Below are 230686 nucleotides of genomic sequence, written 5' to 3'. Positions count from 1 at the left end.
CGAGAGCCACCAGCGCGACCTGTTCCAGAGCATCGAGCGTGGCGACTTCCCGCGCTGGACGCTGTTCATCCAGGTGATGACGGATGCACAGGCCAAGGCATTCCCGTTCAATCCGTTCGATCTGACCAAGGTGTGGCCCAAGGCGGATTATCCGCTGATCGAGGTCGGGCATTTCGAGCTCAACCGCAATCCGGAGAACTTCTTCGCCGAGGTCGAGCAGGCGGCGTTCACGCCGGCGAATGTCGTGCCAGGCATCGGCTATTCGCCGGACAAGATGCTGCAGGCCCGCCTGTTCTCCTATGGCGACGCGCAGCGCTACCGGCTCGGCGTCAACCACCACCAGATCCCGGTCAACGCGCCGAAATGCCCGTTCCACAGCTATCATCGCGATGGCGCGACGCGCACCGACGGCAATCTGGGCGCCACGCTGACCTACTGGCCGAACAGCCATGGTGAGTGGACCGACCAGCCGCAGCTGAACGAGCCGCCATTCGAATTGTCAGGCGCGGCTGCGCATTGGGATCATCGCGTGGATGACGACCACTGGCAGCAGCCGGGCGACCTGTTCCGCAAGATGAATGCCGCGCAAAAGCAGGCCCTGTTCGACAACACCGCCCGTCAGGTCGGCAATGCATCGAAGCACATCCAGGAACGGCACGTCGCGAATTGCAGCAAGGCCGACCCGGCCTACGGCAAGGGCGTCGCGGATGCGCTGGCGAGGTTTGCTGCCGGAGAGCTGTAGCCGGGATGGCCTTCCGCCCCGTCATCCCCGCGCAATGGCGTAGCCATTGTCGCTGGAGGTGCGAGCTCTTGCGAGCCTCGAAGGATGTACGGCCCCAGTATGGCCGATTCATCCTTCGAGGCTCGCTCCGCTCGCACCTCAGGATGACGGGGACAGCTTAGACAAGTCGGCCAGACGTGTCATGCAGTCGATTGAAAACAGGGCGGCGAACTCGGCTCGCCGCCCTCCTCCGCGGCTCAGGTCGGCTTGCCGCGTCCGTTCTTCTCGGCCGCGCGGCGCAGTGCGTCGGCGAGCGCGCCGCCGCCGGACTGCTCCTGCGGCCGGCGCGGAGCCGACGACGTCATCTTGCCGGAGCCGCGGGAGAAATCGCGCGACGGCGCCGCATTGTCCTTCTTCGGCCCGATCTCGTCGTCAAGCCGCAGCGTCAGCGCGATGCGCTTGCGCGCGACCTCGACGTCCAGCACCTTGACCTTGACGATGTCGCCGGGCTTCACGACCTCGCGCGGGTCCTTGATGAAATTCCGTGACATCGCCGAGATGTGCACCAGCCCATCCTGGTGCACGCCGATATCGACGAACGCGCCGAACGCGGCGACGTTGGTCACGGTGCCCTCGAGGATCATGCCCTTCTTTAGGTCCTTGACCTCCTCGACGCCTTCCTTGAACACCGCCGCCTTGAACGCCGGACGCGGATCGCGGCCGGGCTTTTCCAGTTCGCGCAGAATGTCGGTGACGGTCGGCAATCCGAACGTATCGTCGACGAAGGATTGCGGCTTGAGACCCCGCACCACGTCGGCATTGCCGATCAGCGCCTTGATGTCACTCTTGGTCGCCTCGAGGATGCGGCGCACTACCGGATAGGCTTCCGGATGCACGCCGGATGAATCGAGCGGATCCTCGCCATTGCTGATACGCAGGAAGCCGGCGCACTGCTCGAACGCCTTCGGGCCGAGCCGCGGCACCTCCTTCAGCGCCTTGCGCGACTTGAACGGGCCGTTGGCATCGCGGTGCTGCACGATACTTTGCGCCAGTCCCTGGCCGATGCCCGACACCCGCGCGAGCAGCGGCACCGAGGCGGTATTGGCATCGACGCCGACCGCGTTCACGCAGTCTTCCACCACGGCATCGAGCGAGCGGGCGAGCTTGGCCTCGCCGAGGTCGTGCTGGTACTGGCCGACGCCGATCGCCTTCGGATCGATCTTGACCAGCTCGGCCAAGGGATCCTGCAGGCGCCGCGCGATCGAGACCGCGCCGCGAATGGTGACGTCGAGGTCGGGCAATTCGTTCGAGGCGAAGGCCGAGGCCGAGTAGACCGACGCGCCGGCTTCGGAGACCACGATCTTGGTCATCTTGCGCTCGGGCAGCCGCTTCACGAGCTCGGCGGCGAGCTTGTCGGTCTCGCGCGAGGCGGTGCCGTTGCCGATCGCAATCAGCTCGACGCCATGCTCGATCGCGAGCTTGCCGAGAATGGCGAGCGCCTCATCCCAGCGCCGCTGCGGCTCGTGCGGGAAGATCGCCGTATGCGCCACCACCTTGCCGGTCGCATCGATCACCGCGACCTTGACGCCGGTGCGATAGCCGGGATCGAGCCCCATGGTGGCGCGCGCGCCGGCCGGCGCCGCGAGCAAGAGGTCGCGCAGATTCGAGGCGAACACGCGCACCGCCTCGGTCTCGGCCGCGGTCCACAGCCGCAGCCGCAAATCGATGTTGAGGTGGATCTGGATTTTGGTGCGCCAGGCCCAGCGCACCGTCTCGGTCAGCCATTTGTCGCCCTTGCGGCCCTGGTTCGAGATCGCAAAGCGGTTCATGATCTTGAGCTCGTAGAGGCCGGGCTGGCCTACGACCGGCTCCTGCGCCTCCGGCTTGATGGCGAGGTCGAGGATCTCTTCCTTCTCGCCGCGGAACAGTGCCAGGATGCGGTGCGACGGCAGCTTCGGCAGCGGCTCGGAGAAATCGAAATAGTCCTTGAACTTCTCGCCTTCGGTCTTCTTGCCGGTGCGGACGGTCGAGGCCATGATGCCGTTCGACCACATCTCCTCGCGCAGCGCGCCGATCAGGTCGGCATCCTCGGCGAAGCGCTCGACCAGGATCGCGCGCGCGCCGTCGAGCGCCGCGGCGACGTCGGCCACCTGCTTCTCGGCATTGACGAAGGGCGTCGCGGCCTCGTTCGGATCGCTCTCGGGCTGCGTCAGAAGCTGATCGGCGAGCGGCTCGAGGCCGGCCTCCTTGGCGATCTCGGCCTTGGTGCGACGCTTCGGCTTGTAGGGCAGATAGATGTCCTCGAGCCGGCCCTTGCTATCGGCGGCCATGATCTGGGCCTCGAGCGCGGCGTCGAGCTTGCCCTGCTCGCGGATCGAATTGAGCACCGCGGTGCGGCGCTCCTCGAGCTCGCGCAAATACGTCAGCCGTTCTTCCAGCGTGCGCAGCTGGGCGTCATCAAGCGCGCCGGTGAGCTCCTTGCGGTATCGCGCGATGAACGGCACCGTGGCGCCGCCGTCGAGCAGCGTCACCGCCGCCTCGACCTGTTCGTCGCGAACCCCCAGCTCCTGCGCAATCTGATGATGAATCTTTGCCACGCCCGTCTCTCTGAAATTCCGTTGCGCCGCCGGATCACCGATGGCGCGGAGGCCGCTTATGAACCATCCCGGATTGATTCATCAAGGCGCGCTGTGGATCAAATTGGGCGCGGGCCGCAATCTATTTCCGGGATGTTGGCCGTCCGCGGCTTGACAAATAGATGCGCGCCGCATTGCCGCCGAAAATCGCGGCCCTCGCGTCACTTGACAAATCAGCCAGCAAGGTCTCCGCCGCCGCGAACCAGTGCGCATAGCCGCCGGCGAGATTGACGACGGGCCAGTCGCTGCCCCACAGCATCCGCTGCTGCCCGAAACATGCCAGTGCATGATCCACGGCCTCGCTGAGGTCGGCAACCTGCCAGTTCGGTGCCGCCTCGGTCGCAAGGCCCGAGAGTTTGCAGACGACGTTGGATCGTGTGGCGAGGCTTGCGATGTCGTCCTTCCAGGCTGCGATGTCGCCGGTCGCAAGGTGCGGCTTGCCGAAATGGTCGAGCACGAATTGCAGGTCCGGATGGCGATCGACCACCTGAATGAGCCGCGGCAAATGGCGCGGCAGCACCAGCGCGTCGAAGACGAGGTCATGCCGCGCCATGGCCTCGAGCGGCGCCGCCAGTTCGGGGCGCAGCAGCCAGTCGTCATCGGCGATGTCCTGCACCATCGGCCGCAGACCGACCAGGAGCTCGCGCCCGGCAAACGCGTCGATCCGCGCCGCGGCGTCGGCGGCGTCGAAGTCGATCCAGCCGACCACGCCGCGCACCTGCTCGGCGCCTTTTGCGATATCAAGCAAAAATGCGGTCTCCGCTTCAGTCGGCGCGGCCTGCACCAGGATGGTGCCTTCGATCCCGGCCGCGGCGAGATGCGGCGCGAGATCGGCCAGGCCGAAGTCGCGGTAGATCGGCCCGCGCTCGGGCGTCAGCCAGCCGTAATCCGCGCGCGCCAGGGTCCAGACATGGTGATGGGCGTCGATCCGCATCATGCCGGCACCGGCGCATGCTGGTCGAGCAGCCCCTCATTCTTCAGGTCGCGCCACAGCGCGGCAGGCGCGGGCGACGACAACGCGGCGACGTTGCGCTCGACCTCCTGCGGCTTCTGCGCGCCGAGCACGAGGCTTGCCACCGCCGGATGGCCGAGCGCGAAATGCAGCGCCGCGGTCGGCAGCGCCACGTTGTGGGCGCGGCAGACCCGATCGATCGCCGCCACCTTCTGCATCACGTCCGGCGGCGCGTCCTTGTAATTGTACTTGGCGCCGGCAACCGCGCCGGTAGCCAGGATGCCGGAGTTGAAGACGCCACCGAGCATCATGCCGATGTCCTTTGCTTGCGCCAGCGGCAGGAATTCGGCGAGTGCGGGTTGCTCGAGCAGCGAGTAGCGGCCGGCAAGCAGCATGGTGTCGAACGTTCCGGCCTTGGCGAAGCGCACGCACATCTCGGCCTCGTTGACGCCGATCCCGATGCCCTTGACCACGCGCTCGGAACGCAACTTGTCGAGCGCGACATAGGCGCCCTCCATCGCCTCGCGAAACCGCGCCTCGATCGCGTCAGCTCCGTGGGTCCAGACGTCGACGTCGTGGATCAGCAGCAGGTCGATGCGATCGGTGCCGAGCCGCAGCAGCGACTGCTCCACCGAGCGCATGGTGCCGTCATAGGAATAGTCGAACACCGCGCGATGCGGCGCGCCGCCGGCGAAATTGGAGCCGTCGCCGCGGCCGTGGAACGGGTCCATCCAGCGCCCGACCTTGGTGCAGACGACGACGTCGTCGCGCGCCACGCGGCGCAGCGCGGTGCCGCTGCGGTGTTCGGCGAGGCCATGGCCGTAGAGCGGCGAGGAATCCAGCAGGTTGACGCCCAGCGCAAACGCCCGCTCCGCTGCTGCGATCGCAGCAGTGTCGTCGAGCCGTGCGAACAGGTCGCCGAGCGGTGCTGTGCCGAAGCCGAGAATGGAGACATCGAGCCCGGTGCGGCCGAGCCTGCGGCGTGGCAGTGCCGGGGAGCCTGGATCGGAGGATTGTTGTTGGGTCATTATGGCCTCCCGCCTGCGTTTCTTGTTAGCCCCTCATCAGACTAGCGTCGTTGACCGAGATCGTGAAGAGACCTTGGCGGCCGACGCCGCGGTGTGGTCTCTCATCGCGCACGCACCACATCGCTAAAATGCAATGCACAGCTTCACGTTGCCTATCGGCGGGAAATAGGCTATGGGAGCGCTCCGCAACTTCAACGCAGGAGGCGACGATGTTCAGGTCTGTGCGCTTCCCGGGTTCGCCGCGCGATATTTGACGCGCGTCCCGGGATCGGATCCCGGGTAAAATCGCAACACCCACACGCAATCGAATCTGCCGCGGGCCTTGGGCTCCGCGCTTGCGGAACTTTTGTCATGACCTCGATGCTTCAGGTGACCTCTCGTCGCGAGGCCACACGCTCCGTGCTGCTCGAACATCAGCTGCGGAGGTATCATCCACACGTTCAGGGAAAGGTCCGCGCGCTGGCCATGCGGCACACGCGTCTTGCGGACCTTGCCGCGAGCTTTCCTGCGCTGCTGTTCGCGCTGGCGGTCCCGCGAGCCGGGATCGCTTCGGCGCGCGCACGCGCATGCGTCATCGACGGCCGCTCGCTCGCGGACGCCGCGGCCGCGGCGGGCATTCCGCTGTGGCTGCGCAGATTGCCGCCGGAAGCATTCACCGCTCCGATCACGGGACTGCCCGATGACGAGCTGTTTCGCCGGCAGATCGCGAACCACCTGCCGCCGTCACCGAAGCTCGCGCCGATCTGGCTGAAATCCGTCGCGGCGGTTGCCGAGCTCGCACATGGGCCGGCGGCGGTCTGGATCGCGCGCGAGCTGGTCCGGGCGCCGCCACGCACCGATCCTGCGCGATTGCCGCTCGTCGGCCTGTGGGCTTGGTTCTCCACGCAGCCGGCGACGCTGGGACATACACTGATCGACCGGAGGTGGACGCCGAGCATGCAGATCGGCTCGGCGCTCGCGGCCGCCGATGCGTGGCGCACGATGATCGCGCTGCATGTCAGCCTCGGCTCGGAGAAGATCGCGGATATGTGGCTGCGGCCGGGCCGCGTTGACGGTTACGACTTCATCCCGCTGAACTCGACCACGGATATTTCGGAGGAGGCGGAAGCGATGCAGAATTGCCTGCGCACCTACGGTCCCAACCTCGCCCACAATCGCTCGCGGCTGTGGAGCGTCAGGCGGAGCGGGCAACGTGTCGCCACCCTGAGAGTTGCGGCGCGTTTTGAGGGTCCGTTGCCAGGTATCGCCGAGCTCACCGGTATCCGGAACGCCGAGATGCCGCGCGAGGTCTGGTGGGCAGCGCGCCAATGGCTGCATAGCCACGGCCTGTTGCGGATGGAGGTCGAGCAACGCAGATGGGGCACCGCGCCTCTCGACCGCCCGACCTGGCGCGCGATCTGGCGTCCGTACTGGCTCGCCAGGCGGCAGATTCCGGAATGGCTGCCGCTCGCTCCGTCGCGCAAGGCGCTCAATGCGCTGTGATGCGCATCCGCCACCGCCGCTTCGTTGCTAATCGTCGGCAACAATCTGCTGGGCAAGGTTGTCGACCACCACAGGACTCTCGAAATAGGTGACGATCGGATCGGCGCCATATTTCTCCCGTGCGCGGGCGCGCCACGCATCGGTGTACAGCGCTTCCGCCTCCACTCTCGAGTTCCAGAAATAGATACCGCCGGCCGTCATCCCGTCCGCGGACAGCAAATAGGTCTTTCGGAACAGCCCCTGAATGCCGCGATAGATCGGCGCGGTACTCAGGAAGATGCTGCGGGCTTCCTCGCGCGTGATCGGCTTCGGCAGCTTGAACGTCGTGATTGCGGTAATCATCCGGATCTCCTCGGCTTCATTCTTGACATCATTGTCAATATTGACGATTGTGTCAAGAATGACCCGATGGAGTGGATCGAATGGTGGGCGTGCGTCAGTTCGACGAGGACGAGATGATCGCAACCGCGCTCGATGTGTTCTGGCGCAAGGGCCTGCACGATGCGACCATGCAGGACCTCGCGGCCGCGACCGGCGTCCAGCGCGGCAGCCTCTACAACGCCTATGGCGACAAGGAAGCGATCTTCCTGCGCGCCTTCGACCAGTATGCCGCGCAATTCCTGGACGCGGCCGGCGGCGCGCTGGCGCAGGGCGATACCGCAGCGAGACTGAGGGACTTCTTTGACATGATCATCGTCAACATGACCGACGGCACGCCGCAGCGGGGCTGCCTGACGACGCGCACCGCGCTGGACGCGTCCGTTTCGAGCGCGGATGTGCGTCAGCGCGTGCAGGACGTGCTCACCCGGCTCGAGCAGCTGGTCGGCAAGGCCATCAGCGCGGCGCCGAACAGGCGCAGCACGGCCGACGCGAACCGGCTGGCGCGCGTCATCGTGACGTTCACGCGCGGGCTCGCCGTGATGGAGCGCGCCGGATACAGCCGCAAGCAGTTGAGGGAATCCGCCACCACATTCATCGATGCCGTGATTGGCGACGCCTGAGGCGGCGTCCCTGTCCCGGCGACGGCGTCATCGTAACGGAGAAACCAGCATGCAGGAACGAAACGGCGGCTGCCTGTGCGGCGCGGTGCGTTACACGCTCAAGAGCGAACCGCGGAGCATCGCGATATGTCATTGCACACATTGCCAGCGGCAAAGCGGCAGCCTGTTCTCGTTCAACCTCGTGATCCGCGAAGCCGACTACCAGCAGTCGGGCGAGACGGTGGTGTTCGTCGATAAGGGCGACAGCGGCCATCCGGTCCATCGTCATTTCTGCGGGCGCTGCGGGTCCCCTCTGCTGGCGAAGACCGCTTTGATGCCCGGCAAGGTCGTGGTGAAAGCCGGCACGCTCGACAGCATGGAGGGATTGCAGCCGCAAGCCGAGATCTATACCGATCGCGCCGTCGAATGGCTCACGCCGATCCCCGGCGCTGCGCGCTTTGCCCGGAACGTGTGACCGGATGCGCCGGTCACGGCCGCGGCGGGAAACGATTCAGCCTGGCCAGGGTTGCCTCCGTTCCGATTGCATCGGAACGGAGGCTCTCGATTTTGCTTTGACGCGTTTTCTTCACGCGAACCGGTACCCGGTTCGCGCTAAAACGCTCTGGTGATCATTGACCGACCGGCAGTTCGGCGTAGTTGCCGTCCTTGTCGCGGCGGTACACGACGTAGTCGATCAGGGTGATGTCACCCTTCGGCGTGTAGCTGATCGTGCCGAGCACGGTATCCCAGCTTCCGGCCTTGATGGCCGCCGCGACCTTCTTGGCGTCCGTGGTCTGGGCACGGGCCGCGGCCTGGCTCCAGATTTGGAACGCGGCATAGCTGTAGAGCGTGTAGCCGTCGGGATCGACGCCCTTGTCCTTGAACTTCTTCAAGGTCGCGGCCGCGGTCACCTTCTTGCGCGGGTCGGGCGAGAAGGTGAACAGCGAGCCTTCGGCAAGCGGACCTGCGATCGCGGCGAACTGCTTGTCGACCAGGGCGTCGCCGCCCATCAGCACCGCATTGACGCCCTGCTCGCGCATCTGGCGCAGGATCAACGCAGCCTCGGCATAATAGCCACCGACATAGACGAAATCGATCGACTCCTTCTTGAAGCGAGACACCAGGGCGGCAAAATCCTTGTCGCCCTTGGTATAGGCCTCATAAAGCTTTTCCTTCACGCCCGCGGCGTTGATGGCGTTCTTCGTTTCGTCGGCAAGGCCTTTGCCGTAGGTCGTCTTGTCGTGGATGATCGCGACGTTCTTGGTCTTGTAGTTCTTGATAATATAGGCGGCCGCAACCGTGCCCTGCTGGTCATCCCTGCCGCAGACACGGAACGTGTTCCACAACCCGCGCTCGGTGAATTGCGGATTGGTCGAGCCCGGCGTGATCTGCAGCACATTGCCCTCTGCATAGGCGTCCGACGCAGGGATCGAGGTCGATGAGCAGAAATGCCCAACGACGAACGGAATCCTCGCGCCTGCCATCTTCTCGGCAACCGACACCGCCTGCTTCGGATCGCAGGCATCGTCGCCGACCTCCAGCTTCAGCTTCTTGCCAAGCACGCCACCCGCCGCATTGATGTCGGCAATCGCGAGATCAGCACCGTTCTTGAACTGCTGGCCAAAGCTCGCCTCGGAGCCGGTCATCGGCCCGACCACGGCAACACTGATATCCTGTGCCATGGCGGCGCCGGACAAGGCCAGGCTCGCGCCGAGCGCAAGAAAATATCCTCGAAGTGCAAACTTCATCACATTCTCCTCGATGGTCTCAAGCCGCCTCAATGCATCGCAGTCGACGAATCCGCCGATTGCAACGATCACCGGGGGGCTGCCTTTTAAGCGCGAGACGATTGGCAGGCTCGGACTGAGGCGACAGGGGATTGGACATATGCGACATCGGGCAACAATGTGAAACACGTTGTCGTGCATTGACGTCTGAAATCGCCCGCAGCGGACGTGATTGGGCGGCGATGTTGTGTGCGCGACAGCACACAGGCCGGCGGAGAGCGCTGTTTGCGACGTCGCCCGAGATCGACCAGATGCCGGACGACGGCGCCGCGCAGCTCGGGCGTCGCGAGCTGGTAGCTGTCGTCAAGCTCCCTGATGTAGAGCGCCGGCAGACGCATCGCCTCGGTGTTCGCGGGCAACGGCCGGTTCAGCATGTCCTCGGGATCGCGGACCAGCAGTGCCAGCGCCTTGCGCGGCAGCCTGAGACCGACGAAACGGCTCGGCGAGACCGGGACCACTATGTTGCCGACCTCCGCGCTCGACTCCAGCACGGCCTGCCCCGGGCCCAGCTCGATGTCGCGGCCGCGCTGCGACGCGCGGGCGTTGCCGCTCGTGATGATCGTCAGCACAAGGTCGTCATTGCCGTCGAGCAGCTCGCGCGACCGTGCGATCTTGAGGTTGCTGCACGCCCAGGATCCGATCCCGAGCCCAGGCAGCTCGCGCACATTGGCTTCGGCATGGAACGCGCCGACGCTCAGTGGCTCCGGATCGAGCTTCACGATCATCCGCCCGATCTGCTCGCGAAAGATCGGCAAGCGGTCGCGCTCGCCGAAATCCGCGGTCGAGAACCGAAACCCGGCGATATCCGGCGACTGCATCGTCATCGGCCAATCCTCATGGCGGCGGGAGGTCGCCGGTGATATGGGGCCGATTTGTGGCAGCATGACACCGCTCGAGTGCACGGGACCGTGCTTACGCGTCGGCACTTTTGCTGCAGACAGACGATGCTCGCCGGATCATCCTGACGCTATTGCCGGATCTGAAATCGCAACCGAGACCGAAATCGTGCTCGCTCGATATTGCCCGGTGTCGTCATCCCAAGCCGTTACGCGGATTATAATTGACTGACCGGACGGTCAATAGTAATCCAAGCGCACGTCACGCAACCTTCGGCCACCAGAAGCCGCAACGGGAGGTCATCATGGTCAGCGATTTGGTGTTGACCGATATCCGCGCCGAATATCGCGTCGTGACGCTCAACGCCTTTCTCGAAAAGCGCGCGACGCGCTTTGTCGGACGAGCCAAAGCTTGAACGTTCGGATTGAACATTCCGCCGTCAAGGCGAGACGCATCATTGATCACAAGTCAGAAGGTCCAATTGCGATGACACAGCCTCAATCCAGTGGTGCACGGACGGCGGGCAACGTCATGAAGCTCGACAGCTTCGTGCGCGGAAAATGGTCCGGCCCGGGCGAACCGGCAGCCGAGATTCACAGTGCCGTCACCGGCGATGTGGTGGCGGTCACCACCAGGAGCGATCTCGACATGCGCGAGATCCTCGCCTATGGCCGCGCGATCGGCGGCAAACATCTCAGAAAGCTGACGTTCCATCAGCGCGCGGGCCTACTGAAGGCGCTGGCCGACTATCTGACCCAGCACAAGGACCGGCTCTACAAACTATCGTTCCATGCGGGCGCAACCCGCACCGACGCTGTCATCGACGTCGACGGCGGCATCGGCACGTTGTTCGCCTATGCCGGCAAGGGACGCCGCGAACTTCCGAACAGCAAAGTCCTGCTCGACGGCAATGTCGAAGGGCTCTCCAAGGGTGGCGCATTCGCCGGTCAGCATATCGTGACGCCGCTGCACGGCGTCGCCGTGCACATCAACGCATTCAACTTTCCGTGCTGGGGCATGCTGGAGAAGCTGGCGCCCGCGCTGCTGGCCGGCGTGCCCGTCGTGACCAAGCCCGCGACGGTCACCTCCTATGTCGCCCACGAACTGGTCCGGATCATCACCGAATCCGGCGTGCTGCCCGAAGGCGTGCTGCAATTCATCGTCGGATCGACCGGCGACTTGTTCGACCATCTGACCTGCCAGGACGTGGTGTCCTTCACAGGCTCGGCCGACACGTCGCAAAAACTGCAGCGACATCCGGTCATCGCGCGCGAAGCGGTCAGGTTCATCGCCGAACGGGATTCGCTGAACGCCGCAATCCTCGCTCCGGACGCAGTGCCGGGAAGTCCGGAGTTCGACCTCTTCGTCAAGGAAGTGGCGAAGGAGATGACGGTCAAGGCCGGCCAGAAATGCACCGCGATCCGTCGCGCGCTGGTGCCGTCGGCGCAGCTCGATGCCGTGATCACGGCGCTGCGCGACCGTCTGGCCAAGGTCACGATCGGCAATCCCGAAAACGACAAGGTCAGGATGGGGCCGCTGGTCGGGCTCGGCCAGCGCAGCGATGTGCTTGCCCATGTCGCGAAGCTTCGCGCCGAAGCCGAACTGGTGGCCGGCGATCCCGGCAACTTCGGGCTGCTCGATGCCGACGCGAAGCGCGGCGCCTTCGTTCCGCCGCTGCTGCTGCATTGCGCCAAGCCGCTCGCCGCATCCGCAGTCCACGAGATCGAGGCGTTCGGGCCTGTCAGCACCGTGATGGGTTACGACGATCTGGAGCAGGCGATCGCGCTGACCAATCGCGGCGGCGGCAGCCTCGTCGCATCCATCTACACGCACGACATCCCGGCTGCGACCGAACTGGCATTTGGCATCGGCAGTTTTCACGGCCGCGTCGCGATCATCGACCGCGACTGCGCGAGCGAGCACACCGGACACGGTTCGCCGATGCCGCAGATGGTTCACGGCGGCCCCGGCCGGGCCGGCGGCGGCGAGGAACTGGGCGGCGTCCGCAGCCTCCAGCACTACATGCAGCGCACCGCATTGCAGGGATCGCCGGCGATGCTGAGCGGCGTCACCGGCCGCTGGTTCAAGGGCAGCCCGATGCTCGAAGGCGACCTGCATCCGTTCCGCTATCACTATGAGGATCTCGAGATCGGCCGCACGCTGGTCTCGAAGTCGCGGCAGGTCACGCTCGACGACATCGAGCACTTCGCGCATTTCACGGGCGACACCTTCTACGCCCATATGGACGAGGAAGCGACCAAGGGGCATCCTTTCTTCCCGGGCCGCGTCGCGCATGGCTATCTGCTGCTGTCGTTTGCGGCCGGCCTGTTCGTCGATCCCGACTACGGGCCGGTGCTGGCGAATTACGGCCTCGACTCGCTGCGCTTCGTCAAACCCGTCCAGCCCGGCGAACAGATCCAGGTGCGGCTGACGGCGAAGGAGAGGATGCCGCGCAACAAGCAATATGGCGAGGTACGCTGGGACGTCGAGATCACGACCGGCACCGGCGAAACCGCGGCGACCTACGAGCTGCTGACCATGAACGCGATGCGGGGTTAAGAGGCGCGTCAGAGCAACTCGGCCTGTCGGCCGCGGCCGGCCGATTTCGCCCTGCCGCGCGGCCGGATGGCGCCGGCCGCGGCATCGTCGGCGCCGGCCAGCACGAGCTGCGCGACGAAACCGGCATATTCGGCGCGGGTCATCGGCCCGCCCTCGCGAAACCACATGTAATGCCAGTTCAGCATGCCGAAGACGCTCATCGTCAGCGGCTTGAGCAGGCGCTTGTGCTTCGCCGCCGGCACGGCGGCGGCGAGTGCGTCCGACATGATCCCGACCAGGATCCGCTCGCTTGCGAGCAGCGGCTGCTGCTTGTCCTTCGGCAACAGCTTGAGACTTGAGATCTGGACCTGATGTTCGGCGTCGGCATGCCGGTAGAGCTCGAGCAGGGTCGCAACGATCGTCCTGAAGCGTGCGACTGGATCGCCGGCCTGTGCGCTCGCCTTGCGGACCGCCGCCACCAGCTTCGCGAGGTGCGACGACAGGATATCGAACAGGATCGCTTCCTTGTCGGGATAATAGTGATAGAGCAGAGCCTTCGAAACACCGCAGGCATCGGCGATGGTGTTCATCGACGTGCCGACATATCCCGATGCGGCAAACAGCTCGGCCGAACGATGCAGCATCGAGAGGCGCTTGTCGTCATAGTCCTTGGCGCGCGATCGGGCCATGTCTTGTCCGTTTCACCAGGCGGCCGTTCGGCCATCGTCCAAAGATGTTAGTCAATAGTCGCAAGGTTCCGGGACCACAGCCCCGCCTCCGAACCGCTATTTATTGACCATCCGGTCGGACAATTCCATAAGCCCGGCGATCGGGCAACATTGCCCGGAATGAATTTTCCTGGCGCCGCATCGCGAGAGCATCTCTCTGCTGCAAAACGCCTCGCCATGCGCGTCTGATTGCAAAGTTCGCGGCGCCGCCGAGTTTCGCGCGCGTCCCGAACAGGGGCGTGTTATCGTTCATCGAACGGCTCGGAATGCGAAGGAGGCTCTGGGTGCGGACATCCTCTTGGCTCCACGTCCTTCATCGCGCGGCACGCCGCTGAAGAGATGGCAGCGGCGGCTGGCGCGTGCCGCCAACCCCGACGGCAAGGACATGCACGAACTCTTTCTGTTTGGTCCTCACGGCTGACCGCTCGTTGCCGCGACGCATGCCCAATCGAGACCGCGGCAGATGTGATCCATCGCCTCGCTGACGTCAGTCTGCCCACGCCGCACATGTCGTGCGACAGGATCACGCACAGAGTGATAGCATGACAGCGCCCGCTCTGCCGGTGCGCGCCGACGAGGAACGGCGGCTCGCATCCTTCGCGCGCGTCTAGAGCCCCGTTCCGATGGAATCGGAACGGGGCTCTAGATTCTAGTTTTTGACGCGCTTTCCCGCCGCGAACCGGCGTCCACTTCGCTCGAGAAAGCTCTAGCTGCCGAAGCCGGCCGGAATGAACGCCGGCAGCTTCTCCTCGATGAAGTGCTTGACCTCGGGTGAATTGAAGACCTGGATGAAGGCCTTCAGGCGCGGATCGTCCTTCTTGTCCGACCGCGCGGTAAAGCGCAGCACGAGACCGTCATCGACCGTGCGGTCGATCACCAGCGCCGATTTTGGATCACCGCCGGCCGGTATCAGATAGGTGATGTTGACGAGCGCAAGCGTGACGTCATCGAGCGACCGGTAGGTCTGCACCGGATCGAGCTCGACGATCTTCAGGTTCTTGGGATTTTCGATGATATCAAACCGATTGACCGAAAAACCCTTGCCCGGCGCCAGCTTGATCAGTCCGGCGCGTTCGAGCAGGATCAAGCCACGCGCGCCGTTGAGCGGCTCGTTCGGGATCGCAACGCTGTCGCCGGACTTGATCTCCTCGAGCGACTTGATCTTCTTCGAGAACAGCCCGACGGGCGCGATCACGCCGACCTTGTCGACCTGGACCAGGTCGAAGCCGCGCTGCTTGTTCTGGATCGCGAGATAGGTGGCGTGCTGGAACAGGTTGGCGTCGACGTCGCCGCTGTTCACCACCTCGTTCAACGCGACCCAGTCCGACAGCTCGACGATCTTGACGTCCTGCCCCTTGTCCTTGGCGAGCTTGGCGGCAAAGCCAGCCAGCTGACCGACCGGGCCGGCGCTGGTCGCGATCTTGAGAGGTTCGTCCGCAACGGCGGCAACAGTCATGGCAAGCAGCACGCCAGCCGCCTGCGCCAGGCGCAACAATGTCTTCATGGTCTCGGTTTCGACTCCGTCTTCAGGGATCGATCAGGCCGCCTTGCGGCCGCTGCTTCCCGCCTCAGCATCAGTCAATGCCTGGGTGAGGTCGGCGAGGATGTCGTCGGGATGCTCGATGCCGACCGAAAGCCTGATGTAGCCGGGCGTCACGCCTGCCGCGAGCTGCTCTGCGCCGCTCAGTTGCTGATGGGTGGTCGATGCCGGATGGATCGCCAGCGAGCGCGCATCGCCGATATTGGCGACGTGATAGAACAGTTTCAGCGCATCGATGAAACGACGGCCGGTCTCGACGCCCCCCTTCAGCTCGAAGCCGACCAGCCCGCCATAGCCGCCCTTCAGATAGAGATCGGCGCGGCGCCGGTCCTCCCCGCTCTGCAGTCCGGGGAAGATCACGTGCGAAACGGCGGGATGTCGTGCCAGGAAATTCGCGACCTTGATCGCGTTCTCGTTGTGCTGACGCAGCCGCAGGGGCAAGGTCTCGAGTCCCTGGATGAACTGAAATGCGTTCTGGGGAGCGACCGCGGCACCGAGATCGCGCAGCAGCTTCACGCGTGCGCGCAGGATGTAGGCGATCGGACCGAGCGGCTTGGCTGCCTCGGTCCAGATCGCGCCGTGATAGGCATCGTCCGGCTGCGTCAGCAGCGGGAAGCGCTCGGCGTGCGCCGCCCAGTCGAAATTGCCGCCATCGATGATCGCTCCGCCAATCGACGTGCCGTGGCCGCCGATATACTTTGTCGCGGAATAGACGACGATCGCTGCGCCGTGCTCGAACGGGCGCGCAATGAGCGGGACGGCGGTGTTGTCGAGAATCAGCGGCACGCCGAGCAAACGGCCGATATCCGCGACTTCCCTGATCGGGAAGACCTTGAGCTTGGGGTTCGGCAGCGTCTCGGCGAAATAGGCCCGGGTCTTCGCATCGGTCGCCCGGCGGAAGTTTTCCGGATCGGCCGGATCGACGAAGCGAACCTCGATGCCGAACTGCTTCAGCGTCTGCGACAGCAGCGTCCAGGTGCCGCCGTACAGATCGGTCGATGAGACGATATTGTCGCCGGCTTGCGCGATGTTGAAGATCGCGTAAGCCGTCGCCGACTGGCCCGACGCCACGGCCAGCGCGCCAACGCCGCCTTCCAGCGCGGCTAGGCGCTCCTCGAACGCGTCAGCCGTCGGATTCTTGATCCTGGTGTAGATCTGTCCGATCGCCTCCAGGGCGAACAGCTGCGATGCGTGATCGGTATTCTCGAATTGAAAGGACGTCGTTTGGTAGATCGGAACGGCGACGGCGCCGGTCGCCGGGTCGGACCGGTACGATCCGCCATGCAAGGCGAGCGTCTCGACATTCTTGGTTTCGATCGGCATCTCGAAATTCTCCTGAAATCCGTGGACCCAGCATCAAAAGGCAAAGAATGATGCGCAGCAGCGTCCGCGACTGTCGAGACATCGGAGAAAATAGCGATGAGCGTGCTGGCCGCGCGTCTGATGGCGTCGCTAATTTTTCAGCCGCGGCGCCTGTCGCGTAACATTTGTTTCACTGCTCCGCCGGTTTGAACGGCTCAGTGGAGCTGATGAGTCATCTGCCGATCGCGCCTGCAAATCAGTACGCAATGTCGTGCATACCGTCATTTCGAACAGCACGACGACGTCGAACAAACGAATCTCTGCTGCGCCGGATCGAAGACAAAGCACGATTTTGATCCTGTCTTTCCATATAGAAAATAAAGCCGCGCAGCTGACGTGATAAATCACCTCTCAGTCCTCAATTAGCGGAATTGCGCAATGACCAGACCAAAGGAACTTCGCTTCAACGCGTTCAACATGATGGCGCCGAGCCACAACTAGGCCGGTCTCTGGTCGCATCCGCGCGACACTTCACTTAACTACAACTCGCTCGACTATTGGGTCGACTACGCCAGAACCGCCGAACGCGGCCTGCTCGACGGCATCTTCCTCGCCGACGTCTTTGGTATCTATGACGTCTACGGCAGCAGTCCTGACACTGCGCTGCGTCACGCCGTTCAATTGCCGAACGCCGAGCCGACCCTGCTCGTCTCCGCCATGGCTTACGCAACGAAGCATCTCGGCTTCGGCATCACATCCAACCTCACCTACGAGCATCCCTACCAGTTCGCCCGCCGCTTCTCGACGCTCGATCATCTCACTCGCGGGCGGATCGGCTGGAACACCGTCACCGGCTATCTCGACAGCGGCGCCCGCGGAATGGGCCTTGAGGCCAACCGCGCGCATGATGAACGCTACGAAGCGGCCGAGGAGTTTCTCATTGCGAGCTATAAGCTATGGGAAGGCAGCTGGGAGGACGGCGCGGTTCGCCGTGACCGGACAGCGCGCGTGTTCACGGATCCGGCAAGGATCCACAATGTGCGGCACCAGGGACTTCATTACCAGGTCGAAGGCATCCACCTCGCCGAACCCTCGCCACAACGCACACCGTTGCTGTATCAGGCGGGAACCTCGAAGCGCGGCCGCGCCTTCGCGGCGAGGCACGCGGAGGCGATCTTCCTCAACGGCCAGACCAGGCCCATTCTGGCCCGTGCCGTACGCGAGATCAGGGAAGCGGCCAAGGCGTTCGGACGAGATCTCTATGATATCCGCCTGTTCGCCGGCGCGACCGTGATCGTTGCCCCGACGCGCGCGGAGGCCAACGATCTGCTCGAGGAGTACGCAGGGTATGTCGATCAAGCCGGCCAGCTGGCTCTGCTCTCGGGCTGGACCGGCATCGACTTCTCGAACTATCGTCCCGATCAGGCGGTACAATATGTCGAGAGCAACGCGATCCAGTCGATGGTCGAGAATTTCACGTTGCGGAGCGAGCGGCCGGTCAAGGTCGGTGATCTCGCGACGCTGAGCCGGATCGGCGCACGCTCGCCATTCGTGGTCGGCTCACCCCAGGACGTGGCCGATGAGCTGATCGCCTGGGCCGACGAAACCGACGTCGACGGCTTCAACCTGTTCCGCCTCGTCGCGCCGGAATCACTGACGTCATTCGTCGACCTCGTCGTGCCGGAATTGCAGTCACGCGGAGTCTACAAGACAGCCTATCGCGAAGGCACGCTCCGCGAGAAGCTGTTCCCCGGACGCGGACCCTATCTTGACGCCACGCATCCCGGCGCCGGCTTCCGCCGCGCCTCGACGGCAGCGCGCACCGAAGCCGTCGAATAGATCGGCCTGGAAACCTCCTGGCGATGGGCGGTCAACGCCCGTCACCAGGTTGCGATGTAGGTGCCCTTGAAGCGTTTCTCGAGGAATGCCTTGACCTCCTCGGAATGGTAGGCATCGATCAGCTGCTTGACCCAGGGCTTGTCCTTGTCCGCCTCGCGCACGGCAACGATGTTGACCCACGGGCCATCGGCCGCCTCGCGGGCAATTGCATCGGTGGCGGGATTGAGCCCGGCCTGAACCGCATAATTGTTGTTGATCGAGACCAGATCGACATCTTGCAGGGAACGCGGCAACTGCGCGGCATCAAGCTCGACGAAGCGCAGATGCCTCGGATTGTCAGTGATGTCGGCAATGGTCGACGCGACGTTGTTGGGGTCCTTGAGCTTGATCACGCCGTGCAGCGCAAGGATCATCAGGCCGCGCGCGCCATTGGAAGGATCGTTGGCGATCGCCACCCGCCCGCCATCCGGAAGATCGGCCAGCTTCTTGTATTTCAACGAGTAGACACCCTGCGGCGACGCAATCGTGTTGGCGACCTTGACGATCTTCCAGCCGGTCTTCGATATCTGGTTCTTCAAATAAGGTTCGTGCTGGAACGAATTGGCCTCGAGATCCCCAAGCGCGAGCGCCTGGTTCGGGATCACATAGTCGGTGAATTCGACCACCTTGATATCGATCCCGCGGCCGGCCGCCACCTTCTTGACGACTTCAAGGATCTCCGCGTGGGGTCCGGCGGTGACGCCGACCCGGATGGTCCCGGCCCTGGCGGTGCCGATCAAAAATGCTACGGCGGCAACCGCCGTCATCAAGATGCGCATGGCTCTTCCTCAACAGTCAGGTCGGCGACTACCAGCTCGGCAACACCGCGCCCTTGAACTTGGTGAGCACAAATTCCTTGATCTCAGACGTGTGGTAACTATCGACCAGGATCTTGACCCACGGCTTGTCCTTGTCGGCGGAGCGAACCACAATCAGATTGACGTATGGCCCTTTCGGATCCTCGCGCAGGATCGGATCCTTGACCGGATCGAGACCGGCCTGTGTCGCATAGTTGGTGTTGATGACCGCCGCATCGACATCGTCGAGCGCCCGGGGCGCCTGGGCTGCGTCGACCTCGACGAATTTCAGGTTTTTGGGATTGTCGGCGATGTCGATAACGGTCGGCTTGAAACCGACGTCGCTCTTCAGCTTGATTGCGCCCTTGTCGCGCAGCAGAAGCAGCGCCCGGCCGCCATTGGTCGGATCATTGGGAATTGAGACCTTGGCTCCGTCAGGAACGTCGGCCCAGTTCTTGTGCTTGCGCGAATAGACGCCGATCGGAAAATTGACCGTCAGTCCCACCTGCTCGATCTTGTAGCCGCGATCGGCTTTCTGGTTGTCCAGATAAGGCTGGTTCTGAAACGAGTTGGCCTGGATGTCGCCGGCGTCGAGCGCCGCGTTCGGAACGACATAGTCGGAGAACTCGATAAGCTGAAGCTCGAGCCCGCTCTTCGCCGCGATCGGTTTCACGGCCTCGAGGATTTGCGCATGCGGCCCGGGCGTCACGCCGATCTTGATCGTTTCTGCCGCGGCGGCGGTCGACCAGATCGCAACAGCGCCTGCAAGAGCGAAAATGGATCGAAGCAACATCTTTGTCTCCATGGAACTGAACTCGCTATCAAGTTCATCGCTCGCGCCGGGGACGAAATCAATGAAATGAGAATCCAAATTTTTCCCGATGACGAGTCGCCGCTGCTGTGGCCGCGATGAAAAGAGAATGGAGCCGGCCGGGCATCTTGGCGCAGCGAGCGACTTATCTGCTGATGCCAGCTGCAACGCGCAGAAAAAAATGCTTTTCTCGCGGACTTCGCTTGCAGAGAAAATTGCACTCGTTCGGACGACTTCTCCGCGATTGCCTCCGGCGCACCGATTGCACACAAATGGCAACAGATCGAACCGGCTAAGGACGACGTGCCATGCCCATCTTTGCCCGCCTCATCCCGCAAGCGCAGGCCGCATCATCGGCGACTGCGATGTCGCGCCGTCTTGCTGTCGCCGCCATCGGGCTGCTTGCGATGACCTCGCTGGTTCGGCCTGCGGCCGCCGAGGAAATCCGGATCGGCTACCAGAAATCGTCGACGCTGACCGCTATCCTGAAGACCAACGGCGCGCTGGAGAAGGCGTTGGCGCCGCTCGGCATCACCGTGTCGTGGCACGAGTTCACAAGCGGCCTGCCGCTGCTCGAGGCCATCAATGTCGGCAGCATCGATTTCGGAGCCGACGTCGCCGACACCGTGCCGATCTTCGCCCAGGCCGCCGGCGCCAAGCTCGCTTACGTCGCCGAGGAAGCCGCTTCTCCATCGGCGCAGGCGATTCTGGTGCCGAAGGATTCCGCGATCAAAGCGCCGGCCGATCTCAAGGGCAAGAAGGTCGCGGTCACCAAGGGCGCGGGCAGCCACTTCCTGCTGCTGGCGGTACTTGCCAAGGCCGGACTGTGCTTCAAGGACATCACGCCGGCCTATCTGACGCCGGCCGATGGCCGCGCGGCATTCGTCAGCGGCAATGTCGATGCCTGGGTCGCCTGGGATCCGTTCCTCAGCAGCGCGCAACGCCAGTCCGGCGCGCGCATCCTGACCGACGGCATCGGCGGGCTCGCCAACTACAAGCGTTACTATCTTGCCTCGGCCGCATTCGCCGAAAAGCGGGCCGATGCACTGAATGTCATCTTTGCCAGGCTGGTCGAAACCGGCACCTGGGTCAAAGCCAATCCGAACGACGCCGCGGCGCTGCTCGCCGGCCTGTGGGGCATCGACGCCGCCACGGTGGAGGAGGCCAACAGCCACCGCTCCTACAAGGTCGGCGTAGTCACCGCGGCCGGCCTTTCCGAGCAGCAGCGGATCGCCGATACCTTCACGGCCGAAGGTCTGCTGCCACGCAAGGTCGATACCGGCGACGTCAGGATCTGGGCGCCGAAGGGATCGTGACGGCGCTGCCTAGCGATGGCGCAGGCGGCGGTTGACGCGGCGCGCCAGGTAGTCGCCGGCGGTCTGCACGGTCTGAACCAGCGCGATCAAAACGACGACGACCGCCAGCATCATTTCGGGCATGAAGCGCTGATAGCCATAGCGAATGCCGAGGTCGCCGAGGCCGCCGCCTCCGACGGCCCCGACCATTGCAGAGTAGCCGAGCAGGCTGACCACCGCGAGCGTCAGGGCCAGCACCAGGCCCGGCAAAGCCTCCGGGATCAGGACCTTGAACACGATCTGCAGCGGGCTTGCACCGAACGAGGACGCCGTCTCGATCAGACCGGCATCGACCTCGCGGATCGCCGCCTCGACCAGACGGGCGATGAACGGCGCTGCTGCGATGGTGAGAGGCACAATCGCCGCGCCCGATCCGATCGAGGTGCCGGCAATCAGCCGCGTGAACGGAATGATCGCAACCACCAGGATGATGAACGGCGTCGAGCGGGCGGCATTGACGATGACGCCGAGCACGCCATTGGCTGACGGCGCGGCGAACAGCTCCCCTTTCCGGCTGGTCGCCAGGAAGACGCCAAGCGGAAGGCCCAGCGCGGTCGCAACCAGCGCGGCCACCGAGACCATGAAAAGGCTCTCGCCCGTGGCCTGAACGATCAAGTTGATGAGTTCACGCGACATAGCCGAGACGCTCCACCAGAATGTCATGCTGAGAAAGATAGGCCAGGGCCTGCCTGGCCGCGGCTTCACCGCCGGGAATGCCAAGGATTAGCGAACCCACGTGCTGGCCGCCGATCTCATCGATGCGGGCCGATAGCAGCGCCACGTCATGGGACAGTTCGCGCGAAAGCCGCGCCACCACGGTGTCGCCGGCTTCAGTACCGCGCACCTGCACGCGAAGGACCGTCTGCCCGCCGGCAACCGGCTGTGGCGAAAGGCGGCTCGCCAGCGAGACCGGAACACAGTCCCCGATCACCTCGGAAAGGAACGCCTGCGTGACCGGATGGCGGGGATGCGTGAAGATCTCCGCGACATGACCTCGCTCGACGACCTGGCCGCCGTCGATCACCGCAACCTCCTTGGCGAGCTGGCGGACAACCGACATCTCGTGGGTGATTAGCACGATCGTGACCCCGAGCTCGCGATTGATGTTGGCCAGCAGGTCCAGAATCGCACGCGTGGTCTGCGGATCGAGCGCCGACGTCGCCTCGTCGGACAGCAGCACATTCGGCCGAGTCGCCAGCGCGCGGGCGATGCCGATGCGCTGCTTCTGGCCGCCGGACAATTCCGAGGGATAACGATCGTACTTGTCGGCAATGCCGACGAGCTCGAGCAGCTCGGCCACACGGACGGCGATGTCGGCCGTGGACCAGCCGGCGATCTCGAGCGGCAAGGCGATATTGTCCGCCGCCGTCCGCGACGACAGCAGGTTGAAGTGCTGGAAGATCATGCCGATCGAGCGCTGCGCCAGGCGCAGCTCGCGACCGGCAAGCGCCGAGATCTCGCTGTTATCGACGACGACGCGGCCGCTCGACGGCTTCTCAAGCCCGTTGATGAGGCGGACGAGGCTCGATTTGCCGGCGCCGGAGCGGCCGATCACGCCGGTGATCGAGCCGCGCGGGATCGCGAAGTCGATCGCCTGCAAGGCATGCACGCTCGGCTTGCCGCGATAGGCCGGATAGACCTTCGAGACGGCCTCGAAGCGGATCATGGCTTCGCTCGCGTTGGAAGCGAGCGGAATCGACGGCAGCGGCGCAACATGCTGCGCCGTCGTCAGGGATTGATGTACATTCATTCAGTCGGTCCAATTGGGAAATGGCTTCGGTCGCCGGGCACAGCCCGGGCTCAATGACCAAAGAGCAGATAGCTGCGGTCGATGCCGCGGAGATCGCGCGTCTCGTCGGTCCAGCCGACCGCGCGGCGGTAGCTGCCCAACGCGGCAGTCTGCCGCAACGCGACCACGTCGGTCGGGCGAGGCTCCTCCGCATAAGGCGACACGTAAAGCGCGTCCTCGGGACAATACAGTTCGCAGAGGAAACAGGTCTGGCAATCGCCCTGACGGGCGATCACCGGAATCCCCTCCGTCTTGTCGAAGACATTGGTGGGGCAGACATTCACGCAGATGTCGCAGGACGTGCAGCGCTCGGCGTCGATCACCTCGATCATTCCGCGGCCTCTGCGTAGCTGGCATCGGCATGCGGCCGCACCGTGGTCCAGACCTCGTCCAAACCGCCGCTCGTCACGTAATGGCGTTGGCGGTCGTCTTGATCGGGATAGTCGTCGCGGCGATGCATGCCGCGGCTTTCGTTCCGCGCCAGCGCGCTGCGGTACATCCAGCGCGACGTCGCCAGCATGGCCGCGCTCTCGCGGGCGCGCAGCAGATCGTCCTTGCTCGCCGCATCGGCCGATGATGCATTGACCCACGCCGCATCCAGCCGCTCGAGGGCGCCTTCGAGACGCGAGGCATGCCGGAAGTAGTTCAGCTCAAACGGATAGACCTCGTCCTGGACCGCCTTTGTCAGCGTGGCGGGCTCAAACGCGCGACCCGCCTTGCTTCGGAACGCGACGGTACCGGCGGACGCCAGTCGTCGTTGACGTGCCGGGCCCAGCTGCCTTGCATAGCCGGCAGCGCCCCATCCGGCCCAGGTCCCCGATGACATCGCCCAGGCGGCATTGTGGCTGCCGCCGCCGGTGAAGCCGCCGCAGATCAATTCGCGCGTCGCTGCATCACCGGCGGCATAGAGTCCCGGCACGCTGGTGGCGCAGCTATCGTCGACAATGCGAAGGCCGCCGGTGCCGCGCACGGTGGCTTCGAGCCGCAAGGTGACGGGGAAACGCTCCCTGAAGGGATCGATGCCGGTGCGATCGAACGGCAGGAAGAAATTCGGCTGCGATGCGCGCATGTGACGCTGCACGTCGTCGTCGGCCTTGTCGAGGCGGGCATAGACCGGTCCCTGAAGCAGCGCGCGCGCAATCGCCGATCGCCCGCCCTTGGATGCAGCACCGGGAACGACGCTGCCGTCCTCGTAGCTGAAGGTCGCCCAGCCATAAAACAGCGTCTTGGTCACGGAGCCGAACGCCGGCGAGATCGCATAGGGATTCGAGAATTCCATGCTGCTGAATTCGGCCCCGACCTCCGCGGCCATCAGATAACCGTCTCCGGTCAGCACATTCGATCCCAGCGTCTTGCTCAGGAACGCGCAGCCCCCGGTCGCGATGACGACGGCCTTGGCGCGCACGATCCAGCGATCGTGCTTCTGGCGGCGCACCCCGCTGGCTCCCGCAACCGAGCCGTCGTCATCCACCAGCAGTTCGAGCGCCGGACTGTGATCGAGAATGGTGACGCCGGCCTGCTTGGTGCGCTTGCGCATCAGGCGCATGTATTCCGGCCCCTGCAGCGAGTTGCGCTGCGACGTGCCGCTGTCGTCGACCGGGTAAGGGTAACCCCAGGCGGCCAGACGATTGCTGTCCTCGTAGGTCTGGTCGAGCACGCGCGCCATCCAGCGGCGATCCTGTAGATGCCCGCCCATCTTTTCGCGATTGGCCATCGCGGCCTCGCGCAGCCCCGGCTTGGGATCAACATGCCAAACGCCGGTGCCGGCAGCCGCGGTGGCACCCGACGTGCCGCAAAATCCCTTGTCGGCGAGCACGATGCGTGCGCCGCACTCGGCTGCGCTCACCGCAGCCCACGTGCCTGCCGGTCCGCCGCCGATCACCAGCACGTCGGCGTCGAATTCGACCGAACCGCCTGGCGCGGTTCGCTGTTCGGCGCGTCGCTCGTGGACTGTCATCGTTCAGTTCTCCGGGCGGCACCGATTGCTTGCAACGCGCCGCAACAGCATCGTTACGCGCGCAGGCTGCCCTGGCAATTTCAGATATTTGCGCAGACTTGGACGAAGCTTCCCCTGCCGCGGCACGTGGCAGAATATTCATGCGGCGGCGGAGAGGACGTTCCGTTCATCGCAGAAGATCGACACCGGATTTGTTCGCAGATCGCGCAGCGGAGACGGATATTTCTTTTTGCATGCACGCGCCGGCCGTTCGTTTTCATGTGGCCTGACAGGCGATACTTCGTGAGTCGTCTCACCTCAATGCGGGGCAGCCATGTCCGATCGTCAGCTTCATCTCAATGTCAATCCGCTGCACTCCGGCGTCTATGCGTCGGCGTGGCGGCTGCCCGAAAGCGATCCTCGCGCCTGCTTCGACGTCGGCCATTATGTGCGCGTGGCTGAGATCGCCGAGCGCGGCAAGCTCGATGCGATCTTCCTTGCCGACACACCGGCGATCACCGACCGCATCGACTACCGCTCCTTCATGTCGATGGAACCGACGATCGTGCTGGCATCGGTGGCCGCGGCGACCAGCCATATCGGGCTGATCGCGACCGCCTCGACCACCTACAACGAGCCGTACAACATCGCGCGCCGCTTCGCGACCCTGGATCTCGCGAGCGGCGGCCGCGCCGGCTGGAATGCGGTAACCACTGCCGACGCGTCGGCCAGCCGCAATTTCGGCCTCAGCAACGTGCTGGAGCACAAGGCCCGCTACGAGCGCGCCAAGGAGTTCGCCGAGGTCGTCCATGCGCTGTGGGACAGTTGGGAGGACGACGCCTTTGTCGGCGACAAGTCCTCGGCGCGATTTGTCGATACGTCGAAGGTTCATCCGATCGCGCATCGCGGCGCCCATTACGCCGTGGCCGGTCCGCTTAACGTGCCGCGTTCGCCGCAAGGCCGCCCGGTGACCGTGCAGGCCGGTGGCTCGCACGACGGACGTGATCTCGCTGCCGCGCAGGCCGAAGCTGTGTTCACGCTGGCGCAGACGATCGAGGAAGGCGTCGCCTATGCGCGCGATCTGCGCGCCCGCGCCGCGACCTACGGCCGCGCCGGCGACTCCATCGTCATCCTGCCGGGCCTTGCCACAGTGATCGGCAGCACCGAAGCCGAGGCGAGACGGTGGCAGGATGAGCTGTGGGAGCTGGTTCCGATCGAGTACAGCCTGGCGCGTCTCGCGGGCACATTGCAGGTCGATCCTGCGATCCTTGAGCTCGACAAGCCGCTACCCGATCCGCTGCCGCTGCTGGCCAACGCCAACCACACCATGTTCCAGGGCACGGTGAACCTTGCGCGCCGCGGTAACCTCACCGTCCGGCAGTTGTTGCGCGCGCTCGGCGGCGGGGTCGGACACCGCATCATCGTCGGCACGCCCGAGCAGATCGCCAACGACATCGAGGCCTGGTTCAAGGCCGGCGCGGCCGACGGATTCAATCTGATGCCGGACGTGCTGCCGACCGGGCTCGAGGTCTTCGTCGACAACGTGGTGCCGATCCTGCAGCGCCGCGGTCTGTTCCGAACCGATTACGCCGGCACCACCTTGCGTGAGCATTTTGGCCTGCCTCGGCCGATCAGCCGCTTTGCGCGTCAGACGGAAGCCGCCGCAACCGCGTGACGCAGTTACCGCGAGCTCGCCAGCAGTGGTGGGGTGTCACTCGCAGCAGATGACGCTGCGCGGACGCGCGGGATGATCTCCTTCGCAAAGCGCTCCATCTCGGCCTCGAAAGGCTGGAACTGCAGCATGAACAACTCGATGCCTGCGGCATGGAACGCCCCGATTCGGGCGGCCACGTCATCATAGCTGCCGACCAGCCCGGCAGCGGTGCCGCCGTTGCTGCCGATCCGCTCCGACTTCTGCATGGTCTGCATCATCACGACCTTCGGGTCGGTGTTCTGTCGCTGGATCACCTTCATCGAGGCGTCCTTCCGCGACAGCTCAAGCAGCCGCTCATAGGCGGCCTGGGCCTCGGCCTGCGTCTGGCGCGCGATGACGAAGGCGGACAGCCCGAAGCGAAGCGGCGCCGACGTCCGCGGCCGCGCCGCCACGTCGGCAATGAGGCCCGCGACATCCTCGAGCGGCTGACCATTGATGAACCAGACGTCGCCGTGGTCGGCGACCAAAGCGCGCGCCGGCTCGGATTCGCCGCCGACATAGATCAATGGTCGCGGTCGGTAGAGGCTCGTCGGCCGCAACAGATAATCGCGGACGTCGAAATGCTCGCCCTTGTAGGTCAACCGCTCGCCCTGCATCAGGCGCGAGACAATCGTGATCCACTCGCGGCCATAGGCGTAACGGGCATCGTGCTCGGCAAAGCCGATGCCGGCCTTGTCGAGTTCGGGCCGGTTCCAGGCATTGACCAGGTTGATCGCGAAGCGTCCGCGGCTGATGTTCTCGATCCCGAGCGCGAGCTTGGCGAGAACCACCGGATGATAGAGATAGGGCTTGATGGCCGCGATGATCTCGATCCGGCTGGTCAATGCCGCAACGGCCGCCGCCGCGCTCCAGGCCTCGAGCTGATCGAAATCCTCCCGATGCGGATTGATGGTGTGCTGCGCGATCAGCGTGGAATCGTAGCCCAGTGCCTCGGCGGCAAGCACGAGGTCGCGATTGCGCTCCCACGATGCGTCATACGGCTCCTCCGGATCCTGATAGGCCGCGCGCGAACCATGGACCAGCGCCCAGATGCCAAAGCGAAGCGGTCGTGTCGACATGCCGTCTCTCCGATTTCCCTGACGTTACGTCGGCGTGTTTTCAAAGAAGCACGGCGACAGATCAAGCAGCGGCGCATCAAAAGATTTTCCTTGCCGCGCCGCGCGCGCCGATAAACCAGAAAACTCCGGACGCAGCGACAATTGGAATACGGCTCTATTTCTGTTCGAGAAAATTCGTGGGACAGTTTGCGCGACCTAAACAACGCCTTCTTTCGTGCGGCGACGCGCCGTTCATCGAGAGAACGGCGAACCATGCCGCGCGCGATCAATGATGCTCGCGCGCAATGTTAGACGAGGACAGAACAGACTTGAGCAACCTCGAACAGGCTGCGTCATCGATCGCGTTTGATTCAACGCCGCGCAGCGTTCAAACGGCATCGCCGTCCCGGAAGCCACGAGTAGAGATCGGCCGGCGCGGCATGCTGCTGCTGTCGTGGCTCGCCCCGGTCGTGCTTCTGATCGTCTGGGAATTGCTGGCGCAGGCCGGCTGGCTCTCGCCGCAGGTGCTGCCGGCACCGAGCAAGGTCGTCCGCACGGCATTCAAGCTGGCGACGTCCGGAAGCCTGCTGAACGATCTCGGCGTCAGCCTGCTGCGCGCAACGGCCGGTTTTGCGATCGGCGGCAGCGTCGGATTCGCGCTCGGTATCCTCGTGGGCTTCTCGCGGATCGCGGAGGCCGCGATCGACCGCAGCATCCAGATGATCCGCGCGATCCCGTTTCTCGCCGCGCTGCCGCTGGTGATCGTCTGGCTCGGCGTCGGCGAAGCCCAGAAGGTCTTCCTGGTCGCGCTCGGCGTCGCCTTCCCGATCTACATCAACACCACGCTGGGTATCCGGCAGGTCGACCCGAAGCTGCTCGAGCTCGGCCGCGTCCAGGGCCTCGGGACACTCGAGCTGATCCGGCGCGTCATCCTGCCCGGCGCCCTGCCCTCGATCCTGACCGGTGTGCGCTATGCGCTGGCGACCGCGTGGCTGGCACTGGTGGTCGCGGAGACCATCGGCGCCCAGTCCGGCATCGGCTTTCTCGCCATGGATGCGCGCGAGTTCCTGCGCACCGACGTGATCGTGCTGACGATCGTGATCTATGCGCTGATCGGCGTCGCCGCCGACGGCATCGCGCGCGCCCTGGAGCGACGGCTATTAGCCTGGCATCCGAACTATGGGGGCGCGCGATGACGCTGCACGCCGTGCCCTCACCGGCCGCGATTGCGCCGGCCGTCGTGGTGACGGGACTGCATCGCGCCTATGGCAGCCGCGTGGTGATCGAGAACCTCAACCTGCGCATCGAGCGCGGCGAGTTCGTCGTCCTGCTCGGCGAAAGCGGCTGCGGCAAGACCACGCTGCTGCGGGCGCTGGCCGGCCTCGATGCGATCGACGGCGGGCGCATCACGGCACCACGGCGGCCGGCCGTCGTTTTCCAGGAGCACCGGCTGCTGCCGTGGGACAGTCTGTGGCGCAACGTCTCGCTCGGCCTCAATGCGAGCGACGCCCGTCAGCGCGCCGCCACCGCGCTCACCGAGGTCGGACTCGGCGGCCGTCTCGATGACTGGCCGCGCAACCTCTCGGGCGGACAGGCGCAGCGCGTGGCGCTGGCGCGCGCGCTGGTGCAGGAACCCGAGTTGCTCTTGCTCGACGAGCCGTTCGCAGCGCTCGATGCGCTGACTCGCATTCGCATGCACGATCTGGTGCGCGAGCTGGTCGCCGTCCATCGACCCGGCGTGCTCCTGGTCACCCACGACGTCGACGAGGCGATCGCGCTCGCCGACCGCATCCTGGTGATGCGCGAGGGCCGGATCGCGTTCGAGCATCGCATGAAACGTAACGGCGCAGCGCCGATCGCCCGCACCGACCTGCTGGCGGAGCTCGGCGTCGACACCTCTCACCCCATTCCTGCCTGAGGACCACTCAATGTCTATCCCCCGGTTCACCAACCCCACCCGTCGCAGCTTCCTTGGCGGCGCCGCCTTCGGCATCGGCGCGCTTGCCGGCTTTGACCTGTCCGAGCCGGCGCATGCGGCGACCGGCCGCGTCACCGACACGGTGCGTCTGACCTGGGGTTTGAGCGGCCTCAATCTGATCGCCAAGGAGCGCGGCGAGTTCGAGAAGCTGCTGGCCAGGGACGGCATCAAGGTCGAGTGGCTCGGGCCGTTCCCCAATCATGTGCCGACGCTGCAGGCTGTGACCGGCGGTAGCGCCGATTTCAGCTTCGGCGGCAGCACGACGCCGGCACTCGCCGCGATCATCGCCGGCTCGCCGCTGGTGTTCACCCAATTCGTGGTCTACGAGCCGCGCACCACGGCGATCATCGCGCGGGATGACTCTGGCATAAACAAGGTCGAGGATCTCGTCGGCAAGTCGGTGGCGGTGAACCGTTCGGGTCTCGGCGAATTCCTGCTGGTTGCCGCGCTCGAGAAGCACAAGGTCGACCGCTCCAAGGTGACGTTCGTCTATCTCAACCCGCCGGACGCAGCGCCGGCGCTGGCCTCCGGGAAGGTCGACGCCTGGTCGATGTGGAGCCCGGGCGTCGATATCGCGCGGCTCGAATACAAGGCGCACGACATCTTCCTGGAAGGTCGCGATCTCGAGTTCCAGATCGACTACACGTCCTACCTGACCACCCGAAAATTTGCGACCGACAATCCTGCGCTGGTCCGGGCCGTCAACGATGCCTTCCGCGCCGAAGGCAAGTGGATCTCCGCGAACAGCAAGGATGCCGAATACATCGCGCAGAAGGCCGGCAAGTACAGCGACCAGGTCCGCGACCAGTTCATCGCGCTGAACCGGCAGTATCGCTACTTCGCCGCCAACGACGAAAACTTCCTCGCCGAGCTGCAAAGGGCCGCCGACTGGCTGGTCGCGCGCAAGGTGCTCCCGGAGCCGATCAAAGTCACCGACCACCTGGCCCAGCTCTGATCAGTAGCCGTCATATCAATCAACGCCATTTGGGTGATACCAATGAACAAGCCTCTGTCCGCCACCTCGCTGGAGCCTTCCGACCGCCTTCACAGCCGCGCACCCGATATCGACGCGCTGCTCGGCCGCATCGCGGAAGGCGCCGCCGACCGCGAACGCGAGCGCGTCCTGCCGTTCGCGCAAGTCGATCTCATTCGCAAGGCCCGCCTCGGCGCGTTGCGGCTTCCGATCGAAGCCGGCGGTGCCGGCCTGTCGATTCGCGCATTGTTCGAGATCGTCATCGGTCTCGGCGAGGCCGACGCCAATGTCGCGCATATCCTGCGCAACCATTTCAGCGTCGTCGAACGCCTGGTGCGCCGGCCGAAGGACGATCAGCACAGGCAGTGGCAGAAGACAGTTGCCGACGGCGCGATCATCGGGCTCGCGGCGACCGAGCTCGACACGCCGAAGGTCGGCAATGTCACGCCGAACACGACACTCACTGCCGACGGCGACGACTACCTGCTCAACGGCACGAAATACTATAGCACCGGCACACTGTATTCGGACTACGTCCTCGTTCGCACCGCCGACACATCCGCCACCAATGCTGCCGTGCTGATTCCGGTGAACCGCGAGGGCATTGAGCTGATCGACGACTGGGACGGTCTCGGGCAGCGGCTGACGGCGACCGGCACCACCCACTTCCGCAACGTGCGCGTCAAGCGCCAGGAGGTCGTGTTCGATGCACCGGATACCGGCTACGGCATTCCCTACTCCAACACATTTGCCCAGCTGTTCCTGACCGCGATCAATGCCGGCATCGCGCGCGCCGTGCTGCGCGACGCCAGCGCCCTGGTGCGGACCCGCAAGCGGACGTTCTATTACGCGCCGAGTGAGGTCCCGGCGGACGACCCGCTGCTGCAACAGACCATCGGTCAGATCGCCAGCAGCGCATTCGCCGCCGAGACCGTGGTGCTTGCGGCCGGGGAGGCGCTCGATGCCGCCACCGACGCCTTCGATGCAGGTGACGAAAGCGCCGTCGATGCCGCGCACAAGGCCGCGCTGCTGTCGGCCAAGGCCAAGATCGTTGCGGACGAATTCGCGATCCGGAGCGGCAGCCTGCTGTTCGATGTCGGCGGCGCATCGGCCACCAAGAAGGCGACCAATTTCGACCGCCACTGGCGCAACGCGCGCACCTTGGCGTCGCACAATCCAAACACCTTCAAGGCGCGCTCGATCGGACAATACGAGATCAGCGGCACGCCGCTACCCGCCAAGGGCTTCTTCTAGAGCCCCACTCCGATCGAATCGGAACGGAGCTCTGGATTGTTGTTTTGATGCGTTTTCTTCACGCGAACCGGTATCCACTTCGCTCGAAAACGCTCTGGCGAGGTCCAATCCGGCGAGGCAATGCAAGGGAGAATCCCGATGAGCAAGCCGGATATTCATCTTGTGGATGCCGACCACGAGATCGAGCGTCAATTTCGCCTTGTCATGCGCCGCCTCCCGGGCGGCGTTTGCATCATCACCGCAGGACAGGGTGAGGACATCACCGGCATGACGGTGACCTCGCTGACGTCGCTCAGCGCCAGCCCACCCCGGCTGCTGGTCAGCATCAACCGGCAGGCATCGTCCTTCGCACCGATCGCCCGCCATCGGCTGTTCGGCGTCAACATCCTCGGCTCCGACCAGCAGGCCCTGGCCGAGCGCTTCAGCAATGGCCGGCTGAAAGGCAGGGAACGCTTCGAGGGCACCGATTGGACCCATGGAGCCTCGGGCGTGCCGTTGCTGCAGCGGTCGCTCGCGATGATCGAATGCCAGGTCGAGGAGATCATCGAGCGGAATTCCCATGGCATCATCGTGGGCCGCCTCGCCAGCATGGAATTGTCGCATCGGCTGTCCGGCCTCACCTACTGGAATGGACAGTATGTCCAGATCGATCACGCCGATCTCGACCTATTGGCCGAAGTCAGCATTCCTCTGGCGCATGTCCGTTAGGACAGAGAAAGGGTGCAGCATGAAACGCGAATTGCCGCCAGCATCGCCTCCGTCAACGGCCGGCGCGGTCAGCAGACCACCAGGCCGCTGGCAGCTCGACCGGATCGTGGCCGAGTTGCGCACGTCGCGGGAGGAGACCCACAGCATCCGGCAAGACGGCGAGGCTCGCCGTGCCCCCTCGCGCGACGCGCTGGAGGCGATCCTGGATGGCCTCACCGAGGCGCTGTTTCCGCGCCACTACGGCCAATCGGACCTCGACGGCGAGAACATCGACTATTTCGTCGGCAATACGCTGAGCACAGCATTGGATTCGCTCAGCGCGCAGATCCATCGCGGCGCGCTGTTCGTTGGCGACGAGCTGGAGCCGGGCTTTGGGCACGAAGAGGCGATCGAGCTGACACGCGCATTCGCGACCCAACTGCCGTCGGTCCGCGGACTTCTGATCAACGATCTGCGGGCGGCATTCGTTGGAGACCCGGCGGCGCGGAATTTTCCCGAGATCCTGATCGGCTATCCGGGGATGACCGCCATCATCCACCATCGCCTTGCGCATCTGCTCTACCAGATCGGCGCGCGGCTGGTGGCTCGCCTGATGTCGGAGATCGCCCACACAAGGACCGGCATCGATATCCATCCCGGCGCCCGGATCGGCTCCGGATTCTTCATCGATCACGGAACCGGCGTCGTGATCGGCGAAACCGCCATCATCGGCAACAACGTCCGGATCTATCAGGCGGTCACGCTCGGCGCGCGGCATTTCCCGACCGACGACGAGGGCCATGTGATCAAGGGCGACGCCCGCCATCCGATCGTCGAGGATGACGTCGTGATCTACGCCGGCGCAACCATACTCGGCCAGATCACGATCGGCCGCGGGTCGACCATCGGCGGCAACGTCTGGCTGACCAAGGACGTGCCGCCGAACAGGATTGTGACGCAGGCCACCGCACGAAACAGTCCGAGCGGCGCCTGAACCACGATCTCACGCCGAGATCTGTGCCTTCCATAGCATCAAGCGCCGTTCCAACGCCTCCAGGACGGCATTGAATGCCAACCCAATCACGGTGATCCCGATTATGCCGAAATACATCTGCGGGATCAGGAAGCTGTACTGGCTGTTGATGATGAGATAGCCGAGACCGGCCTTGGCGCCGACCATCTCGGATGCGACCAGCACCAGCATGGCTGACGCACTGGCGAGGCGAATGCCGACAAAGATCGTCGGAAGCGCCGCCGGAAGGATCACCTTGCGGAACAGCTGCTGCGGGGTCGCGCCCATGGTCCGCGCCGACTTGATCAAGAGCGGATCGACCTGCTTCACCGCGGCGATGGTGTTGAGCAGGAGCGGCCATGCGCAGCTATAGACCACCATCGTGACCTTCGAGAGCTCGCCGATGCCAAGCAGCAGGATGAACGCCGGCAACAGCGCGAGCGGCGCGGTATTGCGGCAAATCTCGATGAACTGGTTCAGCAGATCGCCGAGCCTTGTGTACCAGCCGACGGCCAGCCCGAGCGGGACGAACAACACGACCGACACCAGAAACCCGCTCAGGGCGCGGAGCAGGCTCGCGGAGGCGTCGTCATAGAGCTCGCCGGTTTGCGCGAGCTGCCAGCCTGCGGCGATGACATCAGAGAATGGCGGCAGAAACACCGCGTCGATCAAGCCGAGCCTCGGCGCGGCCTCCCAGATCGCCAGAAGGGCGATCAGCAGCAGGGAGCGGCGCCCGAAAGCTGCCAGACCGCGGGCCGCGGCGCGGGCCGCGCTCACCAGCGGTGACCGCGCGGCCGCCGGGTGCTCGTCTCGCCGCCCATGCGCGAGCTCCAGCAATGTCAGCATCTCTAGGCTAGACATGAGCGACTCCCTTTACTTCACGGTCGGCACGGCCTGCGCTGACCCTGCCCGCCGATTGCCCCTGCTGCGCCTTCTGCACCTCCTCGCGGAGCAGGCTCCAGATCTCATGGCGCACGCGGCCGAATTCCGGCAGCGAGCGCACGTCCTCGGCTTCGCTGCGCAAGGCCGCGGGGATATCGACAATCTCTTTGATCCGCCCCGGACGCGACGTCATGACCGCCACGCGCTGGCCGAGCACGATCGCCTCGTCGATGCCATGGGTAATGAAGATGATGGTCTTGCCAGTGGCACGCCAGATCCGCAGCAGCTCGCCCTGCAGCGTTTCGCGCGTCTGGGCATCGAGCGCGGCGAACGGCTCGTCCATCAGCAGCACTTCCGGATCGTAGGCCAGGCTCCGCGCAATCGCGACACGCTGCTTCATGCCGCCGGAAAGCTCGTGCGGGTAACGGTCGGCAAAGCCGGACAGCCCGACCAAGTCGAGGAAGTGCCGCGCGATCTCTCCGCGCTGCTTCGGCTTGAGGCCGGCAATGTCGAGCCCGAACTCGACGTTCTGCACGGCGGTGCGCCATGGAAACAGCGCATATTGCTGGAACACGACACCGCGGTCGCGTCCGGGACCGATGATCGGCCGGCCATCGAGCAGGATGCGGCCGCTGGTCGGCGTTGCGAGCCCGCCGAGCAGATCGAGCAATGTCGACTTGCCGCAACCGCTTGGACCGACCAGGGCAAGGAATTCGCCGGCGCGGACGTCGAACGTGATGTCCTCGAGCGCGGTGAAATGGCCCGCCGGCCGGCCTCCCTCGCCTCGGGTGACGAACTCCTTGCGGACCTTGTCAAAGCTGATCTTGACCGACGTCATCGCGCCTCCGCCGTCTTTCCGGGACGGAAATAGTTGAACTCGTTGGTGTAGGTGTCCGAGGCCTTGATCTGGCCCGGCTTGAGCAGGCCATCCTTGACCAGCCAGTCGACCCAGACCTGCAGCTCAGCATCCGAGATCACGCCGCCCTTGGACGCGACGCCGGTGGTCTTCCAGTACTTGATCGAGGAGGCGTCCTCGTTGCGCTTGCGCTCCGCGATGATCCGGTTGAAGCGAGCCCGCACTTCATCGGGCGGCGCCGTCTGCGCCCACTGGATCGCGCGCGAGATCCCCTCAACCAGCTTGCGGGCGGTGTTCGGATTGTCCTTGATGAACTTCTCCCGCAGCACATAGGCACCGCCGGTGAACTGTCCGAACAGATCGGTATCGTTGAAGAGCGAACAGATCCCGCCACGCTCCAGCGCCTTGTCGCGCAACACGCCGCTGAGCGCGCTCACCTCGACCTGCCCTTGCCGCAGCGCCTGCTCGCCGGTAACGGGTGGGACCGCCACCAATGTCACCTGCTTGGCCTCGCCGGCGCTAAGACCGTTCCGCGCCAGATACTCACGCAGCACGAACTCCAGATGGGCGCCAAGCGTATTGACCGCGACCTTCTTGCCGATCAGGTCGCGGGCCGTCTTGATCGGACTGTCATCCTTCACATAGTAGCCGTAATAGGTGTTCGCGTCGGAGCCGTAGTAGCCGACCACCGCCTTGATCGGTGCCTTGGCCGCGATCAGCTTGATAATCGCGCCATAGAAAGCGCCGCCGACGTCGATGTCGCCGGTGACGACGGTCTGGATGTCCTGCGGTCCGCTGATGGTGTTGCCGACCCATTTGAGCTTGAGCGGCGCGAGGTAGCCGAGGTCCTCGGCGAGCTCGGTGAACGTCACCTGCCCGGCCCAGCCTTGATAACGGATCTCGGTCTTCTCGAGCGGTGGCTCGGCGAAGGCCGAAGCGATCAGGCCCAACGCAAAGACGCCGGCCAGCAGCAATCGCGCCGCCCGGCGCGCAGCGGCTCGCCGCGCGCGCAGAATTCGAATGATGGCATTCATTGTGTTGCTCCAATAGGCGACATGCTCAGGCTGCCTTCGCCGCTTGCGGCTTCGGCGATTTGATCCGCGTCACGCTGTGGCGGCCGTCGACGCTGACCGGAACCTCGCCGTCGATGGTGGCGCGGCGCACCACACGATGCTGATCGCCGTAGTCATTGACGGCGTAGTGCTGGGTCGCGCGATTGTCCCAGATCGCGACGTCTCCGGCCCGCCAGCTCCAGCGCACGGTATTCTCCGGAGCCGTGATGTGGGACTGGAACAGATCGAACAGCTTCTGGCCGTCATATTTCGGCAGGCCGACAAAGCGCTGGACGAAATTGCCGAGCACCAGCGTGTGCTCGCCCGTTTCGGGATGGACGCGCACGACCGGATGCTCGGTCTCATAGATCGTCCCGGTGAATACCTCGTCGAAATGCTTTCTGTCGGCGTCGGTGGCGCGAGACTTCACCGCGTAGTCATAGGCATTGCTGTGAACCGCCCAGAGCTCGTCGGCGAGCTTGCGCAACGGCGGAGGCAGATCGAGATAGGCGGCCGCCGTGTTGGACCAGACGGTGTCACCGCCATAGGGCGGGATCACCACACCGCGCAGCACCGAGATCTTCGGATAGGCATCGACGAACGTGACGTCGGTATGCCATTGGTCCGCGCGGCCGCCACCACGCCCCGAGTCCAGCTCGAGGATCGACGACGTACCCTTGCTCGGGCCGACGGTCGGATGCGGCACCAGTTTGCCGAGCCTAACCGCGAAGCGCTCCTGCTCGGCGTCGTCGAGGTGCTCCTGGTCGCGGAAGAAGATCACCTTGTGCTCGAGCAGCACCTGGTTGACAGCACGGATGACCGCGTCGGGAAGGTCACCCGACAGCTTCACATTCTTGATCTCGGCACCAAGCCGGGCGGCACGCTTGACGATGTCGGCGCGCGGAATGACGTTGTCGATGGTGGTCGTCTTGCTCATGATGTTGGTCTCGTCGCCGCGATCCCCTGGACAAGGCTCCGCCATGCGCCGGTCGCGGAAACGACGGCGGAGATCAATGATGTGGTCGTGATCCTCGCTATTCCGCCGCGACGGGCTGCGGCGGTCGCCAGACAGCCGGTGCATAGAGCTCGGCGGTGAAATCCTCCGCGATCTCTCCGTTGATGCGCGCCTCGTGAGATGCAAGGTCGGCCAGGAACAGATCGCGGCTGACCCTGGCCGTGATCCCCGGAATGTCGCGCTTGAAGCTTGGAACGTCGCCGATCGGCAGGCCGAAGCTGACAAATGCTGCCGGGTTGAAGACGTGAATGTCCTTCAGATACGGCGCGCGGCCCGGAACTTTCTCCAGATACTCGTGCCCGGACCCGAGATAAGGATAGGCCGCCAGGCGATCGTCCTTTTCGTCGTCAGGCGGCACGAAGCGATCTCGCCACAGCAGGATTTCGTCGGCGAAATCGCCGAGCTCTGACTGCGCGCCCAGATCGACGGAATAGCCAGTTCCCGCAATCGCGAAATCGAACGCGAACTCGCCCTGCGGAGTGATGGCGACCGGCCGCACCCCCTTCAATTGCGCCGAGGTCCAGGGTGCGCCCAGGTGCAGATGAAAATTGGGGAAGGCTACCGCGCGCGAGATCGCATCCGGCGGCGGGGTCGACCCAGCCTGCCTGAACCGAATCGCTTGATGCCAGCGCACCGCGTCGGGCAAGCTGCCATAGTTGTCATAGGCTCCCGGGTAGCCGCGGATCCGAATGACCGGCAACGCGGCCAAGGTTTCCCGGCGCGCAAACAGATGAACATCGCGCGCTCCGGCCTCAAGGGCTGCAGCCGCCGCATCGAAGGCCGACGCAGCACTCCCGACCACCGCAACGGAGAGACCACGCAGCATCCTGAAATCGATCTTCTCCGATGTATGCGCACGGAATCGTTTCGGCAGGACCCGCAGCGCATCAGGGACATAAGCGCCCCCGCCACCCGCAAAGCCGGTTGCGAGCACCAGCTTGCGCGTGGTCTCGATGGTCGTGACCCCGCTCCGCTCCAGATGTAACCGCAAATGATCGGCTGCGGGCTCGATGCGGAGCAGCCGGGTGCCGTAACGAATGCCGGCGCCGGTCACGCGGCGATACCAGTCGAGATAGGCCGCCCAGTCGAGCCGCGGAATCCGATCGAGCGCGTCGAAGGCCGCCGCGCCATGGCGCGTTTCATACCATGCTTGGAAACCGAGACCGGGCAGACCGAGCTCCGGACCTGGAAGCGTCTTCGGAGTGCGAAGCTTGTGCATTCGCGCGCTCGTCAGCCACACGCCGGCCTTGCTGGCGTCGGCGGCGGCGTCGATCACCGAGACCTTGCCGATCCCGGCGCGCCGAAACGCAAACGCGAAGGCCGCGCCGGACTGGCCACCGCCGACCACGACGACGTTGTGATCGATTCCGTCGCGATCAGGCACCCAGTTCTGTGGGTCGGCCCCGATCAGCCGGAGGGCCTCGCGGGCGACGCTGTCGGGATCGGATTGCGGCATGAATGACCACCTCGCTTTGACGTTACAAATCGTAAAAGCGATCGACATTCAGTCAATGAAACGAAACCAGCTTTGTTTTTGATAGCAGGCAATGTTCGCGTCGTGGACAACGCGGGCATTGAAATATTTGCGATGATCGCCGCCTGACCGATCATCTCATGTGCATTGCGACGTGCGGGATCGGCGCGATCGATCGGGAGAACTTCCCAAATCATACGTCGCCGGGATCGGCGCGATCGCAGTCATCTCCGGTGAACGACGAACTCGTCACGTTCATGCTCGCTTGCCGTGCAACAACGCAAATTCATTTCACCGCCGCCGACATAGAGTCTGACGCAGCGCACGCGCCTGACGTTGACGCGCGGCGAGCAACGATGGATCTCTCGAAATGCCGCGAACTGCCGGCAACATCAGCCTTGAACACGATACCCCGGAGCTCGCCCGCTCCTATGATGAAGCGGGACTCGTTCAATTTCGCCACGGCAAGTTCCTGATCGGGCCGCTCGCCATCAAGACCGGCGAGCACGTGCTCGACATCGGGACGGGAACCGGCCGGCTTGCGGAATTCGTCGCCGGACTGGTCGGTCCGGACGGCCGCGTGATCGGTATCGATCCACTTGCCGGCCGCATCGAAATTGCGCGCCTTCGGCAGGGGGATAACCTCCAGTTCGCCACCGGGCGCGCCGAAGAACTGTCGCGCTTCGACGACGCGCAGTTCGACGCGGTCTATCTCAATAGCGTCTTCCATTGGATCTCCGACAAGGATCGCGCGCTGCGGGAGGTCCGGCGCGTGCTCAAGCCCGGCGGCCGCCTCGGATTGAATGTGCAGGATCCGTCCAGGCCGCACCAGTCGCGCCTGCTGCTTCGTCGCGCCATCATCGAGGCGGGTCTTGCCGGCGATCGCCAGGACTCGAACCCGGTGCTCGGATCGACCGACGAGGAGCTCAAATCGCTGTTCGCGGCACACGGCTTCGCCGGCTACCGCAGCGAGCTGCGCGCGCTGATCGATATCCACGACGATGCGGCATCGCTGCTGCAGTGGTCGGAAGCGAGCGCATTCGGAAATTTCCTCGAAGCATTCACCCCTCACGAGCGCGAACTGGTGCGCCGCACCTTCGCGCGCCTTGTCGAAGAACAGCGCACGCACGAAGGTTTGAAGCTGGAGCGCTACCTGCGCTTCGCGTTTGCGCACAAGGCGCCGTCCCACCAATAATAATCAGCAAAACTCACGAGATCCGAGATGAGCAAACGACAGCTTTCCCTTAACCTCTTTATTTATCCCGGCGGCCATCACGAGGCGGCGTGGCGCTACAAGGGGTCTGCGGCGGATCGCATCCTTGACGTCAGCTATTACCAGGAGCTGGCGCAGCGTGCCGAGGCGCAGAAATTCGACGCGATCTTCTTCGCCGACGGCCCCGCGCTCGCCGACAATGTTCGCTACGCACAACGCTTCCGGTTCGAGCCGATCACCTGGCTGGCCGCGATCGCCGTCGCCACGAAACGGATCGGCCTGATCGCGACCGCGTCGACGACCTATACCGAGCCCTACAATCTGGCGCGCCTGTTCGCCTCACTCGATCACCTCAGCGGCGGCCGGGCCGGCTGGAACATCGTCACGACCAGCACGGCACAGGCGGCGCAGAACTTTGGCTTGCCCGAGCATCCACCTCACCACGAGCGCTACGAGCGGGCGCGGGAATATATCGATGTCATCACGCGGCTGTGGGACAGCTGGGAAGACGACGCCGTGGTGAACGACCCCGCATCCGGCATTTTCGCCGATACGGGAAAGATCCATCCGATCGATCACGTCGGAAAGCACTTCCGGGTGCGCGGTCCGCTCAACATCTCGCGGACACCGCAGGGACGGCCGGTCTATGTCCAGGCGGGTTCGTCTGATGACGGACGCGCCTTTGCCGCGCGCTATGCCGAAGCGATCTTCACCGCGCATCAGACGCTGGCGAGCGCCCAGGAGTTTTATGCGGACATCAAGCGGCAGGCACGCGCGTTCGACCGCAGCCCCGATCAGGTCAGGATCCTGCCGGGCATCAGTCCGTTCATCGCCAGCACGCAGGCCGAAGCCGACCTGTTGCAGGACGAGTTCAACGAGCTGATCCAGCCGGAATACTCGTTGACCCAACTTCGCCAGATGATCGGGCTCGACCTCTCCGGCTTCGACTTCGACGGTCCCTTTCCGCGCCACCTGATCGACACCGGCAGCGCCCGCGGGGTCGCCAGCCGTTTCAAGCTCGTGGTCGACATCGTCGATCGCGAGCAGCCGACCATCCGCCAGCTCGTGCAGCGTCTCGCCGGGGCGCGCGGCCACTGGGTGATCGCGGGCCCGCCGGAGAAGATCGCCGACAACATCCAGACTTGGTTCGAGAATAGCGCGGCCGACGGCTTCAACGTGATGCCGCCCTGGCTACCCGGCGGGTTCGATATCTTCGCCGAGCAGGTCGTGCCGATCCTGCGCAAGCGCGGCCTGTTCCGCGGCGAGTACAGCGGCACGACGCTGCGCGACCATTTCGGACTGAGCCGGCCGCAAAGCGTGTTTTCCGGATCGATCAAGGCGATCGCCTGACGTGATCGAAACCGCCGACCCCGCGTCGGCCGGATCGCTATTTGCCCACAGCCTGAGGATTTGAGAATTCAATGACCACTGCGCGCGTCCTGTTCCTTTCGACCCTGCTCATTCTCGGTGCTCTGACCGGCGCCGCCCTGCACGCGGAGACATCAGCCAAATCCGATCTGAAAGTCGGCTTCGTGCCGGGCCCCTACATCGACGAATTCAAGGTTGGCGTCGCGCCGGAACTCGAGAAGAAGGGCTACCGTGTCCGCTATGTCGAGTTTTCGACCGGGCTGGAAGCCAATAATGCAGTGTTCAAAGGCGAGATCGACGCCAACGTCATGCAACACACGATCTTCCTGAACTCGTACAACGAGCGGCAGCAAACCGACCTCGTCGGCATCGTCCACGTCCCGACACCCCCGATGGGGCTTTACTCGAAGAAGCACCCGGTCGGCTCCCCGATCAAGCCCGGCTCGACCGTGGCCGTGCCCAACGATCCCGTCAATCTGCAGCGTGCGCTCTGGATCCTGCGCGATCTCGGCCTCGTCGAGATTCGCGACTCCAAGCCGGTCGATGTCAGCGAACTCGACGTGATCAAGAACCCCGGCGGCATCAAGATCGTGCCGCTGGAAGCGGCACAGGCGCCGCGCGCGCTCGACGACGTTGATTTCGCCGCCATCCAGGGCAACTTCGCGATCTACAGCGGCTTGAAGCTGACCAATGCATTCGCCCTGGAGAAGATGACGACGCCCTATATCAATGTGGTCGCGGTGAAGCAGGCCAATGCGAGCTCGCCGTGGGCGCAGGACATCGTCGCCGGCTACAAATCACAGACGTTCAAGACCGCGATCCTGTCCGACCGTTTCTATGACGGGTTTACCTTGCCGGATTACCTGAAGCGCTAGACCCAGCCACCATCCACGATATGGCTCTGGTTGGTGCAGGCACCGCTGTCATCGGCGGCAAAGAACAGCACGACGCGGGCGATATCATCAGGCACGAGTTTGCGCTTGAGGCATTGGCGCTGCATCAGCTCGGCCACGCCTTCAGACGTCAACCACAGATCCTGCTGCCGCCGGGTCATGATCCATCCGGGCAGGATGGAATTGACCCGTATGTTGTGCGGCCCGAGATCGCGGGCCAGCGCCCGGGTGAGGCCCTGAACGGCTGATTTGGCCGTTGTGTAGCAGGGCATGTTGCCCTGGCCGATCACCCAGCTCACCGAGCCGATGTTGACGATCGAACCGCCCCCTGCCTGCTTCATGTCCGGCGCGACCGCCTGAGCGCTGAAGAACTGGTGCTTCAGGTTGACGGCGATCCGCTCGTCCCAGAATTCCGGTGTGACGTCCTCGATCGCGTGACGATCATCGCGGGCCGCATTGTTGACCAGGATGGTGACCGGCCCGAGCGCCTCGCGGATGCCGGCGACCGCGCGCCGCAGCGCGCCGATGTCGCGCAGATCGGCATGTTCGAAGTGCACGCGGGCTTGTGCCCCGAGATCGGACAGCAGCTGCTCCGACGACGTCAGATCGATATCGATGAATCCGACCCGCGCGCCCTGGCCGATGAACCGGCGGACGATCGCCTCGCCGATGCCGGAACCGCCGCCGGTGACCAGTACGGTCCGGTCCTTGAGACTTGGATAGATGGCGCCCTGCATTGGCATCCTCTCGATATTGGCGCCTGAAGGGCGTCGGTTGCGTTGCTGCGGCTCAGGCAAAAGGGCCACAGATTCCGAGGTTCACTCGGTTGTCTCCATGAGGCTGCGGTCCACGACCCGCAGCGTCCGCCGCACCATGCCGTCGACGATGGTCGCCGACTCGCTTGGACGCACATATATTGCCGTGGACTTGAGCAGCCACGGCAGCACCGCCTGGTCGAGCCTCTCCTCATAGGCACTGCGCATCATGTCGAATGCCTGCAGGCCGGGACCTGCGAGGATGACATGATGCGGGCGCAGCACCGATATCGTCGTGGCGACCGCTTCGGCAAGCGCGTGACCCGCCTGCTGGAACAAGTGCTCGAGACGGGAATCGCCGCTCCGCGCCCGATCGCGCAACAGAGCCATCTGCGCCTCGGACGGTTGCTGCGACGCCGCCGGCGGCAGGTCGAGAAAGGTGCGGGCATCGCGGTAAAGCGCATAGTCGGCAAGATGGGCCTCGATGCAGCCGCGCTGACCGCAGCGGCATTGCGGGCCGTTCAGCGCCAATTTGACATGACCGATCTCACTGCCCGCGCCGGCACCCCAGCGCGCTTCACCGTCGACAATGATGCCCATGCCGACGCCGTGGCCCACCATGATCGTGGCCGTGAGGCCCTGCGCCAGTACCGGTTCGGCGGCAGCGAGGGACAGCGCGACCGCGACCGCGTCGTTCGCCATCACGACTTCGACAGCGAACGCCTGGTGGATCGGCTTGGCAAGATCGACGTCGGTGATCGACAGCGCCGGGCTCCACAGATGCCGGCCGGTATCGCCGTCGACGATGCCCTGTAGCGCTATTCCGATTCCGAGCAAGCGATGTCGCGGCGTGGCGGTCGCCTCAAGCATGGCGTCGATCTGTGCGATCACGACCTCGCATAGTGCGCTTGCATCGAGCGCGCGCGTCGCGAGTTCAAGTCGCGATTGCGCCAGGGCGGAGCCGCTGAAATCGGCGATCAGTGTCTCGACCAGATTCATGCGCAGCGAGACCGCGATGATGCGGCCAAATTCGGGATTCAGGGTCAGCAGGACTGCCGGCCGGCCGCGGCGACGGCCACCATCCGCGTCCTCTTCGTCGGCGTCGTCGGGCCACAGCGTCGCCGCATCTGTCTCGGCTTCGCACAGCAGGTCCTCCGCCATCAGCTTCGACGTGATGGCCGAAATGGCGGGGAAGCTCAGGCCCGTGCTGCGTGCGAGCTCGACCCGCGGCAACGGCCCCTGGCGTCGCAGTACCTCGACGAGACGGCCGGGGTTCGATCCGCGGGCCAGGCTCGAAGCACGTCTCAACGGCTCGGGCTGTTCGTTCATATTGCGCTTTTTAATTCGCTTTATGAAATTATTCAACGCAGGCTACTCGTTTGTGGGTCAAAAAGCGCGGATAGCGACTGAAAAATATCACTCCCATACTACTATCGGCCGAAGGCGTGATCATGAACATCCTTGACTGGACATTTTGTCGCGCTAATTTATTCGTTACGTGAATAAAATAAGGCGTGAAAAGCGCCGGGCGTGAAATCCCCTCACCGGGGGTGTCGACAGGGAGGTGCATATGAATGTCTCAACCAGAAAATTGATCGTGCCGCTCATGGCGGGCGCTGCCGCGCTCGCCATGGCGACGGGGGTAGCACAGGCACAGCAGAAAAAGACCATCGCGCTGGTGACCAATGTCGCGGCCGACTTCTGGACCATCGCGGGCCGTGGGCTTGAGAAGGCGCAGAAGGAGCACCCGGACTACAATATCGAATTGATCGTCACCAATGAAGGGACGGCGGCCGGCCAGCGGCGCGAACTGGACGATCTGCTGGTGCGCGGCGTCGCCGGTATCTCGATCTCGGTCGACGATGCACCGCATGCAACCGAAGAACTCAACAAGGTTGCCGCCAAGACCGTGCTGCTCACCACGGACAGCGACGCGCCGCAGAGCAATCGCCTCGCCTATATCGGCACCGACAACGTCGCGGCGGGGCGACAGGCCGGCGAGGAGATCAAGAAGGCGCTGCCGAACGGCGGCAAGATCGCACTATTCGTCGGAACGATGGACGCCGACAACGCCCGCGAGCGGGTGCAGGGCATCAAGGAAGCGATCGCCGGCACCAAGGTCGAACTGGTCGACGTGTTCACCGACCAGGTGGACTTCGCCAAGGCCAAGGCGAACATGGAGAACGTGCTCGTCAAATATCCCGACATCGCGCTGCTGTCCGGCCTATGGAGCTACGAGACGCCGCTGATCTATGACGCGGTGAAGGCCGCGGGCAAGGCCGGCAAGGTGAAGATCGTCGGCTTCGACGAGGATCAGCGGACGCTGCGCGGCATTTCCGACGGCACGATCGAATCCACGGTCGTCCAGCAGCCCTACGAGTTCGGCTATCTCTCCGCCACCAACATCATCAAGACGCTGAACGGCGACAAGTCCTGGATTCCGAAGGACAGCAAGCTGATCGTGCCGACCAAGGTGATCAGCAAGACCAACGTCGCGGAGTTCGCCGCACATCTGAAGGAACTGCTCAAGAAGTAACTTCAGTCGGCTTCAACGCCCGGCCGCCACAGGCCGCCGGGCGTTGTGCAGGAGGACATGCCGAATGGCGGAAACGCTGCTGGAACTCAGCGGAATCAGCAAGACCTATCCCGGCGTCAGGGCGCTCGACGACGTCAATTTGCGCGTCAATCGCGGCGAGGTGCTGGGCCTGATCGGCGAGAACGGCGCCGGCAAATCGACGCTGATGCGCGTGCTCGCCGGCGTGATCGCGCCGAGCGCCGGCGCGATCCGCATCGGCGGCACCGGGCACGCCCGGATGACGGTGACCGAGGCGACGCGATCTGGCATCGCCTTCGTGCACCAGGAACTGAACCTGTTCGAGAATCTCGACGTCGCGGCCAATGTCTTCATCGGACGCGAGAAGCTGGCCGGCGGCCCGCTGAAGCTGGTGGACAATGCGCAGATGCACGCCCGCGTGATGCCCCTGCTGGAACGGCTGGGCGCCGATTTCACGCCGGGCACGCTGGTCGAGAATTTGTCGATCGCGGAGCGCCAGATGGTGGAGATAGCCAAGGCGCTCTCGATCGACGCCCGCGTCATCATTATGGACGAACCGACCTCCAGCCTGACGATTTCGGAGACGGAACGGCTGCTTGAGGTGATTGCCGACCTGAAGACGCACGGCATCTCGGTGATCTACATTTCTCACCGGCTCGGCGAGATCATGAGCTGCGCCGATCGCGTCGTGGTGCTGCGCGACGGGCGCACGGTGGGGGAGTTGGCGCGCGACGAGCTCAGCCACGCCGCCATGATCCGGCTGATGATCGGCCGCGACCTGAAGGCGCTATATACACCGCCGTCCTGCACGCCGCAGCCCGGCGGCTGCGATATCGCCGGCGTCGTGACCACTGCCTTTCCTGACCGGCAGATCAATCTGTCCGTGCGGCGCGGCGAGATCCTCGGCCTCGCCGGGCTCGTCGGCGCCGGCCGCACCTCGCTTGCCCGCGCGGTGTTCGGCGTTGACCCGCTGCTGGGCGGCGAGATCCGGATCGACAACGCCCCGGTCGGCGTCGCCTCGCCGCGTGACGCGATCAGGCAAGGGATCTACCTGGTGCCGGAGGATCGCAAGAAATCCGGGCTGGTGCTGGAGCTGCCGATCCGGGAGAACGTGACACTCGCGAGCCTGCTGGATCATGCGCGGATGTGGCTGGTCAACGGCGCGGCCGAGCGCAGAATCGCCAAAGACCAGGCCAGGCGGCTGTCCATCAAGGCGCCGAGCATCGACATCGAAGCCGTGACGCTCTCCGGCGGCAACCAGCAGAAAGTAGTGCTGGGCAAGTGGCTCTCCATGCAGCCGCGCGTGATGTTCTTCGACGAGCCGACCCGCGGCATCGACGTCGGCGCCAAGAGCGAGATCTACGCGCTGATGCGCAGCCTCGCCGACCAGGGCGTCGCGATCGTGATGATCTCCTCGGACATGGAGGAAGTCATCGGCGTCTCCGACCGGGTGGCGGTGATGCATGAAGGCAGTGTCAGCGGCGTGATCGAGCGCGACCAGTTCAGCGAGTACAACGTGTTGAGGCTGGCGGTCGGCCAAGCACTCGAAACCATGGAGGCCGCTGCGCCATGATGAAGAAGGAACTCGGCCTGTTCTTGCTGCTGGCGGTGATCTCCGCCATCACCGGCGCGATCAATCCGGCCTTCCTGTCGGTCGTGAATCTGCTGAACATGGCCAATCTGATCGGCCTGTTCGGCGTGTTCGCGCTCGGTGAAGGCCTCGTCATCATCACCGGAGGAATCGATCTTTCGCTCGGCTCGATGTTCGCGCTACTCGGCGTCATCTTCATCGACCTGCTGACGACCTATCAGGTGCCCTGGCCGTTCGCGCTGCTGCTGGTCCTGATGGGCGGGCTTGCGCTGGGCGGCATCCAGGGCTTCCTGATCACGCGGCTGAAAATGCAGCCCTTCATCGTAACGCTGTGCGGCCTGCTGATCTATCGCGGCGCCGCGCGCTATTACACCAGCGATTCGACACGCGGCTTCGGCTACGGTGACGAGGCGAGCACGCTGAGCAACATCGCCTCCGGTAATATTGCGGGCATCCCGAACACCTTCATCTTCCTGATCATCCTTGCGCTGATCCTCGGCGTGCTGCTGCACCGCTCGGTCTACGGGCGCTGGCTTTATGCCGTGGGCAAGAACGAGGAAGCGGCGCGCTTCTCCGGCATCAACACCAATCTCGTGATTGCGACCGCCTATGTCATCAGCGGCGGGCTCGCCGGCGTCTCGACCGTGATGTTCGTGTTCTACACCAACTCGGTTTCTCCGAGTTCCTTCGGCAACTTCTACGAACTCTATGCGATCGCGGCGGCCGTCCTCGGCGGCTGTAGCCTGCGCGGCGGCGAGGGCTCCATTCTGGGCATCGTGCTCGGGACGGCGTTGCTGCAGGTGCTGCAGAACCTCGTGAACATCCTCGGCATTCCCAATTCGCTGAACTTCGCGGTGATGGGGACCGTGATCCTGATCGGTGTGCTGGCGGATCAGCAATTGCAGGCCCGTCGACGGCGCAAGGCCGCGCTGGCAGGCCTCGCCCGCACTGCGCCAAGATCGAAGGAAAGCACAATTCTGCAGGGCGCAGCTCCGCATAGCGCGGCTGCGTTGCCGACGACGACGGGCGATCAGGCATGACAACTCGAAAAGGAAGAACCCGGACCGGGAATATGGTCGCGGCGGCTTGAGTAGAGGAACGAGCGGAAGGAGTTCGAGGCGCAAGATCGATCAAGCTCGCGGCGCTCGTATCCAATTTGGCGCAGCAAGCCTGGCCCAGTGAGCCGCAGGCAGACCCTCGCGACCGTCTCGGAGGGCTTTGCGTGCGCGCATTCTATCTCTGATTGATAGAGCGATGAATTGAAACTATCGCGTTCCCCGCTGAAGGGCTTTGGGCGGGAACGTGGCACAAAAATAGACAAAGCCGGGGACGCTGGGAGTGCAGAAAATGTCACTTAGGTCTGTAAACACCGCGCGGGCGTGCGGCGTGGGGATGGCGTTGGCGTTGTTATCTCTGCTCAGCGGCGGCGGCGCGCATGCGGCCGATCTCATGACGAAGGCTCCGCCGGTGCCTTACACCGAGACCGATGACTTCTGGACAAGACCATATCTGTTCGGCGATCTCGGCAGGACGCAACTAAAGGAGCGAGGGATCTCGCTGGCCCTGACGCTGGGCGACGAAGCCGTCGGCAATTTGTCGGGCGGCAACAGGAACACCGCGACCCAAGCCGGACAGCTTTTCTTTCAGGCCAAGTTCGACATGGCAAAACTTGCCGGCATCCAGGGCGGCACGGTTGGCCTCACGCTGGTCGACCGCTTCGGCCGCAACCTGAATGACGAGGCGGGAATTCCGGCGCTGCAGCTGACCAACGAAGTGTTCGGCCGCGGCAGCATTCTTCGCCTGACCGAACTCTACTACTCGCAGAAGCTGTTCGATGATCGCCTTGAGCTCAAGGGCGGCCGTCTTCCGGTCGGCTCCGACTTCTTCTTTGGTCTCTGCGAGTTCATCAACCTGACCTTCTGCGGCGGCCAGCCCGGCAACATCCAGGGTGGCTACATCTACAACTGGCCGGTGAGCCAATGGGCCGGTGTGGTGCACTACAACTTCGCCAAGGAATGGCAGCTCTCGGTCGGCGTCTACGACGCCAACCCGAACTACCTGACGACGTCGGACTCCGCGACTTACTTCCTGCCGGGTGTCCCCGGCTCTAGCCCCGCCTCGGGCGTTCTGGTGCCGGTCGAGGTGGTCTGGGCGCCGAGCGGTCCGTTGAACGGGACCTGGAGATTTGGCGGCTGGTATGACAGCGCATCGACAATTGATGGCGGCCTGCCGGGGATCATTGCGATCTCTCCGGGCACCGGCGGCGTCTCGGACCAGAATCTCGGAGATTCGCGCGGTCGTTATGGCGTCTATGAATCGATCCTGCAGCGGCTGACGGTTGAAGGTCCCAAGGCACAGGGCTGGTACACCTTCCTCAATACGACCGTCGCCGACCACCGCACGTCGTACCAGGATTACCAGATTGCATTCGGCTTCAGGCACACCGGAACGTTCGCCTCGCGCCCGGAGGACGAAGTCGGCTTTGCGGTCGGTACGACCCATGTGAATACCGCTGCGCTCACGCCCAACGCCGGAGGAAACGAAGTTCCGATCGAAGCCTGGTACGGGTGGCAGGCGACGGGCTGGATGAACCTGAAGTTCGACGCCCAGTATGTGATGCATCCTGGCGGGCGCGGGTACAATGCCGCCGGCGTGAAGACCGACAACGCCTGGATTCTCGGTCTGCGCACGCTGGTGCACTTCTGAGCGGAGGTGGCCAGCATGCTTGAGCAAAGCCAGCCATGGTAACCCCTCACGACGCCGGGCTAGCGGTCCTGGAGTTGAAGGGCATCGGCAAGGAGTTCGGCGCCATTCGCGCGTTGCATGGCGTCGACCTCCGCGTGTCGCCCGGCGAGGTGGTCGGCCTGATGGGCGACAACGGCGCCGGCAAGTCGACGCTCGTCAAGATCATTGCCGGCAACTTTCCGCCAAGTCACGGCGAGATCCGCTTCGACGGCAAGGCGGTTCATTTCGCCCGTCCGATCGATGCCCGTGCGGTCGGCATAGAAGTGGTCTACCAGGACCTCGCACTCGCCGACAATCTCACGGCGGCGGCCAATGTCTTCCTCGGCCGCGAGCTCAAGCGCAAGCTTGGTCCATTCGCCTTGCTCGACCACAAGGCGATGGCAGCGCGCGCGCTGGAGCTGTTCGGCGAGCTGCGCTCGGAGACCCGCCCGCACGATCTCGTCAAGCAGATGTCGGGCGGCCAGCGCCAGGCGGTCGCGATCGCGCGGACGCGGCTCTCCAACGCCAGGCTGGTGATGATGGACGAGCCGACCGCCGCGATCTCGGTTCGCCAAGTCGAGCAGGTCCTCGGCCTGATCCATCGCCTGAAGGAACAGGGCGTTGCGGTCATGCTGATCTCGCACCGCATGCCCGACGTGTTCGCTGTCTGCGACCGCGTCGTCGTCATGCGGCGCGGCGAGAAGCGCGCCGACAAGGCGATCGGCGACACCAGCCCCGAGGAAGTCACCTCCCTCATCACGGGAGCGAAGGAGGCTGCGTGATGGCCACGCCCCTGGAATCTCCCCTCACCTTCACCAATGTCGGCAAGGCCAGATGGTGGCGCAGCGGCCTGTTCGCCTCGCAGACCGGCTACGTCCTGCTGGCGCTGGCGGCGCTGTTCGTGCTGATGAACTTCGCCAGCCAATATTTCCTGACCGCAGGCAACATACAGAATGTGGCGAAGAACTTTTCCTTCATCGCCATCGCCACGCTCGGCATGACCTTCGTCATCATCACGGGCGGCATCGATCTCTCGGTCGGCTCCGTGATGTGCTTTTCAGCGATGACCACCTCAATGGTGATGACGCACGTCTCGACACCGGGCATGCCCGGCGCGGAGTGGTTCGTGCATTTAGCCCCTGACGGCAAGACCGTGATTGCCAATATGCCCGGCTTGATTCTGCTCGTCTCGGTTCTGGCGGGGCTCGGCGTCGCGCTGATTGTCGGCCTCGTCAATGGCTTCTGCATCGCGGTGCTTGGACTGTCGCCGTTCGTCACAACGCTCGGCATGCTCTCGATCGTGCGCGGCCTCGGCTACGTCGTCTCCAACGGCCGCGGCAGTTTTCCCGGCGGCCCCGACGCCGAATATTTCTACACGCTGACATCCGGCGTTGTGTTCGGCATGCCGGCGCCGTTCATCTATCTTGTGGTTCTCGCGCTGGCGATGGCGGTCGTGCTGCATCACACTGGTTTCGGCCGCCACGTCTTTGCCGTCGGCGGCAACGAGAAGGCGGCCGCGCTGACCGGCATCTCGGTCGTCCGGGTGAAGATCGAGATCTACGTGATCTGTGCGCTCGCGGCGGGTCTGCAGGGCATCATCGTCTCGGGCTGGCTGGGATCGGCGCCGGCGAACATGGCCACATCCTATGAGCTCAACGTGATTGCGGCCGCTGTCATCGGTGGCGCCAATCTCGCGGGCGGCGCCGGCGGCCCGCTCGGGGCCATTGTCGGCTGCGTGCTGCTCGAGGTGATCCGCAACGGCCTCGTGCTCGCGCAGGTCAACTCGTACTGGCAGCAGACCCTGGTGGGCGTGATCATCATCGCCGCGGTGCTGGTCGATCGTCTCCGCTCGCGCATGGCCTGAAGAGTTCGTCCTGGAGGATCGTGGATGTTCGCCTATCCGCCTCCCGCAGCCGTAGATATGAACGGATAGGCACGATAAGAAATGTGGAGGGAAACAATGAGAAAGGCACTTCTTGCCGCTGCGGTCCTCGCCATGATGGCAACGCCCGGCCTGGCCCAGAGCTACAGATTCGTGATCGTGCCCAAGGCCATGAACAACCCGTTCTTCGATTTCGCGCGCGACGGCTGCCAGAAACGCGCCAAGGAGCTCGGCAACATCGAATGCATCTACAAGGGTCCTGTCGAGCACGAGCCGGCGACGCAAGCGCAGATCATCCAGGATTTCGTCACCCAGAAGGTGGACGGCCTCGCCATCTCGGTTGCCGACGTTGCCGCGATGACCAAGTCGATCGAGGCGGCAAGTGCAGCCGGCATTCCCGTCATCACCTTCGACTCGGACGCGCCGGGCTCGAAGCGGATTGCCTATATCGGCACCGACAACAAGGAGTTCGGCCTCGCGCTCGGCAAGCAATTGCTGAAGCTGCGGCCTGATGGCGGCAGATACGCGATGATCTCTGGCGGGCCGGGTGCGGAGAACCTGGCCGAGCGGGTCGACGGCGTGCGTGAGGCACTCAAGGGCTCGAAGTGGACCGAGGTCGGGGGCTCGCCGACCTTCTGCAACGACGATCCCGCGCTCGGCGTTCAGCAGATGACCGATCTGCGCACCGCTGCTCCCGACCTTGCAGCCATCATCCCGGTCGGTGGCTGGCCGATGTTCGCGCCCGAAGGCTTCAAGGCGTTCGCCAGCAAGAGCAAGAAGGACATGGACGCCGGCAAGTTCACGCTCGTCGTGGCCGACACCCTCAAGATGCAGCTTGAGCTTTTGAATGAGGGTTACGCCAATGCGCTGATCGGCCAGCGCCCGTTCGAAATGGGCGAGAAAGCGATGGACACGCTGCTTGCCATCAAGAAAGGCCAGAAGGCGCCGCCGATCATCCACACCGGTCTCGACGTTGTGACAAGGGACAACGCCGCGGCGATGCTGAAATAGGCGCGCAGGCAGCCCGAGCGGAACGGCATGGATCCGGACCTGTGCTCGCGGCCGACCGACATCGGTATCCCGCCGGGCAGATCCCGGCGGCCATCATCAATGGCGCCGCCATCGCATCTGACGAGCGCTAGGGAACAATGTGGGTCCCGGTCTCGCCGGTCAGCGCGCCCATTGCGCAATTGAGATGGCTGATGATCGCGCGCTTGCCACCACCTTCGAGAAAGCGGATGGCGGCATCGACCTTGGGTCCCATACTTCCCGGCGGAAAATGGCCCTCGCGATGATAGGCCTTGATCTGCGCCAGGCTGACCTGATCCAGCTCCCTCTTGTTGGGCTTGCCGAAATTGATCGCGACGCGGGGCACCGCGGTCAGGATCAGCAGTTCCTCGATGCCAAGCACGTTGGCGATATGGGCCGAGGTCAGGTCCTTGTCGATCACTGCCGGCACGCCGGTGCGCACGCCCCGTTCGTCGCGGATCACGGGCATACCGCCGCCGCCGCCTGCGATGACGATGGTGCCGCGCTTGACCAGCGCGTCGACCAGCGAAATGTCGCAGACATGTTTGGGTTTCGGAGACGGCACGACATGGCGCCAGCCACGCCCGGAGTCCTCGCGCATTTTCCAGTTCAACTCGGCGCTGATGCGCTGGGCTTCCTGCTCGGTGAAAAACGGTCCGACGAACTTGGTCGGATTGGCGAAGGCGGGATCGTTGGCGTCGACCTCGACCTGGGTCAGCAGGCTGGCGACGTGCCGGCCGTTGCCATGCGCGCGCAAGACGTTCTCGATCGCCTGCATCAGAAGATAGCCGATGCCACCCTGGCTGTGCGCGACGCAGATGTCCATCGACATCGGCGGGATCCGGCTCATCGTCAGCATCTGGCGCATCATGATCTTGCCCACCACAGGTCCGTTGCCGTGGGTGATCACCAGCTCGTTGTCGAGTTCGGCGAGCGGCAGCAGCGCCTCGGCCGTGTGCTGGGCGACGGCCTTCTGCTCGTCCGAGGTGCCGCTGATGTCTTCAGGGTGGACGGCATTACCGCCGATCGCGATCACGAGACGGCGCGGGACCTCATTGAGTGTTCGCATAGCGCGACATCCTGACGTCGTTGACGGAAAGAGCGAGAGCGAGGTCGCAGGCCTGGGCATTTGACGGCGCCACCACGATGCCGGCGTCCTCGAGCAGCCTGCTCTGCGCCGAACGCACCTGGCGATCGAGCTCGGTCCCTGTCACCGACGCAACCAGGACCGGCGCGTCATCCGCGCGGCCCGCCACGACGGCCGCCAGATGCGCTGCCGGATTGTCATGTGCGCCGTATCCGATCACGAGATCGAGCAGGATGACGGCGACCGCGGGATCGGCCAGCGCCGCCCGCAACGCATCGTCGCGCACCGAGGGATCGATCATCGGATGCGGCCGGCCCTGGGTATATTCGTCGGCCCCGAGGTCGACGATGCGGTCCCTCCCCTGCGCCTCCGGCTCACCGAAATGCGGGACGCCGGGAATAGCGGCGTTGGATGCCACCTTGCGGCCGCCCGCGGCAAGGATCACCTGCGCCTCTGCACAGAGCGTGCCGCCGGCGAACAGCCCTTCGATGCGCTGCGCCGCCTTGCTTCGCTGCGGCAAACGCGCAGCCACGGCGGCAGCGTCGAACCTGCTGCCGACACTCCGGCCGTTGCCGAGGGCTTTTTCGGCCGCTTCCCTCAACGTACCGGCCAAGCGTGCATTTGGCGGCAGGTCCGCCGAGGCGGCGCCGATGAAGCACACCGTGTAGGGCTTCGAGCTCCGGCCGATCCGGCCAAGCACGGCCCTGGCGACGTCCGGATGCGGCGGCTTGGAGATGAGCACGACGCGATCGGTCTCGGGATCGGCATCAAGGGCGTCGATCGCCATCAATGTCGTGATGCCGCCAATCTCCTTCTTCAAATCCCGTCCGCCGACGCCGATGGCGTGGGAAATTCCTTCGCCCGCCTCGGACAGCAGGCACGACACCTCCTGCGTACCGGTCCCCGATGCGCCGATGATCCCGATCCTCCCGCGCTTCAGCCGGTTGGCGAAGGCGAGCGGCGCGCCGCCGATGACCGCCGTGCCGCAGTCCGGTCCCATCATCAAGAGGCCCGCTTCGCGCGCCTGCTGCTTCAGCGACAATTCATCCGCAATCGAGACATTGTCGCTGAACATCAGGACATGAAGTCCGCGGTTCAGCGCCTTGCGCGCTTCCGCCGCGGCGAACTCGCCGGGAACGGAGATCAGGGCGAGGTTGGCGGCGGGTGCGGCCTTGACGGCCGCGGCAATGCTGCGCGGCCGCCACGCTGCTTCGCCGGTGCTGCTCCTCTTGGGGCGATCGAGCGCCTTTTGCGCTTCGGCAAGCGCGGCGCTCGCCGCCGCTTCGCTCTCGGCCTTGATCGCGAGAATCAGATCATTGCCCTGGGCGATCACCGCGCCGTCGAGCAATCCGGCGTTGCGCAGGATCGCCTGGTTGGACGGCGTGCCCATCATCAGCGCGGCTTCGACGACGCCCGCCGCCGACGCGATCTCGCGCGACAACCGCATCAACGCGACCGAGTCGAGATAGAATCCCTTGCGAATTTCGTTCAGGACAAACGCGCTCATGACACCCCCAGATCTTCCGCAATGGCAAGGACGGCCTGCCGGAAGCAGGCCATCGGCGCCCGCACCACGCCGGCGCCGACCTGGCCGATGCCGGGCTCGCGATGCGCGATGCCGGTGTTGATGACCGGTGCGAGGCCGGTCTCCACCACCAGGCGAACGTCGATGCCGGTCGGCACGCCGGCAAAGTCGAGCGCGGGGATCGTCCATTCCGGATTCTGCCCGACGGTGATTTCACTCATTGCCCGCGTGAAATTGCCCGCCGACGACGGCGCCCCGGCGCCGATGAATCCGGCAACTGCCGGAGCTGCTGCCATCGCGAAGCCACCAAGCCCGACCGTCTCGACGATCGCGGAGTCGCCCATGTCGGGATTGGCATCCTTGCGCGAATAGCCCGGGAAATAGAGCCCTTCCGGCATTTCCACCGGCGCCGTGAACCAGCGATCGCCCAATCCGCTGACACGGACCCCGAAGTCGGTTCCGTTGCGGCACATCGCGGTCACCACCGTCGAACCGCGAATCCCGCTGGCGGGATCGGTCAGCGCTTTGCCCATCGCCATCGCGATGTTGAGAAAGAACTGATCGTTCTGCGCGATGAAGCCAATGCAGCTTGCGAGAACCTCGTTGTCCGTCGAGGTGCGCGCCAGCGCCGACCCGATCTCGCGCAGGAACACGCTGGAGCAGGCCAGGTTGCGCTGATGCATTTCATCGCCCATCGAGAGTCCGCGCGCGATGATCGCCTTCAGGTCGATCCCGCCATGCGCGCGGATCGCCCTGGCCAGCACCGGCCCGAATACATCACGCAGCCAGCCGAGGCGGGCCAGCACGCTATCGTCATTGCCGCCGAAGCGCATAACCTTGCCAAGGCCCTCGTTGATGGCGCAGTAGGCGCGGTTGCCATATTTGACGTTCTCGACGACGAACACCGGCATGGAGACCGTGGTCATGCCGGTCATCGGACCGACCGCGCCGAAATGATGGTTGGGGTGGAAGGCGACGCCGCCGCCGGCCGCGAGTTCGAAGGCGGCTTCAAGATCCGGAGCCCAGCCTTCGAACACGATGGCGCCTGCCACCGCGCCACGCATCGGACCGCACATTCGGTCCCAGGTGATCGGCGGCCCGGCATGAAGGATCATGCGTTCCTTCAACCCTTCCAGCACGTCGCGTGCCGGAACGATATCGATCAGCCTGGGCTCACCCTCGAGGATGCGGGCCAGCGCCTGCTTGTTGGCGTCTTCGATCAACTTCATGGCCGCGCTCTCACGTACCGAGCTTGGCGAGCAGTGCCGCCATTTTGGGATCGCCGTCGGCGGGCGGCGTCCAGTCGACCTGCACGACCTCGATATCGCAGTCCCGCAAGTCCTTCACAAAGCCTGCCAGCCCGACGTTCACCACGCTCGGCTTGCTCATCAACAAACGCCCGCTCGGCGTCCCTTCCTGCTTGGTCACCACTTGCGGCCTCCCGAGATCCGATGCATCGATCTTAGTAAGAAAGTTTTTACTTTGTCAAACACGCAACCTGTCGTCCGAATTCCCGTTGTGTCGCATGATCGTTTAGGCCCCTGCGATTGATCGCGTCGGCGGGCCGTTGCCGGTGAGGCCGGCATGATGCAGCGCGCTGTCGTTGAGCAGCCGGCACTCGATCGCGCGCAACACCATCAGCGCACCTGCAAACGCATCCAGTCCAGAGCTTTGCCCGATCCGCGACAGCGCCGCGACCGCGGACTTGATACGATCGACCCGTCCGCCAATCGTCGCGTCGATGGCTTCATGGAGCGCCGCCGCCGCGAAGCCGAGCACGGCACTGTGCAGGTGGGCGGCACTGATCTGATTGGTCCGGCCGAGATGCGCGCGACAGGTCTTCCACAGCGCGTCGCGCGTCGCGAGACGGCCGAGGCTGGCGAGCGCGACCAGCGCGCCGCCGATCAAGTCGTCGCCGGATGGCGTGAGCCCGGGACCAAGTCCGATCAATTCGACGATCTCCGGGTAGTCACGCGGTACGCATCGCTCTCCGCGAAGCCCGGCCTCGATCAATTGCTTGAGCGCGGCGAGCGCCGGCGCCGCGGCAGCGAGCACCCGCGACGGCCTTGTGGGCGGCTCCGCGCCACCCGAGGCGGCCAGCCCCTGCTCGACCGGCAAGCGACGCCAGACCTGATCGACCATCGCAAGCCCTACCCGCAAACTGTCGAGCGTCCATTCCGGCGATGGCGGCGGCGCCCATACGGAGGCCGTCTCGAAACCGGCAAACCGCATACCGTCGACGAGCAGCATCGTGTCGACGATCGCAACCTCTTGTCCGGGAACGAGCAGCCGCGGCTCGATCCCGGTGCACCGAAGATGCAGCGGGCCGGAGCCGAGGTCTTTGACACCGATGCAGATCCAGCAATCGTCGAGCACCGCATAAAGGCTGCGCTCGAACACCGCCGCAATACGGCCGCGCCGTCCGCTGCGCAGCGCGCGGCGCGCAAGCACGCCGACCTCGATTACGGCACCGCCGTCGAATCGTTCAGACACGGGCGCGCCGGGCAGGTCGCGAAACGTATTGCCTGGCCGCATCACACCGATCTCCTGCTGCGCAACCATGGCGTCAGGACGTGAGCACGGCGGTTCGCAGCACGCTACTCCCGTGGGCCTCTCCGCCGAGATAGGCGGCTTCAAGCGAGGGATCCTCCGCGATGATTTCGGCCGCACCGCTCTTCAGGATGGTGCCGGTCTCAAGCAGATAGGCCCTGTCGGCAAGCGCAAGGGCTTGCCCGGCCATCTGGTCGACCACGATCAGGGTCATCCCCTCGACGCGAAGCTGCTCGAACGAGGCGAACAACTCGTCGACGACAAGCGGCGCCAGTCCAAGCGACGGCTCGTCAAGCATGAAGACCTTGGGCGCGGTCAGGAGCCCACGCGCGACTGCGAGCATCTGCTGCTCGCCGCCCGACAAAAGGCCCGCGCGATGGTTGATACGCTCCTTCAGGCGCGGAAAGCGGGCAAACATCGCGTCGATCTCCGCGTCGAGTTCGAGACCCTTGCGTGCGAAAGCGCCGAGCTGCAAGTTCTGCCGCACCGTCAGCTCGGGAAACACCTGCCGTCCTTCGGGTACCAGCACGATGCCGGCCCTGGCGCGGATATGCGCCGGCATCTTGTCGACGCGGGCGCCGGACAGCCGGATCTCGCCGACCGACCGCGGTGGTTCGAGACCGGCAATCGAGCGCATCAGGGTGGTTTTGCCCGCTCCATTGGCGCCGAGTACGGCGATGGCCTCGCCGGGCGCGACGGCAAGGTCGATCCCACCGAGCGCCCGCGACAGGCCATAGAAGGCATCGAGCGTGCGGACTTCGAGCGCCGTGCCTTGTTTCGCCGGGCGCGGCGCGCGGCGCCGCTCACCCGACGGCGCATCGCCGAGATAGGCCTTGCGGACCAGCGGATCGTTGCGGATCGCCGCCGCATCGCCGATCGCGATGCGCTTGCCGCCATCGAGAACGACGATGAGGTCGCTTAGCGACATGATCATCGGCATGTCGTGCTCGACGATGATGACCGCGATCCCGGTCTCCGCGATGCGACGGAGCAGAACCGTCAGCCGCTGCTTGTCGCCCTTCGAAAGACCCGCGGCCGGCTCGTCGAGCAACAGGACCTTCGGACGCAAGGCGAGCGCCCTCGCGATCTCGACCAATCGCTTCTCGCCATGGGGCAGCGCGTCCGCGCGTCTGCTCAAATCGCCGTCGACACCCGCAAAGCGCAACAGCGACCGCGCAAGGCGCTCCTGCGCGTCATTGTGCAGCGCGGACACGATGTTACCGAGCTTGCCGGCCGTCGCCGCCAGCAGGACGTTCTCGATGATCGAGAGCGAACCGAAGAGCTGCGTCGTCTGGAACGTTCGCGCCACTCCGACACGCGCAAGCTGGTGCGACGGCAAGCCGGTGACGTCGCGGTCGCCAAGCTTCACGGTGCCGGATTTCGGGCGGTAGAAGCCGCAAAGCAGATTCAGCGCGCTGGTTTTCCCCGCACCATTGGGGCCGATGACGCTGGTCACTGTGCCGGGTTCGGCGGTAAACGAGACGTCCTGCACGGCGCGGACACCGCCGAACGAGATCGAGAGGTTTGCGACGTCAAGACGCGACACGCTGCTGGTCCCGATGCCGAGGTCGGCGACCGGTTCGACGCCCACCGCGCCCGTATCGGCCTTCGATCCCGTCGGCAGGAACCTTGCCGCGAATTGCTCGATCAGCCCCATGATGCCCGAGGGCGCGACCCGCAGCACGGCGAAGAGCAGCACGCCAAAGGCAAGCAGACGATACTCCGCGAGATCGGACAGCATTTCCGGTAGCAGCACGACGAGCGCCGCCCCGATCACCGGCCCCAGCGCCGAGCCGGCGCCGCCGACCATGACGCCGAACAGCAGCAGGATCGATTGCAGAAAGGGAAACGAACTCGGACTGATATAGCCCTGGAGGGGCGCAAATAACGCCCCCGCCAGTGCCATCGCTGCGGCCGAGATGATGAACGCCACGGTGCGGACCCGCACGAGATCAATGCCGATCGAGCGCGTCGCAACCTCGGTGTCGCGGGCGGCACGCATGGCGTAGCCCCAGCCGCTGCGCTTCAAGCACTCGAACAGGATGAGGCCGGCGAACACCAGCACGATGCCCGCGATCGCCAAATGCCGCTCCGACAGCGGAAAGCCGAACACCTGCGGCGGCGCGGTCAGGATCAGGCCGTTGCCGCCGCCCGTGAGGTCGCGCCACTCGATCGTGCCGTGCTCGACGATGAAGCCGAAGGCGATTGTCACCATCGCGAGATATGGACCTCGCACACGCAAGGCCGGCATGGCGAGCAGGCCACCGACGACGCTGACAAGAGCAATCGCTGCAGCCGTCGCCGCAAGATAGGGCCACCCTGCCTTCTCCATCAGGAGCACGGTCGTATAGGCCCCGATCGCCATGAAACCGATGTGGCCGAGCGAGATCTGCCCTGCGAGACCGAGCAGCACGTTAAGGCCGATGCAGGCGATCGCCGTCAGCGAGATGGTCGCGACCAGGAACACGCCGTAGCTATCGGCAACGGCGGCATAGAGGATGGCGGCCGCGAGTGCCGCGACGGCGGCGAGAATGGAGACGCGAGAGGTCATACCTTTTTCACTCCGGCTCGGCCGAGCAGCCCGTGGGGGAGGACGACAAGAATCGCGATCACCGAGGCGAACGTGATGATCTGGGTGTAGACCGATCCCAGATAGTTGGTCGCGAACACCTCGATCAGGCCGAGACAGAGCCCGGCCAGCATCACGCCCCAGGCGCTGCCGAGGCCGCCGATGATCGCCGCAGCGAAGGCCTTGATGCCGAACAGCGTGCCCATTTCGGAGGACACGTTGAACAGGGGCGCGATCAGCAGCGCCGCAACCCCGGCCAGCATCGCCGAGACCGCGTAGCTTGCCGCGATGGCGCCGCTGACGTTGATGCCCATCAGCCGCGCTGCGTTCGGGTTCTGGACCACCGCGAGCATGGCGACGCCGTGACGCGTTCGGCGACTGAGTAGATGAAGTGCCAGCGCCAGCAGCAATCCGACCACGGGAATCAGGAGCTGCAACGGATAGACCCCCGCGCCCTCGACGATCTGGATCGGCTTGGCCGCCAGGACGGACGGAAAGCTGCGCGGCTCCTTGCCGAAGACGAACATCATCACGTTGTCGACGATGATGCCGACCGCAACGGTCGCCATCAGCCAGTTGTCGGAGCCACGCTGCACGAACGGCCGAACGGCAAAGCGCTCAATCAGCAGGCCGTAGACCGCGCAGACGAGCAGAACGGCGGGAATGCCGGCCGCGGCCGGCCAGCCCCACAGCACGAGGAAGAAGTAGCCGGCAACGGCTCCCAGGGTCATCGAGCTGCCCTGGGAGAAATTGACCGTGCCGGAGACGGCATAGGTGACGTGGAAGCCAAGCGCAAGCAGCCCGTACATGCTCCCGAGCGCCAGTCCTGTTATCACCGCGGGAAGAAATGACATCGATGACTACCCTGCTTGTTTGTCGGACGATCTCGCGCGGTCAGTTCCGCGCGAACGGCATGATGTGGTTGTCCTCGAACCGCGCCCAGATGTAGTCGCCCGCCGTCAGCGCATCGTGCTTGTCCTGCGCGAACGGCTTCTCGTAAGTCTTGATCAAGCCATCCACGCGATCGATGGCGTAGAAGCCGTCACGGACGGCGGTCGGTTCGGTGCCACCGGCCTTTTCGATCGCTCGCGCAATGACCAGGATGGAGTCGTAGGCGTTGGCGACGCCAACCGCCGGCGTCACGTCCGCAGGCCCCTTGATGTCCGAATACTTCGCCTGCAGGGCCGACATCACCCGCTTGCCGACCGGCGACAGGTTGCCGAAGAAGCTGTAGGTCTGGACGAAGATCACGTTCTCCGCGCTCGGCCCGGCGAGCTCGGTGAAGCGGCCGCCGGCCGGCCCCCAATGCGAGACGATCGGCGGCGCCCAGCCCATGCGGTCGAGCGATTTCACCACCTGGGAGGACGGTCCGACATTGCCGACCAGGTAGAGCGTATCGGCGCCTGCCTGCTTCAGGCGCGACAGTTGGGAAACGACATCGACGTCGTTGCCTTCGAACTTCTCGACGCCGGCAGGCTCGATTCCTGCGGCCTTCAATGCCGCCTTCAGGCCATGCTCGTTCGACTCGCCCCAGGGATTGTTGACCAGGATGAGCCCGGGCTTCTTCGCATTGTAGGTCTTGCGCGAGAACTGGACGATCGCCTTGTCGACCTCATCGTCCATGGCCGAGACGCGGAACACGTAGTTGGACGGCGCGCCGTTCCGCGTGATGTTGGTCCCGGCGGCCCACGGCACCACGAACGGCACCTTGACGTTGTTGACGAACGGCACGATGGCAAGCTCGACCGGCGTGTCGAGGCCGCCGACCAGGACCGCGACCTTCTCGCGCTGAATCAGCTCGCGTGCGGCGATCAGCCCTTTGGCCGGATTGCTCTCGTCGTCGCGGCGGACGAGCTCGAGCGGACGTCCAAGCACGCCGCCCTTTGCATTGATTTCCTCGATGGCGATCGTCGCTCCGCGGGTGAGCGCCTCGCCGGCGCGCGCCGACTGTCCCGACAGGGCGGTCACCAGGCCGATCTTGATCGGTTCGGCCGCGCGCGCGCCGGACGCGAACGGCAACGCGGCCAGCAGGATCGTCGCTGCGGCGCGCCAAGCCGGCCAACGACGCGCAGGTCCGGACGAAACTATGCTCCTGAAGTTCATGTTCGGTGTTCCTCCGCTGATGGCGGCCTCGGCATCGAAGCCGCCAGTTCCTCCGCTGCCGCTTATGCGCGGACTTGACGGAAGTAAAAACTTTCTTCAAAAATATTCCGATGTCAAGCGAGCGATCAACCGCGCGGGGAAAATTCCGATGGACCCAAGGAATGTCGAGGCCGGCGACGTGTTGATCTCGATCGCGGAAGATGGCGACCGCCTGTCGCGCAGGGAAGCCGTGCTGCGCTCGGATTCTGTCGGACCGGTCCTCGCCGCTCACGGACGCTATCGCTACAGCGCGATCGGGCAACGCCCGGATTTCAATTGGCCGCAAGGGCGGCGGCTTGCCGTCTACGTCGGTCTCAACCTCGAGCATTTCGCATTCGGCGACGGGCTCGGTGCCGAGCTCTGCCCCGGCGGTCCGCATCCGGACGTCCTCAACTATGCCTGGCGCGACTATGGCAACCGTGTCGGCGTGTGGCGCCTGATCGAGCTGTTCGACGAGCTGAAGCTGTCGGTGCTCGCAAACAGCAGCATCTATCACTACTGCCCTGAAGTCATGGAGGCATTTCGCGCCCGCGGCGACGAAATTGTCGGTCACGGCCGCACCAATTCCGAGCGCCAGGGTGTGCTTGCGCCCGACGAGGAGCGGCAATTGATCGCGGAAGCGACCGATGTCATCGCGCGAGCCGAAGGGCGGCCGCCGCGCGGCTGGCTGGGGCCCTGGATTTCGCAATCACAGGTCACGCCCGATCTGCTGGCCGAAGCAGGCTACGAGTACCTGCTCGACTGGTGCATGGACGATCAGCCGGTGTGGTTCTCGACGCGGAACGGCGGCCGCATCCTTTCAGTGCCTTATCCGCAGGAGTTGAACGATATCCCTTCGATCGTCGGTCGCAAGGACTCCGGCGAGCAGTTCGCCGCCATGATCACCGAGACGTTCGAGGAGATGCTGGCACAGTCGAAAAGGCAATCGCTCGTCATGGGAATTGCGTTGCACCCCTATCTGGTCGGCCAGCCGCACCGCCTGCGTCCGCTGCGGCGCGCCCTGCAGACAATCCTGGCGCGGCGTGACGAGATCTGGATCACCACCGCCGGAGGTATAGCCGCATTCTCGCGCGCGCTGCCCGATGGCATCGTCCCAACATGATGAAAACAAATCGGGCCCCGATCGCTTCGCCGTTGCGACGAACCGGAGACGACCAGTGAGCACTGCCGACACGCTGTTTCGAAACGCCCGATTGGTCGATGGGCGCACCGTCGATATCGCCGTGCGCGATGGCCGCATCACCTCGATCGCGTCGCAATCGCCGGTCGCGGCCGGCGAAACCCTTGATCTGGCCGGACGCCTGGTGTTGCCGGGGCTGGTCGATGGTCATATCCACCTCGACAAGGGCTTCGTCGGCGACGATTGGAAGTCCCACCGCCCCTGCACCGCCGGTTTCAGCGTGCGCGAGCGCGTCAAGTTCGAGAAGGAGGCGCTTGCCGGCGCGAGGCCGATTGCGGTGCGGGCGGCCGCGCTGATCGACCTCTGCGTCGCGCACGGCACGACCCGGATGCGCAGCCACGTCGATATCGACCTTCAGGTCGGGTTGCGCAATCTCGAGCAGGTCATGGCGGCGCGTGACGCGCACCGCGACAAGGTGTCGGTCCAGATCGTCGCCTTTCCGCAAAGCGGCATCGTGACGTCGCCGGGCGTGGCCGGATTGCTCGACGAGGCGGTTCGCGCCGGCGCGGACCTGGTCGGCGGCCTCGATCCGGCGGGTTACGATGCAGACATCGACGGGCATCTCGACGTCATCTTCGGCATTGCCGACCGGCGCGGGGTCGGCATCGACATTCACCTGCATGACGGCGGCTTGCTCGGTATCTTCGAGATCGAGAACATTGCACGCCGGACGAAGGCCCTCGGGCTCGGCGGCAAGGTCACGATCAGCCATGCCTATGCGCTCGGCGAGGTGCCGCGTGACGTCGTTCAGCGCACCGCGCAGCTGCTCGCCGAGGCCGGGGTCGCGATTTTGACCAACGCGCCCGGAGCGCATGCGTTTCCGCCGGTGTTGCTGCTGCGCGATGCCGGCGTCAATGTGTTCGCTGGCAATGACAACATCCGCGATTCCTGGTGGCCCTACGGCGACGGCGACCTCCTGGAGCGCGCCATGATCGTCGGCTACCGCTCCGGCTTCAGCACCGATGCCGACCTGGCGGCGGCCTTCAACATGGTGACCACCAACGCCGCGGAGGCACTCGGCCTCCCGGACTATGGGGTGGCCGAGGGCGCGGCGGCGGACTTCGTCGTGATCGACGCCCAGCACGTGCAAGAGGCCGTGGTGGCCCGGCCCAGGCCGCGCGACGTCTACAAGAATGGGCGCCTCGTCGCGCATGGCGGCACGGTCGTGACGTCGGCGCGTTGATGTGGATGTGGAGACCGGAACATCGGGAAGGTTACCCCTTGACGAGCCACCGCAATAGCGATCTCAATCCCGCGAGCCTGCACGGCAGGGCCCCGCATCCCGTTGAACATGATGGGCGGGGGCATATTGTCCGCGCTGGGCTCGTACAACCTGAGAAAAGCTTGTCCCGTGACTGAAACGACAGCATCGACCAACCCGGCCCGCAGCGCCACACGCGGCAGACGGGCACGCGATTCCGCGTTGACCAAGGAAGCGATCCTGCAGGCGGCGACGTTCGAATTCTGCCGCAACGGCATTGGCGGAGCTCGGGTTGAAGCCATCGCGAAGCGCGCCAAAGCCAACATGCGGTTGCTGTACGCCTATTTCGGCGACAAGAACGGCCTTTATCTCGCCGTGCTCGAACACGTCTACACCGAGATCCGCGCGGCCGAACAGCAACTCAAGCTCGACGACCTCGATCCGGTCGCGGCCATGCGCGAGCTGATCAACTTCACGTTCACCTTTTTCGGAGCGCACCAGAACTATATTGCCCTGATCAACAATGAGAACCTGCAGCGTGGGCGTAACCTGCGCAAATCGCGCAAGATCGCCGACCTCACGCTGCCCTTGGTCGCGAGCATCGAAAATATCCTTCGCCGGGGCCTTGCGGTCGGGCTGTTCCGCAGCGACGTCGATCCGGTTCAGCTCTACGTCACGATCACGGCCATGAGCTATTTTCATGTCTCCAACCGCTACACGCTGTCGGCGATGTTCGACAAGGATCTGGGAGAGCCCGACTGGCTGGAGAAGCGTCGCCATCACGCGCTTGACGTGATCATGACCTGGTTGACGGCGACGGCGGCCGCAAGCGAGGGAAAACGGAAACCGTCCGCAGCCAGAACACCGGCGGGCGCCGCACGCTAGCTCACGCGCGGCAAATTCCGAACAGCCTGCGGGTGAGCGCTAGGTGCTCGCTTCACCGGGCGGCGACAACGCCGTCGCTGCGGGGATCGCTGGCACCCTCGAGCAGTCCATCCGGGTGCCAGACGATTGCGCCGGCGTGGCCCATGAATTCCTCGAACGCCCCGACCATCTGGATGTCGTGGCCGAGCGCCCGCAGCGCGTCGATGACGGCAGGATCGAAACGCGATTCGATCTTGAGATTGTTGTTCTCCTCGCCCCATGTGCGACCGAGCAGCCAGCGCGGCGCGGTCACTGTCGACTGAAGGTCCTGACCGTGCAATGCGTAGCGTGTGAAGATCGCCGCCTGGGTTTGCGGCTGCCCTTCGCCGCCCATCGTGCCGTAGGACAACAGCCGGCCATCGCTGAGTTCAGCCATTGCGGGCTGAATGGTGTGGAACGGCAGCCGCCCAGGTTCCAGGCGGTTGATGTCGGTCTCGGCGAGACCGAAGCTCGTCCCACGGTTCTGCCAGGTGACCCCGCTTTGGGGCAGGATGATGCCCGAGCCGAACTCCCAATAGATGCTCTGAATGAAGCTGACGCTAAGGCCGTTCCGGTCGGTCGCAGCGAGCCAGACCGTATCGCCCTGGGCCGGCGGGTCAGGCCAGCGCGCTGCATGATCGACGGCGACGGTCTTTTCGAGCGCCGCAATGGACTCGTCGGTGAGAAACTCGGCCGCCGACCGCGCCATGTAGTCGGGATCGGTCACGTAGCGATTGCGGATGCGGAACGACGCCTTCGTGCTCTCGACCAGCCGGTGCAGATGATCGACCCCGTCCGCCTCCTTCGCCATGCGCCGGGCATAGAGCGCAAGAATCAACAGCGAGGCCAGGCCCTGCGTCGGCGGCGGCATATTGAACACCTTGTGCCCGGCCACATCGACCGACAGCGGTGTCACCAGCGCGGCTTGATGCTGCTCCAGATCGGATAGGTGGAGCGGGCTGCCGAGCCGTTCGAGATCAGCGGCCATCGAACGCGCCAGGTCGCCGCGATAGAAATCGGAAAGGCCGGCTTGCGCCAGCTGCCGCAACGTGGCCGCGACGCGCGGCTGCCGCAACCGTGCGCCGACTGCAAGCGGATTGCCCTGCGGCAGATAGACCTCGGCAAAGCCAGGCACATCCTGCAGTTCAGCGCGCTTCTTCGTGGTGTTGTCGTGCAGGGTCTGGGTCACGGCGACGCCATCGGCGGCATAGCCGATCGCAGGTTCGAGCAGCCGCGCCAGCGGCATGCGCCCCCCATGGCGATCGCGGCTGAGCTCATAGGCCTTCTGCCAGCCATCGACGGTCCCGGCGGCGGTGAGTGCCGCGAGCGGTCCGCGGCTTGGGATGGTGCTGCAGCCATGCTCGCGATACCAGGCGCGGCTGGCGGCCTTCGCCGACCGTCCGCACGCCTGGATTCCGACAGGTGCAGAGCCCGCCCGGCCGACCAGCCAGAAGCTGTCGCCGCCGAGGCCGTTCATATGGGGATAGACCACCGCGATCGTGGCGGCGGACGCAATCATCGCCTCGACCGCATTGCCGCCTTCGGAGAGGACGGCGAGCCCGGCCTGCGCCGCAAGGTGATGCGGCGCGGTCACCATTCCGCTATAGCTTCGCTTGGTCTGCAGCATCAACGCGTTCTCCGAAAGCAGCAGCTTGTAATAATATTCTTACTTACATTGTCAAGCGACCGTCGCCTCGCCGCGGCGGCGCGAACGGCTGGCGGAGGTGCCGCGCGAGGTGGATCAAGGCGAAAGCGGAAATCGGTCGCGCAAAGCTGCGCGTCAGCGGCAGCGGGGCGGGTCGCCGAATTCCCGGAGGCCCTGAATCTGTTCCGAAAAAGATGCAAAAAATGTAGTCTCCCGAACCATGGCGACGATCCACGAATTCGGCCCCTACCGCCTCGACGCGGAAGCCGTGATGTTGTTTCGAGAGTCCGAACCGGTCGCGCTCGGGCGGCGCGCGGTGACGCTGCTTCGCCTGCTTGTCGAGCAGGCCGGAACGCCGGTTTCCAAGGACACATTGATGCAGGCGGCGTGGCCGGGGCTTGCGATCGAGGAGAGCAACCTGACGGTGCAGATCGCTGCTCTGCGGCGGGTATTTGCCGACGTCGAGGGCGGTGCGACCTGGATCGAGACCCTGCCGCGCCGCGGCTACCGTTACGTCGGGCCACTGGTCGCTGCCGAATCCGGCGCCGGCCTGCCCACCTCGCCGGCACCGACGGTGCCGGATGGGCCGTCGCTTGCGGTGCTGCCGTTCTCGAATCTTAGCGGCGATGCCGCGCAGGAATATTTTTCCGACGGAATCACGGCAGACATCATCGCCGAACTGTCGCGCTTCCGCTCGCTGTTCGTTGTCGCCCGCCACTCCAGCTTCGCCTACAAGGGCAAGACGCCCGAGATCAAGCAGGTCGGCCGCGAACTCGGCGTCAGGTACGTGGCCGAAGGAAGCGTGCGCAAGATCGGCAGCCGGATGCGGGTGACCGTCCAGCTTCTCGATGGCGCGAGCGGTTACAATCTCTGGACCGAGCGCTACGACCGCGAACTCGAGGACATCTTCGCCCTGCAGGACGAGATCGTCCGCGCAATCGTCGCAGCCCTTCCGGGTCGGCTCGAGGACGCCGGCCGCGAGATCGCCAGACGCAAGCCGACCCCGAGCATCACCGCCTATGACCTGGTTCTGCTGGGCAACGAGCGGTGGCGTCAATTGACGGTGAAGGGCATGGCGGAAGCCAGGCAGTTTTTCCGGGACGCCGTCGCGCTCGATCCGCAATATGCCCGCGCTCACGTCAACATTGCCTGGACTATCGTCTGCGACGTGTTTCTCGAATCGCCCGGCATGGCGAAGCTCGACGACGCGCTGAGCGAGATCGAGACCGCGCTCGACATCGACGGCGGCGACGCCTGGGCCCATGGCGTCTTCGCGCAATTGCTGTTCCTGCGTCGCGAGGACGCCAAGGCCGAAATCCATTTCAGCCGGGCTCTCGCGCTCAATCCAAACGACGCCGACGTCGCCGCCGTTTTCGCGAACATTCTGGTCTACTGGGGACGGTGGCGAGAGGCCCTCACATGGATCGGTGCGGCCAAACGACTGAATCCCTTCCCGCCCAATCTGTACCACTGGTACCACGCGCTCGCGCTCTATTCGGGGCGCCAGTACGATGAAGCAGTCAAGACGCTGATGGAGGCGCGATCCCCCGACCGCTGGTCGCACAGTCTGCTTGCCGCCTGTTATGCGCAGATGGGTCGGCTCAGCGAAGCGCGATCCGAAGCCGAAGCGTTCGTCACGGAACGTTGTCGAGAAATGAGCGCGAACGGCGCGACGCCGCCAGCGAACACCCTCGATCTCGTTCGAGCACGGGCCGAAAGGTACAGAATTTCGGCCGAACGCGAGCACTTCCTCGACGGCTTGCGCAAAGCCGGCCTATCCGGCTGAGCCGTAACGAGGGTCACAACAGGCTGTTCGAAATTGACCGACAGCGGTGCTCCGCCTCGACTTGCTTCAACCTCAAATTCCTGAGCCGCCGCTGCGGTCCGGATTGTGCAATGGTGGAGGATCGAAGCTTGGCGTGGCGAAATTCGTAGCCCGTGGTGGCGGGGGAGCGCTGCCGCCATTCCCAACACTCAGAAAAATGCTTCCAATGCGCGCTGTGCGGAAGCAGCGCTTTATAGAGGTCGAGGACGAAGGGGAGCGTCCCCGCGGAAAACCGCAGCCTCCGATCTTTGAATCTTTTGGATCTGGCCTGGGATCAGCTCAATCTGAGGAGATCGAGCATTGGAGAACTCCATGAAGGCGTCCGTGGTTTCGAATATTTGATTCACGAGCCCGCGATGCTCTGGTTCAATGATGGAGTAAATGTCGGGTTTGTCGCACCTCCACCATCCTGACCATAGTTCCGTTTTCTTCTCATTGGGATCAAAAATAAGGATGAGCGCCCCTCCGTCCTCATAGATGAGCTCAGCGGGCACGCAGCCGTGTTTGATCAGCGTTTGCAGAACGTGGCAGAACTCATACCCAAATACGTACACATCAGGCTTTAGCTTAACGACGATGGGTTGGTCTGCGTTATCGTACCCGAAGGAATCGGTGCTGCTTGGCGGTTTAATCACTTTGATGCTTCCCGCGCTTGCGCCATGAAGCTAATCGCTTAGCTGCCTGCGTGGATCAATGATCCTGGTTGGTCAGCCGATACATCAGGCGCTCACCTCGATACCCTTGAGGGCATTAGCCGTCCGTGCCCGACGCTCTGAGATACGCCGCTCTATGCCGCGCCGGCGATCGGGTATCGGAAGCTGCGAATCCCGCACGTTGCTCCTTCGCCGGACAAGAATTCGCCGATCAGCTACCCTGCGTTCCGTACCCACTTTTCGGTCGTCTCTCCGCACCACGCTTGCCGATCCGGCGATCGCTCTCTTCGGACGGGCGGCGTAAGCCCTGCGCGCCACCACTTCGCAGAGCGCCAGCCAGATGAACTCGCTGTTGGTGGAAAGATATCGCCGCCATAATTTGCGCGGCTCCATCATCAGGCGCCAGAACCACTCGAGACCGAGCGATTGGAATAGCCGAGGAGCGCGCCTGATAAAGCCGGCCAAGACGTCGAAGCTGCCGCCTACCCCCAGGATGACAGGAACTTGCAGCTGATCCCGATAGCGCTCGCTCCACACCTCCTTGAACGGGGACGGCAAGCCGATAAAGAGAATGTGAGCGCCGCTGGCTCGTATCTCATCGACGATAATTTCGTGCTCGTCCGGACCGAAGTAACCGTTCCGAAAACCAGCGATCTTCAGCTGCGGAAAACGCGCCTCGCAGACGCGCACGAGCTTCTCGACGACTTGCTGGTGCGCCCCTAGAAAATAGACACAAAGTCCGTTGGACGCGGCCCCCCTTAAAAGTCCTTCCATCAGATCGATGCCGGCCACGCGTTCCGGCATGCGTTGACCTGACGCTCGTATTGCCCAAACCACCGGCATACCGTCCGCCACCGTCATATCGGCCGCGGAGCATGCGTGCGCCAACTCCACGTCTCGCCGCATCATGCAGAGATGCGACGCATTGATCGTCATCACGATGTGAGAATTGTTCGAGCGGAGACAGATATCGACACAGCGCTGCGCCGCCTGATCGAGCGTAACCGCATCAAATTCGACGCCCAATAGGCTCGCGTGTTGCTTCATCTGCTCAACTCCCCTGCGGCGATCGCCGGCCGGCTTGCCACCGAGCCACTTGCTCGGCGTCCAGGCGAGCCGTGGCAGCTCGTTTACCCAGTCTCAGGCACGCGTGCTGATAGGTACGAAGAAAACGTCTGAACTCGGGGTCATTATAGCGCGGCAACCCCTTTGCCCAGCTGCTGAAGTAACCCCAAAGCATCGCGATGCTTCCGATGAACATTGGGTGCGCGCGAAGACGGGAAGCCGCCACCGCCAGATAGTAAAACGGCGAAGTGCCCATGAAATACTGACCGAAGCCAGCACGAATTCTGCCTGCCCAGATGCTCTTCTGGCTGGCCCCTTGCGGACGAAGGTGGACGAATCGAATTGGCTCTGAATCGACGCTCTCCGCGATCCAGCCCAGCATTCTGGCGCGGTGGCAATCGATGCCATCCCACATGACTTGTCGCACGAATCCCCCGATCTGCCCGAAGCACTCAACCCGATAGAATTTCGTCATTCCAACCGACATTTCGTCGCCGCAGACCTCGGGCACGAGATCGCCAGTTTGGGGATGGACGAACCAGGGTTTGCCTGAGGTCGTCCCGATACGTGGATTATCCTCCATTCGCTGCATCAGCAGTTCGAAGTAGCGAGGCGGCAGGTCGAGATCCATATCAAGCTTGCACAAATAGCCGAAGTCGCCGAGCGACACTTGATCGAGACCATCATAAAACGCCTCAATCACGCCGGGCCCTACCCGCCGATGGCCTCGGTCCTGGCGGCGCACGACGCGCAGATAAGGCAATCGCGCCGCATACTCTTCCAGGATCCGTGGCGTCTCGTCGGTGGATCCGTCGTCAACGACGATCCACAGCGCAGGCGGCACCGACTGTGCAGCCACGCTGTCCAGCGTGTGGCGGAGATAGGGCCCCTCATCGCGGCAGGGCGAAATCAACACATACCTGCGCGGCGTGGCGCTGTGCGGAACACTTGAAGCGCGACTGTCAAGCTCGTCCACAGGTCTACTCCCGGTAATATCCTTCGGACCTGACGCCATTTCTTGCCTCGATGGTTCTAAGCTCGACGGGATCGATCTGGTTGAGCACAATGGTCGACACGCGCTCACGGATGAGCTGCGTTACCGACAAGGCTTCGAGCACGCTCGTACGCTTGGTCTGACCGCATTCCACAACGAAGACGAACTCGTCGATGAAGCGCTCGATCAGCCTTGCATCGACGACCGACATGATCGGCGCCACCTCCACCACAATGTAGTCATAGGACTTCCGTGCGACGGCGAGCAGGTTTTCCATTTCCCGCGAGCCCAGGAGTTCAGCAGCGTTGGGAATCCGAAGCGCGCAGGCATTCGGCAGGACATCCAGCCCCGAATGCGGCCGCTTGCAAACAAACTCGCCAAGACGGGACGGATCTTCCAGCGCTTCGAAAAGCCCGACCTTCGCATCCGGGGACAGTGCAGTCGTGAGATTCCGGAGATGAAGGTCGGCATCGATCAACAGCGTGCGCGATCCAGAGGACGACAATATGAGCGCGGCAAGATTGGCGGCAACGACAGTCTTTCCCTCTTTCGAAACCGCCGACACGACGCCGATGACTTTGCCCCCGGTCGAGGCGGACGAACGGTCGAGCATCGCCTTCACATTGCGAAGACCTTCCGCGAAGCGCGAGAAGGGGGCAGCAAGGACATGCTCCTCGATTGGCAATTGACCAGCATAGACGAAGGGCAGTCCGATGCACCGCGTCTCGGTCACCTGTTCGACGGCCTTGGGCGTACGGAACACATCCGCCATCCATTCGCGTCCGAAGGCAGAGCCTATGCCGAGAAACAGACCGAGAAAAATGCTGCCTGCCGCCACGACGAGGGTTTTCTTGGAACTCTTTGTCAGCGGCGGAACCGCTCTCGTGATGATCTGCGCACTTTGGGCCGGAAGCGTCTCCGCCTGCGCCGCCTCGATCTCCTTATGCTTTTGCAGGAATCCGCTATAGAGATTGCGCAGCGCCTCGGCAGCGCTCTCGAGTTCGCGCAGCTGGCTTCCGGTTTCCGCGGAAAGCTTCGCGGCGGTGTCTTCGAGTTCAGTCTGTCGTGCCCTGGCGACTTCGTATTCGCTGGCGTAGGAATCGGTAATGCGCCCCTCGTCGGACCGAATGGCGGCGTCAACGCTGTTGAGCTGCGCACGAAGCTTGACGACAGCCGCGTGCTTGCGACCGACGCGAGCTTCCATCTCCGCAAGCCGAGACGCAAGGTCGCGCTTTTGCGTGCGGAGACGTGCAAGTTCGCTGTTGTTGAGCGCGAAGTTGATGACTGCCGCTCGCTTGTCGTTGAATAGCGCGTCCGTCGACACGGCCGACGGAATCCCGTTTGCCTCTGTCCGCTTGATCCGGTCGAGGCGCTCCTTTGCTTCGACTGCCGCGAACTTGGCATTCATCAGCTGGGTATTCAGACTTGCCAGGAGCTCGGTATCCTGAGCGCCAGTGCTGCTGAGATTGTTAGCCGTCTTGAAATCCTGCAGCGCCTTGTCCGCGTCGGCCACCTGCTTCTTCAGCTCGATCAGCCGCTCCTGCAGCCACTTGCTCACCTTCTGCGTCGATTTCCACTTTGCGTCCTGTAGGGACGCGAGATAGCTATCCACGATTCCGTTGGCGATCTTCGCGGCCTTCTCCGCGCTCTGCGACTCGACCGTCACGTTGATAACGTTCGCGACATCCTCACGTGCAACAGTCACCCGCTTCAGCAGAGATTCCAGAGCCGCTCGTTCAGCGGCTGCAGTGGCTTCCGCCGTGCTGGAGTTCCCGTCTGTGGCGCTGCCAAGTGCAGATCGCCCGGCAAACTCGCCATCACTGGCCAGACCCAGCGAGCGAATAACCGGAAGCAGAACCCTGTCTGATGACAGTACGTAGAGTTGACTGCCGACTTCCACTTCATCCATCGTCGGCTGATCTACGATCTTGTTCGTCTGCAGATAACGATTGAGACTTCGATCGATGAGGATGCGTGCACTGCTCTTGTAGGGCGCCTTCATGACAACAACGGAAGCCACGGCAACCGCCAGCCCAATCAACAGTCCGATAACGGGCAACCGCCATTCGCGGCGCAGAACGTCGATGATGTCCCACAAGCCGAAAGCGGGACGGCCCGCCGCAGGCGGACCGTAGTCTTCCGCAAGCGGCTGGCCATATTCCTGAATAGCCAATTGATTGGTTCTGGTGTCCATGGCTTCGTTTGATCAGTGCGCCGGTTGGGAGAGCGGTGGCGTCGGCCGCGAATGCATCTCGGCATTCGGAAAACCATTGACGCTCGTGATGTGATCAGTTGGACGTTGCGGCCGACGGACGTTCAGAAGATCCCGCACGATGAGTTTGCTGGCTCGCCCGTCACCGAATGGATTTGCACCGAGAGCCATGGCTTCGTGCTCCGCTGGCACATCGAGCAGGCGCTCGACGCCTGCAACAATGCGAGTGGGGTCGGTGGTGACCAGGCGAGCTACGCCGGCGTCAACGGCCTCCATCCGCTCGCTGGTATCTCGCATGACGAGCACGGGCTTCCGAAGCGCCGGTGCCTCCTCCTGAATTCCACCGGAATCGGTGAGGATGAGATACGAGCGCGTCATGAGGTAGACGAACTCGGGATAGTTCAGGGGTTCGATCAGGAAGATGTTCGACGCGTCGCGCAGATGGTCGAATACCGGCCCGCGCACGTTCGGATTCAGATGAACGGGATAGACGATCTGAATGTCGTCCCGCCGACCGATTGTCTTCAATGCCTCGCAGATTTGCCGGAACCCGGATCCAAAGCTCTCGCGCCGATGTCCGGTCACGAGGACGAGCCGCTTCGAGGTATCGAGCCATGAGTATTTCGCTTCAAGCGACCGACGAAGCTCGCCCGGTTGAGAGATATTTGAAGCCATACGAAGCAGTCCGTCGATCACGGTATTGCCGGTGACAATGACGGCGTCTGGCGGATACCCCTCCTTCAGCAGGGCGGAACGCGCCCGCGACGTCGGTGCATAATGCCTCGTCGTAACGACGGCAGTGACCCGCCGATTGGCCTCCTCCGGCCATGGACTCATGAGATTGCCGGTTCGCAATCCCGCCTCGACATGCCCGACACTGACCGACCGGAAGAACGCGGCAAGTGCAGCCGCCGTACTGGTTGCAGTGTCGCCCTGTACAAGAACGTAGTCCGGATTGTAGTCGGCGATGATCGGATCGATTCCAGTCATGACCGCGCTGAACACTTCACTCAACGACTGGTTCGGTCGCATGATGTTCAGGTCGTAGTCAGCCTTCAACGAGAAGGCCGACATCACATCATCGAGCATCTGACGATGCTGGCCCGTCACGCAGACGCGCGTATCAATTCCTTCTGCTTCGCCCAGCGCAAGCACAAGCGGTGCCATTTTGATCGCCTCTGGACGAGTACCAAATACGCTAAGAATACGCATGAACCCCGACGCCGCCTGTGTTCAATGATTTGCCGTGTTGAATATTTTTGTCGTTTCGAAATGATGCGGCACGCTACCGGATTTTCCCGACGCGTTCATCGCCAACGTTGGCTCGGCACATGTTAAATGAAATTTATAGCTAATTCTCGGAGTTGCCGCGGAGCGCGTTGCGCATCATCGAAGCCGGCCGTTGTCAGGCGGTTCCAGATTTAACCTTTTCGGGTTAACGCGCACTCAGTCATTGTCCGCTGACGTTCTTCGCTACTGCCAGCGAGTTCCAGATTTAACTTCTCCAGGTTAACGCGGATTCGCTGTACCGTTCGCAAATCTTCGCCGATGCATCCTCGTGCTTGCATTCGCAACGGCACGGCGGGAATGCCAATGCGCGTGCAGTGAACTCCACAGGCTCGCATTATCCAATTTCGAGAAAACTTGTACAAAACAAGATTAAATAGCGTATCTGGACTAGCGTTGATTGGCGCCATTGCGCGCATCGTGACGACGATCAACGCGCAACTCGCTCCTGGTCGAGAGATTCCGGAAGTCGTGTGGCCGGCACTTTCCGGCATTTGATAGGTCGGAGGTAGCGCCTCGTGGAAGGCAAGGTTTTACTCCTCTCGCAGCGTCGGATTTCCGATCTTGTTGCATTTTGCCTCAGCTATGAGTTCGAGGACAATTTGGCGGCGATGACGCGCGCCGATCGGTTCGATGTTCAAAATCGCGCTGCGCTGGAGTTCTCGCGACGGGTCTATAAGTGGACGCGCCTTGCATCAGGATCGACCAAACTGGCAGGTGTGCTGGCACCCTCCCCGCCGCAACTGCGGCTGCAACGTGATTACGAACTGTTCTTCCCGATCTTCAGCAATGCGTATCAACTTCACTCGCTCGCCGCGATTCCCGACTGGCGCAAACGGTGTCGCAAGGCCGCATGCTTCATCACTGAAGTCTGGGCAGACGACATCCCGGAGTATCTGGTCGAGCTCCTATCCGGATTTGATCATATATTCGTCGGCCTGCATCACTGCGCACCGCAGATTGCGCGAATAGCAGGTCGACCGTGCAGCTATCTGCCGCTGGCGGTCGACGTGGAGCGGTTCGCGCCGAGGCCCGAGCAGCAGCGATCGATCGCCGTGTGCAACATCGGGCGTCGTTCGGCGACGACCCACGCCGCGTTGCTGGCCGGCGCCGAGAGAGAGCGCTTCTTCTACTACTACGACACTGTGGCGGCGAGCGGTTCGAACCGAAAAGAAAGGACGTTCCGGGTCGACAATCCGGAAGAACACCGCATCATGATTGCGAATATCCTGCAGCGCAGCCGCTATTTCATTGCCAATCGCAGTCACGTCAACAACCCGGAATTCACGGCCGGCCGTGATGAGATTTCCGCTCGCTACTATGAAGGCGCTGCAGCCGGGGCGGTGATGGTTGGAGAAGCGCCGCGCACCGAAGAGTTTGCACGGCAGTTCGACTGGCCCGACGCCGTCATTCATGTACCCTTCGATTCGCCCGACATTTGCCAGATCCTCGAAGCGTTGGACGCAGACCCGGCGCGACTGCGAGCGGTTCAGAACGCAAACGTCCGGGAAGCCGCGCTGAGGCACGATTGGCTCTACCGCATACAGACGGTATTCGACATCCTCGGTATTGCTCATACCGATCAGATGCGCGCACGAGCCAACCGTCTGCGCCAGATCGCCGGATCCTTTGAGCTGCCAGCGGCCGCCTGAAATCGTCACCTCGCGCAGTGCGGAACAATGCGGCGTTTCCGCCGGTTTATGGTTAACGGCCTGTTAAGCGGCGGCTGCTACATCCCGGCAGGTAGGCGATCCTTTTCATATGATCGCCAGGGTGTCGCGAACGTCCGCAATGGCGGACAAACGTCAAGCTGCGTATCCAGGCATGAAACGGTCCAGTCAGCTCCCCTCGGCTCAGGCGGCCATCCTCAATGCGCCGCCCTTGCCACGTCAGGCAGACAGGCTTGCTGCACCTCTGCGACGGCGTGGCGCCTGGACGCAATTCGTCGAAGCCCGCCTGCGCGAGCCCGTAAATCCGGAACGAAATCCCGCCGAGCCGCCGCCGGACAGTCCGACCGACAAGCAACCGACGGTCCTAGGCGAGGATCCGAGCTCGCCGAACGGCGGACCGACGAATGAAGCTCATCCGCTCCTTGATCTGGAGCAACCCCTGCAGCCGATTGTGCTCCCGCAGGATGAGGTCAGTCGGCGCCTGAATGAGGCCGCGGAGAACATCGGCCGCTGGACAAATGTGGCTCCGCTTGATGCCAGACCAGACGACGGGTCCGTCTCCTCTGCGGCCGATCCAAACGATGCTTCAGCGGAGGAATCCGACAACGACACGCAGCCAGCGCCACCGGACTCGCATGCCGGCTCAGCCGTTGCCTCGTACACGCCTGAAGCAGATGAAGGAGAGGGATTCAGTCCGGCCGCGGACCCAGGTCCGAACTCGGTGCCGCCGGCGTCAATCCGTCCAGCAGTGCAACCGCCCGTGCACACCAGCACTGCCGAGGCGAGCGTCGCGGTGCAGGAACAGCAGATCATACTAATCGACAAGCTGATCGCGGAAGAACTTCAGAGCTCGCCGCGAGACCGACGTTCCATCACCAGCGAATGGAAAGTGCGCAACTTTGTGTGGTTCCTTGCTCCGACAGCGGTTCTGCTGGCGATTGGCACCGGAATGCTCATGCGGGGCAATGTTGCTTCCGTGTTCAATACAACACCCCAGGTTGTCAGCCATTCGAACGCGACGCCCGTTCAGTCGCCACCGCAAAGCAGACGCAAGCTGAAACCGGCAATTGCCACGTTCGTCCATCGTGCTCCGATCGAAGCAGCCGCGCCCGCACCACCCGCACGTTCACTGCCGACGACATATGGGATCTTTGCGTCAAGCAACGGGCGGATGATCCGGCTCGAGCCGATGAACATCCGCCTTCCTGACAGCCGGATCGCCGTGTCGGTATTGACCACGAAGCCCGGCACCGTTGTGGTGCCGCACGGCCCGCTTTCGTTTGTCGCGTATCAGCGCGAGCTTATGACAAGCGCGCCCGACAACGCACAATTGCGCATTCTCGCCCAGGTCGCACGAACACCGTCGTCACCGGCAGTCGCTACGGCCAACGATGCCTGGGCGATCCGGTCCGTTTCCGTCGACCTGACCGTAGCGCCGGTCCCTGAAAGCCGCGAGATGGTCGAGCTGCAGCCAGTGAACCCCGATCTCGTCCTCTCACCCGGCCGTTACGTGCTGGTCTTCAAAAACCAGGCCTACGACTTTGTCGTAGCCGGCAAGGCTACCGATAAGGCTCATTGCCTCGAGAGGGCGGAAACGCCGGACGGCGACAGGTTTACCGAGTGCCGCAGGCTCCCGTAATGTAGGGCGGCCCGGTCCTAGGGCGGCGTCGACGCGACCGCGGCCGGCGGTAACTTCGTCGCTTTCGCAGTGGCGGCACCGACGCTGAGCTGACCGGTCCTACGCCAAAGCAGCAGCCCTGCTCCGCCGCCGATCGTACAGATCGCAAGCAGCACGATTTCCCCGCGCCCCAATCCACCAGAGATCAGTGCGTAGGGCAGCATGCCCAGCCCCATCCAGAACAGCTTTTGCCACTGGTAGGAATCGTACCTCTTGCCAAGATTGCGACGCTTGAACCACAGATCTTTCGCTTCGCGCGAAAACGGAAGAACACGCCGGCACACGGCCGGCACAAGGCGAAGCGCGAGCAGCAGGGCGAGAAACATCGTCAACGCGACGACGATACGATCGTCGCCGCCGGACAGCAGTCGGAACACCGGCAGAATGCAAAGGCCGAGGCCGATCCTCAGGAATGCCCCGGCGGGCCACGTGTCCAAGTTAATCAGGAAGCGCTCAACGGAGGTCATGGGCGTAATCCAGGATCAGGAGTTGACTTGCAGTCGTACAATGCCGAAGTCGCGTAGCAAGGACCACGCGAGTTGCAACGGCCGTGTGATCCTGAAGACCCCGACCACGACGGTCAGGTAGGCCGTCACACAGATCACGCTCGCGACCGGGATTCGTAGCAACCGCGGCAATTCCTGCAGGAATGCCTCCTGTATCGAGAAGGCGACCGCTACGGCGACCAGCGCAGCAATGGTCTGCGGCGCTGTCGCGCGCAGGACGTCCCCGATGCTGATCCCGACCGGCTTGCCGGCGTAGACGAGCGCAGGAACGAACAGCACGAACATGGTGACCGTGTAGGCGATCGTCACTCCGATCACGCCGAACGGCAGTCCAGCTGCAAGCGCAACCAATTGGCAGATTGCACTGAAGATGCCCCATCGCATCCACCGATCGGGACGCCCGACCGCGACATGGACCCAACCGAGAGTTCGCTCGATGCAATCTGCAATGCCGCGAATGGCGAGGATACAGAGCAGGGGGCCCGCGGGAGACCATTTTTCTCCGAGAAGCACGATCACGATGTCATGAGCGCTCACGGCCAGGGCCGCGAAGGCAGGCCCCGAAAAGTAGCAAAGCAATGACAACGCGCCTTCCCAGGAGCGCTTCAATTCGGCCGCACTGTGCTGGAGCTTGCTCAGTCCCGACACCGCGATGTTATGCAGCGGCTCACTGAGAATCGACAGCAGGTTGTTGTAGATCGTGAAGGCGTTCTGAAAATAGCCAAGCGGCCCCGCCCCGAGGAAATACCCCATCGCGATTCTGTCCGCCGAACGAGCGAAGTAATCCGTCATGGTGAAGCCGGTCACTCCCAGCCCGAACCTCAGCAGTTCCTTGACCATTGGCGTAAGTCTGGGCCTGCCCGGTATCCATCGACAGGCGGTCCAGGCTCCCACGACGGTCAAAGCCGACGTTATGATCGGCTTGGCGATCAGCGCCCAGTAGCCCCAGCCCGAAAGCGCCAGTCCAACGCTTGCAGCGCTTCCGATGATGTTCGCCGATATGTCGATCATCGCGATGCGGCGAAACTGCATTGCCCGACGCATCAGCGCATAGTGTTGCGTCGACAAGGCCATCATCAGGAAGGTCACCGATAATGCCAACGCCATGCCCGCGAGCGATGGCTCGCCGAAGGCACGCGCTATCCACCGACCGGACGCAGCCAGCACGACAGCCAGCACGACGCCGATCAGAACATTCAGCCAGAACAACGTGCTGACCTCGGCGCGTGAGATGCTGCTCCGCTGGGCGGAGGCCTCGCTCATCCCGAGATCGACGAAAAGGGGCGCGAAGCCGATCAGGGCCAGCATCATGGCCACCAACCCGAAATCATGCGGTCCGAGCAGTCGCGCCAGTACGATCGTCGAGGCCAACTGAACGAAGATATTCAGTCCGCGCGCAGCAATGAACGCCACGCCGCTGTGCAGCGACCTGCGGCCAAGGCCAGAATATGGCTTGTTGTCCGCAAAATACTGATCGGTACGTTCGTTCCGATGCACGCGTCGTTCCCGCTCAATTCGCCGGATTCTGGCTTTGAGGTACCCGCTCAAGCCAGATTTCCCGCCAATAGGGATAGATGGCGCGCGGGCAGAAGCGGCGGCAGATCGCATAGCGCGCCTCACACACGACATCCTTCAGGATGATCGCGTCCGTCTTGAAACGGACCATCTTGCACGAAGCTTCGTCGATGATCTGCTTTTGACGCCTCTCGACCTCGTACTCGCGTTCCGTGAACGGTACCATCTCCGGATCGAAATACAGGCCGCGGTTGCGGTAATTGCAGTCCAGCGTCTCGAGGATGTCCTTGTACGGCTTGACGCGCACGACGTCGCCCACCTGCAGATCAAGCCGGGACTGCGGGGCCTTGCTACCCTCTGGCACACCGAAGGGCCTGATCGGATAAGGCACGCCACCTCTCATGCGCTGGAACGTGTCGTAGATCCAGCGCATCGCGGTGCCGATGCCGAGCCCTGCTTCGGTGACCGTACGCCAGACCGAGAACGTCAATCCGGCGACGAGATCCTGCAACCGAACGTTACCCGAAGTGTAGTCCTCGACATACTGACGCGGATCCCACCACTTCAGGGGTTGCGTGGCGAATTTTACCTGTGTGTTCTGGCAAACGTAGGTCGGCTCGGTTTCGCCGACTTTCGGCGGATGCTTGATCGTGCTCCACAGCGTTTCCTCGCTGCAGCCGCCAGACCCGAAAGGCTTGCCCGCGCCATTTGGCGACGGCCCTTTCTCGCCCGCCGGCTTCAACCAGGCGTCCTTCCAGAATATCAGACAGGCCGCCTCGCAGCCGTCATGAGCCGCGCCATTGCAGCGAATGTTCTCGAGATGCACCGTGTTCAGCATCTTGCGGCCGCCGATACCTAGCGCGGGATCGCAGGTCTTGTGAGCTCGCTTGCCGACGCGAAGCGTCTTGCCGCAATGCTTCAGCATCTCTGGCATGAAGGGCATTTCCTCCAGGCGGCCGTTGGCATCCAACGTCGCGAGGATCTCCTCCTTGCTTCTGACCTCCACCAGGTCACCAGCGCGAAAGATACTTGAGAATAACGTGCTCATATCGTGCGCCTTGAGATAAATCCTGCAATCAGAACTTCACCGGCTGCGTGACGTCCGCGCAACCATCGTCAGATGAGTGTCAACTTTCGCCCGAAAAATGCCTCGGCGAAGCGTTCCGTAGCCCTGCACTCCATGCCCCGAATCCGTGCGAGGCCGCGAAAGGTGTCTGCATCGAACCACTGCTTGGATCGCTGCGTTCCGAAATGCTTGAGCAAGAGTTCAATCTTACGATCGAGCGCCGCCGCCGACACCGGCATGTAAACGTTGGGTTGACCGAAGTCGCCATCCCACTTCGGGATCTCATATTCCAGAATCTGATGATCACGAAACGTGTTCCAGGTCAGGCGGCAGACCTGGCGATGGTCCTGATGAGCATCATCCCTGCGATGCGTCAGAATGACGTCGGGCTCGACCCGCCGCTTCAGCGATTCAAACCATTCCTTGATGGCTTCTCCCCTTTCCGGGAAAAATCCGTCGGGAAACGACAGCACCTCGACCTTCGCGGATGCAGCCTCGCACAAGAAGTCAGCCGCCGACGCACTCGCCTCAGCCTCCCGTATGGCGCCACCGCTTAGAACGCACCAATGCACGTCCAGCTTGATACCGTGCTCGATCAGACCAAGCAGCGTCGCTCCCGCGCCGATTTCAATATCATCCGAATGGGCGCCGAGGCATAGGATCGACAGACGGTCTCCGGGCCTGGCAAGCTGCAATGCTCTCATTCCGGTTATGCCGCGCTGGCTACCGACGAGTGATTCAGCCGCCACGGCGTGTCGCCGCGCTCCACCATGTCCTCCAACACTTGTCTATCGCGCAGGGTATCCATGGCGCGCCAAAAACCCTCATAGCGATAGGCCATGAGATGACCGCCCTCGATCAAACGGTTGAACGGTTCCTGGACGAGCTCTTCTCCCTCCTTGATGTAGTCGAAGATTTCGTTGCGGAAGATGAAGTAGCCGCCGTTGATCCAGATCTCGGACTCCTGGCTCGAGCGAATCCGCTGCACCGACCCCTCGGCGTCAAACTCGGCAAGGTGGAAGCTGATTGGTGGATGGATCGCCACGAAGCAGCCGATCTTTCCGCTTTCCTTGAACTTCTGGATCATGTCCGGCAGCGGCGCATCGGTCAGCCCGTCGCTGTAGTTCGCAAGGAACATCTCCTCGTCCTGGACGAGATGGCGGACGGCCAGCAAGCGCTGCCCGATGTTGCGCCATGTCCCCGTATCCACCAGCGAAACCCGCCAGTCCGGCTGATGTTCGCCGATCAACTCGACCTTTTTGCCGTACTCCGAAATCACGCAGTCGCTGTTCGCAGTCGCGCGATAATTGAGGAAGTAATCCTTGATGACGTTCGCCTTGTAGCCAAGGCACAATATGAAATCATTGTGATTGTACTGGCTGTAGTACTGCATCACATGCCAGAGGATCGGCTGATGGCCGATCGGGACCATCGGCTTCGGTATGCTCTCCGAATACTCGCGGATCCGCGTACCGAGACCGCCGCAAAAAAGGACAACCTTCATGGCGCAACCTCACGCGGATCAATGATTTCGACGTTAGGAATCGGAACGATGAACTTGCAGCCCCAGTCCGCGACATGCCGCATTTGCGCGACGATTTCCCTCTTCAAATTCCAGGGAAGGATGAACAGGTAGTCGGGACGGGCCTCGTCGATGGCTTCGACCGGGAGGATCGGAATGTGCATTCCCGGCGTATAGCGGCCGTGCTTGTAGGGGTTGCGGTCCACGGTGAAGTCGAGGAAGTCCGTACCGATGCCGCAGTAGTTCAGCAGCGTATTGCCCTTGCCGGGAGCGCCATAGCCGCAGATCCGCGCCCCCTTGTTCTTGCTCGCGATCAAGAACGACAGCAGTTCGCGCTTGGTGCGATGAACCCGCGATGTAAACTGCTCGTACTGACCTATGTCTTCCAGGCCGATCCGACACTCATGGGCCAGCAGTGCGGTCACCGCGGCGGAGACGGCGTGAGTCGCATCGGCGCGGCAGAGATAGACGCGAAGCGAGCCGCCATGCGTTGGGATCTGCTCGACGTCGAAAACCTTCAGATCATGCCGCCGCGCCAGACGATCGATCGTGACCAGCGAGAAATAGGAGAAATGCTCGTGATAAATGGTATCGAACTGATTTTCGTCGATGAGCCGCTCAAGATGCGGGAATTCGAGCGTAATCACGCCTTGCGGCGTGAGCAGGCACGCCATTCCGGCGGTGAAATCGTTTAGATCCGGAACCTGGGCCAGCACGTTGTTGCCGATAATCAGATCGGCGCGCTTGCCATCTGACACCAGCTTCTGCGCCAGCTCCAGGCCGAAGAACTCGACCATTGTCGGGACGTTCTTCTGCCTAGCAACTTCGGCCACGTTGGCCGCCGGCTCGATTCCCGTGACCGGCACCCCGAGCGGCAGGAAGTGCTGCAACAGGTAGCCGTCGTTGCTCGCGATCTCGTAGACGCGACTCTCGGCACCAAGGCTCAGCCTGGCCTTGATCATCTCACAGTAGCGCCGCGCATGTTCCACCCACGACGTCGAGTAAGACGAGAAGTAGGCATACTCGGTGAAGATATGCTCCGGTTTGACGTATTCCTGGAGTTGCACCAGGAAGCAGGACCCGCAAACCACGGTGTGCAGCGGGTAGTACGGCTCCATGGCGTCGGTCTGGTCGGCTGTGAGAAAACTTTCGCAGAGGGGCGACATCCCCAGGTCGACAAACGTCGATTTCAACGTCGCGCCGCACAGACGGCAGTTACCGTGAGAGGATTTCGACCGAATCGATTCGAATCTCGAGTGAGCGTTCATTGGGCCGTACCATGAATATAGGATTGCCGAATATGAGATTGCCGGCGCTTAAATCGGGCTCGTTAGATTGAATTTTATCGTATGAAAGCGAACAATATGAAGCGATTTCGAACAACAAGGTAAACCACGCAGTTGCTGAAAATTTTAGTAAAATTGTATAGAACTGGTCGTCGACAATTGGCCTCTCGGTCGGGAGTGGATACGTCCCATGCGCTTTGAAGCAACAGGACTTGACGGAGCGTGGCTCGTCAAAGTCGAGCCTGCACACGATGAGCGCGGCTTTTTCGCGCGCACGTTTTGCGAAGACGAGTTTCGTGCACATGGGCTCGTGACCAAATTTCCCCAGCACAGCATCTCGAGCTCCTCGCGCAAGGCAACATTGCGCGGAATACACTTTCAGAATGAGCCGCACGGCGAAGTTAAGCTCGTGCGCTGCTTGAACGGATCGATTTGGGACGTCATCATCGATCTGCGTGCGAGCTCGCCGACCTTTCGTCAATGGCGCGGCTTCGAGCTTTCAGCGGAGAACGGTTCGCAGCTCTACATCCCCAAGGGGTTCGCACACGGCTTTCAAACCTTGAGCGACAACGTTCAGGTCAATTACCTAATTTCGGAGTTCTACGAGCCTTCGGCTGCTAACGGCGTCCGATACGACGACCCGATGTTCGGCATCAGCTGGCCTCTGGCCGTCAGCACGATCTCCGATAAAGACTTGAACTGGCCGCTTCACGGTACCTGAGCGCTTACCGCACAGGCGCGAGAAGTCCGTGGCGCTCGAGCACTTTTGCTGTCTTCAGAATGACCGGGAATGGCAGGTCGGCACGCCTGGCGATATCAAGCAGAGAATGATGCCCGTCGGACAGATTTAGAATCCACAGCATCGCCATGTTGGCTGCAGCGGCGTCCTTGTCGCCGCCGATCGCACCATAGAGTCCGCGTCTGCCCAGCTGCGGTTCGCCTTTCGGCGACGTGTTGTAGTAGCTGCGGTTGCCTTCGAGCAGGTCGATGACTTCGGAAATGATGCGGAAGGATTCCCCGAGGTGCTCCGGCCGAATGAAGCTCAGGTCGTCGGCCGAGGTATGATACTGAGGGATGGCACCGAAACGGCTGCGCTGAAACAATCCCACCGGCAGGTTGAACCCGGGCGAGCAGTATTGCCGCTCATCATAGCCGTAGGGCGAAAACTCCAAAATCGTCGGCGTCAGTTTGGAATGCCGCAGCGTGTGTATCATTGCACGGTCGATTTCGGCATCGCCCTGCCTGCTCTTCTTGTATGTCGGACCGGCGCCGTCTCCGACCATTGATACCACGAGGCCGTGCTTGATATGAGACACACGATGCTCATTGCGGGCGAGCCAGGTGATCGCGCCAATCGTTCCTGGCGCAAAGAGAAACCGATAGCTGTATCGCGTTCGCATCTGGGAGATGCGGCTTGCGAGCTCCGCAAGCAGGGCCAGGCCGGAGCAATTGTCATTGGCAAGCGAGGGATGGCAAACATGCGCCGACAGAAGCACCTCGTCGTCTGACTCTCCCCGGTGAAAATACTCACCATAGGTCAAATGCCCGTCGGCGAGGGTCGAGTCGATCACGACCTCGTAGCTATCGTCCCGCAGTTGCTCCAACTGTCGGTGGGCCATGCAGAAAGCCCAGTTTTCCTGGTAGTAAGACGTTCGGTAAGGGACCAGGTCCGGCTGATCGGGCAATGTGAAGATGTGGGACTTAAGCTCGTCCAGCGACATGGTGCGGCGCACCGGCACGCTGTAGCTCATGACGTGGAGGTTCGATTCGTTGAAATCTACGACCTTCCGGCCCCGCGGGTCCTTGATGTACGCGTCCCGGATGTTCCACTCACGTGGCACGACCCAGTCGAGAACGGGTGTACCGGTCGGCACCTCGTGGACATCAAGGGAGATGTGCGCACCGATCTCCCGAAGGGTCTGCCGCACACCGTTACCGGTAATGCTGCGGCAGATCGGGTAGATCTTTTGGGCAAGCGCAAAGATCTTTGCGCCTGAACTTGTGACATCGTCTGCCGCCGACACGCCGTCCTCCTGGTGTGTCAAATCGATCGGCGCGTGTATTAGTTCGCGACGAGAGCGGATTGCCCGGCACTCTGCCTCGACTTTACATGGCGGAGATCCGCATCGAGCACGCCGTCCGCCAGCAACTTGTTGACGTGGCTGATGCGCTGATACCGGGGACCCTCGAACTCTTCGAGCGTGATGCCCGAGACCCGGTAGGCCTTATAGAGCTGCTCCGCGCCCATCTTCGCATCCCATTGCGGCTTGAACTCCGGCAGCCTGGTTCGAATCTTTTCGAAGCTCACGCGATAGGACCGCGTGTCGGGACCGGCGCCATCGGCAAATTCGATCTGACAACCGGGGACAACATCGGCGACGATCTTCGCGAGATCGCGGATCTGGTAGTTGTGCGCCGTCTGGCCGACGTTGAAAGCTTCATTGAACACCGCCGCCTCGGGAGCCTCCATCGCCGCGATAAAGGCGCGGGAGATGTCCTCGATGTGAACGATGGGCCGCCAGGGCGTGCCGTCCGACTTCAAGAGGATCTTCCGCGTTGTCACCGCCCAGGCAACGAGATTGTTCAGCACGACATCGAATCGGAGCCGGGGAGATACGCCGTAAGCCGTTGCGGGTCGCAGGTAGACCGGGCAAAATCCGTCACCGGCGAGGCTGGCAATATCGCGCTCCGACTGCACCTTGGATTCGCCATAGGCAGTCACCGGGTTGAGCGCTCCGGTTTCGTCGATCATGCCCTCGCCCGCCTTGCCGTAGTTGCTGCAGGAGGACGCGAACACGAACCGTCGCACACCGGCTTGCTTGGCCAGTTGCGCGAGGCGCACGCTGGCTACATGATTGATCTGGTCGGTAAGGCCGGGTCTCAGATTGCCGAGCGGATCGTTCGACAGCGCGGCAAGATGCAGGACCGCATCAAAAGCCTTCAGGTCCGCAAGTTCGATGTCTCGCGTGTCCTTGCAAAGGGCCGGCACATCCACGATCGACCCGCCTTCTGCAAATGTGCAGCGAGAGTACAGATCGCTGTCGAGGCCCACGACTTCGTGCCCGGCACGCCGTAGCATCGGGGTGAGCACTGTTCCGATGTAGCCGAGATGTCCGCTCACGAGAACGCGCATCTAAACGCCTCCAAATTTATTCTGTTTCTATCTCGCCTACTTATTTCAAAATCGCCCGCTGATGCACGTGTTTGTAAAACCTTAGTTAATGGCGCGCCTGAAATTGCGGGAACGATCCGCTCAGGACGACGGAAAATGGTTGAGCCGTACCCCATGATCGTTGACGTCGCCGGTAGCGGCGCCAGGCGAGAGACGCCGCAGCAGCGCTTGGGGAACTCTGCGTAGTTGCCGGTGAAGCCGGTAACGTGTGGTGGAGCGGCTGACGTCGAAGCGATTGGCCAGTTCTCCGCCGAACGCCACAACGAATTTGTATCGCGCCTCGTTTTCGATTCCGCCATCGAAATCGAAATGAAGGCCCCGCTCGTGCGCCAGCTCGATGCCACTCCAGAGGAGCAGACTTACTGCGCCTGGATGCGCAATGCTCCTGTCCCGCGATGACAGGAAATAGTGCACGAACTTGTGGTCCCAGACGAAGAAGACCTGGGCGTGGACGTTGTTGTTCGAGTCCACCGCCGCGAGGATCTTGCATTGCTGTCGCTCGCTCGCGGCGGCATAGACAGCTTCCAATCGCGAGAGGTCGAAATACGATTTCGCGCCCTCCAGGTTGGCCTGGTAATACTTCACGAAGTATTTTGGGGACGTGACTTCGCGAATGGCGAGCCGTTCCCGCGCGCGTCGTATCACGTTCTTTGTCTTGTCGCGCAATCCCGACCAGAGCTCGTCTCGGGGGATCGTGCATTTCAGCATGAAAGTCGGATGCGCGCGCACCTCGTAGCCGCACGCGAGGAACGCGGCCACATCGCTGAACCCGGTATCGAGCGTCATCTCGACGTGATCGAAATCCGCGACCTGTTTGAGCAGGTCAGTGATGACCGCATGCGCCAACCGCATGCGCGCTTCCGTCTTGCCGGACTGCAGCGTGACCGTCGGTCCGAGAAAGCGCGTGATCTGAGGCATCTCACATATGTTCATCCCGCCTTCAGTACGCGTGACGAACCGGAGAGAACCCACGACGCGCCCGCCACGCGAACAAGTGACTTCGCGCCAGCCAGCGGGAGCCAGCGCATCCAGCCACCAATCCTCGTGAAAGACCGATTTGCGCATCAAATTCCTCTTCCGGAGACTAACCGGATAGCGAATCGGCAATCTGATTAAACCAAAACGTGCAGAAATGCCCAAGGTCCGCGCGGATCAGAAGGCCTTAGCTTCTATTGTAGTTAACGACGTCTGCAGCATTTAAATCGGGGCGCTCGCCTAGTTAGCCTCTGAGCTCGGCGTCGGTCAGGTGACGCATTGACGCAATACCGCGCCTGTTCAGAATATATTTAATCATTGCCCACGAGGCGTGTGCTCACTGCGAACTTTTGCGTGCCGATCCATCCAAATTCGGCTGCACGAACGGCGTGCCGGCGTCATAGCGCGCTTTGGCCGGAAGCACATGAAGCTTCGTCTCTCCGACCGGGTCCACCCAAGGCCACTCGTATCCGCGCCCGGCGTCGAAGAACGGGGGGCGGCTTGTGAGGTACATGGAAGCAGGCAAGGCGCGATCCTCGCTTCCGGAATCCCAGTGCGTTTTGTTGGTGAGGTAATCAAAATTGCCATATCGAATCGTGGACGTCGCAACCTTTGCGTCCGTCGGATATGGCTTCACGGCGTCCCAGCCGAGCATCCAGACGCCGGGCTTTGCGTCGGTAAAACGGGTTTCATACGACCAGCCGTCCATCTGACCGGGAACCCCGAGCACGTTTCCTATGAAAGACATCCAGTAGGAATACGCCATCAGACCGGCGGCGCGACGCGGCCCATTGCGGGGCTGCGACACATCATCGATCGTCCCGCCAGCCTGATTGTCGAACGCTGCCCGGACGCCGCGCAGATAGTTGCGGAAAAACGTGTGATAGATGCTGTTGCCGTGAGTGTCGTCGCTGTCGGCGTTCTGAGCGTAGTTGCCCTCGAACAAGACGTGATGGGCGCCCACCATGTGGCTGGCGTTGAGCCCGGTCTCGATCCAGGCTCCATTCGTATTGATGTAGCCCATGTCCATGTAGTTATAGCCGACCACGGAGCCCGCCCCGGCGGAACGCGCCACCACCAGCTTGTTGGCCCTCACGGCAATTCCATTCTCGATCAGAGCTTCCGACGATCCGGCGGAAAGGCTAATGGCATATCCGCCTCCGCCGGGTTGAGCCCAGGCCGCGTCGTGCACGTAGAACTCGCGCAGTTCGACCCGGAAGGAGCTGTGAATTGCAAAGCCTTCGCCGTGCCAAACCGAATTGTCGACGTTTTTCGCCCACGAAGAAGCAGCCCAATTGAAGCGAAGATTGCCCGCGTCGCCCCCCTTGAGCGCCAGATCTTCGACGCCCGCGTGCTTCACATGCGGCTGCGCGAACTGTGACAGTTGAGCTGCGTTTGCTTTCCGATAGCTAATGTGAACTGGGGTCGTGAAGGTGATCCTGGAACCGGAAACGGCGCTGATCTCCTTGATCTCGGCAACAGGCCGATCAGGTCTCCCGAACCACGATCCAGCGCTTTGCGGCGTCGATGGGAACGCATCGGGTGCAAAGTCATCGACAAACTGAATTGCAGGTTTGTGCTTTTGCCAGACAACCCTGAAATCTTCCGACGCCCAGATCTGCCCTCGCCCCTGCGGGTCGACACGCCAATCAGCGGCCGACGCCTCGTCGAGCAGCACGATCTGTCCAGGCACGAAGCCTGCAGCATCGTCGACCTCGACGGTTTTTTCGCCCTTTATTGCATCATTCCGTAGGTTCGCCGATCGCACGGCATTGACCGTATCGCTCGTGCTGGAGAAAAGCGACGGTCCCACCACGACCAACGGAGACGGCTTGGCACCGACTGCGTCGTTGAACGGTTTCGCGCCATCTTGCTTTTCGAGCATCGTCTGGCCCGGACCGGAGCCGCGCAGGGTAATTGCCTTGTTGAGCAGCAGGAAATTGCCGCCATTGATCAGAAACCGTCCCGCGGACAGTTGCACGACCTGCCCTACCGGACATGCGTTGATTGCGCCCTGGATTACCGCAGCGTCATCGAGTGTGCCGCCACGAGGCGACAGCGTCGCGCAGATGGTTTTTCGAGAGGGTATCCCACCCTCGGCCATCAGGCCGGGTTGCCAGGTGGTCGCGCGATCTGAAGGCAGTATTTCCATCGAATCGAGAGCAAATGCGGACGAATGGCTTGAGCATGCAACGAAGATCATCGTTGCAACCAAACACCGCCAAGGCCGCCGCAGGGCCGCTCGCAGCGTCTCGTGACCAGGGTTGCGCCGCATCGCGATGACCATCCGGTTGAACATGCATCCTCTGACTTGCAGCGCAGAACCCGCTGGCTTCGCGCCTGCTAGCGTGACCTCACGACGTTGATGGGAGTCGACGGCGGCCTGAGCCGCGGTCCGTGGATGCGCCGCATTGCTGGACGCCTGGTTATTGCCGAGTTGGCCGCGGGACGCGCCTGCCCCCAATATCTGGCAGCTTCAACCGCGGCTATAACGAACACGACCCACAGCATTTCGAAGCCGCGCATCCATGTGCTCTCGAGACCGTTCGTAATGGCAACGTAGAGAACGATCGACAGCAGGATCCATGCCCGCGAAAGATCAAACCGCGCCAGGCGACCGATGCCGTGTATCGTCGCAAGGATGAACGCGACAAGCAGGAAAAATCCCGCATAGCCAAGTTCGAGCAACGTGTCTTCATACCCATTGTGGGCGTTGGGCATCTCCTTGACCCAGCCCGGCGCTTCCACGATGCTCGGCGCGTCGGGCCCAACCAGCCAGAACGACTGATAACCCCAGCCCAGCAGCGGCTTCTTTGCGATTTGCATGTTTGCAAAATCCCAAATGATGGTACGGCCCGTGAAAGTCGAATCGCCGTACAGCATGTACGACACGCGATTCATGCTGAAGCCGGTGACGAACGAAAAGACCATCCAGCAAATCGGTATCGATACGACAATCACCCACACCGGAACGCGGGTAGCCCTGGAAAGCTTGAGCAAGGTCCAGGCGAACGCCGGGACAAGCACCGCAAGAGCTAGCGCCGTCTTTGAATTGCTCAGCAGCAGCAGCGCAACAGACATGAGCGCGGTAACGATGCCGAGAACCCGTCGCCGTCCGGGATGAAGCAGCTCATGGAGCGCAAGCAGGAATGCAACGGCAGCGCATTCACCTAGATAGTTCTTGCCCGAGAAATAGCCGGGGTAGCCCCATGTGGCGAACTTCACGTCGATCGGCGGCCTGCCCATGACGAACAGCATGTTCAGCACGGCAGCGATAAAGAAGCACCAGAACAGGCCGCGCAGCAGGTCGGTCGATCGAGTTGCAACGATCGCCGGGAGCGCGATCGAGGCGATGATCATGGCCTGCTGCGCAAACCTGATCCCCGAAGCCTCCGGCTTGAATGCCCAGGCAACGCTCGCCCCCGCCAGCGCAAGATAGGCAAACAGTATGATCAGGATCGGCGGAAAGCGGAGTCGCGACCGATTGCGCAGCGCAACGACGAGCGCGACTGCGGACAGGATCGGCCAAAAGATTTTGCTCTCTGGTCGAGCTTCCAAAAGACAAGCCGAGTCCGTCGGACTACAGGTCACGAGGATCAGGGGAAAAGCAATCGTGGCGTAGACACAAGCCAGCAGCGGGATGATCGCGTATCTATCGATTACCCGACCGGAGGAAGCCGCCAAGCCTGGTCGCTGAGAACGCAATACGGCTTCGTGCATGCTCGGTGCCCGTCAACTCCAGTCGCCAAGGCAGCACGCTGATCGTTAATCGCCTGCCTTGCCCGATCGTGGGGCCGCGCAGCGATACGATCAGCCTCTCAATGGCACTGGCGCCAACACGTACTCAGACACGGCTGCGAACACCAACGATAAGTCAATCTTTCCTGAATTTTTATAGTGAACGCTTCGTTAACGCTTGTCCCCTAGCGTGGCGCACAGGGCGGGCTGTTTCGCTTGGTCGATTGATATTCCGGGAAATTGTGGATGCCGCGTAAGTACATGTTTACTCGCGCAAATTTGTTCCGAGCCTCTGTCCGGCAGTACGGCAGTCGATGCCGGACGGCGACGACCGCAAGCGGCGCGCAAACAAGCGCGAAGAGGAGACCGGCGTTTACCAAGACTGCGTTCGTTAATCTTCGTTAACCAGGGTCCAATGTCGTGCCGAGAAGTGCAGGCAAGAGTAGTCAACGAACGCCGTGCCTGACCACTCGCGAAGTGGCGCCGGCGCATTCGGCTGGCAATTCCTCGCGTCTCAGTGGTAGCCGCCTATTGGGCGCCCTGGCCATCACAGCCACAATCGCGCTCGCTGGCTGCTCGACCATGCCGACCTCGGGACCGGCGAGCTCCTATGTCCGCGCGGGACAAACCGACCCTGAAAGCGTGCACTATGCTTTGGTGCGCCTGACGGCTGACACCGAGAGGGTCCTCGTGCGCAACTCGAGGCGGATCGACCGTGTTTTCACGGATCGCCGCGGCCCTCCCGAGATTCGTTTTGGCATCGGCGACACGGTCAGCGTGACGCTGTTCGAATCGATGGCCGGTGGCCTGTTTACTCCGACCGAAGCCGGCACGCGTCAGGGAAACTATGTCACGTTGCCCAATCAGGCCGTGAATTACAAAGGCAACATCACAGTTCCGTATGGTGGCTCGATCCGCGCTGCGGGCCGGACGCCGGAGGAAGTCCAGAATGCGATCGTGAAGTCTCTGCAGGACCGTGCGATCGAACCACAGGCAGTGGTTGCGCTGGTGGATCAGAAGGCAACGTCGATCAGCGTATTGGGCGAAGTCGGAACGCCTGCACGCTTGCCTGCAAGCGCCAGCGGCGAGCGGCTGCTCGACATCATCACACGCGCGGGCGGCCCCAAGAATCCCGGCTTCGATACCTGGGTGACCCTCGAACGCGACGGCCGGCAGGGTACCGCACCGTTCGGATCGCTGCTCAGCCAACCGGCAAACAACATCTTCGTTCGCCCCCAAGATACGGTCTACGTATTCACGCAGCCGCAAACCTTCCTCGCGATGGGCGCTTCCGGGCAACAGGGGCAGTTCTCGTTTGGAGCCTGGCGCCTGACACTGGCCGAGGCCATGGCGAAGGCGGGCGGCCTCAAGGATGATCACGCCGACCCTGGATCCGTGTTTATCTACCGAGGAGAGCCACGCGAAGTTGCCAAGCAGCTCGGCGTCGACTGCACTCGCTATAGCGGACCCCTTGTCCCCGTTATCTATATTCTCGATTTGAGAGATCCCGGCGGCTACTTCATCGCGACAGAATTCGAGATGCGGAATAAAGATGTCATCTTCGCGTCCAACGCAAATTCTGTCGAAGCGACAAAGTTCATGACTTACCTTCGGATGATCATCGGCACAGTGAGCGATCCAATCGTCGCCGGGATCGATGCCTACACGCTGAAGGGACTCGCCAACGGCAGCATCTCTGGCGCGACAACCATCGTTACGTCGTCCCGATGACGACAATTGGCCTGGCGGAATCGGCTCGCGCGGCAGGTATGCTGCCGGCAACCGAATCCGCCGAGGCAACAGTCCGCGACCGGTGGCCCCGCCTTCACGGACACATTCCTGCGCTCGACGGCGTGCGGGGACTTGCCATCGCAATGGTGATGCTACTGCACTTCGTCGGCAATACGTTGCCGACCAACGCTGTCGAGAAGATCGTCGTCGGAATCACCAACTACGGCTCCTATGGCGTCGAGTTGTTCTTCGTCCTGTCCGGCTTTCTCATCACCGGAATCCTCTATGATTCACGGGAGGAGCCGAACTTCTTCCGCAATTTCTATATACGGCGAGTGCTGCGCATTTTTCCGCTCTACTATGGCGTGCTCGCACTTGTCTTCTTCGTCGCTCCGCTTGTAAGCCCGCTGCGTGGTCCGACCCTCGACTATCTGATAGATCGTCAGGCTTGGGCCTGGCTGTACGGAGTCAACGTCTACATCGCATGGAACGGTGACTGGTCATTCTCATATCTGGAGCATCTCTGGTCGCTTTGCATCGAAGAACATTTCTATTTCTTCTGGCCGCTCGTCGTATATCTGGTCGCGAAGCAACCGAGAAAGTTGATTGCGGTCAGCCTCGGCCTATCGGTCGCTGCGATGCTCGCTCGCCTGGGCGGCTCCTTGGCCGGGCTTAGCTGGTGGACAACCTACGTGTTGACACCGTTTCGCCTGGACGGTCTGGCCCTTGGCGCCTTCCTCGCCGTGGTCGTCCGACAACCGGGCGGACTTCAGCGACTTGTAGGCGCCCTTCCATACGTTGCGACCACTGCATTTGGCTTGCTGTCCCTGACTTTCATCTGGACGCGCCTGGTGACCGACCAAGGCAACGCTTTCGTCCTTCCGGTTCGGTCTTCCATCATCACCGTGCTGTTGGCTTGTCTCCTCATCTGGGTGCTCGTTGCGCCAAGGCGTTCCTTGGTATCGCGCCTTTTCTGCAGCCGACCCTTCATGCTTCTCGGGACCTATAGCTACGGCCTGTACGTCTACCATCACTTTATATCGTACTATCTCGTGACTCACCGAACCGAACTGGCACTCGGCGAATGGCTTGGCTCTCACAGCGCAGCCGTGGCAATACAGGCGACAGCGGGCGCGCTCGTCTCGCTGCTAATCGCTTATCTGAGCTATGAGTTCGTCGAAAAGCGTTTCCTGGAACTGAAGCGGTTCTTCAGCGCTCGACGCCCCGTTGCTGCTGGCGACGCATTGGCGCCTTCTCATCCGTACCGCAACTGATGGCGAGTCTCGTTCGGTAGAAGCTCTCGAGAGCGCGAGCTGCTGAACTCCAGGCATACTTGCTTTCGGCCAATTGCCTTGCGGAACGTCCGAGATCCGCAGCACGATCGGCATCGCCCAGCAAGCCGCTGACACGGGCGGCAAAGCTCTCGACATCGTCCGCGATCATGATGTCACGATCCGGCACGGCCTCGATCCCCTCGGCGCCCAGGGTTGTCGAGACGATTGCCTTGCCCATCGCCATAGCCTCGACAATCTTGAGCCGTGTCCCGCCTCCCAATCGCAGAGGGACGACGACGACCGCCGCCTCGGCAAGATGCGGTCTCAGATCCGGCACGAAGCCGGTGAACTCGATTCGGGGACCTGCCAGCGCCAACAGGGCGGAGGGCGGCGAACCGCCAATGATCTTGCAACGCGCATCTGGATGGCTGGCCGCGATGCGCGGCCATATATCATTGATGAAGTGGATGACACCGTCGACATTCGGTGCATATGACAAAAGACCAAAGAACACGACAGTGCGCCCGTCGGGCTTCGGATCGTCGGCACGCGGGCGATAGAACTCGATGTCCGCGGCATTGGGAATGACAGTAGTCCTGGCTTCCGGCACTTCTTCAAGCAGCCGTCGTTCGTCAGTCGCGCTGCATAGATAGACGCCGTCTGCGTCACGATAGGTCCCGAGCTCCTCCTTCTGAAGCTTGCGCCAATTGACTTCGGAATAAAGGCGACGAAACAGGCTGTCGCCGCTTTGGGCGTACTGGCGGGCAAGGTCGTAGTCGATGTTGTGGGAATCCACGACCAATACCGGAAGCTTCTCTCCTGCCGGCGCCTTGCGCAGCTCGTAGTGACCAAGGAACGTGAACTCGAGATTAACCACGTCGAAGCGCGTCGACCCAAGCAAGCCGTCCAGCGTCTGACGCACGACGTCTGCCGTGATTCGCAAACGCTCGAAGCTGAGGGGCGACACCAGGGAGCGCAGTTGAAGCAAGCGCTTCGGCATCCCATCGCGACCGAACGGGTTACGCACGAGCACCACCTTGCGGCAATAGGCCTGCATGGCAGTTCGGCATTCGTCGATGTCGTGCTCGTCATCCACGAGCATGACTGCCGTCAGGTCATGGCGCTGAGCCAATTCCGTCATCAAACCGTGCATGCGTGCCTGCGCGCCGATCCGCGGCGGGCTCGCAGGCATCTGTGACACGAAGAGAATATTTAGGCGGTCTGAGTGCATCGATCCAAACCTGCCTGCCGACGTCGACAGGTACTGAGATGCTCGCTGGGGCCCACATTCACATAGCTCGGCTTACTCAATGCTTAAGCCGAAGCCTTGCGTTAATAGTTGCCTCGTTCCTCTTAACGAAACAATGATAGAAAGGCGGCGTGTCCATTTATCCGCTTGGATTTTCGACGTAAAAGCATTGCCGAAGCAGTCTTGGTAGGTTCTCCGCAACGTTACCTCATGCGGGCCAGCTCAAGCTCAAGCCGCGAAGGCGACGATTGAATGTGCGGTATCTCGGGTATCATCGGCCGGCTTGACGAAAACAACCGGGCCGCGCTCGCTCGGATGAGCAAGGCCATGATCCATCGCGGGCCGGACGGCCATGGCTCGTGGGCTTCAACGCCGGATGCCCGCGGCTGGGGTGTCATGCTTGATCACCGCCGCCTCTCGATCCTTGATCTGTCGTCCGCCGGCGCTCAACCGATGGTGGACGATACAACCGGGCACGTGATTTCGTTCAACGGCGAAATCTACAACTATGTCGCCCTGCGCAAACGCCTCGAGAGCGAAGGGCAGTCTTTTCGGTCCAGCGGCGACACCGCCGTCATGCTGCGGGCACTCGGCCTGCATGGCCTGGAGGCAGTTGGATGGCTGCGCGGCATGTTCGCATTTGCAAGCTGGGATCCGCAACAGCGACGACTTCTCCTTGCGCGCGACCAGCTCGGCATCAAGCCGCTCTATATCGCGCAGTCCAGCAATCCGAACACGACGTGGTCGCTGATATTTGCATCCGAATTGCGTGCATTGCTGGCCTCAGGCTTGCTCGGAACGCCGCGTCTTGATCCGCAGGCGGTTGCGAGCAACGTATGGAACGGGTTTGTTGTCGGCCCCTGCACCGCCGTTCAGGGCGTTGAACTTCTTGCGCCGGGTCACTACGCAGAGTTTGACGGGACAGGCCGTAGAATAAGCAAGCGCGATTTCTGGCGCATTCCCGGAGAGTCGCCAAAACCGACAATGGACGAAGCGACGCTTGCCTCGATCCTCGACGCAGGGATGAGGCTTCACCTCGCCAGCGATGTGCCGCTCGCCGTTTTCCTGTCGGGCGGCATCGATTCCTCCGCGATGGCAAATCTCGCGCAACGGACCGCTGACGCCCCGGTTCATACTTTCACGCTCGCGTTCGAGGACCAGCAGTTCAACGAAGCGCCGTTCGCAAGGCAGACCGCTGCGGCAATCGGCACTCAGCATCATGAGGTGGTGTTGTCCGAGCAGCGGTTCGTCGACAGTCTGGACGACGCCCTCGATAGTCTCGACCAGCCAACCTTCGATGGACTGAACGCCTATTTCATCTCCCGGGCTATTCGCGAAGCAGGCTTTACCGTCGCACTGTCGGGAACCGGGGGCGACGAGCTGTTCGGCGGGTATCCGACGTACCGCGATCTTCCGATCTTGCAGCAGTGGTGTCATCGGGGCCGCGCATTTCCCAGAAAATGGCAAGCCAGGGCTGCAGCTTTGTTGACTTGGCCCCTGCGACGATCCTCGCATCCCGTGCCGCCTCAAACGCGCTGGGCGAAGCTTCCGGATATGGTCGATCGTAGCGAGGATCTGCTGGCGTTATACCAGATGGCCTACGCGCTCTTCCTGCCTGGATTTCAGGGTGAATTGCTTGCACCGGATTTCGCGGGCGCGCTCATGGAAGGCCTTCCCGACGCGATGCGCCGGCGGCTGACGGCCGAAACGGCCGGCCGTACCCCTGTTTCCGCTATTAGCGTGATGGAACAACGTCTCTTTTTGGGTGAACGCCTCCTGCGCGACAATGATGCAGCAAGCATGGCCAGCTCGCTCGAGCAGCGCGTTCCGCTGGTCGACCACGTATTGTTTGAAAGCGTCGACGCCCTGTCGGACGAAGCGCGATATCAGCCCTTGGGGCGCAAAGAAATGCTTCGGCGGATCGGATTGCGCGGTCTCGATCCTGCGCTCTTCGAGCGCCCAAAGACCGGCTTCGTCATGCCCTTTGACCGGTGGATTCGCCGCGGATTGAAGGACGCCATGGATCGAACCATGCGCGATCCGCAGGCGATCGCACCCACCGGCCTGAATCCCGACGCGGTTGAGCGACTATGGCGAGCCTTTCTCGACGGAGCGCCCGGCATGTACTGGTCGCGGGTCTGGTCCATCTACACGTTTGTCCGTTGGTGCCATCGCAACGGCGTTTACGCATGAACAGCGGGTGCCTTCACCGGCTTTCTCGCCGCTCACTCTGACCATTCGTCCAATCGATAACGTCGAACTCGAGCCCTCGCTTCAACATCTCCGCCTCAAGATCGCGGGCATGCCGCTTCCATTCGGCCGTTGACCGGACTCGGAATTTGGGATCTTTGCCGCTTGCCTCGAATTCATCGTCGGCCTCGAGCGCGCCGCGGATAGCTTCGTATATCATCCTCAGACTGGGATCGGTGATGGCACTGCAGGCCATTGGTTTCAGTGTCTCGATCTCGTCGAAGTTTTTGCTCATGACAATGATCGATCCTCATCTACGCGCGCTAGCGCGCCTTCGATGACCTCGATCTCCTCGCGGAGGATAGCGCTCACGATCGACGGCTTGAACCCTGGGATGGTGTGCATCTGAACATCATCCAGCAATTGCTGACGATGGTGCCTCAGCTTTTCCAGGGCTTGGCGATCCTTCAACGAAACGTAGCCGGCAACAATCTGCTCGATGGCTTTCATCGGAAATGCGCTCTACAATAAGAATAACGTACTGCAATCTCTCGATTAAAATGGCCAAATCGCTTCCTGACAAGACCCCCACCTTTGTGCTCGTGCGGCAGCGTTAACGCTCAGTCCGTAAAAACCCGGATCTTCCACGAAATGATTCCGCCGCTTGTCGGAATCCGGCTGAAAGCGAAGAAGCCGGTTCGATTGTCCTTGTCGAGTTACTTCCACGCAACACGATGGGGAGGGTGCAGAAGAACCTGTCGTGCGACCGCTTCGCCGATATCTACTCGGCGCAGGTTCAGCAGCGAACCTGAAACGCGCTGCTGGACCCGCGCTGCGATACCCGTCGCGCGGCACCGCGGATCCTCAAAGATAGCAGCGATGCCGTGGACGGCGTTCCGTTCACCGGCTGCGAGCGATGTGTGTGTGTGACGCCGGTCAGGAGTGACGCGTAACGACGCCCGTTGGCGTGGCAAAGCCCTGGAGAGTCTTGATCCGCTTCTCGAGCCACCAGCCGAACTCGGGCGACCAATCTTCGAAACGGCTGTTGATGCCGAGATCGTGCGCCCAGTGGTGGGCGATGTTGGGATTGAACTGTGACTGCCGCCCGACGGCAATGAGGTCGGCCTGGCCCTTTTGAAGGATGGCCTCGGCCTGCTGCGCCTCGAGAATGATGCCGACGGCCATGGTGGTGACATCCGCATCCTTGCGCACGCGCTCGGCGAAAGGAACCTGGAAGCCGAGGCTGCGCGGCACTTGCGCTGCCGTAGCCGCGCCGGAGATTCCGCCGGAGGAACAGTCGACGACGTCGACGCCGCGCGCCTTCAGCTCGTGCGCGAAGGCGACCGTATCATCCATGTTCCAGCCCTCGACGGTGCCGTCGACGGACGAGACGCGCACGAACAGCGGCATGTCCGCCGGCATTTCGCGGCGCACCGCCTCGACGATCTCGAGCGGCAGACGCATGCGCCCGGCGCGGTCGCCGCCATACTCGTCATTACGTGTGTTGGAGACCGGCGACAGGAACGAGGCCAGCAGATAGCCGTGCGCGGTGTGGATCTCGATGGTGTCGAACCCGGCGGCAACCGCCCGCCTTGCAGCGGCTGCCCAGGTGCCGACCATGGCCTTGCACTCGGCGATGGTCAATTGCCGTGGCGTTAGCCAGCCCTTGGCGACCGGTTCGGCGGTCGGGCCGACCGGCTGCCAGATCCTGGCGCCGGCTTTCAGATTCTCTTCGGTCAGCGGCCCCATGCCTTGCATGGCGGACTGTGCCGACGACTTGCGGCCGCCATGGCCGATCTGAATGCCGATCGCCGTCCCCTGACGCTTCATGAAGGCGACCAGCGGCTTGAAGCTCTCGGCCTGCTCGTCATTCCAGATGCCGAGGTCGTTTTCGTTGGTGAGTCCGACTTCCTCCACCGCCGTCACTTCGACGAAGACGAGCCCGAAGCCGCCCAGCGCATAGCGACCAAGATGCACGAGATGAAACGCTCCGCAGGTATTTCCCGGTTCGCAGCTGTAATGGACCATCGGTGGCACGACGAGGCGGTTCTTCAGCGTAAGGCCTCGAATCGTGAGTGGCTGGAACAGCATCGGCCGCTCGTCATCCTTGCCGTTGATCATCTCACCACTCATGGAACTGTCTCCTTGCATGCTATGGCCGTCCGGTCGTGCCATGGACGGCAAGTCTTCAGGTACGTCTTGGGGGCCCCAGCGACGCGCGCGGAATGAACTCGTTGGGCACGAGCACGCGCCTCGGCTCGTGCGGACCGTCGTTTCGGATGCGATCGAGCAGCATGCCGGCCGCAATCCGGCCGACCTCCGCCTGATCCCAGCCGATGATGGCGACTGCCGGCGAGACGAGCTCGGCGAGCTCGGAATGGCCTGACGCGATCAGCGACACGTCCTCCGGTATCCGCAGGCCTCGCCCGCGCACCGCGCGCAGCACGCCCGACAACATGTCGATGCCGCCGGAAATGATCGCGGTCGGAGGGTTGCGCTGGCCGAGCAATGCCGAGGTGATACGAAATCCCGCGCCGGGCAGGAAGCTCCCGGCGTGAACGAGCGAAGGATCAGGCTCGAGATTTCGCGCGGCAAAAGCCTCCTGATAGCCGCGAACGCGTTCGCGCGCCGGATAGAGCCCGGCGTCGCCGGTGATCAGCGCCACGCGCCGGTGACCGAGATCCAGCAGATGACTGACCGCGACACGCATCCCTTCGGCGTGATCGGCCATAACGGCATCAGTCCAATCCGGCTGATCACGATCGATCAGCACGATCGGAATATCGAGATCGCGCAGGAAGGCCTCGAACTCTCCGGCGACCGGCGTGTATGGCCCCATCATTACGCCGTCGGCCTGCCGCCGCGACAGCCGGCTGAGCAGCTCTCGCTCACGCTCCTTGCGGCCTTCCGAGTTGGAGATGAGCAGCGAGAAGCCGACCTCGTCCAGCACGTCGTGCGCGGCTTTGACGAAGCCCGCGAGTTGCGGAATGTTGATCTCACGCAAGATGCAGCCGATCGTGTGGGTCGACCGGATGCGCATGCTCTGCGCCACCGCGTTCGGCGTATAGCCCAGATCATCGATTGCGCGCTGGACCTTCCGGCGGATGTCGGGATGGACGGTGGCATTGGCATTGAGCACCCGCGACACCGTGCCGGTCGATACGCCCGCTGCGGTCGCCACGTCGCGGATCGTCAATTTGCTTCCGCGACCTGCCGTTTGCTGTTCTGCCATCACCATCACCGGGGCTGAGACCTCAATCCCCTGTACAATACGCGGAAGCCAATTCGGCCGCAGGTGCTATCCGCCGGCCGAAGGCAAATGATTTGTGCATTTCTCCAACGTGATCCAAACGGCCTGGCCTCCCGTCCTTGTTCCGGAAACGATCAGATGGCGTCGGCTTCGACGATACTGCGGCTCATACTTCGAACGCCCACTGCTCCGCCACCAGGCTGTATCGCCCTGCCTCGCGCCGCATATGTCCGAACCCGGGGAAATGCAGATGCATGCCGCCGACCAGCATGTCGTCTGTGACCACCATATCGAACATCATCTGACGAGCGGCTGCGGCGGCCTCGGGGTCGGTGTCGAATTCCATCGTCACTTCCGGACGTGCAACCTGGATCTCCGGCACATGGACCGTGTCCCCCCAAACCACCATTGATTCGCCGCCGCGCGATACGACATAGGCGGCGTGGCCGGGGGTATGACCGTGGATCGGGATCGCCGTGACGCCCGGGAGCACCTCGCCCTTCCGGAAAGTCTTGACGCGATCGGCAGCCATATAGGGCTTCAGCTGGGTGCGGCCGGCCTCGAAATAGCGGCGCCGGGGCCGCTCGGCCGCCTTGGCCATCGCCTCGTCGTTGAACCAGTGATTGATCTCGTTCTCATGGACGATGACTTCCGCGTTGGGAAACAGCCGCGTTCCGGTTGCGGCATCTGTCAGCCCGTTGGAATGGTCGGGATGGACGTGAGTCAGCAGCACCGCGTCGACCGAGGCCGGATCGATGCCGGCGGCAGCGAGATTTGCCGGCAGACGGCCGCAGGTCGGCCCCATCAGATCCGCCGATCCGCAGTCGATCAGGTAGGTCCGGTTGTCCATGCGCACGGCAAAGGCGTTGACCGAGATGCGCGGCGGCGAGGTGCGATGATCGCGCGCCAGGATGGCCTTGGTTTCCTCCTCGGGGATATTGCGAAAGATCGTGTATCCCATGTCGACGTAACCGTCGCTGAGGCCGGTGACCAGCGCGTCGCCAAGCCTGCGGTGATAGACTCCTGCGACTTGCGTTGAGGGTGAAGTGCTCATTGTGCGTCCCCTTGCCAAAATCTTGCAACGATCGCTGGATCGTCGCGCCTGTGGTGCCAGCTCCGGCCCACGCCAAGTTGTGCCTTCGACCAGAGCCTGATCTGCATCAGCGCGTAGGCCCAGGTGACGGCAAACACGTCCATCACGGGAGCACCGGCGATGCGGTGGACGCCGTGACGAACCAGGAGTTCCGCCAGCACACCTTCCGCCGGAATGATGACGTCAGCGCCGCGCGCCACCAGGCGCTCGGCCGCGGCGGTGAAATTTGCGATGACCGGAGCCGGATCGACGTAAGCGCGCGCCAGTTGCGGCTCGTCGAGCGGCGGATCCATCGCCGCAACCTCCAGCACACGGGCGGCGAGCTTGTGCTTATCGACCGCAACCTTCGTCATCCACTGCACCGCCGGCGCATTGGAGATCAACGCCACATAGCTGCCGAGCGAGCAGCCGACCAGAAGACCACTCTCGGTCAGCGAGGCGACGGGAATATCCACCGCGGAGCGGATCTCGCGCAGAAACGGCTCGCTGAACGAACCGATCACGAAGGCATCATAACCCTGCCGCTCGGCGGTGATCGCATTGTCGATCACCCGGCTGAGAATGCGGTGATAGGCAAATGCATTGCCGAGCACCGCAGTGGCCGAAGCGCCGGCGTATGATCCGGACGGAAGCCCGTGGACGACGACCTCGGCGTCGTCGCCAAGGATTTCCGCCGCATGGGCCTCGAGCGCGCGCTTGTAGACTTCGAGATGATCGAGCTCGTTGACCGACTGGTGCCAGATGCGCGGCGTCGATCCCTTCCCAGGCATTGCCGCGCTCATGCGTCGCCCCGGTCGTTGGTCAGGCGAAGCGAGCGGATCGACCCGAGGTCCTCGATATTCCAGAGCTGCTCGAACAGCGCTGCGGCCTGGCCTTGCTTGAACACCCGGGTCGCGCATTCCATGAACTTATCCTGTAGTTCATCGCGCGAGAGCGGGCGCTGCCAGCTGCCCTTGGCATGAACCACCGGCGCGTGCTCAAGCACTTCGCCCGACGTCAACACGACGCTGACGCGGTCGGCCGGCGCGAACGGCTGGTCGCCCGGCATGATCTCGTCCGTCGTCGTGCAGCGGACCTTGGCGAAGGTAGCGCCGACATCCGGCCGCGAGACGAACTCATCGGTGAGCTCGGACAGCCCGACGCGGCCGGCGATCAGCGCGGCGGTCATCGCGAATTCCATGCTGAACTTGGCCTCGAGACCGGTCTGCGGATTGGTGTTGCGCAACATCAGCCTTTGGGTGACGCCGGTGTGGACCCGAATTTCCTTCACGTCGTCGGGCTTGAGCTTGTGCGCATTCACCAGGCCAATCATCGCGTCGATCGAACGATGGGTCGCATAGCAGGTCGGATAGCGCTTCACATTGATGCCGAGATCGGCAAGCCGCCAGTTGCGGCCGATATCGATCGTGCCGTTTTCGATATCCGGCGTGCCCGATGGCGAATGGGCGCGCAGGAAGCCGGTTTGGTGTTCGAGCACATCCAGCGATGCGGTAAATCCCTGATCGGCGAGGCGCGCGGCAAGCACGCCGGATTGGGCGGTGCGGCCGGCATGCAGCGATTTGGTCATGGTGCCGAAATTGGCGACCAGTCCGGAGGCGAGCGAGGCGGCGATCGCGATGGCATGCGCGGTCTTCGTGGAGTCGAGATTGCGCAGCCGCGCACAGGCGGCCGCGGTGGCGAGCGCGCCCATCACGGCCGTCGGATGAAAGCCGCGCTCATGGAGGTGACCGGGCTCCAGCGCAATGACCTGCGCCCAGACTTCGTAGCCCGCGGCATAGGCGGCGAGCGCGTCGGCACCGCTGGAGTCGAGCGACCAGCCTTCGGCCAGGATGGCCGGCACCAGCACGGTGCTCGGATGTCCGGCGAGCGCCACGTCGTCATAGTCGAGCACGTGCGCTGCGACACCGTTGACGAGCGCAGCATCCGGCGCCGCGAGATTGCGGCCCGACGGAACCTCGGGTGCGCCGTCGTTCTGGGTGGACGCGGCCACCATCGCCGACACGATCCGCACCGGCTGCTCGGCGGCACCAGCGATCATGACGCCGACGCAGTCGATGATGCCGGTCCGCGCCGCCTCGCGGCAGCGGCCGGACAGATCGGACAGCTTGAGGCCGGCTACAAAATTGGCCGTCTGACGCGTGATATCCAGCATGGGTCGTCTCCTCAGTAGGAACGCGGAAGACCGAGCACGTGCTGCGCCACATAGGCCAGCACCATGTTGGTCGAGATCGGGGCTGTCTGGTAAAGACGGACCTCACGCCATTTGCGCTCGACGTCGTATTCCTGCGCAAAGGCGAAGCCGCCATGGGTCTGGAATGTCGTATCGGCCGCTTTCCAGGTGGCCTCCGACGCCAGCAGCTTGGCGATGTTGGCGTCTGCTCCGCAGGGCTGCCCGGCCTGGAACAGCGCGGCGGCACGGCGGCACATCATGTCGGCGGCTTCGAGTTCGGCGTAGGCGCGCGCCAGTGGAAACTGGATGCCCTGATTCTGGCCGATCGATCGTCCGAAGACGCGCCGCTCATTGGCATAGGCGACGCCCTTGCCGAGAAGCCAGCGTCCGTCGCCCACACATTCGGAGGCGACCAGGATTCGTTCGGCGTTCATGCCGTCGAGGATGTAGCGAAAGCCCTTGCCTTCCTCCCCGATGAGATTGGCGACCGGCACTTTCAGGTTCTCGATGAACACCTCTGTCGTATTGTGATTGACCATCGCCTTGATCGGGCGGATTTCGACGCCGTTGCCCTTGGCCTCACGCAAGTCGACGAGGAACACCGAAAGTCCGTCGGTGCGCCGCTTCACCTGATCGACCGGACTGGTGCGCGCCAGCAGCAGCATCAGGTCGGAGTGCAGCGCCCGCGACGTCCAGACCTTCTGGCCGTTGACGACATAGACGTCCCCCTGACGCTCGGCGCGGGTCTTGAGCTGGGTGGTATCGGAGCCGGTATTGGGCTCGGTTACGCCAAAGGCCTGCAGCCGCAGCCGTCCCGCCGCGATTTCCGGCAGGTAGGTCCGCTTCTGGGTCTCGTTGCCGTGACGGAGCAACGTACCCATGATGTACATCTGGGCATGCGCGGGACTGGCGCTGCAGCCGTTCGCATTGATCTCTTCGAGGATCACTGCCGCCGCACGCAGCGGCAGGCCCGAACCGCCATATTCCTCCGGGATCAGCGCGCCGAGGAATCCCGCCTCCGTCAACGCCGCGACGAATTCGGTCGGATAGGCGCTTTGATCGTCGAGCTTGCGCCAGTATTCGCCCGGAAAGCCCTTGCAGATCTGCCGCACCGTGTTGCGCAGGTCGGAGAAATCCTCGCCCAACGTGACGGTGACCTCCATGTCGGCGGTTTGGGCGGCGTCGTGATAGTTCATGTCATATCCTTTCAGGCGGCGGCGCTGGCCGACACGCGGAACGTTTTGGGCAGGCCGGCGCGGGCGATCGCGCCGGAGAACCGTTCGCCGGGCAGCCAGCTCTCGACCTCGCGTCGCAAGGCAACCAGCCGCTCGACATCGGCGCCGGTATCGAAACCAAGTTGCTCGAGCAGGAAGACGGTATCCTCGGTGTCGATGTTGCCGGTGGCGCCGGGTGCGAACGGACAGCCGCCGAGTCCGGCGAGGGATGCGTCGAAGGCGCGTACACCCGCATCCAGTGCCGCCGTCACATTGGCGAGACCGAGACCGCGCGTGTCGTGGAAGTGGCAGGCGACCGGCAGTGGACGCACCGCTGCGATCACCGCGCCCATCAGGCGGCGAACCTGACCCGGATCGCCATAGCCGACCGTATCGGCGACGATGATCTCGTCGGCGCCCATCCCGGCGAGCCGCACCGCGATCTCGACCACTCGTGCCTCCGATACCGCCCCCGAGATGGTGCAGCCGAACGCGGTCGCGATGCCCGCACCAAGTCCGATTCGTGCTCCGGGGCGCTGATCGCGCTCCGCGGCGATGCGCGCGAAGTCCTGCAGCGACTCCTCGGTGCTGCGGCGAACATTGGCCTGGTTGTGCTCCTCGCTCGCCGACAGCACGTAGTTGACGATTGGCACACCGAGCGCGAAGGCGCGCTCGGCCCCCTTCAGATTCGGAACCAGAACCGAGGGCCGCAAGCCCGGCATTGTCAGCGCGCCGCGGGCCACCTCCTCCGCGTCGGCAAATTGCGGGATCACCTTGGACGGCACGAATGAGGTCACCTCGATCTCGCGGATTCCGGCCTCCACCGCGCCACGGCACCAGGCCAGCTTGCGCGCGCTCGGCAAGATGGTTTTGACCATCTGAATGCCGTCGCGGGGTCCGACCTCGCGAACATGAGCTTTCTCACGCATTTCGCGCCTCCTTCTACTTGCCTTGAAAGTTGGGTTTGCGGCGCTCGTTGAACGCCAGCACGCCTTCGCGCCGGTCCGCGGTCGGGACCAGACGGTTGTAGGCCTCGATCTCGAAGGCGAGGCCATCGGCGAGCGACATCTGCAAACCGCGATGGATCGCCTGCTTGGCCTGGCGCACCGAGATCGGGCCATTGGCAGCGATGCGATGGGCGATGGCGAAGGTCGCCTCCAGCAGCTCCCCTGGCGGCAGCACCCGATTGACCAGCCCCCACTGCTCGGCCTCGGCAGCCGAGAACGGCTGCCCGGACAGGATCAATTCCTTGGCGCGGCGCTCGCCGACGGCGCGCGGCAGATTCTGCGTGCCGCCGCCACCCGGCATGATGCCGAGCGTCACTTCGGTCAGCGCGAAGCGTGCATTGGTCGAGGCGTAGACGAAGTCGAGCGCCGCGGCGATCTCGCAGCCGCCGCCATAGGCCGCACCATTGATCGCGCCGATCACGGGAATCGGACAGCCCAGCAGAGCGCGCAGCATGCGCTCGAAGACCAGATGCTGCGCCTGCCAAGCCTCGTCCGTCATGCCGTTGCGCTGCTTCAGATCGCCCCCGGCGCAGAACGCCTTGTCGCCGTGTCCGGTCAGGATCACCGCGCGCAACCCCTCGATGTCGGTCGAGAAGCCCTCGAACAGTTCCACCAGATCGAGGCCCATCTGGGTGTTCATCGCATTGGATGCTTCCGGCCGGTGCAACGTCACCAGCAGGATATCGCCATCACGCCGTTCGACCTTGATGGTCTGGAAATCAGTTCGCATTGATGGCTCCCTTGCTCGCAGGCTTTCGAAGAATGGCATTGTGCTGGCCGAGCGCCGGCGCAGCGGTGCGTGCGCGCGGTCGCGTACCGTCGAAGGCAAGCGGAACGCCGACAAGATCGATATCGTCGCCAGCACATCGCACCATCATGTCGAGGGCGCGGGTTTGCGGATGCTCCGCAACCTGATCGGTGGTCAGCAGCGGTGCATTGGGAACCCCGGCGCCGTCGAGAATGCCGCCAAGCGCATCGGCCGTATACTTACGCACCGCGGCCGCGATTTGCGGGATCAGTCGTTCGCGGTTGACGACCCTTGCCGCGTTGGTCGCGAAGTCAGGATCGCGCGCAAGCGCCTCGAGACTCAATGCCACGCACAGCTTGCGGAACAGATTGTCGTTGCCGGCGGCAATCATCAGCCATCCGTCGGACGCCTCAAATGCCTGATAGGGCGCGATTTCCGCGGTGCCCGATCCATAGGGCTTGCGCACCTCACCTGACGCCGCATAGCCGGCCAGCGGAACGGTCATCCACGCGAGCCCGGTCTCGTAAAGCGAGGTCGCAACGCTGCGGCCCTGACCGCCCTTGTTGCGCGCCACCAACGCGGCGAGCATGCCGATCACTGCCCACATGCCGGAGCCCATGTCGACCAGCGAGACGCCGACACGCACCGGCGGCCGGCCGCCCTCGCCGGTGACGCTCATGATGCCGGTGCTGGCCTGGGCGAGCGGATCGTAGCCGGGCTTGCTAGCGAGCGGCCCCTTGGCGCCGAACGCGCCGATGTCGCACCAGATCAGCGATGGCTTCGCGGCGCTGAGCGCATCCGCGGTGAGACCAAACTTGTCCAGAATGCCAGGCCGCAGATTCTGGATGACGGCATCGGCCTCGTTCAGGATCAGCGACTTCAGCCTCTCGCAATCCTCCGCTGCGCCGAAATCGACGGTGATGCCTTCCTTGCCGCGATTGAGACTATGGAACACACTTGCCGTTCCGTTCCAGAACGGCGGCCCCCAGCCACGCGCATAATCGCCGCTCTTGGGATTTTCGACCTTGATCACACGGGCGCCGAGATCGGCCAGAATCAATCCGGCATAGGGGGCGGCCACGCTGTGTCCGAGTTCAATCACGGTGATACCAGCGAGCGGCTTGTCAACGTCCATCAAATCCTCCCGGCTGCCGCAAGGGCCGCCGCCGTTCCTGTTGTCATCAATCGATTCATCATGTCGAGCGGCGTCGCTTTCACGACTTGTCCTGCGCATTGTCGGCAACCAGCACCGCGCCGTTGACGAAGCTCGCGCGGTCGGACAGCGCGAAGACGATCAAATTGGCGAGTTCCTCCGGCGTGCCCCAGCGCGTGTTGCGCATCGAGTTATTTTCCGACCAGCGCTTGCGTTCGGCTTCCGCCTCCTCTTCGCCCAGATTGCGCTTGGCGAGCTCACGCTCCCATTTTGCAAAACGTTCCGGAGTATTGACGAAACCGGGAACGACGCAGTTGACGCGAATGTTGTGCGGCCCGAATTCGTTGGCGAGAATCTTGGAGAAGCGGATTTCGGCCGACTTGGCCGGACCGGTGCATGACGACAGGAACGGCGGCATCGTCACCATGATCCCGGTTTCGCCCGACACGTTGACGATGCTGCCGCCGTTCTGCTCGATCATGATCGGGATGATGCGCTGACAGATACGGAACTGAGCGAAGAAATTGATCGCCATGCCGTACTGCAATTCCTCGTCGGTGACTTCGAGGAACGGCTTGTAGGTGCCGGTGCCGGCATTGTTGACCAGGATGTCGATGCGGCCGAGCCGGTCGCGGGCGACCGCCGGCAGCCGCTCGATCTGCTTCAGATCGGTCACATCAAGCGACAGCGTTTCGACCTTGACGCCGGTGCTCCGCTCGACGTCAGAACGACATTCGGCCAGCGCGTCCTCGCGGCGCGCGCAGACCAGAACCTTGACACCCTCCTCCGCCAGCAGGCGTACGGTCTCGAGACCAATGCCCTTGCTGCCGCCGGTGATGATCGCAGTCTTGCCTTCAAGTCCAAGTTTCATTTGATCGCATCCCTTTGAGATCGGGTCAGGCGGTCGAGCAGCCTGCGCACAGGCATCGATCCGCCGCTACGTGCCGAGGCGAAAACCTCGGCCGCAAGGCTGGCGCCTTCGCCGGCCGGAATTCCGGTGCCGGCCAGGCGGCTGTCAAAAACCTCTATGGCGCGGGCTTCGTCCTGGAACACCAGAACCTTGGGCGCCTCGCGCGCGGTCCGGCGAAGACGCCCACCATTTTCCATCTCCAACTCGACGGTCGCGTCGAGATGGGTACCGATCGCGTCCGGCTCGACGATCGTCTTTTCGACGAGTGTCATGATCTCCCGGTCCTGGCGATGCTCGACGCCCATCTCGTAGTCGAGGCGGCCGTAGCGCAGTATGGCGGCGACCGCAAAGGCGGTGCTGGCCTGGGTCTGCACCGTCCGCGTGAACGGCCCCTTGAAGGACGTTCCCGGATATTGCGTATAGGGCTCCCAGATCGTCACGGTGATCCGCTTCACCTGCGACAGATCGATGCCGTCGCGATGAAGCATATGCGCCGCCAGCACCGCCGACATGTTGTCGCCCAGGGTTGCGAACGGTTTTGCCATGATGCCGATCATCGTCGCGACATCGGGGCCTCGCTGCCATTGTTCTGGCGTGCGATCGAGGCCGGCAAGCGACCGCAACAATCCCTTCGGTCCTTCCAGCGCATCGGGCGCCCCCTGGACGCCGCGCGCCGCAAGCTCCGCGGCCACCAGCCCACCCTGGGCGGCGCGCCCGTTCTGTACGCGCCATTCGTCGGAGCCGCAGCGCACCGGCTCCAGCGTTCCGCCGGTCGTGCAGGCCGCGATTGCAACCGCGCTGGTGGACCTCGGTGGATCGAGTGCAAGTGCGGCGGCGGCCGCCGCAGCGGAGCCGATCGTGCCGAAGGTCGGGCTGGTCCGCACGCCCCGGCCGATCAGGCCGCGGGCAACGACTTCACCCGCACCAAGCCATTTGAGCGCGGAATAGCCGACCGTGAGAGCGGTCAATACGGTGCGCAGCGGCGCATCCAGCGTTTCGCCAAGCGACACCGCGACCGGCGCAATCAGGGATCCCGGGTGCGTCCATGAATCGTGGTCGGTGTCGTCCTGAAAATGGGCGTGAACGGCAATGCCGTTGGCGAGAACCGCCTCGGACAGCGCGGCGTGTTTGCCGCTCGCCCAGATGCGCGCGGTGCGCGGTCCAGGCAGCACCTCCGCGGACATCGCGCGCGCGGCCGCGGCCGTCGGCTCGTGTCGCGCCGCGAGCGCGAGCCCCAGCGCGTCCAGCAGGCAAATGGCTGCCTTCGTGGCGACATCCGGGGACAGTTCGCTCGCCGACGTCGTTGCGGCGAAGGTCCCGAGCAGCGCAGTGGCGTTCAAAGTAGCGGACATCACAAATACTCCTCGGCAAGCGCAACGTCGCGAATTTCGGCGACGGTGCCGCTCCGCCTGACCTCGCCACCGCGCATCACGTAGCCGCGTGTGGCAAGCTTGAGCGCCGGACGCGCCATCTGCTCGGTCATGAGAATGGTCGTGCCGCGCTGTTGCATATGGCGGATCGCCTCGCTGATCTGCGCGATCCACACCGGCGCGAGCCCGAGGAAGGGTTCATCCAGCAGCAGCAGCTTGGGAAACGAACTCATGGCGCGCGCCAAGGCGACGATCTGCTGTTGTCCCCCCGACAATTGTCCGGCCGGCTGGCTGGCGCGCTCCTTCAGGATCGGAAAGATGCCACAAAGCCAGGCCCAGGCTTGGCGCTGGCTCGCTCCGCCGTGCCAGCAGGCGCCGCTCAGGACGTTGTCAGCGACCGACATGGTCGGGAACACGCGGCGCCCTTCGGGCGAATACCCAATTCCGGCCCGCGCGCGCCCATCGCAGGATACGGCACTGAGATCATGGCCCGCGAAGCGCACGCTGCCATGCGAGGCCTGGACCAGACCGATGATGGCGTTGATCAGGCTCGACTTGCCGGCACCATTGGCGCCGATCAGCAGGACCGTCTCGCCCTCGGCGACGTCGATCGAGACGCCGCTGATTGCCGTGATGCCGCCGTAGCGGACTTCGAGGTCTTTCACCGCCAGCATCAGGCCGCCTCCTCGTCCACTGTCCCGAGATAGGCGTCAATGACATCCTTGCGTGCCAGGACGTCGGCCGGAGCGCCCTCGGCCAGGACACGACCGGAATCGAGCACCAGTATTCTTGGACAGAGGCGGCGCACGAGATCCATGTCATGCTCGACGATCAGGACCCCGCAACCGAGCTCCGTCCTCACGTGGCGCACGAAAGTATCGACCCGCAGGCGCTCCCGCCGCTCGAGACCGGCCGCCGGCTCGTCGAGCAGGAGGACTTTCGGCCGGGCGGCGCAAGCCAGAATAAGGCCGAGCATCTTCTGGAGCCCGTACGGCAGCTTGTCGCTCTGCTCGTCGAGCTGCGGTTCGAGCTCGAACTCGTCGATCAGCGGCGCGACGCTGTCCCATCCGGGCCCACTGCCGCTGAAGCGAAGGGCCCTCGAAATGTTCTCGCGGACCGATGCCGTACGGAAGGTGTTGGTCTGTTGGAAGCTGCGGATAATTCCCATGCGACTGACGGCATGCAGCGGCTTGCCGGTCATATCCTTGCCGTCGAGCCGCACCCGGCCGATGGTCGGCGGCAGCATGCCGCAAATGACGTTGATGAGCGTGGTCTTGCCGGCGCCGTTCGGCCCTATGACGCCAAGGACGTCGCCCGGCGGGATGGCGAAGCTGACATTGTCGAAGACATGCAGCCCGCCGAAACGCTTGGAGATGGCTGCGACCTCGAGCAGCGCGCCGCCGTCGGTCCGTCCGGTGCGTTCAGCCGTCATTGCAGGGGCTCCATCGCATTGGGCACACTCAGCGTCGGCGACGAGGCGACGGTGGAAGACCGCGACGGCGACGGCGGCGAAAACACGCGGACGCCGAGGCGATGGATCGTCCCGACGACGCCCTCGCGCGCGACCAGCACCACCACCACGATCAGGAAGCCGAACAGGAACTGGGAATACTCCCCGCGCAATGCGAAGACGTCTCCCGCCCAGATCAGCAGGGCGCCACCGACAACCGGGCCAAGCATGCTGCTCTTCCCACCGATGATCGCATAGGCAATGTAGTTGACCGATGACAGCGCGCTGAACGAGGTCGGATGGGCCGTGAGCAGCATGTTGACGAGGGCGAAGCCGGCGAGCCCGGATACGCCCGCGGCGATGGCGAAGCCGAACGCCTTGTAGTGCCAGACGACGAGACCAAGACTCTGGGCGAGCAGTTCGTTCTCCTCGATCGCCGCGAAATGCTGGCGCAGCGTGCGGGTCACCGCAGCGGTGACGATAGCGCCGGCGAGCGCCAGCCCGATCGTGACCTGCAGCACCGCGCGGTTGTCGGCGAGCTCCAGCCCGAACAGCGTCACGGCCGGCATCCCGACCAGTCCATTGGACCCGCCGGTCCACCCCGGCGTTTCAAACAGCAACAGTTGCGTGATCTCTGTGAGGACGAACGTAACCAGCACGAAATAGACACCGGTCAGACGGAGCACCAGCGCGCCGAGCGGCAGCGCAAACAGCGCCGGCACCACGAAGCTCGCAAGCCCCAGCAGCAGCACATCGGTCACGCCGTGACGAAGCCCCAGGATCGCGACGGTGTAACCGCCGATCGCCATGAAGGTCGGCACCGCGAAGGTCATCAGATTCATGCGCAGCATGATGTAGACGCTGAACGCGGCCGTAATCGCGATCAGCATCTGGTTGGCCAGCGAATAGACCATCGGGTTCTGGCTGAGCCAGGGAACTACGAAAGCGGCCGCGATGACCACGACGCTTGCTGCCTCGGCCAGGTCGCCGCGCTTGGAAAGGGTGCGGGCTGTCATGTGCTCAAGCTCCCCGAACCCGGTGACCGAACAGACCCGATGGCTTGACGACCAGCATGACCAGGACGAGCACGAACAGCGCGAGTGCGCCCTTCGAGCCACCGAGATAGACCGCAGAGAACGCCTCCGCCATGCCGACGATGAAAGCCGCGACTGTCGCACCACCGACGCTACCGAGACCGCCGAGAATGACGATCAGGAAGGACGTCGCCAGCACAGGATCGCCGATATGCGGCGCGAGCGACAGGATCGGTGTGACCAGCGCGCCGGTGAGGCCGGCGAGCCCCGTCGCCAGGGCGAAGGCGGCCGGGAACAGAATCGCGGGACGCAGTCCCTGCGCCGTCGCCACCGCGCGGTCATCGGCCAGCGCACGCAACGCGCGGCCGAAATCGGTGTAATAGATCAGGCCGTAGATCGACAGGATTCCGACGATGCAGACGCCCAGCACCACGAGATTCTCGATCGGCACAAAGAAGCCATGGCCGTGAATGACACCGGTCAATGGAAAGGCGAAGGCCGGAGATTGCGGTCCGAACACCACCAATATGCCGCTCGACATCATCAAATAGAGGCCGAGCGTCAGCATCAGCGTCGCCAGATGATCGTCGATCACGCGATCCAGTACGAAGCGTTCGAACAAGAATCCGAGCAGCGTGGTGCCCAGCGCCGCGCAGATCACCGCCAGCGCGTAGGGCATGCCAAGATAGGTCACCGCAGAATAGGCGAGATATCCTCCGAGAACGTAGAAGCCGCCATGCGCGAAGTTGACGACTCCCAGAATGCCGAAGATCAGGGTGAAGCCGAGGGCGAGCAGCGCGTACTGCGCACCCAGGCTGATGCCGATGAGGCAGGTGGCGACAAAACCTTGCACGGAGTACCCGCTACTTGCCGCCGGCCGCTTCGACCCTGATGGTCGGTTGCAGCTTGCCTTTTTCCACGAGTCCGACACCGAACGGGAACGACAGTTCCTGGTTGATGCCGAAGAAATCCTGCCCGATCCAGTGACCGGGACCGATATTGGGATCCTCAACCGGCAACGATCGCAGGGCCTCGGCAACCTTGGCCGTGTCCGAGATGGTACCGGCCTTGGCGATGGCTTTGGTTACCATGCGGGCGGCGGAGACCCACTGAAAGAACAGATTGTTTTCCGGCCGCTCGGCGCCGAGCAACTTCTTGTACTCGTCGGCGATCAATTGCACTTTCTCGTCGATGAGAACCGGCTCGTACCAATAGAAGTCCTTCAGCACCTCGTCGCCACCGGCGACGCGGGAGATTTCGGTGTATCCCGGACCGCCGAGACGTCCGATCGGTCCCTCAAAGCCAGCCTGACGCAATTGCTTCACGATGATGCCGGCGTCGCCAGGGGGCGATGAAGCGAGATCGACGGCGTCGGGCTTCGCGTTCATGATCCGGGTCACGATCGGCGCGAAATTGGTGGTGCCACGCTGATAGTATTCCTCGGAAGCGGTGATGCCGGTTCTCTTGTATGCGTCGGCGTCGACGCTCGCGATATCCGTGCCACCCTGGTCGTTCGGCGCGACCAGCACCACGCTCTTCATGCCGAACTTCTGCTTGGCGATCTTGATGATCGGCTCGGCCCAGCCCGAAGGACCCGGCCCCATGTGAAAGACCAGCGGCAACTGCGGCGATAGCGCATCCTTGGCGTAGCCGTTGCCCATCACCAGCATCGAATTGCGCTTGGCGATCGGCTTCACGCCGGTGAGCTCGGGCGAGCCGATCGGACCGATGATGAATTTAACGCCCTGCCCTGCCAGCGTGTTGGCTGCAGCGGCGGCGCCTTCGGCCGTGTACTTGCTGTCGATGGCAACGACGTTGACCTTGCATGGCGTCCCGTCGACCTTGATCAGGCCGTCCCGGTTGGCCTCGGCAGCGACGAGCTCGACCGCGCCGCGCAGCGCGAGGCCCCATTGCGCAGCGGGACCCGACAGAACGCCGACGACGCCGAGCGTCAATTCCTGTCCCGCCGCCATCACCGAAACATTCGAACTGGCCAGCGCAGCGCCGATGGCGATGCCGGACAACAGCAGATTTCTCCGCGTAGTGCTCATCACTCCCCCCGTAATTTGTTGCGGCTCATGCGCCGTCCACTTGTTGCGTGGAAACCCGAAGCGTTCCGCTCCGGGGCCGCGCGTATCGCTCGGCGCCGGGACGCTAGGCGCGCGGAGGTCGCCTTGTCAATGAAACGTTTCATGAAAAATAGGGCAGATCAGCTATGCTTGAGATGAGCCACCGCTCTCGACATGCAATAAATATGAATAATAATAGTAATTTACCCTGTCGATCGAACGATCCATCAGAACTCCAAACGACGCACCGCTACTGACACACCTATGCAATGAAACGTTCCACTTGAATCAACCTAGCCTGCCCGTTAGCTTCCGTGACCCGTCGCGGACAGAAGACGACGGCCAACGGGAGAAACTCGATGATGCGGGGCGCCGTGACGGCCGTGCTTGCCGTGCTTGCGATTCAGTGCAGCCAGGGAGCGCTAGCAGCCGAACCTCAGTTCAAGCTGCGGGCTTCGGTGGACACGTCGGCGACACACGGACGGACATTGTCTGCCGCCGACTACCTGAAGAAGCTGCAGGAAAAATCCGGCGGCCGGATCACGACCGAGCTGTTCCACAGCGGCCAGTTGTTTCGCGACCGCGACGTGGTGAAGGCGCTGCGTCAGGGCGCCGTCGAGATGGCGATCCCCGGCACCTGGGTGCTGACCGGCTTCGTCCCCGATGCAGACGTCTTCCAGCTGCCGGCATTTTTCGGGCAGCCCTACCCGGTGGTCTATGCTGCTGCCGACGGCAAGATCGGCGAGATCATCAACAAGCAATTCGAGAGCAAGCTCGATGTCAAATTGCTAGGCCCCTGGCTGCAGCTCGGATATCAAAACACCTACAGCACCAACAAGGCGATCCGCGACTTCGCCGATCAGGCCGGCATGAAGATCCGCAACTCCGGCGGTGCCGGACAATCGGCGCGAGCCAAGTTCTTCAATGCAACACCGAACGTCACAGCCTGGCCGGACGTTCCGCTGGCGCTCTCGCAAGGCACGTTCGACGGGCTGAGCTCGACCGATGAAAGCCTTGCCAGCGCAAAGCTCTGGGAATCCGGCGTGAAGTATGGCTTTGCGGATCGCGAATTCGTCGGGTTCTACGTGCCGATGATCAGCGAGAGCTTCTACAAGAAGCTGCCGCCGGATCTCCAGAAGCTGGTCGTCGATCTCTGGCAGGAGAACATCCAGGCCTACCGCAAGAGCATGGAAGAGGCTCAGACCGAGGCGCGCCACACGCTGGAGAAGAACGGCATCGTGTTCGTTTCGCCGTCCGAGAGCGCGCTCGCTGCGGTCCGCGCCAAGATGCTGCCTTTGCAGGACGGCATCGCGAAGGAGTTGCGGATTTCGCCCGCCTTGCTGCAGCAGGTGCAGGCGGATGTAACGACCGTCGGCCAATGATTGCCACCCCATGATGAAGATCTGGAACAGGCTTGAACTCCTGTTAATTGGAGTTCTTGGTGCCGCCGCACTTACGGTCGGGACCGCTCAGGTCATCGGCCGCTACGTGAACAAGAATTTCGCTTTCATCAATGGCGAGGAGGTCGTGGTCTATCTGACGGTCTGGGCGGTGTTTCTGGCGTCGAGCCAGTTGGTCCGGACCGATGGGCATGTCAGGCCCGACGTCGTCCTGCGACTGTTGCCGCCGCAAGGGCAAAGATGGGTCGAGGCATTCAACTGCTGTGTCGCGATCTTGTTTTGTGGCGGCCTGGCCTATTGCGGCTTCCAGGTTGCCGACGTCGCCCGCAGCCTCGACGAGCGCAGCATCACGGGCCTCGAATTCCCGATGTGGATCTACTACTCGGCCATCCTGACCGGCGCCGTGCTGATGCTGTTGCGCTACGTCATCAAGCTTTACTTGCTCGCCTTCCGCTTCGATCCCGCCACCATGGTCATCGCCGTTCACGATCACTGAGCGATCGGCGGCGACGTCAGCCGTCTTGATGACCGATCTGCCATCGGCAAACTGACCGTCGTGGTCCCGCATCGGGACGCTTCAGGTCCAGCAACAACGAGACCGACACGATGTGGACGATGCTTTTCCTGCTGATGTTCTTCGGGCTGCTCTGCGCGGGAATGCCGATCTTTCTGGTGTTGGGTCTCTGCGCGGCGGTCCTGTTCGGCTTCAGCGACCAGCCTCTGGTGGCGATCGCGCAGAAGATCGCCGATGAAATGAACTCCAGCACACTGATGGCCTTGCCGCTGTTCGTGATGGCCGCCGCATTCATGCGGCGCGGCGGCGTCGCCAAGGCGCTGGTCGATGTCGCGATCGCCTGGTTCGGACGATTGCGGGGCGCACTCGGTCTCGTGACGGTGGTGTCATGTACCTTGTTTGCCGCGATCTGCGGCTCCTCAGTTGCGACTGCGCTCGCCATGGGCACCATTCTGGTGCCGGCGATGATCGAGCGCGGCTATCCGCGTCATTTTGCGCTTGGCGTGGTCGGCGCTTCCGGCACGATCGGCATCGTGATTCCACCCAGCCTGTCGCTGATTCTTTACGGGCTGATCGCAGAGCAGTCCGTGCCGCGCCTGTTCCTGGCCGGCATCCTTCCCGGGCTGCTGCAGGCAGCGATGTTCTTCGGCTGGGTGTTCTACTACTCGCACAAATACGAGCTGCCGCGCGAACCGTCCGTGCCTCGCGCCGAACTGGTGCGGATGAGCCTCAATGCCCTGCCCGCGCTGTGCGTGCCTTTCATCGTGATGGTCGGAATCTACGGCGGCCTGATGACGGTCACCGAAGCAGCCGCGGTCTCGGCCACGGTGGCTCTTCTCGTCAGCCTGTTCTTCTATCGCGGCTTTAAGGTCAGCCAGACGCTCGAGGTGATCGCCGAGGCAATCAAGAGCGCCGCGACGATCATGATCATCGTCGCGACCGCTTTGGCGTTCGGCCACTGGATGACGGACTCGGGCATCCCGGCCTCGCTGGTGAAGTTCACGCTCGACAACCAGCTTCATCCCTGGCAATTCCTGCTCGCGATCAACGTGCTGCTGCTCGTGCTCGGATGCTTTCTCGAGGTCGCCGCCACGCTGCTGGTGGTGATGCCGATCCTTGCGCCTGCGCTGAAGCCGCTCGGAATCGATCCCGTCCATTTCGCGATCGTCTTCACCCACAACATGGAGATCGCGCTGGTTCATCCCCCGGTCGGACTGAACCTCTACGTGCTGGCCACGATTTCGACGGCGCCGGTCACCGAAGTGGTGCGCGGCGTTCTGCCGTTCCTCGGCCTGCTGCTGCTGTGCCTTGCAATCATCACCTATGTCCCACAGCTTTCGCTCTGGCTGCCCAATCTGGTCTATGGCGCGGGCTAGCAACGCGGATCGTCTCGACGGAGAGCTCGAGCATGTCATCGAAATCGATCCATTGGGCCGGCGAATTCTCCACGCTCGCGCTCCGCTACGGCAACAGGCCGGCTGTCGTCGACGCCGCCGGCACGACGTCCTATGCGGAGTTGTTCGCCAAAGCCGCCGGCGTTGCGGATGCCCTGATGCAGGCCGGGATCGAGCCGACAGATGCCGTGGCTACATTGTTCCGCAACAGCGCCGACGCCGTTGCGGCCACTTTCGGCGTCATGCTGGCGGGCGCCGTCGAAGTCCCGATCAACCCTGCGCTGAGCAGCGACGAACGCGCTTACTGCCTCGCGGTCGCCAACGCTCGCCTGTTGATCACCGGCGCGGCCCTCGCGACCGAAAAGGCCGCCGGCAGTCCGAACATCATCGAGGTCGAAAGGATCGAACGGACCGCGTTGGATCCGGCCGCCTTCCTGCAGGTCGACGGCGACGCGCCGGCGCGTATCGTCTTCACCTCTGGTACCACCGGACGCCCGAAAGGCGCGGTTCACAGCCAGATCGGCCGCTGGACGGCCAACATATTGCTGCGGGCGAACCTGCCGTTCCGCCCGGATGCCGGCAGCAACGTCCTGCTGATGACGCCATTCTCGCACGGCTCCTCGTTGATGACGCATGCCTATCTGTCGTCGGGTGCGGCCGTGACACTGCTCGACGGCGTCGACCCGCCGCGCGTACTTGATATCCTTGCACGCGGCGCATGCGATGCGATGTTTGCGCCGCCGACCGTGCTGGCAAAGATCGTGGCTGCCGCGGGCACGCGCCAGTTCTCGTCGCTGCGCACGATCTTCTGCGGCACGGCCGTGCTGAAGCCCACGCTCTACGCGCGCGTCAAGGAGATGTTCGGCCCCGTGGTGCGGGTGACCTATGGCAAGAGCGAGGTATTCAATCCGATCACAGTGCTTGAAGCCGAGGAGACCGAGTCCTGGTATGCATCCGGAGGCGAGGACGCCTGCGTCGGCTGGCCCGCTCCCGGTGTTGAGATCGTTATCCGCGGCGAGGACGGCCGGCCGGCCGCCATGGGCGATGGCGGCGAAGTCCTGATCCGCGCGCAACATCTGATGGCCGGATATCGCACCGCCGAGGGTTTCGTCCGATTGGCACCGAATGAATTCCACGAAACCGGCGATCTCGGCTATCTCGATGCACGCGGCCGGCTGCACCTCACCGGCCGTAGCGCCGACGTCATCAAGTCGGGCGGCTACAAAGTAGCGCCGGAAGAGGTCGAACGGTTGCTTGCGCCGGCGCTGCAGCCATCGGAAGTCGCGGTGGTCGGCATTCCCTCGGACTATTGGGGCGAGGTCATTCTTGCAGCGGTGGAAAATCCCGCACCAGGCTGGGAGGAGCGCATCAATCGCGTGGTGCCGAACATGACCGACTACAAGCGTCCGCGCCTGCTGATTGCCCTCGACGAATTGCCGCGCAACGGAATCGGCAAGATCCTCCGCGGCGCCATTCGCACCGACGTGCTGTCCCGGTTCCGCATCACCGAAGGGCCGCGGCCGCGGCTCGAAAAGCGCTCCTAGTTCAGCGCGAGCGACGAAGCCGAGTTCGCGTTGCAAGCGCAGAGAATGTGGCCGCATTACGGGCACTTTACTCCGGCCGAACGCACAGCACGCCGTTTTCACGAGAACGGCACCGTCCAGCGAACGAGAAGGCTTACGTAGCGCCCCAATCGACGACCTGTCGCCATTACGTGGCGTTTGCCCCAATAGTTGGAGTCGTGATCGCCGCCCTTGGCCTTATTTCGTGGCTCATCGGACGAGTCTGCTGCGACATCCTCTCCGGTGATTGACACAGCCTGGTTCAGGACTCCTATCATCGGGACGCTGCCCTGCATTATCGCTGGATCAATCTGTCAGAGATATCGGGCGGGGTGTTGCGCGCACGCAAACGGACCGCGGCGCGGGGCTGGTATGCGTCGGGGCCTCCCACTTCGTTCCGCTACGGGACAGAAGCCCGATAGTGACTCTTCCTTTTGGCTCGACAAGCGCTGCAGGCCCGCGCTTCGCTCTCGGTCGTCTTCGAGCTCGCCCCAGTTCCATGCGAAGATAGTCATCTATCCACCGACGCGTTGCGCCGGGACGTGATCTGCAATGCATAATGCGCGTCACGAAAGTTCCAAACTCGCCTAACGCCAAGCGTCTCTCGCCCTTGCCGTGAGCAGCCCGCGTTTGGCGCCGCCTGTTGCAGCCAAGTTACAGCAATTCCGCACGTGTCTGATAGGCGATGAACTTGGGGCTGGGCTAGTACAAGAAAGTTGGAATGAAAAAGATGAAGAAAATTCTGCTTGTCACCGCCAGCATGATCGCGCTCGGCGCGGTCGCGCCCGCTTCCGCGGCTGATCTCGCGCCTCAGCCCTACACCAAGGCTCCGCCCTATGTTGCTCCGACCCCGATCTACAACTGGACCGGGTTCTACATCGGTGGTCACGTCGGTGGTGCGTTCGGTGGCAACGACAACGTCCTCGCCCCCGGCTTCGGCGGTGGCAACGACGGTGTGTTCATGGGCGGCGTGCAGGCTGGCTATGATTACCAGTTCGCGCCGAGCTGGGTGCTGGGTCTTGAAGCCAACTATAGTTTTCTGGATACCAGTTCGAGCTTCGCCAATCGTGGCCTCGGTTCGGTAACCGGCCGCCTCGGCTACACTTGGGGTCCGGCGCTGCTTTACGTCAAGGGCGGCTATGCCTGGGCTGACACGCGCTTCTCGAACGGCTTCGGCGGCGACGGCGGCCGTGACGGCTACACCGTCGGTGCCGGTCTCGAATACATGTTTACCCAGAACTGGTCGGGCAAGCTCGAATACCAGTACTATGACTTCGGCACCGTCAACGTGTCCGATTCTCTCGGCTTTATCGGCAGCTTCCGCAACGACCAGCACACCATCAAGGCGGGCTTGAACTACAGGTTCAACCTGGGCGGCCCGGCCGTCGCCAGGTACTGATCGCTCGCTTAACTCCAAGCGACATGAGAGCTCCGGGCCAAACAAAGGCCCGGAGCTTTTTCGTTGAAACGGTGGTTTCTCCCGGATTGGAAGCCTCTAGCGCGGTCGATTGACGCACGTTGACGAACTGATCCGTGACGACATGACGCACGACGATCAATGCGTCATGGAACTGACCTCCAAGGGACGATGGCAGCTAACGCTCATCGGGCTGATGGAGCGCGAACAGGAGGCCGGTTGCGAGCGGTTCGGCCGGGGCTGGTTATTTGGACAGGCCGGTCGGATTTGCCGCGTGGGCGCCGCGCGCTGCGAAGCTTCAGCGCCGATGCCTGATCTGCACGGCCTTCAGATAGTCGGCAACCTGCTCAGCCCAATCGGCGGGTGGCGCCACGCCTGTAACTTGCGGGCTGCGACCGCAGCCAACGCAGATCGGCTGAGTGTCCTGATCGCTCTCGAAGCTATAGGCATCCGCGCCGTCGGTAATCACGCACGGCGTCATGTCGGAGCGCTTGCGGTCACAGCGTTTCATCATGGCCTCCGTTCCCCGGCGAGTGCTAGCCGACACACTTTGCGAGTCCAGTGCTGGATCATGAGTCGCCCACCACCGCCGAGGAGAATGCAAAGTGAAACGCATTCGATGGAACAGCAACACACGTGGGTGTTTTGGTTGTTGATTGATTATGATGCAATCGTGACCATGGAACCGGTGCTGTTGGCACGGACTGCACATCCCATCACGAAGCGATTCTGATCTCATTGCGCACATCGGATCGACCGAGCACGCGCATCGGCTCGGCCAATCCGAAAATACTGGCAAAGACGGCTCCGGCGCGGCCCTCAGACAGCACGTCGGGGCCGTCGCTTGTGTCAGCGGAGCTTGCGAGATGGGCGACAGCCGTGAAGTGCCATTGTCGGATATGCACGCGCGCGTGTTGACGCGGCGTTGCGGCGCTCAATAGCTTTGCCGGTTGGGGTGGCTTGATGCGCGGTGATGGCGATGTCGAGAATAGAAGTGAGCGCGGAAGAGAAGGAATTGATTCTAATGCTGCGCGAATGGAAACGCGACGTGCGCGGATTTGGGTCGTCCGAGGTTTTGATTTCACGCCAGCATGGACGCGGATGGGAAATCAGGCTTGCGCTTAACGCGGATCAAGTGTCGTCCATCGGACTGAGCTTCGGCCTGGCTTGGAATGCACTGGCGGCAACACAGTTGGGTGCCGCACGATAGGACGACCTGCGTTGTGCATGAACCATGATACAAGCAGGACAGCGGAACCAGTTGCGTTGGCACAAAGTGCACTTCCATCCAAGGCCGAGTGTGATCTGATCATCACTCGGATCAGCCGAGCCCCACAGCGCATCAAACTCGGATAGGCCGAAGCACTGGCGAAGACAGCTTCGACGTTGAAGCCCCTCAGACTCACGTCGGAGCCGTCGAAAAAGGTGGCGCCAATGAAAAATCGAACAGGCACCGAATGGGCCATCATCGCCGCTGAATGCTGGCTCGCAGTGGTCGCGGTGGCGATCTTGCTGATCGCGCTACACCCGGAAGTTGGCTGATGGCGACACGCGCGGCTGTCGGGATCTAAGGGACGATTTTGGTTAGGGCTGGTGCCCAAGCGCATGACGCAAGTCGAGATTCGTCGTCGCCTTCAGGACGATCGCCGCAGACGAGCGAGCGGAGCATCGCCGCCCCTCGGGCCAGCGCCTTGACCGCGTCTACCGCCCAGGAAGCAGAGAGACGGACCACGCGGCCGGCATGCTTCAACGAGCAACCGTAGACGGAGATTCACGAGTTGCGCTGTTGGGCGCGTCATTCGACTGTTCGGCGGCAACGACGGAACGAATCTCGTCGATCCGTCGACACGCGCGGATCGCACACTCTCTCAACTCATCGATCGATTGCGTTTCTGCCCGTGTCTTTTCGATCGCTTCGATTTGCGAATTGAGGGCTGCAAGTTCTGCCTGGAGCAGCTCAAGCAACGATTGGTTGGAACCAACCGCCCTTTCCACTTTTTTTGCCCGCATTGTCATCCCCAAATACGGTTGTACGTTCGTGACAACGATTCGTGGCGTCATTATGAATCCGAATTCCCCCAGCTTGGACTGGGGCCTCGCGTCACCGCAAAAACGCTGCCGAGCTGATCGTTCATTGCGTGACGCGCAATTTCGTCCGGGACCTTGAGCACGACTCATCGGCGATGGTCGAACCTCGAACGAGAACGCCCCTGATCGTGTTCTCGTATTTATCGCGACTGCAAATGCACGGCCTTTGCCAAGGCTCGCGCCGCCTCTTCCGGAGAAGCCTTGTCCGTATCGCCGTCGACCATAAGGTTAGCGGCGCGCATAGCCTCAACAGGCACCGAGCCGACAAGCGGAACAAGTGCTCGCTTCAGCCGCGCATCGGCGGCGCGCTTTGGCGCGATGAGGATCAGCGCATCATAGGAAGGTATCGCATGCTTCGGGTCAGCCAGCACGAGCAGATCAAGCGCCGCGATACGCCCGTCGCTGGAGAACGCGGAGATGACATCGGCCTCGCCGGCCTCGAGAGCATGATACATGATCGTTGGATTGTACGAGCGTCGCGTTCTGAACGACAGACCATAGGCATCCTTAAGCGAGCGCCATTCCGGTCGGCCCAAAAACTCAAGGTCATCGCCGATGGTGAGTTGAGGTGCAACACGAGCAAGATCGGCAATCGAGGTGACGTTTAATTCCTGCGCTCTCTCCCGTTTCATCGCGAGAACGTAGGCATTTTCGAAACCAAGCGCACCGAGTACCGTGACACCCTGCTCCGCTTTCATCCAGCGGACGATCTCCGCCTGCATCTCCTCGCGCCGTGGCATATCGGTGCGACCGATAACGTTGCGCCAGAGCGTGCCGGAGTAATCGACGTAAGCATCAATGTCATTGTGAGCCAGCGCGCGAAAGGCGATAGCCGAACCGAGCCCGTCCTTACGCGTTACGCCGACCCCTTCGGCCTTCAGCCGGTCACCCATCAGGTCCGCCAGAATGAACTGTTCGGAGAAGCTCTTCGCGCCGATGACATAGGTTGCGGCCTCGTTCGAGAGCAGCGGCGCGAAACCGGCGAGCGTGCCGAGAGCAAGCCCGGCGATACCGAACACCACACGCTTCCTGCTGCGTTCAGACGCCCCTGTCTCCACGAGACCGAGACAGAAGTCGGTGATCAGAGCAAGCCCGGCCGCGGCGATGCAGCCGAACAGCACGGAAACCCAGTTCTCGGTTTGCAACCCCGTAAAAATGTAATTGCCAAGGCTGGTTTGGCCGACGGGCGTGGAAAGCGTGGCTGCTCCAATCGTCCATACAGCTGCAGTCCGCACCCCGGCCATGATGACAGGCGTGGCGAGCGGCGCCTTGACGCGTGTCAGAATCTGCTGAGGCGTCATGCCAGCGCCTTCGGCCGCTTCGACGACGGCTGGACTGACGCCGTTCAAGCCAACCACACTGTTGCGCAAAATCGGAAGCATGGCATAGAGCGTCAATGCGATCAGCGTCGGCAAGAATCCCAGCGCGGGGATGCCGAAGCCGAAGAGCCGTGCCGTCAATGTCGAGAGCGCAAGGAGCAACGGATAGAACAGTGCGAGCAACGCAAGTCCCGGTATGGTCTGGATCAAGCTGGCGATGGCAAGCACCAGCCGGCGTAGCCATGGTCGTTCCGCTGCGAGGGCAGCCAGCGGCAGGCTGACGAGCAGTCCAAGCGCCAGCGCCGTGGCGCAGAGTACAATATGTGGTGTAAGATAGGTAGGGAGCAGGCGCCAGGCGTCGAACAAAGCGTCTAATCGGGCACTGGAAAGCAGCTCTGCGCCGGCATCAGGCACGGGCAGATCCGTTCTTGGTCGCAAGCGCGGCGATGCGCTCCGCTTGACGTCGCGGCACTTCCATCAAGGCGGTCACGTCCGGATCGTCAGAACCAGAGCCCATCATCAGAGTATGCGGCGTATCGTCGGCGAGTACGCGGCCGTTCTTCATGACGACGATTCGATCAGCCATCAGCGCAGCTTCCTGGATGTCATGGGTCACCATCAGGGTCGTCATGCCGAACCGGTCGTGCAGCTCGCGGTAGGAAGAACCCAGGCTGTCGCGGGTGACAGGATCGAGCGCACCCAGCGGCTCGTCCATCAGAACAATGCGCGGTCGGGCGGCGATTGCACGCGCGACGCCAACCCGTTGGCGCTGACCTCCGGACAGCATGTGCGGAAAGCGGCTGGCGTAATCCTGCGGCAAGTCCACCATATCCAGCATCTCGGCCACCCGCGATTCGATCTCGTTCGCCTGCCAGCCACGCAATTTGAGTGTCACGGCAATGTTGTCGGCAACTCGCATGTGTGGAAACAAACCGATCCCCTGAAAGACATAGCCGATGCTCCGCCGCAGCATCGGCGGTTCGGCTTTGCTTACAGGCACTCCGTCGATCCTGACTTCTCCAACGTCAGGATCGACCAGTCGATTGATGGTCTTCAGCAGCGTGGTCTTGCCGGATCCCGAGCCGCCCACGAGCGCGACCAGTGACCCCTGCTGTACGTCGAGCGATACGTTGGAAACAGCAACACTCCGCCCCCCATCGTAGGATTTCGATACAGCATCGATCTCGATATACGGCACGGAATTAGACGGATTCGAAATCGGCGAAGCTGTCATGAACAGGGCCTCCCTGTGGACTGCAGAACTGCCAGAAAATGAGCAAGCAGGCGTCAGGGCATGATCCACTTGGATGCACAGGTCCCTGGGTCACACCCACGCCCATCTTCGGAAGGCGAACCCGTCACGGCTCCAACGCGACCTGCAGGCCGTCGTCGCCCTCAACATGGACATAACGGGGTCCGATCGGACGCCCCCTGCCGCTGGCAACAGTGACAATGTCTTCCAGGGGAGCGGCGCGCGCATCCGCCTCAGGCCGGGACAACATCAGATCGGCGTGAAACAGCCCTTCCGACTCAAGACCGGTAGCATCGATGCCAAGAGCCGCCAGGCTGGCCAAGCAACTTTCAAACTCCTCAGCATCGCGAAAACGACGCTGGATGAAAGTCGCGCCGGCAAGACGCTCCGTCACAAGGCCACGCTTCGCGAATGTCGCGGCTAGAGAATCGAACGGGAACATTCGTAGCACGAACGAAATGATCCATGGACGCTTCTCCGTCGCATCGAGAATCTTGCTGAACGTCTTCTCGGTGACGTAGCCGATGCACCCAGTCGACATGATGACATCCGCGGATCGGACAAGATGCGCGCTGCCCGCCGAGAGCGCCTCCGTTTCAAGATCTGCGACAATGCCCTGCTCAAGCAGACCTACACCCGTCGCATACCTTATCGCCGGCGCCGATACATCGAGACCGATAAATCGCGCGAGACCGACATCCGGCCAAGCCGAATAAAAATTGCGATCGAGGCGCACCAATGTCTCAGAACCGATCGCCCTCATCTCGCGTCGGGCGTAGCGATGGCGCAAGCCCCCGAAAGTCAGTGGAAACCGATGCACCGCTGCGTTGATTCCGTATGAACAGCCAACATCAAGTACGGTCGGCTTGACGCCGGTTTCTGAAACCTTCGCTGCCAGAATTTGGCGCACAACCGGCTCGGCCACGTCCGGGATCATGTAATCCAAATCTCCGAGGACAGAGAAATACGCCCTGGGATCATCCAGGGCATAAATATCATCGAAGACGGCCTTGGACTGATTGATGCGCGAAAAATGTGTTTGCAACCCGGTCTCCTATTTCAACTTGCAAGCCACTCGACGGCTGCTGCGTTCAAGTGCTTGATGCCTTATTGCAGAGATTGACCGACGCACAAACCTATTGCGCTTTTTTCAACCTCGCTTCGTGGAACTGCGCTGAGCACTGATGCGCACGCGCGTATAACGCCGCCTCCTTTTCGAGACCATCGCCGGTTGGGGCGGCTTGATCTGCGGTCAGGATGATGTCGAAAATGCCAGTCGCTCCGGCAGAGAAAGGGATCAACTCTGGTGCTGCACGAATCAAAGCGTGCGGGCAGCCGGCCCCGATGGTCGACAATGCTGGTCAGGCACGGACGCGACGGTTGGGAAATCACGCTCACGTTGCGTGCCCGGTGGCGCCAGTCGCGGCACCGAAGAACATCTCGCAGAAGCATGGAACGCACTCGCGCCAGCACAGTTGCCGACAACAGGTTGAGACCGCGCCAATAGGAAGGCCGCTCAGATGGGAATGATTGGCCCGCGTAGTTGGCCGATGGATCGAACTCGGCCTACGGACAAAGGCGCGCTGGAGCAGTTCCTCGGCAACGGCAACTCACGCACGTGGTTTGGGGGCCATGTTAGAAAATGCGCCAAGCCGCCACGCCGAGGATGAACCAAGCTTGAAGCTGATTTGGTGGAACAGCAACTCGCGCATACGCACAGGGCTATTGACGGTTTGCATCGCTCGCGAGGCCGATGTTCGGAACTTTGTCGGTTCCGCTGCAACGATGAGACTCTGACAGCGCTGAACGGACCGGGCTCCTCGCACGGTATCGTCAGCGAGATTGAGCGTTTCCAAGCGTCTCGAACACCGTCTGCTGCCACCAATCACCTTCGATTTGATCAAGTACGGCGAGATCGAGCATCGGCCGCAAGGCGCTGTCCTTGGGCAGTACGATCGCATAGCTCTCGCTGCTGAAGCTGGTATCGACGACGCGAGCCGAGGCCGAGAAGTCGCTGCGAACCATCCAGGTCAGCAACGGCTTGTCATGAACAAAGGCATCGATTGTCCCACGCCCCAGCGCGGAGAGGCCGCCTTGGATGTCCGGAAACGTTCGAAACGAAAGCCGCTGACGAGCGAGGTAGTCGGTCGTCGCGGAGTTCGCGACCGCGCCGACGCGCACGGAACGCAGGTCGTTGAAGCCGTGAACGGCGCCCTCGAGCCCTCTGCGCGTCAGGGTGGAGGTGATACCGGCGGTGAACACCGCAATCGCGATCACGGAAGCGATCATCCATCCCATTGCGACGATCCTGCCGGGGAGCGTTGTCGGCGCATTCTGAGCGGCTCCGGCTTGCGTCATGGCGATGGTCGACCACCAGAAGCTGGAGCCGAGTCCCTTGGCGCCGCCACCGAAGTGCTCCGTTTTGCGCCGTTCCAGCATCCAGATCAGAAATCCGACCGCCATTGCGAAACCAAGCAGCACCGCGACGGCCTGGAAGAATCCGAAAGAGAGAAGCGCCCGTCCGATCGCGACCCAGGGGTTTTCGTTGACCGGTACCGCAACGCCGAGCCCGGTGTTGTAGAACGGCTGCGTAAAATCGACTTTGCGCGCACGCTCGGCGGTCACTGTGACCGCCGCGACGCCAACATCGAATCTGCCGTTTGCGACGCCGTCCAGCAAATCCGGCACGCTCTGGGTTTCGACCAGGCGAAAACGTAGGTGTGCCTGGTCGGCGATCCTTTTCCAGAGCGCGATGCTCATACCGCTCCAACTCCCATCCGGCTGCTTGATGGCAAATGGAGGGGCCTGCTTGGTCGCCACGACTAATTCCTTGTCGGGCGCCGCGGCCGCTTGGGCGTGAAGGGCGCCGCAGCCGAACGCGGCCACCGCCAGCGCCAAGATGCATAACCAGACCGGTCGAATCGACGTCCGCTTGCGTTGCGAGATTGGATCTCCCCGCCTGGCGCTGTGGGCAGCCATCTCACACGACACCCCTCCCAAGTCACGGTCGTGCAGAGCTGACGGGAAAGCCTCGAATGAACTCATTGCTCACCTCGATGCATACCGGGATTGCCGGCCGGAGCTTCGCTACTCTCTTGGCAGCATTCGTCACACGCCTGTCCGTCAAAACAATGGCGAAGGAGTCTTCGGCCATGTCCGGAGGGCCAACTAACCTCAGGTTGAATTCCACAACGCAGACGCTCGATTGTCGACGTTGCGAGTGACGGCATCGCTTCTCTCGATTCAACAAAATCGCAAGCATCGGCATGAGCTGCGAGGCAGCGACAAATGACACCATAACGCTCAGGATGCGAGAGTTTCGGCACCATCGAGGCGTTCGCGAAGACACCTGATGGCGTGCGCATGGTCTTTACGAAGAATGGAGCCCGGTTGGATGCTGAAGCCTCGCTTGCGGTTTTGGCAGTGGGTTGGGTCGCAGACACGAAGCGGCTGAACGTCGCGGTTGAGCCTACCCCACCTACAGAGGGATCTTGGCCCGGGCTGCGGTGATGGCGGCAGGACAGCTCGGCTTGAGCATAGGCTGGCAAGCGCACCGGTTCGAGAATGTATCGCCTGCGACCCGCCAGTCGGGAGAGGTCGGGGAGCGTCGGTGACCTTCACGGTCGCCCGTCGCAAGGGAGATTTCCGCAAATCTCGGCAAGTATCGAGACGTTCGAACGGCCCACGGACACGGGCTAGCCGTCCCGACCAGTAAGCCGATCCTGGTCAACCCACAGCACTGAGAACCATCCAATCCCTGCAGTCGGGCAGCACCCCGCGACGGGCAGAACGGCTAATCCGTTTTGTTCGCGGTGATATCCCTTTCAGCGACGAACACGGTAGCCACCGCAACGAAAACGCTAGGCAATGGCGGCATTGGCGGGGTTATGAAGTCCATGCCATTGAATTTGCTTGGGATATCCCTCCTGCCGGGATCGCCACGTCATTTCCCGCTCCAGTGTTTTCAATAGGTTGAGCCTCAATTTGGAAGTCGAGCTTGTTCAGAAGGCGCAGCCTCATGAAGACTGGAACGAAAGCAAAGCGTCGAAAGCCAAGAGAGCCAGTGACGGTCCTTTGGCGCCCGTTCGCGCCGCGTCATGCGCACGACTCGGCCAGCCCGTCATGTGCACGTCGACATGCGTGTGAGTGACAAGGTCATCGCCTGTGGTCGCGCTTTTTTCCGGATCACGAACGGACCCGAAGTTTGACGATCATTGTGAACCACCCCACAGCCCGCATGCGGCCGAAGTGATAAAAGGCATTTTAGACATTGGACAAGACCGCTGACGGTCTCCGGCGGTCCGAGAACCGCAGGTTTGTTGATTTTCTCTCCAAGACAGGGTTCCATTCCGGCTCCATTGAGCCGAGGTCGTGCAATGCCTGCCGGAGCTGTCGCGAGGGAGCAAGCCGCCCACACGCCAAAATGGGTGAATGCACGCCTCCGGTCTCAGGAGTGGTCAAACAACCCCCGCGCGGACGCCCGGACCGCGGCGGTGCTGCTTATCGACATTGCCGGCTTCACAGCGAAGACCGACCGCGCTGCCGGCGACGGCGCTGAAAGCCTTACCTACTTCATCAACGATTGCTTTGCGATACTGGCCGACGTGATTGATTCAGAGGGAGGCGACATCGTCGCTTTCGCCGGCGACGCCATTCTCGCGATTTGGGTCGATCCGGACGCTGCCGTCGCTACCGCGCAGGCCGTGCGCTGCGGCCTTGCGCTGCGACAGGCCATGACCGCCGGGCCGGGCCGAGAAGCGATCAGTGCGCGTACGGCGGTGGAAACCGGCGAAGTGTTCTTCTGCAGGCTCGGCGGCTGGCAGGACAAATGGCACTATGTTGCAGCCGGAGAACCCTTTTACAGCATCGGCCTCGCCTATCAGAAAGCCGCGATCGGCGACATCGCGTTGTGTGCAAACGCCGCGCGGCTGTTGACGGGCTCGTGCGAACTCGAGCCCATGCCCTATGGAGCACGGCTCCTTGGAATGAACTCGCCTGATGCCGTCGCACCGATAGACCGCACCATCTTCGGAAGCCACACGGGCAAGGCCGATGCCAGCGACTGGGTCGGCGAGTTTCGCACGCTCACAGTGGCGCGGGTCGGCCTCCCCGATTTCAATTTCGATGATGATTTCTTGACGAGACTGCAGGCCTTCGTCGTTGACGTCCAGCAAATCGCCGAACGGCTCGAGGGAACCGTTCATCAGGTCCTGATGGACGACAAGGGCCTGACTCTTACGCTCGTCTTCGGATTGGCTCCGCTTGCCCACGAAGACGATCCCTTCAGGGCAGTCGAGGCGTGTCTGCGCCTCCGTCGCCAGCTGGAAGCGAAGGCCATTCCGATTTCTGTCGGCCTGGCGACCGGCCGCCTGTTCTGCAGCAATTATGGCGGCCTCCATCAAAGGACGTTCGGGATTTTTGGGCAGGCGATCAATGTCGCCGCGCATTTCGCCGAGGCCGCACAGGGCGACATCGTCTGCGACGCCACGACGGCCCAGGCCGTCGGGCGCAGGATCGTGTTCAATCTGCTGCCACATCTCCAGGTCAAGGGGACGGGCGCATCGATGTTGGCGTTCAGTCCGGCGGCAGTGACCGACGATTTCCATGCTCCACCCCGGCGCACCATCATCGACCGCATCAGCGAAACCGCGATGCTCAGGAGCTGTCTCGACGGTCTGAAGACGGGAACCGGTAAGCTCGTCCTCATTGCAGGCGAAGCCGGCATCGGAAAATCGCGCCTACTCGAAGACTTCATCGGATCGGCGCAGGCCGACAATCACGCCGTCCTGGTTGCAAATGCCACGGCGATCGAAAGATCGACGCCCTATTTCGTGTGGCGCGCCGTATTGCGGCAGATCTTGCAGTTTGAAGGACCGGGCGACGGACCGCGGGTTCGACGCGAATTGTCGGAAGCGCTGCTCGAAAACGAGTCGCTGCTGAATTGGCTTCCGCTGCTCGAAGAAGTCATTCCACTGGGATTTTCCGAATTCGCCTTCACCGAACAGATCGTCGGCTCGGCTCGCGCGAGCGCGATCGAAGAACTCGTGATCTTCATCCTTCGCCGATCGAGCGTTCGCATCCTCCTGATGGAGGACGTCCACTGGTTCGACGGCCCCTCGATCGAACTGCTTGGCGCCGTCGCGCGCCGGCTTTCGGACTTCCTGATCGTGGTTACTCAGCGGACCCAGACGACAGCGATCGCAGAGCAGCGTCTTGTCGTCGAACTCGCCTCATCGCTGCAGTTGCGGCTCGACCGGCTGTCGCGCGACGACGTGCGGCTGCTGGTGAAGCGGCGCCTGAGATCGTCCGAGGTTCCGCCGGAACTGGTGCGATATGTCTACGGTCATGCCAGCGGAAATCCGTTCTTCAGCGAGGAGCTCGCGCTCGCGCTCAGGGACACCGGAAAGATTCAGGTTACGCGGGGGATATGTTCGTTCGATGAACAGAGCCTTGCCGATTCCAGTATCTCGCTCTCGACCAGCGTTGAACGCGCAATCGTCAGCCGGATCGACCTGCTATCGCTCGACGACCAGCTGGTGCTCAAGGCCGCCAGCGCAGTCGGCGACGCCTTCTCCTCCGAGCTGCTGGATCAAATCGTCCCGGAGTTGTCCGCTGCCACCAAGGCGGAATGCATCCGCCGATTGATCGAATTCGACTTCCTGCAACTCGATCGCGATACGCGGCCACTTTCCTTTGTGTTTAGGCACTCCATAACGATGGAGGTTGCCTATCATGTCTTGTCTTTTGCGCAGCGAAAAACCCTCCATCGGCGGATTGCCGGCTTCATCGAGCAGCATCACGCCGAGGAGCTGCAACCGAATTATGCGCGCCTGGCAAGGCATCTCGAGCTTGGCGGCGAGCCGTTGCGGGCGATCACTTACCTCGAGCTTGCGGCGCAACAGTCGCGCAACAACTCGGCAAATCGCGAAGCGATCCGTTACGTGGAGAAGCTATTCGATCTCACGCAGCGCGAAGCAATCCAGATCGGACGCAGCCGCAAGGCGGCTTGGGAGGTCATCCTCGGTGACGCTTGTCACGAATTGTCGGACTACGAGAGCTCCGCCAACCACTACCACCGCGCGATGGAGTTGCTTGGTCATCGTCTTCCGGCGAGCAAGACCGAACGAATCGGCGCGCTTGTTCGCAACGCCGCAACCCAGTTGAGGTTACGGTACACTTCGTCGAAACAAGTGGCCCTGGCTGAGCAGGACAGGTCCGACATGCAGCGCGTCGCTCATATGCACGAATTTCTGTCGGAGCAGTATTTCTACCAGAATGACTCGCTGGCCGTGCTCAACGGAACGCTAGCCTCGTTGAACCTGGCCGAAAAATGCGGCGCGATCCCGGAGACGATTCGAGGATACAGCGCGCTGGCGCTCGGAATGGGGATGTCCGGCATGGTGGGGATCGGCCGCAGCTACGCAGCGCGCGCGATCCAACTTGCGGAAGATTACGGCTCGCTGCCCGAGATCGCGCGGGTCCGACTCGTGCTCGGCGTTCTCTCTTATGGCCTCGCCGAATGGGACAATGCCGAGGCGCATGGCGAACATGCAAGACGTTGTTACGAGCGCCTGGGAGACCGAAAGCGTGCGCAGAACAGCGAGACGATGTTGATCTTCATCGCGCTGTTGCGGGGATATATTTCGCTCGCCGACGAGCGGCTTGCCAGGCTGTTCGCGGAACTCTCCGACGATTCCCCGCCGCAGATCCGCGCTTGGAGTCTTTCCTTACGGGCGTTGATCGACATCACCCGGGGCGGGGCCGATACCGGATGCCTCGACAAACTGAAAGCGCTGGCGGGCCAGCGGTTGATCCGCACCGAACAATTGCTTTGCACGGGCGTGGCCGCGGCCGGCTATCTCGAGCGCGGCGAGGCCGCGGTCGCCCTTGAGCTTGCGGAACGGGGACTTCCAATCCTGCGCGAATGCGGCGTTGTGTGGGGCGGATATGCCTTCGGGCCGGCAGGAATCGCCGATGTCTTACTGAGCCATTGGGAGCAAGCTTCCGGCGCGGTCTCTTCGAACATTCAAAGCCAGGCGAAGCTGGCGTGCCGGGAGCTTTCCCGGCTCGCTCGAACATCGCCGATCTGCCGTCTCTACAGTCTGTTAATGAACGGCCGATTGTGCTTCCTGACCGGTCAACCGGCGCGGGCGCTCGAGAATTGGAAGCGCGCCGCCGAAGTGGCCGAGCTGCTGCAAACCCCCCGCGAGCAGGCGCAGGCGATCTATCGAATCGGCCTTGCGACCAGCGCGAGCGATCCTGAGCGTGAGTCTCGCCTGCGGCAGGCGGCCGACATCTTTGAACGCCTCGGCGCCGCCAAGGAGCTCGCCGAACTGAAACGTGTCCATCCATCGCCGTCGTCGCAATGGAGACAGGCTTGAGCCCGCGCCGCATCATCATCGTGGGCGGCGGAATGGCAGGACTTTCCGCCGCCTATCAGCTCAGCCTTACATCGGAATTGCGCAAGCAATATCACGTCACGGTCTATCAGCTGGGATGGCGGCTCGGAGGCAAGTGCGCCAGCGGGCGCGATGCGCAGGGCCGCAACATCGAGCATGGCCTGCATATCTGGTTCGGCCACTACCTGAACGCTTTCCAGATGTTGGCCGAGGTTTACCGAGACTTGCCGCGGAAGGGAGCGAAAGTCGATTTGAACACCTTGATTCTCCCACAGGGTTACACGCCGATCGGCGATCCCGATGGGGCCAAGCCGACCGTGTATGACGTCAACTTCCCGACATCGAAGAAAGTCGGTATACCCGGCAGAGAACCGGCTGACCTCAGCATCGCCAATTGTCTGTCGCACGCGATAGGGCTGTTGATCAACTTCCACGACTATGCGCTCGGGTCAGACTCGCCGATCGTCAAGCTCGACAAAGTTTCGATCGAAACGATCAAAATGCGTGACGACCCGCGGTTTCCCCCCTCAAGACTACTCGGTGTGGTGACGGCAAGAACCTGTCTGGAGATTGCCTCGGCATGGCTGTTGCATCTCGACGAAGACATGATCTCGTTTGGCCTCGCGGACATGGAATTAGTCCGCCGGGTGCTTCAGGGCGCTGCCGGCGCCAGTTGTCATATGACCTTTGCGAATACCGCAGCCGGTCACTTGTTCGACCAGGCCTTGCGACTAGCGTGGCCGCTGGTGGACGGCATTTTCGACGACATCGTGATTGAGCAACGATCCATCCAGCAGATGGACGGCGAGGACTTTCGCCGCTGGTTGGTTCGTCATGGCGCCGAGCCCTCACTGGTCAAGCAGTCGCCAATGGTGAGAGCGCTCTACGACACGATGTTTCAGTATCCGGACGGAGACATCGCCAACGCGAGCTACGGAGCAGGAACCGCGGTCCAGGTCCTGCTTCGAGCACTCGGAACCTATCAAGGAGCCGTGGCGTGGGAGCTGCAGGCCGGTGCAGGCGAAGTGATCGTCGCTCCCCTGTTCGAGATACTCAAGCAGCGAGACGTCGAGTTTCGGTTCTTTCACAAACTGACCGACATCAGGGTCTCGTCGGATGGGCGATCTGTCGATTCACTGCACTTTGACGTGCAGGCGATACCGAAGTCCGGCTATGAATGGACCGTGCCGATTGGCGATGGACTGTTCGGCTGGAGCAGCCAACCCGACTGGCTTCACCTCGACGTGCCCCCGAACGGCTGCGTTGATTTTGAATCGTTCTGGTGCAACGAGCGGGTCGGCACCGACGTAAAGACACGCGTCGACGATTTCGACGATGTCGTCCTGGCGATACCGCTCGGCGCTTTCAAGAAGTTCACGGGCAACAAGAGTGTCGAGCGACCGCCCGGACCAGGCCTATCTGGCATTGAAGCAAAGCACGAGCCGTTCGACGACCTTTACAACTACAGCACCGGCTTCTGGAATATGGCGGCAAAGCTTCGCCTGGTGCCCAGCATCGCAGTTCAGCTCTGGAGCACGCGCTCGCTTGCCGACCTCGGCTGGTCCGGACAAAAGCCCGCGCTGGTGTCAGGCCCCAATCCTCTCGACATCTGGGCGGACATGTCCCAGTTCCTGCGGTATGAGCGCCGCGACCCTCCCTACTCGCTTCACTACCTCTGTGACGTCTTCCCTTCGAAATTGTACGCAGCGCCGCGGACAAGCCGGCATGCCCAGGAGATGGCAAATCTGCTCGCCTATCTCAAGACGCTGGATTGGCTCGAGCACAAGGCCAAGTTCATCTGGCCGAAGGTGATGACGAACGGTGCGTTTGACTGGACCGTGCTTTACGACGATCAGGATCGCCACGGCTATCGCCGGATCAGGGCGCAGCACGTCAAAGCCAATATCAGTCCCTGGGACTGCTGTGTCGCGACCGCGGCCGGCACCAGCGCCTGGCGCCTGAAGACCGACGAGTCCGGCTTCAAGCACCTGTACCTCGCCGGAACCTGGATCGACACCGGCTTCAACACCGAATGCGTTGAAACAGCCGTGATCTCGGGAATGCAGGCGGCGCGCGCGATCACCGGCGCAGAGCTCGAAATTCCCGGCGAGCGTTTCCTTCACGCTACCCGACAATTTGTGTCTCTCTGTGATGTTATGCGCCGCTGCGCGCCCGCTCCCGCTGAATGAGGATCGGCCGCATGGCGCTCAGAAAGATTGCAATCCTGGGAGGCGGTGTCGCGGCGCTCAGCGCGGCGTTCGAGCTGACGGAGCAAGATCCGCAGCATCAGCTGTTCGACATCACCGTCTACACGATCGGCTGGCGGCTTGGCGGCAAGGGAGCGGTCGGCCGCGACAAGGAGAAAGGATATCGCGCCGAAGAACACGGACTTCATGTCTGGACCGGTTTCTACGATAACGCATTCGAACTGGTCGACCGGCTTTATGCCGCGATGAACGATCTCGATCTCAGCCCGCCGTTCGGATCACGCGAGAACGCCTTCGAGGGCCTCGATCAATCCGTGCTCATGGAGCCGTTCAATTCCGGTTGGACTTCATGGACTATCGACATTCCACCCCATGAAGGAATTCCGGGCACGCCGCGTCCCGCAGTCTCGCTCGTCGATTTTCTGCGCTCCCTGCTCGAATGCTCGGTGCAGCAGAGCCAGTCGATCGCTGGTTTCACCGACCAATGGCCGGCGGGGACCCAGCACTCCGCCGTGGCGGCCGGAACAACCGACGGTCCGTTCAGAACGGCGCGGGCGAAGATCGATATCCTGCCGCAGGATCCCAGGGCGGTCAGCCCGAGTGACGCCGCCGAACTACAGACGATACTAAGGCATGCGCGGACTCAGCTCTGCGACAAGCCGGCGTCAGCTGCGATGTCTCGCGACCCGCGCGAGATCGTGGCGGAGGTCGCGCTGACGATCGCGATCGGCATGTTGAGCGACGGCGTGCTGTGGCAGGGCTTCGACTGCATCGACCATCAGGAGTGGACCGATTGGATGAGGTCGAACGGTTGCTCGGATTCGACGCTGGATTCCGCCATTATCCGTGGCTGCTATGATTATGTGTTCGGGTTCTTCGGTAGCCGCCACACGGATGAATACGGGAATGTCATTCCCTGCAGGAATGTGGCGGCTGGCACCGGCACCCGCATCCTGTTGAAGCTGCTCTTCACATATCGCGGGTCGTTCTTCTACCTTCTCAAGGCGACCATGGGCGAGCTGCTGTTCGCTCCGCTCTACCAGGTCCTCACGAAACGCCATGTCAAATTCGAATTCTTTACCAAGGTCGAGCACATCGGACTGTCTCAAGACAAAGCTTCGATCGAGTTCATCGACACCACCGTGCAGGCGACCACCCACTCCGGCAATTCTTACGATCCGCTGATCTGGATCGGCGCAGATGGCACAATCCCGAGCTGGCCTTCCCATCCAGACTACTCTCAGCTGGTCCAAGGACAGGCTCTGCGGGACCAAAGAATAGACCTGGAATCGGCGTGGACGAAGTGGCCCGGCGTCGCCCCTCCCCGAAAGCTGCTGCGAGGGAGGGATTTCGACGATGTCGTGCTCGGCATCGGCATCGGCGCATTTTGCACGATATGCAGCGACCTGATCTGCCACACGCCCGGCTGGCGAGAGATGGTCGATGCCATCAAGACGACGGCGACGGTAGCCTTTCAGGCATGGACAAACGTCGGCATGCGAGAGCTCGGTTGCAAGCAGGATCGAACGGCTCTTTCGGGATTCGTATTGCCGCTCGATACCTGGGCCGACCTCAGCCTGATGTTGCCACTGGAAAAATGGCCTCACCCGCCTCCCAAGGGGTTGGCATATTTCGTTGGCTCCCTGGTCGACGATCCCCTGAATCCGCCGCCCCCGTTCTGCAAACACAGTTATCCGGCCAGGATGCTCGCGCGGCAAAGGCGAAGGATGCTGCACTGGGTCGAGAGCAACCTTCACTTCCTATGGCCCGGAATTGAAGGCCCCGGCCATGCCATTCGGTGGGAGCGATTCTTCGACTATCGTGCTTATTCTCCCCCGACTCGAAGGCGGTTCTTCGCGCAATATCCGAGGGTGAACATCAATCCCTCGGACCGATATGTGCTATCGGTTCCCGGCAGCGTGTTCAAACGCATGGAGGCCGGCAAGTCGGGGGTCGACAATCTCTTTCTCGCCGGCGACTGGGTTCGTACCGGTATTAATGCGGGTTGTATTGAAGCATCGGTCATGGCGGGCCGCGCCGCGGCAGCCGCAATTGCAGGAGTAGATATTGCCATGCCAAACGCCAACGACTTCGACGACGTTTCGCTGCCAACCGCCTTGTTGCCGGCATTGGACCTGTTGCGCAAGCTTGCCACTAACGCCGTCGCCGGTACCGGCGAAATCGAGGCGTTTTGCGTCGTCCAACAACGGCCGCGCTGCGAACTCGAGAAGATGCTACCCGATGGGCTGACACTCCTCGAACCTCCAGCGCCCCACAGCACGATCAAGACAGCGCATCACGGCGCGTCGTCCGATGCAGAGGGCAAGACGGAAAAGACACCGGAGATTATTCCCGAGCCACCGCATCATGTCGTCCTGATCTTTGCCCGGCAACGCAACGTGCGTCCAGGACCACTACCCTTCGGCGGCGCGCACTACCTCGAAATCGCCCAGCTGATTCCCGACGTTATCCATAAGAACGCACCTTCATTGCAGAACGTCCTGTTCAGCTACATGCCGCAATTGTTCGTGAGCTCGCTGGCAGCCACGTTGATCGGCCAGAATTTTTACGGCTTCAACAAACAGGTCGCACGAATCCAGGATGATAATGACTCCTTCTCCATGCGAAGCTCATCCGGCACCATAAGAACCTGGTTCGAGCGCGACGGCGTGCCCGGTGGCATCGACAGCTATCTCGTCATCAAGCAACTCCGCGACAAACTGGATCAGCCTCTGGTCGGCGTCCAGCCGGATGGCAATTTCATCTACTCGATGCTGAAATACGGTCTTGGCGGTGCGGTCGTTCAACCCATCAAGGGCAAGGTCGCGCTATCCTCGCCTTTCGCCCATAAGGCAGAGGAGATCGAACTCGCACCGATCTCAAAGCCGCCGCAAAAGGACGACTCCTGGGGATTCCGGTTCATCGCGCCTTGGACGCTCAGCCTGCCCTTCAACTTTCCGGCGGGGCAGCCGAGTTCGAGCGCAAGAAATCTGGCGAGGGCCACCGGCGAGTACAGCACGGCATTGCTGGGCCGTATCTTGGTACGACGCTGACGGCCGGGAAGCTTGGCGCCACTAATTCGCTCAATGGTCGCCAAGGCACCGCACTCGTACGAAGGTCTTAGAATGACGACCGCCATCAAAACGGCGAGAGTCGAGCGTGAGGATGCAGCGCCCCCGACCCGACAGCTGAACGCCAGGCAGTCTTTCACTCGTTACTCGTGCCTTGGCCGCAGAGCGCGCCGGCCCCCGAGCTGGCGGACCGCGTGGAAAGCACCATCCCTTTGGAGGCTGGAGGATAAGGCGGTGGACCGCGACGGTATGAATGCCGCATGGTAGCGGGGGAGGGACTCGAACCCCCGACCCCAGGATTATGATTCCCGTGCTCTAACCAGCTGAGCTACCCCGCCATGGGCTCGCCATCGGCGGCTGGTGAGCCGCGGGTGCGAACGCGCGGCATATAAAGAGTGGCATGCGCGCCTGTCAAGCAAACCCGGACGGGGCAGCAACTTATTGCAGGCAGGGGCTATTTCGGCCTGACCGATGGGTCGCCACCGGGGCTGCCGGGCGGCGGAATCACCGGCGTGTTGCCGCCTTGCGGGGTCGGCGCACGCATTTCGGGATCGACACCGGCCGGCGGGCACAGCACCCCATCGGATTTGGCGAGCTTGTCGCCCAGCGGCTGGGCGGCCTGCCCGGTCGTGGTTCCCTCCGGCACTGCAGCACCCGGATGCGACGGCTGCTGCTGCGGCGCGCAATTCGTGGCGGCGCGCTGCGGCGCCGGCGGCGCGGTCTGTGCCGGTGGCGTGGCTGATGTCGGCGGCGCCTGCGCCGCGGCAACAGCGGGTGCCAGCATCAGCACACAGGATAAAGCGAGTGTTCGATTGATCCTCATGACGAGAAAACCGTGACGACGCGCCGATGTTCCCTCGCAAAATCGCCGCAACCTCACGATTTGCGGAAGCGGATCAGCGAGAAATGCCCCATCGGCGGCATCGGGCGGCGCTCCGCAAGGCTGACCCCGCCATGCTTTGCCGCCCAATTGGTCAGCCGTTCCCACGGAAACTCCGGACGCCAGCCGAGCCGCCGCGCCAGCGGCGCGAAGGCGAGCTCGAAGACGCGGCGCGGGCCGCTCTCGGCGCCGATGTGATTGACCAGGATCAGCTCGCCGCCGGGCTTCAGCACGCGGATGAAATCGTCGAGCGTCGCCTCGGGATCCGGCACCGCGGTGATGACATATTGCGCGACCACCGCGTCGAAGAACGCATCCGGAAACGCGAGATTCTTGGCGTCCATCACCGCCAGCGCCTCGACATTGCTGAGGCCCTGCGTGCGCACGCGCTTGAGCGCCCGCCGCAGCATCGGCTCGGAAATATCGACGCCGCATAGTTTTGTGGTGCGCTTGTATTCCGACAGCGAGAGCCCGGTGCCGACGCCGACGTCGAGCACGCGGCCGCCGATCCGGTCGGCTTCCGCGATCGTCGACTGACGGCCCTGATCGAACACCTTGCCGAACACCAGATCGTAGATCGGTGCCCAGCGGCCATACGCCTTTTCGACCCCTTCGCGGTCGATGTCCCCAGCCATTCCCCTGCCCCGACGTTTCTTCTGTCTATCCGCGAACCGCTTCCGCAAGCGGCGCCAACACGTCCTGCGTCGCGGTCCGCATTGCGCGGCTGGCGCTTGCACTCCTGATGAAGCCGCCGCCGAGCACACGCGCCTGCCCGGAGGCCGCGTCGTAGAACACGCAGGCCTGGCCGGGCGACACGCCCTCCTCGCCGGCGACGAGCTCGACCTCATAGCCGCCATCGACGGCGCGCAACCACGCCGGCTGCGGCGCGCGCGTCGAACGCACGCGGACATAGATCTCGATGCCCTCGCCGATCACGCGATCCAGCGCGCCGTCGCCGATCCAGTTGACGTCGCGCAGCGCGATGCGATCCATCCGCAGTGCCTCGCGCGGTCCGACCACGACACGGCGCGTCGCCGCATCGAGCTTGACCACATAGAGCGGGCTGCCGGAGGCAATGCCGAGCCCCTTGCGCTGGCCGACGGTGAAATGAACGATGCCCTGGTGCTGGCCGATCACATGACCGTCGAGATCGACGATGTCGCCCGGCACGATCGCATTCGGCTTCAGCCGTCCGATGATGTCGGTGTAGCGGCCGGTCGGCACAAAGCAGATGTCCTGGCTGTCCTGCTTGTCGGCGACCTCGAGATCGAAGCGCCGCGCCAACTCGCGGGTCTGCGGCTTGGTCATGTCACCGAGCGGGAAGCGCAGGAAGTCGAGCTGCTCGCGCGTGGTCGCGAACAGGAAATAGCTCTGGTCGCGATCGGCATCCGCGGCACAGACCAGCGAGCGCGATCCGTCGGCAAGCCGCCGCGAGGCGACATAGTGGCCGGTAGCGAGCGCCTGCGCGCCGAGCTCGCGCGCGGTCGCGAGCAGGTCGCGAAACTTGACCGAACGGTTGCAGTCGATGCACGGCACCGGCGTCTCGCCGAGCGCGTAGCTGTCGGCGAAATTGTCGATCACCGATTGCTTGAAGCGGCTTTCGTAGTCGAGCACGTAATGCGGGATGCCGATCCGCTCGGCGACATTGCGCGCGTCGTGGATGTCGCGGCCGGCGCAGCAGGCGCCCTTGCGATGGGTCGCAGCGCCATGGTCGTAGAGCTGCAGCGTGATCCCGACCACGTCGTAACCCTGCGACTTCAACAGCGCAGCCGTCACCGACGAGTCGACGCCGCCGGACATGGCAACGACGATCCGTGTGTCTTCAGGGCGGCCTTCGAGATCCAGACTGTTGAGCATCTTTAAGCGGTCATTGGTCACTGTCGCGGCGAGCTTAGACGCTCCGCGACGATATTGGAAAAAGCCTTTTGTCCAGAGAGCCTTAGAACACATCCAAGGCCGCTTCGGTCGGTTCGGACGCGTTGGAGGCCACCTTTAATATAGGCCGTATTCCGGTGAGGCAATCCGCGGAAGCCGTGCCGTGCCGCGCCTGGACGGCAAATCTTGCCGCCGGGCAAAAAGGAGACCTGCCGGGAACCCGCTCCAGCCGGCCAAGGCAGCCCGTAACCTTCTGAAATAACTCATTATTTATTGCCATCCCTGGTTGGCCCACTCCTTGCTGACAAAACGCCGGAAGTCTCATTTGCGAGGGTTGGCAGTGGTCAGCGTCACGTCGGAAGCATTGGCAGGCCGGTCTTTTCAGGGCGCGACGCAGCGGTCGGCGCGGCCCGATCCCGCTTCGCAGGCGGGGAACGACGGCTTTGCCGCGCTGGTCGACAGCAACACTGCGTCCACCAACGACAGCAGCCGCTACGACTCCCAGCCGGCGCCCTCGCGGCGGTCCGACGATCCGCCCTCGACGACCGACGCACGCCCCCGCGACACCAGCACGGGCCCCGACCGGATGTCGCGGGATTCCGCCAGTTCGCGCGACGACAACAAGGTCGACAGCGACGCGCCGTCCAAGACCAAGTCGAAATCGAAATCGAAATCGGACGACTCGAAATCGAGCTCCGATGCGAAATCGACCAGTGACCAGCCGGACGCGACACAGCCCGCTGCGCAGCAGGATCCCGGTGCGGCAACCGTGAATGCCGTGATTGCTCCCGTTGCCGCGACACCGGCGACTGCCCCGACACCGGCGGCCACCGCGCCGTCGGACCAGCCGGCCGCACCGCTCGCGATCGCGGCGGCGGCCATCGCGGCAAGCTCGGCCATCGCCGGCACCGGCGCGGCGGCCGGCACCGGCGCGCCTGCCGGCGCCGACACCGCAGCGGCGGCGGCCACCACAGCGAACGCCGACAAGGTCGCCAAGGCGGCCGGCGTCAAGACCGACGCGCAGATCATCACCACCAGCGATGCGGCAACGGCATCGGGCGCAGCGACAGCGAGCGGCGATGCGACATTCGCCGCCGCGGTTGCCGCCGGAACGCCCGCCACCAAGACGACGGCGCAGGCCAAGACACAGCTCACCGCGAAGGACGCGACGGCGACGATGCCGGCCGATCAGGACGGCGCCACGGCGGGCAGCGCCAACACCGCGCAGGCCGCTCCGACCAACATCGTTCCCGCCGCCGCGCAGCCGGCCGCCGTTGCCGGCAAGGCGAAGGCCGCCACCGACGGTGCCGCCGATGCCATCAAGGCCGACGCGGGCGGCGACGGCAATGCCGCGCCGACACCGGCGGTCGGCGGCCACGCCGCCGCGCAGACCCAGCTCACGACCCCCGATCCCAGCGCGCAGGCAGCGAACGCACTGCAGCCGCAACCCGCGACCACTCAGACGACGCCGTCTGCGACCGCACAATTGACCGTGACCAACGCCGCGCAAAGCGCCGCCGTGCCGCTCAGCGGGCTTGCGATGCAGATCGCCGCCTCCGCCAAGAGCGGCAAGAGTCGCTTCGAGATCCGGCTCGACCCCGCCGAGCTCGGCCGCATCGATGTCCGCATCGATGTCGATCGCAACGGCCAGGTCACCTCGCATCTCACCGTCGAACGCCCGGAAACGCTGTCGATGCTGCGCCAGGACGCCAACCAGCTGCAGCGCGCGCTCGACAATGCCGGCCTCTCGACCGGCAATGGCGGATTGCAGTTCAGCCTGCGCGACCAGTCGCAGTCGGGCCAGAACAACAATGGCCAGTCCAATCCGAACGCCCATCGTTTGATCGTCACCGAGGAGGAGAGCGTTCCCGCCGCAGCGGCGGGCCGCTCCTACGGCCGTGCAACCGGCGCCCTCGGCGGCGTCGATATCAGAGTGTAAGGAGTTCACCATGGCAGTCGATGCAACCATGCCGACGCCCGTCGTCTCAGCACCGGGCACCAGCAACGGAACGAACTCTGGAAGCAGCAGCGGCAGCGGCCTGACGACCTCCTCGCAGGGCATCGCCGACAATTTCCAGACCTTCCTGACGCTGCTGACCACGCAATTGCAGAACCAGAACCCGCTCGACCCGCTCGACACCAACCAGTTCACCCAGCAGCTGGTGCAGTTCGCGGGCGTCGAGCAGCAACTGAAATCCAACGATCAGCTGAAGTCGCTGATCGAGATCGAGAAGAGCGCGCAGTCGACCCAGGCGCTGGTCTATGTCGGCAACACGGTCGCGGTCGACGGCAGCAAGACCCAGTTCGACAAATCCGCGACCTGGAATCTGGTGTCCCCGCAAGCCACCAGCGCCACCATCACGATCACCAGCGCGACCGGCCAGACCGCCTATTCCGGCAATTTCAGCCTGAAGCAGGGCAACGCCAGCTTCGTCTGGGACGGCAAGGGCAATGACGGCACGCAATGGCCGGCCGGCACCTACACGCTGACCGCCACCGGCAAGGATTCCAAGGGCAACCCGATCGCCATCTCGACCGAGGTGCAGGGCGTTGTCGACTCCGTCGATCTGACCGCCTCCCCGCCGCTGCTCTCGATCGGCGGGCAGACCTACACCACCGACAAGATCAAGCGCGTGGTGCGCGGGGCGACTGGCTCGAGCTGAGCACATTGCCACGATCCGTAGCTGCGCGTTGAGCGGGCGACCGCACTCACCACACTGTATCGTCGTCCTGGCGAAAGCCAGGACCCATAACCACCGCATTTGGTGATGAACGGGATCGTGGCCCCAGCGTCGCGCAACAATTGAGAGTTGGGGTAATGGGTCCTGGCTTTCGCCAGGACGACACTGAGTGTGTGGCACGATTTTTGTGGGTCACACGATCGCATTCTCGCGACATGATTTGCCCGAGCTTTTGCTTCTCGTCTCGCCTCTGTTGTAGAGGGCGCAGGGAAAGCCGGGTGCCGATCGCGACGGTTCCATGCTATAGCCACGTCACTTGGCTGCTTGCTGTGGGGCTCGACAATGCCGATCAATCGCTTGCTGAAGACGGGCGAATACACGCCGGAGCAAATCGAGCTCTTCAACAGGGCGTTCAGCCTGGCGCTGCATTCGATGGGTCTGGTCGATCGCAACGATCCGCTTTGCGAGATCGTGGCCCGCAAGGTCATCGAGATCGGCAAGACCGGCGCCCTCGACGCGAAGGGCGTCGCGGAAGCGGCTGTGGCCAGCATCGGTCTCTGACGACCGACGCGGTCGATGGCCGCTGACGGAACGGCGCTTGAGCGCGGGCCGCCGCCGTTGCAGGCGGCCCGCCATCAGAGCGGCCTCACTCGACTTCCTGCACGACCGTACGGGTGTCGGGATCGACCAGCATCACGCGCTGGCCGGTATAGACATAGCGATATCTGGTGAGCGACGGGCCCCAATCGGCAGGCACCGCTTCAAGCTCGACCTCGCGCGGCACAGGCGAGCCGACGACGATCCTCTCCCGCGTCTCGACGGGACGGATCTTGTGTTCGGTCACATAGCTGTGGATTCGCGTGCGATATTGCGGCTCGATCTGCACGGTGGCGGCATGTCCGGCACCGGTCGTGCCGACAATCGTGCTCTGGGCAAAAGCGCCCGTCGACGCCAATACGGCGGCAACAGAAATCAGAACCAGCTTCTTCATAACGTCCTCCTCACCGCTCCATGCGGCGTTTCGAGAACCGCGACAGAATGGCAATGTTCCTAACGGAGGATCCCGATCAATCGCGTTGCCGGCGCGCTCCTCGCGCCAAGGCGTTCATCCGGGAATGGACGCCTTGTTCGGCTGGTCCAGTGTTGGCGCGTCCGGACTTTCGCTCTCCGCATTCAGCTCGACCTCGGCCGCGTGCCGGAATTCCTCGTCCCTGCCGTCGGGCTTTCCGGCCTTCTCCCAGAGCTGCCGCGCGTAGTCCCGGATCTGCTGTTCGGTGGCCATGTCATTCCTCGGGAATTCCGAGCTCCTTGCGAACCGTCACGGCCGAGTCACCGACCTTCTCGACGGCTTTACGCAGCTGTTCGCGCGACACGCCGAGGGCATGTGTCCAGCATCTCACCTGAAGCAGATCATGCATGTTGATCTTCGATCGATCGAACTGCTCTTTCCTGGTCAGGCGCTTCGTCACTGAACTTCTCGCGTCAACCGCTCGGCCTGAGCCTCGGCCGTTGCTGGCGATCCAATCTTCCGGACAGTCATTTGTTCCTTTCTTGGATGGCTGGGTCCTCACCCCTCGGAGGAACATTCTCCACAAGCGATACTTCAGTCGTGAGAGGCCGCGGGCGGCAGCACGAACAAAGGTAAGCCATGACAGGCATTGCAGACAGGATCGGCGGACGGGTCAAGCAGCTCATCGCCGAGATCATCAACGATGGCAGGCTTGCCAAGGAAGGCGCGCAGCAGATCAAGAAGGCCGAGAACGCGCCGCCCGCGAAGCCGTTCGGCAATTTGGACAAGCTGACCTAGATGCCCAGATACTTCTTCCATCTCGCGGGCGACATCCCCGCACACGACGTCGTCGGTCACGACTGTGCCGACGACAAGGACGCCCAGGATCACGGCAGCTTCATCGCTCACCGGATCGGGACCGAAAAGCCGGAGATGGTTCGCGACGGCAATTTCATTTCGGTTCGCGATGCGGGCGATAGCGAGCTCTTCCGCATCCCGCTGGCTTCGACGAGCGTCTGACGGGGAACGATCGTTCTCATCTCGGCTCGGCTCGCTTCCCGCAGACCGACGCTGCCGGCCGATGTCCGGCATTCCCTGGCCGGCCCGCCGCATGGTGCTCTCAAGGGCGCGACCAGGACAGGCCACGCCCCGCCGTTCAATAGGAACAAACGATGACGAGCGCGGTTCGGACCTACATCAGGGTTGAAACACCAATTGCACACATGAAACGTCGCAATCGCTTCAAGCAAACCACGACGCTCGCATACCGCCTCATTCAGCTGGAGGAAGCGGCCCGCGCGAGGGCTTCGCATCTGCCTCCCGGCACCGAGCGGGAACGACTTCTCAAGAAGGCCCGTGAGGCCGAGCGCGCCGTCCAGATCGACCAATGGCTCGCCACTCCCGGAGCAGAGCCGCCGCCATAGCGCTTCGATTCACATAAGTTGCTCCGATTCACATAAGTTGCTTCGATTCACATAAGCTAATGCGCGCGCAGCCGCGAGAGGCGTTCGAGGCTCGGGCCTGCCCCACCGTCGGGTTTTGCCCCAACCAGACTTGCAGCCGGCTTCAACCCACCTCGCCCTTCGCTCCGGAGCGTCCCAGGCAGCATCTCGCGCACATCCCGATCAGGGGCGGCGGCTCAGTGAGAGCCCTTTCGTGCGAGCCGCACACCGCGTGGCGAATCGCCGAAGCGGGCTCGGAACAGACGGTTGAAATGCGAAACATCCGAGAAACCGACCTCGAGCGCGATATCGGAAATTCGCCGACGGCCGGCATCTGGCTCGGTGAGCAATTTGAGCGCCCGCTGGAGCCGCAATTCATTCAAGCGCTCGGTGAATGACGGTCCTGATGACGCCATCAGGCGCTGCAGATAGCGCGACGAGATGCCCTGGCCACGCGCAACCGTTTGAACGTTGAGCCCGGGCTCCTCAAAGTGTGCGGCGATGTAGTCGAGCACGGCACGGTGCCGCGCAGCGACAACGGCGCTCGCGCTGCTCTCGCCCAGCGCGGCACACTCGCCGATCACGAGCGCGATGAGATCGTGGATATGGGTCACGACCGTATCGCGAAGCTTCGGCGCGCTCAGCGCTTTCGTCTTGAGCACCGATTTCAGATATGAGATAAAGAGTCGGAATGCCTCTGTCCGGTGCCAAATCGGCCGCATGACCAGGCCTTCGACGTCGCTCACGCGCTGCGCAAGCGCCTCGCGCGGCACGGCCAGGCCGAATTGCAACCCGTCGATATAGGTGACGCTGGCGGGCTCGGAATGCAGAATTGCGATTGCATCGCCGGCGCGAAAATCGGCGTCCCGGCCGCGCTGCGATAGCTGACCTCTGCCCGGAGAGCAGAAGATGACCCCGATGGAGTCATCGCCATCGGCAAGGTTCGCCTGCAAACGCTTGAACCGCATCGACGTGCCCTTCAGCGCCAGCAAGCGTAGACCCTGAACCGCTCGCAGCGACGCATCGGCCTGGAATGAAACGTTCGAGAGAGGCTCGATATCGGCGTGCACGATGCATCGGCCAAAGTGCTCGCGCCAGAGCGGGATACGAATGCGTTCCGGAAGCTCGCACGTCGAAAATCGATACGATGCGAAATTGGCTGCGTCCATCGGCATGGGGACCTCCAGCCTTCACAAAACACCAGAATGAAATGCTGCGGCACTCCACAGTCAGTATCTGCATTTTGCGATTCACGCACCGGCCTTCGCTCGATCCGTGCGCATGAGTCCAAGAAGTCACGCTACCGGTCTGCTAGTCTTGCTCGCCTGTGATTGATGCTGATGTGAACTGGTTCACTTGGTGATTAGAATATTACGTATATAATGACATCATGAAAATCGCGGCAAATTTCCCTTTTAAGAAGAAGCAGTCGCGATCGCTCTATTTATAATTGCTGCCATCGGATCCGTTTCAAACATTCCGGGCAGCGTGCAAGCGCAAATCAGTGTCGTGCCCCCGTACGCGGTTTCCTGGCTAAGACGCCACGCGCAGGTCATTCAGTAGAACGACTGATATCGATTTTGGTTGCGTCGGACTGCCTGCGGCACTGTCGGTTATCGCCGCCGGTTGAAATGGTCGAAATCTGTCACGTGGGAAAGTCAACCTAGTGATCAAGAAGGCGTTCGATCATGTCCATCATATTCGACATGCTTTATCGTGAATACTGTCGCGCCCGCCTCGCCGAAATGCGAAAGCAGCATTTGTTGCCGGCCATCGGCGACGTCGCGCAGGCGGCGCCGTCAGAGGATAGCGATCCACCCGGTCCCCGTGATTGCGGCTGGCCGGCGGAAGCGCCGCCAACCCTCGGGTAGCAGCTGGAGCGCACAATCATACAGGTTGGCCGGAGGCTAGTCCGGCACGCGCACGCCTCGGAGCACCCGGGCGTCTCATGGACCTGGGTCCGATGAGGCTGCGCGCCCGCCAGACAGATCGATAGATGCACGATCGAACCCGCAGCTCGAAGCGATTGCTCGGCGAGACTCCGCCGGAGTTCAGATCGACCGGCCGCGACCCGCGCATCGATGTCTGTCGCGGGATCGCGTTGTGGTGGATCTTTCTCGATCACATTCCAGACAACGTCGGAAGCTGGCTGACCCTGCGCAACTACGGCTTCTGCGATGCCGCCGAAATCTTCATGTTCATCTCGGGCGTCACCTGCGCACTGGCCTACGGCAGGGCGCGTCAGCGCGACGGTTGGCGCGGCATGATCGGCCGTTCGCTGCGGCGAGGATGGGATATCTATGCCGCCTTTCTGCTGCTGACGCTCGCCTGCGCGATCGTCGTCTACCTCGCGGGCAGCGACCGTCTCGCCGACGACAGCAATACGCGGGTTCTGTTCGAACGTCCGGGCGCAGCGCTTGCGCACGCCGCGGTGCTGCAATTCCACCCTGTCAATACCGACGTGCTGCCGGTCTTTGTGATCTGTCACGTGTTGTTCGCACCGCTGCTGTGGCTGCTGCTGCGAGCGCCGAACCTGGCGCTTGGTCTTTCGCTGTCGCTTTATGCGCTGGTGCATGTCTTCGGCTGGAGCATTCCCGCCTGGCCCGACGGCGTCTGGTTCTTCAACCCACTGGCCTGGCAGCTTCCGGTCGTGCTGGGCGCATGGTACGTCATCGAGGGAAGGACCATCCAGGGATGGGTGACGTCGCGCCCTGCGCTGGTTCTGTCCGCGCTCTATCTCGCGTTCGGCCTCGTCGTTGCGCTGGGCCACGGCATCAAGCCGCCGCTGCTGCCGCAGGCGCTGACGGATCTGCTGTTTCCGATGGACAAGTCGAATTTGAGCCCGTTGCGGCTGCTGCATTTTCTGGCACTTGCCATCGTGGTGTCATGGCTCGTTCCAGCGGGCTGGCAGGGACTGTCGACGCCGATGCTGCGCAGCGCGAGGCGTTGTGGCGAGAACTCGCTGCCGATCTATTGTCTCGGCGTCCTGCTGGCGCTCGCCAGCCAATGCGACCTGTTCGACATCTCGAACCGGCTCTCGATGCAGATCGGACTCAGTCTTGCCGGTGTCCTTGTGATGACCGCGGTCGCGACGCTGCTGAACACGCTCGGCACCAAGCGCGCCCGGCCGCCGGATGTCGATGCCGCCGGACATGACCTTGTGCCGCGCGCTGGCGATCGCGGCATCTTCGACGGTCATGGCGCGCATATCCTCTAGAGCGCGTCATCGTGCGCGGGAGAAGCGGATGCTCTCCCACGCACGGTCAACGCCGACGCTCAGCTCGACTGCCGCGCGGCGTCGAGGATCAGCCGCGCGATCGCGTCCGGCTGCGAGATCAGCGCGAGATGGCTGGCCTTCACCTCGATCGTGGTGGCGCCCATCCGCTTGGCCATGAAGCGCTCGAGATCCGGATTGATGGTGCGATCTTCGGTCGAGACGGCGTAGTAGCTCGGCCTGCTGCGCCAGGCCGCATGGCTGGTCTTGCCGGCCAGCAGTTGCTTGTGGAACGGCTGCTGCACGGCATAGAGCACCTTCGCCTTCGCCTCCGGCAGGTCGCCGGCGAAATCGCGCAGGAACGCTTGTTCGCTGAGCCGGCCCTCGTCGCCGTCGAACACGATGCCGGCGCTCGCCGGCGGCGTCGGATAGGTCTTGGCCAGCGCGGTGTAATCCTCGTCCGCATCGGGTGCGCGCGCCGCGACATAGACCAGCGCCGAGACATTCGGATGCACGCCGGCCTCGGTGACGATCATGCCGGAGAAGGAATGACCGACCAGCACGGTCGGACCATCCTGGCGATCGAGCACCCGCTGCGCGGAGGCAACCGCTTCAGGCAGCGTGGTCAACGGATTTTGCACCGACGTCACATTGAGCCCGGCGGCCTGCAGCCGCGGAATGACCTCGGACCAGCAGGAGCCGTCGGCGAACAGGCCGTGCACCAGCACGACGTTGCGCGCCTTGACCGGCGGCGTGGTGGCGGCCATGCCGCGCGTGGACACCAGTGAAGCCGCAGCTCCAGCGAGCAAGGCGGTCGAGAAGGCGCGTCTGTTCATCATCATGTTACTGCTCCGTTATGTATGCTGAGTTGAAAATCAGAGAAGCGCGTCCACCTGCGGTGAACGGACAATCTCTCCTACGCGCGCAAAGGCCTCATGGTTACGCTCGATGCTGTCGTGATCGTAAAGATAGTTGACCATGATGCCGAAGGATTCCGCCATCGCGCGGTCGGCCGTGTTGCCGAGCCAATTGATCCGCTCCAGCCGGGCACCGTTGCCGAGATGGAAGCGCGCCACCGGATCGATGCGATTTCCTGACGCCGGCGAGCGCGTGAGATATTGCGCGCACAGCTTCATCAGGACCGGACGCCAGGTCTCGCAGGTCGCCGCGTCGTGCCACCAGCCCTCGCGCTCCAGCTCGCGCAGCATCGCGACCTCGTTGCCGCCGGATTGCGGCTGCTGGCTGAGCCAGCGCCGGAAACCCGGGATCGGCGACAGCGTGGAGAAGCGCTTCAGCTGCGGGAATTCCGTTTGCAGCTCCTCGACCACCTGCTTGATCAGGAAATTGCCGAACGACACGCCGCGCAGTCCGTCCTGGCAGTTGGAGATCGAATAGAAGATCGCGGTGTCGGCATGCGCGGCCCTGAGGCCTGCGCTGTCTTGATCCGCATCCTGCACCAGCAGCGGTGGCACGGCGGTGGCCAATCCCTGCACCAGCGCGACCTCGACGAATATCAGCGGCTCGCCGGGCAGCGCGGGGTGGAAGAAGGCAAAGCAGCGGCGGTCGGGCGCAAGGCGGCGGCGCAGATCGTCCCAGCCCTTGATCTCGTGCACCGCCTCATAGGCGATCAGCTTCTCGAGCACGGCGGCCGGCGACTGCCAGTCGATGCGGCGAAGCTCGAGGAAGCCGCGATTGAACCATGAGACGAACAGATGCTTGAGATCGGCATCGAGCAGCTTCAGCTCCGGTTCGGGACCGAGACGGCCGGCGATCTCGCTGCGCATCGCGATCAGGCTCGCCGTGCCGCCGGGCGCCATATTCATCCGCCGCAGCACCTCCTGGCGCGGCGGATCGGCGGCGTCGGCCAAGGCGGCCGCGGCCGCCGCGGTGCCGTCGGCAAGATAGCGCTTCGCCGCATCCTGCAGCGCCGTCGCGTCGGGCTGGAACGCGCTCGCCAGATAGCGTTGAAAGCCGTGCCGGCCGGTGGCATCGAGCGCGCGCATGGTCTGCTGCAATTGGCGCGCGATCAGGGCGCCTGACGCTTCGCCGCGCTCGGACAACAATGCCGCGGCGAGCTGCCTCGCTTTGTCGAGTGAGGCCGGTGGACTGCCTGGGATGTGCTCGGCGTGGGTCATGGGAGCCTCCTTCTAGCGGCGGAATTTGGCGGGCGGCGTGTAGAGGTTGCCCGATGCGGCGACGAGATCGTCGATGGATTTCGCGGCGAGCCAGTCGCGCGTCGCCGTCTCGACGTCGAGGCCGAGATCGGACGGCAGCATCACGATGCCGCGGCGGCGCAGACCGTCGGTCGTCCCGGCGTCCTGCCGCCGGCCGAACTCGGTGTCGCCGGCGACCGCACGCAAGGCGGCCTCGCGCTCCTGCGGCGAGCGGCAACGCAACAGGTTGCAGACGCCGCGCTCAGTGATCACGTGGGTGACATCGTCGCCATGGATCATGACCGGCGGCAGCGCAAAGCCGGCCGAGGCCGCGAGGTCGAACGCGTCAAGGCGCTCGACGAAGCTCGGCGCGCCGTTCGGCTGCCGGGTCTGGACCATCTGCACCACCAGCTTGCGGCCGCGCAGGCGTTCGCCTGCTTCCTCGCCGGCACGCAGCCAGGCAACGCTGTCGTGGCGTCGGCCGCGCGGATCGGCACCCATGTTCGGCGCGCCGCCGAAGCCCGTGATGCGGTCCTTGGTGGCGGTCGAGCTGTTGCCCTCGGGATCGATCTGCAAGGTGCCGCCGACGAACAGGTCGCAGGCATATTGTCCGGCGACCTGCGCCAGCGCGCGGTTGGAGCGCAGATTGCCGTCGGCGCCGACCGGAAACACGTCGGGACGGCTGGCGACAAATCGCTCCATGCCGAGCTCCGAGCCGAAGCAATAGACGTTGTCGACGAAGCCGGCTTCGATGGCGGGGATCAGCGTCGGATGCGGGTTGAGCACGAAATTCCGCGCGACCTTGCCCTTCAGCCCGCGCCTGGCGGCAAAGGTCGGCAGGATCAGCTCGATCGCCGCGGTGGCATAGCCGATGCCGTGATTGAGCCGTGTCACCTGATAAGGTTCGTACACCGCCGATATCGCCATCATCGCCATCAGGACATTCTCGTCCCTGACCTTGGCGGGATCGCGCGTGAACAGCGGATCGATCGCATACGGCTTCGGACCGGGCACCACGACATCGACCCAGTCGCCGGGGATGTCGACGCGCGGCAGACGATCGACGATCTCGTTGACCTGCGCCACGACGACGCCACCGCGGAACGCCGCGGCCTCGGCGATGGTCGGCGTGTCCTCGGTGTTCGGACCGGTGTACAGATTGCCGTCGCGATCGGCCTTGTCGGCAACGATGAGCGCAACCTGCGGCGTCAGGTCCACCAGCATCCGCGCGTAAAGCTCGAGATAGGTATGGATCGCGCCGATCCGCAGCGTCTTGGCGGCGACGAGCTCGGCAAGGCGGCGGCTCTGCGGGCCGGCAAAGGCGAAGTCCAGGCGGTTGGCGATGCCGCGCTCGAACACCGCGAGATGATCGGGAAGCGCCAGCACCGACTGCACCATGTGCAGATCATGCACCCGCGCCGGGTCCACCCCGGCGAGGCACGCGGCTAGGAAGTCGGCCTGTTTCTGGTTATCGCCCTCGAGTGCCACCCGGTCGCCGGATGCGATAACCGCCTCCAGCAGCTCGATCGCGCGGTCGGGCGGGCAGACCTTTCCGTTTGTGCCGCAGACAGTTCGCGCGCGCACGAGGCGCGCCGTGCGATCGGTTCGTGGTGTCGTCTCCGACATGATGGCCTCTCCTTGCTTGATCATCTGAAGCGAAGGTAGGCGGGCGGAATTGATAATAGAAACGATATTCTATAATATGATTGATTACAGATATGGATTAATCGATGCTCGACCTCGAACTTTTGCGGGCCTTCGTCGCGGTCGCCGATTGCGGCGGCTTCCACCGCGCCGCCGAGCAATTGCATCTGACCCAGTCGACCATCAGCCAGCAGATCAAGCGGCTCGAGCTCGAGACCCGGCGGCCGCTGTTCCGGCGCACGACGCGCAGCGTCGCGCTGACCGACGAAGGCGAGATGCTGCTCGGCGATGCGCGGCGTTTGCTGCAGCTCGAGGAAGCGGCGCGGCAGCGGCTGGTGGCGCCGCGGCTGTCCGGCTCGATCCGTCTCGGCGTGGTCGAGGAAGTCGCCGGCGGCTCATTGCCGTCGGCGCTGGGCCGCTTCGCCGCGCTGCATCGCGGGGTCAAGCTCGAGGTGCAGATCGGTGTCAGCGCCGAACTGATCGAGCAGCTCGATGCGGGCCGGCTCGATCTGGTGTTCGCCAAGCGGCCGCTCGGAACGTCGAAAGGCCGTCTGGTGTGGCGCGAACCGCTGGTGTGGACCGCGGCGGAAACGTTCGATCTCGTTCCCGGCGCGCCGCTGCCGCTGGCGCTGTACCGCGAACGATCGGTGTCGCGCGACGCCGCACTCTCCGCGCTGCGCGACGGCGAGCTCGGCTGGGAGATCGTCTATACCAGCCCGAGCCTGACCGGCGTCCGTGCCGCCGCCGTCGCGGGACTTGCCGTCACCCCGCTGCCGCTCAGCGCGGTCACCACGGGCCTGCGCGTTCTCGGAATTGGCGACGGCCTGCCGCCGCTTCCCGATCTGGAATTCGCCATCTACGAGAAAAGACGGCCGGACAAGGCCTCGGAGGCGCTCGCCGATGCCTTGCTGACGCTGGCGCGCGGTCCCCTGCGCCCCACGATTTGAGCGCGCCGAACCGCGAATTGCGCCGCGCGCCGGTCTGCCCGACGGCGGGCAGACCCGAATGTTCCCGGCCGTTCCAACGAGATTCGTATTGAACGCTTGGGCTTAGGCAAATTTTAAACCGGGAGGCGTAGCTTACCCCTTGCGAGTTCAGTGGTTGAGAGTTTGTGAGTACGCCATGACAGAACCCCATCGCCCGAGGGTGAAATACGTCATCGGGCCTGACGGCAGCCCGTTAACGATTGCGGATTTGCCGGCTCCCGGTACCAAACGGTGGGTCATCCGCCGCAAGGCCGAAGTCGTCGCTGCGGTCCGCGGCGGCCTGCTCTCCCTCGAGGAGGCCTGCAGCCGCTACACATTGACCGTCGATGAATTCCTTTCCTGGCAGTTCTCGATCGACCAGCACGGTCTGGCCGGGCTGCGCACCACCCGCATCCAGCAATATCGGCAGTAATTCGGCGCCGATCCTGTGGCATTTGACGAAAACCGGCCTCGCCTTGCGAAGCCGGTTTTTTTCATGTCCGCGATTTTGCCGCGGTCCTTAACCTTCGTTAACCATATGGAAACCATACCCTAGGCAATATTTGCCCAGTCGGACCCGCGCGGGCCGAATCCTGGGGGCCGTTGGTGCAAAGTCTGGTTGCTTTCCTAAGAGGTCTTGGTGCGGCCCGCCTCGCGGCCATGGTTGCGGTCACCGCGGCCCTGATCGGCTTCTTCGCCTTCGTCATCATGCGCGTCACGACGCCACAGATGACCACCCTCTTCACCGACCTGTCGACCGAGGATTCCTCTGGAATCATCAAGGAGCTGGAACGCCAGGCGATCCCGTTCGAGCTGCGCAATGACGGCGCCGCGATCATGGTGCCGAAGGACAAGGTGACGCGGCTCAGGATGAAGCTCGCCGAGGGCGGCATGCCCAAGGGCGGCGGCGTCGGCTACGAGATCTTCGACAAGTCGGATGCCCTGGGCACCACGAGCTTCGTCCAGAACATCAATCATCTGCGGGCGCTGGAGGGCGAGCTCGCCCGCACCATCCGCGCCATCGACCGCGTCCAGGCCGCGCGCGTCCATCTGGTACTGCCGGAGAAGCCGCTGTTCTCGCGCGAGACGCCTGAACCATCAGCTTCGATCGTGCTCAGGGTGCGCGGCGCGCTGGAGCCGCAGCAGATCCGGGCGATCCGCCACGTCGTCGCCTCCGCGGTCAACGGGCTGAAGCCGCAGCGGGTCTCGATCGTCGACGAGGCCGGGCAACTGCTCGCCGACGGCGCCCAGTCCGATGCCGACGCCGCGGTCGGCGACGAGCGCCGCGCCGCCTTCGAGAAGCGGATGCGCAAGCAGGTCGAGGACATCATCTCCTCGGTGGTCGGCGCCGGCCGCGCCCGCGTCCAGCTCTCCGCCGACTTCGACTACAACAAAATCACCCAGACCTCGGACAAGTTCGACCCCGAAGGACGGGTGCTGCGCTCGACCCAGACCCGCGAGGAAAGTAGCCTCACCGCCGACAATTCCGGCCAGGTCACCGTCGCCAACGAGCTGCCGGGCGGCCAGAACCAGGACAACGCCGCCCGCGCCCGCGACCAGAGCAAGAAGAGCGAAGAGACCAACAATTACGAGATTTCCCGCACCACCAAGACCGAGGTGACCGAGGCCGGCCGCGTCAACCGCATCTCGGTCGCGGTGCTGGTCGACGGCAGCTACTCCAAGAACGAGAAAGGCGAGCTGGTCTATCAGGACCGCACCAAGGAGCAGCTCGACCGCATCGCCGCTTTGGTCCGCTCCGCGATCGGCTTCGACCAGAAGCGCGGCGACCAGGTCGAGGTCGTCAACCTGCGCTTCGCCGAGCCGCCCGCTGCGCAGCCGATCGCCGAGCCGACCGGCCTGCTCGGCATGCTGCAATTCACCAAGGATGACGTGATGTACGTCATCGAGCTCGGCGTCATGATGATGCTCGGCCTCGTCGTGCTGTTCATGGTGGTCCGCCCGCTGGTCAAGCGCATCGTGGCGGCCGACGTCATTCCGACGCTGACCGGCGCGGGCATGCCCGCGCTGGCGGAAGCCCATGCCGAGAGCGCCGCAACGCCGGGTCAGGCGCTGATCCCGAGCGGCAGCGGCGCGGCGCAATTGATCGACGTCGCCCAGATCCAGGGCCAGGTCCACGCCCAGGCCGTGCACCGGGTCGGCGAGCTCGCCGAACGCAATCCGAACGAAACCGTCTCCATCGTCCGTCAATGGCTGAGCGAGCCGGTAGAGAACTGACATGGCCGCCGTACCCCAGACCACCAACGCCAACGACATCGCCACTGTCCTCTCGACGCTGGCGAACCGGCAAAGCGCCCGGCCCAAGGGCAAGCCGCTGCCCGGCCCCAAGCGCGCGGCAATCCTGATGCTCGCGCTCGGCGAGCAGTATGGCGGCAAGATCTGGTCGATGCTCGACGACGAGGAGGTCCGCGAGCTGTCGGTCCACATGTCGACGCTCGGCACCGTCGAGGCCGACGTGGTCGAGGACCTGATGCTGGAATTCGTCTCGCGGATGTCCGCCTCGGGCGCGCTGATGGGCAATTTCGACGCCACCGAACGGCTGCTGCAGCAATACCTGCCGGCCGAGCGCGTCTCCGGCATCATGGACGAGATCCGCGGCCCGGCCGGCCGCAACATGTGGGAGAAGCTCTCCAACGTGCAGGAAGAGGTGCTCGCCAACTACCTCAAGAACGAATACCCGCAGACCATCGCCGTGGTGCTCTCGAAGCTGAAGCCGGAGCACGCCGCGCGCGTGCTCGCGATCCTGCCCGAGGACATCGCGCTCGACGTGGTCGGCCGCATGCTGCGGATGGAAGCGGTGCAGAAGGAAGTCATCGAGCGCGTCGAGCAGACGCTGCGCACCGAATTCATGTCGAACCTGTCGCAGACCCGCCGCCGCGACGCCCATGAGGTGATGGCCGAGATCTTCAACAATTTCGACCGCCAGACCGAGACCCGCTTCATCACCTCGCTGGAAGAGGAAAACCGCGAATCCGCCGAGCGCATCAAGGCGCTGATGTTCACCTTCGACGATTTGATCAAGCTCGATACCGCCTCGGCCCAGACGCTGATGCGCAACATCGACAAGGACAAGCTCGGCGTCGCGCTGAAGAGCGCCAACGAGGAGGTACGCAGCTTCTTCCTCGGCAACATGTCCTCGCGCGCCGGCAAGATGCTGATGGACGACATGGCCGCGATGGGTCCGGTGCGGCTGCGCGACGTCGACGAGGCGCAGGCGCTTCTGGTCAACCTCGCCAAGGACCTCGCCGCCCGCGGCGAGATCACGCTGACCAAGAACCGCGCCGACGACGAGCTGGTGTATTGATGGCCGCGCCCGCAAAATTCCTGTTCGACACGGACTTCTCGGCGCCAGACCGCGCGCGCGAACGCGCGCCGACGCCGGCCGAGGTCGCACAGAAGGTCGCCGACGCCGAGGCACGGGCCTATCGCGCCGGCTACGAGGCCGCGCTGCGCGAGGCCAAGGTCGAGAGCGACCGCCGGGCCGCGCAGGCGCTGGAGGAGATCGGCACCGCGATCAAGGGCATCGCGGCGCGCTTCGCCGGCATCGAGACGCGGATGGAGACCGAGGCGGTGGACGTCGCGGTGGCGGTCGCCCGCAAGCTCTGCTCCGAGCTGATCGCGCGCGAGCCGCTCGGCGAGATCACCGCGCTGGTCTCCGACTGCTTCTCGCATCTGGTGGCGACACCGCATCTCGTGGTCCGCATCAATGACGCGCTCTACGAGGCGGCGCACGACAATATCGAGCGGATGGCGGCGCATTCCGGCTTTCAGGGCCGGCTGGTGATCCTGGCCGAGCCGACGATTGCGACCGGCGACTGCCGGATCGAATGGGCCGATGGCGGCGTCGTGCTGGAACGCGCCGCGATCGAAGCAAAGATCAACGAACTCGTCGGGCGCTATCTGGCGTCCCGCGGCCAGGCCGGCTGAAGGCGATTGAGGGCTGAACCATGACCGACACCGACACCCAAGTCCCGCTTCCCGATCTCAATTCCGCCGACGCGCCCACCATCGACGACATCGGCTACAACGAGGACGAACATGCCGCGCGCATCGCGGCCGATCTGGAGGCCGTGTTCGACGTGCCGGTGCAGGTCTCGGCGGTGCTCGGCCGCTCCAAGATGGACGTCGGCGACCTCTTGAAACTCGGACCGGGCACCGTGCTCGAACTCGACCGCCGCGTCGGCGAGGCGATCGACATCTACGTCAACAACCGCCTGGTGGCGCGTGGCGAAGTGGTGCTGGTGGAAGACAAGCTCGGCGTGACCATGACCGAAATCATCAAGGCAGAACGCTCTTAATAACTCAGGCGGTCACGCGCGGGACCTGCGCGACCAGACGAACAGGAGATCATCATGCGGCTTCTCATCGTTGGCACCCTGAAGGGCCAGCTCACGACCGCGACCAAGATCGCGATGGACAACGGCGCCTCCGTGACCCACGCCGAGGCCGCCGAACAGGCGATGAACGTGCTGCGCGGCGGCAAGGGCGCCGACCTCCTGCTGGTCGATGTCGGTCTCGACATCCGCGACCTCGTGATGCGGCTCGACGCCGAGCACATCCACGTGCCGATCGTCGCCTGCGGCATCTCCAACGACGCCCGCGCCGCGGTCGCCGCGATCCATGCCGGCGCCAAGGAATACATCCCGCTGCCGCCGGACCCCGAGTTGATCGCAGCGGTGCTGGCCGCGGTCGCCAATGACGCGCGCGATTTGATCTACCGCGACGAGGCGATGGGCCGGGTGATCAAGCTGGCGCAGCAGGTCGCGGGCTCGGACGCCTCGGTCATGATCACCGGCGAGTCCGGCACCGGCAAGGAAGTGCTGGCGCGCTACGTCCATTCCCGCTCGGCCCGCGCCAAGCGGCCGTTCATCTCGATCAACTGCGCCGCGATCCCCGAGCACCTCTTGGAATCCGAGCTGTTCGGCCATGAGAAGGGTGCCTTCACCGGCGCGGTCGCGCGCCGCATCGGCAAGTTCGAGGAAGCGACCGGCGGCACGCTGTTGCTCGACGAAATCTCCGAGATGGACGTGCGGCTGCAGTCCAAGCTGCTGCGCGCGATCCAGGAGCGCGTGATCGACCGCGTCGGCGGCACCAAGCCGGTCCCGGTCGACATCCGCATCATCGCGACCTCGAACCGCAACCTCTCGGAGGCGGTGCGCGAAGGCACCTTCCGCGAGGACCTGCTGTTCCGCCTCAACGTCGTCAACCTGAAGATTCCGCCGCTGCGCGACCGCCCGGCCGACATCCTCGAGCTGGCGCAGCATTTCGCCAGGAAATATGCCGAGGGCAACGGCATGCCGGTCCGTCCGATCTCGACTGATGCCCGCCGCATCCTGACCGCGAACCGCTGGCAGGGCAACGTCCGCGAGCTCGAGAACACCATCCATCGCGCGGTCCTGATGGCGCAGGGCGACGAGATCGGCGCTGAGGCGATCCTGACCCCCGACGGCGACCGCCTCGACCTCGCCAAGACCGCGCCCGCGGTCGCGCACGCCACGCTGGCCGCCGAGCAGGTCACCCGCGCGCTGGTGGGCCGCACGGTCGCCGATGTCGAGCGCGACCTGATCCTGGAGACGCTGAAGCACTGCCTCGGCAATCGCACCCATGCCGCCAACATCCTCGGCATCTCGATCCGCACGCTGCGCAACAAGCTGAACGAATATGCCGACGGCGGCATTCCGATCACCCCGGCCGGCAATGGCGCGCCCGACTATCAGCGCATGGCGAACGCCGGCTGAACACGGGAAGCGGCGGAATAAGTCCCGCCGTTTGCCTCGCCTCACGAATAGCTGGGTGCGTCGGGCTTGCGGAAGATCCGGATCGGATCGCCGGGCGTGATGTCGCGGCCCGTGAACGTCACATAGGCATAGAGCGCAAGATAGGCGACGGCGATCGCACCGACGATGTAGAACAGCCAGGTTCCCACGCGCTTCATCGAACCGTCACCTCTCCGAAACATCCGCGCCATCTAATGCGCCGATTGGGAAAGCGCCACGGCCAACATGCCGCGCCGGCCTCGGCGCCGTTCATCCCTTGAATCTTGCGGCAGGTTGCCTTATTCAATCTCCTATTGCGTTTACATTCTTAGACAACTGGAGAGTGATATGGCCCTTTATGCGCAGACCAGTGGCACCCTGTCCACGACCTCCGCGACTTTAACGCCGATGCAAGGCCTCAGCCTGACGATTCCGGAGGGCGTCGGGACCACCGCGATCATCACCCTTAACGTTCCGAATCCCTACGCCACGGGCAACGATATTCCGGGCGGCGTGTTCGGCGTCACCGTCAATGGCACGGTCTCGCCGGTCGTCGCAAGCTTCACCTATAACGAGACCCCGTCGAGCTTTGGCCGCATCCCGACCACGCTCGTCGTTGGCATTCCGCTGGCCAATGCAGCTCAGACCGTCCAGGCTGTATGGGCTGGCGTCCGCGGCAGCAATGTGATCATCGACAGCCCGGCATCGCTGAGCGCAGTTTTCTAAAGTCCGATCCGGATAAGCACGGCGCGCTAACGCGGCCCTCGCACATGAACATGACGCGACGGCAGGCTGACCTCAGCCAGCCGTGCGGCGTCCTCCTCATGGTCGATCGCGACATACTCGCCGTGCCAATATGCCAGCGCGGCGGTGCGCTCTGACGCGATCACGTCGAGCACGCGGCCGATGACGATCACGTGCGAATGCCGTTCGATGGTCTCCTCGACCTCGCAATCAACCGCGGCCAACGCGCCGACCAGCAGCGGGACGCCTGACGCGCGCGTCGTCCACTCGGCTCCGGTGAAGCGGTCTGCGCCCTTCAGGCCGCCCTTGCCGGTGAAGCGCTCGGCGATGTCGCGCTGGTCCGCGGCCAGGATGTTGACGCCGAACACGCCGTGGCGCGCGATCAGCGGCCATGACGAGGCCGCGCGGTTGATGCTGACGATCAAGGACGGCGGCTCGACTGAGAGCGACGACACCGAGGTCACCGTCATTCCCGAGATATCCTTGCCCCGACCGGCCGTGATCACGCTGACGCCGCCGGTGAGGTGACGCATCGCGCCGCGGAATTCGGCGGCCGCAACCGCTGATACGATCGAAACATTGCGGACGACGGAATTCATGGCGACCTCACAGACTGTCTTCGCTGCCTTCGAGCAGATGCTTCAGGATCTCGCCTTCCAGCGCGGCGAGTTCGGCCGACCCGCGCCGGCGCGGCCGCGGCAGGTCGACCGCAACATCCTCGGCGATGCGGCCGTCCTCGATGACCAGCACGCGGTCGGCGAGCGCGACCGCCTCGGCGACGTCGTGCGTCACCAGGATCGCGGTAAAGCCCTGATCGCGCCAAACCCGTTCCAGCAATTGCTGCATCGAGATCCGGGTCAGCGCGTCGAGTGCGCCGAGCGGTTCGTCGAATGCCAGCACGCGGGGCTGGCTGACCAGGGCCCGCGCCAGGGCGACGCGCTGCTTCTGCCCGCCCGACAGCACCGACGGCCACTGGGTGCGCTTGTCGCCGAGTCCGACCTCGACCAGCGCGCGCTCGGCGCGCGCCTGTGCATCAGCAGACGAGCGCTCGCGCCCCAGCCCGACCTCGACATTGGACAGCACCCGCGCCCAGGGCAGCAGCCGCGGCTCCTGGAACATGACGCGCACGTCCTGCGCCCGCGGCGGTTCGCCGAAGGCGATGGTTCCCGCCGTCGGCGCGTCGAGGCCGGCGATCAGACGCAGCAGCGTGCTCTTGCCGCAGCCGCTGCGGCCGACGATCGCGACGAACTGGCCGGCCGGGATGTGCAGGTCGATGCCGCGCAGCACCTCATTGTCGCCGAACGCCTTGCGCAGGCCGCGAATGGTCGGCGACAGGCCGCGGGCCGCGCCTTCCGGCACGCGCCGCAACTGCCTCGCCTTCACGACGATCTCGGTGCGGTCGACCGGCTCGGCTTCAGCGGTTTCGAAACGAAGCGCTTCTTGCATTCTCATTCTCACTTCTTCTGGAAGGCGGGATGCCACGACAGGGTCAGCCGCTCCAGCGCCCGCGAGGCGCTGTCGGCGAGCTTGCCGAGCAAGGCGTAGATCAGGATCGAGAGCACGACGACGTCGATCAGCATGAACTCGCGCGCCTGCATCGCCATGTAGCCGAGGCCCGACGAGGCCGCGATGGTCTCGGCGACGATCAAGGTCAGCCACATGATGCCGAGCGCGAAGCGCAGGCCGACGAAGATCGAGGGCAGCGCGCCGGGGAAGATCACCCGGCGGAACAGCTCACCGTCGGTCATGCCGTAGATGCGGCCCATCTCGATCAGCTGCGGATCGACGGTGCGGATGCCGTGCAGCGTGTTGAGATAGATCGGGAAGAACACGCCGAGCGCGACCAAAAACAGCTTTGCCGACTCGTCGATGCCGAACCACAGGATGACGAGCGGGATCAGCGCCAGATGCGGAATGTTGCGCACCATCTGCAAGGTAGTGTCGGTGAGCTTTGCCGACAGCTGCGACAGGCCGTTGGCGAGGCCGAAGGCGAAGCCGATGCCGCCGCCGATCAGGAAGCCGATCGAGGCGCGCCAGAAGCTGACCCAGATGTTGCGGACCAGTTCGCCGGACAATAGCAGCTTCCATCCCGCCACCGCGACGTCAGTCGGCGCCGGCAACACCCGCGAGGGCACGTAGCCGGTGACGCAGGCAAGCTGCCACACCAGCACGATCGCCAGCGGCACGATCCAGGGGATCAAGCCGTCGACCTTCGGGAGTTTCGGCGCGCTGGAGCTGTTTCCGTTCCGATCGGATCGGAACGGAGCTCCAGATTTTTGTTTTGACGCGTTTTCTTCACGCGAACCGGCATCCACTTCGCTGGAAAACGCTTTGCGGCGCGGGAGACTGTCGATGAGACTCATGATTGCGATGCCTGCTTCTGCGGACGATAGTCGTTGCCGATAGTCTCACCGAACGGCCCGGTGTTGACGCGGATCGGCGTCACGTTGCCGCCCTGCGCCAGCGACAACAGCGGGAACACCAATTCGGCGAAGCGATAGGCTTCCTCGAGATGCGGGTAACCCGACATGATGAAGGTATCGACGCCGATGTCTTGGTACTCCTTGATCCGCGCGGCGACGGTCTCGGGATCGCCGACCAGCGCGGTGCCGGCCCCGCCGCGCACCAGGCCGACGCCGGCCCACAGGTTCGGGCTGATCTCGAGCTTGTCGCGGCGGCCGCCATGCAGCTGCGCCATGCGCTGCTGGCCGACCGAATCCATCCGCGCAAAGATCTTTTGCGCGGCGGCCACCGTGTCGTCGGTGACGTACTGGATCAGCTCGTCGGCGGCGCGCCACGCCTCCGCGTTGGTCTCGCGCACGATCACATGCAGGCGGATGCCGAACGAGAGCTTGCGGCCGCGCTGCGCCGCCACCGCCTTCACCTTGGCGATCTTCTCGGCGACCTGCGCCGGCGGCTCGCCCCAGGTCAGATATTTGTCGACGGTGTCGACCGCGACGTCGATGCCGGCATCCGAGGAGCCGCCGAAATACAGCGGCGGCCGCGGCGACTGCACCGGATTGAACAGCAGGCGGCCGTCCTCGATCCTTATGTGCTTGCCTTCGACATTGACGGTCTTGCCCGCCAGGAGATCGCTGTAGACGTTGAGGAACTCGCGGGTCACCGCGTAGCGTTCGTCATGATCGAGGAAAATGCCGTCGCCCTTGTTCTCGATCGGATCGCCGCCGGTGACAACGTTGATCAGAAGGCGGCCGTTCGACAGCCGGTCCAGCGTCGCGGTCATCCGTGCGGCGACGCTCGGCGACTGCAGGCCGGGCCTCACCGCCACGAGATAGCGCAGGCGTTCGGTCCAGGGCGCAACGGCAGAGGCCACCACCCAGGAATCCTCGCAGCTCCGCCCGGTCGGCAGCAGCACGCCGTAATAGCCGAGCTGGTCCGCGGCCTGCGCGATCTGGCGCAGATAATTGAAGTCCACCTCGCGGCCGCCGATTGACGTGCCGAGATAGCGGCTGTCGCCGTGGGTCGGCAGGAACCAGAGGATGTTGGCGTTGGTTGGGGTGCTCACGTGCCCGGCCTCCATGCGACGTCGGAAATCTTGATTTGTTTCGGGATCAGGCCGAGCGCGAAGAACGTGTCGGCGACCTGCTGCTGGTCCGCGACCACCGCATCGGTGACCGGCTTGATGCCGTAGGCCTGCCGCTTCAGCGCGACCTCGACCACCGGCACCGACAGGCCGATGCTCGGCGCCAGCTGCTCGGCAACGGCGTGGATATCGCCCTTGGCCCAGTCGTCGACCTCGCTCAGCTGCGCCAGCACGAGCTCGACGATCTTCGGATCCTCCTGCAGGAATCTCTTCGAGGCGAAGTAGAACTGATAGTTCGCGACGATGCCGGTGCCGTCGGCGACGGTGCGGGCACCGGTCGCAGCCTCCGCCGCGGCCTGGAACGGATCCCAGATCACCCAGGCATCGACCGCGCCGCGCTCGAACGCCGCGCGTGCATCGGCCGGCGCCAGGAACACCGGCTCGATCTCGGAATATTTGACGCCGGCCTTCTCCAGCGCCTTCACCAGCAGATAGTGGACGTTGGAGCCCTTGTTCAGCGCGACCTTCTTGCCCTTCAGGTCAGTGACCGACTTGATCGCGCTGTCCTTCGGCACCAGGATCGCCTCGCCCTTCGGCGCCGGCGGCTCGTAGGCGACATACTGGATCGGCGCACCGGCGGCCTGCGCGAAGATCGGCGGCGCCTCGCCGGTATTGCCGAAATCGATCGCGCCGACATTGAGCGCCTCGAGCAGCGGCGGCCCGGACGGAAACTCGGTCCACACCACCTTGGTGCCGGCCGCCTTCAGCTTTTCCTCGAGCGAGCCCTTGCTCTTGAGCAGCACCAGCTTGCCGTATTTCTGGTAACCGATGCGGACGACCTTCTCCTCGCCGTAGGAGGCGCTGACGGTTGCGGCGACGATGCTGAGCGACAGCACCGCGCGGGCGATCCAGCGTCGAAATAAACGCGTCATGGGACTATCCTCTGCATTGGAAATGACCAAACGCGCGCCGATCAGGTCTGGGGATTGCGCCAGACGATGTCGCGGATCGCGATCTGCTTCGGGATCAGGCCGAGCTTGAAGAAGCGGTCGGCGACGCCCTGCTGGGTCGCGATGATGTCGTCGGTCACGGGTCCGACCGAGAAGCCCGCCCGCTTCGCCGCGATGGTCTGGATATCGAGCGGCACGCCGGTGACGGCGGCCAGCGATTTGGCGACCTCGTCGGGATGCGCCTGCGCCCATGCCGCGCTCGACGTCGTGACATCGACGATCTGCTGCAGGATCGCGCCGCGATTGCGGGCGAAGTCGCGGTTGGCGATGTAGAACGAATTGGTCTTGGTGATGTCGCGCGTCTTGACCAGAATGCGGCCGTTCTGCCTGGTCTCGCCGATCGCGAAATACGGATCCCAGATCGCCCAGGCATCGATGCCGCCATTGGCGAAGGCGGGACCGGCGTCCGGCGGCGTCAGATAGACCGGCGTGATGTCGTCATAGGTGAGCCCGGCCTTCTCCAGCGTCTGGATCACGACATTATGCGCGCTCGATCCCTTGGTGAAGCCGACGCGCTTGCCCTTGAGATCGGCAATTGACGCGATCGCCGAATTCTGCGGCACCAGGATGCCGGAGCCATTGATGATGGGCTGAGCCGCGGCATAGACGATGGCCGCGCCCGCGGCCTGCGCGAAGATCGGCGGGGAATCGCCGACCGCGCCGTAATCGACGCTGCCGACATTCATCGCTTCCATCATCGGCGGACCCGAGGAGAACTCGACCCATTTCACGCTGATGCCCTGCGGCTTGAAATGATTTTCCAAGGCCTCGCGCTGGCGCGTGATAACGAGCACGCCGTTCTTCTGGTAGCCGATACGAATTTCCTTCGCGTCCGCCTGCGCCTTCGCACCGCGTGACAGCGCAGCGGCGGCGGCTGTGACGAGCGACAGCTGGAGGAACTCACGACGCTTCATTCCAAACTCTCCTGACGATCAAGCGCGCTATCGCGCTGCACGATCATGCGATGTCAGGATGATGGGGCGCGCGAATGAAGCTGTCGAGCACCGCACAAAAATAGCGATGCCAGCACTTCGGTGCTGGCATCGCGCGTGCCGTTTCTTTTAAGGCGCGGATCGCGTGTAGCGAATTATTTTCCTCACGGAAACGCGAGGTCGCTGTACAGAAGCGTTTTCGAGCGAAGTGGGACCGGTTCGCGTGAAGAAAACGCGTCCAACAAGAAGCTGGAACATCGGCTCTGATTATCAGAGCCGGTGCTCCAGCAATCGATCAGCCCGCAGCGGCGGCTTTCGATCCGACATTGACCGCGAGTTTACCATAGCGGTCCGTGAACGCCTGGGTGTCGATCTCCTCGAGCTTAATCGAGCCGCCGAGCACGCCCTTCTTCCAGGCCTCGTGCTCGGGATCGTGCTGGAACTCCGGCATCACTTCCTTCGCGAACAGTTCGAGCGACTCGCAGATGTGCTCATGCGTGTTCTTGCCGGCCTGGTTGAGCAGGATCACCTGATCGATATGCGAGGAACGGAAGCGCCGCAGCTTCTTGCGCAAGGTCTCGGGCGAGCCGATCAGGCCGCCGCGCAGCGCGGCCTCCTGCGCCTCCGGATTGTCGCGCTTCCACTTGTTGTACTCGTCCCACATGTTGACGGTGCCGGGCGTCGGGCGTTGCCGGTTCTGTGCCTGGCCGTAATAGCGCAGCGCGAACTGGAAGAAGGTTGCGCCGTCGGCGCGCCGGCGGGCTTCCTCGTCGGTCTTCGCGCACATGAAGAACGAGACCAGCGCCATGTTCGGATTGATCTCGTAGTCGGCGAGCTTCTTCAGCCGCTTGGTGATCGCGTTGTAATAGGCGTGCACCCAGGCATGCGCCGCCTCGGCGCTGACGAACTGAAAGCCGAGCGCGCCAAAGCCGTTCTGCCCGGCGCGTTCGATGGTCGGCAATTGCGAGCACGCCATCCAGAGCGGCGGATGCGGCTTCTGCACCGGCTTCGGCACGACATTGCGCAGCGGGATATCGAAATACTTGCCGTGATGCTCGGTGCCGACCCTGCTGAACATCGGGAAGATCGCTTGCACGGCTTCCTCGAACACCTCGCGCTTGGTCTCCATGTCGCGGCCGAACGGCGTCAGCTCGGTGATCGAGGCGCTCTCGCCCATGCCGAACTCGCAGCGGCCGTTGCTCAGGAGATCGAGCACCGCGACCCGCTCGGCGACGCGGGCGGGATGATTGGTGGTGAGCTGGAAGATGCCGTGGCCGAGCCGGATGTGTTTGGTGCGCTGGCTCGCGGCGGCAAGGAAGGATTCCGGCGCCGGCGAGTGCGAATATTCCTCGAGGAAGTGGTGCTCCACGACCCAGGCGTAGTCGTAAGCGAGCCGGTCGGCGGTTTCCAATTGCGTCAGCGCGTTCTGGTAGAGCCTGAGCTCGTCGCCGTCGTTCCAGGGGCGCGGCAGTTGCAGCTCGTAAAAGATGCCGAATTTCATGGAGTCACTCCCAAGGTCGCTTCTTCGACCACTTATCGTGGTCTCGACCGCTTGTTGTTTTGGGGCAGTCTAGTGGCGCTCCGGATCAAGTCTAGCCTCGGGGGCGAAACCCCAATTCCGCGCAGCGGGAGACGGCTTGATCGGAACGCATGAATGTTTAGCTTGTGCTGGCCTGAGTCGCGGCGCTATCGGTCGCGCGCTCACTCTTCCGAAAGCCCATGACCACCTTCACGCCGCATCAGGACACTGCGCTGAAAGCCGTCGCCGACTGGCTGAAGGCCAAGCCCGGCCAGAATGGCACGCCGCCGGTGTTCCGCCTGTTCGGCTATGCCGGAACCGGCAAGACCACGCTCGCCCGCCACATCGCCGAAGGTGTCGACGGCGAGGTGAAGTTCGCGGCCTTCACCGGCAAGGCGGCGCTCGTCATGCGCAACAAGGGCTGCGACAGCGCCTCGACGATCCATTCGCTGATCTATCGGGCCCGCGAGTCCGGCGTCGAGCAGCCGAGCTTCGAGCTCTGGGACGACGCGCCGGCATCAAAGGCGAAGCTGATCGTGATCGACGAGTGCTCGATGGTCGATGCCGAGCTCGGCCGCGATTTGATGTCGTTCGACTGCCCGCTGCTGGTGCTCGGCGATCCCGCGCAATTGCCGCCGATCCAGGGCGGCGGCTTCTTCACCGATGCCGAGCCCGACGCGATGCTGACCGAGGTGCACCGCCAGGCGCAGGACGATCCGATCGTGCGGATGTCGATGGATATCCGCGAGGGTCGCGAGCTCGAGATCGGCCGCCATGGCGAGAGCGAGGTGGTGTCGCGCAAGGAGCTCGATCCGGACCGCGTGATGAGCGCCGACCAGGTGCTGGTCGGCCGCAACAACACCCGCCGCGCCTACAACATGCGGGTGCGGCAGCGGCAGAACATCGAGGATCCGCTGCCGGTTGCCGGCGACAAGCTGGTCTGCCTGCGCAACAACCGCAAGAAGGGCCTGTTCAACGGCGGCCTGTGGCGGGTCAAGGCGCGCGCGCAGTCGAAATCCAAGATCATCACCATGCGCGTGATGCCGGACGAGGATTTCGGCTACAAGGTCACCAAGGTCTCGGTGCGCGGCGAGTGCTTCGACGGCGGCGTCGAGGGCGTGCCATGGGAGCAGCGCAAGCCCTATGACGAGTTCGACTACGGCTATGTACTGACCGTGCACAAGTCGCAGGGCTCGCAATGGGACGACGTCGTGCTGTTCGACGAGAGCTTTGCCTTCCAGGACTCGCGCGCGCGGTGGCTGTACACGGGGATCACGCGGGCGGCGAAGCGGCTCAGCGTGGTGGTGTGACGCCGTCATTCCGGGATGGTGCGTAAGCACCAGACCCGGAATCTCGAGATTCTCGGTGCGCAATTGCGCACCTGAGGGTTCGATGCTTTCGCATCGCCCCGGAATGACGCTCGCAAACGCGCATTTCCCTCACGAAACCGTGTGGCCGGCGCCGTAACAAAACGCCTCCTCGCCCGTATTTTGAAGCGTCGGAGCCGCTCGGCCTGATTGGCCAATGCCGGCTCCCGCTTTACACTGGCCCCAATTGCGATCCCACGAGGAACCCATGCCCAAAAGCTCCCTCAGCCGCCTCTCGCTGTGCGCCGCCGCGATCGGCGCGCTGGCCGTCACAGCTTTTGCCGTTGCGCCCTCGCTTGCCGCCGAGGACGCCGTGATCATCCCGGCGCCCGCCGCAAGCGCGGCGGAATCCGGCATCAAGACCGCGGTGCTGGCCGGCGGCTGCTTCTGGGGTGTGCAGGGCGTATTCCAGCACACCGCCGGCATCGTCAGCGCGGTGTCCGGCTACTCCGGCGGCAGCAAGGCAAGCGCCGATTACGAGAAGGTCTCGACCGGCACCACCGGCCATGCGGAATCGGTCGAGATCAAGTACGACCCGCAGAAGATCTCCTACGGCAAAATCCTGCAGATCTTCTTTTCCGTCGTGCACGACCCGACCCAGCTGAACCGGCAGGGCCCCGATTCCGGCACGCAATATCGCTCGGCGATCTTCACCACCAGCGACGAGCAGAAGAAGGTCGCGGACGCCTATATCGTCCAGCTCAACGCGGCCAAGGTCTACAAGAAGCCGATCGTCACCAAGGTCGGCGCGCTGGAGGCGTTCTATCCGGCGGAGGGCTACCACCAGGACTATCTGACGCTGCACCCGAACCAGCCCTATATTGCGTATAACGACATCCCGAAGGTCGAGAACCTGAAGAAGATCTTCGCGGAGAACTACATCGAGAAGCCGACGCTGGTGGGCAGCACCAAGGTCACCAACTGAGGCGACGCTTCCCGTCATTGCGAGCGAAGCGAAGCAATCCATGCCGCGGCAAGCGGAAAGATGGATTGCTTCGTCGCTTCCCTCCTCGCAATGACAACCAACAAGGGAGTTTCCATGTCCGATACCAAGACCGACGGCAAGGTCCGCAAGAGCGAGGCCGAGTGGCGCAAGGAATTGACGCCGATGCAGTACGCCGTGCTGCGCGAGAAAGCGACCGAGCGGCCCTTCACCGGCGAATACGAGCATGATCCCCGCAAGGGCACCTATGTCTGTGCCGGCTGCGGGCAGACGCTGTTCGAATCCGACCAGAAGTTCGATTCCGGCTGCGGCTGGCCGAGCTTCTCCAAGCCCGCGGTCGAGAGCCATGTCGACGAGGAGCGCGACATGAGCCACGGCATGATCCGCACCGAGGTGCTGTGCTCGAAATGCGACGGCCATCTCGGCCACGTCTTCAACGACGGCCCCGGCCCGACCGGCCTGCGCTACTGCATCAACTCGGCGGCGCTGAAGCTCGACGAGAAGAAGTAACGGCTGCGATTTTTGTCATGCGCGGGCTTGACCCGCGCATCCATCAAGGAGAGAGCCTTTCTCTGCGATGGATTGCCGGGTCAAGCCCGGCAATGACGACAGTGGGTTGGGCAAATATCCTGGCCTCACGTCGAACAATTTCTCCGCCCCGCGCGACCAAGAACCGGTCGCGCGGGGTTTTGTTTTGGCCGTGGTGACCTGCGCGTCAAACGAAGGAAATTTTGATGTCACGGATTCCAGGAAAGCTTTTGTTCGGTCTCGGTCTTGCCGGCCTCATCGTCGGGAGCGCGGTGAGCGGGCCTGCGTTGGCTGCCGACAAGATCTCGCTGTTCAAGGTCATCACCAGCAAGGACGAGATCGTCATCGGCCTGACCGATGCCGACCTCGCAGAGGTCGAAGGCCAGAATGCCGGCGGCATCGCCAAGATGCTGGTTGCGAAGGGCACGATGAGCGTCTGGCAATACGCCGTGCACAAGTCCCCCTCCGGCGATCTCGAACAGGCGCCGGTGCACAAGGTCGGACTGATCGCCAACGACTCGCTGCGGGTCGAGCCCTATCCGACCCCGCTGAAGGTGCTGCCGATCGACGAAGGCAGGAAATAGCCACCAGGGCCACCGGCAACATCCTCGTGATCGGCTGACGGCCTTAACGACTCGCAGGCCGGAATGTGCTTTGCTCGGTGTTCGCGGGGCCGTAGGCGTCTCGCCGTGCGGCTGCCGCCTGTTCTGAGGAGGGCGCCATGTCGCTTGGACTGATCCTCATCATCCTTTTGCTGATTATCCTGCTGGGCGGCTATAGCGGCCGAATTCGCGGCTATGGCTATGGCCTCGGCCACTCCGGAATGGGCCTTTTCGGGGTGATTTTGATCGTGGTCGCGATCCTGGCCTGGCTCGACAAGATTTGAGAGCCATAAGTCATTGAAACAAAATGACTTATCTGGCCGGTGCCGGTGCTATGCGCGGATTCAGCATGTGCCCTGTCAGGGGCTCTTCTGGGGTCGCATTTTTGTCAAAGAGGCCTATATTAGGGGTCGAAATGACATGTACGGCGCGCCGCCGATAATAGGCCGCCGTCCCCCAAAATCCCTTTCGCAACGCCAACTGAAAAGAACACAAGAGGTCGTCGACCATGCGTCCCCTGCGTCCGTTCAACTATAACACATCCGCCGAACTGTTCCCCGCCGCGATCCGCAAGAAGAAGCGGGCGGGTTTCGCCTACCGCCGTTTCGGCACCGCTGCCGAGGCCGTGCAGTTCGCGATGGAGCAGCTGCCGGCGGACTCGCTGAACGGCGCCTATCTCCAGGTCGAGGAAGCCCGTTTCGACCAGAACGGCATCCGCTCGCTCTATGAGAGCGAGGCCTTCCCGCTGCCGCGTCGTCCGCGCCCGGCCGCCAGCCAGACCGACGCTGACGCCGCATAAGCTTTCTGCTCTTCGCTCAACGAAAAGCCCTCGGATCGATCCGGGGGCTTTTGTTTTTGAGGGTCACAATCTCGGCTGCTTGTCGAGCCAGCGCCGCAGCATCCGCACATTGCGGATATTGGCGCGGAACATGACGTCGAAGGCATCGCCCGCCACCGGCACCATGCCGATCACGCCGTCGACGGCGACGTTGGCGAGCATCCGCGCGGTGATGTGCCAGGGCGCGCCCAGCAGACGCGCCTCGCGCACCAGCCATAGCGAGATCGCGGTGGTGATGATATCGCCGACCACCGGGATCAGGCCGATCAGCCCGTCGATGCCGTAGCGCACATTGGTGCCCGGAACGATGAAGGCGACGTCGAGTAGTTTTGCGATCATCTCCAGCCGCTGCAGCCGCTGCTCGCGGGTCAGATTGCCGAACGGATTGGCGGTGGAGTTGCGGAAGTCGAACTGAAAGCCTTCCTGAAAGCCTTGGAACTGCGGATGCAGCGGGCCATCGGCGAGCTCGCGCCCGTCCTGGTCGATGACCTTGCCGCGCGCCTGCGCGCCGCCAAAGGGCGGCCGCGATCGCGCGGCGTGGGGCATGAAGATATCGTCTCGGGGCATGGCCATCACATGGTAACGCAGGCAGGCGGTTCAAGTTGCGTCACATTACCACTGTGTCACCTTCAAGGCCTGTTACCCGAAGCTCTGCCGTGCTCGCCTCAGTAGACGCCTTTGTTCATGGTTCTGAGCCGCTGCGCCAGCGTCCGCATGACCTTCAGGGCAAAATGCGGCGTCTGGCTCACGAGGAAGAGAAACTGCTTTTCCGAAACCGGGACGAGCTCGACATCCGTGAGCGCCGTGGCGGTCGCGCTCCTTGGCTCATTGTCGATCAACGCCATCTCGCCAAAGATCGTGTCGGGCGCCAGATCCGCCATCGTCTTGTTGCCGACCTGAATGCGCACGTAGCCGCTCTTGATCACGAAGAGCTCGTTGGCCTGCTCGCCCTCGCGAAAAATAATGCCGCCGGCTCGGACCAGGCGCGTTTCGATACTGTTGCCCGTCAGAAGGCTGAAGCTTGCATCTGCCACTCGAAATTCCTTTCCCCGAATCCGGACGCAGATCGGTACGTCCCGGTCGTCTGCAGCTACGGCTGAAATAAATGCGCGAACACAGAATAGAGCACGCCCGGGATCGGCATCGCCCCTGCCCCGGACGGCCGCGGGTCGCGAGGACGAACGCGGACATGACATTGGGACTACGTTTGCATGACGATGATGTGACAGTTGTGTGAAGGTAGCCGGACCTCCGGCGTCTCGCGCGCTGATACGATTACTGCAAGGGGCGATCTATTCCGCGCCGGGCGTTGAGCGCGGCCCCTGTCCGATCGCGACGTGCTCATTTCGCGGTTGGGTCAGAAGTCGCCGAACGCGACTTCTGCTTTTCCCTTGGTACTGAGCACCTGCCCTAATGCTGGGAAGCCGGCTGCGCCGGCGCGTGCAGCTCTTCGGCATATTTGTGCGCCAGCCAGGACGTGATCACGCCCGGGATGAAGCCGACCATTCCGTACAGGATGAACTGCACCGCGCCGCTTTCGGAGCCGTGCGAGGCGTAGGTCAACGCCGCGCCGACGAACGCCACCGCACCAACGAGCAGCATCCGCACCACCGGCGCGATCCGCCTCACATGCATCAGGATGTCGTCGATCGCACCGAACATCAGCGACGGCACGATGCCGAACAGATAATTGTATTGCAGCGACTTCACGAACACGACGAGCAGCTTGGTCACCTCGCCGCCGCTGGTCTCGGTCCAGTAGCCGGACTGATAGGTGGTCATGAGCAGCAGCAGGAAGCCGCCGATGAATGGCCCGATGGCTGCGAAGATCAGATAGCGTTTCATGGCGTGCCCTTGCCCGACGTCGGCCAAGTGTAACGCGGTCGCGCGACGGTTCTAGGGAAAAATCGAAAGCCGCGGCGGTGTTCCGGAGCTCTCTGCGCGTCGGTGCGCTGCAACAGCCGCTGATCTTGCTGCGATACGGAATCGCCCGGACGAAGCCGGGCGACGACATTGCTGGCGACCGGGGCGAGAGCTAAGGCCGCTACTCACCCCACGCCGCGAACGCCTCGTTGAAGGCTCGCTCGCCGGGGGCGCCCTTTTCGATCGCGATGATGGCGCGGCGCTGGTTGGTGTAGACCAGCGGCACGTCGAACCACGAGCGCTCCTTCAAGAGTTGCAGATTGCGCGAGCGGTCGGCGTCGACATTGGAGAGGCCGACCAGGAAGAAGCCGTCGGTGACCTTGACCGCGAGCCCGGCCAGCGGCGTGCCGCGCGCCTGCTCGTTGGACTTCATCAGGATGCCCGGCACGTTGCCGACGCCGCCATTGGCGAAGTCCTGCGGCAGGATGAAGGTCAATTCCGCGGTATGGCTCGCCGGCAGCGATGAATCGGTGTTGCGGCGGAACGACATCGTCATCTTGAACTTGCGATCGGGGATGTCGATGTCGGCGCGCACGGCGATGTCGGGCTTCTGGTTGCCCGATCCCTTGACCTGCTCGGTGCGCCAGACCACCGAACCGACATACTGCTTGCCCTTCGGATCCGACGGATCCTCGTCATACAGCACCACGCGCTGCGCCACCGGGGCGACCGTCTCGCCCGACGACGAGGGCTGGCCGACGCGGTCGGTGATCTTCTTGCTCGCAGGCGTCGACGCGGCATCCTTCGGCGCCTCGACCGGGGCCGAGGATTTGAGCAGGCTGTTGACGAGGGTCATGGCCTGCTGCCGGAACAGGATGCCGGTGCCGACCAGGATCAGCAGGATGCCGATCACGATCGCGGTCTTGAACGGGAACATCGAGCCGACGCGCGGCGGCTTCTTCGGCTCGCGCTCGCCGTTGCCGGCCCGCGACCGCTGCGGCGGCGGACCTTGCGGCGGCTGCGGGGTGTAGCGCTCGGCCTCCTCGATCGACTCGTCGTAGGAATACGGCGCCTCGGGATCGCCGCCGCGATTCTCCAGGCTCGGCTCGAGCCGGTCGAATTCCGGCGAGGGCGACGGCACGTTGGCGTAGGTCTTGCGCGCGTTGCGGCTGGCTTGCGCCGCGGCACGGCCGAGATCGTCAGCATCGGCGGTGATGTCGCGGAAGCCGCGCACGCCCGGCGCGGCCGGCGGCACCGGCGGCGGCGCGCCTTCCGGACCGCGGCGGGGCGGGCCCGGCCGGGCCGGCGGCGCCTGGGTCTCGGGCGGGACCGGCGGGTTTTGCGGCCGCGGCGGGGCCGGCGGCGGCGCGTCGGGGCGCAGATTGCGCGGCGGACGGGGTTCGGCCGGGGGCCGCGGGCGCGCGGCAGTGTCGGCGGGACCGGGCTCGGGCGGCCGGGCATTGGCGCGGCTGCCGCGGACAGCGGCAGCGCCACCGGGACGCGAGGCCTCGCGGGCGCGCTGCGCGGCCTCGGACTCGACCTTGCGAACCGCCTCTTCCAGCGACAGCCGTTCGCGGGTGATCTCGGACTCGGAGAGCGGCGGCTGCACGCCGCGGAGCTGCTGGATCAACGCCGTTCGCGCCCGCGCATACAGCGCACGGCGGGCTTCGCCGGGGGCGTTGGGGTCCAATCCGGCGATGGCACGGGCGATCAGCGGGTAGTAGTCAGCCATTTCCACACAATTGGAGGGATATAGGTAATATCCCGTTAAGCCTCGAACGGATTCTGTACCAGAATAGTATCTTCACGCTCCGGGCTGGTGGACAGCAGGGCGATCGGACACCCCACCAGTTCCTCGACCCGGCGAACGTACTTGATGGCCTGGGCCGGCAGGTCCGCCCAGGACCGCGCATTGGCGGTCGGCTGTTTCCAGCCCTCGATGATCTCATAGATCGGCTCGACCCGGGCCTGCGCGCCCTCGCCCGCCGGCAGATGGTCGATCTCCTTGCCGTCGAGCTTGTAGCCGATGCAGACCTTGATGCTGTCGAACCCGTCCAGAATATCGAGCTTGGTCAGCGCCAGCCCGGCAATTCCGCAGGTGCGGACAGTCTGTCGCACCAGCATGGCATCGAACCAGCCGACCCGGCGCTTGCGCCCGGTATTGACGCCGAATTCCTTGCCGCGACGGCCGATTTCCTCGCCGATCTCGTCGTTCAGCTCGGTCGGGAACGGACCCTGGCCGACCCGGGTGGTGTAGGCCTTGCAGATGCCCAGCACATAGCCGACCGCGCCCGGGCCGAGGCCGGTGCCGGTCGCGGCCTGCGCCGCCACCGTGTTGGACGACGTCACATAGGGATAGGTGCCGTGGTCGACGTCGAGCAGCGCGCCCTGCGCGCCCTCGAACAGGATGCGCTTGCCCTCGCGGCGCTTGAGGTCCAGCAGCCGCCACACCGTCTCGGCATAGGGCAATAGCTTCGGCGCCATCGCCGACAGCTCGCTCAGGATGCTCTTGCCGTCGATCTCCGCGAGGTTGAGGCCGCGGCGCAGCGCATTGTGATGCGCCAGCAGGCGTTCGATCTTGTGCGGCAGGGTGTCGAGGTCGGCGAGGTCCATCAGGCGGATGGCGCGGCGGCCGACCTTGTCCTCATAGGCCGGGCCGATGCCGCGGCGGGTGGTGCCGATCGAGGTGATGGCGTTGGACGATTCGCGCAAGGCGTCGAGCTCGCGATGCAGCGGCAGGATCAGCGTGACGTTCTCGGCGATCCGCAGATTGTCCGGTCCGACCGCGACGCCCTGCCCCTTCAGCTTGGCGACTTCGTCGAGGAAGGCCTGCGGATCGAACACCACGCCATTGCCGATCACCGCGAGCTTGTTCGGGCGCAGCACGCCGGAGGGCAGCAACGCCAGCTTGTAGGTCTCGCCATTGATCACGAGCGTATGGCCGGCATTGTGGCCGCCCTGGAAGCGCACGACGATGTCGGCCTGTTCCGACAGCCAGTCGACGATCTTGCCCTTCCCTTCGTCACCCCATTGGGCGCCGACGACGACAACATTGGCCATTGCGAAGATGTTCCCTTCAGGTGTTTCAGACCATGATCGCGGCGAAAACGCGTCCGCCCACAGCGACCTGCATTGATATGCCCAGCCTAAATCGCGGCGCCCGGCCGCGCGCACGCAAGGCGCCTACCGGATAAAGGAAGCGGCTCGGCTGCGCAAGCAAGAAGGGGCTCGTTTACGCCTTTTAGACGGGCCACAACCCTTTGATATCCCCATTAAATTCCATGCTGCGCCCGGCCGTGCCGGGCTGGCGGGAATTTAATGTTACGGCAACGTGACGCCGGACCTGCTGTGGATTGATCGCAGCTCCTATTACGGCGATCATTCACCTAGATTAACCGGCAGGGTCCATGCCCAATTCCACACAAGCGACAATGGCGCTGCGCAAGCTCGGCATTGCCTTCAAGCTTCACACCTATGTCTACGATTCCAGCGCCGAGAGCATCGGGCTGCAGGCGGCCGAGGCGCTCGGCGTCGACCCGAATCGCATGCTCAAGACGCTGATGGCGGAGGTTGACGGCAAGCCGGTCTGCGCCGTGGTGCCGTCCGACTGCGAGGTCAGCATGAAGAAGCTTGCCGCCGCCCTCGGCGGCAAGTCGGCCAGGATGATGCGCCCGGCCGATGCCGAGCGGCTGACCGGCTATCATGTCGGCGGCATCAGCCCGTTCGGCCAGAAGAAGAAGGTGCCGACCGCGATCGACGAGACCGCCCTCACCCACGTCACGGTCTTCGTCAATGGCGGCCAGCGCGGCCTGCAGATCGAGATCGATCCGAACGACGCCGCGCTTGCCGCCGGCGCCACGATGAAGCCGCTGGTGGCGACGCAGGACTGAACCTACGCGAGACTGATCCTGCGCGAGACCGATCCTGCGCAAGACTGATCCGAAGACCGGTCGCCGCGATCAATGCGAGGATTTGTCCCTCATGAACTCCGCGCCGACGAAGTCGGACAGACCGGATAATTCCTCCGCCGTAATATCGTTGACGTTGAGCCGCAGCTGCATGATCGCGAGGTCGAGCAGATGCGCGGCGAAGCTCGCGCCGGCCGCCCTCACGATGCTGCGCTGCTCGATCAAGACAGCGATGACGTCGCGCAAACTGCGCACTTGCACTTGATCCATGGCCCTTTGCCCGGCGCTGGCCGTTGTTAGCTGAGTTGTCATTGGGATACCGATTGTAGTGTGCTGATGGACGCCGCACCCACGGTTGGGATGTACGGCAGATGCTCGGCTTCGTCGCCGAGATGCGGGATGCGCGGGCGCGTCTCGCGGATTTCGATGTCGATGGTCATCGGCGGGGGAATCAGCGTCACCGAGGCTTTCGGCCATGGCGCCGGATTCGGGCTGACGCCGGTGAAGCGATAGGCCGCGGCGATCTCGAGCGCGAGCAGTTGCAGCTCGAGCATCGCAACCCCCATCCCGGCGCAGGCGCGCGGACCGGCGCCGAACGGGATGTAGGCGTCGGTGTTGTAGCGCCGCGTCAGCAGGAAGCGGTCCGGATCCTCGAAATGCCGGGGATCGCGCTGCAGCTGCCAGGGGCAGATCAACAGCGAGGTGCCGACCTTGAGATCGCGCCCGCCGATCGTCACCGGCTGCATCACCTCGCGCGAGAACCACCAGGCGCTGGGGTAGAGCCGGCAGACCTCCTTGACCAACGTCGCGCTCAGATTGGCGCGCTTCACCGCCTCGAGCCGCAGCTCGCCGTCGTCGCCGAGGCACTCCGCCGCCTCGTCGGCAATCTCGTCCATCAGGGCGGGATCGGCGGCCATCTGGTAGAACATCCACGCCGCAGTCGAACCCGTGGTGTGATGGCCGGCCAGCAGCAATGTCAGGATCTCGTCCTCGAGATCGCGATCGGTCAGGCCGAGCGCCTCGAGATCGCGCAGCGCACTGCTCGAGCCGGCCTTGCGGCGCAGACGTTGCACCACCGTCGACATCGCAAGCTTGGCACAGACCCGGTTCTTGCGCCGCCGATACCAGGCCACCGGACCGAACGGCAACGCGCGGAACATCTCTTCCGCCAGATCGTCCTCGATCGCGCCCACCGCCTGAACCAGGGCTTCCTCGTCGCCGGACGACATCACCTGGGAGCCGAAGATCGCGACGCAGATCGTCCGCAGCGCCAGCATCGCGGTGACATGGTGCGGATCGAACGATCCGAGCCGCGCCAGGCTGGCGCCGACCGCGCGGATCTCGGCGCACATATGCGGCAGGAATTTCTCGACGCTGCCCTTGGCCATGTGCTTCTGCAGCACCGCTCGGCGCCGCTTGTGCTCCTCGCCGCTCAGCATCAGCGAGCTGCGGCCGAGCACCGGCGTCAGCTTCTTGATCAGCTTGCCCTTTCCGATGTCGGTCTCCGGCGCCTTGAGGATCGGGCGCAGCAGATCCGGATCGTTCACGAGGAACACCGGCGCGGGACCGAGCTGCAACGGCACCAGCCCCAGCGCGGACTCGTTGCCGCGCGTCAGCAGCAGACGCAGCGGATCACGCTGGAATGCTCGAACGTCCGAGAACATGTGAAGCATCGTGGATCTCCAATTGCCGTCCAAGGTCGAGGAATTTGGTCAGGCCGGGATTGGCGGCGAGACCGAGCGGAATTTCTCCGGCGAGCGCCGTCAGCGGGCGGCCCATGCGATCATTGCCGATCACCTGCGGCGGGCCGTAGCGGCGGGTGCGGATGTCCATCCGGGTGAGAAAACGCTCATAGGAGAGGTCGGCCAGCGCGACGAGCGCCTTCGCTCCGCGCAGCTCGGCGAAGCGGAACATCAGCGCGTAGTTCACGCGTGCGGCCTGCGACCTCGCGACGTTCGGCAGCACGCCGAAACGGCTGATCTCCCACGCGTCGCGCCTGGTCGGAAAGCGACGCAGCGCAAGCTGCGGGAAGACCGACTTGGTGAGATAGGGATAATCGGTGCGGATAGCCCGGAAGCCGCCGACGAGCTCGACGCCGGAGAACAACAGGCAGTGCTCGGTATACCAGCAGTCGAACTGATCGCGTTCGACATCCCCGACCGTGGTCAGGAGCCAGCCGCAATGGTCGACGAACAGGCGCTTGCGCAGCCGCAACATCGCCCCGACATGCGCCGGATCAAGCTCTTCCCTGGTAATGAGGGCGTGGTAGCCGTCCAATGAATGAAGCATTTGTCCCTTCCTCCAAATGCGGGAACATCTGGAACAAAAGGGGTTAACTGTGGTACCCCCTAAAACCGGGGGTTTTCGTCAATGGGCCTGGTAGACGCGATTTCGACCATCGAGGCGTCGGATACCATCGACGAGCTCAGCTCGTCATTGCATCGCGTTGTCCAGAATTACGGCTTCTCGGGCTTTGCCTTTGTCGATGCCGGCCGGCCCGACCTTGATCTGCCCTATCATATCGGCACATTTCCCGACGCCTGGAAGCGGGCGTATGTGCAGAACGAGTTCGTTCATGCCGATCCGGCGCTGGCGCGGTCACGACGCACCAACACGCCGTTCAGCTGGAGCAGCCTGAAGCTGCCGGAGCGAAGCGGACGCAAGCGACCGCCCGAGGTCAAGACGATGGATGCCGCCCGGGAGTTCGGATTCAAGGACGGCTTCGTCGTTCCCTTCCACTATCGCGACCGGCTCGGCGCGGTGCATTCGAGCTCGACGGTGTTCTTCTGGGAAGACGAGCCGCGCGACTTCGACAAGCTGTTCGTCTGCCATCGCCATGAACTGCATCTGTTGATGATCTATTGGGTGCAGCGGGCGATGGACATCGTCAACCGCGACCAGCGCAACGCGCCGACCATCCTCAAGCCCGCGGACGCCGCCGAAACCATCAAGCTCACCGGCCGGGAAAAGGAAGTGATCGCCTGGGCGGCGCGCGGCAAGACCGTGGCCGACACCGCGCAGATCCTCGGCATTTCGCCGGAGACGGTGGAAGGCTTCATCAAGCAGGCGCTGCGGAAGCTCGAGGCATCCAACAAGACCCATGGGGTGGCCAAGAGCATCGCGCTCGGAATCATCGATTTGTGAGCGGCGCCGCGCAGCCATGGCGGCGCTCCCGGAGCTGCCGCCATGCCGACCGCATCGCCCTGCCAGGACCAAGCACCGCGATCTGTGGCGCGGTCACTCATCCGGGTTGGGTTCATCTCCCCTGTCGCGCCCTGATTGCATTCGCGCACGGTCTTGATAATAAGGGCCGTGGCCGGATGACGCTGATGCGAGCATCCCGGACCAGGGTGCCCACTCCGGTGCTCGTCCGGCGCGACTGCCCGGCCGGCGTCGAGGCGCGGATCATCCTGCACGTTGCCCGGTACGGCAGGACCCGTTGTCCAGCCGCATGATCCGTAGAAGTCCCATCGCGACGAACCGCCGGTTCATTTGCTACCAACTTTTGTAGCGGAAATGCTGTCCACGGACCTAGCTGGAGATGGTCTGAACGCATCATGAGCACATCACAGGACGACCAAATCGACCAATTGGTGCAGGCGCGCTGGCGCGCCATCGGGCTGTCGCAGGCGGATCTCGCCGAGATCCTGTGCGCCGGCGCCTCTCTGCAAAAGAACGGCGTCGACGGCACGGTGAAGATTGATACCGGTCGCCTGGCGACCGTAGCCGAGATGCTCGGAATCGCCGCCGACATCCTCAACCGCCGGCTGGTCACGGCAGCGCCGGCGCAGGCCGGCCAGACGGCGGAATCGCTGCAGTCCCTGCTCGAACTGCGCATGCTGCGGGTGTTTCGCGACGTGCAGGACCCCGACACCAAGCGGATCCTGATCGAGCTCGCCGAGCAGATCGTCAAGCGCCAGACCACGCCGCCGGAGACCGGCTAGGACCAAACGTTCGATCCCCTGCGCGACCGGCGCGGGGCTGGCCCGGCCAGGCGCTGTTGCTGCCTTGGTGAAGGGGTCTTCGCGCATGGTCGCGATGCGTCTATCCCCATTGATGGAATGACGAAATCCGTGTCTGTGATCCGAGCCGGGGAGATCCATACCGGCCCGGCGGTGCCAGCCGGGCAGGCCGCGGCGTCGTGAACCCGGGCCCTCTTTATGTCTGCCTCCGATTCCACCACATCAACGCCTGCGGCCGGCTCCTGGATCGCCAACCAGCCCTATCTGCTGCTCTGCATCACCGCGACGTGCTGGGCCGGCAATGCGATCGTCGGCCGCCTCGCCGCCGGCCACATTCCGCCGGTGACGCTGTCGTTCCTGCGCTGGTCGGCGGCATTCCTGATCATCCTGCCGTTTGCCTGGAAGCACCTCGTCCGCGACTGGCCGGTGATCCGCAACAATCTCGGCATCATGGTGCTGATGTCGATCACCGGCATCAGCGCCTTCAACACGCTGCAATACTGGGCGCTCGAGCACACCCAGGCGCTCAACACGCTGCTGCTGCAATCCGCGGCACCGCTGGTGGTCGCGCTGTGGTCGCTGATCCTGCTCGGCGCACGGCTGACGCTGGCGCAATTGTTCGGCGTGCTGCTGTCGCTCGCCGGCGTGCTGGTGATCCTGCTGCACGGTGATCTCACGACGCTGTCGAAGATCGAGTTCAACAAGGGCGATCTGATCTTCATCGTCGCATTGGTGATCTTCGCGCTGTATTCGGTGCTGACCCTGAAGCGGCCCAAAATCCACGGCCTGTCGGTCGCCGCCTTCACCTTCGGCTGCGGCGCGCTGGTCCTGATCCCGCTCTACATCTGGGAACTCGGCACGCGTCCGGTGATGCAGCTCACGATCAACAACCTGCTGTCGCTATTCTATGTCGCGGTGTTCCCCTCGACACTGGCCTATCTGTGCTTCAACCGCGGTGTGCAGCTGATCGGCGCCAACCGCGCCGCGCCGTTCTTCCACATGGTTCCGGTGTTCGGCACCATCATGTCGATCGTGTTCATCGGCGAGCATCCGCAGGCCTTCCACTTCATCGGCTTTGCGCTGGTGCTGGCCGGTGTCTTCGCGGCGTCGCGGAAGCAGTCGGCGGCGTGACTGTCGGAAGAGCATATCTCCATCCTTCCCTCTCGCCGTTCTTACGGGGAGTGGGTCAGGGTGAGGGGCTCGCTCCGCAAAGACGGAGCGAGATGAATTCGCGGAGACTCCCCCTCACCCGGATCGCATCTTCGAAGCGATCCGACCTCACCCCGCGAGCGGGGCGAGGTGAGGAAAGCCCGCGGTGACTATCGGCGGCAAATCCGCTATCTCTTGAGACCTGCTTCGCGGACGGGTTTTACGCATGGCGCGCGCCAGCAATCTCTTGATCGGCACCCTGACGCTGGCCCTGGTCGCCGGCTCGCTCGGCGGCTGGCTGGGCTATCAGCGCTATGCCGGCATCAAGCGGATGGTGCCGTTCCGCGTCATCTTCGAGGGCTCGGCCTCCGGCCTGCGCCGCGGCGGCAGCGTCAACTTCGCCGGCGTGCGGATCGGCGAGGTGGTCTCGATCAGGCTCGACCGGCACCGCGTGGTGGCGATGACGCGGATCGAAGGCAACGCCCCGATCAAGAAGGACACCCAGGCCGGCCTCGAATTCCAGGGCCTGACCGGGATCGCCTCGATCTCCTTCACCGGCGGCACCGACGATGCGCCGCCGCCGACGCTCGGCGCCGACGGCATTCCCGAGCTGACGGCCGACGCCGAAGGCACGATGGGGATCCAGGAGAAGCTGCGGGTCGCGCTGCGCAATGTCGACCGCGTCATCAGCGAGAACGAGGCCGACATCAAGGACTCGCTGCTCGGGCTCGAGAACTTCACCAATTCGCTGTCCGGCAATGGCGAGCTGATCGCCGGCTTCATCGACGCCGCCGACGACGGCATCAGCGCGGTCGACGCCAAGATGAACTCGGCCGACAAGTTCCTGAAAAGCTTCGGCAGCGACAAATATGGCGGCGAGCTGCTGCCGACCGTGATCTCGCTGCGCGAGCTGATCCAGAGCTTCGACAAGAAATCCAGCGCCATGATCGCCGAGACCCGCAAGACGCTCAGCGACGTCAGCCAGTCCGTCAACAAGTTCAACGAGAAATTTGTCGGGCCCGCCGGCAGGCGCTAGATCATGATGCGTTTCCATGGAATCGCATCATGATCTCATCTCTTTGTTTGAGCATGATCTTTTCGGAAAACCGGTATCCACTTTTCCGGATCATGCTCTAGTCTGGCCTTCCGACCAAGAACCAAGAACAACGGAAACGCTCAACGTGCACGACCGGACCGCAGCCCCCTCTCCGCCTCCCGTAACCGTCAACCGCGCAGCACCCGCCGTACCGCGGCATCTGCGGCGCTATCTCACGCTCGACGATTTCGAGCCGCAGGCGCGCCGGCTGCTGCCGAAATTCCTCTACGGCTACATCTCCGGCGGCGCCGAGACCGATATGGCCCGCACCGACAATCGCCGGGCGTTCGAGGAATACGGCTTCGTGCCGCGGGTGCTGCAGGACGTCTCCGGCCGCGACCAGACCGCGACGCTGTTCGGCAAGACCTACGCCTCGCCGTTCGGCATTCCGCCGATGGGCTCGTCCGCGCTGTGCGCCTATCGCGGCGACATCGTGCTGACGCGCGCCGCTTCTGCCGCCAACATCCCGATGATCCTGTCGGCCTCCTCGCTGATCACGCTGGAGGACGTTCGCGCCGCCAATCCTTCGGCCTGGTACCAGGCCTATCTCGCCGGCCTTCCCGAGCGGATCGAGCCGCTGGTCGACCGCGTCGCAGCGGCCGGCTACGACACCTTCGTCGTCACCGCCGACGTGCCGGTGCCGCCCAACCGCGAAAACAATATCCGCAACGGCTTCCAGGTGCCGCTCGAGATCACGCCGCGGGTGTTCTGGGACACCATCACCCATCCCGACTGGCTGCTCAACACCTGGGCGCGCACCGTGTTCAATCACGGCATGCCGCATTTCGAGAACATGGACGCCAAGCAGGGCCCGCCGGTGCTGTCCAAGAGCCTGATGCGCAACATCGGCAGCCGCGACCAGCTGGCCTGGAAGCATGTCGAGCTGATCCGCAAGCGCTGGCGCGGCAAGCTCGTGGTCAAAGGACTGATCTCGCCGGAAGACGCCCGGCTGGCGCGCGAGCATGGCTGCGACGGCGTCATGGTCTCCAACCATGGCGGCCGCCAGCTCGACTACACCGTCTCCGGCTTGCGCACGCTGCCAGAGATCGCGGCGCAGAAGGGCAACATGACCGTGATGGTCGACGGCGGCATCCGCCGCGGCACCGACGTGATCAAGGCGCTGGCGCTCGGTGCGGACTTCGTCTGGATCGGCCGGCCGTTCCTCTATGCCGCCGTGGTCGCCGGCGAGGCCGGTGTGGCGCGCGCGATCTCGCTCCTGCATGCCGAGATCGACCGCGATCTCGCGCTGCTCGGCATCCGCAGCCTGAAGGAGATCACTCCGGACCTGGTGCGGAAGTTCTAGAGCGTTTTCGAGCGAAGTGGATACCGGTTCGCGTGAAGAAAACGCGTCACAACAAGAGTCTGGAGCCCCGTTGCGATTCTATCGGAACGGGAAAGGCTCCAGGCTCACGCATAGCGCGCCGCGCCCATGCAGAGCGCGGTGATCGCGAGCAGCCCGGCGGCGATGCGCTGGGCGACCGCCAGGCGCGAGCGCGCGGCTGAGGTATCGCCCGCGCCGCTGCGCAGCTGCCGGACCGCGCCGCCGCCGACGATGATCTGCACGGCGATCGCGGCCAGCGCTGCGATCGCGCCGCCCGCCAGAATCTGCTCCGACAGCCCGAACGAGCCTTCATGGACCAGGCGCCAGAGCGTGGCGCCGGTCACGATCGCGACCGTCGCGGCGCCGATTTGCGGAAACAGCAGCTTTTCGCCGCCGAGGCCGCCGGTGCGCGCCAGGGTGAAGCTCGAGCCGGCCCAAAACACCGATGACAGGACGTGAAGGGACAGCGCTATGATGAGGGCGGTCTGCATGATGTCGCTCCGGATGGGCATTGAAATTAGATATACATAATGTATATTCAATCTGACGAAAGCAAGGCAAACCGATGCCGCCGCGCAGCTATGTGAGCCCGGCGCGCAGCGCCGCCGCCGCCGAAACCCGCGAGCGCGTGATCGAGGCCGCCTCGCGCACATTGCGCGACGAGAGCATCGCGCGCTTCTCGCTGGATACGGTGGCGAAGGCGGCGGGCGTGACCCGGCTGACGGTCTACAACCAGTTCGGCTCGCGGCGCGGGCTGCTCGAGGCGGTGTTCGACGAGATCGCGCGCCATGGCGGGCTGCACCAGCTCGCCGACGCCATGACGATGGCCGATCCGCGCGCCGCGCTCGACCGGATGGTGGAGATCTTCTGCGGATTCTGGAGCCGGGATTCCGCGGTCGGCCGGCTGCACGACGCGATGGCGACCGATCCCGAATTCGCCGAGGCCGTGCGCGAGCGCAACGAGCGCCGCCGCCGCGGCGTCACCGCATTGGTCGACCGCATCGCGGGCAAGAGCGCATCACAGCAGGCCCGCAGCGACGCCGTCGACCTGATCTTCGCACTGACGAGCTATCCGACCTTCGCGTCGCTGAGCGCGGGGCGGTCGAGCGATGATGTCTGCCGGCTGGTGCAGGCCGCCTGCCACGCGGCACTTGCGCCGCTCGCGCCGCTTTCAGACCCGTCATCCTGAGAGAATGTGCATGTATTCAGCGTCGTCCTGGCGAATGCCAGGACCCATTACCCCAACCGCTTGTTGTTGTGCGAGGCTGGGGCCACCATCGCACGCTCAATCGAATTCGGTGGTTTTGGGTCCTGGCTTTCGCCAGGACGACGGCGGGGGGGGGGCCGCTCGCTACAATTCTCACCCTGTCATCCTGAGGCGCTCGCCTTGCGGCGCAATTGCGCCGCTGGGCGAGCCTCGAAGGATGTACGGCCACAGTCGGGCCGTCGACCCTTCGAAGGCCGCTGAAGAAGCGGCCACCTCCAGCGACAACGGCAAAGCCGTTGCGCGAGGGTGACGGACCACCTCTTGGGCAAGCGGCTCGGCTACCCGATCTTGAACTTGCTGTAGGCCTCGCGCGTCGCGATGATGACGTGCTCCTCGCAGCCGTTGCGGCGATGCGGGTCGCAGCGGTCTTCGTAGTCGGCCGAGGTCATCATGTCGATGAAGGCGGCGACGCTCGGGTAGTAGACCAGCGCGAGATAATCCCAGCGCTGGCCGGCCGGGTCGCCCAGCGCGACCGTCTCGGCGCTGCCGGTCCACAGCAGCGTGCCGCCACGCGCCTTGATCATCGGGACGGTGAGCGCGCTGTAGCGCAAATAGGCATCCCAGCCCGAGCCGTCGCCGTCGAGCGACCGCGCGCGAAACCGCATCAGATTGACCATCACGACCGGCGCCTCGCGGTCCAGCTCGTTCAGGCCTTTGACGTTCAAGAGATCGACACCCATCACCCGCTCCCGCCCAAAGCCCGTCACTCCCGCCACATCAGTCCGGCCGCAACGATTATGTCACATCGCGGGACTAGCCTGAAATACCGCCGGGCCGTAAGCTCAGGCCAGCTCTCGGAGGTCAAGGCCGTGATGACCCTTCCAGAACTAGCGGCCGATGCGCTCGGCAAATTCCTCGGCGAGTACATGCAGCGCCGGTTCGGCTCTTCGCAGACCCAGCTGGTGGAAATGGTACCCTCGATCGCCCGGATCGCGCTCGAATGCATCGGCAACAGCGACGCGCTCTATCACAATGTCGAGCACACCATGCTGGTGACGCTGGCCGGCCACGACATCCTGCGCGGCCGCGCGCTGCACTCGCACATGAGCGCCGAGGATTATGCCCATGTCATCATCGCCTGCCTCACCCATGACATCGGCTATGTGCGCGGGCTGTTCGAGGCCGACGGTCAGGACGGCTATCTGGTCGATGCCGACGGTCGCAAGATCATCCTGCCACGCGGCTCGTCGGATGCCGCACTGATGTCCTACCACGTCGACCGCTCCAAGATCTTCGTGATGGAGCGGCTCAAGGGCGTCACCCTGCTCGACAAGGAGCGCATTGTGCGTGCCATCGAAGGCACCCGCTTTCCGCTGAGCGCCCCTGATGACGATGAGGATTTCGGCGAAGAGGCCACCCTGCTGCGCGCCGCCGACCTGATCGGCCAGCTCGGCGATCCCCACTACATCCGCAAGGCCAACGCGCTGTACATCGAATTCGAGGAGGCCGGACTGAACCACCAGCTCGGCTACGATTCGCCGGCCGATCTCGTCGACCGCTATCCGCGGTTCTACTGGGATAGCGTCGCGCCGCATGTGCAGAAGGCGATCCGCTACCTCAACATCACCTCGAGCGGACGGCAATGGATCGCCAATCTCTACAGCAACGTGTTTCGCGCCGAGCGCGACATCTCGCTGTCGGGTCCGCAGAAATAGGCGGCGGGCCGACGAAGACCCATCCCCGTCATCCTGAGGTGCGAGCGGAGCGAGCCTCGAAGGATGAATCGGCCACAGCCGGGCCGCGCATCCTTCGAGACGCGCTCCGCGCTCCTCAGGATGACGGAATTGAGCTGCCGTCGCGCTGTGCGTGACGACGAGTTCGACCACGCATGGCTCCAATCCGCTCTTTCGTCTTGTCGCGGCGGCGGATTCGGGCACAACATCCACCCAATAATGACCGCCTTGCCCGCACCTGCCACAACGCCACGCCGCTCGCCGCTCAACTGGCTCAATAACCAGCCCTATCTGCTGCTCAGCCTGACGTCGCTGTTCTGGGCCGCCAACATCGTGCTGGCGCGCCATGTCGGCAGCCATGTGCCGCCGGTCACGCTGACCACGATCCGCTGGTTCGGCGTCTTCCTGATCCTGTTGCCGTTCGCCTGGCCGCATCTGAAGCAGGACTGGCCGAAGCTGCGCGGCGCCCTGCCGCTGATGCTGCTGCTGTCCGCGGTCGGCTTCGCCTTCAACAACGCGATCTCCTACTGGGCGATGCAGTATACCGAGGCGCTCAACGCGCTCTTGATCCAGTCGGCGGGGCCGCTGTTCGTGGCGCTGTGGTCACTGATCCTGTTCGGCGTGCGGCTGACGCCGGCGCAGCTGGCCGGCATCGCGATCTCGCTGGCCGGTGTGCTGACCATCATCCTGCGCGGCGACTTCTCCGCGCTCGCCGGCATCAGCTTCAACCGGGGCGACATCATGTTCGGCGCCTCGCTGGTGTCGTTCGGGCTCTATTCGGCGCTGATCCCGCGGCGACCGAAGATCCATCAGCTCTCGCTGATCTCGTTCACCACCTGCTGCGGTGCGCTGATGCTGCTGCCGGTGGCGGCCTGGGAGTTCGCCAACGGCGTGACGCTGAAGTTCGACTTGCTGACCGGCGCAACGCTCGCCTATGTGCTGATCTTCCCGTCCACGCTCGCCTATCTGTTCTTCAACCGCGGCGTCGCGCTGATCGGCCCGAACCGCGCCGCGCCGTTCTTCCATCTGGTGCCGGTGTTCGGCTCGGCGATGGCGATCCTGCTGCTCGGCGAGACGCTCGCGCCGTTCCATCTGATCGGCTACGCGCTGGTGCTCGCCGGCGTCATCATCGCCTCGCGGCAAGGATCCGCCAAGACATCGGCGAAGCGCGAGGCCGTGAACCCATAAATCTGCCGGGCGGACAGCTTGCCAAAGTCCGCTATGCACCGATAGCGACCAAATTCTGCAGCGCAGCTAAATGACGCGATGGGCCAATAGGCAACTTCGGCACATTTTGACGTAACGAGCAAAGGAACGACATCTCCGTGGACGCGTTTCAAGATGGGCGTCGTGGAGCTAAAACATGGATCGACAAGCCGAAGTCGAACACCTTGCGCAGTCCGACAGGCATATCGCGACCGCCGAGCAACACATCACGAAGCAACGACTTTTACTTGATAATTTGCGGGCGGAAGGTCACGACACCAAAGTTGCGGAGGAGATGCTCACGGGCTTTGAGCACAATCTAAAGACGCTGCGTGAGCATCGAGCGATAATTGTCAAAACGATTGAGCAGATCGACGAGGGGCTGGCTTGATCACCGGACGTTACGGTTCGACCGAATCGGCTCCCTGTTTTCCCCATGCGGAGCCGGCATCGACGGCCAACTAACAAGGTTGCCTTGAAGCCCTTCCTCGGTCTCCTCGATGGCCCTAACGATGAGCTCGCGGTGTTCTTGCATTACCTGTAGATTGGCCTCGAATACCCGCAACGTTTCCTCCGCGAGCTGCGTGTCTTGGCCGCCGCATCGTAGGTTCTCGATCAAGGCCACTTGCTCCCTGATCACGCATTCAGCCTTTGCTACGTGTTTATTGGCAATAGATAGCTGTTGCCGCTCAAAAGAGCGCCGCTCCTGCGCCTTCCTTTTTCTATCGACAGCTGCTTGCATCCGAAAGCCGTCAGGCTGCTGAGGTAATGGTTTTTTGATCTCGCGCTGCTTGGTTTTTGGAATGTTTGGTCGAGGATTTTCCGAAAGGACTTTGCGGCCCAGCGCAATAGCTGCGCGTCCCGACGCCAGGTGACGAGCGTCGTGCTCTTTGTCGAGAGACGAGAGACGGAAAAAGCGGAAACCTGGCAACACCATCCCGGCGCTCCCTGTCGCAGGCGGAAGCGCGACCGGCCCCAGTCGGGGGGACGCGGAACCGCCGGCGACAAGGGCACTTTACTGGAATTGGGGCACTGAATACAGCGAAGCGGGCGGCAGTTCACTTGAGGCGCCTTCGCCGGAACGGCGCCCCCCCCCCCCGCGTTATCTGGCATGGCACAGGACCTTGAGACACTGTTCGCGCGTGCCGACGCCGCTATGCAGCGTTCCAGACAGCTGGCGGAGGCCATTTCTGCAGCGCATAAACGCCTGCTGGACCAAATATCCGCGCGACGACTATTGGGCTTCAGTCCCGCTGATCGGAAGGTGAGGTACCCGCAGGATTTTCCTGAAACGCGCCCTGCCTCTCAGCCGTTTCCAGCCCAAGCTGACGATAGCGGGACCTGGCGCTTTCGGCACGAACGATAGTGGCTCTCACCTCCCGGGCTACCCTTTGGGCCCGTATCAGGTGCTCTATCGCTTCTTCCTTGACGCGATAGCTATCCTCAATAGCACGGTCGGCGCGCTTGAGCAGATCGTCCATCGCACGTAAAAGCCATGCGGAATAGATTGTTCCTATCGGCCCGGGGCTTTCCTAAAGTCCGTTGCGGGTCATCCGCGACCGGGTCGCAAGTCCGGCCCAGTCCGCTATGCCGCCGAAAGCGGAAGTCAATTCAGAGCATTAGCGACACGGCACGGGGCGTTGCCAGTTGATGGCGCTGCCCGAGACGTGATTCAAGCTCCGAAAACCGGAGCCTCGGAGCATGCGCTGCGAACTCAGCGATTACGAGTGTACCGCCATCAAACCGATGCCGAACAAGCCGCGCGGTGTTCGGCGTGCAAATGACCGTCGCGGGCATACGGCAAGTAAGACCGCCTCAGCTGGCGGCCTATTCTCATTGAGCGCACGATTAATTTCCTAGCAGTGGCACAAACTGCACTTTGGTCGCCAGTCATCCCGAGCTAGATTTCAACCCCACGCAGGGGTTGTATCATGACTAGTGACCTACTTTATAGGGCGAGCATTGTAGCGTTGGGGCTGAGCCCCATCGCTCTGGTTGCCATCGTTCTATTTGTTTGAGATCGAGACCGCCCCAGTTTGATGGCCTCTTTCACTTTGCGCGTAACGCGCAACTTCACCGTAATCGACGGTGGGCGCTCTTGGGAGCGCTCCAAAGAAGCAGCCCCAGCGAGGGGACTGGCTGGGGCCGATTTCCCGTGGATTCGTCCATGTGCTGTGGGCAGGTAGTCAGCACTGGACGTTGCAAGTCAGCGAGCGTGTCCTAACGGCAAGAGAAACGGCCCCAGCACCCTTGGAGGTGATGCTGAGGCCGCCCCTCATTCCATTGCTTGCCGAGCCGCCGCTTCGGTAATCGGGCTAGCCCCTCTGGGCCTGAAAAAATTGTCCTTAATGAAACCGCCTTGCCCAGTGCGGGAATGATCGAATCAAAGCGTGTGCCAGTCAATTAACTTGAGTGAATCAAAGGTAAACAAATCGTCCGGATGCTTAACGGTCGGGCGTCCTGGTCCGCGCTGCGTCCTAACTGGGACAGCACCATCTATCGAGAGAGCAAGAGCCCTCACCCGGATTGCACTGGACGATGCTTCGCATCGCCAGGCGCAATCCGACCTCTCCCCAACGGGATAGGTGTACCGAGAGCGCGCCAAGCCATCCAACCAAACCCATCCCGCTCTAGCTGTCGCCGAGGAGATGGCTAGCCAACCTTGCGCAAGCCGGCGGATTTGCGTGGCGAATATGGCTTTGCCGCCAGCGTTTCCGTGATGAAGTCGATAAACCGCCTCACCTTGGCCGGCACGTGGTTACGCGAGGCGTAATAGACGTAGAGCGGAAAACGCTCGTCGGGCCAGTCCGGAAACAGCTCGATCAACGCGCCGCTCCTCAGGTGATCGTCGAGGCCGAGATCGATCACCTGCGCGATGCCGAAGCCGGCCAGGCAAGCGCCGAGCTTGGTTCCTGAATCGGTTACGGTGAGCCGCCCGTTGACCGCCACCGGCACGACCTCGCCGCCGCGCCGAAACTCCCAATCGAAGGGACGCCCGGTCGACGCGTCGATTGCATGGATGCACTGATGGTCGCGGCTTGCCAGCTCCCGCGGATCAAGCGGCCGGCCGTGTCGTTCGAGATAGATCGGCGAGGCCACGGTGAGCACGCGTGTATCGAGTACGCGGCGCGCAATCAGCGCCGACGGCGTCGGCTCGCCGAAACGCACCGCCAGATCAAAACCGTCGCTGACCAGATCCGCGATCCGGTCGCGGGTCTCGATACGCAGCTCCATGCCTGGATTCTGCAGCAGGAACTCGCTCAGCTTCGGCGACAGCACCATGCGGGAGAACAGCGGGTCGACATTGACCCGCAGCCTGCCGCGAACCGCATCGCGCGATTTCGAGGTCTCCGCCGCCGCTTCGCCGATCCCGGCCAGATGCGCGGCAACCCGCTCGTACAGCGCGCGTCCTTCCTCGGTGAGGTCGACGGCGCGGCTCGTGCGGTGAACCAGCCTGGCATCGAGGCGCGCCTCGAGCTTCGCGATCGCCTTGCTGACCCCGGATTGCGTCATGCCGAGCCGTTCGGCGGCCCGGCCAAAACTGCGCGCATCCGCCAGCGCCGCGAGGACCACCAGGCCGCCAACCAGCCGACCGTCAACTTCGTCCATGCCGATGCCTTTCAGTCATCCAAGAGATGACCGCCCAGTCGTAGCACTCCGCCATCATATCGGCCACTGTCGGCGCAGATCACCGGTTCGATCCGGTGCGGCCACCGCCACATCATCCATCAAGGAGATTTTGCTATGATCGACATCGAGGCCATCGCGTCCGCGATCGATGGATATTTCAACCTGATGTACGACGTCGACGATAGCCGGTTCCGCGAGGTCTTCTCCGATGCCTGCATCGTGCACGGCATCCGGGACGGCAAGCACACGGTGCGGTCGGCCGCGGAATTCCGCGACTTCATCCGCAGCCGTCCCTCGCCGGCGTCGATGAAATCGCCGCGCGAGGAGGCCATCATCAGCATCGACCAGACCGCGTCCGATCTGGCCATCGCCAAGGTACGCGTCAGGGCCGGCCAAACCGGCTTCATCGATCATCTGGTGTTTCATCGGATCGACGGCCGGTGGCTCATCACCACCAAGGCGTTTCACGTCGCGCAGGTCTTTCCGGCGGGATCGTAACGCACGGCCGACTTTCGGAATATTAGAAATATGACGCTGATTTGCCCGACGTGTCAAGCTGCCTGGTCGAGCGCCGGCCGCCACCGGCCCCTTTGCATGGGGTTGTTTTCGATATTTTTGGCAGCGCGCCCCTGCGAGGCCCGGGAGCAGCCATGCGGCGAAAGGCTGCTCCCGGCACGGCTTCCGCAGCCATGGCGGCCGGGCTAGCTTCGGCCGCAATGGGCCTGTTCAGGGTCCGCGCGGGGGACGACGACATGGTGATGGGATTGAGACGATACTGCTGCCTGGCGGCCGCAGCCGCCGCCGCGCTTGCGGCGATATCCGGAACGGCACTTGCACAGACCTATCCCACCCGCAACATCACACTGGTGCTGCCGTTTGCCGCCGGCAGCGGCACCGACACCACGACGCGGCTGATCTCCAAGGAGCTCGGAGTTGCGCTCGGCGTCGGCATGGTGATCGACAATCGGGCCGGCGCCAACGGCTCGATCGCGGCGAACTATGTCGCCCGCTCCGCCCCCGACGGCTACACGCTGTTCGTCACCACGAACACGACGCACTCGGCCAATCCGTATCTGCTCAAGACCATGAACTACGATCCGATCAAGGATTTCACGCCGATCGCGCGCACCGGCGACCTGCCCTTCATGCTGGTGATCCATCCGGACATCCCGGCGAACTCGGTCGCCGAGCTGATCGCGCTCGCCAAGAAGGAGCCGGGCAAGTACAGCTACGCCAGCGGCTCGTCGTCGGCGAGCGTCTCCGGCGCGACCTTCGCGCGGCTCGCCGGCATCGACCTGCTGCATGTGCCCTACAAGAGCTCACCGCCGGCACTGACCGACGTCATCGCCGGCCGCATCTCGATGATGTTCATCGACGTGCCGACCGGGCTGCCGCACGTCAACGCCAAGGTGCTGAAGCCGCTCGCCGTCACCACCAAGCGCAAGTCGGCGCTGCTGCCGGACCTGCCGACGATGGACGACACCGTGAAGGGCTTCGATATCACCTCCTGGCAGGGCTATCTCGGTCCCGCCAACATGCCGAAGGACGTCGTCGTCAGGCTGAATGCGGAGATCCGCAAGATCATCGAGCGGCCGGATATCAAGAGCCAGCTCGCCGAGCGCGGCATGGAGGCATTCTCCGGCACGCCCGAGGAGTTCGAGGCGTTCCTCAAGGAGCAGCTCGTGCTGTGGGAGAAGCTGATCGCCGACGCCGGAATCGAGAAGCAGTAGGCGAGAACGACACTGGGTGGACGTCTGCCAATTCCGTCATCCTGAGAGCCTGACTGAAAAATGGGTGAGTGATCTCAGTGGGGTGTGATTCCATCGGATTTGCAAAGATTCGAGGGAGAGCACGATGCCCTGGACCAAGATCACTCGGGAGCAATATCGGCGGGACGATCTGCGTTATGCAAGCGATATGACCGATGCGGAGTGGGCGCTGATCAGACGCCTGTTGCCGCGAGCGAACCGGCGCGGCCGGCCGCGTAAGACGGAGCTGCGTCGTGTGATCGAAGCGATCCTCTATATCGTTTCGACCGGCTGCCAGTGGCGGGCGTTGCCGCAGGAGTTCCCGCCCTATTCGACGGTGCAGGGCTATTTTTATAGATGGCGGGATACAGGCCGGTGGCAGAGGATTGTCAGCGTGCTTGTCCGACGGGCGCGAAAAAAGCTTGGACGGACACCGAAGCCGACGGCAGCCGTGATCGACAGTCAAAGTGCGCCGACCACCCAAGCTGGCGGACCGCGCGGCTACGATGCAGGCAAGCGCATCTACGGCCGCAAGCGGCATATCGTGACGGATACCAATGGCCTCCTCCTCGGGGTTCATGTTCATCCGGCCAACGTTCAGGACTGCCATGGCGCCGTACCGCTGCTGAAGAACGTGCGGATGAACTTCCCCCGGCTGCGCCACGTCTTTGCCGACCGGGTCTACCGCGGAAATCAACTCCTCGACGCGCTCTCAGACTGCGGTCCATGGACTGTCGAGATCGTCGAGCGGCCTCAAGGCGTCAAAGGCTTCCAGCTTCTGCCGAGGCGGTGGGTGGTTGAACGCACATTCGCTTGGTTCGGCAGATGCCGCCGCCTCGCCAAGGACTTCGAGGCGACGGTGGCAACCGAAGCTGCCTGGCTGCTGATTGCACACATCAGGCTCCTGACCCGCAGACTCGCGGCTGCAGCTAAGGTTGGGTGATTTATGAGTCAGACTCTGAGGAGGCCGCAACGCGGCCGTCTCGAAGGATCGACGGCCCCGCTGGTAGCCGTGCATCCTTCGAGACGCGCGCGAGAGCGCGCTCCTCAGGATGACGGGGATACGGATTCGTTGGGTGGAATAGCGTAGCATACCCACCCTACGCGATCGCCTTACGCCGCGCGCACCTTCTGAAGGAACTCGTCGACCGCGTTGCGCAGCATGCCCGATTGCGTATCGAGCTCGCGGGCATTCGACAGCACGTCGCCGGCCGCGGTGCCGGTGGCGGCGGCCGCTGACGTGACGCCGCCGATATGGGCGGAGATCTCGCTCGAGCCGGCCGCGACCTGCTGGATGTTGCGCGCGATCTCGCGCGTCGCATCGCCCTGCTGGTCGATCGCGGTCGAGATCGAGGCGGTGATCTCGCTCATCTGCGCGATGGTCGCGGTGATGCCGCCGATCGAGGTCACCGCCTCGCCGGTGGAAGCCTGCATCGCCGCGACCTGCGCCGAGATCTCCTCGGTCGCCTTCGCGGTCTGGTTGGCCAGCGCCTTCACTTCAGAGGCGACCACTGCGAAACCGCGGCCGGATTCGCCGGCGCGCGCCGCCTCGATGGTGGCGTTGAGCGCGAGCAGGTTGGTTTGAGCCGCGATCGAGTGAATCAGCTTGACCACCTCACCGATCTTCTCGGCGCCGGTGGAGAGCGCCTGCACGGTCGCGTTGGTGCGCTCGGCATCGGCCACCGCCCTGCTCGCGACCTCGCTGGAGCGCGCCACCTGGCGCGAGATCTCGGCAACCGAGCTGGAGAGCTCCTCGGCGGCAGCGGCGACGGTGCCGACATTGTTGGAGGCGCTGTCGGACGCAGCGCCGACGGTCGCGGCCCGCGCGCTGGCGTCGCTTGCGGTCGCGGTCATCGATTGCGCCGTGGTCTGCATGCCGGCGGCAGCGGAGGCCACCGTGCGGACGATGCCGTTCACGCTGCGCTCGAAATCGTTGGCGATATTCTCCATCGCGCCACGGCGCTCGGCCTCCGCGCGTGCTTTGGTCTCGGCCTCGGCCTGTTCCAGGCCGCGGATGCGAACCGCGTTGTCCTTGAAGACCTGAACCGTGGCCGCCATTCCGCCGACCTCGTCACCACGGCCGACGCCGGGGATGTCACCGTCGAGCTTGCCGTCGGCGATGTCGCGCATGCGGGCGCCGAGCAGGTTGAGCGGACGGGAGATGCTGCGGCCGATCAGCCAGGCGACCGAGCCGGAAACGACGCCGATGCCGAGGATCGCGAGGCCGAGCAGCCAGGCAATCGGCCGCATCTTGGCGTCGATATCGTCGAGATAGGCGCCGGTGCCGAGATACATATCGAAGCCGGGGACCGCGACGGCGTAGCCGAGCTTGCGGATCGGCGTCTCCTGGCCGGGCTTCACATAATCATAGAACAGCAGGATCTCGCCCTTGGCCTTCACGCCGTCCATCAGTTCCTGCGACAGCTTGCGACCATTGGTCACGACGTCCATGCGATTGGTTCCGACCTGCTTCGGATCGGGCGCCAGCACCGTGATGCCGCTGTAGTTGGTGCCGAACAGATAGCCGGCGCCGTTGTCGTAGGTCAGGGTGTTGGCACGCTTGCCGAACTCGGCCAGTGCCGCTTCCTTGGTCAGCTTGCCGGCATCGACATCCTTCTTCAGGCCCGCCGCCATGTTCTTCGCCATCTCGACGATCGCCTTGGCCAGGTCGATGCGCGCATTCATCATCTCCCGCTGCATCAGGTGACCGGCGAGGATGCCGGCCGTGCACAGGCCAAGGAGGGTCACCCCCACCAGAATGCCGAGCTTGGGGGTGATCTTCAGATTTGACAGCTTCACGGGGGTCTCCAGAAGAGGCGGGGAACGCGACGCGATTGGCGGATTGATTCCGCGCACCGTAATGTGAGACCCTTTACCTGATGGTTACGGAGGTTCCCCGTAGAAGCCCGGAGAATCAGGCCGCGGACCAACCGGCAATTGTGGAGAGAACAGCGCGGCTCGCGTACAAGCATGGGAAGGCGGCGACCCAGCCGCGCTCCAAGAAGCAAGAAGAATCAAGATCAAGAAGCAAACCAGCAAGAAGCAAGAACAGCAGACTCACATCGGGAGCAGACAATGTCGAAATTCAGGGTGGTCACGCCGAAGGGCGCGAGCTTCACGGTCGCCGGCGGCGGCTACGACTATGAGCGCGAGGCGCTCGATCCGATCGGCGCCGAGATCGTCGAGGCGCCGGCCAATGAGGCCGAATTCATCGCCGCGGCACGCACCGCGGACGCGATCTACGCCAAGGGCATGCCGATCACCAAGGCGGTCATCGACGCGCTCGAGAACTGCAAGGTGATCACGCTCGGCAGCGTCGGCGTCGACTCGGTCGACGTCAAGGCCGCGACCGCCCGCGGCATCCCCGTCACCAACATCCCCGACACCTTCATCGAGGAGGTCGCCGACCACGCCATGATGCTGCTGCTCGCCGGCTTCCGCCGCCTGATCGAGCAGGACAAGATGGTGCGCACCGGCCGCTGGGCCGAGGGCCGCCCGGCGCTTCTGAAGATTCCGCGGCTGATGGGCCAGACGCTCGGCTTCATCTCGTTCGGCCGGGTCGCCCGTGCGGTGGCCAAGCGCGCCGCGCCGTTCGGCCTCAGGATGGTGGCCTACGATCCCTTCATCCAGGAAACCCTGATGTACGACCACGGCGTGGTCCCCTCGACGCTGTCGGAGGTGCTGTCGCAGTCGGATTTCGTCTCGATGCACGCCCCGGCGCGGCCCGAAGTGCACCACATGCTGACCGAGAAGCATTTTCGCCAGATGAAAAAGTCGGCGATCTTCATCAACACCGGCCGCGGCGCCACGGTCGACGAGGAATCGCTGATCAAGGCGCTGCAGGAGGGCTGGATCGCCCACGCCGCGCTCGACGTGCTGGAAAAGGAGCCTCCGTCGCACAACAATCCGATGCTCGGGATGGACAATGTTACCTTGACCGCCCATGTCGCCTCGGCGTCGGCACGTTTTGACGAGGCGCGCAAGCGCCGGGTGGGCTACGAATTGTCACTAGTGCTGCAAGGCATGTGGCCGGTAAGCTGCGTCAACCCGTCGGTGCTGCAAAACACCGCGTTGCGCCGCTGGCAGCCCGTCAGCATGGATCGCGGTCCGAACAGCTAGGGCGGGAATGCGTTTTTCGTGCGGGGCCCGTCTCTTGCGGGCCCTTTGTGCGGCTGGCGCCGAGACCAAGAGACCTTCACCGGCGGCCAAACGCCGGGAAGGAAAAACAACAACGAAACAATAAGAACGGGAGTGCGAACGACATGAAGTACGAGATCACGCGTCGCGACGCGCTGGTGCTGGGGGCTTCCGCGGCGGCGCTGGCGGTCACCGGCGCTTCGGCGCAGGAGGCGTCGAAAGTGAAGGCAGCCGACGTGGCGGCGCCGTCGCTGCCGATCGAAAAGGACGCCACCTTGCGCATGCTGCGGCCGGTGCGCTTCGTCCAGGCCGACGAGGACGTGTTCCGCGCCAATGCCAAGAAATTCACCGACAAGACCGGTGTCGAGATCAAGGTCGACTTCGTCGGCTGGGAGGACATCAACCAGCAGACCGCCGTGACCTCGAACTCCGGCGCCGGCCCCGACATCATCATCGGCTTCGGCGACGCGCCGCACATCTATATCGACAAGCTGATCGAGCTGACCGATGTCGCCGACTATCTCGACAAGCGCTATGGCGGATGGCTCACGCTGGCGCGCCGATACGGCATGCGCTCGAAGTCGAAGAGCTGGGTCGGCCTGCCGTTCGGCGCCTCGGGCGGCCCGCTGGTCTACCGCAAGTCGCTGGTCAACGCCGCCGGCTTCGACAAGGTGCCGGAGGACCACGCCGGCTTCCTCGAACTCTGCAAGAAGCTGAAGGCGGCCGGCAAGCCCGCGGGCTTCGCACTCGGCAACGCGGTCGGCGACGGCAACGGCTTCGCCAACTGGCTGTTGTGGTCGCACAACGCCGCGCTGCTCGATGAGGAAGGCAACATCATCATCAACAGCAAGGAGACGATCGCGGCGCTGAAATATCTGAAGGAACTCTATCCGACCTTCATCGCCGGCACGCCGTCCTGGAACGACGTTTCCAACAACCGCGCTTACTCGTCGCAGGAGATCGGCCTGACCGCAAACGGCGTCTCGCTATATTTCTCGCTGAAGAACGATCCCGCGACCAAGGCGATCGCCGACGACACCGCGCATCAGTTCCTGATCAAGGGGCTGGCCCCCACCTCTCCGATGTCCGGCCTGACCTTGAACGCAATGGTGTTCAAGCACAGCAAGTATCCCAACGCAGCGAAGGCGTTCCTGCAGTTCATGCTCGAGCACGAACAGTACGAGCCGTGGCTCAACGCCAATTCCGGTTACTGGTCGCAGCCGCTGGCGGCCTATGCCGACGCCGCGGTGTGGTCGAGCGACCCCAAGGTCGCGATCTTCAAGGACACGATGAGGAGCCCGTACTACAACGGCTACAAGGGGCCGATCTCGACCGCGACCGGCGCCGTCAACGCCGACTATGTGCTGGTGCAGATGTGCGCCTCGGTCGCGACCGACGCCGCAACGCCCGAGGCAGCGGCCGCGGAGGCCGAGCAGCGCGCCAAGCGGTACTTCCGGCGGCAGGGCCGGTAAGATCGACCTCAAGCCGCTGTCATTCCGGGGCGATGCGTAGCATCGAACCCGGAATCTCGAGATTCCGGGTCTGGTGCTAACGCACCAGCCCGGAATGACCCTGGAAGTCGGACCGAGACAAGAACCTGATGTCTGTCACCACCCTCCCCTCACGCGGCGCGGCGCTGCACCAGCCGGGCTGGCTCGCGCGCCTGTTCGACTACAAGCCGTTCCTGATCGTGATGTGCCTTGCGCCCGCGATCGGCCTGCTGCTGGTGTTCCTCACCTATCCGCTGGGCCTCGGCATCTGGCTCGCCTTCACCGACACCACGATCGGCCAGCGCGGCATCTACATCGGACTTGAGAACTTCCAGTATCTGCTCAAGGATCCCTTGTGGTGGAACGCGGTGTTCTATTCGATCTTCTACACCGCGGTTGCAACCTTCGGAAAGTTCGCGCTCGGCTTCTGGCTGGCGCTGCTGCTCAACAACCATTTTCCGTTCAAGAGCCTGATCCGCGCCATCGTGCTGCTGCCGTGGATCGTGCCGACGGTGCTCTCCGCGCTGGCGTTCTGGTGGATCTACGATCCGCAGTTCTCGATCATCTCCTATCTCCTGGTCGACGTGCTGCACTGGCGCGACAGCAATGTCGACTTTCTCGGCTCGCCCTGGCCGGCGCGGTTCTCGCTGATCGCCGCCAATATCTGGCGCGGCATCCCGTTCGTCGCGATCTCGCTGCTGGCGGGGCTGCAGACCATCTCGCCCTCGCTCTACGAGGCGGCGATGCTCGACGGCGCCACCTCCTGGCAGCGCTTCCGCTACATCACCTTCCCGATGATGATGCCGATCCTGGCGATCGTGATGACGTTCTCGATCATCTTCACCTTCACCGACTTCCAGCTGGTCTACGCCATCACCCGCGGCGGCCCGGTCAACTCGACCCATCTGCTCGCGACACTGGCGTTCCAGCGCGGCATCGCCGGCGGCGAGCTCGGAGAGGGTGCCGCGATCGCCGTCTCGATGATCCCGTTCCTGGTGTTCGCAACATTGTTCAGCTACTTCGGCCTCGCGCGCCGCAAATGGCAGCAGGGAGAAGCCAATGACTGACGTTGCAGCCCAATCCTCCAACGTCGCCAGCGCCACGCCCGATACGATGGCGTGGGACTCCCGCGCCCGGCGCGTGGTGATGATCTATCTGCCGCTCGCCTGCTTCATCCTGATCCTGCTGTTTCCGTTCTACTGGATGGCGGTCACCTCGTTCAAACCGAACGCCGAGCTCCTGAACTACAAGGAGCACAATCCGTTCTGGATCACCTCGCCGACGCTCGCGCATATCAAGCATCTGTTGTTCGACACGGCCTATCCGCGCTGGCTGAAGACCACCATGCTGGTCGCGATCGGCTCGACCTTCCTGTCGCTGTTCGCCTCGACGCTCGCCGCCTACGCGATCGAGCGGCTGCGCTTCCGCGGCAGTCCCTATGTCGGCCTCGGCATCTACCTCGCCTATCTGGTGCCGCCGTCGATCCTGTTCATTCCGCTCGCCACCGTGATCGTGCAGTTCGGCCTGTTCGACTCGCCGCTGGCGCTGATCCTGGTCTATCCGACCTTCCTGGTGCCGTTCTGCACCTGGCTGTTGATCGGCTATTTCAAGTCGATCCCTTACGAGCTCGAGGAATGCGCGCTGGTCGACGGTGCGACGCGGTTGCAGATCCTGTGGCGGATCACGCTGCCGCTCGCGGTGCCCGGCCTGATCTCGGCCGGCATCTTCTCCTTCACGCTGTCCTGGAACGAGTTCATCTACGCGCTCGCCTTCATCCAGAGCGGCGCCAACAAGACGGTGCCGGTCGCGATCCTGACCGAGCTCGTCACCGGCGACGTCTACCAGTGGGGCGCGCTGATGGCCGGCTCGCTGCTCGGCTCGCTGCCGGTCGCGCTGTTCTACTCGCTGTTCGTCGACTACTACGTGTCGTCGCTGACGGGGGCGGTGAAGGAGTAACGGAGCTTCCGGCGTATTGAAGCGAACTCAATCTATCCCCGTCATCCTGAGGAGCGCGAAGCGCGTCTCGAAGGATCGACGGCCAGCAGCCGGGCCGTGCATCCTTCGAGGCTCGCCCAGCGGCGCAAGTGCGCCGCAAGGCTCGCACCTCAGGATGACGGGAATAGATGTGCGGCCTCTCTCAATGAGGTCGCGCACTACCGCGGCACAAACGCGACCGGCACGGAAAAACCCATCGAGCCTTGCGTGATCTCGGACGGAAACGCCGGAAACGGCTGGGCCTGGCGCACCATCGCCAGCGCGCGCGCGTCGAAGGTCGGATTGCCGGAGGAGCCGCCGAGATGGCTCGACAGCACCTGCCCGCCGCGGCCGAGCGTGAACACCAGGCGGACCACCCCGCGCTGGCCGTTGCCGCCTGCGGGATAGGAATGGAAGCGCAACAGATGCGCGCGGACGCGGGCGTTATAGGCCGCGATCGCTGACACGGCCGCGCCGGCGCTGATCGCGGACGCAGCCGGCGCCTGCCGTTCGGCACGGCTCGGCGCGCTGGTGCGCGGTGCCGGCGTTGCCTCGGACGGCTGCTTTGCTTCCCGACGAACCACTTTCGGCTTGACCGGTTCGACCTTCCTCTCCGGAACGACTTTCGCGGGCTCGGGTTGCGGCGGCGTGATCTGCTGCTTCTGTTCCGGCGGCGCGACGACGTCGGGCTTCTCCTGCATCGGCGTCGGCGCGATCTCCTGCGGCACTGGCTGCGCGGCGGCAGGCTCCGGCGGCGACGCGTCGGCCTCCTGCATCGCCGGCCCCGGCGGCAGCTCGGTCTCCGAAATCTCCAGCGCCGAGGTGATCGGCGTCAGATCGACCAGCACCGCCGGCACCGCAACACCGGGCGGCGGCGCCGGGACCCAGCTCATGCCAACCGCGAGCACTGCCGCGTGCGCCGCCAGGATCGCAGCCACCGACAGGCCCCAGCGCCGCAGCCAGATCTCGTCGCCCGCATCATGAAGCGCGTACGCATTCATGGATCAGCTACGCCCGTCGAGGCCAACCAGCGCAATCTTGAGATAGCCGGCGTTGCGCAGCAGGTTCATCACCTCCATCAGATCGCCATAGCTGACCGCCTTGTCGGCGCGCAGGAAGATGCGCTCGTCCTTCCTGCCTTGCGTGGCGCCATCGAGCGTCGACGTCAGCGTCTCGCGCGCGATCACGTCCTCGCCGACCGCGACGGAGAGATCGGACTTCACGGTGACGAACACCGGCTTGTCCGGCCGCGGCTGCGGCTCGGCGGTCGAGGCCGGCAGATCGACGCCGAGATCGACGGTCGCGAGCGGCGCCGCCACCATGAAGATGATGAGCAGCACCAACATCACGTCGATGAACGGGGTGACGTTGATCTCATGCGCCTCGACCAGATCGTCGTCGCCACGACGCCGGCCGCCGAATGCGCCGCCAGTGCCAAGCTTCGCGCCCATCGCCTACTCCGCAGCGCGTGCCAGCCGGAACAGGCCGCGATCGCCCTCGCGGCTGACCAGCAGCGTCACCATGGCGGAGGCGTCGCCGAGCAACGCGCGGTAGGACGCGATCGAACGGGTCAGGTGATTGTAGATCACGACCGCCGGGATCGCGGCGACCAGGCCGAGCGCGGTCGCAAGCAGCGCCTCGGCGATGCCGGGCGCGACCACCGCGAGATTGGTGGTGTGGGCCTCGGAGATGCCGATGAAGGCGTTCATGATGCCCCATACCGTGCCGAACAGGCCGACGAACGGCGCGGTGGCGCCGATCGTCGCCAATACGCCGGTGCCGCGCGCGATCTGCCGCGACATCGCCGCCTCGACCCGCTCCAGCCGCAGCGCGATGCGCTCCTTGAAGCCGTCGTCGAACATCCCGCCGGACAGCGCAGCCTCGCGCGAGGCCGATTGCACGATCTGCGCTACCGCATCGCTGCCGTCGCGGCTCGCCTGCTCGACCTCGGCAAGCTGGGTGTCGCGCTCAAGGAGGCCGATCCGCTGCCGGGCGAGCGCGGTCTTGCGGCGGATCTCGACGGTCTTGGCGAGCCAGATCGTCCAGGTGACGAGCGAGGCGAAGGCGAGCCCAACCATCACCGCCTTCACGACGATGTCGGCGCTTTCGAACATGCCCCAGGGCGAGAGGTTGCGCGGCAGCAGTGCGGCGTCGGATGCGGCAAGGCTACTGCTTGGGAGAGATGCAGTCACGACCGCAATCAACTGGACGACGATTGATAGCTGGCTACTTCTGCCAAACGTGCGAATTAGCATACTCACCTCCAACCGCATCTCACCTCGCCCCGCCTGCGGGGAGAGGTCGGATCGCATCGCAAGATGCGAGCCGGGTGAGGGGGACTCTCCACGAGCACGGTGCCCGGAGGGTCCCCTCGCCCCGACCCTCTCCCCGCAAGCGGGAAGAGGGAGAAGAAATCTTCAGCCCGCGTTCGGTGCGAGGCGGTCCGCCAGCGCATGAAAGCGCACCAGCTGATCGCTACGCAGCGCGCGCGTCTCGTCGCGGCCGACGAACACCTTGAACATGATGCCGCCGTCGCGATTGATGAAGGCGATGAACGCCGACACCTTGCCCATGAAGGGCCGCTCGACGAACGCGATCGCCGCGCAGCGATCGTGCCTCAGATGGCCGTGCAGGCCCTTCGGCTGCATCAGGTTGAAATAGCCGCGACCGACCTCGCCGTTCGGAATGGCGCCGGTGAACTCGAAGATCGCGTCATCGGTATGCACGATCAGCGTCACCTCGCCCCACTCCGCGATGTCCTGCATCGCGGCGGCAAACTCGCCGGGACCGATCCGCACCATGCTCTCGGGGAGCGCCTCGAGCACCGCGCGCGGCGTCACCTTGCGCTCGCGCGCGACGTCCTCGATGACCGTGCCGGGATTGTCGGCCATATAGGCCTTCAATCCCGCAAGCTCCGCGTTCTGCACGGCCGTCTCCGTCATGCCGGGCTCTTCGCGCGCTCGGTGATCAGCACCTCAAAACCCTCGAATTTGGGATGGCCGAGATAGAGGCTGCCGCCGGTCTCGTTGCCGGCGCGCGAATGGGCGCGGCGGAACGCATCGGATTTCGTCCAGTCCTCGAACGCCGCCTTGCTGGCCCAGACGGTATGGGTCGCATAGAGCGTGTGGTCCTCGGCCTCGGGGCCCTTCACCAGATGAAATTCGATGAAGCCCGGCAGATCGCCGAGATAGGATTCGCGCGTCTTCCAGACCGTCTCGAACGCCTGCTCCTTGCCCTTGATCACCTGGAACCGGTTCATTGCGATGAACATGAAAACTCTCTCCTGTTTGACGGCGGATGCCCGGATCCTGCCGGTTGATCTCGTTAATAACATGAACGCGCCAAGGAATACGCCAAGGCCGCGCTGGGGGCACCAGCGCGGCCGGAGCAACCTGGATGGAATGATCGGCGTCTCGCGTTACGCTCCACCTAGGTGAATCCTGAGTCCGGCCTTGTAAACGGTGCCCGGACCGGGGCTCGAGAACAGCACGTCGTTCTGCGTCGTGCCGTCGGTCGAGGAGCCGGGGATCGCATAAGGCCGGTAGTACTGGTTCAAGAGGTTGTCGACCGATGCCGTGAAGGTGATGTCCTTGGTGGCGTTCCAGGTCAGATAGAGGTTGACGAGCTCGTAGCCGGTCGAGGGCAGATAGCCCGCCGGCAGGTCGTTGTTGGCGCCGAACGAGGACCATTGCGCGGCAACGATCAGCGAGCGGTCGAGCAGGCGGACGCCGCCCGTGGTCGTCACCTTGCGCGGCGTGATGGTGGCGAGCCCGACATTGGTCTGGGTGTTCCGGCCGCGCATCAGATGGCCGGCGACGCCGACGAACCAGTCGCCCGCGTCATACATCGTCTCGAGCTCGAAGCCCTCGATGCGGGCGTGGGCGATGTTCTGGTACTGGTAGAACTGGCTGAACCGTCCGAACGGCGTCAGGGTCGGCGCCGAGGCAACGAGGTCGATATAGCCGTCGACGTCGTTGCGGAACACGTTGACCTTGCCGCGGAACGAGTCGTTCGCGGTGAAGATGCCGTCATATTTCAGGTTGATGCCGGCTTCCTTGTTCTTGCCGACCTCCGGCCGCAGCGCTGCATTGGGCAGGAAGCAAAACAGGCCGCTGGTGCCATCAGGGCAGTTGAACAGCGCCGGCCCGCCGCCGGTGGCGTGACCACCCGCGATCAGCGTCTCCGTGATGGACGGCGCGCGATAGCCTTCGGCATAGCTGACATAGGGCGTGAAGCCGGCAACCGGCGTGACGCCGAGCGTGATCTTCGGCGACAGCCGGTCGCCGCTGGTCGTGGTGTTGATCGAATTGAGCTCGTAGTGGTCGTAGCGGACAGCGCTGATTAGCTCGAGCCAGGTCGAATAGTTCTGCTTCAGCTGCACGAAGCCGCCGGACACGGTGCGCTGGCCGCCCGGCGTCGTGATGTTGGAATTGCCGCGCGAATCGAACGTCTCGACATCGTCGCGGAAGGCGTCGAAACCGTAGGTCACGGCGTTGCGCCAGTCGCCGAAATTGAAGCGCGAGGTGTTGTTGACGTCGACACCAACCGTATCCAGCAAATAGCCTCGCTTGTCGCCGACGCAGCCGGAGATGTTGTTGCCGGGATTGGCGAGCGTGCAGACGCCGCCGCCGGTGGTGATGCGGTTGTTGTAGGTCTTGACCTGGTCGTTGTCGGTGCGGTTGCCGTAGACCGAGATGTTCCAGTCGAACAGCATGTCGTCGGGTCTGGAATATCGCCAGCTCAAGGTGCCCGTGTAGTTCTTCGCGTCGGAAGCGTAGACCGAGGAGCCCGCGATTGCCGCCAGCGGCGCCGCCGTCGTGGTCGGGCCGCGGTTCGGCTGACCGATATTGTACTGGTAGTCCTGGAAGATGCCGCCGATCTTGAACTCGTGGCCTTCGGCCGGGCGGAACGTCACCTTCATCAGGCCGGCCGCGATATCGTTGCCGGTGTTACCGATCTCGGTGCCCGCGCCGTCCTTGTAATTGCCCTGGGTGCGATAAACCGCGCCGCCGAACACATCGACATTCGGATCGACGCGTACGCCGCCGAACACCGAGCCCATGCCGCGGTCCTTGTTGGTGCCGTAGGAGCCCGACATGTCGACACCCCAGCGCTCGCCGGGACGCACCACGTCGTCGATGTCCTTGGTGCGGAACGAGACCACGCCGCCAATCGCGCCGGAGCCATAGATGTTCGCGGTCGGGCCGCGCACCACGTCGACGCCGCCGATCAGTTCGGGATCGAGGAAGAACGAGCCGTTGGCGTTGTGGCCGGTGCGCTGATAGTTCTGCCGCGCGCCGTCGACGATAACAGCGACACGGCCGAAATCCTGCAAGCCGCGGATGTTGATGACGGTCGCCGGATCGTCGCCGCGCTCCTGAACCGAGACGCCGGGCACGTTATAGAAAATATCGGAGAGCCGGTTCGGCTGCAGGCCCTGGATCTTCTCCAGCGTGACGGAGCTGACCGGCGCCAGCGCATCGATCGCGCGCTCCTCGGTCTTGGAGGCCACCGCCGTGATGGTGTCGAGCGATTGCACCGGCACCGCGCCGATCTGCGCCCGCGCGTTCATCGCCGCCGGCGCCGCCTGAGCTTCGGCCGCCGGCTTCGGCTTCCGCTTGGCCTGCTTCGGCCGCTCGGTCGAAGGACGCGCAGCCGACGGATCGGCGGTCTGCGCGAAGCCGCGTTCCGGCAGTGCTGCCACAAATGAAAATACCGACGCGCCCAAAATCAGGGCGCGCGAAACCCTAGCCCCGTCAGCCATTCTAGCCCCAGCCTGATCATCGCTTTTCTGGTTTGGCTGGCGTGCGCTCTCTGACGAGCGGCTTGCTGGCTACATCGCGATCAAGCCACCGCTTGCATCGCGTGAGGATTGGTTACGAGCCGGCAACAAAACGGTCAAGAATGCGGCGGCGCTGTTTATATCGATTGTAAAGTGCGGCCGTTGGAATGCGCCTTCGCCCGCTTATACAAGCAAACACCATTTGAAAATTTTTCGCAGGCGCAGCACCACAATATGTCCGCAGCTTCCGGAGACAATATCGACGCAGCCGGAAAGCAGACCGAGCCTGCATCCGGCGCGGCCAAAACGCTGATCATGCGCGGTAATCGTCTCGACAGCCGCGACCTGTTCGCTGCGGAGCGCGAGATCATCATCACGCACGGCGAAGAACATTACCGGTTGCGGCTGACCTCGCAGAACAAGCTGATCCTGACCAAGTGACGGCCCCGATGACAATTTGTCGCACGCTCGCTTTGCTCGCCTTCTCCTGCCTGCTGCCGATCGAAGCCGTGACGGCCGAGGGCATCACCGTGCATGACGCGCGCGACCGCGACGTCGTGATCGACAATCCGTCGCGCATCGTCTCGATCGGCGGCGCGATCACCGAGATCCTCTACGCCCTCGGCTTCGAGGACCGCATCGCCGGCGTCGATGCGACCAGCCTCTACCCGCCGGCTGCGCTGCGCGAGAAGCCCGACGTCGGCTACATGCGTCAGCTGTCGCCGGAGGGCGTGCTTGGCCTGCACCCGTCGCTGGTGCTCGCGGTGCAGGGCTCAGGGCCGAAGGAGACCATGGACGTGCTCGAGGCGGCCAAGGTGCCGCTGGTGCTGGTGCCGGAGACGTTCTCGGAGGCCGGGCTGGTCGAGAAGATCAGACTGGTGGGCCACGCCATGGGCGCCGATCCGCGCGCCGCCTGCCTGACCACGGCGGTGGAGAGCGATCTCGCGCAACTGCGCGCGCTGCGTGCCAGGGTAACGAAGCCGGTGCGCGTGATGTTCGTGATGTCGCTGTTGAACGGCCGGGCGATGGCGGCGGGCCACAAGACCGCGGCGGACGAGATCATCCGGCTTGCCGGCGGCGTCAACGCCATCGATGGTTACGACGGCTACAAGCCGGTCAATGACGAGGCCATCGTGGCGGCGAAACCGGATGTCGTGCTGTCGATCGATCGCGGCAAGGATTCGCTGACGTCGGATGCCGTGTTCGCGCATCCGGCCTTCGCGCTGACGCCGGTCGCGGCCAACAAGGCCTTCATCTCGATGGAAGGCCTTTATCTGCTCGGCTTCGGACCGCGCACCGCGGCCGCGGCACGCGACCTCTCGGTCAAGCTTTATCCGGCGCTGGCGCCGGAGGCCGACTACTTCAAGCCGGCAGCGCTGACCGCGAATTGCCGGCAATGAGCGTGCTGGCCGAACGCCGCCGGCGTGCGAAACGACGGCGCGCCGGCATGTCGCTGCGGCCGGCCGCGACACTCACCCTGCTCTGCCTGCTTGCGGCGCTCGCAGGCACCGCCCTCGTCGCCCTGACGGTCGGGGCTGCCGGCATTCCAATGGCTCGGCTTCCGGCGGCGCTTGGGCTTTGGGCTGATCGTGTCGCCAACCCGCTGCTCGCACGCGACCAGCTCGTGGTGTGGTCGATCCGCATCCCGCGGATCGCGGCGGCGGCGATGGTCGGCGGCCTCCTTGCCGTATCAGGCTCGATCATGCAGGGCCTGTTCCGCAATCCCCTCGCCGACCCCGCGCTGGTCGGCGTCTCCTCCGGCGGCGCGTTTGCCGCGGCGGCCGCGATCGTGTTCACCGACAGCCATCTCGGCGAAAGCCTGCGCTTCCTGCAACACCAGCTGCTGCCGATCGCGGCCTTTGCCGGCTCGCTGATCACGACCGTCGTGCTTTACGGCATCGCCAGCCGCGGCGGCCGGACATCGATTGCGATCTTCCTGCTGGCCGGGCTCGCGATCGCCGCGATCGCCAATGCCGGCATCGGCCTTCTGGTGTTCGTCGCCGACGACCGCCAGCTTCGCGACATCACCTTCTGGCTGCTCGGCTCGCTCAGCGGCGCGACCTGGAGCAAGCTCACGGCGCTGGCGCCGGTGCTGGCGGTCGCGCTGGCCGCCTGCCTCTCGATCGCGCGCGGGCTCGACGTGCTGGTGCTCGGCGAGGCGGAGGCGTTCCACAGCGGCGTCGACGTCGAACGGCTGAAGCGGATCTCGATCGTGCTGGTGTCGGCGATGACCGGGGTCGCGGTCTCGGTCTGCGGCGTGGTCGGCTTCATCGGCATCGTGGTGCCGCATCTGTTGCGGCTGGTGATCGGGCCGGCGCATCGGCTGCTGCTGCCGGCCTCCGCGCTGCTCGGTGCCATCCTCCTGGTCGGCGCCGACACCGTGGCGCGCACCATCGTGGCACCCGCGGAAATGCCGATCGGCATCCTGACGGCAGCGATCGGCGCGCCGTTCTTCCTCGCCATGCTGCTGCGGCAGCGCGGACTGGTGTCGCTGTGACGGCCCTGCTCGAAGCGCAGTCGGTAACCATGACGGTCGGCGGCACTGATCTGGTCGATGCGGTGTCGCTGCAGGTCGATGCCGGCGAGATGGTCGCGATCGTCGGTCCCAACGGCGCCGGCAAATCGACCCTGCTGCGGATGCTGTCGGGCGACCTGCGTCCGTCCCGCGGGGCGATCAGGCTGAGGCAGCGCGACTTGCAAACTTACCGACCGCGCGCGCTGGCGCAGCACCGCGCGATGCTGTCGCAGCATGTCAACGTCACCTTCCCGTTCACCGTCGAGGAAATCGTCAGCATGGGCGCCGGCGAAAGCCCGCGTGCCGTGGCGCGGGCGCTGGTCGAGGCGGCGCTCGACGAGGTCGGGCTCGCGCGTTTCCGTTTCAGGCAATTGCCGACACTGTCCGGCGGCGAGCAGCAGCGGGCGCATTTCGCCCGCGTGCTGGTGCAGCTCGCCTGCGGCGAAGCGCTGCATGGACCGGGACTGTTGCTGCTGGACGAGCCGACCTCGAGCCTCGATCTGCGGCACCAGATCGACCTGGTCGAAACGGCCCGGCGGCGCGCCGCCCGCGGCACCGCGGTGATCGCGATCCTGCACGACCTCAACCTCGCGATGCGGTTCGCCGACCGCATCCTGCTGCTGCACCGCGGCCGGCTTGCCGTCGACGGCGACCGTACGGCGGCGATGAAGGCCGAGACGCTGCGCGAGATCTTCGAGATCGACGCTGCGATCGCCTATACCGGAAACGGCGTGCCGTTCCTGCTGCCGCAGACGATGCAGCCGGCGGGCAAGGCGACGTAACGCCGCAAGCCTTATCCCGCCGCAACATCCGCGGTTCACAAAACTGTCAGCCGGCTGTAACAGGCGGCTCGGAGAACACCGCATCGTTTATCCTTTGGGAGATCAACCATGCGCCTGTCCCTGCTCTGCTCCGTCGCCTCGATCCTGCTCGCCACATCGGCATTCGCGCAGGGTGAGGGCGAATTCCCGGCGACGCTGGCGGGACACGCCGTGATGCCGGCGGAGAGCTTCATCGACGCGCCCGCCGACGCCCCTGATGATCTGAAGACCTCGGGCAAATACACCACCGGCAAGCGCGTCGACGCCATCGGCACCGTGATGGGCAAATCGTACGAGCGGCCGACCGGCGTGTCGCTGCCGTTCAAGGGCCAGCCGCTGCAGGGCCATTCCGGCATCAAGGTGATGCCCGACGGCTCGTTCTGGGTGATCACCGACAACGGCATGGGCTCGCGCTACAACTCGGCGGACTCGATGCTGTACCTGAACCGGCACAAGATCGACTGGGCGAGCGGCAAGATCGAGCGTCAGGAGACCGTGTTCCTGCACGATCCCGACAGGAAGGTGCCGTTCCGCATCGTCCACGAGGACACCGCCAAGCGCTATTTGACCGGTGCCGATTTCGACACCGAGGGCTTCCAGATCATCAACGACATTTTCTGGATCGGCGATGAATTCGGGCCCTACATCCTCAAGGCCGACAAGACCGGCAAGATCCTCGCCGTGTTCGAGACCGTCGCCGACGGCAAGCCGGTGCGCTCGCCGGATCACTGGGCGGTGCAGTCGCCCGGCGCGCCCGGCGCCAGCTACACCAATGTCAACCTGCGCCGCTCCAAGGGCTATGAAGGTTTTGCTTCCTCCATGGACGGCAAGTTCCTTTACGGCCTGCTCGAGGGGCCGCTGTGGGATGCCGACAAGAAGGATTGGGAGAAGGTCGACGGCAAGGAGGCCTCACGCATCCTGGAATTCGACGTCGCAGCGGAGAAGTTCACCGGACGCTACTGGCAGTATGTGTTCGAGCAGAACGGCAATGCGATCGGCGACTTCAACATGATCGATCCGGCCCAGGGCCTCGTGATCGAGCGCGACAACGGCGAAGGCACCGCCGACAAGGCCTGCCCGCAAGGCCAGCGCGGCGAGAACTGTTTTCCTGATCTCGCCAAGTTCAAGCGCGTCTACAAGATCGAGCTGTCGGATGCCAATGTCGGCAAGCCGGTGCGCAAGATCGCCTATATCGACCTGATGAAGATCCGCGATCCCAACAAGAAGGCGCGCAAGCCGCTCAACGACGGCGTCTACACTTTCCCGTTCTTCACCATCGAGAATGTCGACCGGGTCGACGACACCCACATCATCGTCGGCAACGACAACAACCTGCCGTTCTCCTCGAGCCGCGACCCGAACAAGGCCGATGACGACGAGTTCGTGCTGCTCGAGGTCGGCGACTTCCTGAAGGCGAAGTGAGGCGGCGCTCGCCACCCACAGCAGTGTCGTCGCCCGGCTCGACCGGGCGACCCAGTATTCCAGAGGCGCCCGAGCTCAACGGACAAGCCGCAGCGTACTGGATGCCCCGCTCAAGGCGGGGCATGACAGCGAATATGCGGATAGCGTGATGCTCATCCCGGCACGACGGCCATTCCGTCATCCCCGCGCAAAGGCTACGCCTTTGTCGCTGGAGGCGCGAGCCTTGCGGCGCAATTGCGCCGCTGGGCGAGCCTCGAAGGATGCACGGCCCCCGATGCAGCCGCATGGAGACAGCCGGGCCGCCGCCCTTCGAGACAGCCGCTTTGCGGCCTCCTCAGGGTGACGGCGATACAGCTCAGCGCGCGGCTTCCGTGATCGTCACTCCTTCTTCGTCCGGTAATCTCCGAACGTCGTGTCGCGCTGGTCGAGCTGCGCCTTCACGCTGCCGCCGTCGCGGCGGAAGCCCGCCATGTAGGCCTTGCTGGCCTCGGTCGTGAAGGCCAGTGCCTGGATCTCGGTGCCGGCGCGCATCGCGGCGCGGGCGCCCATGATTTCCATCGCGCGGTGGACGCTACGCTTGTTGAGCTGCTGCAGCTCGATCGGCACCTTGGCCGCGCGCTCGGCGAAATCCAGCGTCTTCGTCTCCAGCTCGGCGAGCGGAAACGACCGGGTCGCATAGCCCCATTCGGCGGCCTCGCGGCCGGACATCGCGTCGCCCGTCAGCATCAATTCCATGGCACGGCGCATGCCGACCAGCCACGGGTGATACTGCATGTCGGGCGGGCTCATCAGCCGCACCGGCGGATAGCCGATCTGGGCGTCGTCGGCGACATAGACCACGTCGCAAGCGGTCGCGAGCTCGGTGCCGCCGGCGAGGCAATAGCCGTGCACCTGCGCGATCACGGGCTTTGCGAGATCCCAGATCGAGAACCAGCCCTCGACGACATGGCGCGACCATTGGCCGGGCCCGGATGCCGAGTGATAGGGCTGGTCGACGCGATTGTCGGCGGAGAGATCGTAGCCCGCCGAGAAGCAGGGTCCGGCGCCGCGCAGGATCGAGATCGAAATTTCGGGATCGCGGTCGGCCTGCTCCAGCACCTCGAAGATCTCGCCGCGCAGGCGAATGTTCAGCGCGTTGCGCTTCTCGGGGCGGTTCAGCGTGATGCGGCGGACGCGCGGACGCGGATCATCGACGACGATGTGCTGGTAGCTCATGGATCCTCCCGATCTCAGGCTTTGTCGCCTTTGGCAAAGTGATGCCCGAGATCGGGAAGGTTGTCATCGGCAGATGACGCAGGTCCTCATAGCGTTTCAAGCGAAGTGGGTTCCGGTTCGCGTGAAGAAAACGCGTCAAGCAACAACGCTAGAGCCCCGGCACGGGCTCTAGCCCGCCGGCACCATCACGACGCCCTTGTCCTTGGGCCAGCGCATCCGCCAGGCGAAATTGATGTCACGGACTTCGCCGGCCTTGGCCTCGAACGCCCATTCCAGCACGCCGCGCCTGTCGCGCAGATTGGTCGTCGTCGCCGGCGTCGACGACGGCAGCATCTCGACCACGATATCGTCGTTCTCGCTGACCGGGAGCTGATCCTGGACCGCGACCTTGATCGGGAAGTCGTGGCCGTTGCGCACCGTGGTCTTGAAGGCGCGCTCGTCGGTCTTCGACGTGGTCACGATCAGGCCAGCGGAGCCCTCGTTGCGCTTCACCACCGTGCGTTCGATCTTGACCTTGTCGTCGGCGCCGAAGCCGAGCCGCACGGTCTCGTCCTTGGCGGCCGTGGCCATCCGGCTGCGGCCGACAAAGATACCGTCGCGGTAGATCGAGATTTGCCCCGGCAGCAACGGCGCGTCGTCGGCCTGCACGAAGCTCGCTTCCAGGAACGCGGTCGGGTCGATCACCGGAACGGCGCGAACCGCGAGATCAGGGGTTATCGTCGCCGTCGAGATGCGCAGGCTCTTGGCGCCCTCATTGGCGGCAACGCTGACGCGGCCGGGAATCTTGAAGGTGGCCTGGAAGGCGCCGACCTCGGCGGTGGCTTCCAGTTCGTCCAGGCGTCCCCCACCAAAGCGGAATTGCTGAACCGCGTCGGCGGCCGGCGCGGGTGCCAGCGCCTCGCGCGCCCGCATGCTGGCCTCTCCCGAAAGCTTCGCCAGCGGTCGCGGCGGCTGCGGATAATGCACGATCAGCGAGCGGAGGTCGGGCGCATTGCCGCCGCGCGCGACCCGCACGGTGGAGACGACGAGCGCCACGTTCGACCAGTCCTCGCCGGTCGACTGGGTGATCTCGGCGCGGCGCACCAGTTCGATCGCGGACTTGCGGTCTTTGGCGCCGGTGTCGAGCCGGGCGTCATAGAGCGGCGTCCAGCGCGCGTTGGGAACCGCATAGGTGACCCGCAAGGTCGCCTTGGTCGCCGCTTGCGAGGCGACATCGATCCGCACCTCGACCTTGCTCGGCGGCTTGCTGGTGCGATCGGCTGCGAGCTGCGCAAGATCGCGGTCGATCACGCGGATCTTGCGCTCGGCGTCACGGATCGCGCTGTCGGCGGTTGCGACCTCGTCGGCCACCGCCGAGAACGCCGCGCGCCACTCGCTGAGCGGACGCGCCTCGCCCTTTTCGCCGAGGCCCGCGGGTGACGCCTCGGCAAACCGCTCGGCAAATTTGCGCCGCGCCTCGGCCGCGCTGATCAGTCCCTGCAAATCGGCGCGCTGATCGTTCAGCGCCTCGATGCGCTTGTCGATCTCGGAGAGATTTTGCGGCAGCAGCGGCCCCGGCAGCTTGGTGTCGATCGCGCCTATCGTGAGCTTCGCTCCGCCCTCGCCTTCGACCCGCAGCGAGGACGGATCGAGCCCGATCGGGAAATCCCTGGCGATGAGGGTGTTGTCGCCGGCAGGCAGATCCAGCGTGATGACGCGGGTGACGCTCGCGCCATCGGGATAGACGGTCACGGCATCGACCTGCGAGGCCGCATCGAGATTGGCCGCTTGCAGCGGCCCGGCAACCAGCGCACCCGCCAGCACCAGGCTGGTGGTCACAAGATAATTCGCAATCCTACACATGACATCCCTCCGAAAAAAACGCCGCATCGCGCGCGAGACGAACGGTGCGCCGGGCTCGACTGCGCGCCGTTTCTCGTGGTGAGACGCAGCGAGGAAGGGACTGGTTCGATTGAGGTTTCCCTGCGGCGCGACGATGGCGCCACCGCGGCTGCCGCATGGCGCGGCGATGTCTTTCGGGCGTTAGCGATCTGCCTTGCGCCGGATGAACAGATAATTCGGCACGAAGCCGGCCAAGGTGATCGCGATCATGATCCACCAGCCGCGCTGGAACGCCGCGATCCGCTCGGTCATCGAGACCGGCGTTGCAAGGATCGCCACAAAGATCGCGACGCCGATCGCCAGTGCCGCCTGCCGGATCATGTTGATGACGCCGGAGCCGGTGGCAAACGACGACGGCGGCAGCGCGCCGGCGCCGACGCCCATCAGGGTCGGAAAGGTCAGCCCGACGCCGATACCGATCAGCATCACGCCCGCGACGACGGCTGGCGCATTGGGGTCGGCCCCGAGCAGCGTCGCCCAGATCGCGAGGCCGGCCGCGAACAGCAGGATTCCGGCGGAGACGACGGCCGCGGCGCCAAACCGCGCAATCAGCCGGCCGGCAAACAGCAGCGAGGTGATCGGCACCATCAGCGGGCCGGGAGCGATTGCAAGGCCGGTCTTCAACGCCGACCAGCCCCATACCGTCTGTTCCCACAAGGCGCAGGACAGCAGCATGGCGCCGAAGGCCGCCGAATAAGGCGCCATCACCAACGACGCCCCGGTGAACGGCCTGACCGCGAACAGTGCAGGATCGACGAAGGGATTCCTCGATCTGAGGCAATGCCGTGCGAAGGCGGCGAGCGAGACGGTCGCGACGGCGAAGCCGAGCACGACGCCGCGCGAACTCCATCCCCAATCGTTCGCCTTCACGATCGCAAATGTCAGCGCACCGATACCGGAGGTCACCAACAGCGCCGCCCATGAACTCGGGCGCGGCACGTCGTGACCGGGCACTTCGGGCAATTTCAGCCAGCCGATGATCAGCGCGACGACGCCGATCGGGACATTGACGATGAAGATCCAGCGCCAGTCGAAGGTGACCAGCACGCCTCCCGCGAGCGGGCCCAGTGCGGCGGCAAGGCCGCCGATCGCCGTCCAGGTGCGCACCGCCCCGGCGCGTTGCTCGGGCGGAAACGACGCCAGCAGCAGGCCGATCGAGGTTGGCGTCATCAATGCCGCACCGGCGGCTTGCGCCACGCGCGAGACGACCAGGAACTCGACACTGGACGAAAGAGCACATGCTGCTGACGCGGCCGTGAACAGCGCGACGCCGAGCAGGAAGCTGAGATTGCGGCTGTGGCGTTCGGCGAGCCGTCCGAAGAACACCAGCAACGCCGCGTAGGCAATGGCGTAGGCATTGAGGATCCAGGACAGATCCTCGAGCGAGGCGCCGCGAAATTCCTGCGCGATGTTCGGCAGCCCGACATTGACGATGAACAAATCGAGATTGGCGAGGCAAATTCCGACCGATACGATCGCAAGCACCTGGCGCGGGGTTGCGGTGGCGACGCCGGACCGCGGCCGCGCATCAGGTTTGACGACCAGATCGATGGTCTCCGCCTCTACCTCCGACATCACACCCTCCGAAATACGTGCATATGCATCTATTGCCATTAGGTGCATATGCATGTATCTGTCAAGTCCTCGGAGGCAGCGATGGCGAAAACGGAACCCAGCCGGTGTAATCTCACGGCGTTGCGCAAGGCGACGCGGCGGGTGTCGCAGCTCTACGATCAGGTCCTTGCGACATCCGGCCTGCGCGGCACGCAACGGGCGATTCTGGTCTATGTCAGGCGGTCGGGCGCGCCGACGATGGGCGAGCTTGCCGCAGCCCTGGTGCTCGACCGCACCGCGCTGAACCACAACCTCAAGCCGCTCGAGCGCGACGGTCTGTTGACCATCACCGTCGACAAGAGCGACCGGCGCAGCCGGCTGGTGCGGCTCACCAAGCGCGGCGAAGCCAGGCTCGAGGAATCACAGGCCGCATGGCTCAAGGCGCAGGAGCGCTTCGAGACCGCCTTCGGCGCAAGGCAGGCCGCCGATCTCCGGCAGACGCTCGAACTGATTGCCTCGCTCGAGTTTGACGAGCGCGCGCTTACCTCACCGGCGAGCTAGCCGGCTCCAAATGAAAAGCGGCCCGGCGTTGCCGCCGGGCCGCTCGTTCGCACACGATCAGTGTCGATCGCGCTTAGCTGTAGATCTCGAACAGGCCGGCGCCGCCCTGGCCGCCGCCGATGCACATGGTCACGACGCCCCACTTAGCCTTGCGGCGACGGCCTTCCTGCAGCAGGTGGCCGGTGAGCCGGGCGCCGGTCATGCCGAAGGGATGGCCGATCGCGATCGAACCGCCATTGACGTTATACTTCTCGGGATCGATGCCGAGCTGGTCGCGCGAATAGAGGCACTGGCTGGCGAACGCCTCGTTGAGCTCCCAGAGATCGATGTCGTCCACCTTCAGGCCGTGGCGCTTGAGCAGCTTCGGCACCGCAAACACCGGACCGATGCCCATCTCGTCGGGCTCGCAGCCGGCCGAGGCCCAGGCCACGAAGCGGCCGAGCGGATTGAGGCCGCGCTTCTCGGCGTCCTTGGCCTCCATCAGCACCACGGCGGCGGCGCCATCGGAGAGCTGGCTGGCATTGCCGGCGGTGATGAACTTGCCCGGGCCCTTGACCGGCTCGAGCTTGGCGAGGCCCTCCAGCGTGGTCTCGGGGCGGTTGCACTCGTCGCGATCGACCACGTAGTCGACGATCGACTCGGCCTTGGTCGCCTTGTCGACCACCTTCATCTTCGTCTTCATTGGGACGATTTCGTCCTTGAACTTGTTGGCCTGCTGCGCGGCGGCCATGCGGCGCTGCGACTCCAGCGAATACTCGTCCTGGTATTCGCGGCTGAGCTTGTAGCGCTCGGCCACGATGTCGGCGGTATCGATCATCGCCATGAAGATGTCGGGCGCGGTCTTGAGCAGCTCGGGATCGATCGATTCCTTCGGCGAGCCGCCGCCGGGAATCGAGATGCTCTCGACGCCGCCGGCGACGATGCAATCGGAGCCGTCGGAACGGATCGAGTTGGCGGCCATCGCGATGGTCTGCAGGCCCGACGAGCAGAAGCGGTTCACGGAGACGCCCGCGGTCGACTTCGGCAGGCCGGCGAGCAGCGCCGCCTGGCGGCCGATGTTCGGCGCGCCATGCGCGCAATTGCCGAGATAGCAATCCTCGACATATTCCTTGTCGACGCCGGCGCGGTCGACCGCGTGCTTGATGGCGTGCGCGGCGAGCGACATCGGCGGGGTGATGTTGAATCCGCCACGGCCGGACTTTGCCAGGCCGGTGCGCGCGTAGGAAACGATTACGGCTTCACGCATTGTTTTCTCCCTCTGAGATGACGGTCATTGTGGCGCGTCGTGGCCCGTTCGTACACATTTTTCGGCGGGCGCAACAGCAATACCGGACGCCCCGGAACGACAAACGCCGCCTCCGGGACCGGAGACGGCGTCATGTTCCGCAGATCGGAATATGGACTGCTTGAGCGGTATCTTCCTTCCGTCATGCCGGGCGTTCCGGGCGATGACGAGGACCGCTCAAACAGCGTTTGAAACGCCAGCGCCTTTAAAACGTCAGCGGCTCAGAACGTCAGTGCCTTGGCCTGCTTCACCTGCGGCAGTGTCTGTACCTTGGCGAGCAGCTCCGCCGGCACCGCGCCGTCGACCTCGACCAGCGCAATGGCATCGCCGCCTTGCTTGACGCGGCCGAGATGGAAGGTCGCGATATTGATTTTCGCATCACCCAAGAGGCTCGCGAACGCGCCGATGAAGCCCGGCTTGTCCTCGTTGGTCACGTAGATCATCGACTTGCCGAACTCGGCGTCGACGCGGATGCCCTTGATGTCGACGAGACGCGGCTTGCCGTCGGCGTAGACGGTGCCGGACACCGAACGCTCCTGACGCTCGGTGGTGACTGTGACCGTGATCAGGCTTTCATAGTCGCTCTGCGCGGCGCGGACGACCTCGTCCACCACCATGCCGCGCTCCTTGGCGACGACCGGCGCCGAGACCACGTTGACCTCGCCCAGCATCGGCCGCAGCAGGCCCGACAGCACCGCCGAGGTGATCGCCTTGATCTTCATCTCGGCGACGTGGCCCTCATAGGTGATCTCAGTCTTGAGGATGCCGCTCTCGGTGAGCTGGCCGGCGAACGAGCCGAGCTTCTCGGCAAGCTCGATGAACGGCTTCAGCTTCGGCGCCTCTTCCGCGGTGATCGAGGGGAAGTTGACCGCGTTGGAAATCGCGCCCGACAACAGATAGTCCGACATCTGCTCGGCGACCTGCAGCGCGACATTTTCCTGCGCTTCGGTGGTGGAGGCGCCGAGATGCGGGGTGCAGATCACGTTGGGATGGCCGAACAGCACGTTCGAGGTCGCCGGCTCCTCGACGAACACGTCGAAGGCGGCGCCCGCGACATGCTTGGAATTCAGCGCGTCGACCAGCGCCTGCTCGTCGACCAGGCCGCCACGCGCGCAGTTGATGATGCGAACGCCCTTCTTCATCTTGGCGATCGCGGCCGCATCGATCACGTTGCGGGTCTTCTCGGTCAGCGGCGTGTGCAGCGTGATGAAATCGGCGCGCTTCAAGAGATCGTCGAGCTCGACCTTCTCGACGCCGATGTCCTTGGCGCGCTCCGGCGACAGGAACGGATCGAACGCGATCACCTTCATGCGCAGGCCGAGCGCGCGGTCGGCGACGATCGTGCCGATATTGCCGCAGCCGATCACGCCGAGGGTCTTGGCGGTGATCTCGACGCCCATGAAGCGGTTCTTCTCCCACTTGCCGGCCTGGGTCGAGGCGTCGGCCTGCGGGATCTCGCGCGCCAGCGCCAGCATCAGGGTGATGGCGTGCTCGGCGGTCGTGATCGAATTGCCGAACGGCGTATTCATCACGATGATGCCCTTGGCGGTCGCGGCCGGAATCTCGACATTGTCGACGCCGATGCCGGCGCGGCCGATCACCTTGAGCCTGGTCGCCTTCTCGATGAGCTTGGCGGTCGCCTTGGTGGCCGAGCGGATCGCGAGACCGTCGTAATTGCCGATGATCTCGGCGAGCTTTTCCTTGTCCTTGCCGAGGTTGGGCTGGAAGTCGACCTCGACGCCGCGATCCTTGAAGATCTGGACGGCGGCGGGAGACAGCGCGTCGGAAATCAGAACTTTGGGTTTTGTCATCTCGATTGTTCCTTTGCCCTGCCGCGGGCGGGTCTCCTGGACCGATCTGGTGAAGTCTCTGATCACTTCTCCCTCTCCCCGCTCTTGCGGGGAGAGGGTTGGGGTGAGGGCAGCCACGAGCGAGGAACAAGCCGAAAGGGCCCCTCACCCGGATCGTTCAGGCGCGCAATTGCGCTGCCGAGCGATCCGACCTCTCCCCGTAAGAACGGGAAGAGGTGACAAGAGAAAAACTTATGCCGCCTTGGGCAACGCTGCTTTGGTCTCGGCAAACGCCCAGTCGATCCACTGCGTCAGCAGCTCGACATCCTTGGCTTCGACGGTGGCGCCGCACCAGATCCGCAGACCCGCCGGCGCATCGCGGTAATACGCGAAGTCGAAGCCGGCGTTCTCCTTCTCCACCAGCGCGACCAGCTTCTTGCAGAAGTCGGCCTGTGCGTCTGATGGAAGCGAGGTGATCGCGGGATCGGTGAACTTCAGGCACACCGAGGTGTTGGAGCGGATCGCGGGATCCTTGGCCAGGAAGTCGATCCACGGCGTCTTCGCCTTCCAGTCGGCGAGCGCCTTGGTGTTGGCATCGGCGCGGGCGATCAGCGCCTTCAGGCCGCCGATCGACTTCGCCCAGTTCAACGCATCGAGATAGTCCTCGACGCAGAGCATCGACGGCGTGTTGATGGTCTCGCCTTCGAAGATCCCCTGGTTGAGCTTGCCGCCCTTGGTGAGGCGGAAGATCTTCGGCAGCGGCCAGGCCGGCTTGTAGGTCTCGAGCCGTTCCACCGCGCGCGGCGACAGGATCAGCATCCCGTGCGCAGCTTCACCGCCGAGCGCCTTCTGCCAGGAGAAGGTGACGACATCGAGCTTGGCGAAATCGAGCGGCTGCGCGAAGGCGGCCGAGGTCGCGTCGCAAATCGTCAGGCCTTCGCGATCCGCGCTGATCCAGTCAGCGTTCGGAACGCGCACACCCGAGGTGGTGCCGTTCCATGTGAAGACGATATCCGACTTCGGATCGACCTTGGAGAGATCGGGGATTTCACCATAAGCCGCGTTGAGCTTGGTGACGTCCTTCAGCTTCAATTCCTTGACGATATCGCTGACCCAGCCCTCGCCGAAGGATTCCCAGGCGAGCGTGGTGACGGGCCGCGCGCCGAGCAGCGACCACAGCGCCATCTCGACCGCGCCGGTGTCCGACGCCGGCACGATGCCGATCTTGTAATCGGCGGGCACCTCAAGCACCTCGCGCGTCAGTTCGATCGCGAGCTTGAGCTTGGCCTTGCCGACTTTCGCGCGATGCGAGCGGCCGAGGGCAGCGTCCTTGAGATTGTTGGGGTTCCAGCCGGGGCGCTTGGCACAGGGGCCGGAGGAAAAATGCGGCACTTCAGGCCGCGAAGCGGGCTTCGCTGCAGTCATAATCTACCCTTCCAGATAGCTGCCTCTCGGTGGGGAGAGGTTTCCCGCGGTCGGGGATAGTGGAAAGGTACCCAAACGTCAAGAAAGTTCAGACTCGTCTGGAACAATCCGGGCATCACGGCTGATTGATGGGGCGTCCTCGACCTGCTGGATCGTCTCCTGATCGAGCAAATCTGCCGCCAGAGTCATGATCTTAACTGCCCTGCGCCGGCTCGATACTTTCAGAATGCGCTTCTCGCCGGCCTGCACGATGTATTCGTTGCCGACCCGCACGATCGAATAATCCGACATTGCAATCCCCAGTTGCCCGCCGCCCCGTGGGAGACGTCCGACATACCGGACTCGTTCCGACCCGTAAAATCACGGAAACCGGCTTAGTTTATTGGCTGTTAACCGGATCGCAGACTATCCGCTGCTGCAGGTATTGCCCGGTAGGTGGCACAACTTCTTGCACGCGTTTCAAAAGCGAATCGTCATCCCGACATGGCTGCGCGCGAACCCGAGCCGTTCATAGAAGCGCTGCGCATCGACCCGCGTCTGATGCGTCAGCAACTCGACGAGCATGCAGCCCCTCGCGCGCGCTTCCGTGACCGCCCACTGCACGAGCTTCTCGCCGATGCCGCGGCTGCGGCAATGCCTTGCGACGCGAACATCCTCGAGCAGGCCGCGCGAGCCGCCCTGCGAGCTGATGCCCGGCAGAACCGCGAGTTGCAGACAGCCGACGACGACGCCCTCTCCGTCGACGGCGACGACGAGCTGCAAATTGGGATCGCGCTCGACCCGCGCGAAGGCCTCGTAATAGCTTTGCGGCAGCGGATCCTCGATCCGCTCGCGCGCACTGCCGAGCGGATCGTCCGCAAGCATGCCGACGATGGCGGCGACGTCTTCGCGGCGAGCGCGGCGGATCGTGATGGATGAAGCTTCAGTCATGGCGGCATTCACCTGAGGTCAGCGGACCGGCGGCAGCGCGAGCACGCGCTCGGCATCGGCGATCCAGCGACGGATCACGGGATAGCGCGCGAGCTCGAGGCCGCCATCCTCCGCGACGCGCGTATAGGCGAGCAGCGAGACGTCGGCGAGCGAGAACGCGTCTCCGACCAAAAATTGCGTCCCCGCAAGATGTCGCTCCAGATGATCGAGCGCGACATAGCCGCGCTTGACGAGGTTCGGATCGATCTCCGAGATGGCCTTGCCGAGATACACGGCCTGAAAGCGGCAGACGGCCACATAAGGCTCGTGGCTGTTCTGCTCCCAGAACATCCAGGCATCCATCTGCGCCGCGCGATAGGGATCGCTCGGGATCAGGTCGCTGCCGCGCGCGAGATAGCGGATGATGGCGTTGGATTGTGCCAGCGTGCGGCCGTCATCCAGCTCCATCGTCGGCACTTGGCCCCAGCCGTTTCGCTTGAGGAATTCCGCGGTCCGGCTGCCGCCCTTCATGGTGTCGATCTCGACCCATGTGTACGGCAGCGCCAGCCTGTCGCACACCCATTTCACCTTCAGGCAGTTGCCTGAATTGGCGTCGCCGTAGATTTTCATGTGATCGTGCTCCGCACCGTGTGGCGACAGAGCAGCAGTCGCTCCCCGGTCTGTCAACCGTCGCCGGCTACGGCAGCGGCGATCAGAACTTGTAGCCGGCGCCGACCCGGAAGCTGTTCATGTCGACGGCGATATTCTTGACCGCCGCGAAGCGCACATATTCCCACTCGCCGCGGAGAAACAACCCGCCGACCACGCAATATTCAAGCCCGAGGCCCGCGGTCCAGCCGACCGCATAGTTGTTCACCCGCTGCTCCGTCTGGGCGGCGCTGCCTGAGCCCAGGTAGTCGTTATGCTGAATTGTAACGGTGTTGTTGCCGACCGTCTGGGTCTCGGCCCAGGCATCGTACTTGTCAAACGACACCGTCGCCGAACGCGACACGGACATGCGTCCCACCGCAACACCGCCGAACATGTATGGCAGGAAGTTGCCTGCCGCCCATCCGGCGCGTCCACGGAAGGTCGTGACGTCCTTGACCTGCAAGGCGGCGCTCCCCGACAACGTGGTGTTGTAGGTGTAGGTGTGCCCGCTCGGAGGAGTCTCGCCCTTGGGATTCACGATCTGCCGCGTCATCGAGTCGCCCGCCGAACTTTCGAGGCCGTTCAGGTAATTGTAGTTGGCCTCGACGCCGAGCACGACGTCGTCCCATTGCCAGTTGCGGCCGACGAACGCGCCGAACCCGTTGCTCTGCGCATGGTTCTTCGGCAGCAGGGCCCAACCCGAAACCGGGTCGGCCAGAACGCTCTCGCGCAGCATGAAGGAGGTCATCGCGCTTGGCGCGTGGCTGAAATCGATGTCGCCGGAGGAATAGCCGATCTGGCCGCCGACGTACCATCCTTCCCAGTTCCCGCTCCTGCTCGGTGCATCGACATAGGAGCCGCGCAGGATCGGAAAGTCCGGCAGGTCGGCAGCCTGCGCGCCGGTCACCGTTCCAATCATCATCGCCGCCAGCACCAACCTACGCATTGCAACGCTCCATCCACCGCACCGATTTCGCGTTGATCATCGCCTGTTAACCTTAACCAATCGTTGTCGCCGCCCGTTTTCGAGCACGCAAGTTGCAGAAGTGCGCGACATGACGCGGCAAGTTCGCGACATGACGCGGCAAAGAAAAACGGCGCGGGATGGTCCCGCGCCGTTGCAATCGTTAACCGTGAAGGCTGGAAATTAACCCTTGCGGATCAGCGGCGGCGGAGGCGGCGGCGGCACGTCGCAGCACGGCAAGTTGAAGCGCACGCCGAGCTTCACGTCCTGCGAGGTGATGTCGCGGTACTGGAAGCTCGAGGGACCGGCCGGCGTGCCGTCGAAGAAGTGACCTTGGCCGTGGGCGGCAGTGCCCATGTCGAGGTAGCGATAGGCCAGTTCAACCGTGAAGTTGTTGGTGACCTTGTAGGCGACACCGGCATGCAGCGCCCAGGCGAAGTTGGTCTTGGTGGCGCCATCGGCGATGAAGGAGCTGGTGAGGCCCGACCCGCTCGGGAACGTCGCGACGTCGGAGAAGGCCGAGGTCTTGATCGTCGCGGCACCGACACCGGCACCGATGAACGGGGTCAAACAGCCCCAGGTGCCGAGATCAGCGTAGACGTTGACGAGGCCAACCCAGCTCTGGATGCCGCCATGATACGCGTCGCTCAGCGGGCTGGGCCCGGGGAACGTGAAGAAATCGGTGCCATTGAAGCTCACCTTCGAGCGATACTCACCGGTGATGTCGGCGCGGAACCAGCTGTTGAACTGATAGCCGACGCCGATGCCGTAGAGCACGCCGCCGTCGAAGCCGTGGCCATACTGGTTGAAGGCGGTGCCGGCCGGCAGTGTGTCGTAGGCGTTGACGTGCAGCTTGGCCTGGGTGTTGGTCATGCCGATGTCGCCGCGCAGATACCAGCCGCCGAAATCCTGGACCGGCGGAGGAGCATACGCCATCGGAGGTGGCGGCATGATGGGCATGTCGGCGGCGAACGCCGCCGAGGACAACAGAGATGCCGCACCGGCGGCAATCAGGGTCTTTACGCTACGCATTGGCTTCGTCCTTTTGGGCCAAGTGAGGCGACACGAAAGCCCCACGTCTGAAACTCACGGCCCGGACGATGGCAGGAAATGTTTAAGCGGCACTTAACCCTAATTTTTAAGGTTGATTTTCTCTCACCTTTCTCTGCGGCTGTCGCTTATGGGTCCATAAATGACGCAGGTTGGCGACGAAACATCGCGATCCCGCCACAAGTGCTAATGAAGCGTTGACGCATCCGCGCCGTTCGCAAGGCACGCGAGCCGGGTGTGTTAGCGAATGCTTAACGCGGGCGTCGCGTCCACGGCCGAGCGTTCAGCGCACGGCCTGCGGCATCCTCGGCAGGAACACCGCGAGCAGGCCGATCGCCGGCAGGAAGGCGCACAGCTGATAGACGAAGGCGATCGAGGTGTGGTCGGCGAGCTTGCCGAGCACGGCGGCGCCGAGACCGCCGATCCCGAACGCGACGCCGAAGAACACGCCGGAGATCATGCCGAACCGATGCGGCATCAATTCCTGCGCGAACACGATGATCGCCGACGTCGCCGACGAGATGATCAAACCGATCACGACCGTCAGCACGGCGCTGGCGAACAGGCCGGCATAGGGCAGCGCCAGCGTGAACGGCAGCGCGCCGAGGATCGAAAACCAGATCACGTATTTGCGGCCGAAGCGGTCGCCGAGCGGGCCGCCGATGAATGCGCCCGCGGCATTGGCGGCAAGGAAGACGAACAGATAGAGCTGCGCCGCCTGCGTCGAGACGCCGAACCGGTCGATCAGATAGAAGATGTAATAGCTCGACAGGCTCGAGACATAGAGCTGCTTGGAGAACAGCAGCGCGACCAGCACGATGAGCGCGATCTTCACGCGCCGCTGATCCGGATGGTCGGGATGCCGCGCGATGGCGGCCGCCTTCTTGCCCGATATCTGCGGCTTGTACCAGACGCCGATGCGCCAGAGGATCATGATGGCAAGGAACGCGATCGAGGAGAACCAGGCGATCGAGGGCTGGCCGAACGGCACCACGATCAGTGCTGCGAGCACCGGTCCCATCGAGGTGCCGAAACTGCCGCCGAGCTGGAACACCGATTGCGCGAAACCGTAACGTCCGCCCGACGCCAGCCGCGCGATGCGCGACGATTCCGGGTGGAACACCGCGGAGCCAAGGCCGACCAGCGAAGCCGCGATCAGGATGACAGCATAGGTGTGCGCAACGCTGAGCAGCAGCAGCCCGAAGAAGGTGAAGCCCATGCCGATCGCAAGC

General features: G+C 63.7%; 211 protein-coding genes, 1 tRNA gene and 1 pseudogene (2 of these 213 cut by a window edge). 88 read left to right on the top strand and 125 right to left on the bottom strand.

The genetic code is table 11. The features are described 5' to 3' along the window. On the top strand, positions 1–742 hold the 3' portion of the coding sequence (locus ACVIYL_RS16705; RefSeq protein WP_456779195.1) for a catalase. 722 nt of this gene lie to the left of the window's left edge; only the last 742 of its 1464 coding nucleotides appear in the window; the start codon falls outside the window, past its left edge; the stop codon is at positions 740–742. 236 nt (positions 743–978) lie between these two features. On the opposite strand, the gene ACVIYL_RS16700 is transcribed toward ACVIYL_RS16705, so the two are convergent. The 3 genes from ACVIYL_RS16700 to ACVIYL_RS16690 form a co-directional block, all read right to left on the bottom strand. Continuing rightward, positions 979–3318: a Tex family protein gene (locus tag ACVIYL_RS16700; protein ID WP_141340393.1), complete on the bottom strand. Its 2340-nt coding sequence runs from the start codon at positions 3316–3318 to the stop codon at positions 979–981. Positions 3319–3439: 121 nt separating this feature from the next. Then, positions 3440–4294, bottom strand: coding sequence for an amidohydrolase family protein (locus tag ACVIYL_RS16695; protein ID WP_456779194.1), 855 nt, complete (start codon positions 4292–4294; stop codon positions 3440–3442). Then, entirely contained in the window at positions 4291–5337 is a 1047-nt protein-coding gene (locus ACVIYL_RS16690; protein ID WP_456779193.1) for an aldo/keto reductase, read from the bottom strand. The genes ACVIYL_RS16695 and ACVIYL_RS16690 overlap by 4 nt, the downstream gene beginning before the upstream one ends. A gap of 351 nt (positions 5338–5688) precedes the next feature. Between ACVIYL_RS16690 and ACVIYL_RS16685 the strand changes: the two genes are divergently transcribed. Then, positions 5689–6819 (top strand): hypothetical protein, encoded by a 1131-nt coding sequence (locus ACVIYL_RS16685; protein WP_456779192.1) that lies wholly within the window; start codon positions 5689–5691, stop codon positions 6817–6819. A gap of 27 nt (positions 6820–6846) precedes the next feature. Here the strand turns inward: ACVIYL_RS16685 and ACVIYL_RS16680 are convergent, their stop codons facing one another. Then, complete coding sequence (locus tag ACVIYL_RS16680) at positions 6847–7161, bottom strand: monooxygenase (RefSeq protein WP_456779191.1); 315 nt, start codon at positions 7159–7161, stop codon at positions 6847–6849. An 80-nt stretch (positions 7162–7241) separates the two neighbouring features. On the opposite strand from ACVIYL_RS16680, the gene ACVIYL_RS16675 reads away from it, so the two are divergent. After that, complete coding sequence (locus ACVIYL_RS16675; RefSeq protein WP_253607014.1) at positions 7242–7820, top strand: TetR/AcrR family transcriptional regulator; 579 nt, start codon at positions 7242–7244, stop codon at positions 7818–7820. Then, positions 7807–8274: a GFA family protein gene (locus ACVIYL_RS16670; protein ID WP_456779190.1), complete on the top strand. Its 468-nt coding sequence runs from the start codon at positions 7807–7809 to the stop codon at positions 8272–8274. Before ACVIYL_RS16675 ends, ACVIYL_RS16670 begins: the two co-directional genes overlap by 14 nt. Positions 8275–8428: 154 nt before the next feature. Here the strand turns inward: ACVIYL_RS16670 and ACVIYL_RS16665 are convergent, their stop codons facing one another. Both ACVIYL_RS16665 and ACVIYL_RS16660 read right to left on the bottom strand, forming a co-directional pair. Beyond that, positions 8429–9547, bottom strand: coding sequence for a branched-chain amino acid ABC transporter substrate-binding protein (locus ACVIYL_RS16665; protein WP_456779189.1), 1119 nt, complete (start codon positions 9545–9547; stop codon positions 8429–8431). A gap of 86 nt (positions 9548–9633) precedes the next feature. Further along, positions 9634–10410: a cupin domain-containing protein gene (locus tag ACVIYL_RS16660; RefSeq protein ID WP_456779188.1), complete on the bottom strand. Its 777-nt coding sequence runs from the start codon at positions 10408–10410 to the stop codon at positions 9634–9636. Positions 10411–10646: 236 nt separating this feature from the next. On the opposite strand from ACVIYL_RS16660, the gene ACVIYL_RS16655 reads away from it, so the two are divergent. Further along, entirely contained in the window at positions 10647–10838 is a 192-nt protein-coding gene (locus tag ACVIYL_RS16655) for a hypothetical protein (RefSeq protein WP_253607011.1), read from the top strand. A gap of 116 nt (positions 10839–10954) precedes the next feature. Further along, positions 10955–12982 carry a phenylacetic acid degradation bifunctional protein PaaZ gene (gene paaZ, locus ACVIYL_RS16650; protein WP_456781841.1) on the top strand — a complete coding sequence of 676 codons (2028 nt, stop codon included), beginning with the start codon at positions 10955–10957 and terminating at the stop codon, positions 12980–12982. Positions 12983–12990: 8 nt separating this feature from the next. Here paaZ and ACVIYL_RS16645 read toward each other — a convergent pair whose 3' ends face one another. The 4 genes from ACVIYL_RS16645 to ACVIYL_RS16630 all read right to left on the bottom strand — a co-directional run bounded on the left by ACVIYL_RS16645 (position 12991) and on the right by ACVIYL_RS16630 (position 16939). After that, positions 12991–13650, bottom strand: coding sequence for a TetR family transcriptional regulator (locus ACVIYL_RS16645; protein WP_456779187.1), 660 nt, complete (start codon positions 13648–13650; stop codon positions 12991–12993). A gap of 745 nt (positions 13651–14395) precedes the next feature. Beyond that, positions 14396–15193, bottom strand: a complete 798-nt coding sequence (locus tag ACVIYL_RS16640) for a MetQ/NlpA family ABC transporter substrate-binding protein (RefSeq protein ID WP_456779186.1) — start codon at positions 15191–15193, stop codon at positions 14396–14398. 33 nt (positions 15194–15226) lie between these two features. After that, positions 15227–16552 carry an O-acetylhomoserine aminocarboxypropyltransferase/cysteine synthase family protein gene (locus ACVIYL_RS16635; RefSeq protein ID WP_456779185.1) on the bottom strand — a complete coding sequence of 442 codons (1326 nt, stop codon included), beginning with the start codon at positions 16550–16552 and terminating at the stop codon, positions 15227–15229. Positions 16553–16681: 129 nt separating this feature from the next. Then, entirely contained in the window at positions 16682–16939 is a 258-nt protein-coding gene (locus tag ACVIYL_RS16630) for a hypothetical protein (RefSeq protein ID WP_438078334.1), read from the bottom strand. Positions 16940–16969: 30 nt separating this feature from the next. On the opposite strand from ACVIYL_RS16630, the pseudogene ACVIYL_RS16625 reads away from it, so the two are divergent. Beyond that, a pseudogene (locus tag ACVIYL_RS16625) lies at positions 16970–18370 on the top strand (LLM class flavin-dependent oxidoreductase). A 41-nt stretch (positions 18371–18411) separates the two neighbouring features. Here the strand turns inward: ACVIYL_RS16625 and ACVIYL_RS16620 are convergent. Beyond that, positions 18412–19188, bottom strand: a complete 777-nt coding sequence (locus tag ACVIYL_RS16620; protein ID WP_456779184.1) for a MetQ/NlpA family ABC transporter substrate-binding protein — start codon at positions 19186–19188, stop codon at positions 18412–18414. Positions 19189–19216: 28 nt separating this feature from the next. Further along, the gene (locus tag ACVIYL_RS16615; RefSeq protein WP_456779183.1) at positions 19217–20011 is read right to left on the bottom strand and encodes a MetQ/NlpA family ABC transporter substrate-binding protein; all 795 of its coding nucleotides are present in this window, start codon (positions 20009–20011) and stop codon (positions 19217–19219) included. A 371-nt stretch (positions 20012–20382) separates the two neighbouring features. Here ACVIYL_RS16615 and ACVIYL_RS16610 point away from each other — a divergent pair, with 371 nt between their 5' ends. Further along, a complete protein-coding gene (locus ACVIYL_RS16610) occupies positions 20383–21333 on the top strand; it encodes an aliphatic sulfonate ABC transporter substrate-binding protein (protein WP_456781840.1) in 951 nt (316 codons plus the stop codon). 9 nt (positions 21334–21342) lie between these two features. On the opposite strand, the gene ACVIYL_RS16605 is transcribed toward ACVIYL_RS16610, so the two are convergent. From ACVIYL_RS16605 to ACVIYL_RS16590, 4 genes are read right to left on the bottom strand one after another with little or no spacing between them, the layout of a single operon-like run. Then, the gene (locus tag ACVIYL_RS16605) at positions 21343–22008 is read right to left on the bottom strand and encodes a methionine ABC transporter permease (RefSeq protein WP_456779182.1); all 666 of its coding nucleotides are present in this window, start codon (positions 22006–22008) and stop codon (positions 21343–21345) included. Further along, complete coding sequence (locus tag ACVIYL_RS16600; protein ID WP_456779181.1) at positions 21998–23122, bottom strand: methionine ABC transporter ATP-binding protein; 1125 nt, start codon at positions 23120–23122, stop codon at positions 21998–22000. The genes ACVIYL_RS16605 and ACVIYL_RS16600 overlap by 11 nt, the downstream gene beginning before the upstream one ends. 50 nt (positions 23123–23172) lie before the next feature. Next, the gene (locus ACVIYL_RS16595; RefSeq protein ID WP_016840109.1) at positions 23173–23493 is read right to left on the bottom strand and encodes a 4Fe-4S dicluster domain-containing protein; all 321 of its coding nucleotides are present in this window, start codon (positions 23491–23493) and stop codon (positions 23173–23175) included. Further along, the gene (locus ACVIYL_RS16590; RefSeq protein ID WP_456779180.1) at positions 23490–25118 is read right to left on the bottom strand and encodes an FAD-binding protein; all 1629 of its coding nucleotides are present in this window, start codon (positions 25116–25118) and stop codon (positions 23490–23492) included. Before ACVIYL_RS16590 ends, ACVIYL_RS16595 begins: the two co-directional genes overlap by 4 nt. A gap of 313 nt (positions 25119–25431) precedes the next feature. Here ACVIYL_RS16590 and ACVIYL_RS16585 point away from each other — a divergent pair, with 313 nt between their 5' ends. Beyond that, on the top strand, positions 25432–26772 hold the full coding sequence (locus tag ACVIYL_RS16585; protein WP_456779179.1) for an LLM class flavin-dependent oxidoreductase: 1341 nt from the start codon (positions 25432–25434) through the stop codon (positions 26770–26772). Between the two features lie 5 nt (positions 26773–26777). On the opposite strand, the gene ACVIYL_RS16580 is transcribed toward ACVIYL_RS16585, so the two are convergent. Beyond that, positions 26778–27869, bottom strand: coding sequence for an LLM class flavin-dependent oxidoreductase (locus ACVIYL_RS16580; protein ID WP_456779178.1), 1092 nt, complete (start codon positions 27867–27869; stop codon positions 26778–26780). Positions 27870–28288: 419 nt separating this feature from the next. On the opposite strand from ACVIYL_RS16580, the gene ACVIYL_RS16575 reads away from it, so the two are divergent. The 6 genes from ACVIYL_RS16575 (at position 28289) to epsC (ending at position 33734) form a co-directional block, all read left to right on the top strand. After that, entirely contained in the window at positions 28289–29044 is a 756-nt protein-coding gene (locus ACVIYL_RS16575) for an ABC transporter permease subunit (RefSeq protein WP_085970476.1), read from the top strand. Further along, complete coding sequence (locus tag ACVIYL_RS16570) at positions 29041–29766, top strand: ABC transporter ATP-binding protein (protein ID WP_057017440.1); 726 nt, start codon at positions 29041–29043, stop codon at positions 29764–29766. The genes ACVIYL_RS16575 and ACVIYL_RS16570 overlap by 4 nt, the downstream gene beginning before the upstream one ends. A 10-nt stretch (positions 29767–29776) precedes the next feature. Beyond that, on the top strand, positions 29777–30781 hold the full coding sequence (locus ACVIYL_RS16565) for an NrtA/SsuA/CpmA family ABC transporter substrate-binding protein (RefSeq protein ID WP_456779177.1): 1005 nt from the start codon (positions 29777–29779) through the stop codon (positions 30779–30781). A gap of 42 nt (positions 30782–30823) precedes the next feature. Then, a complete protein-coding gene (locus tag ACVIYL_RS16560; protein WP_456779176.1) occupies positions 30824–32053 on the top strand; it encodes an acyl-CoA dehydrogenase family protein in 1230 nt (409 codons plus the stop codon). Positions 32054–32191: 138 nt separating this feature from the next. After that, positions 32192–32761: a flavin reductase family protein gene (locus ACVIYL_RS16555; RefSeq protein WP_456779175.1), complete on the top strand. Its 570-nt coding sequence runs from the start codon at positions 32192–32194 to the stop codon at positions 32759–32761. 19 nt (positions 32762–32780) lie between these two features. Next, positions 32781–33734, top strand: coding sequence for a serine O-acetyltransferase EpsC (gene epsC, locus ACVIYL_RS16550; protein WP_456779174.1), 954 nt, complete (start codon positions 32781–32783; stop codon positions 33732–33734). A gap of 9 nt (positions 33735–33743) precedes the next feature. On the opposite strand, the gene ACVIYL_RS16545 is transcribed toward epsC, so the two are convergent. The 5 genes from ACVIYL_RS16545 to ACVIYL_RS16525 form a co-directional block, all read right to left on the bottom strand. After that, a complete protein-coding gene (locus tag ACVIYL_RS16545) occupies positions 33744–34613 on the bottom strand; it encodes an ABC transporter permease (protein WP_456779173.1) in 870 nt (289 codons plus the stop codon). Continuing rightward, entirely contained in the window at positions 34606–35472 is an 867-nt protein-coding gene (locus ACVIYL_RS16540; RefSeq protein ID WP_456779172.1) for an ABC transporter ATP-binding protein, read from the bottom strand. Before ACVIYL_RS16540 ends, ACVIYL_RS16545 begins: the two co-directional genes overlap by 8 nt. After that, positions 35469–36524, bottom strand: a complete 1056-nt coding sequence (locus tag ACVIYL_RS16535; RefSeq protein ID WP_456779171.1) for an ABC transporter substrate-binding protein — start codon at positions 36522–36524, stop codon at positions 35469–35471. Before ACVIYL_RS16535 ends, ACVIYL_RS16540 begins: the two co-directional genes overlap by 4 nt. Before the next feature lie 25 nt (positions 36525–36549). Then, positions 36550–37479: a TauD/TfdA dioxygenase family protein gene (locus tag ACVIYL_RS16530; RefSeq protein WP_456779170.1), complete on the bottom strand. Its 930-nt coding sequence runs from the start codon at positions 37477–37479 to the stop codon at positions 36550–36552. 97 nt (positions 37480–37576) lie between these two features. After that, positions 37577–39013: an FAD-dependent oxidoreductase gene (locus tag ACVIYL_RS16525; RefSeq protein ID WP_456779169.1), complete on the bottom strand. Its 1437-nt coding sequence runs from the start codon at positions 39011–39013 to the stop codon at positions 37577–37579. Between the two features lie 388 nt (positions 39014–39401). Here ACVIYL_RS16525 and ACVIYL_RS16520 point away from each other — a divergent pair, with 388 nt between their 5' ends. The 3 genes from ACVIYL_RS16520 to ACVIYL_RS16510 all read left to right on the top strand — a co-directional run bounded on the left by ACVIYL_RS16520 (position 39402) and on the right by ACVIYL_RS16510 (position 42487). Then, a complete protein-coding gene (locus ACVIYL_RS16520; protein WP_456779168.1) occupies positions 39402–40226 on the top strand; it encodes a class I SAM-dependent methyltransferase in 825 nt (274 codons plus the stop codon). Positions 40227–40253: 27 nt separating this feature from the next. Then, positions 40254–41594: an LLM class flavin-dependent oxidoreductase gene (locus ACVIYL_RS16515; RefSeq protein WP_456779167.1), complete on the top strand. Its 1341-nt coding sequence runs from the start codon at positions 40254–40256 to the stop codon at positions 41592–41594. Positions 41595–41665: 71 nt separating this feature from the next. Beyond that, on the top strand, positions 41666–42487 hold the full coding sequence (locus tag ACVIYL_RS16510) for a MetQ/NlpA family ABC transporter substrate-binding protein (RefSeq protein WP_092081435.1): 822 nt from the start codon (positions 41666–41668) through the stop codon (positions 42485–42487). Here ACVIYL_RS16510 and ACVIYL_RS16505 read toward each other — a convergent pair. After that, entirely contained in the window at positions 42484–43242 is a 759-nt protein-coding gene (locus tag ACVIYL_RS16505; RefSeq protein ID WP_092081437.1) for an SDR family NAD(P)-dependent oxidoreductase, read from the bottom strand. The two genes, ACVIYL_RS16510 and ACVIYL_RS16505, sit on opposite strands and share 4 nt — an antisense overlap. A gap of 81 nt (positions 43243–43323) precedes the next feature. Continuing rightward, on the bottom strand, positions 43324–44589 hold the full coding sequence (locus tag ACVIYL_RS16500; RefSeq protein WP_456779166.1) for an ROK family protein: 1266 nt from the start codon (positions 44587–44589) through the stop codon (positions 43324–43326). A 241-nt stretch (positions 44590–44830) separates the two neighbouring features. Between ACVIYL_RS16500 and ACVIYL_RS16495 the strand changes: the two genes are divergently transcribed. From ACVIYL_RS16495 to ACVIYL_RS16465, 7 genes are all read left to right on the top strand, one after another. Beyond that, complete coding sequence (locus tag ACVIYL_RS16495; protein ID WP_456779165.1) at positions 44831–45796, top strand: sugar-binding protein; 966 nt, start codon at positions 44831–44833, stop codon at positions 45794–45796. 64 nt (positions 45797–45860) lie between these two features. After that, entirely contained in the window at positions 45861–47387 is a 1527-nt protein-coding gene (locus ACVIYL_RS16490; RefSeq protein ID WP_456779164.1) for a sugar ABC transporter ATP-binding protein, read from the top strand. Then, positions 47384–48445, top strand: a complete 1062-nt coding sequence (locus tag ACVIYL_RS16485; protein WP_456779163.1) for an ABC transporter permease — start codon at positions 47384–47386, stop codon at positions 48443–48445. The genes ACVIYL_RS16490 and ACVIYL_RS16485 overlap by 4 nt, the downstream gene beginning before the upstream one ends. Positions 48446–48752: 307 nt before the next feature. Continuing rightward, positions 48753–50111: a carbohydrate porin gene (locus tag ACVIYL_RS16480; protein WP_456779162.1), complete on the top strand. Its 1359-nt coding sequence runs from the start codon at positions 48753–48755 to the stop codon at positions 50109–50111. Positions 50112–50146: 35 nt separating this feature from the next. After that, positions 50147–50911, top strand: coding sequence for an ATP-binding cassette domain-containing protein (locus ACVIYL_RS16475; RefSeq protein ID WP_456779161.1), 765 nt, complete (start codon positions 50147–50149; stop codon positions 50909–50911). Then, positions 50911–51993, top strand: coding sequence for an ABC transporter permease (locus ACVIYL_RS16470; protein ID WP_456779160.1), 1083 nt, complete (start codon positions 50911–50913; stop codon positions 51991–51993). The genes ACVIYL_RS16475 and ACVIYL_RS16470 overlap by 1 nt, the downstream gene beginning before the upstream one ends. Positions 51994–52089: 96 nt before the next feature. After that, positions 52090–53022 carry a sugar-binding protein gene (locus ACVIYL_RS16465; RefSeq protein ID WP_456779159.1) on the top strand — a complete coding sequence of 311 codons (933 nt, stop codon included), beginning with the start codon at positions 52090–52092 and terminating at the stop codon, positions 53020–53022. Positions 53023–53149: 127 nt separating this feature from the next. Here ACVIYL_RS16465 and ACVIYL_RS16460 read toward each other — a convergent pair whose 3' ends face one another. The 8 genes from ACVIYL_RS16460 to ACVIYL_RS16425 all read right to left on the bottom strand — a co-directional run bounded on the left by ACVIYL_RS16460 (position 53150) and on the right by ACVIYL_RS16425 (position 62874). Then, a complete protein-coding gene (locus ACVIYL_RS16460; RefSeq protein ID WP_456779158.1) occupies positions 53150–54109 on the bottom strand; it encodes a carbamate kinase in 960 nt (319 codons plus the stop codon). After that, positions 54093–55634 carry an acyl-CoA synthetase FdrA gene (fdrA, locus tag ACVIYL_RS16455; RefSeq protein WP_456779157.1) on the bottom strand — a complete coding sequence of 514 codons (1542 nt, stop codon included), beginning with the start codon at positions 55632–55634 and terminating at the stop codon, positions 54093–54095. The genes ACVIYL_RS16460 and fdrA overlap by 17 nt, the downstream gene beginning before the upstream one ends. Then, a complete protein-coding gene (locus tag ACVIYL_RS16450) occupies positions 55631–56881 on the bottom strand; it encodes a YlbE family protein (protein WP_253606984.1) in 1251 nt (416 codons plus the stop codon). Before ACVIYL_RS16450 ends, fdrA begins: the two co-directional genes overlap by 4 nt. A 10-nt stretch (positions 56882–56891) precedes the next feature. Then, positions 56892–57083 (bottom strand): hypothetical protein, encoded by a 192-nt coding sequence (locus ACVIYL_RS16445; RefSeq protein WP_028333377.1) that lies wholly within the window; start codon positions 57081–57083, stop codon positions 56892–56894. Between the two features lie 102 nt (positions 57084–57185). Then, positions 57186–58187 (bottom strand): DUF2877 domain-containing protein, encoded by a 1002-nt coding sequence (locus ACVIYL_RS16440; protein WP_456779156.1) that lies wholly within the window; start codon positions 58185–58187, stop codon positions 57186–57188. A gap of 31 nt (positions 58188–58218) precedes the next feature. Further along, positions 58219–60753, bottom strand: coding sequence for a branched-chain amino acid ABC transporter ATP-binding protein/permease (locus ACVIYL_RS16435; protein ID WP_456779155.1), 2535 nt, complete (start codon positions 60751–60753; stop codon positions 58219–58221). Next, entirely contained in the window at positions 60750–61625 is an 876-nt protein-coding gene (locus ACVIYL_RS16430; protein ID WP_076826929.1) for a branched-chain amino acid ABC transporter permease, read from the bottom strand. The genes ACVIYL_RS16435 and ACVIYL_RS16430 overlap by 4 nt, the downstream gene beginning before the upstream one ends. A 40-nt stretch (positions 61626–61665) precedes the next feature. Beyond that, complete coding sequence (locus tag ACVIYL_RS16425; RefSeq protein ID WP_456779154.1) at positions 61666–62874, bottom strand: ABC transporter substrate-binding protein; 1209 nt, start codon at positions 62872–62874, stop codon at positions 61666–61668. A 19-nt stretch (positions 62875–62893) separates the two neighbouring features. Between ACVIYL_RS16425 and ACVIYL_RS16420 the strand changes: the two genes are divergently transcribed. From ACVIYL_RS16420 to ACVIYL_RS16410, 3 genes are all read left to right on the top strand, one after another. Beyond that, a complete protein-coding gene (locus ACVIYL_RS16420; RefSeq protein ID WP_456781839.1) occupies positions 62894–64015 on the top strand; it encodes a polysaccharide deacetylase family protein in 1122 nt (373 codons plus the stop codon). A gap of 55 nt (positions 64016–64070) precedes the next feature. Then, the gene (locus tag ACVIYL_RS16415; protein WP_456779153.1) at positions 64071–65276 is read left to right on the top strand and encodes an amidohydrolase family protein; all 1206 of its coding nucleotides are present in this window, start codon (positions 64071–64073) and stop codon (positions 65274–65276) included. Positions 65277–65402: 126 nt separating this feature from the next. Then, positions 65403–66179, top strand: a complete 777-nt coding sequence (locus tag ACVIYL_RS16410) for a TetR family transcriptional regulator (RefSeq protein ID WP_253606980.1) — start codon at positions 65403–65405, stop codon at positions 66177–66179. Between the two features lie 52 nt (positions 66180–66231). On the opposite strand, the gene ACVIYL_RS16405 is transcribed toward ACVIYL_RS16410, so the two are convergent. Further along, a complete protein-coding gene (locus tag ACVIYL_RS16405; RefSeq protein ID WP_456779152.1) occupies positions 66232–67824 on the bottom strand; it encodes a gamma-glutamyltransferase family protein in 1593 nt (530 codons plus the stop codon). Positions 67825–68062: 238 nt separating this feature from the next. Here ACVIYL_RS16405 and ACVIYL_RS16400 point away from each other — a divergent pair, with 238 nt between their 5' ends. Next, positions 68063–69628: a winged helix-turn-helix domain-containing tetratricopeptide repeat protein gene (locus ACVIYL_RS16400; protein ID WP_310881559.1), complete on the top strand. Its 1566-nt coding sequence runs from the start codon at positions 68063–68065 to the stop codon at positions 69626–69628. 230 nt (positions 69629–69858) lie between these two features. Here ACVIYL_RS16400 and ACVIYL_RS16395 read toward each other — a convergent pair whose 3' ends face one another. The 5 genes from ACVIYL_RS16395 to wecB form a co-directional block, all read right to left on the bottom strand. Beyond that, complete coding sequence (locus ACVIYL_RS16395) at positions 69859–70302, bottom strand: hypothetical protein (RefSeq protein WP_310881558.1); 444 nt, start codon at positions 70300–70302, stop codon at positions 69859–69861. Between the two features lie 84 nt (positions 70303–70386). Then, positions 70387–71367: a WecB/TagA/CpsF family glycosyltransferase gene (locus ACVIYL_RS16390; protein WP_456779151.1), complete on the bottom strand. Its 981-nt coding sequence runs from the start codon at positions 71365–71367 to the stop codon at positions 70387–70389. A gap of 4 nt (positions 71368–71371) precedes the next feature. Next, complete coding sequence (locus ACVIYL_RS16385) at positions 71372–72361, bottom strand: glycosyltransferase family 2 protein (protein WP_456779150.1); 990 nt, start codon at positions 72359–72361, stop codon at positions 71372–71374. 4 nt (positions 72362–72365) lie between these two features. Then, complete coding sequence (locus ACVIYL_RS16380; RefSeq protein ID WP_456779149.1) at positions 72366–74573, bottom strand: GumC family protein; 2208 nt, start codon at positions 74571–74573, stop codon at positions 72366–72368. A gap of 12 nt (positions 74574–74585) precedes the next feature. Next, complete coding sequence (gene wecB / locus ACVIYL_RS16375) at positions 74586–75803, bottom strand: non-hydrolyzing UDP-N-acetylglucosamine 2-epimerase (RefSeq protein WP_456779148.1); 1218 nt, start codon at positions 75801–75803, stop codon at positions 74586–74588. A 593-nt stretch (positions 75804–76396) separates the two neighbouring features. Here wecB and ACVIYL_RS16370 point away from each other — a divergent pair. Beyond that, positions 76397–77530 (top strand): glycosyltransferase family protein, encoded by a 1134-nt coding sequence (locus ACVIYL_RS16370; RefSeq protein ID WP_253606972.1) that lies wholly within the window; start codon positions 76397–76399, stop codon positions 77528–77530. Between the two features lie 139 nt (positions 77531–77669). Beyond that, positions 77670–79187, top strand: coding sequence for a hypothetical protein (locus ACVIYL_RS16365; protein ID WP_456779147.1), 1518 nt, complete (start codon positions 77670–77672; stop codon positions 79185–79187). 17 nt (positions 79188–79204) lie between these two features. On the opposite strand, the gene ACVIYL_RS16360 is transcribed toward ACVIYL_RS16365, so the two are convergent. The 6 genes from ACVIYL_RS16360 to ACVIYL_RS16335 form a co-directional block, all read right to left on the bottom strand. Next, on the bottom strand, positions 79205–79693 hold the full coding sequence (locus tag ACVIYL_RS16360) for a hypothetical protein (RefSeq protein ID WP_092081493.1): 489 nt from the start codon (positions 79691–79693) through the stop codon (positions 79205–79207). A 15-nt stretch (positions 79694–79708) separates the two neighbouring features. Beyond that, a complete protein-coding gene (locus tag ACVIYL_RS16355) occupies positions 79709–81280 on the bottom strand; it encodes a lipopolysaccharide biosynthesis protein (RefSeq protein ID WP_456779146.1) in 1572 nt (523 codons plus the stop codon). After that, on the bottom strand, positions 81243–82253 hold the full coding sequence (locus ACVIYL_RS16350; protein ID WP_456779145.1) for a hypothetical protein: 1011 nt from the start codon (positions 82251–82253) through the stop codon (positions 81243–81245). Before ACVIYL_RS16350 ends, ACVIYL_RS16355 begins: the two co-directional genes overlap by 38 nt. Before the next feature lie 110 nt (positions 82254–82363). Beyond that, on the bottom strand, positions 82364–83017 hold the full coding sequence (locus ACVIYL_RS16345; RefSeq protein WP_310881548.1) for a PIG-L deacetylase family protein: 654 nt from the start codon (positions 83015–83017) through the stop codon (positions 82364–82366). A 5-nt stretch (positions 83018–83022) separates the two neighbouring features. Continuing rightward, positions 83023–83817, bottom strand: coding sequence for a glucose-1-phosphate cytidylyltransferase (locus ACVIYL_RS16340; protein ID WP_028338408.1), 795 nt, complete (start codon positions 83815–83817; stop codon positions 83023–83025). Next, the gene (locus tag ACVIYL_RS16335; RefSeq protein WP_456779144.1) at positions 83814–85103 is read right to left on the bottom strand and encodes a methyltransferase domain-containing protein; all 1290 of its coding nucleotides are present in this window, start codon (positions 85101–85103) and stop codon (positions 83814–83816) included. The genes ACVIYL_RS16340 and ACVIYL_RS16335 overlap by 4 nt, the downstream gene beginning before the upstream one ends. Before the next feature lie 208 nt (positions 85104–85311). Here ACVIYL_RS16335 and rfbC point away from each other — a divergent pair, with 208 nt between their 5' ends. Next, positions 85312–85842: a dTDP-4-dehydrorhamnose 3,5-epimerase gene (gene rfbC / locus ACVIYL_RS16330; protein WP_456779143.1), complete on the top strand. Its 531-nt coding sequence runs from the start codon at positions 85312–85314 to the stop codon at positions 85840–85842. Positions 85843–85846: 4 nt separating this feature from the next. On the opposite strand, the gene ACVIYL_RS16325 is transcribed toward rfbC, so the two are convergent. From ACVIYL_RS16325 to ACVIYL_RS16305, 5 genes are all read right to left on the bottom strand, one after another. After that, positions 85847–87166, bottom strand: coding sequence for a DUF4910 domain-containing protein (locus tag ACVIYL_RS16325; protein WP_456779142.1), 1320 nt, complete (start codon positions 87164–87166; stop codon positions 85847–85849). 17 nt (positions 87167–87183) lie between these two features. Beyond that, positions 87184–88254, bottom strand: coding sequence for an NAD-dependent epimerase/dehydratase family protein (locus tag ACVIYL_RS16320; RefSeq protein ID WP_456779141.1), 1071 nt, complete (start codon positions 88252–88254; stop codon positions 87184–87186). A gap of 120 nt (positions 88255–88374) precedes the next feature. Continuing rightward, positions 88375–89358 (bottom strand): GNAT family N-acetyltransferase, encoded by a 984-nt coding sequence (locus tag ACVIYL_RS16315; RefSeq protein ID WP_456779140.1) that lies wholly within the window; start codon positions 89356–89358, stop codon positions 88375–88377. Between the two features lie 247 nt (positions 89359–89605). Further along, entirely contained in the window at positions 89606–91567 is a 1962-nt protein-coding gene (locus ACVIYL_RS16310) for a hypothetical protein (RefSeq protein ID WP_456779139.1), read from the bottom strand. Between the two features lie 44 nt (positions 91568–91611). Continuing rightward, on the bottom strand, positions 91612–92988 hold the full coding sequence (locus ACVIYL_RS16305) for an O-antigen ligase family protein (protein WP_456779138.1): 1377 nt from the start codon (positions 92986–92988) through the stop codon (positions 91612–91614). Positions 92989–93588: 600 nt separating this feature from the next. Between ACVIYL_RS16305 and ACVIYL_RS16300 the strand changes: the two genes are divergently transcribed. Next, entirely contained in the window at positions 93589–94737 is a 1149-nt protein-coding gene (locus tag ACVIYL_RS16300; protein WP_307720388.1) for a polysaccharide biosynthesis/export family protein, read from the top strand. Continuing rightward, positions 94734–96011 (top strand): acyltransferase family protein, encoded by a 1278-nt coding sequence (locus ACVIYL_RS16295; protein ID WP_456779137.1) that lies wholly within the window; start codon positions 94734–94736, stop codon positions 96009–96011. The genes ACVIYL_RS16300 and ACVIYL_RS16295 overlap by 4 nt, the downstream gene beginning before the upstream one ends. On the opposite strand, the gene ACVIYL_RS16290 is transcribed toward ACVIYL_RS16295, so the two are convergent. After that, complete coding sequence (locus tag ACVIYL_RS16290) at positions 95947–97242, bottom strand: glycosyltransferase family 4 protein (RefSeq protein ID WP_456779136.1); 1296 nt, start codon at positions 97240–97242, stop codon at positions 95947–95949. The genes ACVIYL_RS16295 and ACVIYL_RS16290 overlap by 65 nt on opposite strands. Before the next feature lie 270 nt (positions 97243–97512). On the opposite strand from ACVIYL_RS16290, the gene asnB reads away from it, so the two are divergent. Further along, positions 97513–99453, top strand: coding sequence for an asparagine synthase (glutamine-hydrolyzing) (gene asnB / locus ACVIYL_RS16285; protein ID WP_456779135.1), 1941 nt, complete (start codon positions 97513–97515; stop codon positions 99451–99453). 13 nt (positions 99454–99466) lie between these two features. Here asnB and ACVIYL_RS16280 read toward each other — a convergent pair whose 3' ends face one another. The 18 genes from ACVIYL_RS16280 to ACVIYL_RS16195 all read right to left on the bottom strand — a co-directional run bounded on the left by ACVIYL_RS16280 (position 99467) and on the right by ACVIYL_RS16195 (position 116900). After that, positions 99467–99745: a hypothetical protein gene (locus ACVIYL_RS16280; RefSeq protein ID WP_253606956.1), complete on the bottom strand. Its 279-nt coding sequence runs from the start codon at positions 99743–99745 to the stop codon at positions 99467–99469. Beyond that, on the bottom strand, positions 99742–99960 hold the full coding sequence (locus tag ACVIYL_RS16275) for a hypothetical protein (RefSeq protein ID WP_456779134.1): 219 nt from the start codon (positions 99958–99960) through the stop codon (positions 99742–99744). The genes ACVIYL_RS16280 and ACVIYL_RS16275 overlap by 4 nt, the downstream gene beginning before the upstream one ends. 426 nt (positions 99961–100386) lie before the next feature. Then, on the bottom strand, positions 100387–101583 hold the full coding sequence (locus ACVIYL_RS16270; RefSeq protein ID WP_456779133.1) for an NADH:flavin oxidoreductase/NADH oxidase: 1197 nt from the start codon (positions 101581–101583) through the stop codon (positions 100387–100389). A gap of 55 nt (positions 101584–101638) precedes the next feature. Next, on the bottom strand, positions 101639–102646 hold the full coding sequence (locus ACVIYL_RS16265; RefSeq protein WP_225158765.1) for a LacI family DNA-binding transcriptional regulator: 1008 nt from the start codon (positions 102644–102646) through the stop codon (positions 101639–101641). A 220-nt stretch (positions 102647–102866) separates the two neighbouring features. Then, positions 102867–103754: an MBL fold metallo-hydrolase gene (locus tag ACVIYL_RS16260; RefSeq protein WP_225158766.1), complete on the bottom strand. Its 888-nt coding sequence runs from the start codon at positions 103752–103754 to the stop codon at positions 102867–102869. Continuing rightward, positions 103751–104563 carry an aspartate/glutamate racemase family protein gene (locus ACVIYL_RS16255; protein WP_225158767.1) on the bottom strand — a complete coding sequence of 271 codons (813 nt, stop codon included), beginning with the start codon at positions 104561–104563 and terminating at the stop codon, positions 103751–103753. Before ACVIYL_RS16255 ends, ACVIYL_RS16260 begins: the two co-directional genes overlap by 4 nt. 8 nt (positions 104564–104571) lie before the next feature. Further along, positions 104572–105945, bottom strand: a complete 1374-nt coding sequence (locus ACVIYL_RS16250) for an MmgE/PrpD family protein (protein ID WP_310881537.1) — start codon at positions 105943–105945, stop codon at positions 104572–104574. An 11-nt stretch (positions 105946–105956) separates the two neighbouring features. Continuing rightward, positions 105957–107159, bottom strand: a complete 1203-nt coding sequence (locus ACVIYL_RS16245) for an acyl-CoA dehydrogenase family protein (protein WP_456779132.1) — start codon at positions 107157–107159, stop codon at positions 105957–105959. An 11-nt stretch (positions 107160–107170) separates the two neighbouring features. Continuing rightward, positions 107171–108106 carry a hydroxymethylglutaryl-CoA lyase gene (locus tag ACVIYL_RS16240; RefSeq protein WP_456779131.1) on the bottom strand — a complete coding sequence of 312 codons (936 nt, stop codon included), beginning with the start codon at positions 108104–108106 and terminating at the stop codon, positions 107171–107173. 13 nt (positions 108107–108119) lie between these two features. After that, positions 108120–108914, bottom strand: a complete 795-nt coding sequence (locus ACVIYL_RS16235; RefSeq protein ID WP_057017381.1) for an enoyl-CoA hydratase/isomerase family protein — start codon at positions 108912–108914, stop codon at positions 108120–108122. Further along, the gene (locus ACVIYL_RS16230) at positions 108904–110067 is read right to left on the bottom strand and encodes a CaiB/BaiF CoA transferase family protein (protein ID WP_456779130.1); all 1164 of its coding nucleotides are present in this window, start codon (positions 110065–110067) and stop codon (positions 108904–108906) included. The genes ACVIYL_RS16235 and ACVIYL_RS16230 overlap by 11 nt, the downstream gene beginning before the upstream one ends. Positions 110068–110146: 79 nt before the next feature. Continuing rightward, the gene (locus ACVIYL_RS16225; protein WP_456779129.1) at positions 110147–110956 is read right to left on the bottom strand and encodes an SDR family NAD(P)-dependent oxidoreductase; all 810 of its coding nucleotides are present in this window, start codon (positions 110954–110956) and stop codon (positions 110147–110149) included. Continuing rightward, complete coding sequence (locus tag ACVIYL_RS16220) at positions 110953–112347, bottom strand: MmgE/PrpD family protein (RefSeq protein ID WP_456779128.1); 1395 nt, start codon at positions 112345–112347, stop codon at positions 110953–110955. Before ACVIYL_RS16220 ends, ACVIYL_RS16225 begins: the two co-directional genes overlap by 4 nt. Continuing rightward, the gene (locus ACVIYL_RS16215) at positions 112347–113039 is read right to left on the bottom strand and encodes an ABC transporter ATP-binding protein (RefSeq protein WP_456779127.1); all 693 of its coding nucleotides are present in this window, start codon (positions 113037–113039) and stop codon (positions 112347–112349) included. Before ACVIYL_RS16215 ends, ACVIYL_RS16220 begins: the two co-directional genes overlap by 1 nt. Then, positions 113039–113797, bottom strand: coding sequence for an ABC transporter ATP-binding protein (locus ACVIYL_RS16210; RefSeq protein ID WP_456779126.1), 759 nt, complete (start codon positions 113795–113797; stop codon positions 113039–113041). Before ACVIYL_RS16210 ends, ACVIYL_RS16215 begins: the two co-directional genes overlap by 1 nt. After that, positions 113794–114831, bottom strand: a complete 1038-nt coding sequence (locus tag ACVIYL_RS16205; protein ID WP_028333423.1) for a branched-chain amino acid ABC transporter permease — start codon at positions 114829–114831, stop codon at positions 113794–113796. Before ACVIYL_RS16205 ends, ACVIYL_RS16210 begins: the two co-directional genes overlap by 4 nt. 4 nt (positions 114832–114835) lie before the next feature. Continuing rightward, positions 114836–115702, bottom strand: coding sequence for a branched-chain amino acid ABC transporter permease (locus ACVIYL_RS16200; RefSeq protein ID WP_028333424.1), 867 nt, complete (start codon positions 115700–115702; stop codon positions 114836–114838). Between the two features lie 10 nt (positions 115703–115712). Next, positions 115713–116900 (bottom strand): ABC transporter substrate-binding protein, encoded by a 1188-nt coding sequence (locus ACVIYL_RS16195; protein ID WP_225158779.1) that lies wholly within the window; start codon positions 116898–116900, stop codon positions 115713–115715. A gap of 377 nt (positions 116901–117277) precedes the next feature. On the opposite strand from ACVIYL_RS16195, the gene dctP reads away from it, so the two are divergent. From dctP to ACVIYL_RS16170, 5 genes are all read left to right on the top strand, one after another. Then, the gene (gene dctP / locus ACVIYL_RS16190) at positions 117278–118300 is read left to right on the top strand and encodes a TRAP transporter substrate-binding protein DctP (RefSeq protein ID WP_456779125.1); all 1023 of its coding nucleotides are present in this window, start codon (positions 117278–117280) and stop codon (positions 118298–118300) included. A 10-nt stretch (positions 118301–118310) separates the two neighbouring features. Then, positions 118311–118814, top strand: a complete 504-nt coding sequence (locus ACVIYL_RS16185; protein ID WP_456779124.1) for a TRAP transporter small permease — start codon at positions 118311–118313, stop codon at positions 118812–118814. Between the two features lie 110 nt (positions 118815–118924). Continuing rightward, positions 118925–120208, top strand: coding sequence for a TRAP transporter large permease (locus ACVIYL_RS16180; protein WP_229188887.1), 1284 nt, complete (start codon positions 118925–118927; stop codon positions 120206–120208). A 32-nt stretch (positions 120209–120240) separates the two neighbouring features. Further along, on the top strand, positions 120241–121770 hold the full coding sequence (locus ACVIYL_RS16175) for a class I adenylate-forming enzyme family protein (protein ID WP_456779123.1): 1530 nt from the start codon (positions 120241–120243) through the stop codon (positions 121768–121770). A gap of 748 nt (positions 121771–122518) precedes the next feature. Continuing rightward, positions 122519–123187, top strand: a complete 669-nt coding sequence (locus ACVIYL_RS16170) for an outer membrane protein (RefSeq protein WP_057017476.1) — start codon at positions 122519–122521, stop codon at positions 123185–123187. Positions 123188–123503: 316 nt separating this feature from the next. Here ACVIYL_RS16170 and ACVIYL_RS16165 read toward each other — a convergent pair whose 3' ends face one another. Continuing rightward, on the bottom strand, positions 123504–123716 hold the full coding sequence (locus ACVIYL_RS16165) for a hypothetical protein (protein WP_456779122.1): 213 nt from the start codon (positions 123714–123716) through the stop codon (positions 123504–123506). 462 nt (positions 123717–124178) lie between these two features. Here ACVIYL_RS16165 and ACVIYL_RS16160 point away from each other — a divergent pair, with 462 nt between their 5' ends. Next, on the top strand, positions 124179–124415 hold the full coding sequence (locus ACVIYL_RS16160) for a hypothetical protein (protein WP_283068412.1): 237 nt from the start codon (positions 124179–124181) through the stop codon (positions 124413–124415). Positions 124416–124951: 536 nt separating this feature from the next. Here ACVIYL_RS16160 and ACVIYL_RS16155 read toward each other — a convergent pair. The 5 genes from ACVIYL_RS16155 to ACVIYL_RS16135 form a co-directional block, all read right to left on the bottom strand. Then, positions 124952–125215, bottom strand: coding sequence for a hypothetical protein (locus tag ACVIYL_RS16155; RefSeq protein WP_456779121.1), 264 nt, complete (start codon positions 125213–125215; stop codon positions 124952–124954). A gap of 218 nt (positions 125216–125433) precedes the next feature. Next, entirely contained in the window at positions 125434–126978 is a 1545-nt protein-coding gene (locus tag ACVIYL_RS16150) for an ABC transporter permease/substrate-binding protein (protein WP_456781838.1), read from the bottom strand. A gap of 40 nt (positions 126979–127018) precedes the next feature. Beyond that, positions 127019–127846, bottom strand: a complete 828-nt coding sequence (locus ACVIYL_RS16145) for an ATP-binding cassette domain-containing protein (protein WP_456779120.1) — start codon at positions 127844–127846, stop codon at positions 127019–127021. 124 nt (positions 127847–127970) lie between these two features. Then, positions 127971–128909 carry a class I SAM-dependent methyltransferase gene (locus ACVIYL_RS16140; RefSeq protein WP_456779119.1) on the bottom strand — a complete coding sequence of 313 codons (939 nt, stop codon included), beginning with the start codon at positions 128907–128909 and terminating at the stop codon, positions 127971–127973. A gap of 788 nt (positions 128910–129697) precedes the next feature. Next, entirely contained in the window at positions 129698–130762 is a 1065-nt protein-coding gene (locus ACVIYL_RS16135; RefSeq protein ID WP_057017474.1) for a transporter substrate-binding domain-containing protein, read from the bottom strand. Positions 130763–132357: 1595 nt separating this feature from the next. Between ACVIYL_RS16135 and ACVIYL_RS16130 the strand changes: the two genes are divergently transcribed. The 3 genes from ACVIYL_RS16130 to ACVIYL_RS16120 are packed head-to-tail and all read left to right on the top strand — an operon-like array spanning position 132358 to position 141523. Next, a complete protein-coding gene (locus ACVIYL_RS16130; protein ID WP_456779118.1) occupies positions 132358–136245 on the top strand; it encodes an AAA family ATPase in 3888 nt (1295 codons plus the stop codon). Continuing rightward, on the top strand, positions 136242–138452 hold the full coding sequence (locus ACVIYL_RS16125; protein ID WP_456779117.1) for an NAD(P)-binding protein: 2211 nt from the start codon (positions 136242–136244) through the stop codon (positions 138450–138452). The genes ACVIYL_RS16130 and ACVIYL_RS16125 overlap by 4 nt, the downstream gene beginning before the upstream one ends. An 11-nt stretch (positions 138453–138463) precedes the next feature. Continuing rightward, positions 138464–141523: an NAD(P)-binding protein gene (locus ACVIYL_RS16120; RefSeq protein WP_456779116.1), complete on the top strand. Its 3060-nt coding sequence runs from the start codon at positions 138464–138466 to the stop codon at positions 141521–141523. A gap of 279 nt (positions 141524–141802) precedes the next feature. Here ACVIYL_RS16120 and ACVIYL_RS16115 read toward each other — a convergent pair. The 4 genes from ACVIYL_RS16115 to mnmA all read right to left on the bottom strand — a co-directional run bounded on the left by ACVIYL_RS16115 (position 141803) and on the right by mnmA (position 144278). Beyond that, positions 141803–141879: transfer RNA gene (locus tag ACVIYL_RS16115), tRNA-Met, on the bottom strand. Between the two features lie 116 nt (positions 141880–141995). Continuing rightward, the gene (locus ACVIYL_RS16110) at positions 141996–142364 is read right to left on the bottom strand and encodes a hypothetical protein (RefSeq protein WP_253606933.1); all 369 of its coding nucleotides are present in this window, start codon (positions 142362–142364) and stop codon (positions 141996–141998) included. Between the two features lie 53 nt (positions 142365–142417). Further along, the gene (locus tag ACVIYL_RS16105) at positions 142418–143056 is read right to left on the bottom strand and encodes a class I SAM-dependent methyltransferase (RefSeq protein ID WP_028333443.1); all 639 of its coding nucleotides are present in this window, start codon (positions 143054–143056) and stop codon (positions 142418–142420) included. Positions 143057–143081: 25 nt separating this feature from the next. After that, complete coding sequence (gene mnmA / locus ACVIYL_RS16100) at positions 143082–144278, bottom strand: tRNA 2-thiouridine(34) synthase MnmA (protein WP_456779115.1); 1197 nt, start codon at positions 144276–144278, stop codon at positions 143082–143084. A gap of 358 nt (positions 144279–144636) precedes the next feature. On the opposite strand from mnmA, the gene ACVIYL_RS16095 reads away from it, so the two are divergent. The 3 genes from ACVIYL_RS16095 (at position 144637) to ACVIYL_RS16085 (ending at position 147538) form a co-directional block, all read left to right on the top strand. Then, a complete protein-coding gene (locus tag ACVIYL_RS16095; RefSeq protein WP_456779114.1) occupies positions 144637–146235 on the top strand; it encodes a flagellar hook-length control protein FliK in 1599 nt (532 codons plus the stop codon). A gap of 10 nt (positions 146236–146245) precedes the next feature. Then, positions 146246–146959: a flagellar hook assembly protein FlgD gene (locus tag ACVIYL_RS16090; protein WP_016844363.1), complete on the top strand. Its 714-nt coding sequence runs from the start codon at positions 146246–146248 to the stop codon at positions 146957–146959. A 360-nt stretch (positions 146960–147319) separates the two neighbouring features. Beyond that, positions 147320–147538 carry a hypothetical protein gene (locus ACVIYL_RS16085; RefSeq protein ID WP_018273549.1) on the top strand — a complete coding sequence of 73 codons (219 nt, stop codon included), beginning with the start codon at positions 147320–147322 and terminating at the stop codon, positions 147536–147538. Positions 147539–147623: 85 nt separating this feature from the next. On the opposite strand, the gene ACVIYL_RS16080 is transcribed toward ACVIYL_RS16085, so the two are convergent. The 3 genes from ACVIYL_RS16080 to ACVIYL_RS16070 form a co-directional block, all read right to left on the bottom strand. Continuing rightward, positions 147624–147968, bottom strand: a complete 345-nt coding sequence (locus ACVIYL_RS16080; protein ID WP_028333446.1) for a DUF1236 domain-containing protein — start codon at positions 147966–147968, stop codon at positions 147624–147626. A 114-nt stretch (positions 147969–148082) separates the two neighbouring features. Continuing rightward, entirely contained in the window at positions 148083–148259 is a 177-nt protein-coding gene (locus ACVIYL_RS16075; RefSeq protein ID WP_456779113.1) for a DUF2934 domain-containing protein, read from the bottom strand. Position 148260: 1 nt separating this feature from the next. Next, positions 148261–148446: a DUF3606 domain-containing protein gene (locus ACVIYL_RS16070; RefSeq protein WP_028333447.1), complete on the bottom strand. Its 186-nt coding sequence runs from the start codon at positions 148444–148446 to the stop codon at positions 148261–148263. A gap of 179 nt (positions 148447–148625) precedes the next feature. Here ACVIYL_RS16070 and ACVIYL_RS16065 point away from each other — a divergent pair, with 179 nt between their 5' ends. The 3 genes from ACVIYL_RS16065 to ACVIYL_RS16055 all read left to right on the top strand — a co-directional run bounded on the left by ACVIYL_RS16065 (position 148626) and on the right by ACVIYL_RS16055 (position 149410). Further along, entirely contained in the window at positions 148626–148784 is a 159-nt protein-coding gene (locus tag ACVIYL_RS16065; protein ID WP_375167052.1) for a hypothetical protein, read from the top strand. Beyond that, positions 148785–149006 (top strand): DUF6894 family protein, encoded by a 222-nt coding sequence (locus ACVIYL_RS16060; protein ID WP_028333448.1) that lies wholly within the window; start codon positions 148785–148787, stop codon positions 149004–149006. Positions 149007–149158: 152 nt separating this feature from the next. Beyond that, entirely contained in the window at positions 149159–149410 is a 252-nt protein-coding gene (locus tag ACVIYL_RS16055) for a hypothetical protein (RefSeq protein WP_456779112.1), read from the top strand. Positions 149411–149625: 215 nt separating this feature from the next. On the opposite strand, the gene ACVIYL_RS16050 is transcribed toward ACVIYL_RS16055, so the two are convergent. After that, positions 149626–150597, bottom strand: coding sequence for an AraC family transcriptional regulator (locus ACVIYL_RS16050; RefSeq protein WP_456781837.1), 972 nt, complete (start codon positions 150595–150597; stop codon positions 149626–149628). An 827-nt stretch (positions 150598–151424) separates the two neighbouring features. Here ACVIYL_RS16050 and ACVIYL_RS16045 point away from each other — a divergent pair. Then, a complete protein-coding gene (locus tag ACVIYL_RS16045; RefSeq protein ID WP_456779111.1) occupies positions 151425–152645 on the top strand; it encodes an OpgC domain-containing protein in 1221 nt (406 codons plus the stop codon). 59 nt (positions 152646–152704) lie between these two features. On the opposite strand, the gene ACVIYL_RS16040 is transcribed toward ACVIYL_RS16045, so the two are convergent. The 3 genes from ACVIYL_RS16040 to mdcA are packed head-to-tail and all read right to left on the bottom strand — an operon-like array spanning position 152705 to position 156445. After that, the gene (locus ACVIYL_RS16040; RefSeq protein ID WP_456779110.1) at positions 152705–153484 is read right to left on the bottom strand and encodes an alpha/beta fold hydrolase; all 780 of its coding nucleotides are present in this window, start codon (positions 153482–153484) and stop codon (positions 152705–152707) included. Positions 153485–153517: 33 nt separating this feature from the next. Beyond that, a complete protein-coding gene (locus ACVIYL_RS16035; RefSeq protein ID WP_456779109.1) occupies positions 153518–154777 on the bottom strand; it encodes a malonyl-CoA decarboxylase in 1260 nt (419 codons plus the stop codon). 12 nt (positions 154778–154789) lie between these two features. Continuing rightward, the gene (gene mdcA, locus ACVIYL_RS16030) at positions 154790–156445 is read right to left on the bottom strand and encodes a malonate decarboxylase subunit alpha (RefSeq protein WP_456779108.1); all 1656 of its coding nucleotides are present in this window, start codon (positions 156443–156445) and stop codon (positions 154790–154792) included. 80 nt (positions 156446–156525) lie between these two features. Here mdcA and ACVIYL_RS16025 point away from each other — a divergent pair, with 80 nt between their 5' ends. The 7 genes from ACVIYL_RS16025 (at position 156526) to flbD (ending at position 163160) form a co-directional block, all read left to right on the top strand. Continuing rightward, complete coding sequence (locus ACVIYL_RS16025) at positions 156526–157386, top strand: LysR substrate-binding domain-containing protein (RefSeq protein ID WP_456779107.1); 861 nt, start codon at positions 156526–156528, stop codon at positions 157384–157386. Between the two features lie 175 nt (positions 157387–157561). Further along, positions 157562–157837 (top strand): CtrA inhibitor SciP, encoded by a 276-nt coding sequence (sciP, locus tag ACVIYL_RS16020; protein WP_002714638.1) that lies wholly within the window; start codon positions 157562–157564, stop codon positions 157835–157837. A gap of 173 nt (positions 157838–158010) precedes the next feature. Beyond that, complete coding sequence (fliF, locus tag ACVIYL_RS16015; protein WP_456779106.1) at positions 158011–159639, top strand: flagellar basal-body MS-ring/collar protein FliF; 1629 nt, start codon at positions 158011–158013, stop codon at positions 159637–159639. Between the two features lies 1 nt (position 159640). Beyond that, complete coding sequence (fliG, locus tag ACVIYL_RS16010; protein WP_018273552.1) at positions 159641–160726, top strand: flagellar motor switch protein FliG; 1086 nt, start codon at positions 159641–159643, stop codon at positions 160724–160726. Next, positions 160726–161349, top strand: coding sequence for a FliH/SctL family protein (locus tag ACVIYL_RS16005; RefSeq protein WP_092089185.1), 624 nt, complete (start codon positions 160726–160728; stop codon positions 161347–161349). The genes fliG and ACVIYL_RS16005 overlap by 1 nt, the downstream gene beginning before the upstream one ends. A 20-nt stretch (positions 161350–161369) precedes the next feature. Next, complete coding sequence (fliN, locus tag ACVIYL_RS16000; protein WP_028333458.1) at positions 161370–161720, top strand: flagellar motor switch protein FliN; 351 nt, start codon at positions 161370–161372, stop codon at positions 161718–161720. 54 nt (positions 161721–161774) lie between these two features. Then, positions 161775–163160: a sigma-54-dependent transcriptional regulator FlbD gene (flbD, locus tag ACVIYL_RS15995; protein WP_456779105.1), complete on the top strand. Its 1386-nt coding sequence runs from the start codon at positions 161775–161777 to the stop codon at positions 163158–163160. A gap of 41 nt (positions 163161–163201) precedes the next feature. Here flbD and ACVIYL_RS15990 read toward each other — a convergent pair whose 3' ends face one another. Further along, complete coding sequence (locus tag ACVIYL_RS15990; protein ID WP_028333460.1) at positions 163202–163357, bottom strand: hypothetical protein; 156 nt, start codon at positions 163355–163357, stop codon at positions 163202–163204. A 169-nt stretch (positions 163358–163526) separates the two neighbouring features. Here ACVIYL_RS15990 and ACVIYL_RS15985 point away from each other — a divergent pair, with 169 nt between their 5' ends. Next, complete coding sequence (locus ACVIYL_RS15985) at positions 163527–163904, top strand: hypothetical protein (RefSeq protein ID WP_016844337.1); 378 nt, start codon at positions 163527–163529, stop codon at positions 163902–163904. 26 nt (positions 163905–163930) lie between these two features. On the opposite strand, the gene ACVIYL_RS15980 is transcribed toward ACVIYL_RS15985, so the two are convergent. From ACVIYL_RS15980 to ACVIYL_RS15950, 7 genes are all read right to left on the bottom strand, one after another. Then, the gene (locus ACVIYL_RS15980) at positions 163931–164521 is read right to left on the bottom strand and encodes a flavin reductase family protein (RefSeq protein WP_456779104.1); all 591 of its coding nucleotides are present in this window, start codon (positions 164519–164521) and stop codon (positions 163931–163933) included. A 7-nt stretch (positions 164522–164528) separates the two neighbouring features. After that, on the bottom strand, positions 164529–165368 hold the full coding sequence (locus tag ACVIYL_RS15975; RefSeq protein WP_456781836.1) for an ATP-binding cassette domain-containing protein: 840 nt from the start codon (positions 165366–165368) through the stop codon (positions 164529–164531). Between the two features lie 8 nt (positions 165369–165376). Then, a complete protein-coding gene (locus ACVIYL_RS15970; protein ID WP_057017321.1) occupies positions 165377–166123 on the bottom strand; it encodes an ABC transporter permease subunit in 747 nt (248 codons plus the stop codon). A 158-nt stretch (positions 166124–166281) separates the two neighbouring features. Continuing rightward, on the bottom strand, positions 166282–167463 hold the full coding sequence (gene ssuD / locus ACVIYL_RS15965; protein WP_456779103.1) for an FMNH2-dependent alkanesulfonate monooxygenase: 1182 nt from the start codon (positions 167461–167463) through the stop codon (positions 166282–166284). Continuing rightward, on the bottom strand, positions 167445–168398 hold the full coding sequence (locus tag ACVIYL_RS15960) for a sulfonate ABC transporter substrate-binding protein (protein WP_456779102.1): 954 nt from the start codon (positions 168396–168398) through the stop codon (positions 167445–167447). The genes ssuD and ACVIYL_RS15960 overlap by 19 nt, the downstream gene beginning before the upstream one ends. 41 nt (positions 168399–168439) lie before the next feature. Then, on the bottom strand, positions 168440–169390 hold the full coding sequence (locus ACVIYL_RS15955) for a sulfonate ABC transporter substrate-binding protein (RefSeq protein WP_456779101.1): 951 nt from the start codon (positions 169388–169390) through the stop codon (positions 168440–168442). A 313-nt stretch (positions 169391–169703) separates the two neighbouring features. Next, positions 169704–170909: an LLM class flavin-dependent oxidoreductase gene (locus tag ACVIYL_RS15950; RefSeq protein ID WP_456779100.1), complete on the bottom strand. Its 1206-nt coding sequence runs from the start codon at positions 170907–170909 to the stop codon at positions 169704–169706. 218 nt (positions 170910–171127) lie between these two features. Here ACVIYL_RS15950 and ACVIYL_RS15945 point away from each other — a divergent pair, with 218 nt between their 5' ends. The 6 genes from ACVIYL_RS15945 (at position 171128) to ACVIYL_RS15920 (ending at position 175166) form a co-directional block, all read left to right on the top strand. Then, positions 171128–172237: an ATP-dependent DNA helicase gene (locus ACVIYL_RS15945; protein ID WP_028343487.1), complete on the top strand. Its 1110-nt coding sequence runs from the start codon at positions 171128–171130 to the stop codon at positions 172235–172237. 265 nt (positions 172238–172502) lie between these two features. Continuing rightward, complete coding sequence (gene msrA / locus ACVIYL_RS15940) at positions 172503–173219, top strand: peptide-methionine (S)-S-oxide reductase MsrA (RefSeq protein ID WP_456779099.1); 717 nt, start codon at positions 172503–172505, stop codon at positions 173217–173219. Between the two features lie 114 nt (positions 173220–173333). Next, positions 173334–173747: a peptide-methionine (R)-S-oxide reductase MsrB gene (msrB, locus tag ACVIYL_RS15935; RefSeq protein ID WP_057017314.1), complete on the top strand. Its 414-nt coding sequence runs from the start codon at positions 173334–173336 to the stop codon at positions 173745–173747. A gap of 224 nt (positions 173748–173971) precedes the next feature. Next, complete coding sequence (locus ACVIYL_RS15930) at positions 173972–174349, top strand: hypothetical protein (RefSeq protein ID WP_253606911.1); 378 nt, start codon at positions 173972–173974, stop codon at positions 174347–174349. A 137-nt stretch (positions 174350–174486) separates the two neighbouring features. Further along, the gene (locus ACVIYL_RS15925) at positions 174487–174651 is read left to right on the top strand and encodes a DUF3309 family protein (protein WP_016844323.1); all 165 of its coding nucleotides are present in this window, start codon (positions 174487–174489) and stop codon (positions 174649–174651) included. 224 nt (positions 174652–174875) lie between these two features. Continuing rightward, entirely contained in the window at positions 174876–175166 is a 291-nt protein-coding gene (locus ACVIYL_RS15920) for a hypothetical protein (RefSeq protein ID WP_016844322.1), read from the top strand. 63 nt (positions 175167–175229) lie between these two features. Here the strand turns inward: ACVIYL_RS15920 and ACVIYL_RS15915 are convergent, their stop codons facing one another. From ACVIYL_RS15915 to ACVIYL_RS15895, 5 genes are all read right to left on the bottom strand, one after another. Then, a complete protein-coding gene (locus ACVIYL_RS15915; protein WP_456779098.1) occupies positions 175230–175778 on the bottom strand; it encodes a DUF4112 domain-containing protein in 549 nt (182 codons plus the stop codon). 92 nt (positions 175779–175870) lie between these two features. Next, positions 175871–176239, bottom strand: a complete 369-nt coding sequence (locus ACVIYL_RS15910; RefSeq protein ID WP_024582951.1) for a Crp/Fnr family transcriptional regulator — start codon at positions 176237–176239, stop codon at positions 175871–175873. Positions 176240–176615: 376 nt separating this feature from the next. Further along, a complete protein-coding gene (locus ACVIYL_RS15905; RefSeq protein ID WP_028343492.1) occupies positions 176616–177050 on the bottom strand; it encodes a DUF5413 family protein in 435 nt (144 codons plus the stop codon). 199 nt (positions 177051–177249) lie between these two features. Next, a complete protein-coding gene (locus ACVIYL_RS15900) occupies positions 177250–178800 on the bottom strand; it encodes a hypothetical protein (RefSeq protein ID WP_456779097.1) in 1551 nt (516 codons plus the stop codon). 35 nt (positions 178801–178835) lie between these two features. Then, positions 178836–180128 (bottom strand): adenylosuccinate synthase, encoded by a 1293-nt coding sequence (locus ACVIYL_RS15895; RefSeq protein WP_016842678.1) that lies wholly within the window; start codon positions 180126–180128, stop codon positions 178836–178838. Between the two features lie 347 nt (positions 180129–180475). Between ACVIYL_RS15895 and ybaK the strand changes: the two genes are divergently transcribed. Next, positions 180476–180958: a Cys-tRNA(Pro) deacylase gene (gene ybaK, locus ACVIYL_RS15890; protein ID WP_076829980.1), complete on the top strand. Its 483-nt coding sequence runs from the start codon at positions 180476–180478 to the stop codon at positions 180956–180958. A 69-nt stretch (positions 180959–181027) separates the two neighbouring features. Here ybaK and ACVIYL_RS15885 read toward each other — a convergent pair whose 3' ends face one another. The 3 genes from ACVIYL_RS15885 to ACVIYL_RS15875 are packed head-to-tail and all read right to left on the bottom strand — an operon-like array spanning position 181028 to position 183265. Continuing rightward, positions 181028–181246 carry a hypothetical protein gene (locus ACVIYL_RS15885; protein WP_016842680.1) on the bottom strand — a complete coding sequence of 73 codons (219 nt, stop codon included), beginning with the start codon at positions 181244–181246 and terminating at the stop codon, positions 181028–181030. Positions 181247–181284: 38 nt separating this feature from the next. Beyond that, positions 181285–182649: a cytochrome P450 gene (locus tag ACVIYL_RS15880; RefSeq protein WP_456779096.1), complete on the bottom strand. Its 1365-nt coding sequence runs from the start codon at positions 182647–182649 to the stop codon at positions 181285–181287. Continuing rightward, positions 182609–183265, bottom strand: a complete 657-nt coding sequence (locus ACVIYL_RS15875; RefSeq protein ID WP_456779095.1) for an acyl-homoserine-lactone synthase — start codon at positions 183263–183265, stop codon at positions 182609–182611. The genes ACVIYL_RS15880 and ACVIYL_RS15875 overlap by 41 nt, the downstream gene beginning before the upstream one ends. Before the next feature lie 81 nt (positions 183266–183346). Between ACVIYL_RS15875 and ACVIYL_RS15870 the strand changes: the two genes are divergently transcribed. From ACVIYL_RS15870 to ACVIYL_RS15850, 5 genes are all read left to right on the top strand, one after another. After that, entirely contained in the window at positions 183347–184120 is a 774-nt protein-coding gene (locus tag ACVIYL_RS15870) for a helix-turn-helix transcriptional regulator (RefSeq protein ID WP_016842683.1), read from the top strand. Between the two features lie 413 nt (positions 184121–184533). Continuing rightward, positions 184534–184920 (top strand): hypothetical protein, encoded by a 387-nt coding sequence (locus ACVIYL_RS15865; protein WP_456779094.1) that lies wholly within the window; start codon positions 184534–184536, stop codon positions 184918–184920. A 216-nt stretch (positions 184921–185136) separates the two neighbouring features. Then, the gene (locus ACVIYL_RS15860) at positions 185137–186069 is read left to right on the top strand and encodes a DMT family transporter (protein ID WP_253606905.1); all 933 of its coding nucleotides are present in this window, start codon (positions 185137–185139) and stop codon (positions 186067–186069) included. A gap of 244 nt (positions 186070–186313) precedes the next feature. Continuing rightward, positions 186314–187123, top strand: a complete 810-nt coding sequence (locus tag ACVIYL_RS15855; RefSeq protein ID WP_225161409.1) for an MlaD family protein — start codon at positions 186314–186316, stop codon at positions 187121–187123. Between the two features lie 145 nt (positions 187124–187268). Next, on the top strand, positions 187269–188486 hold the full coding sequence (locus ACVIYL_RS15850; protein WP_456779093.1) for an alpha-hydroxy acid oxidase: 1218 nt from the start codon (positions 187269–187271) through the stop codon (positions 188484–188486). Positions 188487–188590: 104 nt separating this feature from the next. Here ACVIYL_RS15850 and ACVIYL_RS15845 read toward each other — a convergent pair whose 3' ends face one another. Beyond that, entirely contained in the window at positions 188591–188995 is a 405-nt protein-coding gene (locus ACVIYL_RS15845) for a hypothetical protein (protein ID WP_456779092.1), read from the bottom strand. A 74-nt stretch (positions 188996–189069) separates the two neighbouring features. Here ACVIYL_RS15845 and ACVIYL_RS15840 point away from each other — a divergent pair, with 74 nt between their 5' ends. After that, positions 189070–189693, top strand: coding sequence for a TetR/AcrR family transcriptional regulator (locus tag ACVIYL_RS15840; RefSeq protein ID WP_456779091.1), 624 nt, complete (start codon positions 189070–189072; stop codon positions 189691–189693). 356 nt (positions 189694–190049) lie between these two features. On the opposite strand, the gene ACVIYL_RS15835 is transcribed toward ACVIYL_RS15840, so the two are convergent. Further along, a complete protein-coding gene (locus tag ACVIYL_RS15835; protein ID WP_456779090.1) occupies positions 190050–190451 on the bottom strand; it encodes a DUF1330 domain-containing protein in 402 nt (133 codons plus the stop codon). Positions 190452–190580: 129 nt separating this feature from the next. Between ACVIYL_RS15835 and ACVIYL_RS15830 the strand changes: the two genes are divergently transcribed. The 3 genes from ACVIYL_RS15830 (at position 190581) to ACVIYL_RS15820 (ending at position 193041) form a co-directional block, all read left to right on the top strand. Beyond that, positions 190581–191426 (top strand): metal-dependent phosphohydrolase, encoded by an 846-nt coding sequence (locus ACVIYL_RS15830; protein WP_456779089.1) that lies wholly within the window; start codon positions 190581–190583, stop codon positions 191424–191426. Positions 191427–191663: 237 nt separating this feature from the next. Next, positions 191664–192632: a DMT family transporter gene (locus tag ACVIYL_RS15825; RefSeq protein WP_456779088.1), complete on the top strand. Its 969-nt coding sequence runs from the start codon at positions 191664–191666 to the stop codon at positions 192630–192632. A gap of 175 nt (positions 192633–192807) precedes the next feature. Next, a complete protein-coding gene (locus ACVIYL_RS15820) occupies positions 192808–193041 on the top strand; it encodes a hypothetical protein (RefSeq protein ID WP_057015605.1) in 234 nt (77 codons plus the stop codon). Here ACVIYL_RS15820 and ACVIYL_RS15815 read toward each other — a convergent pair whose 3' ends face one another. The 3 genes from ACVIYL_RS15815 to ACVIYL_RS15805 all read right to left on the bottom strand — a co-directional run bounded on the left by ACVIYL_RS15815 (position 193042) and on the right by ACVIYL_RS15805 (position 196259). Further along, positions 193042–193587, bottom strand: coding sequence for a hypothetical protein (locus tag ACVIYL_RS15815; protein WP_456779087.1), 546 nt, complete (start codon positions 193585–193587; stop codon positions 193042–193044). Between the two features lie 307 nt (positions 193588–193894). Then, a complete protein-coding gene (locus tag ACVIYL_RS15810; RefSeq protein WP_057015603.1) occupies positions 193895–194131 on the bottom strand; it encodes a hypothetical protein in 237 nt (78 codons plus the stop codon). Between the two features lie 1171 nt (positions 194132–195302). Beyond that, the gene (locus ACVIYL_RS15805) at positions 195303–196259 is read right to left on the bottom strand and encodes a LysR family transcriptional regulator (protein ID WP_456779086.1); all 957 of its coding nucleotides are present in this window, start codon (positions 196257–196259) and stop codon (positions 195303–195305) included. 135 nt (positions 196260–196394) lie between these two features. Between ACVIYL_RS15805 and ACVIYL_RS15800 the strand changes: the two genes are divergently transcribed. From ACVIYL_RS15800 to ACVIYL_RS15790, 3 genes are all read left to right on the top strand, one after another. Then, positions 196395–196778 (top strand): nuclear transport factor 2 family protein, encoded by a 384-nt coding sequence (locus ACVIYL_RS15800; protein ID WP_253606898.1) that lies wholly within the window; start codon positions 196395–196397, stop codon positions 196776–196778. Positions 196779–197032: 254 nt separating this feature from the next. Beyond that, complete coding sequence (locus ACVIYL_RS15795; protein WP_253609884.1) at positions 197033–198010, top strand: Bug family tripartite tricarboxylate transporter substrate binding protein; 978 nt, start codon at positions 197033–197035, stop codon at positions 198008–198010. A gap of 124 nt (positions 198011–198134) precedes the next feature. Continuing rightward, entirely contained in the window at positions 198135–198971 is an 837-nt protein-coding gene (locus tag ACVIYL_RS15790) for an IS5 family transposase (protein ID WP_253608194.1), read from the top strand. 170 nt (positions 198972–199141) lie between these two features. Here ACVIYL_RS15790 and ACVIYL_RS15785 read toward each other — a convergent pair whose 3' ends face one another. Next, positions 199142–200827, bottom strand: coding sequence for a methyl-accepting chemotaxis protein (locus ACVIYL_RS15785; protein ID WP_456779085.1), 1686 nt, complete (start codon positions 200825–200827; stop codon positions 199142–199144). A gap of 276 nt (positions 200828–201103) precedes the next feature. On the opposite strand from ACVIYL_RS15785, the gene ACVIYL_RS15780 reads away from it, so the two are divergent. The 4 genes from ACVIYL_RS15780 (at position 201104) to ACVIYL_RS15765 (ending at position 205611) form a co-directional block, all read left to right on the top strand. Further along, a complete protein-coding gene (locus ACVIYL_RS15780) occupies positions 201104–202147 on the top strand; it encodes a C-terminal binding protein (RefSeq protein ID WP_316398971.1) in 1044 nt (347 codons plus the stop codon). 143 nt (positions 202148–202290) lie between these two features. Continuing rightward, a complete protein-coding gene (locus ACVIYL_RS15775; protein ID WP_069276553.1) occupies positions 202291–203637 on the top strand; it encodes an ABC transporter substrate-binding protein in 1347 nt (448 codons plus the stop codon). 128 nt (positions 203638–203765) lie between these two features. Beyond that, positions 203766–204722 (top strand): carbohydrate ABC transporter permease, encoded by a 957-nt coding sequence (locus ACVIYL_RS15770; RefSeq protein ID WP_137479049.1) that lies wholly within the window; start codon positions 203766–203768, stop codon positions 204720–204722. 46 nt (positions 204723–204768) lie between these two features. Next, the gene (locus tag ACVIYL_RS15765; protein WP_016840579.1) at positions 204769–205611 is read left to right on the top strand and encodes a carbohydrate ABC transporter permease; all 843 of its coding nucleotides are present in this window, start codon (positions 204769–204771) and stop codon (positions 205609–205611) included. 197 nt (positions 205612–205808) lie between these two features. Here ACVIYL_RS15765 and ACVIYL_RS15760 read toward each other — a convergent pair whose 3' ends face one another. From ACVIYL_RS15760 to ACVIYL_RS15735, 6 genes are all read right to left on the bottom strand, one after another. Next, positions 205809–206630: an energy transducer TonB family protein gene (locus ACVIYL_RS15760; protein ID WP_253606894.1), complete on the bottom strand. Its 822-nt coding sequence runs from the start codon at positions 206628–206630 to the stop codon at positions 205809–205811. Between the two features lie 3 nt (positions 206631–206633). Continuing rightward, positions 206634–207080: a TonB system transport protein ExbD gene (gene exbD / locus ACVIYL_RS15755; RefSeq protein WP_076829938.1), complete on the bottom strand. Its 447-nt coding sequence runs from the start codon at positions 207078–207080 to the stop codon at positions 206634–206636. Positions 207081–207083: 3 nt separating this feature from the next. Continuing rightward, a complete protein-coding gene (gene exbB / locus ACVIYL_RS15750; RefSeq protein WP_456779084.1) occupies positions 207084–207884 on the bottom strand; it encodes a tonB-system energizer ExbB in 801 nt (266 codons plus the stop codon). 162 nt (positions 207885–208046) lie between these two features. Continuing rightward, positions 208047–208571, bottom strand: a complete 525-nt coding sequence (hutX, locus tag ACVIYL_RS15745) for a heme utilization cystosolic carrier protein HutX (protein ID WP_253606893.1) — start codon at positions 208569–208571, stop codon at positions 208047–208049. After that, a complete protein-coding gene (locus tag ACVIYL_RS15740) occupies positions 208568–208900 on the bottom strand; it encodes an antibiotic biosynthesis monooxygenase family protein (protein ID WP_021080657.1) in 333 nt (110 codons plus the stop codon). Before ACVIYL_RS15740 ends, hutX begins: the two co-directional genes overlap by 4 nt. Positions 208901–209047: 147 nt before the next feature. Further along, the gene (locus ACVIYL_RS15735) at positions 209048–211393 is read right to left on the bottom strand and encodes a TonB-dependent hemoglobin/transferrin/lactoferrin family receptor (RefSeq protein WP_456779083.1); all 2346 of its coding nucleotides are present in this window, start codon (positions 211391–211393) and stop codon (positions 209048–209050) included. Between the two features lie 252 nt (positions 211394–211645). Here ACVIYL_RS15735 and ACVIYL_RS15730 point away from each other — a divergent pair, with 252 nt between their 5' ends. The 5 genes from ACVIYL_RS15730 (at position 211646) to ACVIYL_RS15710 (ending at position 216169) form a co-directional block, all read left to right on the top strand. After that, positions 211646–211852: a hemin uptake protein HemP gene (locus ACVIYL_RS15730; RefSeq protein ID WP_456781835.1), complete on the top strand. Its 207-nt coding sequence runs from the start codon at positions 211646–211648 to the stop codon at positions 211850–211852. An 8-nt stretch (positions 211853–211860) separates the two neighbouring features. Next, on the top strand, positions 211861–212811 hold the full coding sequence (locus tag ACVIYL_RS15725) for a heme/hemin ABC transporter substrate-binding protein (protein ID WP_456779082.1): 951 nt from the start codon (positions 211861–211863) through the stop codon (positions 212809–212811). Further along, positions 212808–213908, top strand: a complete 1101-nt coding sequence (locus ACVIYL_RS15720; protein WP_456779081.1) for a FecCD family ABC transporter permease — start codon at positions 212808–212810, stop codon at positions 213906–213908. Before ACVIYL_RS15725 ends, ACVIYL_RS15720 begins: the two co-directional genes overlap by 4 nt. Beyond that, the gene (locus ACVIYL_RS15715; RefSeq protein WP_456779080.1) at positions 213905–214708 is read left to right on the top strand and encodes a heme ABC transporter ATP-binding protein; all 804 of its coding nucleotides are present in this window, start codon (positions 213905–213907) and stop codon (positions 214706–214708) included. Before ACVIYL_RS15720 ends, ACVIYL_RS15715 begins: the two co-directional genes overlap by 4 nt. 108 nt (positions 214709–214816) lie before the next feature. Then, positions 214817–216169, top strand: coding sequence for an esterase-like activity of phytase family protein (locus tag ACVIYL_RS15710; RefSeq protein ID WP_456779079.1), 1353 nt, complete (start codon positions 214817–214819; stop codon positions 216167–216169). 378 nt (positions 216170–216547) lie between these two features. Here the strand turns inward: ACVIYL_RS15710 and ACVIYL_RS15705 are convergent, their stop codons facing one another. From ACVIYL_RS15705 to ACVIYL_RS15695, 3 genes are all read right to left on the bottom strand, one after another. Continuing rightward, a complete protein-coding gene (locus ACVIYL_RS15705) occupies positions 216548–217384 on the bottom strand; it encodes an enoyl-CoA hydratase-related protein (protein WP_456779078.1) in 837 nt (278 codons plus the stop codon). A 168-nt stretch (positions 217385–217552) separates the two neighbouring features. Then, a complete protein-coding gene (locus tag ACVIYL_RS15700; RefSeq protein WP_456779077.1) occupies positions 217553–219226 on the bottom strand; it encodes a mucoidy inhibitor MuiA family protein in 1674 nt (557 codons plus the stop codon). Between the two features lie 180 nt (positions 219227–219406). Further along, on the bottom strand, positions 219407–220840 hold the full coding sequence (locus tag ACVIYL_RS15695) for an MFS transporter (RefSeq protein ID WP_456779076.1): 1434 nt from the start codon (positions 220838–220840) through the stop codon (positions 219407–219409). Between the two features lie 81 nt (positions 220841–220921). Here ACVIYL_RS15695 and ACVIYL_RS15690 point away from each other — a divergent pair, with 81 nt between their 5' ends. Next, positions 220922–221380 carry a MarR family winged helix-turn-helix transcriptional regulator gene (locus ACVIYL_RS15690; protein WP_076830085.1) on the top strand — a complete coding sequence of 153 codons (459 nt, stop codon included), beginning with the start codon at positions 220922–220924 and terminating at the stop codon, positions 221378–221380. A gap of 73 nt (positions 221381–221453) precedes the next feature. Here the strand turns inward: ACVIYL_RS15690 and ACVIYL_RS15685 are convergent, their stop codons facing one another. The 9 genes from ACVIYL_RS15685 to ACVIYL_RS15645 all read right to left on the bottom strand — a co-directional run. Continuing rightward, on the bottom strand, positions 221454–222626 hold the full coding sequence (locus tag ACVIYL_RS15685; protein WP_057017940.1) for a thiolase family protein: 1173 nt from the start codon (positions 222624–222626) through the stop codon (positions 221454–221456). Between the two features lie 260 nt (positions 222627–222886). Further along, complete coding sequence (gene serA, locus ACVIYL_RS15680) at positions 222887–224476, bottom strand: phosphoglycerate dehydrogenase (RefSeq protein ID WP_028333510.1); 1590 nt, start codon at positions 224474–224476, stop codon at positions 222887–222889. A 231-nt stretch (positions 224477–224707) separates the two neighbouring features. Continuing rightward, positions 224708–225880: a phosphoserine transaminase gene (locus tag ACVIYL_RS15675; RefSeq protein WP_057017938.1), complete on the bottom strand. Its 1173-nt coding sequence runs from the start codon at positions 225878–225880 to the stop codon at positions 224708–224710. A gap of 78 nt (positions 225881–225958) precedes the next feature. Then, positions 225959–226171 carry a hypothetical protein gene (locus tag ACVIYL_RS15670; RefSeq protein WP_050382779.1) on the bottom strand — a complete coding sequence of 71 codons (213 nt, stop codon included), beginning with the start codon at positions 226169–226171 and terminating at the stop codon, positions 225959–225961. A 168-nt stretch (positions 226172–226339) separates the two neighbouring features. Further along, positions 226340–226810 (bottom strand): N-acetyltransferase family protein, encoded by a 471-nt coding sequence (locus ACVIYL_RS15665; protein WP_456779075.1) that lies wholly within the window; start codon positions 226808–226810, stop codon positions 226340–226342. An 18-nt stretch (positions 226811–226828) separates the two neighbouring features. Further along, entirely contained in the window at positions 226829–227419 is a 591-nt protein-coding gene (locus ACVIYL_RS15660) for a glutathione S-transferase family protein (RefSeq protein WP_076829905.1), read from the bottom strand. Positions 227420–227501: 82 nt separating this feature from the next. Beyond that, positions 227502–228386 carry an outer membrane protein gene (locus ACVIYL_RS15655; protein ID WP_229190707.1) on the bottom strand — a complete coding sequence of 295 codons (885 nt, stop codon included), beginning with the start codon at positions 228384–228386 and terminating at the stop codon, positions 227502–227504. A 201-nt stretch (positions 228387–228587) separates the two neighbouring features. Then, on the bottom strand, positions 228588–229436 hold the full coding sequence (locus ACVIYL_RS15650) for an outer membrane protein (RefSeq protein ID WP_176937006.1): 849 nt from the start codon (positions 229434–229436) through the stop codon (positions 228588–228590). Positions 229437–229737: 301 nt separating this feature from the next. Further along, positions 229738–230686, bottom strand: partial view of an MFS transporter gene (locus ACVIYL_RS15645; protein WP_456779074.1) — the 3' portion only. 302 nt of this gene lie beyond the right edge of the window; the window shows 949 of its 1251 coding nt (coding positions 303–1251); the start codon falls outside the window, past its right edge — the gene reads right to left on this strand; its stop codon occupies positions 229738–229740.

The sequence above is a fragment of the Bradyrhizobium sp. USDA 3315 genome, from assembly GCF_054056795.1.
Note: the sequence above shows the minus strand (reverse complement) of the source record. Positions and strands in the feature narration are given on the sequence as shown.

Bases quoted from the DNA above. Each gene is read 5' to 3' on its own strand.
- ACVIYL_RS16695 (WP_456779194.1), bottom strand. From the start codon at position 4,294: ATGATGCGGATCGACGCCCATCACCATGTCTGGACCCTGGCGCGCGCG.
- ACVIYL_RS16690 (WP_456779193.1), bottom strand. From the start codon at position 5,337: ATGACCCAACAACAATCCTCCGATCCAGGCTCCCCGGCACTGCCACGC.
- ACVIYL_RS16685 (WP_456779192.1), top strand. From the start codon at position 5,689: ATGACCTCGATGCTTCAGGTGACCTCTCGTCGCGAGGCCACACGCTCC.
- ACVIYL_RS16680 (WP_456779191.1), bottom strand. From the start codon at position 7,161: ATGATTACCGCAATCACGACGTTCAAGCTGCCGAAGCCGATCACGCGC.
- ACVIYL_RS16675 (WP_253607014.1), top strand. From the start codon at position 7,242: ATGGTGGGCGTGCGTCAGTTCGACGAGGACGAGATGATCGCAACCGCG.
- ACVIYL_RS16665 (WP_456779189.1), bottom strand. From the start codon at position 9,547: ATGAAGTTTGCACTTCGAGGATATTTTCTTGCGCTCGGCGCGAGCCTG.
- ACVIYL_RS16660 (WP_456779188.1), bottom strand. From the start codon at position 10,410: ATGACGATGCAGTCGCCGGATATCGCCGGGTTTCGGTTCTCGACCGCG.
- paaZ (WP_456781841.1), top strand. From the start codon at position 10,955: ATGAAGCTCGACAGCTTCGTGCGCGGAAAATGGTCCGGCCCGGGCGAA.
- ACVIYL_RS16645 (WP_456779187.1), bottom strand. From the start codon at position 13,650: ATGGCCCGATCGCGCGCCAAGGACTATGACGACAAGCGCCTCTCGATG.
- ACVIYL_RS16640 (WP_456779186.1), bottom strand. From the start codon at position 15,193: ATGAAGACATTGTTGCGCCTGGCGCAGGCGGCTGGCGTGCTGCTTGCC.
- ACVIYL_RS16635 (WP_456779185.1), bottom strand. From the start codon at position 16,552: ATGCCGATCGAAACCAAGAATGTCGAGACGCTCGCCTTGCATGGCGGA.
- ACVIYL_RS16620 (WP_456779184.1), bottom strand. From the start codon at position 19,188: ATGCGCATCTTGATGACGGCGGTTGCCGCCGTAGCATTTTTGATCGGC.
- ACVIYL_RS16615 (WP_456779183.1), bottom strand. From the start codon at position 20,011: ATGGAGACAAAGATGTTGCTTCGATCCATTTTCGCTCTTGCAGGCGCT.
- ACVIYL_RS16610 (WP_456781840.1), top strand. From the start codon at position 20,383: ATGTCGCGCCGTCTTGCTGTCGCCGCCATCGGGCTGCTTGCGATGACC.
- ACVIYL_RS16605 (WP_456779182.1), bottom strand. From the start codon at position 22,008: ATGTCGCGTGAACTCATCAACTTGATCGTTCAGGCCACGGGCGAGAGC.
- ACVIYL_RS16600 (WP_456779181.1), bottom strand. From the start codon at position 23,122: ATGAATGTACATCAATCCCTGACGACGGCGCAGCATGTTGCGCCGCTG.
- ACVIYL_RS16595 (WP_016840109.1), bottom strand. From the start codon at position 23,493: ATGATCGAGGTGATCGACGCCGAGCGCTGCACGTCCTGCGACATCTGC.
- ACVIYL_RS16590 (WP_456779180.1), bottom strand. From the start codon at position 25,118: ATGACAGTCCACGAGCGACGCGCCGAACAGCGAACCGCGCCAGGCGGT.
- ACVIYL_RS16585 (WP_456779179.1), top strand. From the start codon at position 25,432: ATGTCCGATCGTCAGCTTCATCTCAATGTCAATCCGCTGCACTCCGGC.
- ACVIYL_RS16580 (WP_456779178.1), bottom strand. From the start codon at position 27,869: ATGTCGACACGACCGCTTCGCTTTGGCATCTGGGCGCTGGTCCATGGT.
- ACVIYL_RS16575 (WP_085970476.1), top strand. From the start codon at position 28,289: ATGCTGCTGCTGTCGTGGCTCGCCCCGGTCGTGCTTCTGATCGTCTGG.
- ACVIYL_RS16570 (WP_057017440.1), top strand. From the start codon at position 29,041: ATGACGCTGCACGCCGTGCCCTCACCGGCCGCGATTGCGCCGGCCGTC.
- ACVIYL_RS16565 (WP_456779177.1), top strand. From the start codon at position 29,777: ATGTCTATCCCCCGGTTCACCAACCCCACCCGTCGCAGCTTCCTTGGC.
- ACVIYL_RS16560 (WP_456779176.1), top strand. From the start codon at position 30,824: ATGAACAAGCCTCTGTCCGCCACCTCGCTGGAGCCTTCCGACCGCCTT.
- ACVIYL_RS16555 (WP_456779175.1), top strand. From the start codon at position 32,192: ATGAGCAAGCCGGATATTCATCTTGTGGATGCCGACCACGAGATCGAG.
- epsC (WP_456779174.1), top strand. From the start codon at position 32,781: ATGAAACGCGAATTGCCGCCAGCATCGCCTCCGTCAACGGCCGGCGCG.
- ACVIYL_RS16545 (WP_456779173.1), bottom strand. From the start codon at position 34,613: ATGTCTAGCCTAGAGATGCTGACATTGCTGGAGCTCGCGCATGGGCGG.
- ACVIYL_RS16540 (WP_456779172.1), bottom strand. From the start codon at position 35,472: ATGACGTCGGTCAAGATCAGCTTTGACAAGGTCCGCAAGGAGTTCGTC.
- ACVIYL_RS16535 (WP_456779171.1), bottom strand. From the start codon at position 36,524: ATGAATGCCATCATTCGAATTCTGCGCGCGCGGCGAGCCGCTGCGCGC.
- ACVIYL_RS16530 (WP_456779170.1), bottom strand. From the start codon at position 37,479: ATGAGCAAGACGACCACCATCGACAACGTCATTCCGCGCGCCGACATC.
- ACVIYL_RS16525 (WP_456779169.1), bottom strand. From the start codon at position 39,013: ATGCCGCAATCCGATCCCGACAGCGTCGCCCGCGAGGCCCTCCGGCTG.
- ACVIYL_RS16520 (WP_456779168.1), top strand. From the start codon at position 39,402: ATGCCGCGAACTGCCGGCAACATCAGCCTTGAACACGATACCCCGGAG.
- ACVIYL_RS16515 (WP_456779167.1), top strand. From the start codon at position 40,254: ATGAGCAAACGACAGCTTTCCCTTAACCTCTTTATTTATCCCGGCGGC.
- ACVIYL_RS16510 (WP_092081435.1), top strand. From the start codon at position 41,666: ATGACCACTGCGCGCGTCCTGTTCCTTTCGACCCTGCTCATTCTCGGT.
- ACVIYL_RS16505 (WP_092081437.1), bottom strand. From the start codon at position 43,242: ATGCAGGGCGCCATCTATCCAAGTCTCAAGGACCGGACCGTACTGGTC.
- ACVIYL_RS16500 (WP_456779166.1), bottom strand. From the start codon at position 44,589: ATGAACGAACAGCCCGAGCCGTTGAGACGTGCTTCGAGCCTGGCCCGC.
- ACVIYL_RS16495 (WP_456779165.1), top strand. From the start codon at position 44,831: ATGAATGTCTCAACCAGAAAATTGATCGTGCCGCTCATGGCGGGCGCT.
- ACVIYL_RS16490 (WP_456779164.1), top strand. From the start codon at position 45,861: ATGGCGGAAACGCTGCTGGAACTCAGCGGAATCAGCAAGACCTATCCC.
- ACVIYL_RS16485 (WP_456779163.1), top strand. From the start codon at position 47,384: ATGATGAAGAAGGAACTCGGCCTGTTCTTGCTGCTGGCGGTGATCTCC.
- ACVIYL_RS16480 (WP_456779162.1), top strand. From the start codon at position 48,753: ATGTCACTTAGGTCTGTAAACACCGCGCGGGCGTGCGGCGTGGGGATG.
- ACVIYL_RS16475 (WP_456779161.1), top strand. From the start codon at position 50,147: ATGGTAACCCCTCACGACGCCGGGCTAGCGGTCCTGGAGTTGAAGGGC.
- ACVIYL_RS16470 (WP_456779160.1), top strand. From the start codon at position 50,911: ATGGCCACGCCCCTGGAATCTCCCCTCACCTTCACCAATGTCGGCAAG.
- ACVIYL_RS16465 (WP_456779159.1), top strand. From the start codon at position 52,090: ATGAGAAAGGCACTTCTTGCCGCTGCGGTCCTCGCCATGATGGCAACG.
- ACVIYL_RS16460 (WP_456779158.1), bottom strand. From the start codon at position 54,109: ATGCGAACACTCAATGAGGTCCCGCGCCGTCTCGTGATCGCGATCGGC.
- fdrA (WP_456779157.1), bottom strand. From the start codon at position 55,634: ATGAGCGCGTTTGTCCTGAACGAAATTCGCAAGGGATTCTATCTCGAC.
- ACVIYL_RS16450 (WP_253606984.1), bottom strand. From the start codon at position 56,881: ATGAAGTTGATCGAAGACGCCAACAAGCAGGCGCTGGCCCGCATCCTC.
- ACVIYL_RS16440 (WP_456779156.1), bottom strand. From the start codon at position 58,187: ATGCGGCCAGGCAATACGTTTCGCGACCTGCCCGGCGCGCCCGTGTCT.
- ACVIYL_RS16435 (WP_456779155.1), bottom strand. From the start codon at position 60,753: ATGACCTCTCGCGTCTCCATTCTCGCCGCCGTCGCGGCACTCGCGGCC.
- ACVIYL_RS16430 (WP_076826929.1), bottom strand. From the start codon at position 61,625: ATGTCATTTCTTCCCGCGGTGATAACAGGACTGGCGCTCGGGAGCATG.
- ACVIYL_RS16425 (WP_456779154.1), bottom strand. From the start codon at position 62,874: ATGAACTTCAGGAGCATAGTTTCGTCCGGACCTGCGCGTCGTTGGCCG.
- ACVIYL_RS16420 (WP_456781839.1), top strand. From the start codon at position 62,894: ATGGCGGCCTCGGCATCGAAGCCGCCAGTTCCTCCGCTGCCGCTTATG.
- ACVIYL_RS16405 (WP_456779152.1), bottom strand. From the start codon at position 67,824: ATGCTGCAGACCAAGCGAAGCTATAGCGGAATGGTGACCGCGCCGCAT.
- ACVIYL_RS16400 (WP_310881559.1), top strand. From the start codon at position 68,063: ATGGCGACGATCCACGAATTCGGCCCCTACCGCCTCGACGCGGAAGCC.
- ACVIYL_RS16390 (WP_456779151.1), bottom strand. From the start codon at position 71,367: ATGAAGCAACACGCGAGCCTATTGGGCGTCGAATTTGATGCGGTTACG.
- ACVIYL_RS16380 (WP_456779149.1), bottom strand. From the start codon at position 74,573: ATGGACACCAGAACCAATCAATTGGCTATTCAGGAATATGGCCAGCCG.
- wecB (WP_456779148.1), bottom strand. From the start codon at position 75,803: ATGCGTATTCTTAGCGTATTTGGTACTCGTCCAGAGGCGATCAAAATG.
- ACVIYL_RS16365 (WP_456779147.1), top strand. From the start codon at position 77,670: ATGGCGGACAAACGTCAAGCTGCGTATCCAGGCATGAAACGGTCCAGT.
- ACVIYL_RS16360 (WP_092081493.1), bottom strand. From the start codon at position 79,693: ATGACCTCCGTTGAGCGCTTCCTGATTAACTTGGACACGTGGCCCGCC.
- ACVIYL_RS16345 (WP_310881548.1), bottom strand. From the start codon at position 83,017: ATGAGAGCATTGCAGCTTGCCAGGCCCGGAGACCGTCTGTCGATCCTA.
- ACVIYL_RS16340 (WP_028338408.1), bottom strand. From the start codon at position 83,817: ATGAAGGTTGTCCTTTTTTGCGGCGGTCTCGGTACGCGGATCCGCGAG.
- ACVIYL_RS16335 (WP_456779144.1), bottom strand. From the start codon at position 85,103: ATGAACGCTCACTCGAGATTCGAATCGATTCGGTCGAAATCCTCTCAC.
- rfbC (WP_456779143.1), top strand. From the start codon at position 85,312: ATGCGCTTTGAAGCAACAGGACTTGACGGAGCGTGGCTCGTCAAAGTC.
- ACVIYL_RS16320 (WP_456779141.1), bottom strand. From the start codon at position 88,254: ATGCGCGTTCTCGTGAGCGGACATCTCGGCTACATCGGAACAGTGCTC.
- ACVIYL_RS16315 (WP_456779140.1), bottom strand. From the start codon at position 89,358: ATGCGCAAATCGGTCTTTCACGAGGATTGGTGGCTGGATGCGCTGGCT.
- ACVIYL_RS16310 (WP_456779139.1), bottom strand. From the start codon at position 91,567: ATGTTCAACCGGATGGTCATCGCGATGCGGCGCAACCCTGGTCACGAG.
- ACVIYL_RS16305 (WP_456779138.1), bottom strand. From the start codon at position 92,988: ATGCACGAAGCCGTATTGCGTTCTCAGCGACCAGGCTTGGCGGCTTCC.
- ACVIYL_RS16300 (WP_307720388.1), top strand. From the start codon at position 93,589: ATGCCGACCTCGGGACCGGCGAGCTCCTATGTCCGCGCGGGACAAACC.
- ACVIYL_RS16295 (WP_456779137.1), top strand. From the start codon at position 94,734: ATGACGACAATTGGCCTGGCGGAATCGGCTCGCGCGGCAGGTATGCTG.
- ACVIYL_RS16290 (WP_456779136.1), bottom strand. From the start codon at position 97,242: ATGCACTCAGACCGCCTAAATATTCTCTTCGTGTCACAGATGCCTGCG.
- asnB (WP_456779135.1), top strand. From the start codon at position 97,513: ATGTGCGGTATCTCGGGTATCATCGGCCGGCTTGACGAAAACAACCGG.
- ACVIYL_RS16280 (WP_253606956.1), bottom strand. From the start codon at position 99,745: ATGAGCAAAAACTTCGACGAGATCGAGACACTGAAACCAATGGCCTGC.
- ACVIYL_RS16275 (WP_456779134.1), bottom strand. From the start codon at position 99,960: ATGAAAGCCATCGAGCAGATTGTTGCCGGCTACGTTTCGTTGAAGGAT.
- ACVIYL_RS16270 (WP_456779133.1), bottom strand. From the start codon at position 101,583: ATGAGTGGTGAGATGATCAACGGCAAGGATGACGAGCGGCCGATGCTG.
- ACVIYL_RS16260 (WP_225158766.1), bottom strand. From the start codon at position 103,754: ATGAGCACTTCACCCTCAACGCAAGTCGCAGGAGTCTATCACCGCAGG.
- ACVIYL_RS16255 (WP_225158767.1), bottom strand. From the start codon at position 104,563: ATGCCTGGGAAGGGATCGACGCCGCGCATCTGGCACCAGTCGGTCAAC.
- ACVIYL_RS16250 (WP_310881537.1), bottom strand. From the start codon at position 105,945: ATGCTGGATATCACGCGTCAGACGGCCAATTTTGTAGCCGGCCTCAAG.
- ACVIYL_RS16245 (WP_456779132.1), bottom strand. From the start codon at position 107,159: ATGAACTATCACGACGCCGCCCAAACCGCCGACATGGAGGTCACCGTC.
- ACVIYL_RS16240 (WP_456779131.1), bottom strand. From the start codon at position 108,106: ATGCGTGAGAAAGCTCATGTTCGCGAGGTCGGACCCCGCGACGGCATT.
- ACVIYL_RS16235 (WP_057017381.1), bottom strand. From the start codon at position 108,914: ATGCGAACTGATTTCCAGACCATCAAGGTCGAACGGCGTGATGGCGAT.
- ACVIYL_RS16230 (WP_456779130.1), bottom strand. From the start codon at position 110,067: ATGGACGTTGACAAGCCGCTCGCTGGTATCACCGTGATTGAACTCGGA.
- ACVIYL_RS16225 (WP_456779129.1), bottom strand. From the start codon at position 110,956: ATGAAACTTGGACTTGAAGGCAAGACTGCGATCATCACCGGCGGCAGC.
- ACVIYL_RS16220 (WP_456779128.1), bottom strand. From the start codon at position 112,347: ATGTCCGCTACTTTGAACGCCACTGCGCTGCTCGGGACCTTCGCCGCA.
- ACVIYL_RS16215 (WP_456779127.1), bottom strand. From the start codon at position 113,039: ATGCTGGCGGTGAAAGACCTCGAAGTCCGCTACGGCGGCATCACGGCA.
- ACVIYL_RS16210 (WP_456779126.1), bottom strand. From the start codon at position 113,797: ATGACGGCTGAACGCACCGGACGGACCGACGGCGGCGCGCTGCTCGAG.
- ACVIYL_RS16205 (WP_028333423.1), bottom strand. From the start codon at position 114,831: ATGACAGCCCGCACCCTTTCCAAGCGCGGCGACCTGGCCGAGGCAGCA.
- ACVIYL_RS16195 (WP_225158779.1), bottom strand. From the start codon at position 116,900: ATGAGCACTACGCGGAGAAATCTGCTGTTGTCCGGCATCGCCATCGGC.
- dctP (WP_456779125.1), top strand. From the start codon at position 117,278: ATGATGCGGGGCGCCGTGACGGCCGTGCTTGCCGTGCTTGCGATTCAG.
- ACVIYL_RS16185 (WP_456779124.1), top strand. From the start codon at position 118,311: ATGATGAAGATCTGGAACAGGCTTGAACTCCTGTTAATTGGAGTTCTT.
- ACVIYL_RS16180 (WP_229188887.1), top strand. From the start codon at position 118,925: ATGTGGACGATGCTTTTCCTGCTGATGTTCTTCGGGCTGCTCTGCGCG.
- ACVIYL_RS16175 (WP_456779123.1), top strand. From the start codon at position 120,241: ATGTCATCGAAATCGATCCATTGGGCCGGCGAATTCTCCACGCTCGCG.
- ACVIYL_RS16170 (WP_057017476.1), top strand. From the start codon at position 122,519: ATGAAGAAAATTCTGCTTGTCACCGCCAGCATGATCGCGCTCGGCGCG.
- ACVIYL_RS16165 (WP_456779122.1), bottom strand. From the start codon at position 123,716: ATGAAACGCTGTGACCGCAAGCGCTCCGACATGACGCCGTGCGTGATT.
- ACVIYL_RS16160 (WP_283068412.1), top strand. From the start codon at position 124,179: ATGGCGATGTCGAGAATAGAAGTGAGCGCGGAAGAGAAGGAATTGATT.
- ACVIYL_RS16155 (WP_456779121.1), bottom strand. From the start codon at position 125,215: ATGCGGGCAAAAAAAGTGGAAAGGGCGGTTGGTTCCAACCAATCGTTG.
- ACVIYL_RS16145 (WP_456779120.1), bottom strand. From the start codon at position 127,846: ATGACAGCTTCGCCGATTTCGAATCCGTCTAATTCCGTGCCGTATATC.
- ACVIYL_RS16120 (WP_456779116.1), top strand. From the start codon at position 138,464: ATGGCGCTCAGAAAGATTGCAATCCTGGGAGGCGGTGTCGCGGCGCTC.
- ACVIYL_RS16110 (WP_253606933.1), bottom strand. From the start codon at position 142,364: ATGAGGATCAATCGAACACTCGCTTTATCCTGTGTGCTGATGCTGGCA.
- ACVIYL_RS16105 (WP_028333443.1), bottom strand. From the start codon at position 143,056: ATGGCTGGGGACATCGACCGCGAAGGGGTCGAAAAGGCGTATGGCCGC.
- mnmA (WP_456779115.1), bottom strand. From the start codon at position 144,278: ATGCTCAACAGTCTGGATCTCGAAGGCCGCCCTGAAGACACACGGATC.
- ACVIYL_RS16090 (WP_016844363.1), top strand. From the start codon at position 146,246: ATGGCAGTCGATGCAACCATGCCGACGCCCGTCGTCTCAGCACCGGGC.
- ACVIYL_RS16085 (WP_018273549.1), top strand. From the start codon at position 147,320: ATGCCGATCAATCGCTTGCTGAAGACGGGCGAATACACGCCGGAGCAA.
- ACVIYL_RS16080 (WP_028333446.1), bottom strand. From the start codon at position 147,968: ATGAAGAAGCTGGTTCTGATTTCTGTTGCCGCCGTATTGGCGTCGACG.
- ACVIYL_RS16075 (WP_456779113.1), bottom strand. From the start codon at position 148,259: ATGGCCACCGAACAGCAGATCCGGGACTACGCGCGGCAGCTCTGGGAG.
- ACVIYL_RS16065 (WP_375167052.1), top strand. From the start codon at position 148,626: ATGACAGGCATTGCAGACAGGATCGGCGGACGGGTCAAGCAGCTCATC.
- ACVIYL_RS16060 (WP_028333448.1), top strand. From the start codon at position 148,785: ATGCCCAGATACTTCTTCCATCTCGCGGGCGACATCCCCGCACACGAC.
- ACVIYL_RS16055 (WP_456779112.1), top strand. From the start codon at position 149,159: ATGACGAGCGCGGTTCGGACCTACATCAGGGTTGAAACACCAATTGCA.
- ACVIYL_RS16050 (WP_456781837.1), bottom strand. From the start codon at position 150,597: ATGGACGCAGCCAATTTCGCATCGTATCGATTTTCGACGTGCGAGCTT.
- ACVIYL_RS16045 (WP_456779111.1), top strand. From the start codon at position 151,425: ATGCACGATCGAACCCGCAGCTCGAAGCGATTGCTCGGCGAGACTCCG.
- ACVIYL_RS16040 (WP_456779110.1), bottom strand. From the start codon at position 153,484: ATGATGATGAACAGACGCGCCTTCTCGACCGCCTTGCTCGCTGGAGCT.
- ACVIYL_RS16035 (WP_456779109.1), bottom strand. From the start codon at position 154,777: ATGACCCACGCCGAGCACATCCCAGGCAGTCCACCGGCCTCACTCGAC.
- mdcA (WP_456779108.1), bottom strand. From the start codon at position 156,445: ATGATCAAGCAAGGAGAGGCCATCATGTCGGAGACGACACCACGAACC.
- ACVIYL_RS16025 (WP_456779107.1), top strand. From the start codon at position 156,526: ATGCTCGACCTCGAACTTTTGCGGGCCTTCGTCGCGGTCGCCGATTGC.
- sciP (WP_002714638.1), top strand. From the start codon at position 157,562: ATGACAGAACCCCATCGCCCGAGGGTGAAATACGTCATCGGGCCTGAC.
- fliG (WP_018273552.1), top strand. From the start codon at position 159,641: ATGGCCGCCGTACCCCAGACCACCAACGCCAACGACATCGCCACTGTC.
- ACVIYL_RS16005 (WP_092089185.1), top strand. From the start codon at position 160,726: ATGGCCGCGCCCGCAAAATTCCTGTTCGACACGGACTTCTCGGCGCCA.
- fliN (WP_028333458.1), top strand. From the start codon at position 161,370: ATGACCGACACCGACACCCAAGTCCCGCTTCCCGATCTCAATTCCGCC.
- flbD (WP_456779105.1), top strand. From the start codon at position 161,775: ATGCGGCTTCTCATCGTTGGCACCCTGAAGGGCCAGCTCACGACCGCG.
- ACVIYL_RS15990 (WP_028333460.1), bottom strand. From the start codon at position 163,357: ATGAAGCGCGTGGGAACCTGGCTGTTCTACATCGTCGGTGCGATCGCC.
- ACVIYL_RS15985 (WP_016844337.1), top strand. From the start codon at position 163,527: ATGGCCCTTTATGCGCAGACCAGTGGCACCCTGTCCACGACCTCCGCG.
- ACVIYL_RS15980 (WP_456779104.1), bottom strand. From the start codon at position 164,521: ATGAATTCCGTCGTCCGCAATGTTTCGATCGTATCAGCGGTTGCGGCC.
- ACVIYL_RS15975 (WP_456781836.1), bottom strand. From the start codon at position 165,368: ATGCAAGAAGCGCTTCGTTTCGAAACCGCTGAAGCCGAGCCGGTCGAC.
- ssuD (WP_456779103.1), bottom strand. From the start codon at position 167,463: ATGGAGGCCGGGCACGTGAGCACCCCAACCAACGCCAACATCCTCTGG.
- ACVIYL_RS15960 (WP_456779102.1), bottom strand. From the start codon at position 168,398: ATGACGCGTTTATTTCGACGCTGGATCGCCCGCGCGGTGCTGTCGCTC.
- ACVIYL_RS15955 (WP_456779101.1), bottom strand. From the start codon at position 169,390: ATGAAGCGTCGTGAGTTCCTCCAGCTGTCGCTCGTCACAGCCGCCGCC.
- ACVIYL_RS15950 (WP_456779100.1), bottom strand. From the start codon at position 170,909: ATGAAATTCGGCATCTTTTACGAGCTGCAACTGCCGCGCCCCTGGAAC.
- ACVIYL_RS15945 (WP_028343487.1), top strand. From the start codon at position 171,128: ATGACCACCTTCACGCCGCATCAGGACACTGCGCTGAAAGCCGTCGCC.
- msrA (WP_456779099.1), top strand. From the start codon at position 172,503: ATGCCCAAAAGCTCCCTCAGCCGCCTCTCGCTGTGCGCCGCCGCGATC.
- msrB (WP_057017314.1), top strand. From the start codon at position 173,334: ATGTCCGATACCAAGACCGACGGCAAGGTCCGCAAGAGCGAGGCCGAG.
- ACVIYL_RS15930 (WP_253606911.1), top strand. From the start codon at position 173,972: ATGTCACGGATTCCAGGAAAGCTTTTGTTCGGTCTCGGTCTTGCCGGC.
- ACVIYL_RS15925 (WP_016844323.1), top strand. From the start codon at position 174,487: ATGTCGCTTGGACTGATCCTCATCATCCTTTTGCTGATTATCCTGCTG.
- ACVIYL_RS15920 (WP_016844322.1), top strand. From the start codon at position 174,876: ATGCGTCCCCTGCGTCCGTTCAACTATAACACATCCGCCGAACTGTTC.
- ACVIYL_RS15915 (WP_456779098.1), bottom strand. From the start codon at position 175,778: ATGGCCATGCCCCGAGACGATATCTTCATGCCCCACGCCGCGCGATCG.
- ACVIYL_RS15905 (WP_028343492.1), bottom strand. From the start codon at position 177,050: ATGAAACGCTATCTGATCTTCGCAGCCATCGGGCCATTCATCGGCGGC.
- ACVIYL_RS15900 (WP_456779097.1), bottom strand. From the start codon at position 178,800: ATGGCTGACTACTACCCGCTGATCGCCCGTGCCATCGCCGGATTGGAC.
- ACVIYL_RS15895 (WP_016842678.1), bottom strand. From the start codon at position 180,128: ATGGCCAATGTTGTCGTCGTCGGCGCCCAATGGGGTGACGAAGGGAAG.
- ybaK (WP_076829980.1), top strand. From the start codon at position 180,476: ATGCCCAATTCCACACAAGCGACAATGGCGCTGCGCAAGCTCGGCATT.
- ACVIYL_RS15885 (WP_016842680.1), bottom strand. From the start codon at position 181,246: ATGGATCAAGTGCAAGTGCGCAGTTTGCGCGACGTCATCGCTGTCTTG.
- ACVIYL_RS15880 (WP_456779096.1), bottom strand. From the start codon at position 182,649: ATGCTTCACATGTTCTCGGACGTTCGAGCATTCCAGCGTGATCCGCTG.
- ACVIYL_RS15875 (WP_456779095.1), bottom strand. From the start codon at position 183,265: ATGCTTCATTCATTGGACGGCTACCACGCCCTCATTACCAGGGAAGAG.
- ACVIYL_RS15870 (WP_016842683.1), top strand. From the start codon at position 183,347: ATGGGCCTGGTAGACGCGATTTCGACCATCGAGGCGTCGGATACCATC.
- ACVIYL_RS15865 (WP_456779094.1), top strand. From the start codon at position 184,534: ATGAGCACATCACAGGACGACCAAATCGACCAATTGGTGCAGGCGCGC.
- ACVIYL_RS15860 (WP_253606905.1), top strand. From the start codon at position 185,137: ATGTCTGCCTCCGATTCCACCACATCAACGCCTGCGGCCGGCTCCTGG.
- ACVIYL_RS15855 (WP_225161409.1), top strand. From the start codon at position 186,314: ATGGCGCGCGCCAGCAATCTCTTGATCGGCACCCTGACGCTGGCCCTG.
- ACVIYL_RS15845 (WP_456779092.1), bottom strand. From the start codon at position 188,995: ATGCAGACCGCCCTCATCATAGCGCTGTCCCTTCACGTCCTGTCATCG.
- ACVIYL_RS15840 (WP_456779091.1), top strand. From the start codon at position 189,070: ATGCCGCCGCGCAGCTATGTGAGCCCGGCGCGCAGCGCCGCCGCCGCC.
- ACVIYL_RS15835 (WP_456779090.1), bottom strand. From the start codon at position 190,451: ATGGGTGTCGATCTCTTGAACGTCAAAGGCCTGAACGAGCTGGACCGC.
- ACVIYL_RS15825 (WP_456779088.1), top strand. From the start codon at position 191,664: ATGACCGCCTTGCCCGCACCTGCCACAACGCCACGCCGCTCGCCGCTC.
- ACVIYL_RS15820 (WP_057015605.1), top strand. From the start codon at position 192,808: ATGGATCGACAAGCCGAAGTCGAACACCTTGCGCAGTCCGACAGGCAT.
- ACVIYL_RS15815 (WP_456779087.1), bottom strand. From the start codon at position 193,587: ATGGTGTTGCCAGGTTTCCGCTTTTTCCGTCTCTCGTCTCTCGACAAA.
- ACVIYL_RS15810 (WP_057015603.1), bottom strand. From the start codon at position 194,131: ATGGACGATCTGCTCAAGCGCGCCGACCGTGCTATTGAGGATAGCTAT.
- ACVIYL_RS15805 (WP_456779086.1), bottom strand. From the start codon at position 196,259: ATGGACGAAGTTGACGGTCGGCTGGTTGGCGGCCTGGTGGTCCTCGCG.
- ACVIYL_RS15800 (WP_253606898.1), top strand. From the start codon at position 196,395: ATGATCGACATCGAGGCCATCGCGTCCGCGATCGATGGATATTTCAAC.
- ACVIYL_RS15795 (WP_253609884.1), top strand. From the start codon at position 197,033: ATGGTGATGGGATTGAGACGATACTGCTGCCTGGCGGCCGCAGCCGCC.
- ACVIYL_RS15790 (WP_253608194.1), top strand. From the start codon at position 198,135: ATGCCCTGGACCAAGATCACTCGGGAGCAATATCGGCGGGACGATCTG.
- ACVIYL_RS15780 (WP_316398971.1), top strand. From the start codon at position 201,104: ATGTCGAAATTCAGGGTGGTCACGCCGAAGGGCGCGAGCTTCACGGTC.
- ACVIYL_RS15775 (WP_069276553.1), top strand. From the start codon at position 202,291: ATGAAGTACGAGATCACGCGTCGCGACGCGCTGGTGCTGGGGGCTTCC.
- ACVIYL_RS15770 (WP_137479049.1), top strand. From the start codon at position 203,766: ATGTCTGTCACCACCCTCCCCTCACGCGGCGCGGCGCTGCACCAGCCG.
- ACVIYL_RS15765 (WP_016840579.1), top strand. From the start codon at position 204,769: ATGGCGTGGGACTCCCGCGCCCGGCGCGTGGTGATGATCTATCTGCCG.
- ACVIYL_RS15760 (WP_253606894.1), bottom strand. From the start codon at position 206,630: ATGAATGCGTACGCGCTTCATGATGCGGGCGACGAGATCTGGCTGCGG.
- exbD (WP_076829938.1), bottom strand. From the start codon at position 207,080: ATGGGCGCGAAGCTTGGCACTGGCGGCGCATTCGGCGGCCGGCGTCGT.
- exbB (WP_456779084.1), bottom strand. From the start codon at position 207,884: ATGCTAATTCGCACGTTTGGCAGAAGTAGCCAGCTATCAATCGTCGTC.
- hutX (WP_253606893.1), bottom strand. From the start codon at position 208,571: ATGACGGAGACGGCCGTGCAGAACGCGGAGCTTGCGGGATTGAAGGCC.
- ACVIYL_RS15740 (WP_021080657.1), bottom strand. From the start codon at position 208,900: ATGTTCATCGCAATGAACCGGTTCCAGGTGATCAAGGGCAAGGAGCAG.
- ACVIYL_RS15735 (WP_456779083.1), bottom strand. From the start codon at position 211,393: ATGGCTGACGGGGCTAGGGTTTCGCGCGCCCTGATTTTGGGCGCGTCG.
- ACVIYL_RS15730 (WP_456781835.1), top strand. From the start codon at position 211,646: ATGTCCGCAGCTTCCGGAGACAATATCGACGCAGCCGGAAAGCAGACC.
- ACVIYL_RS15725 (WP_456779082.1), top strand. From the start codon at position 211,861: ATGACAATTTGTCGCACGCTCGCTTTGCTCGCCTTCTCCTGCCTGCTG.
- ACVIYL_RS15720 (WP_456779081.1), top strand. From the start codon at position 212,808: ATGAGCGTGCTGGCCGAACGCCGCCGGCGTGCGAAACGACGGCGCGCC.
- ACVIYL_RS15710 (WP_456779079.1), top strand. From the start codon at position 214,817: ATGCGCCTGTCCCTGCTCTGCTCCGTCGCCTCGATCCTGCTCGCCACA.
- ACVIYL_RS15705 (WP_456779078.1), bottom strand. From the start codon at position 217,384: ATGAGCTACCAGCACATCGTCGTCGATGATCCGCGTCCGCGCGTCCGC.
- ACVIYL_RS15700 (WP_456779077.1), bottom strand. From the start codon at position 219,226: ATGTGTAGGATTGCGAATTATCTTGTGACCACCAGCCTGGTGCTGGCG.
- ACVIYL_RS15695 (WP_456779076.1), bottom strand. From the start codon at position 220,840: ATGTCGGAGGTAGAGGCGGAGACCATCGATCTGGTCGTCAAACCTGAT.
- ACVIYL_RS15690 (WP_076830085.1), top strand. From the start codon at position 220,922: ATGGCGAAAACGGAACCCAGCCGGTGTAATCTCACGGCGTTGCGCAAG.
- ACVIYL_RS15685 (WP_057017940.1), bottom strand. From the start codon at position 222,626: ATGCGTGAAGCCGTAATCGTTTCCTACGCGCGCACCGGCCTGGCAAAG.
- serA (WP_028333510.1), bottom strand. From the start codon at position 224,476: ATGACAAAACCCAAAGTTCTGATTTCCGACGCGCTGTCTCCCGCCGCC.
- ACVIYL_RS15675 (WP_057017938.1), bottom strand. From the start codon at position 225,880: ATGACTGCAGCGAAGCCCGCTTCGCGGCCTGAAGTGCCGCATTTTTCC.
- ACVIYL_RS15670 (WP_050382779.1), bottom strand. From the start codon at position 226,171: ATGTCGGATTATTCGATCGTGCGGGTCGGCAACGAATACATCGTGCAG.
- ACVIYL_RS15665 (WP_456779075.1), bottom strand. From the start codon at position 226,810: ATGACTGAAGCTTCATCCATCACGATCCGCCGCGCTCGCCGCGAAGAC.
- ACVIYL_RS15660 (WP_076829905.1), bottom strand. From the start codon at position 227,419: ATGAAAATCTACGGCGACGCCAATTCAGGCAACTGCCTGAAGGTGAAA.
- ACVIYL_RS15655 (WP_229190707.1), bottom strand. From the start codon at position 228,386: ATGCGTAGGTTGGTGCTGGCGGCGATGATGATTGGAACGGTGACCGGC.
- ACVIYL_RS15650 (WP_176937006.1), bottom strand. From the start codon at position 229,436: ATGCGTAGCGTAAAGACCCTGATTGCCGCCGGTGCGGCATCTCTGTTG.